Origin of the sequence: Sulfurospirillum sp. hDNRA2, from assembly GCF_024206095.2 — a bacterium.
GTDB lineage: Bacteria > Campylobacterota > Campylobacteria > Campylobacterales > Sulfurospirillaceae > Sulfurospirillum.
In genome coordinates this window covers 1,662,664-1,893,349 of the sequence record NZ_CP159800.1, presented here as the reverse complement: position 1 = coordinate 1,893,349, position 230,686 = coordinate 1,662,664, and the positions used below count along the sequence as shown (strand labels likewise).

General features: G+C 45.8%; 192 protein-coding genes, 1 tRNA gene, 1 pseudogene and 1 riboswitch (2 of these 195 running past the window's edge). Of the genes and pseudogenes, 130 read left to right on the top strand and 64 right to left on the bottom strand.

What is annotated here, in order from left to right; all coding sequences use genetic code 11:
* The 3 genes in view from NL930_RS09325 to NL930_RS09315 are tightly spaced (at most 43 nt apart) and all read right to left on the bottom strand, a layout consistent with a single transcriptional unit that may run on beyond the window.
* Positions 1–58 carry the 5' portion of a CidA/LrgA family protein gene (locus NL930_RS09325; protein WP_254376501.1) on the bottom strand. Its footprint begins 290 nt before the window's first position, so 58 of the gene's 348 nt are visible here — the first part of the coding sequence; the start codon lies at positions 56–58; the stop codon falls past the left edge of the window.
* Between the two features lie 43 nt (positions 59–101).
* Positions 102–1,421 carry a TIGR04283 family arsenosugar biosynthesis glycosyltransferase gene (locus NL930_RS09320; protein WP_254376500.1) on the bottom strand — a complete coding sequence of 440 codons (1,320 nt, stop codon included), beginning with the start codon at positions 1,419–1,421 and terminating at the stop codon, positions 102–104.
* Positions 1,403–2,482 carry a phosphotransferase gene (locus tag NL930_RS09315; protein ID WP_254376499.1) on the bottom strand — a complete coding sequence of 360 codons (1,080 nt, stop codon included), beginning with the start codon at positions 2,480–2,482 and terminating at the stop codon, positions 1,403–1,405. Before NL930_RS09315 ends, NL930_RS09320 begins: the two co-directional genes overlap by 19 nt.
* 223 nt (positions 2,483–2,705) lie before the next feature.
* Between NL930_RS09315 and NL930_RS09310 the strand changes: the two genes are divergently transcribed.
* Genes NL930_RS09310 through NL930_RS09280 form a run of 7 tightly spaced genes read left to right on the top strand, consistent with a single transcriptional unit; the run spans position 2,706 to position 9,807 of the window.
* The gene (locus NL930_RS09310; protein WP_052435265.1) at positions 2,706–3,146 is read left to right on the top strand and encodes a rhodanese-like domain-containing protein; all 441 of its coding nucleotides are present in this window, start codon (positions 2,706–2,708) and stop codon (positions 3,144–3,146) included.
* Positions 3,146–3,817, top strand: coding sequence for a TVP38/TMEM64 family protein (locus NL930_RS09305; RefSeq protein WP_039675486.1), 672 nt, complete (start codon positions 3,146–3,148; stop codon positions 3,815–3,817). The genes NL930_RS09310 and NL930_RS09305 overlap by 1 nt, the downstream gene beginning before the upstream one ends.
* The gene (locus tag NL930_RS09300) at positions 3,807–4,898 is read left to right on the top strand and encodes a heterodisulfide reductase-related iron-sulfur binding cluster (RefSeq protein WP_254376498.1); all 1,092 of its coding nucleotides are present in this window, start codon (positions 3,807–3,809) and stop codon (positions 4,896–4,898) included. The genes NL930_RS09305 and NL930_RS09300 overlap by 11 nt, the downstream gene beginning before the upstream one ends.
* Before the next feature lie 23 nt (positions 4,899–4,921).
* The gene (locus tag NL930_RS09295) at positions 4,922–5,578 is read left to right on the top strand and encodes a TVP38/TMEM64 family protein (protein WP_254376497.1); all 657 of its coding nucleotides are present in this window, start codon (positions 4,922–4,924) and stop codon (positions 5,576–5,578) included.
* Positions 5,556–8,564 carry a DUF5714 domain-containing protein gene (locus tag NL930_RS09290; RefSeq protein ID WP_254376496.1) on the top strand — a complete coding sequence of 1,003 codons (3,009 nt, stop codon included), beginning with the start codon at positions 5,556–5,558 and terminating at the stop codon, positions 8,562–8,564. Before NL930_RS09295 ends, NL930_RS09290 begins: the two co-directional genes overlap by 23 nt.
* Positions 8,565–8,624: 60 nt before the next feature.
* On the top strand, positions 8,625–9,053 hold the full coding sequence (locus tag NL930_RS09285) for an ABC transporter permease (protein WP_254376495.1): 429 nt from the start codon (positions 8,625–8,627) through the stop codon (positions 9,051–9,053).
* Complete coding sequence (locus tag NL930_RS09280; RefSeq protein WP_254376494.1) at positions 9,046–9,807, top strand: ABC transporter ATP-binding protein; 762 nt, start codon at positions 9,046–9,048, stop codon at positions 9,805–9,807. The genes NL930_RS09285 and NL930_RS09280 overlap by 8 nt, the downstream gene beginning before the upstream one ends.
* 2 nt (positions 9,808–9,809) lie before the next feature.
* Here the strand turns inward: NL930_RS09280 and NL930_RS09275 are convergent, their stop codons facing one another.
* From NL930_RS09275 to NL930_RS09225, 11 genes are all read right to left on the bottom strand, one after another.
* The gene (locus NL930_RS09275) at positions 9,810–10,256 is read right to left on the bottom strand and encodes a hydrogenase 3 maturation endopeptidase HyCI (RefSeq protein WP_039675494.1); all 447 of its coding nucleotides are present in this window, start codon (positions 10,254–10,256) and stop codon (positions 9,810–9,812) included.
* Between the two features lie 8 nt (positions 10,257–10,264).
* Positions 10,265–10,624, bottom strand: coding sequence for a formate hydrogenlyase maturation HycH family protein (locus NL930_RS09270; RefSeq protein WP_039675496.1), 360 nt, complete (start codon positions 10,622–10,624; stop codon positions 10,265–10,267).
* Positions 10,624–11,445 carry an NADH-quinone oxidoreductase subunit B family protein gene (locus NL930_RS09265; RefSeq protein ID WP_039675498.1) on the bottom strand — a complete coding sequence of 274 codons (822 nt, stop codon included), beginning with the start codon at positions 11,443–11,445 and terminating at the stop codon, positions 10,624–10,626. Before NL930_RS09265 ends, NL930_RS09270 begins: the two co-directional genes overlap by 1 nt.
* A complete protein-coding gene (locus NL930_RS09260) occupies positions 11,442–11,981 on the bottom strand; it encodes a formate hydrogenlyase complex iron-sulfur subunit (RefSeq protein WP_039675500.1) in 540 nt (179 codons plus the stop codon). Before NL930_RS09260 ends, NL930_RS09265 begins: the two co-directional genes overlap by 4 nt.
* Positions 11,978–13,717, bottom strand: coding sequence for an NADH-quinone oxidoreductase subunit C (locus tag NL930_RS09255; RefSeq protein WP_041961959.1), 1,740 nt, complete (start codon positions 13,715–13,717; stop codon positions 11,978–11,980). The genes NL930_RS09260 and NL930_RS09255 overlap by 4 nt, the downstream gene beginning before the upstream one ends.
* Before the next feature lie 9 nt (positions 13,718–13,726).
* Entirely contained in the window at positions 13,727–15,196 is a 1,470-nt protein-coding gene (locus tag NL930_RS09250) for a hydrogenase 4 subunit F (RefSeq protein WP_254376493.1), read from the bottom strand.
* Between the two features lies 1 nt (position 15,197).
* Positions 15,198–15,851 (bottom strand): hydrogenase 4 membrane subunit, encoded by a 654-nt coding sequence (gene hyfE / locus NL930_RS09245; protein ID WP_041961957.1) that lies wholly within the window; start codon positions 15,849–15,851, stop codon positions 15,198–15,200.
* 2 nt (positions 15,852–15,853) lie between these two features.
* The gene (locus NL930_RS09240; RefSeq protein WP_254376492.1) at positions 15,854–16,780 is read right to left on the bottom strand and encodes a respiratory chain complex I subunit 1 family protein; all 927 of its coding nucleotides are present in this window, start codon (positions 16,778–16,780) and stop codon (positions 15,854–15,856) included.
* A gap of 12 nt (positions 16,781–16,792) precedes the next feature.
* Entirely contained in the window at positions 16,793–18,733 is a 1,941-nt protein-coding gene (locus tag NL930_RS09235) for a proton-conducting transporter membrane subunit (RefSeq protein ID WP_254376491.1), read from the bottom strand.
* Positions 18,733–19,386, bottom strand: coding sequence for a 4Fe-4S dicluster domain-containing protein (locus tag NL930_RS09230; RefSeq protein WP_039675510.1), 654 nt, complete (start codon positions 19,384–19,386; stop codon positions 18,733–18,735). The genes NL930_RS09235 and NL930_RS09230 overlap by 1 nt, the downstream gene beginning before the upstream one ends.
* 438 nt (positions 19,387–19,824) lie before the next feature.
* Positions 19,825–20,685, bottom strand: a complete 861-nt coding sequence (locus tag NL930_RS09225; protein WP_254376490.1) for an EamA family transporter — start codon at positions 20,683–20,685, stop codon at positions 19,825–19,827.
* Positions 20,686–20,829: 144 nt separating this feature from the next.
* Between NL930_RS09225 and NL930_RS09220 the strand changes: the two genes are divergently transcribed.
* From NL930_RS09220 to ychF, 11 genes are all read left to right on the top strand, one after another.
* The gene (locus tag NL930_RS09220; protein ID WP_254376489.1) at positions 20,830–21,963 is read left to right on the top strand and encodes a nicotinate phosphoribosyltransferase; all 1,134 of its coding nucleotides are present in this window, start codon (positions 20,830–20,832) and stop codon (positions 21,961–21,963) included.
* 378 nt (positions 21,964–22,341) lie between these two features.
* Positions 22,342–23,706, top strand: a complete 1,365-nt coding sequence (locus tag NL930_RS09215) for an OprD family outer membrane porin (protein ID WP_254376488.1) — start codon at positions 22,342–22,344, stop codon at positions 23,704–23,706.
* Positions 23,707–23,915: 209 nt separating this feature from the next.
* Positions 23,916–26,705: a nitrate reductase catalytic subunit NapA gene (gene napA, locus NL930_RS09210; RefSeq protein WP_060826355.1), complete on the top strand. Its 2,790-nt coding sequence runs from the start codon at positions 23,916–23,918 to the stop codon at positions 26,703–26,705.
* A gap of 153 nt (positions 26,706–26,858) precedes the next feature.
* A complete protein-coding gene (napG, locus tag NL930_RS09205; RefSeq protein ID WP_060826354.1) occupies positions 26,859–27,680 on the top strand; it encodes a ferredoxin-type protein NapG in 822 nt (273 codons plus the stop codon).
* Positions 27,677–28,501: a quinol dehydrogenase ferredoxin subunit NapH gene (napH, locus tag NL930_RS09200; protein WP_039675522.1), complete on the top strand. Its 825-nt coding sequence runs from the start codon at positions 27,677–27,679 to the stop codon at positions 28,499–28,501. The genes napG and napH overlap by 4 nt, the downstream gene beginning before the upstream one ends.
* The gene (locus tag NL930_RS09195; protein WP_039675524.1) at positions 28,498–29,022 is read left to right on the top strand and encodes a nitrate reductase cytochrome c-type subunit; all 525 of its coding nucleotides are present in this window, start codon (positions 28,498–28,500) and stop codon (positions 29,020–29,022) included. The genes napH and NL930_RS09195 overlap by 4 nt, the downstream gene beginning before the upstream one ends.
* Before the next feature lie 2 nt (positions 29,023–29,024).
* Positions 29,025–29,528, top strand: coding sequence for a ferredoxin-type protein NapF (locus NL930_RS09190; RefSeq protein WP_254376487.1), 504 nt, complete (start codon positions 29,025–29,027; stop codon positions 29,526–29,528).
* Positions 29,529–30,476, top strand: coding sequence for a WD40 repeat domain-containing protein (locus tag NL930_RS09185; protein ID WP_254376486.1), 948 nt, complete (start codon positions 29,529–29,531; stop codon positions 30,474–30,476).
* On the top strand, positions 30,473–30,826 hold the full coding sequence (locus tag NL930_RS09180; RefSeq protein ID WP_254376485.1) for a chaperone NapD: 354 nt from the start codon (positions 30,473–30,475) through the stop codon (positions 30,824–30,826). The genes NL930_RS09185 and NL930_RS09180 overlap by 4 nt, the downstream gene beginning before the upstream one ends.
* 239 nt (positions 30,827–31,065) lie before the next feature.
* Complete coding sequence (locus tag NL930_RS09175) at positions 31,066–32,034, top strand: SLAC1 anion channel family protein (RefSeq protein WP_254376484.1); 969 nt, start codon at positions 31,066–31,068, stop codon at positions 32,032–32,034.
* 110 nt (positions 32,035–32,144) lie between these two features.
* Complete coding sequence (gene ychF / locus NL930_RS09170; RefSeq protein ID WP_254376483.1) at positions 32,145–33,245, top strand: redox-regulated ATPase YchF; 1,101 nt, start codon at positions 32,145–32,147, stop codon at positions 33,243–33,245.
* Positions 33,246–33,323: 78 nt separating this feature from the next.
* Here the strand turns inward: ychF and NL930_RS09165 are convergent, their stop codons facing one another.
* The 4 genes from NL930_RS09165 to NL930_RS09150 all read right to left on the bottom strand — a co-directional run bounded on the left by NL930_RS09165 (position 33,324) and on the right by NL930_RS09150 (position 38,966).
* Positions 33,324–33,923 (bottom strand): TetR/AcrR family transcriptional regulator, encoded by a 600-nt coding sequence (locus NL930_RS09165; protein ID WP_254376482.1) that lies wholly within the window; start codon positions 33,921–33,923, stop codon positions 33,324–33,326.
* Positions 33,924–33,988: 65 nt separating this feature from the next.
* Positions 33,989–37,015 (bottom strand): efflux RND transporter permease subunit, encoded by a 3,027-nt coding sequence (locus tag NL930_RS09160; protein WP_254376481.1) that lies wholly within the window; start codon positions 37,013–37,015, stop codon positions 33,989–33,991.
* Between the two features lie 8 nt (positions 37,016–37,023).
* Positions 37,024–37,719: an efflux RND transporter periplasmic adaptor subunit gene (locus NL930_RS09155; RefSeq protein WP_254376480.1), complete on the bottom strand. Its 696-nt coding sequence runs from the start codon at positions 37,717–37,719 to the stop codon at positions 37,024–37,026.
* Positions 37,719–38,966 carry a TolC family protein gene (locus tag NL930_RS09150; protein ID WP_254376479.1) on the bottom strand — a complete coding sequence of 416 codons (1,248 nt, stop codon included), beginning with the start codon at positions 38,964–38,966 and terminating at the stop codon, positions 37,719–37,721. Before NL930_RS09150 ends, NL930_RS09155 begins: the two co-directional genes overlap by 1 nt.
* A 312-nt stretch (positions 38,967–39,278) precedes the next feature.
* Between NL930_RS09150 and NL930_RS09145 the strand changes: the two genes are divergently transcribed.
* The 12 genes from NL930_RS09145 (at position 39,279) to NL930_RS09090 (ending at position 51,771) form a co-directional block, all read left to right on the top strand.
* Positions 39,279–39,839: a molecular chaperone TorD family protein gene (locus NL930_RS09145; RefSeq protein ID WP_060826348.1), complete on the top strand. Its 561-nt coding sequence runs from the start codon at positions 39,279–39,281 to the stop codon at positions 39,837–39,839.
* Complete coding sequence (locus NL930_RS09140; RefSeq protein WP_254376478.1) at positions 39,836–42,112, top strand: molybdopterin-dependent oxidoreductase; 2,277 nt, start codon at positions 39,836–39,838, stop codon at positions 42,110–42,112. The genes NL930_RS09145 and NL930_RS09140 overlap by 4 nt, the downstream gene beginning before the upstream one ends.
* Positions 42,113–42,124: 12 nt before the next feature.
* The gene (locus tag NL930_RS09135) at positions 42,125–42,760 is read left to right on the top strand and encodes a 4Fe-4S dicluster domain-containing protein (protein ID WP_041961941.1); all 636 of its coding nucleotides are present in this window, start codon (positions 42,125–42,127) and stop codon (positions 42,758–42,760) included.
* A gap of 3 nt (positions 42,761–42,763) precedes the next feature.
* Complete coding sequence (locus tag NL930_RS09130) at positions 42,764–43,132, top strand: hypothetical protein (protein WP_254376477.1); 369 nt, start codon at positions 42,764–42,766, stop codon at positions 43,130–43,132.
* Between the two features lie 85 nt (positions 43,133–43,217).
* Positions 43,218–43,910, top strand: a complete 693-nt coding sequence (locus NL930_RS09125) for a response regulator transcription factor (protein WP_041961939.1) — start codon at positions 43,218–43,220, stop codon at positions 43,908–43,910.
* A complete protein-coding gene (locus tag NL930_RS09120; RefSeq protein ID WP_254376476.1) occupies positions 43,897–45,564 on the top strand; it encodes an ABC transporter substrate-binding protein in 1,668 nt (555 codons plus the stop codon). Before NL930_RS09125 ends, NL930_RS09120 begins: the two co-directional genes overlap by 14 nt.
* On the top strand, positions 45,557–47,224 hold the full coding sequence (locus tag NL930_RS09115) for a sensor histidine kinase (protein ID WP_254376475.1): 1,668 nt from the start codon (positions 45,557–45,559) through the stop codon (positions 47,222–47,224). The genes NL930_RS09120 and NL930_RS09115 overlap by 8 nt, the downstream gene beginning before the upstream one ends.
* Before the next feature lie 144 nt (positions 47,225–47,368).
* Positions 47,369–47,668 carry a c-type cytochrome gene (locus NL930_RS09110; RefSeq protein WP_041961938.1) on the top strand — a complete coding sequence of 100 codons (300 nt, stop codon included), beginning with the start codon at positions 47,369–47,371 and terminating at the stop codon, positions 47,666–47,668.
* A 7-nt stretch (positions 47,669–47,675) separates the two neighbouring features.
* Entirely contained in the window at positions 47,676–48,176 is a 501-nt protein-coding gene (petA, locus tag NL930_RS09105; protein WP_041961937.1) for a ubiquinol-cytochrome c reductase iron-sulfur subunit, read from the top strand.
* A gap of 9 nt (positions 48,177–48,185) precedes the next feature.
* Positions 48,186–49,439 carry a cytochrome bc complex cytochrome b subunit gene (locus NL930_RS09100; RefSeq protein WP_254376474.1) on the top strand — a complete coding sequence of 418 codons (1,254 nt, stop codon included), beginning with the start codon at positions 48,186–48,188 and terminating at the stop codon, positions 49,437–49,439.
* Positions 49,436–50,290 (top strand): c-type cytochrome, encoded by an 855-nt coding sequence (locus NL930_RS09095; protein ID WP_254376473.1) that lies wholly within the window; start codon positions 49,436–49,438, stop codon positions 50,288–50,290. Before NL930_RS09100 ends, NL930_RS09095 begins: the two co-directional genes overlap by 4 nt.
* A 281-nt stretch (positions 50,291–50,571) precedes the next feature.
* Positions 50,572–51,771 (top strand): OprD family outer membrane porin, encoded by a 1,200-nt coding sequence (locus tag NL930_RS09090; RefSeq protein ID WP_254376472.1) that lies wholly within the window; start codon positions 50,572–50,574, stop codon positions 51,769–51,771.
* A gap of 43 nt (positions 51,772–51,814) precedes the next feature.
* On the opposite strand, the gene NL930_RS09085 is transcribed toward NL930_RS09090, so the two are convergent.
* Positions 51,815–53,791 carry an EAL domain-containing protein gene (locus tag NL930_RS09085; protein WP_254376471.1) on the bottom strand — a complete coding sequence of 659 codons (1,977 nt, stop codon included), beginning with the start codon at positions 53,789–53,791 and terminating at the stop codon, positions 51,815–51,817.
* Complete coding sequence (locus NL930_RS09080; protein ID WP_254376470.1) at positions 53,736–54,629, bottom strand: phosphatidylserine decarboxylase; 894 nt, start codon at positions 54,627–54,629, stop codon at positions 53,736–53,738. The genes NL930_RS09085 and NL930_RS09080 overlap by 56 nt, the downstream gene beginning before the upstream one ends.
* Positions 54,630–54,762: 133 nt before the next feature.
* Between NL930_RS09080 and NL930_RS09075 the strand changes: the two genes are divergently transcribed.
* The 3 genes from NL930_RS09075 to NL930_RS09065 are packed head-to-tail and all read left to right on the top strand — an operon-like array spanning position 54,763 to position 58,580.
* Positions 54,763–56,616, top strand: a complete 1,854-nt coding sequence (locus NL930_RS09075; protein ID WP_254376469.1) for a diguanylate cyclase — start codon at positions 54,763–54,765, stop codon at positions 56,614–56,616.
* Between the two features lie 11 nt (positions 56,617–56,627).
* Positions 56,628–57,998: an ATP-dependent RNA helicase DbpA gene (gene dbpA, locus NL930_RS09070; RefSeq protein WP_254376468.1), complete on the top strand. Its 1,371-nt coding sequence runs from the start codon at positions 56,628–56,630 to the stop codon at positions 57,996–57,998.
* Between the two features lie 3 nt (positions 57,999–58,001).
* Complete coding sequence (locus tag NL930_RS09065; protein WP_254376467.1) at positions 58,002–58,580, top strand: hypothetical protein; 579 nt, start codon at positions 58,002–58,004, stop codon at positions 58,578–58,580.
* Here the strand turns inward: NL930_RS09065 and NL930_RS09060 are convergent.
* Positions 58,561–59,169: a transcriptional regulator gene (locus NL930_RS09060; protein ID WP_254376466.1), complete on the bottom strand. Its 609-nt coding sequence runs from the start codon at positions 59,167–59,169 to the stop codon at positions 58,561–58,563. The genes NL930_RS09065 and NL930_RS09060 overlap by 20 nt on opposite strands.
* A gap of 79 nt (positions 59,170–59,248) precedes the next feature.
* Between NL930_RS09060 and NL930_RS09055 the strand changes: the two genes are divergently transcribed.
* The 13 genes from NL930_RS09055 (at position 59,249) to NL930_RS08995 (ending at position 72,459) form a co-directional block, all read left to right on the top strand.
* Positions 59,249–60,100, top strand: a complete 852-nt coding sequence (locus NL930_RS09055; RefSeq protein WP_254376465.1) for an NAD(P)-dependent oxidoreductase — start codon at positions 59,249–59,251, stop codon at positions 60,098–60,100.
* A 312-nt stretch (positions 60,101–60,412) separates the two neighbouring features.
* Positions 60,413–61,765: a [Fe-Fe] hydrogenase large subunit C-terminal domain-containing protein gene (locus tag NL930_RS09050; RefSeq protein WP_254376464.1), complete on the top strand. Its 1,353-nt coding sequence runs from the start codon at positions 60,413–60,415 to the stop codon at positions 61,763–61,765.
* Positions 61,766–61,774: 9 nt separating this feature from the next.
* Positions 61,775–62,137 carry an iron hydrogenase small subunit gene (locus tag NL930_RS09045; RefSeq protein ID WP_254376463.1) on the top strand — a complete coding sequence of 121 codons (363 nt, stop codon included), beginning with the start codon at positions 61,775–61,777 and terminating at the stop codon, positions 62,135–62,137.
* Positions 62,130–62,819, top strand: coding sequence for a cytochrome b/b6 domain-containing protein (locus NL930_RS09040; protein ID WP_254376462.1), 690 nt, complete (start codon positions 62,130–62,132; stop codon positions 62,817–62,819). The genes NL930_RS09045 and NL930_RS09040 overlap by 8 nt, the downstream gene beginning before the upstream one ends.
* Before the next feature lie 48 nt (positions 62,820–62,867).
* The gene (gene hydG, locus NL930_RS09035) at positions 62,868–64,340 is read left to right on the top strand and encodes a [FeFe] hydrogenase H-cluster radical SAM maturase HydG (RefSeq protein WP_254376461.1); all 1,473 of its coding nucleotides are present in this window, start codon (positions 62,868–62,870) and stop codon (positions 64,338–64,340) included.
* Between the two features lie 9 nt (positions 64,341–64,349).
* The gene (locus tag NL930_RS09030; RefSeq protein WP_254376460.1) at positions 64,350–65,741 is read left to right on the top strand and encodes an aspartate ammonia-lyase; all 1,392 of its coding nucleotides are present in this window, start codon (positions 64,350–64,352) and stop codon (positions 65,739–65,741) included.
* Positions 65,742–66,809 (top strand): [FeFe] hydrogenase H-cluster radical SAM maturase HydE, encoded by a 1,068-nt coding sequence (gene hydE / locus NL930_RS09025; RefSeq protein WP_254376459.1) that lies wholly within the window; start codon positions 65,742–65,744, stop codon positions 66,807–66,809.
* Entirely contained in the window at positions 66,793–68,019 is a 1,227-nt protein-coding gene (hydF, locus tag NL930_RS09020) for a [FeFe] hydrogenase H-cluster maturation GTPase HydF (protein ID WP_254376458.1), read from the top strand. The genes hydE and hydF overlap by 17 nt, the downstream gene beginning before the upstream one ends.
* 468 nt (positions 68,020–68,487) lie before the next feature.
* Positions 68,488–69,804, top strand: a complete 1,317-nt coding sequence (locus NL930_RS09015) for a 2-isopropylmalate synthase (RefSeq protein ID WP_254376457.1) — start codon at positions 68,488–68,490, stop codon at positions 69,802–69,804.
* Positions 69,805–69,831: 27 nt separating this feature from the next.
* Positions 69,832–70,596 (top strand): class I SAM-dependent methyltransferase, encoded by a 765-nt coding sequence (locus NL930_RS09010; RefSeq protein WP_254376456.1) that lies wholly within the window; start codon positions 69,832–69,834, stop codon positions 70,594–70,596.
* A gap of 25 nt (positions 70,597–70,621) precedes the next feature.
* On the top strand, positions 70,622–71,017 hold the full coding sequence (locus NL930_RS09005) for an OsmC family protein (protein WP_254376455.1): 396 nt from the start codon (positions 70,622–70,624) through the stop codon (positions 71,015–71,017).
* Positions 71,018–71,093: 76 nt separating this feature from the next.
* On the top strand, positions 71,094–71,783 hold the full coding sequence (locus NL930_RS09000; protein ID WP_254376454.1) for an MOSC domain-containing protein: 690 nt from the start codon (positions 71,094–71,096) through the stop codon (positions 71,781–71,783).
* Between the two features lie 58 nt (positions 71,784–71,841).
* Positions 71,842–72,459: a LysE family translocator gene (locus NL930_RS08995; protein ID WP_254376453.1), complete on the top strand. Its 618-nt coding sequence runs from the start codon at positions 71,842–71,844 to the stop codon at positions 72,457–72,459.
* Positions 72,460–72,462: 3 nt separating this feature from the next.
* Here NL930_RS08995 and NL930_RS08990 read toward each other — a convergent pair whose 3' ends face one another.
* The 3 genes from NL930_RS08990 to NL930_RS08980 all read right to left on the bottom strand — a co-directional run bounded on the left by NL930_RS08990 (position 72,463) and on the right by NL930_RS08980 (position 77,851).
* Positions 72,463–74,643, bottom strand: a complete 2,181-nt coding sequence (locus NL930_RS08990; RefSeq protein WP_254376452.1) for a PAS domain S-box protein — start codon at positions 74,641–74,643, stop codon at positions 72,463–72,465.
* A gap of 134 nt (positions 74,644–74,777) precedes the next feature.
* Positions 74,778–76,124 carry a bifunctional diguanylate cyclase/phosphodiesterase gene (locus NL930_RS08985; RefSeq protein ID WP_254376451.1) on the bottom strand — a complete coding sequence of 449 codons (1,347 nt, stop codon included), beginning with the start codon at positions 76,122–76,124 and terminating at the stop codon, positions 74,778–74,780.
* Between the two features lie 119 nt (positions 76,125–76,243).
* On the bottom strand, positions 76,244–77,851 hold the full coding sequence (locus tag NL930_RS08980; protein WP_254376450.1) for a methyl-accepting chemotaxis protein: 1,608 nt from the start codon (positions 77,849–77,851) through the stop codon (positions 76,244–76,246).
* A 255-nt stretch (positions 77,852–78,106) separates the two neighbouring features.
* Here NL930_RS08980 and NL930_RS08975 point away from each other — a divergent pair, with 255 nt between their 5' ends.
* A complete protein-coding gene (locus NL930_RS08975; protein WP_144441006.1) occupies positions 78,107–78,343 on the top strand; it encodes a helix-turn-helix domain-containing protein in 237 nt (78 codons plus the stop codon).
* A 12-nt stretch (positions 78,344–78,355) separates the two neighbouring features.
* On the opposite strand, the gene NL930_RS08970 is transcribed toward NL930_RS08975, so the two are convergent.
* On the bottom strand, positions 78,356–79,066 hold the full coding sequence (locus NL930_RS08970; RefSeq protein WP_039675703.1) for a YebC/PmpR family DNA-binding transcriptional regulator: 711 nt from the start codon (positions 79,064–79,066) through the stop codon (positions 78,356–78,358).
* Positions 79,067–79,158: 92 nt separating this feature from the next.
* Here NL930_RS08970 and NL930_RS08965 point away from each other — a divergent pair, with 92 nt between their 5' ends.
* From NL930_RS08965 to NL930_RS08945, 5 genes are all read left to right on the top strand, one after another.
* The gene (locus NL930_RS08965; protein WP_254376449.1) at positions 79,159–79,755 is read left to right on the top strand and encodes a lactate utilization protein; all 597 of its coding nucleotides are present in this window, start codon (positions 79,159–79,161) and stop codon (positions 79,753–79,755) included.
* Positions 79,756–79,899: 144 nt separating this feature from the next.
* Positions 79,900–80,838, top strand: a complete 939-nt coding sequence (locus NL930_RS08960; RefSeq protein WP_039675707.1) for a TAXI family TRAP transporter solute-binding subunit — start codon at positions 79,900–79,902, stop codon at positions 80,836–80,838.
* Positions 80,839–80,901: 63 nt separating this feature from the next.
* Positions 80,902–82,971: a TRAP transporter permease gene (locus tag NL930_RS08955; RefSeq protein ID WP_254376448.1), complete on the top strand. Its 2,070-nt coding sequence runs from the start codon at positions 80,902–80,904 to the stop codon at positions 82,969–82,971.
* Positions 82,968–83,345 carry a DUF1850 domain-containing protein gene (locus NL930_RS08950; protein WP_254376447.1) on the top strand — a complete coding sequence of 126 codons (378 nt, stop codon included), beginning with the start codon at positions 82,968–82,970 and terminating at the stop codon, positions 83,343–83,345. Before NL930_RS08955 ends, NL930_RS08950 begins: the two co-directional genes overlap by 4 nt.
* A 30-nt stretch (positions 83,346–83,375) precedes the next feature.
* Positions 83,376–84,206 carry a YitT family protein gene (locus NL930_RS08945; RefSeq protein ID WP_254376446.1) on the top strand — a complete coding sequence of 277 codons (831 nt, stop codon included), beginning with the start codon at positions 83,376–83,378 and terminating at the stop codon, positions 84,204–84,206.
* Here the strand turns inward: NL930_RS08945 and NL930_RS08940 are convergent.
* The 3 genes from NL930_RS08940 to groES all read right to left on the bottom strand — a co-directional run bounded on the left by NL930_RS08940 (position 84,203) and on the right by groES (position 86,982).
* A complete protein-coding gene (locus NL930_RS08940) occupies positions 84,203–84,979 on the bottom strand; it encodes a hypothetical protein (protein ID WP_254376445.1) in 777 nt (258 codons plus the stop codon). The two genes, NL930_RS08945 and NL930_RS08940, sit on opposite strands and share 4 nt — an antisense overlap.
* A gap of 63 nt (positions 84,980–85,042) precedes the next feature.
* On the bottom strand, positions 85,043–86,674 hold the full coding sequence (gene groL / locus NL930_RS08935; protein ID WP_254376444.1) for a chaperonin GroEL: 1,632 nt from the start codon (positions 86,672–86,674) through the stop codon (positions 85,043–85,045).
* Positions 86,675–86,715: 41 nt separating this feature from the next.
* A complete protein-coding gene (gene groES / locus NL930_RS08930) occupies positions 86,716–86,982 on the bottom strand; it encodes a co-chaperone GroES (protein ID WP_041963813.1) in 267 nt (88 codons plus the stop codon).
* A 210-nt stretch (positions 86,983–87,192) separates the two neighbouring features.
* Here groES and NL930_RS08925 point away from each other — a divergent pair.
* The 3 genes from NL930_RS08925 to NL930_RS08915 all read left to right on the top strand — a co-directional run bounded on the left by NL930_RS08925 (position 87,193) and on the right by NL930_RS08915 (position 90,853).
* Positions 87,193–87,269 (top strand) — tRNA-Met (locus NL930_RS08925).
* A gap of 270 nt (positions 87,270–87,539) precedes the next feature.
* Positions 87,540–88,307: a hypothetical protein gene (locus NL930_RS08920; protein ID WP_254376443.1), complete on the top strand. Its 768-nt coding sequence runs from the start codon at positions 87,540–87,542 to the stop codon at positions 88,305–88,307.
* Positions 88,308–88,543: 236 nt separating this feature from the next.
* On the top strand, positions 88,544–90,853 hold the full coding sequence (locus NL930_RS08915; RefSeq protein WP_254376442.1) for a hypothetical protein: 2,310 nt from the start codon (positions 88,544–88,546) through the stop codon (positions 90,851–90,853).
* Positions 90,854–90,862: 9 nt separating this feature from the next.
* On the opposite strand, the gene NL930_RS08910 is transcribed toward NL930_RS08915, so the two are convergent.
* Positions 90,863–91,339: a hypothetical protein gene (locus NL930_RS08910; RefSeq protein WP_254376441.1), complete on the bottom strand. Its 477-nt coding sequence runs from the start codon at positions 91,337–91,339 to the stop codon at positions 90,863–90,865.
* A gap of 491 nt (positions 91,340–91,830) precedes the next feature.
* On the opposite strand from NL930_RS08910, the gene NL930_RS08905 reads away from it, so the two are divergent.
* On the top strand, positions 91,831–92,130 hold the full coding sequence (locus tag NL930_RS08905; RefSeq protein ID WP_039675736.1) for a hypothetical protein: 300 nt from the start codon (positions 91,831–91,833) through the stop codon (positions 92,128–92,130).
* 106 nt (positions 92,131–92,236) lie between these two features.
* Here the strand turns inward: NL930_RS08905 and NL930_RS08900 are convergent, their stop codons facing one another.
* On the bottom strand, positions 92,237–92,497 hold the full coding sequence (locus NL930_RS08900) for a hypothetical protein (protein ID WP_039675737.1): 261 nt from the start codon (positions 92,495–92,497) through the stop codon (positions 92,237–92,239).
* A 4-nt stretch (positions 92,498–92,501) separates the two neighbouring features.
* Entirely contained in the window at positions 92,502–93,062 is a 561-nt protein-coding gene (locus tag NL930_RS08895) for a ParA family protein (RefSeq protein ID WP_039675739.1), read from the bottom strand.
* Positions 93,063–93,249: 187 nt separating this feature from the next.
* Here NL930_RS08895 and NL930_RS08890 point away from each other — a divergent pair, with 187 nt between their 5' ends.
* The 8 genes from NL930_RS08890 (at position 93,250) to NL930_RS08855 (ending at position 99,413) form a co-directional block, all read left to right on the top strand.
* Complete coding sequence (locus NL930_RS08890) at positions 93,250–93,579, top strand: hypothetical protein (RefSeq protein ID WP_060826309.1); 330 nt, start codon at positions 93,250–93,252, stop codon at positions 93,577–93,579.
* A gap of 28 nt (positions 93,580–93,607) precedes the next feature.
* Positions 93,608–94,714 (top strand): WG repeat-containing protein, encoded by a 1,107-nt coding sequence (locus NL930_RS08885; RefSeq protein WP_060826308.1) that lies wholly within the window; start codon positions 93,608–93,610, stop codon positions 94,712–94,714.
* 187 nt (positions 94,715–94,901) lie between these two features.
* The gene (locus tag NL930_RS08880) at positions 94,902–96,245 is read left to right on the top strand and encodes a hypothetical protein (protein ID WP_254376440.1); all 1,344 of its coding nucleotides are present in this window, start codon (positions 94,902–94,904) and stop codon (positions 96,243–96,245) included.
* A complete protein-coding gene (locus tag NL930_RS08875; RefSeq protein ID WP_039675746.1) occupies positions 96,242–96,598 on the top strand; it encodes a hypothetical protein in 357 nt (118 codons plus the stop codon). Before NL930_RS08880 ends, NL930_RS08875 begins: the two co-directional genes overlap by 4 nt.
* Complete coding sequence (locus tag NL930_RS08870) at positions 96,595–97,566, top strand: tetratricopeptide repeat protein (protein WP_254376439.1); 972 nt, start codon at positions 96,595–96,597, stop codon at positions 97,564–97,566. The genes NL930_RS08875 and NL930_RS08870 overlap by 4 nt, the downstream gene beginning before the upstream one ends.
* Positions 97,551–98,510, top strand: a complete 960-nt coding sequence (locus NL930_RS08865; protein ID WP_254376438.1) for a 26S protease regulatory subunit — start codon at positions 97,551–97,553, stop codon at positions 98,508–98,510. Before NL930_RS08870 ends, NL930_RS08865 begins: the two co-directional genes overlap by 16 nt.
* A complete protein-coding gene (locus NL930_RS08860) occupies positions 98,510–99,091 on the top strand; it encodes a hypothetical protein (RefSeq protein ID WP_254376437.1) in 582 nt (193 codons plus the stop codon). The genes NL930_RS08865 and NL930_RS08860 overlap by 1 nt, the downstream gene beginning before the upstream one ends.
* A gap of 4 nt (positions 99,092–99,095) precedes the next feature.
* On the top strand, positions 99,096–99,413 hold the full coding sequence (locus NL930_RS08855) for a hypothetical protein (RefSeq protein ID WP_254376436.1): 318 nt from the start codon (positions 99,096–99,098) through the stop codon (positions 99,411–99,413).
* 40 nt (positions 99,414–99,453) lie between these two features.
* On the opposite strand, the gene NL930_RS08850 is transcribed toward NL930_RS08855, so the two are convergent.
* The 6 genes from NL930_RS08850 to NL930_RS08825 all read right to left on the bottom strand — a co-directional run bounded on the left by NL930_RS08850 (position 99,454) and on the right by NL930_RS08825 (position 103,894).
* Complete coding sequence (locus NL930_RS08850) at positions 99,454–99,912, bottom strand: cyclic nucleotide-binding domain-containing protein (protein ID WP_254376435.1); 459 nt, start codon at positions 99,910–99,912, stop codon at positions 99,454–99,456.
* 58 nt (positions 99,913–99,970) lie between these two features.
* Positions 99,971–100,822 (bottom strand): c-type cytochrome, encoded by an 852-nt coding sequence (locus NL930_RS08845; RefSeq protein WP_254376434.1) that lies wholly within the window; start codon positions 100,820–100,822, stop codon positions 99,971–99,973.
* Entirely contained in the window at positions 100,819–102,078 is a 1,260-nt protein-coding gene (locus NL930_RS08840; protein ID WP_354672753.1) for a cytochrome bc complex cytochrome b subunit, read from the bottom strand. The genes NL930_RS08845 and NL930_RS08840 overlap by 4 nt, the downstream gene beginning before the upstream one ends.
* An 11-nt stretch (positions 102,079–102,089) precedes the next feature.
* Positions 102,090–102,596: a ubiquinol-cytochrome c reductase iron-sulfur subunit gene (gene petA / locus NL930_RS08835; protein WP_039675762.1), complete on the bottom strand. Its 507-nt coding sequence runs from the start codon at positions 102,594–102,596 to the stop codon at positions 102,090–102,092.
* A gap of 197 nt (positions 102,597–102,793) precedes the next feature.
* Entirely contained in the window at positions 102,794–103,096 is a 303-nt protein-coding gene (locus NL930_RS08830; protein ID WP_060826299.1) for a c-type cytochrome, read from the bottom strand.
* Positions 103,097–103,204: 108 nt separating this feature from the next.
* Positions 103,205–103,894 carry a response regulator transcription factor gene (locus tag NL930_RS08825; RefSeq protein WP_254376415.1) on the bottom strand — a complete coding sequence of 230 codons (690 nt, stop codon included), beginning with the start codon at positions 103,892–103,894 and terminating at the stop codon, positions 103,205–103,207.
* Positions 103,895–104,021: 127 nt separating this feature from the next.
* Here NL930_RS08825 and NL930_RS08820 point away from each other — a divergent pair, with 127 nt between their 5' ends.
* The 37 genes and pseudogenes from NL930_RS08820 to NL930_RS08640 all read left to right on the top strand — a co-directional run bounded on the left by NL930_RS08820 (position 104,022) and on the right by NL930_RS08640 (position 177,953).
* On the top strand, positions 104,022–105,665 hold the full coding sequence (locus NL930_RS08820) for a sensor histidine kinase (protein WP_254376414.1): 1,644 nt from the start codon (positions 104,022–104,024) through the stop codon (positions 105,663–105,665).
* A gap of 183 nt (positions 105,666–105,848) precedes the next feature.
* Positions 105,849–108,449, top strand: coding sequence for a Sec-dependent nitrous-oxide reductase (gene nosZ / locus NL930_RS08815; protein WP_060826296.1), 2,601 nt, complete (start codon positions 105,849–105,851; stop codon positions 108,447–108,449).
* A 151-nt stretch (positions 108,450–108,600) separates the two neighbouring features.
* On the top strand, positions 108,601–109,395 hold the full coding sequence (locus tag NL930_RS08810; RefSeq protein WP_039675064.1) for a hypothetical protein: 795 nt from the start codon (positions 108,601–108,603) through the stop codon (positions 109,393–109,395).
* The gene (locus NL930_RS08805) at positions 109,395–110,702 is read left to right on the top strand and encodes a nitrous oxide reductase family maturation protein NosD (protein ID WP_082709179.1); all 1,308 of its coding nucleotides are present in this window, start codon (positions 109,395–109,397) and stop codon (positions 110,700–110,702) included. Before NL930_RS08810 ends, NL930_RS08805 begins: the two co-directional genes overlap by 1 nt.
* 12 nt (positions 110,703–110,714) lie before the next feature.
* Complete coding sequence (locus NL930_RS08800; RefSeq protein WP_039675062.1) at positions 110,715–111,440, top strand: 4Fe-4S dicluster domain-containing protein; 726 nt, start codon at positions 110,715–110,717, stop codon at positions 111,438–111,440.
* On the top strand, positions 111,437–112,015 hold the full coding sequence (locus tag NL930_RS08795; protein ID WP_254376413.1) for a hypothetical protein: 579 nt from the start codon (positions 111,437–111,439) through the stop codon (positions 112,013–112,015). Before NL930_RS08800 ends, NL930_RS08795 begins: the two co-directional genes overlap by 4 nt.
* On the top strand, positions 112,012–112,506 hold the full coding sequence (locus NL930_RS08790; RefSeq protein ID WP_041962609.1) for a c-type cytochrome: 495 nt from the start codon (positions 112,012–112,014) through the stop codon (positions 112,504–112,506). Before NL930_RS08795 ends, NL930_RS08790 begins: the two co-directional genes overlap by 4 nt.
* Positions 112,507–112,516: 10 nt before the next feature.
* Positions 112,517–113,422, top strand: coding sequence for a NapH/MauN family ferredoxin-type protein (locus NL930_RS08785; RefSeq protein WP_039675056.1), 906 nt, complete (start codon positions 112,517–112,519; stop codon positions 113,420–113,422).
* A complete protein-coding gene (locus NL930_RS08780; RefSeq protein WP_039675055.1) occupies positions 113,419–114,057 on the top strand; it encodes an ABC transporter ATP-binding protein in 639 nt (212 codons plus the stop codon). The genes NL930_RS08785 and NL930_RS08780 overlap by 4 nt, the downstream gene beginning before the upstream one ends.
* Positions 114,044–114,499 carry a nitrous oxide reductase accessory protein NosL gene (locus NL930_RS08775; RefSeq protein WP_060826292.1) on the top strand — a complete coding sequence of 152 codons (456 nt, stop codon included), beginning with the start codon at positions 114,044–114,046 and terminating at the stop codon, positions 114,497–114,499. The genes NL930_RS08780 and NL930_RS08775 overlap by 14 nt, the downstream gene beginning before the upstream one ends.
* A gap of 1 nt (position 114,500) precedes the next feature.
* On the top strand, positions 114,501–114,818 hold the full coding sequence (locus tag NL930_RS08770; protein ID WP_254376412.1) for a hypothetical protein: 318 nt from the start codon (positions 114,501–114,503) through the stop codon (positions 114,816–114,818).
* Entirely contained in the window at positions 114,808–116,001 is a 1,194-nt protein-coding gene (locus tag NL930_RS08765; RefSeq protein WP_254376411.1) for an ABC transporter permease, read from the top strand. Before NL930_RS08770 ends, NL930_RS08765 begins: the two co-directional genes overlap by 11 nt.
* 101 nt (positions 116,002–116,102) lie before the next feature.
* Positions 116,103–116,666 (top strand): annotated as a pseudogene (locus NL930_RS08760) (ABC transporter ATP-binding protein); the annotation flags it as partial.
* Entirely contained in the window at positions 116,663–117,628 is a 966-nt protein-coding gene (locus tag NL930_RS08755; RefSeq protein ID WP_254376409.1) for a hypothetical protein, read from the top strand. The pseudogene NL930_RS08760 and the gene NL930_RS08755, both read left to right, overlap by 4 nt.
* Complete coding sequence (locus tag NL930_RS08750) at positions 117,625–118,128, top strand: hypothetical protein (protein WP_254376408.1); 504 nt, start codon at positions 117,625–117,627, stop codon at positions 118,126–118,128. The genes NL930_RS08755 and NL930_RS08750 overlap by 4 nt, the downstream gene beginning before the upstream one ends.
* 1 nt (position 118,129) lies before the next feature.
* Entirely contained in the window at positions 118,130–118,957 is an 828-nt protein-coding gene (locus NL930_RS08745; protein ID WP_039675043.1) for an ABC transporter permease, read from the top strand.
* Between the two features lie 9 nt (positions 118,958–118,966).
* Positions 118,967–119,437, top strand: coding sequence for a nitrous oxide reductase accessory protein NosL (locus NL930_RS08740; protein ID WP_254376407.1), 471 nt, complete (start codon positions 118,967–118,969; stop codon positions 119,435–119,437).
* 408 nt (positions 119,438–119,845) lie between these two features.
* A complete protein-coding gene (locus NL930_RS08735) occupies positions 119,846–121,171 on the top strand; it encodes a TolC family outer membrane protein (protein ID WP_254376406.1) in 1,326 nt (441 codons plus the stop codon).
* A gap of 48 nt (positions 121,172–121,219) precedes the next feature.
* On the top strand, positions 121,220–121,861 hold the full coding sequence (locus NL930_RS08730; RefSeq protein ID WP_039675039.1) for a transglutaminase-like cysteine peptidase: 642 nt from the start codon (positions 121,220–121,222) through the stop codon (positions 121,859–121,861).
* Positions 121,858–123,819 carry a LapD/MoxY N-terminal periplasmic domain-containing protein gene (locus tag NL930_RS08725; RefSeq protein WP_039675037.1) on the top strand — a complete coding sequence of 654 codons (1,962 nt, stop codon included), beginning with the start codon at positions 121,858–121,860 and terminating at the stop codon, positions 123,817–123,819. The genes NL930_RS08730 and NL930_RS08725 overlap by 4 nt, the downstream gene beginning before the upstream one ends.
* A 2-nt stretch (positions 123,820–123,821) precedes the next feature.
* On the top strand, positions 123,822–125,978 hold the full coding sequence (locus NL930_RS08720; protein WP_254376405.1) for a type I secretion system permease/ATPase: 2,157 nt from the start codon (positions 123,822–123,824) through the stop codon (positions 125,976–125,978).
* On the top strand, positions 125,975–127,300 hold the full coding sequence (locus NL930_RS08715; RefSeq protein ID WP_254376404.1) for an HlyD family type I secretion periplasmic adaptor subunit: 1,326 nt from the start codon (positions 125,975–125,977) through the stop codon (positions 127,298–127,300). Before NL930_RS08720 ends, NL930_RS08715 begins: the two co-directional genes overlap by 4 nt.
* A 1-nt stretch (position 127,301) precedes the next feature.
* Positions 127,302–127,922 carry a response regulator transcription factor gene (locus NL930_RS08710; RefSeq protein WP_254376403.1) on the top strand — a complete coding sequence of 207 codons (621 nt, stop codon included), beginning with the start codon at positions 127,302–127,304 and terminating at the stop codon, positions 127,920–127,922.
* A 125-nt stretch (positions 127,923–128,047) separates the two neighbouring features.
* Positions 128,048–143,122, top strand: coding sequence for a retention module-containing protein (locus NL930_RS08705; RefSeq protein WP_354672752.1), 15,075 nt, complete (start codon positions 128,048–128,050; stop codon positions 143,120–143,122).
* A 268-nt stretch (positions 143,123–143,390) separates the two neighbouring features.
* Positions 143,391–145,751 (top strand): MotA/TolQ/ExbB proton channel family protein, encoded by a 2,361-nt coding sequence (locus NL930_RS08700; RefSeq protein ID WP_254376400.1) that lies wholly within the window; start codon positions 143,391–143,393, stop codon positions 145,749–145,751.
* A gap of 15 nt (positions 145,752–145,766) precedes the next feature.
* Positions 145,767–146,390 (top strand): hypothetical protein, encoded by a 624-nt coding sequence (locus NL930_RS08695; protein WP_060826276.1) that lies wholly within the window; start codon positions 145,767–145,769, stop codon positions 146,388–146,390.
* Positions 146,387–147,781, top strand: coding sequence for a TolC family protein (locus NL930_RS08690; RefSeq protein ID WP_254376399.1), 1,395 nt, complete (start codon positions 146,387–146,389; stop codon positions 147,779–147,781). The genes NL930_RS08695 and NL930_RS08690 overlap by 4 nt, the downstream gene beginning before the upstream one ends.
* A gap of 27 nt (positions 147,782–147,808) precedes the next feature.
* On the top strand, positions 147,809–148,084 hold the full coding sequence (locus tag NL930_RS08685; RefSeq protein ID WP_254376398.1) for a hypothetical protein: 276 nt from the start codon (positions 147,809–147,811) through the stop codon (positions 148,082–148,084).
* Entirely contained in the window at positions 148,074–149,858 is a 1,785-nt protein-coding gene (locus NL930_RS08680) for a tetratricopeptide repeat protein (protein ID WP_254376397.1), read from the top strand. The genes NL930_RS08685 and NL930_RS08680 overlap by 11 nt, the downstream gene beginning before the upstream one ends.
* An 82-nt stretch (positions 149,859–149,940) precedes the next feature.
* Positions 149,941–150,906, top strand: coding sequence for a hypothetical protein (locus NL930_RS08675; RefSeq protein ID WP_254376396.1), 966 nt, complete (start codon positions 149,941–149,943; stop codon positions 150,904–150,906).
* A 312-nt stretch (positions 150,907–151,218) separates the two neighbouring features.
* A complete protein-coding gene (locus NL930_RS08670; RefSeq protein ID WP_254376395.1) occupies positions 151,219–165,879 on the top strand; it encodes a hypothetical protein in 14,661 nt (4,886 codons plus the stop codon).
* Between the two features lie 21 nt (positions 165,880–165,900).
* On the top strand, positions 165,901–167,991 hold the full coding sequence (locus NL930_RS08665; protein ID WP_254376394.1) for an ATP-binding cassette domain-containing protein: 2,091 nt from the start codon (positions 165,901–165,903) through the stop codon (positions 167,989–167,991).
* On the top strand, positions 167,985–169,253 hold the full coding sequence (locus NL930_RS08660; RefSeq protein ID WP_060826269.1) for an HlyD family type I secretion periplasmic adaptor subunit: 1,269 nt from the start codon (positions 167,985–167,987) through the stop codon (positions 169,251–169,253). Before NL930_RS08665 ends, NL930_RS08660 begins: the two co-directional genes overlap by 7 nt.
* Before the next feature lie 274 nt (positions 169,254–169,527).
* Entirely contained in the window at positions 169,528–172,890 is a 3,363-nt protein-coding gene (locus NL930_RS08655) for a DUF2126 domain-containing protein (protein WP_254376393.1), read from the top strand.
* Entirely contained in the window at positions 172,890–175,370 is a 2,481-nt protein-coding gene (locus NL930_RS08650; RefSeq protein ID WP_254376392.1) for a circularly permuted type 2 ATP-grasp protein, read from the top strand. The genes NL930_RS08655 and NL930_RS08650 overlap by 1 nt, the downstream gene beginning before the upstream one ends.
* Positions 175,371–175,373: 3 nt before the next feature.
* On the top strand, positions 175,374–176,264 hold the full coding sequence (locus NL930_RS08645; RefSeq protein WP_254376391.1) for a transglutaminase family protein: 891 nt from the start codon (positions 175,374–175,376) through the stop codon (positions 176,262–176,264).
* A gap of 78 nt (positions 176,265–176,342) precedes the next feature.
* Positions 176,343–177,953: a methyl-accepting chemotaxis protein gene (locus NL930_RS08640; RefSeq protein ID WP_254376390.1), complete on the top strand. Its 1,611-nt coding sequence runs from the start codon at positions 176,343–176,345 to the stop codon at positions 177,951–177,953.
* Between the two features lie 41 nt (positions 177,954–177,994).
* Here NL930_RS08640 and NL930_RS08635 read toward each other — a convergent pair whose 3' ends face one another.
* The 6 genes from NL930_RS08635 to NL930_RS08610 form a co-directional block, all read right to left on the bottom strand.
* Entirely contained in the window at positions 177,995–178,951 is a 957-nt protein-coding gene (locus NL930_RS08635) for a M14 family metallopeptidase (protein ID WP_254376389.1), read from the bottom strand.
* Entirely contained in the window at positions 178,948–179,901 is a 954-nt protein-coding gene (locus tag NL930_RS08630) for a M14 family metallopeptidase (RefSeq protein ID WP_254376388.1), read from the bottom strand. Before NL930_RS08630 ends, NL930_RS08635 begins: the two co-directional genes overlap by 4 nt.
* A complete protein-coding gene (locus NL930_RS08625) occupies positions 179,898–180,671 on the bottom strand; it encodes a transglutaminase family protein (protein ID WP_254376387.1) in 774 nt (257 codons plus the stop codon). Before NL930_RS08625 ends, NL930_RS08630 begins: the two co-directional genes overlap by 4 nt.
* Positions 180,661–181,323, bottom strand: a complete 663-nt coding sequence (locus tag NL930_RS08620; protein WP_039675012.1) for an alpha-E domain-containing protein — start codon at positions 181,321–181,323, stop codon at positions 180,661–180,663. The genes NL930_RS08625 and NL930_RS08620 overlap by 11 nt, the downstream gene beginning before the upstream one ends.
* Positions 181,320–182,693, bottom strand: coding sequence for a circularly permuted type 2 ATP-grasp protein (locus tag NL930_RS08615; RefSeq protein WP_254376386.1), 1,374 nt, complete (start codon positions 182,691–182,693; stop codon positions 181,320–181,322). The genes NL930_RS08620 and NL930_RS08615 overlap by 4 nt, the downstream gene beginning before the upstream one ends.
* A 151-nt stretch (positions 182,694–182,844) precedes the next feature.
* On the bottom strand, positions 182,845–184,200 hold the full coding sequence (locus tag NL930_RS08610; protein WP_254376385.1) for a hypothetical protein: 1,356 nt from the start codon (positions 184,198–184,200) through the stop codon (positions 182,845–182,847).
* Positions 184,201–184,416: 216 nt separating this feature from the next.
* Between NL930_RS08610 and NL930_RS08605 the strand changes: the two genes are divergently transcribed.
* The 3 genes from NL930_RS08605 (at position 184,417) to NL930_RS08595 (ending at position 186,501) form a co-directional block, all read left to right on the top strand.
* On the top strand, positions 184,417–185,148 hold the full coding sequence (locus NL930_RS08605; protein WP_254376384.1) for a threonine/serine exporter family protein: 732 nt from the start codon (positions 184,417–184,419) through the stop codon (positions 185,146–185,148).
* 2 nt (positions 185,149–185,150) lie between these two features.
* Complete coding sequence (locus NL930_RS08600; protein ID WP_254376383.1) at positions 185,151–185,615, top strand: threonine/serine exporter family protein; 465 nt, start codon at positions 185,151–185,153, stop codon at positions 185,613–185,615.
* 106 nt (positions 185,616–185,721) lie between these two features.
* The gene (locus tag NL930_RS08595; RefSeq protein ID WP_254376382.1) at positions 185,722–186,501 is read left to right on the top strand and encodes a hypothetical protein; all 780 of its coding nucleotides are present in this window, start codon (positions 185,722–185,724) and stop codon (positions 186,499–186,501) included.
* A 25-nt stretch (positions 186,502–186,526) separates the two neighbouring features.
* Here the strand turns inward: NL930_RS08595 and NL930_RS08590 are convergent, their stop codons facing one another.
* The gene (locus tag NL930_RS08590) at positions 186,527–188,524 is read right to left on the bottom strand and encodes a heavy metal translocating P-type ATPase (RefSeq protein WP_254376381.1); all 1,998 of its coding nucleotides are present in this window, start codon (positions 188,522–188,524) and stop codon (positions 186,527–186,529) included.
* Positions 188,511–188,888 carry a helix-turn-helix transcriptional regulator gene (locus tag NL930_RS08585; RefSeq protein WP_254376380.1) on the bottom strand — a complete coding sequence of 126 codons (378 nt, stop codon included), beginning with the start codon at positions 188,886–188,888 and terminating at the stop codon, positions 188,511–188,513. Before NL930_RS08585 ends, NL930_RS08590 begins: the two co-directional genes overlap by 14 nt.
* Before the next feature lie 342 nt (positions 188,889–189,230).
* Here NL930_RS08585 and NL930_RS08580 point away from each other — a divergent pair, with 342 nt between their 5' ends.
* The 6 genes from NL930_RS08580 to NL930_RS08555 all read left to right on the top strand — a co-directional run bounded on the left by NL930_RS08580 (position 189,231) and on the right by NL930_RS08555 (position 197,326).
* Positions 189,231–190,841, top strand: a complete 1,611-nt coding sequence (locus tag NL930_RS08580; protein ID WP_254376379.1) for a methyl-accepting chemotaxis protein — start codon at positions 189,231–189,233, stop codon at positions 190,839–190,841.
* A 247-nt stretch (positions 190,842–191,088) separates the two neighbouring features.
* Positions 191,089–192,351, top strand: coding sequence for a serine hydroxymethyltransferase (locus NL930_RS08575; protein ID WP_254376378.1), 1,263 nt, complete (start codon positions 191,089–191,091; stop codon positions 192,349–192,351).
* A 22-nt stretch (positions 192,352–192,373) separates the two neighbouring features.
* Positions 192,374–193,609: a GNAT family N-acetyltransferase gene (locus NL930_RS08570; RefSeq protein WP_254376377.1), complete on the top strand. Its 1,236-nt coding sequence runs from the start codon at positions 192,374–192,376 to the stop codon at positions 193,607–193,609.
* A gap of 126 nt (positions 193,610–193,735) precedes the next feature.
* Entirely contained in the window at positions 193,736–195,616 is a 1,881-nt protein-coding gene (locus NL930_RS08565; RefSeq protein WP_254376376.1) for a methyl-accepting chemotaxis protein, read from the top strand.
* Positions 195,617–195,709: 93 nt separating this feature from the next.
* Positions 195,710–196,330, top strand: coding sequence for a thiamine phosphate synthase (gene thiE / locus NL930_RS08560; RefSeq protein WP_254376375.1), 621 nt, complete (start codon positions 195,710–195,712; stop codon positions 196,328–196,330).
* Between the two features lie 9 nt (positions 196,331–196,339).
* Complete coding sequence (locus tag NL930_RS08555; RefSeq protein WP_254376374.1) at positions 196,340–197,326, top strand: acyltransferase family protein; 987 nt, start codon at positions 196,340–196,342, stop codon at positions 197,324–197,326.
* 19 nt (positions 197,327–197,345) lie between these two features.
* Here the strand turns inward: NL930_RS08555 and NL930_RS08550 are convergent, their stop codons facing one another.
* Positions 197,346–197,987 carry a hemolysin III family protein gene (locus NL930_RS08550; protein WP_254376373.1) on the bottom strand — a complete coding sequence of 214 codons (642 nt, stop codon included), beginning with the start codon at positions 197,985–197,987 and terminating at the stop codon, positions 197,346–197,348.
* An 82-nt stretch (positions 197,988–198,069) separates the two neighbouring features.
* On the opposite strand from NL930_RS08550, the gene NL930_RS08545 reads away from it, so the two are divergent.
* The 5 genes from NL930_RS08545 to NL930_RS08525 all read left to right on the top strand — a co-directional run bounded on the left by NL930_RS08545 (position 198,070) and on the right by NL930_RS08525 (position 202,577).
* On the top strand, positions 198,070–199,062 hold the full coding sequence (locus tag NL930_RS08545) for a hypothetical protein (protein ID WP_254376372.1): 993 nt from the start codon (positions 198,070–198,072) through the stop codon (positions 199,060–199,062).
* 40 nt (positions 199,063–199,102) lie between these two features.
* The gene (locus NL930_RS08540; RefSeq protein ID WP_039674990.1) at positions 199,103–199,729 is read left to right on the top strand and encodes a LysE family translocator; all 627 of its coding nucleotides are present in this window, start codon (positions 199,103–199,105) and stop codon (positions 199,727–199,729) included.
* Between the two features lie 153 nt (positions 199,730–199,882).
* Positions 199,883–200,626 (top strand): (Fe-S)-binding protein, encoded by a 744-nt coding sequence (locus NL930_RS08535; protein WP_039674988.1) that lies wholly within the window; start codon positions 199,883–199,885, stop codon positions 200,624–200,626.
* Positions 200,623–201,990 (top strand): lactate utilization protein B, encoded by a 1,368-nt coding sequence (locus NL930_RS08530; RefSeq protein ID WP_254376371.1) that lies wholly within the window; start codon positions 200,623–200,625, stop codon positions 201,988–201,990. Before NL930_RS08535 ends, NL930_RS08530 begins: the two co-directional genes overlap by 4 nt.
* Positions 201,987–202,577, top strand: a complete 591-nt coding sequence (locus NL930_RS08525; RefSeq protein WP_254376370.1) for an LUD domain-containing protein — start codon at positions 201,987–201,989, stop codon at positions 202,575–202,577. Before NL930_RS08530 ends, NL930_RS08525 begins: the two co-directional genes overlap by 4 nt.
* A 146-nt stretch (positions 202,578–202,723) precedes the next feature.
* Here the strand turns inward: NL930_RS08525 and NL930_RS08520 are convergent, their stop codons facing one another.
* Positions 202,724–203,629 carry a DMT family transporter gene (locus NL930_RS08520; RefSeq protein ID WP_254376369.1) on the bottom strand — a complete coding sequence of 302 codons (906 nt, stop codon included), beginning with the start codon at positions 203,627–203,629 and terminating at the stop codon, positions 202,724–202,726.
* Positions 203,630–203,710: 81 nt separating this feature from the next.
* On the opposite strand from NL930_RS08520, the gene NL930_RS08515 reads away from it, so the two are divergent.
* Both NL930_RS08515 and NL930_RS08510 read left to right on the top strand, forming a co-directional pair.
* Positions 203,711–204,355: a GDSL-type esterase/lipase family protein gene (locus NL930_RS08515; RefSeq protein ID WP_254376368.1), complete on the top strand. Its 645-nt coding sequence runs from the start codon at positions 203,711–203,713 to the stop codon at positions 204,353–204,355.
* A gap of 8 nt (positions 204,356–204,363) precedes the next feature.
* Entirely contained in the window at positions 204,364–205,902 is a 1,539-nt protein-coding gene (locus tag NL930_RS08510) for a transporter substrate-binding domain-containing protein (RefSeq protein WP_254376367.1), read from the top strand.
* Here the strand turns inward: NL930_RS08510 and NL930_RS08505 are convergent.
* Positions 205,891–206,562 carry a response regulator gene (locus tag NL930_RS08505; RefSeq protein ID WP_254376366.1) on the bottom strand — a complete coding sequence of 224 codons (672 nt, stop codon included), beginning with the start codon at positions 206,560–206,562 and terminating at the stop codon, positions 205,891–205,893. The genes NL930_RS08510 and NL930_RS08505 overlap by 12 nt on opposite strands.
* Positions 206,563–206,857: 295 nt before the next feature.
* On the opposite strand from NL930_RS08505, the gene cstA reads away from it, so the two are divergent.
* From cstA to NL930_RS08490, 3 genes are read left to right on the top strand one after another with little or no spacing between them, the layout of a single operon-like run.
* On the top strand, positions 206,858–208,981 hold the full coding sequence (gene cstA / locus NL930_RS08500) for a pyruvate/proton symporter CstA (RefSeq protein WP_254376365.1): 2,124 nt from the start codon (positions 206,858–206,860) through the stop codon (positions 208,979–208,981).
* Positions 208,982–209,039: 58 nt separating this feature from the next.
* Positions 209,040–209,240, top strand: a complete 201-nt coding sequence (locus tag NL930_RS08495) for a YbdD/YjiX family protein (protein ID WP_254376364.1) — start codon at positions 209,040–209,042, stop codon at positions 209,238–209,240.
* 11 nt (positions 209,241–209,251) lie between these two features.
* A complete protein-coding gene (locus NL930_RS08490) occupies positions 209,252–210,259 on the top strand; it encodes a GTP-binding protein (protein WP_254376363.1) in 1,008 nt (335 codons plus the stop codon).
* Between the two features lie 25 nt (positions 210,260–210,284).
* Here the strand turns inward: NL930_RS08490 and NL930_RS08485 are convergent, their stop codons facing one another.
* Positions 210,285–210,545, bottom strand: coding sequence for a hypothetical protein (locus tag NL930_RS08485; RefSeq protein WP_039674969.1), 261 nt, complete (start codon positions 210,543–210,545; stop codon positions 210,285–210,287).
* Positions 210,546–210,708: 163 nt separating this feature from the next.
* On the opposite strand from NL930_RS08485, the gene NL930_RS08480 reads away from it, so the two are divergent.
* Both NL930_RS08480 and NL930_RS08475 read left to right on the top strand, forming a co-directional pair.
* Complete coding sequence (locus NL930_RS08480; protein ID WP_254376362.1) at positions 210,709–212,520, top strand: DUF294 nucleotidyltransferase-like domain-containing protein; 1,812 nt, start codon at positions 210,709–210,711, stop codon at positions 212,518–212,520.
* 1 nt (position 212,521) lies between these two features.
* Positions 212,522–213,133 (top strand): 3'-5' exonuclease, encoded by a 612-nt coding sequence (locus NL930_RS08475; RefSeq protein WP_254376361.1) that lies wholly within the window; start codon positions 212,522–212,524, stop codon positions 213,131–213,133.
* A gap of 16 nt (positions 213,134–213,149) precedes the next feature.
* On the opposite strand, the gene NL930_RS08470 is transcribed toward NL930_RS08475, so the two are convergent.
* The 3 genes from NL930_RS08470 to NL930_RS08460 form a co-directional block, all read right to left on the bottom strand.
* A complete protein-coding gene (locus NL930_RS08470; RefSeq protein ID WP_254376360.1) occupies positions 213,150–213,647 on the bottom strand; it encodes a pyridoxamine 5'-phosphate oxidase family protein in 498 nt (165 codons plus the stop codon).
* A gap of 45 nt (positions 213,648–213,692) precedes the next feature.
* A riboswitch (guanidine-I (ykkC/yxkD leader) is annotated at positions 213,693–213,787 on the bottom strand.
* Positions 213,788–213,942: 155 nt separating this feature from the next.
* The gene (gene metE, locus NL930_RS08465; protein ID WP_254376359.1) at positions 213,943–216,138 is read right to left on the bottom strand and encodes a 5-methyltetrahydropteroyltriglutamate--homocysteine S-methyltransferase; all 2,196 of its coding nucleotides are present in this window, start codon (positions 216,136–216,138) and stop codon (positions 213,943–213,945) included.
* Positions 216,139–216,175: 37 nt separating this feature from the next.
* Positions 216,176–216,565: a hypothetical protein gene (locus tag NL930_RS08460; RefSeq protein ID WP_254376358.1), complete on the bottom strand. Its 390-nt coding sequence runs from the start codon at positions 216,563–216,565 to the stop codon at positions 216,176–216,178.
* A 107-nt stretch (positions 216,566–216,672) separates the two neighbouring features.
* Between NL930_RS08460 and htpX the strand changes: the two genes are divergently transcribed.
* Both htpX and NL930_RS08450 read left to right on the top strand, forming a co-directional pair.
* A complete protein-coding gene (gene htpX / locus NL930_RS08455; RefSeq protein WP_254376357.1) occupies positions 216,673–217,527 on the top strand; it encodes a zinc metalloprotease HtpX in 855 nt (284 codons plus the stop codon).
* Between the two features lie 22 nt (positions 217,528–217,549).
* Complete coding sequence (locus NL930_RS08450) at positions 217,550–217,930, top strand: cupin domain-containing protein (protein WP_041962565.1); 381 nt, start codon at positions 217,550–217,552, stop codon at positions 217,928–217,930.
* Positions 217,931–217,956: 26 nt separating this feature from the next.
* On the opposite strand, the gene NL930_RS08445 is transcribed toward NL930_RS08450, so the two are convergent.
* A complete protein-coding gene (locus tag NL930_RS08445; protein ID WP_254376356.1) occupies positions 217,957–218,490 on the bottom strand; it encodes an alpha/beta hydrolase in 534 nt (177 codons plus the stop codon).
* A gap of 141 nt (positions 218,491–218,631) precedes the next feature.
* On the opposite strand from NL930_RS08445, the gene NL930_RS08440 reads away from it, so the two are divergent.
* Positions 218,632–219,180 carry an isochorismatase family protein gene (locus NL930_RS08440; protein ID WP_039675223.1) on the top strand — a complete coding sequence of 183 codons (549 nt, stop codon included), beginning with the start codon at positions 218,632–218,634 and terminating at the stop codon, positions 219,178–219,180.
* A 9-nt stretch (positions 219,181–219,189) separates the two neighbouring features.
* Here the strand turns inward: NL930_RS08440 and NL930_RS08435 are convergent, their stop codons facing one another.
* The 11 genes from NL930_RS08435 to folD all read right to left on the bottom strand — a co-directional run bounded on the left by NL930_RS08435 (position 219,190) and on the right by folD (position 227,773).
* On the bottom strand, positions 219,190–220,029 hold the full coding sequence (locus NL930_RS08435; protein ID WP_041962563.1) for a protein-glutamate O-methyltransferase CheR: 840 nt from the start codon (positions 220,027–220,029) through the stop codon (positions 219,190–219,192).
* The gene (locus NL930_RS08430) at positions 220,029–220,604 is read right to left on the bottom strand and encodes a CheB methylesterase domain-containing protein (RefSeq protein ID WP_254376355.1); all 576 of its coding nucleotides are present in this window, start codon (positions 220,602–220,604) and stop codon (positions 220,029–220,031) included. The genes NL930_RS08435 and NL930_RS08430 overlap by 1 nt, the downstream gene beginning before the upstream one ends.
* 8 nt (positions 220,605–220,612) lie before the next feature.
* Complete coding sequence (locus NL930_RS08425; RefSeq protein WP_254376354.1) at positions 220,613–222,064, bottom strand: leucyl aminopeptidase; 1,452 nt, start codon at positions 222,062–222,064, stop codon at positions 220,613–220,615.
* Positions 222,054–222,743 carry a DedA family protein gene (locus NL930_RS08420; RefSeq protein ID WP_254376353.1) on the bottom strand — a complete coding sequence of 230 codons (690 nt, stop codon included), beginning with the start codon at positions 222,741–222,743 and terminating at the stop codon, positions 222,054–222,056. Before NL930_RS08420 ends, NL930_RS08425 begins: the two co-directional genes overlap by 11 nt.
* Positions 222,744–222,747: 4 nt before the next feature.
* The gene (trpB, locus tag NL930_RS08415; RefSeq protein WP_254376352.1) at positions 222,748–223,953 is read right to left on the bottom strand and encodes a tryptophan synthase subunit beta; all 1,206 of its coding nucleotides are present in this window, start codon (positions 223,951–223,953) and stop codon (positions 222,748–222,750) included.
* Position 223,954: 1 nt separating this feature from the next.
* Positions 223,955–224,503, bottom strand: a complete 549-nt coding sequence (locus NL930_RS08410) for an adenine phosphoribosyltransferase (protein WP_039675211.1) — start codon at positions 224,501–224,503, stop codon at positions 223,955–223,957.
* 61 nt (positions 224,504–224,564) lie between these two features.
* The gene (locus NL930_RS08405; protein WP_039675209.1) at positions 224,565–224,897 is read right to left on the bottom strand and encodes a membrane protein; all 333 of its coding nucleotides are present in this window, start codon (positions 224,895–224,897) and stop codon (positions 224,565–224,567) included.
* Positions 224,887–225,327, bottom strand: coding sequence for a ribose 5-phosphate isomerase B (gene rpiB, locus NL930_RS08400; protein ID WP_254376351.1), 441 nt, complete (start codon positions 225,325–225,327; stop codon positions 224,887–224,889). The genes NL930_RS08405 and rpiB overlap by 11 nt, the downstream gene beginning before the upstream one ends.
* 103 nt (positions 225,328–225,430) lie before the next feature.
* Complete coding sequence (locus tag NL930_RS08395) at positions 225,431–226,084, bottom strand: site-2 protease family protein (RefSeq protein WP_254376350.1); 654 nt, start codon at positions 226,082–226,084, stop codon at positions 225,431–225,433.
* Complete coding sequence (lepB, locus tag NL930_RS08390; protein WP_254376349.1) at positions 226,084–226,914, bottom strand: signal peptidase I; 831 nt, start codon at positions 226,912–226,914, stop codon at positions 226,084–226,086. Before lepB ends, NL930_RS08395 begins: the two co-directional genes overlap by 1 nt.
* Positions 226,915–226,921: 7 nt before the next feature.
* Complete coding sequence (folD, locus tag NL930_RS08385) at positions 226,922–227,773, bottom strand: bifunctional methylenetetrahydrofolate dehydrogenase/methenyltetrahydrofolate cyclohydrolase FolD (RefSeq protein WP_039675201.1); 852 nt, start codon at positions 227,771–227,773, stop codon at positions 226,922–226,924.
* A 247-nt stretch (positions 227,774–228,020) separates the two neighbouring features.
* Here folD and NL930_RS08380 point away from each other — a divergent pair, with 247 nt between their 5' ends.
* The 5 genes in view from NL930_RS08380 to NL930_RS08360 are tightly spaced (at most 60 nt apart) and all read left to right on the top strand, a layout consistent with a single transcriptional unit that may run on beyond the window.
* Positions 228,021–228,341 (top strand): hypothetical protein, encoded by a 321-nt coding sequence (locus NL930_RS08380; protein ID WP_039675199.1) that lies wholly within the window; start codon positions 228,021–228,023, stop codon positions 228,339–228,341.
* 60 nt (positions 228,342–228,401) lie between these two features.
* Positions 228,402–229,691 carry a glutamate-1-semialdehyde 2,1-aminomutase gene (gene hemL / locus NL930_RS08375; RefSeq protein ID WP_254376348.1) on the top strand — a complete coding sequence of 430 codons (1,290 nt, stop codon included), beginning with the start codon at positions 228,402–228,404 and terminating at the stop codon, positions 229,689–229,691.
* Positions 229,688–229,981: an AtpZ/AtpI family protein gene (locus NL930_RS08370; RefSeq protein WP_060826223.1), complete on the top strand. Its 294-nt coding sequence runs from the start codon at positions 229,688–229,690 to the stop codon at positions 229,979–229,981. Before hemL ends, NL930_RS08370 begins: the two co-directional genes overlap by 4 nt.
* Positions 229,962–230,498, top strand: coding sequence for a hypothetical protein (locus NL930_RS08365; RefSeq protein WP_254376347.1), 537 nt, complete (start codon positions 229,962–229,964; stop codon positions 230,496–230,498). The genes NL930_RS08370 and NL930_RS08365 overlap by 20 nt, the downstream gene beginning before the upstream one ends.
* On the top strand, positions 230,479–230,686 hold the start of the coding sequence (locus NL930_RS08360; protein WP_254376346.1) for a dehypoxanthine futalosine cyclase. Its footprint extends 842 nt past the window's final position; the window shows 208 of its 1,050 coding nt (coding positions 1–208); the start codon lies at positions 230,479–230,481; its stop codon lies beyond the right edge, outside the window. The genes NL930_RS08365 and NL930_RS08360 overlap by 20 nt, the downstream gene beginning before the upstream one ends.

Here is a 230,686-nt window from a genome sequence, read left to right as displayed (position 1 = left end):
TGCTGATGCACTCTCCCGCAAATTGGAAGAGCAAAAGGGTCAAGATACCGTGTAACATGGCTTTCCTAAAGGGTGGTATGAAAAAGATGATTATACAAAATTTAGTCCCGATGTGCTCGATAGCGTTTGATGAAACGCTTCGGAGAGACGCCTAGCCAAAATAAAAAGCTTAAAACGCGGTTGCGAAGCGTCGTGTACACAAAGCCTTCTTGATGCCATCGTCGTGAAGAGGTCAACACCGTTTCGCTTCGTATGACGATCGGTACATGTTGCTTTTTGAGGCGTCGCATGATCTCCACGTCTTCCATCAACGCAATGTCGGCAAAACCGCCTTGTTCGCGTAGAAACGGCGTCGAGAAAAAGAGGGCTTGGTCGCCGTAGGGAACGCGTGTCAGTTTTGCGCGAAGATTGGCGGCGTTTTCGATAAAACGAAACCACGGATGCGCATCGTCGATCGCCAATGAAAACGCTCCCGCACACGTGACATGTAAGGTTTCTTCGACCAAACGATCCCAAGCGTCGGGAAGCAATGTGTCCGCATGTAAAAACAGCACGGTTTCTCCTTGCGCCATCAAAAGCCCTTCGTTCATCTGCGCGGCACGCCCTTGTCGGCTAAATCCGATGCGAACGTTTTCCAATGCCACGGCATCGACGGTGGTTCTCTCATCGGTGTCGACGACGATGATTTCGACGGAAGCCGTTTGCGCTCGCTGACGCGTTTGAGCAATGATCTTTTGTAACCGCTCATCTTCGCGATATACGGGCAAGACGACGCTGATGCGCGGAAGCGTTTTTAAGAGGGCTTGCGCGTAGGTATGAAACGCAAAAGAGGCTTTAAAGGCAAGGGCTCTAAGATCGTCCAAGGTATCAAGGTCGTGAAGCGTTTTGCCTTGAGCGACCACGAGAGGAAAAAGCGCATCGAGCGTTTTGGCAAAAACGTCGCTTTGCGAATAGACGATATGCTTAAATGCCTTGGGCGTGAAGGTCGTTGCGTGAAAGCCGATGAGGTAATAGCCGCCGTCATACGTCGGCGAGCAAATCGCATCGTGCGATGCAAGTGTATCAAATGCTTCGTTTAAAAGCGGTGCGTCGATGTCGGGAATATCCGCTCCGACCAAGACGACGCGCTCGTAGCCTTGCGCAAAACAGTGCCGAAACGCGTTTTGCATACGTGCTCCCAAGTCCTCGCCTTCTTGAAAAAAGAGACCGAAAGAGCCTTCAAACGGCGGTATGGCGTGTTGAGCGTCGCCGTAAGCGATGAAGCGATCGACGGTTTCGTCGACTTCAAGTGCCAAAAGCCGTTCGCACAAAAGCGTGTAGCATCGAGTCGCCGCTTGGTTGCCGATGCTTTTTGCAAGGCGCGTTTTGACGTCACCTTCTTTGGGAGCTTTGAGAAAATAAATTAGCGCGTTTTGGGACATAAGCGACGCTCCACGCGTGCGAGAAAATCTTCAAGCGATTCTACATGTAAGCATGCTTCGACCAAATCGATCGCCAAGGTTTCGCTTAAGGCATATGCTTGGGCTTTTTGCGATACGTTCGGTAAAGCTTCGAGCGGCTTGGCTTTCGCCGGAACGAGCAAACGTCGGTACAACTCCGCACCGCAAAAACCGACGCTTTCGCGTAAAAACGCTAACGAGACGGTATGTGCACGCGCCTCAAAACCGCGAAAGAAGGCTTGTATGCGTTTTGTGTAGTGCACTGCTTGATCGCTACAATAGGCATGAATTTCATCAAAAAGAATGTGTGCGATCAAAACGCCCGCGTCAAATCCCAAAGGGCCGAAAAAGGCGAACTCCGCATCGATGATTTTGAGATCGCAGCCATCACTCATGACCGATCCCGTATGCAAATCACCGTGTAAAAGGTGCTCTTTGGCTTCTAAAAAACGCGTCCTAAGCCAAGCGATCGTCGCGTCGAAATGCGGGCTCTTCGGGCGCGGCGTGAAGTAGGGTACGCGAACGAGGGCGGGATGATCGGCGATATGGGGAAAGCAAAAAATATACTCGTCGCTGATACGCTTCAACGCCGCGTTTTCGTAATAACCCTCCAAACGAGGCGGCGGTGTATTTAAAAAAAGCAAAGCTAAAAAATCGCCCAGTTTTTCGTAAATGGGAAGCGGCACGTCGGAGCGGTTTTGCATCAAACGAAACTCCCGCAAATCTTCCATGGCAAAGCAGAAACGCTCCTCGCCGCACAGGTAAACGTGCGGTACGTACGAAGGCGCGATGGTTTGAAAATAACGCATCGTATGCATCTCCGCGCAGATACGTTCTTGCGTCAAAGCAAACGCTTCTCCGAGCATACGAAGGTAAGGCGGCGCATGCTTGATAATCAACGAATTTCCGGATACGCTTTGTACACGAAAGATAAAATTTAAATTACCTCCGCCGATTTCGTAAACATCGTAACGATCGTGCTTTAATACTTTTCCTAAAACGCTTTGCGCGGCTACGTAACGCGCAATATCTTCAACTGTCATACGAGAGAACGCTCCTTTTAAAACGACGGTACTTTTTAAATCAGTCAAGAAACGTTGACCGATTTAACCTCGTTGTAAGTTACAAAAGTTTATCATTGTACCACATCATGTAACGGCTTAAGGCTTAAGCGTACATCAAAAAAGACATGACCTCCTTTGTGCTCTTCTTTGTCATACTTCCCACTTTAGGTTCGTTACATGTCATTTCCTAAAGGAGTAATCCATGAAAATACTCGCGATAAGCGCAGTGGTATTGACGGCTTTGTTGACGCTTGGTTGCGGCGGTAAAGTCAAAGAAAATGCCAAATACAACTACATTACCGCCGACGAAACGGCAAAGTTGATGCGTGAGGACGCTTCCAAACTCGTGTTAGTCGACATTCAAGAAAAACCCGATTTTGAAGAGGAGCATCTCAAAGGTGCTATTTCAACGTATGCCTATCCGGTTAAAACCGATGCGGAAAAAGCACGTTTAGCGGAGCTTTTGCCGAACATTAAACCCGATCAAAAAGTGGTCATCGTCTGCCCAAGAGGCGGCGGAGGAGCCGATAGAGCGTATGATTTTTACTTGGAAAAAGGGCTCAAAAAAGAGCAACTCTTTACGCTTAAAGGCGGTCAATACGAATGGCCGAGAGATAAAATTAAAGACGTGTTAGACAAATAATGACGCGAATGCACAAACGGGCGGTACTGCTTTTAAGCGGTATCGTTCTCATCGCCTTAATAGTGCTTCCCAGCTCTCGTGCACTGTTTTTAGGCTGGATCGCGCTTTTTCAAGGGCTCGATTTGGAAGTGATTAAGGCGTATATTTTATCGTTCGGGGTTTGGGCACCGTTGATTTCGTTTGCGCTGATGGTGTTTCAATCGGTCATGGCACCTTTGCCGGCGTTTCTCATTACCTTTGCCAATGCGGCGTTGTTCGGTTGGCTTTGGGGTGCGGCACTTTCGTGGACGAGTGCGATGGCGGGCGCGCTTTTGTGTTTTTACATCGCTCGATTTTTAGGGCGCGAAGTCGTCGAAAAACTAACCTCGAAGATGGCGTTGGAAAGCGTGGACGCTTTTTTTGAAAAACACGGCGTGTACGCGATTTTGATTGCGCGATTGCTTCCGTTTATCTCTTTTGACGTGGTCAGTTACGCCGCGGGGTTGACGTCGATGCGCCTTAGCTCGTTTGTGATCGCTACGGGCATCGGGCAATTACCGGCGACGCTCGTGTATTCGTATGCCGGAGAGATGTTAACGGGCGGGGCGAGAACGTTCGTGTACGGCTTGTTGATTCTTTTTTCCGTGACGATTTTGGTCTATCTCATCCAACGGGTGTATCGTGGACGCTAAGATTGCGCAGTATCTTGAAACGTGCTTGGACTGTAAGGCGTGCATGAAAGGGTGTCCGATGCTGTACGCGCACACCGATTCGCCTAAAAATTTACTGCTTCGCTTTACGCGCGAAAAACCGAGCTCAGCAACGGCATTTTCGTGTGCGTCGTGCGGTTTGTGCGCGCACGTGTGCCCGAAAGATATTGATTTTGGGGCACTCTTTCAAGGCACGAAAGAACACTACGCCGCCGATCAAAAGGTTTTGAAAAAATACGGTTACGGTGCGGTCATGTTTCACCAAAAACAGAGTTTTTCAAAACGTTTTTCAACGCTCAAATCGTTTACGGCTGGAGCGTATAGGCATATGGCGTTTATGCCCGGGTGCGCTCTTTCTTCGTACTCGCCTTCGCTGATTTATACGGTTTTCGATTATTTGCGTTCACAATTGCCCGGTATCGGCATCATTCAGCAGTGTTGCGGTACGCCCACGCGTATGATGGGCGATACGGCGCAGTTTCACATCTACCGATCGCGCTTGGAGAGCGACCTTGCCGCGATGGGAGCGACGACGGTCGTAACGGCATGCGAGAATTGCTATATGAGTATCAAAAACCATTCGCCGCATATTACGATTGTATCGCTCTATTCGCTTTTAAACGAGATCGGTGTTCCGAAAACCGCGATCGATCGCTACCGTTCGTACGATGCGGTCGCTCTGCACGACCCTTGTCCCACGCGCTTTGAGAGCGCATTACAAGAGGACGTGAGGGCTTTGATGCATACGATCGGTCTTTCGTTTGAAGAGTTCAAATTTAACCGCGATAAAACGCAGTGTTGCGGAAGCGGAGGTATGATGGAACTCAGCGCGCCGCATCTTGCTAAAGCGCAGATGCAAAGCAGAGCCGCTCAAACGCAATGCGAAAGCATCGTGAGCTACTGCCAAAGTTGCGCCGAGTCGATGAGCAAAGGCGGCAAAAACGGGCTTCATCTGTTAGACTTTATCTTTATGCCGCATCGCCTCAAGCGTCAAGCCAAGCAAGGCGTTCTCAAAAAGTGGTACAACCGTTACCGTTCACGTCGTATGATCGAACGCTTGTAAGCGCGTTTTGAAAAGGATTTTCCATGAAAAAAGCACTTCTTTTTTTAGCGTTCGGACTGTTAATGTTCTTTTTCTATCGAAGCGGTATTCTCTCGTTTGAACAAGTCGAAGCGATTAAGGCGTTCGTTTTGAGCTTCGGTATGTATGCGCCGTTGATATTTATTGTACTCTTTACGTTAGCGCCGCTCGTATTTTTTCCCGACGGGATTTTAGCGTTGGCGGGCGGACTCATTTTCGGCTTTACGATAGGCAGCGTTTACATTATCGTCGGCGCGCTTTGCGGCGGGTCGTTGTCGTTTTTCCTTGCCCGTTGGTACGGTAAAAAGATGCATGCAAAGCTCTCGAACGAGAAGCTGATTCATTTTCATCGCAGTGTACAGTCTCACGGTTTTTTGATGATTTTACTGTTGCGCTTGGTGCCGTTGGTTCCCTTTAACATCATCAGCTATTCGGCGGGTTTTTCGACGATTCGCTACCGCGATTTTTTCTTTGCGACATTTTTGGGTATGATGCCCGGCGTATTCGTCTATGCCAATATCGGCGCAAAAACCTTGGCGTTCGGTACGGCGGATTTTTGGATAAGTATTGCGTTGATGGTTCTTTTAGTCATTGTCTCGATGCTCCTTCGAGGCTATGTTCAAAAACGAGTGAAGAGGTATGAAACCCGTGAGTTACACTGAAACGATCCGTGAAGAGATCAATGATTTTAGGTCTTCGTGGCAAAAAATTACGTATAAAAACCGTGCAATCTACGTCTACGAACACGGTGCCGATTGGTTTATTCCCAATGCCGAAGCCGACTTTTTACTGCAACAAGGCGACGTGCATTTTCAAAAACGTATCGCCGTACCCAATCCGCGCGTTTATCGTCCCAAATACGAAACGAAAGCTCCTTCTTTAGCGGAATTTTGGATTCACCTGACCAACCGATGCAATCTGACATGTAAGCATTGTCTGTTTAGTTCTTCGCCCGAAGAGAACGACATGTTAGCCTTTGAGACGATTCAAAAGCATCTGCAAGAGGCGTATGCGCTCGGGTGTCGATTGTTTATCGTCACCGGCGGCGAACCTTTGGTGCATCCGCGCTTTTTAGAGCTGATCGAGACGATTTTGAACTACGAAGCGACGAACGTCGTTGTCCTTACAAACGGCGTTTTGGTGCAAAAAGTTTTTTCAGCCGCTTCGTATGATTCCAAACGTCTTTTGTTTCAAATCAGCGTAGACGGACTGGAAGCCGAACACGACGCGCTTCGAGGCAAAGGCACGTTTGCCAAGGTCTTGCGTAACGCGGCATGGCTTCGAGACAACGCGTATGCGTTTTCGTTCTCTTTTTGCGTTCATCCCCAAAACCTTCATACGCTTTTAGGCCTGATCGATACGACGAAAAATGCGGGAGCGACGCATCTGCATCTGTTATGGTATTTTGTGCGCGGACGCGGGAGCGACGCTCGTATCGTGCCGACGGACGTACTGTTGGAAGCGTTACTCAAAGCTTACATGTACGCATGCGAACACGGCGTTACGATCGACAATTTCGAAGCGTTAAAAACCCAAATTTTTGCCCCCAAAGGCACGGTTCACGACGGTTCGAGTTCCGGACGCAGTTCCGTGGCTTTAGGCTATGACGGACGGTTTTATCCGAGTGCGGCAACCGTTGGGGAATGCGAATTGGTGATGCGAGGCGATACGATTGCCGAAGCTTTGAAAAGCGAGACGGCCGAACGCATCGCCCGAAGTTCCGTCGTCGATTTGAAAACGCCGTTGCGGTTTTTATTGGGAGGCGGCGATTTGGATCATAGTTTCAATCATGCTCGAACTTTGATGGGCGATGATCCTTACGAGCCTTTAATGCGTGCTTTGGCGATGGAAATGATGCTTGCCGAGGCGGCTTCGTACGAACCGAAAAAAGCCGGTTTGTGTTTGGAAATGGGCGATATTTTGTACACTTGCGGCGCGCATGAGGGAGTGGCGCACACGCATGCGAATTGTATGATCGCCACCGGAGAAAGCGAATCGCTTCGCATCGTTAAAGCGTTTTACCATGATGCGGCGTTGGAAGATAAAGCGGATATTTTAAATCCCGTATGCTACGATGAGGCGTTACTCTCGCACATTCCCGAGGCGTTGCGCTTTCGAGGCTACGGTTGCGGCAGTCCGATTCTCGAAGCCGATTTAAAAGAGGGCGAGACGATGCTCGATCTAGGTTCGGGTCGAGGTGTGGAGTGCTTCATCGCTTCCAAACTCGTGGGAAAAAACGGACGCGTTATCGGCGTCGATATGCTTCCCTCGATGTTGCGTATCGCCCAAGAAGGCGCAAAAGCGGTCGCCCAAAACCTTGGATACGATAATCTATCGTTTTATCAAGGCTATTTGGAAGCCTTACCTTTAGACGATGCCAGCGTCGACGTTGTAACTTCCAATTGCGTGCTCAATCTTTCCACGCACAAACGCAAACTCTTCGCACAAATCTTTCGCGTCTTAAAAGAGGGCGGAAGGCTCGTCGTTTCGGACGTCGTGTGCGACGAAGAAGCGAGTGCGGGCATTAAAAACGATGCCAAACTCGGCGGCGAGTGCATTGCGGGTGCTTTGAGCCAAACGCATTTAACGGGTTTACTTGCCGAGAGCGGTTTTACGAACGTTCGTTTAGTGAAACGCTTCTTTTACCGCGAGGTACAAGGACATCCTTTTTATTCGTTGAGTTTTGAAGCGTACAAACCCTCGCATGAAACGTACGTCGACGTGATGTACAAGGGTGAGGGAGAGCGTTTGGTTCTCGAAGAGGGTATCGTTCTTTACAAAGGCGTTAAAACCAAAGTTCGAGCCCGTACGGCAAAGGCATTGCAAAGCGTTTTATTTTGTTTCGACGCGGAGGGTAACATCGTCAATCAAGAAGGTGCTGCTTGCAACTGCGCGCTCCCTCCGGAGTCGAAACCGTCGTTACGAAGCCTTGCGGCGGAAAGTTTCGGGCTCATAACACCTAAAGCCGCGCACGATTGTATGGTCTGTAAAGCACCTTTGCACTATGAAACGACGGTGCAAGAGGTCGTGTGCCATTATTGCCATAGCGTACATCTAAGTAGCGTGACATGTGAAAACGGGCATTACGTGTGTGATGCTTGCCACGCTAAAGACGCACTTGCGGTTATCGAGCATTTGTGCCGAAGCTCTCAAGAACGCGACATGTTAAAACTTTTCAAGCAGATCAGGGCGCATCCGAGCATTCCCAAACACGGTCCCGAACACCATGCGATGGTGCCTGCCATCATCGTGACCGCTTATCGCAATAGCGGCGGTAAACTCCCCGAAAATGCGCTCAAAACGGCTCTATCTCGAGGCTCAAGCGTGATTGGAGGCGCGTGCGGATTTTTAGGAATGTGCGGCGCGGCGGCGGGTGTGGGAATCGGATTTGCGATTTTGCTGGAAGCCTCGCCCGTGGCAAAAACGGCACGTTCTCAAGCGCAAAAAGTAACGCATGCGGTTTTGGGCAAAATTGCCGAATACGAAGCGGCGCGCTGCTGCAACCGAGAAGTCTGGACGGCACTCACGATCGCCTCTTCCTTGTCGGAAGATTTCTTACATGTCAGGCTTTGGGCGGAAGAGCAGACGAAGTGTGACCAGAAGAAATTTAATGCGTATTGCTACGGCAAAAAGTGCCCGATATTTTAGGATAATTGTGGGTTAAGATGGCGTAGCGCGTATGGATTCCTTTCGCGATGCTCTTGCGCGATGCTCTTGTTCGGTATCGGCGAGAGAGCGACGCTTTTTATGATCGCGATGAGCGCGTTTCCCCTGATTTTTATGCACACGGCATTAGCACTTCATTCGATTCCCGCTCAAACGTTTTCCATGGCAAAGATGATGAACCTCTCTTCGTTTCGACTTTTTTTTACGCTCATCCTGCCCTTATGCGCTTTGCCGATCTTAACGGGACTTCGTTTGGGACTGGCTATCGGTTGGCGCGTATTGATCGCGGCGGAGATGGTCGTCGGCAGTAGCGTGGGGCTGGGCTATGCCATTATCCCATCGCGTTGGTCGCTTGATTTTGAAGTCGTGTTTATCTCCATCGGCTTGATCTGTGCGGTGGGAATCGTTGCGGAAAAATGGGGATTTAGGGTTTTGGAAAAGAAAATTTTACAGCGGGTAGGCAATGGTTGAACTCTTAGCCGAAGGTTTAAGCAAAGCCTATTTTTTAGCCCATGAAAACCGTTGCGTCGTTGCCGTTCAAAAGATCGATCTGACGTTACATGTAGGAGAATGCATCTCTATCGTAGGCGAGAGCGGTTGCGGCAAATCGACCTTGCTTCGTCTGTTTACGGGGTTTGAGACGCCTAATAGCGGTACGGTATTGCACCGCGACGAAGCCGTTGTCGCACCGCATCATTCGCGCAGTTTCATTCCGCAAGATTCGGGGCTTTTTGTATGGTTAAGCATCGAAGAAAACGTGATTTTACCGTTGCATCGTACCGCGCTTTCCAAAAATCAAAAGCGAGAAAAAGCCCAAGAATATATGGAAAAAACGGGCATTGCTTCGTTTGCGAAAGCCTATCCGAGGGAGATTTCAGGCGGTATGAAACAACGAGCCGCACTTGCACGTGCCCTTGCGATGGAGTCTAAACTCATTTTGATGGATGAGCCTTTTTCCGCGCTTGACGAGGTGGGACGAGAGATGATGGACGAAGCGATGCAGCGCTTTTTTAGCGAAAATCACATTAGCGCGGTTTTGGTGACGCACTCGCTTCGCGAAGCTTTGTTATTGGGTGATAGAGTGGTGCTGATGCACGGACGACCCGGTCGTATTTTAGAGGTTGTGACGCCGCAAACGCCCAAGGAACAACGTAACGCTTCCTTAAAAATCAAGCATCTTTACGAAACGATTTTGGGACGTTTGAAAGAGGCTAAAGCCCTTTAGGCTTACGCCTCAAGCATCGCGTCGAGTTCTTGAAGTTTGTCGAACGCTTTGGTAACGGACGTCTGGGCACTTTGGCTTAACCCTTCGCTAAAATGCAAGACGTTTTCGAGTAAAACGCATATCCCTAAAAAAATGGTTTGAATGCAAATCTCTCGAAGATAACTCATCAAAATCGGCGTCGGTAGGTTATGCGTCGAGTAGACGTAGGTACGCTCGTCGCTGAGGTCGATAAATTCGATTTTATCCTCTTTAAATCCGCTCATCGCATCGACTACGACGATCACGTCGGGTTGAAATTCGCGCAAAGCGGCAAATTCGTTTTCGGGCGTATCGTAGCCGAAGAAGACCGTCCACGAGGGGAGGCGTTGTTCGACAAGCCTCCCAAGAGCAATGGCGACGCCGTCGTCGCCTCTAAGTTCGTTTCCGATGCATAATAGTGCTTTTTTCACGTCGCTTCCTATGCTCTGGATGTTTGAAAATCTTTACGCAACACCAAATAGCCCTCTTTTAAGTTCGCAAGAATCTCTTTTAAAGGGCATTCGAGCATTTGAGGAACCAATTGCGCGGCATGTTCGGGGAAAATTTCGATTTCAAAATACCGACTTAGGTTACCGATTTTGAATTTGAGATATTCTCCGCCGTGTGCCACGATCTCGTCGAATTCACATTCGGGTATTTCCAACACTTTCTCGCTAAAATCAATCGTTCCGACGCCATGGCCGATACATGTTGAAAAGATTTTGATCTGATCGAGTTTGGCGTCGCCCGATTTTGCGCCGTCGAGATGCCGCTGCATCAGTTTATAGACTTCAACCATTAGCGTCCCCACTTCACGCGATGAAGGCTGATTTTATCCTCTTCTTGGCACGGAACGTATTGGGTATAAATCTCGTTATGCAAAATACCCAAACACTCCGCATAGCGCGGGTCGTCTTCTTTTTTCATCGCTTCGGTAATCGCGGCTTTGGTCGCTTTCGTGTCTTTGATATTGCCGCTTTTTACGAGTGCCGCAAGGTATTTGTCGTACAATTTACGTCCGAAAATATAACTCATAAGACGTTTGGAATGCACCAACAAATCCCTCTCGAAAAGGGTATTGCCTAAAACGGAATCTTCGACTGCGGGCGGCATTTCGTTATCATGTTCAAAGCTTGTTTTTTGCAGTCTTTGATCCATAACGCCAAGAGCGGTGGTCAGCCCGTAGATGATGCTCGCCGGATGCGGAGGGCACCCCGGAATGTAAACGTCGACCGGAATAATCTTATCGATGCCGCTGAGCACGCTATAGGCATCGTAAAAAATGCCTCCGGTAGCACCGCATGCTCCAAGTGCTACGACGATTTTAGGATCGGGCGTGGCTTCGTAGGCGCGAAGTAGCGGATAGTACATTTGGCGCGTCACGGGACCCGTGCAGAGTAAAATGTCGGCATGACGAGGGTTGGCGACGAGTTTGAAACCGAAGCGTTCGGGATCCCAAAGCGGCGTAATGGCGGCAAAAATTTCGATTTCACAGCCGTTACAGCTTCCACAGTCGATGCGATAAACGCTAAAACTACGTCCGATGTGTTTGAGCAATTCCAGTTTTTGCTCTAAGTCGTTGGCGTCTTGAATATTTTGAGGAACTTCATACGTTTTCATTCTATCACCATCTCTTTGCCGGCGGTAAAGTTTGCTACCGTAGCCGTTTTTTTACATGTAGGGCAAACGCTGACGTAACTTTTTGCCTCTTCCAATCGTTTTTCGCCCAAATTGGCTTTACTTAAACACTCTAAACTGTATTTGACCAAGCGTTTGGCACTGAAAGGTTTGCCGCATTCGCTGCAACATTGTACTTCCAGTTCTCCCCTTTGAATCATCGCGGATTTATCGAATTTAACCGCCAGTTCAAACTCTTCACTTAGCTTAATCGCACCGGTCGGGCACACTTCGTCGCACCTTCCGCAAAAGATACAGCGTCCGCAGTCGAATTCCCATATTAATTTGCTTTTATTCTCGTTCAATTGTACCGTAATCGCATTGGACGGGCAGGCAACGCCGCATGCCGCGCAACCGATACAAAGATCGTAAATATAAGCGGGTTTGCCGCGAAAATTTTCGGCGACTTTATAAGGCTCAAACGGGTACTTATGGGTAATTTCGCCGTATTTTTTACTAATATCGAGAAGTTTCATCATTTGAGATCCTTCATAGGACTGTTTTTAAGGGTTTGCGAAAACGCTTTCAAATCGTTGTGCGTCAAAATTTTGCTTTTTTTGCTTCGAACGTCCACGACGGTTACACGCTCCGTACATGAATAGCACGGATCTAAGCTACACACGATGAGGGCGGCGTCGGCAATCGTATTACCGCGGAATTGAAAACGAAGGCTCGGCCAATTGTTGTACGTTGCGGCACGGCATCTCCAGCGATACACTTTTTGCGCGCTGCCTTGCATGATCCAGTGAACGTTCTCGCCTCTGGGTGCTTCGACGTACGCCAAAGAGTAGTTCTCGGGTTTAACGTGAAATTTCGGATCGACGATGATCGCGGTTTGAGGCATCAACTCGAAGCATTGGCGAATGATGGAAACGGAGCTTTTGAGTTCCATATAACGCACCATCTCTCTGGCAAATACGTCGCCGCCTTCGACAACCGCAACATCGAATTTGACTTGTTTGAAAAAGTCGTACGGGTGGTCGTAACGGGTGTCGCGTTTAATACCGCTACCTCTGATGTTCGGACCGACGGGCGAAAAGTCGCGTGCGACTTGTTTATCAAGAATTCCCACACCTTTCCAACGTTTCATTTGGCGTTGATCGTCCATCACGGCATCCCAAACCTCTTCGACTTGCGTTTCGATGATATGCAAGATGCGTAAACTCTCTTTTATCTCATGACCCGTCATATCGCGTCTTAGTCCGCCCATAACGACGTTACCGTAAGTTTTACGTCCGCCGGTGACCAGTTCGGCAAGTTTCATCGAGTATTCGCGAATTCTAAAAATGTGCATAAACGCGTTGTAGTTACCCGTCACTTCGCATGCCAAACCGATATTTAAAAGGTGACTGTGAAGTCTTTCGATCTCCGAACAGACGATACGAATGGCTTGCGCACGAGCCGGAATTTCCAAGTTAATCGCTTTTTCCGCCGCCTCGATACACGCAATCGCATGGGCGTAACCGCAAATACCGCATACGCGTTCCGCTAAATAGCCCATTTGATCGTAGTTCATACGATTCTCGGCAAGTTTTTCCATACCGCGGTGTTGGTAAAAGAGTCGGTAATCCGCATCGATAATGGTATCGCCGTCGCAATAGAGTCTAAAGTGCCCCGGTTCGTCCGCCGTAATATGCAAAGGTCCCAAAGGTACGTCGATAATCCCCGAGCCTTCCGGACGTAAAAAGTCGTATTCGGGCTCCATATAATGCTCTTTCATATCGGGACGATAGCGGTAATCCATCGCGTCTTTTCGAAGCGGGAAGAGATTGTCCGGCCAGTCGTCGCTTAAGACCAAGCGTCTTTTATCGGGCAAGCCCTCGGCGATCAAACCGAACATATCGTAAGCTTCTCTTTCATACCAGACGCAAGCCGGCACCAACGGCGTCACGGACGGGAAAACCAATGATTCGGGAGAGATAAGCACTTTAACGGTAACGAAACATTTTTCGTCTTGTGCGATTTCGTCTCCCTCAAACATTTTGCCGCCTTCCATCGAAAGCGCGTAGTAAAGCGCATAATGTTTGTTGATGCTTCGCTCGTCGTTGGGAATCATCGTGGAAAGATAACCGCCCATATCGTAATACAAGAAACGTACCGCTTCGGGAAGGTCGTTTAGCTCCACCAAAGCGGTCACTTGATCTTCGTACTGCCTCGTGACTTCTAAAATTTTAACTCTTTGTCCTAGCGCTTCTATAAATTTATCGCATTTCATTAGAAAGTCCTATTGTTTTAGTATGGTTTTAACGCTCTGATCAAGTAAGAACGTAAAGGAATCGAACTGCCAAACACCGAAGCTTACGATCAAAACGGCTAAAGCAATCAACGGTAAATTTTCGCTGAGCTTCATTTCGCCGTTATGCTCTACTTTACCTTCCACTTTACCGAAGGATGCTAAAAAGAAGTGTGAAAAATCGGCGATAAAAATAATCGCTAAGGCAACCGCAAAGATACCCATTAAAATGTATTTACCGTCAATGGCGGCGGCTTTAAAGATTAAAAATTCGCTGACGAAAATGGCAAATCCCGGAACACCGACCAATGAACAGATCGCAATACCGAAAAGTACCGCCGTTAAAGGCGCGATGCGGATCATATTACCCATTTTGGTCATATCTTTCGTACCGTAAATTCTGGCGATATTTCCGGTTGAACAAAAGGCTAAGGCTTTGGTAAACGAGTGCGCCGCACAGTGAAACAAGGCTGCGAACAATCCGATAGCACCGCCCACGCCCAAACCAAACGCGATAACGCCCATATGCGCGATTGAGTGATAAGCGAACATACGTTTGACGTTATGTTGGCGAATCAAGAAAAAGGCGGAGACGAAAAGCGTTAACGTACCGCTCACTACCATAACCGTTTCGACAAAATCAAATCCGACGCCGTTAGCAACGACCGCGTAATAGCGAATCAATCCTAACATAGCACATTTTAAAAGGACGCCCGAGAGCAATGCGGATGTCGGTGCGGGTCCTTCGGCATGAACGTCGGGAAGCCACGTATGCGTCGGTGCCAATCCGGCTTTGGTTCCAAAACCGATTAACGCAAAGATAAAGACCAGTTTTAACGCCATAGGGTCTAGACTTGCCGCATTGGCAAGCAAGTTGGTGTACAGCATCGCTTCGCCGTCGATTTTACCGTTGGCGGCAGAGTAGAGTAAAATGGTTGCATACAGTGCAAACGCCAAACCGATACTGCACAATACGATGTATTTGTAACCGCTTTCGGTCGATTTTTTATCGTTGTGAACCGCGACGAGAAACACGGATGCAAGCGTTGTAGCTTCGATAGCCGCCCACATAAACGCGATATTGTTGCATAAGACGCTTAAACTCATCGTCCACGTAAAGATAAAACTGAGTGCAAAGTAGTTTTTGACTTCACGCAAGCTAATATGTCCGCCCTCTAGTTCCCATTTCATATAGGTCGTGGCGTAAACGTTGGCAAGAAGTCCCGTAATGGCGATGAGCGACAAAAAGATAGCCCCCATCGAATCTAAAAAGATAAAGTCGTGAAATAAGGAGAGCACCTCTTTATTGACGACCTTGCCTACGGCACACAATAAAAGCGACGAAACAATCACGCTCAAGAGGATATGAAACGTCTGCAAAAACTTAAAATGAAGCGGCATCAAGAACATGATAACGCCAAAAGCAAAAGGTACGGTGAGTATTAATAATAAAAGATCCATGTTATCCCCTTAAATTGACCGCTTTAGATGTATTGAGACTTCCGTAAGAGGCGTAAAATCGCTTTGCCAAAATACTCATAATAATGACCGCAAAAACGGCGTCGGTTAAAATGCCCACTTCGACCAATTCATGTGAAGTGTATGCCATCAACGCCAAACTTAAGTGAATGCCGTTTTCAAACAGACAATACGAAAGGATCTGTTTAAGAAAAGAGGTTCGTAAAATAAAGCCGAAAATGCCCATCATAAAGATAAACGAAGCGGCAAAAAGCGGCAAGACGTCTTTAAAAATTGAAAAGTGAATAAACACTTTGTAAAACATCATCGCAACCGCCAGCGAAAAGCTAAGTGCTACGACGGGCGAGATAAAAAAGCCGCCCACGGGTTCGTCCTCGACGACAACGCCTAGTTTTTTGATCAATCGCAAGAGGTAAAGCGGTACGCAGACCACTTTAATGATAAAAGCGGTAACGGACCAAACCAACAGTTCGTGCGAATCGTATTTGTCGTACAACGCCAAAAAGATCGCAACCAATAAAAGCGTTTGCAGGGCATATGCCAAAACGCTGTGTCGGTATTGTCTTAAACTAAAGACCGCAAAACTCGTTCCCATCATTAAGACGGCGATAATATCGATTAGGTTAATAGTTGCCATAGTTAAATCCCCATAATATAGAGTACTAACGAAGTACACGAAATCGCAAGTGCAAAGAGCATCGTGCGTTTCATTCCTTTGTTGATCGTAAATCTCGGTCCGAAGTTATCGATAAAAACGCCCATCACATATAAAAAGCCTACTTCGACCAAGAAAAGCACCAACGATAAAATCGGATTATCGACAAGTCCCGCCCAAGGCATAAACACGACAAGGAAAAAGCCTAATACCGTAATTTGCTTCAATAAAATCGCTATATCGATGATCGCAAAATCTTTGCCGCAAAATTCTCCGAGCACTCCCTCTTGCAACTCTTGTTCGGCTTCTGCCAAATCGTAAGGTTTTCGACCCGTCTCAACGTACATGACCCACAAGAAAGCCGTAGAAGCGATGGCAAAAGAAGGAATCGCATAACCGTACTCTCCCGTTTGTACCAAAGAAGAGATAAAAGGCAAACCGGTACTTCCCGTACCCATCATCACAACGATCAGACAAATGACGGCAACTTCTTCGGTGTAAAAACCGATGGTTCCTTCCCTGCTGGCACTAATACCCGCATAAGGATTGGCGGTATCGATACCCGCAACGATAAAGATAAAGCGGAACAATGCTCCAAAATAGAGCAATACGAAAATGTCCGAAAAGTGTGTCAAGGCACTTGAATTCGCCCCGTACGTAATCGGTAAGGTACAAAACATCGCCGCCGCGCTGATAAAAAGCAAGTAGGGTGCGATTTGGTAAACGTAACTCGTACTGCTTGATTTGGTGCGTCCTCTTTTTAAGAGTTTAAAAATGTCGTAATAGGTTTGAAAAATGCTCGGTCCTATACGCGATTGAAATTTGGCTCTTAATTTTCGTGAAATACCGTCAAAAAGAGGAGCCACTATGATCGCCGACACCAGTTGTATTAGTAGGTAAATAAAATCCATCGTGCCCTCTCCTTATAAATAGTAGTACCCAAAAATGAGTATCAAACAAAGATAAATCAAAATATAACCCGCGTAAAGGTTAGTGCGTCCGTTTTGAAAAATACCGATTTCTTCGGCAATGTTCATCACAAGATCAATGACGGGTTTGTAAAGTTTTTCCCAAAAAAAGTCGTGTGTTTTCTTGATATAGACCGCTTTGGAAAAATAGCCGTCCAATTTGATCTCTTGCTCGTGTTTGATCAGAAAACTTAACGCCTTCCTCACGTCTCCGGTAAAAGAGTTGGAGCCGATTTGCATGTTTTTATTGTATAAAAAGCCGCATGCCCAAGGGTCGCTTACGCGTACTTCTTTGTTGTTGGCTTTGAGGAAATAGAGGAAGACAAAAGGCAATACGGAACATAAGAGCATGATTGCCACGATAAGCGGCATGGAGATCAGCCCTGAGACGCCGGCGCTGGTTTGCGGTATGATCGTTAGAACGATTTTCGTGAGCATGCCTACGATGTCGTTCATAAAAAGACCGAAACCGACGCAAAGACTTGCGAGTAAGGCTAGCGGAGCGAGTCTACCGACGGAAACCTCTTTAGCGTTTTCAATGCTTTTGCTATCCCGTGCGACACCTAAGAAAATCGCGCCGTAAACTTTGGAAAATGCCATAATCGCCATTGCTCCGGTAATGGAAAGCGCAATAACGGCGAGCGAGAAGAAAAAGCGAGAATTTCCGCCTTCTGCCATACCGCCTATGACGGATGTTTTATAGATGAGCCATTCGCTTGCAAAGCCGTTAAGCGGCGGAAGCGCACAAATGGAAAGTGCTGCGACAAAAAAGATAACGGACGTGATCGGCATCTTTTTATGCAATCCGCCAAGCGCGTCCATATCACGTGTTTGGGTTTCGGTAAAAATGTTACCGCTGAGCATAAATAGAAGCGATTTGAAAACCGCATGGTTTAAAATATGGTAAAACCCTGCGATAAATCCCATTAACGCAATGATCGGCGAGTCGGTTCCCAAACCGTAAAACGCACCGCCGAGTCCTAAAAAGATGATACCGACGTTTTCGCACGAACTGTAAGCGATAGAGGCTTTATAATCGTTGGAAATTAACGCATAGATAATACCAAAGATACAGCTTAGTGCTCCGATTGCAAGCAGGATATAACCGAAATAAACGACTTGAGGTAAAAGAAGCGAAAATTTGATAAACGCAAAAAGGGCAACTTTAATCATAACGCCGCTCATGAGAGCCGAAGCGTTTGAGGGGCATTGGCAGTAGGCAACGGGTAACCAAACGTGAAACGGAAACATACCCGCTTTGGAGCCGAGTCCCAAAAGAAGAAGCGAAAAGAGCGTTATGCTCATACCCATACCGATGTCGAGATGTTCAAATTGACTAAACTCAAATGTACCGGCAAGGCTTGCCATAATAATCAGCGCGACCATCAAACACGAAGCTCCTATTTGTGCGATACCGAGATAAATCATGACGCGTTTGCCCGCACCCTCTTCGTCGTTGATGAGAATCAAGAGTGCCGAAAGGAGCGTCATCACTTCCCATAAAAGCATAAACGAAAAGACGTTATCGCTCGCGATGACTAAAAGCATGGAGAGGATAAATGCGTTAAACAAGGAGGCAAAAACCGCTAAATTGGCTTTTTTCTCGTAAAACTTTGCATAATCGAAACTGAAAAGCGAAACCGCAAAGGCGATGAAACTGACCAAGAAGCTAAAGAACATTCCGAGTGAATCGAGCTTAAAAAGCGGCAAGCTGATAAAACTGCCCGGCAATTTCCACAACATCGTTTCATCGAGGTTGGAAAAGAAAAAAACCGCTGCGTAAAGCGAAATAAGACCGGCACAACCAAATCCTATTTTTTGCGCAAGAAGCGGTTTTTTATACAGCGCGAGAGAGACAAGCGAGGTTAATAAAAAAAGAGTGTATATCGTTTGCATTAGGCTTCCTCTTTAGTGGATTCGGATGTTTCCGGAGCCGGTGCGGGTTTGGGCTCTTTGGGCTTTTTGATTTCGGGTGCCGGGATATTTTCAATATTCGCATTCGGAACGACGGCTTTTAAAAACGGAGCCATATCGCCTTTGATTTTTTTGCCGAATTTGCACTCTTCAAGCACGGGGTCGATCATAACGAGCGCGCCCGTCGGGCAAACGCCGACACATGCAGGGCCGGTTTCGATACCCGCGCACAAATCGCATTTAATTGCGATGCTTTTGAGCCCGCTGACGCAACCGGCTTCCAAGTTGCTTTCCCATTCGTCTCGAACGGAAGGCGGGCATTCCGCATCGACGTGAATAGCTCCGTAAGGACAGGCAATCGTACAGAGTTTACAGCCGATGCAAATCTCCTCGCACAGCTCAACGCATGCATTGTCAATGCGAAGCGCACCCGTCGGACAAACGTTGGCACACGGCGCATCGTCGCATTGACGGCATTGATTGGGCATTTTACCGCTCTCTAAGCTGAGCACGTCGAGCCTTGCTTTGGAGAGCTTCCCACGTATATAAGCATGTTTCACGCAAGCTTTCATGCAGGCGTTACATGCAATGCAGATATCCGGATTTGTAATAACAAATTTATGAACTTTGGACATAGACGTTCCTCTATGATTTGTGTAATTTTTAATAAAACTCTTTGATAACCTGTTGAAATTAAAGAGTATTGCTTTTGGCCGTTGCCTTAAAAGTGCATCAACTCTTAAGCAAACTCTTTAGTATTTATATGGATTATCAAAGAGCTCTATGTATAGACTAACTATACTTCTTAAACCAATATATCATACTCGAATGACTTCGTTATGATAGATTGATTTAGACCTACCAAGACCTTAAATGCCTAAATCTTCCCTCGAAGAAATCTTACATTAAGTTCATAGCATGAAAATAGCTGAGTAAATAAACTAATTCAAAATCTTAATTAAAAACTAACAAAAGATAAAAGGTTTTTCAATCAAAAGATCGGTTTTTTCTGACCTTAGTAGTAGTTTAGCACGAATTTCTTTACGAATGAAAACGTGAGGAAAAAAAGACTGCTATAGGGCGTGCTTGCGGTTGATCAAGCGGTAATGCAAAACTAACGAAAAGAGGATAATGCCGCTTCCGATCGACAGTGAAACGTAATCGACGGGTGTTTTCCAAAGCAGAAGATTCATCATCAACCCTGCCGGAACCAATGCGTTATTCATGATACCTAAAACTCCCGCATCGACATCGCAAGCACCCTTATTCCATAAAAAATAGCCAATCCCCGAAGCGACGATTCCTAGCCAAAGTAAGACGCTCCACTGTAAAAGTGTGGGCGAGAGTTTGCTATGATCGGACAATAAAGCGAAAGCGACGATACCGACAAGCAATGCACCGAAGTAAAAGTACCCGAATACATCACTATGTATGATTTTTGGATTGGATTCCATTACTTTTTTATAAGCACTTTGTCCGAGGGCAAAACAGATATTGGCTCCTTGCACCATCAAAAAACCCGTAATAAATGCGGAATCGACGTTTTGGTAACGGATAATATACGCCCCCAAAACCGCCATTCCCGTGCTAACAAGATACCGCGGGTTGAATTGTCGTTTTAGACCATCGTAGATTAATGTCACGTAAATAGGCGTAAAAATCGTAAAAAGAATGACTTCCGGAACGCTGAGAAATAAAAACGATTGATAGAAGAAGATATACATAAAACCGATTTGCACACTGCCGATGAGCATGATTTTAACTTTTAACGCCTTATCTATGCCTCGAAATTTCGTAAAAGGTAAAAAGACCAGCGATGCGAGACCGATGCGCACCAGCACCGCAAAATAGCTATCGACCCGACCGGCTAAAATTTCACCGATAAAACTAAACGAAAACGCCCAAATAAAGGTGGTTAAAAGCAAATATCGCATCGTAAAATCCTTTCGAAAAGTATAACATGTAGGCGATAAATTTAAAGGCAATCCTCTCAAAAGATGCCTTGTTTAAAAAGTTTTCTAAGCGATTGTATAGCAAAAGAAGACTATAAGGTCGCTATGAAACGATAAAGGAATCGTATGCCACGTAATCAATATGCATGCAATGACGTATCGGCATGGACCGATAAATATTTTTCCAATACTCAAACGATTGTCGAACGTTTCGGCGACACGGAAGTCACGTACGCTTTCTTCTTACGCCGTCCCGTTCTCTCTGCGGTGCGCCTTTCCACGGTGTATATAAAAGAGCAAGCCAAGAAAGCGGGGCAAACGATCGGCATTGAAGTGCTGCACGAGGAGGGCGAATGGGTGGGTGCGGGCGAGCCGCTGTTTTACCTGTCGGGTTCGTTTGCATTTTTGACGGAGCACGAAACGCTTATTTTACAAAAGTTAGGCTCGGCGTGTGTTGCGGCGTACAATGCCTATGAGATGTGCCAGATCCTTCCGCACGTCGCTTTTTTGGCGATGGACGCACGCCATTGCGCAGGAACTGAGATGGCTGAGATGATGGCGTATGGCGCATCGGTCGGCTCAAAAGCGGCACAACGCAAACTTGGAGCGGTAGGATTTATCGGCAACGCGACCGATGCGACGGCGCATTTTTTTGGGCGTGAAAAAGGGTTGGGCACCGTTCCTCACGCGCTCATCGGTTATGCCGGCTCAACGTTAAAAGCGGCTCAAATGTTCCATGAATGTTTTCCCGATGAAAACATCCCTATCTTGGCGGACTATTTCGGACGTGAAATCACCGATACCTTAGAAGTCTGTAACGCTTTTCCTGCGTTAGCGCACGAGGGCAAGATCGCCGTGCGTCTCGACACCCACGGCGGACGCTTTTTAGAGGGGCTTGATACCCAAAAAAGCTATGACGTACTCGGACGCCACGCACCTGATGCGGTACGTGACTACCGTACCGAAGCGGAACTGCATGATCTCATCGGCACAGGCGTTTCAGCCGCAGCGATATGGAGTATGAGGGAATCTCTCGACAACGCAGGATTTTCAAAAGTGCGCATCATCGCCTCTTCAGGCTTTACACCGCAAAAGTGCCGCTCAATGGCATGGGCAAAAGCGTCCATCGATATCATCGGGACTGGTTCATTTCTACCCGATAAATGGAGTGAAACCAATGCGACTGCCGACATCATCGCTTACGGCGGTGTGCCAAGGGTAAAAGTAGGGCGGGAGTTTTTGCTTAAGAAGAGTCGTTAAAGTGTTTTAGTGAAGTCGCAAGAGAGGATGAAAATACTTTACATGTAAAGCATCATAAGACTCTTTTTTAGTGTTGATGCGTTCAAATGCCTTTCACTCCTCTCTTTGCTTCTGCCAATCAATTTCTACTGTTACGTATTTACCCAAAAAGACAATGGTATTGCTGTCGCAAAAAGAAACTTTTATCTTTACATGTAAGGATAAAGCGTAAACGACCAACCGGTGTTTTTTCTCGTTTATTTTAAAATAATCTTAAAAATTTATGCTATTTTCATGCTATACAACTAATGTAAGATGCTACTGAGCTTCTTTCATAACTTAACGAATTGGGCATGTTAAATTAGGTAAGAAGCTTCACACTTTTTAAAAGGAGGAATTATGAAGTTAGCTAAACTTAGCTTGGTGGCTATGGTTGTTGCCGGACTCGCGTCCGGTTCATTTGCGGCGGATACACTTGCCGATGCGTTTAAAAACGGTAAAGTCAGCGGTGAATTACGCGCCTGGTATTTTGATAGAGACACGGGTGCTGCTAATCCGACCGTTTCGACACCGGGGGCATCGGGAACACTCGGTAAAGGCGATGCCGATATCTTTACCACGGGCGTCGTACTTGGTTATATCACGGATCCGTTATTCGGCTTCGGTTTTGGGGCGACATTTCAGGGAAGTTATGCTCCTTTTGCCGATAAAGACGCAAAAAATCTTTATGCAACGGATATGTACGGTTCGGGAGCGGTTCTTTCGGAAGCATACGTAACGTATACGCTTGGTAAAACAACGGCAAAAGTAGGTCGCCAATTTATTACAAGCCCATTGGTTAACAGTTCCGGCTCACGTATGTTCAAAGAAGCGTTTCAAGCCGCAGTTCTTGTCAATACGGATCTTCCAAATACGACATTGGTTGCCGGTTACTCCGACAAATTTCAAGGTCGAACATCCGATTATGACAAAACCGTAGCCGGTGGAGATTCTGAAATGCCTAGCTTTAAAAAAGAAGCGGTATTTTACGGAACGGGTTCGGCAAACGGGGGGTCAAACGTTTTTGGATTTGACGGAGCTTACACGGCGGCTGCGATTAACAAGTCGATCACTAACTTGACGTTAACGGGTCAATACTTGTTTGTTAACGATGTTGAATTAACACAAGGCGGAGATGCCAACGTCTTCTATGCGGAAGGTAATTACGTCGTACCTTTAAGTGCTATGAAAGTACTTCTTGATGCAACGTATCGCGGTTCAAGAACGTCCAATCCTACGTTTGATAGTTTCCACGTCGAGGGCGATATGTACCAAGGTCGTATCGGATTTAGCGAGTTAGCAGGCTTTAACGCTTCTTTTGCTTATAGTACCGTCTCTAGTAACCAATCCGTTCTCTTAGGTGCGGGTAACGGTCCTACCACGTATACGGCTCCGCTCATCAAAGGTGCGGAAGTCACTTCCGGTGCCGATACGGATGCTTATAAAGTCGAAATTGGTTACGATTTCTCAAAAATCGGCGTTACGGGACTTAAAGCTTTGGGTCAATACACCAAAGTCAACCAAGACGCAAAAACGATTACGGGAGCCGTGTTGAATAGTGTCGATGTCGATACAGAATCAACATTTTGGAGCGGTCAAATCGCTTATGCCGTTCCTTCTCTTAAAGGCTTGACAGTCTCTTTAGAATATGAAGACGGTAAAAAAGAGACAACCTCTACGGTTAACTCAAACGAAATGCGCTTTAGAGCAAACTATAAATTCTAATTTGCACGCGTTTGCATCTTCAAAACGGCGGCAGAAATGCCGTCGTTTCTACCTTTAGCATCTAAATTCCTATCAAAATTTTTCTTACATGTAAACCCCAAATCCACACAAAATTAAATTTATAAAATTAACGTATTGACTTAAGTCATAGATTTGCGATTTTGCTTAGTGATAGAATGACTCCGAAACTCAAATCAGGAGGTATCACGATGTCACTTTCACGAAGGGACTTTTTAAAAACAACGGCTGCCGCGAGTGCCGCCGCCGCGGTGGGCATTAGCGTGCCTAGCGAGCTTAAAGCGGCGAGCGAACAAGCAGAAGCCGGTTGGCGATGGGACAAAGCCGTTTGTCGTTTCTGCGGTACCGGTTGTGGTATTATGGTTGCGACGAAAGAGGGAAAAATCGTCGCCGTTAAAGGCGATCCAGCCGCTCCGGTCAATCGCGGACTAAACTGTATCAAAGGGTATTTTAACGCCAAAATCATGTACGGTGCGGATCGATTGAAACAACCGCTACTTCGCGTCAACGATAAAGGCGAATTCGATAAAAAAGGTCAATTCAAACCCGTTTCATGGAAGCGCGCGTTTGACGAGATGGAAAAACACATCAAAGCCGCCTTTAAAGCGGGCGGACCTGAGGCAATCGGCGTTTTCGGATCGGGTCAATACACGATTCAAGAAGGCTATGCCGCCGCAAAATTGATGAAAGCTGGCTTCCGTGCCAACGGCATCGACCCCAACGCACGTCACTGTATGGCTTCGGCGGTCGTCGGCTTTATGCAAACGTTTGGTATCGACGAACCTGCGGGCTGCTACGACGACATCGAGTTGACCGATACGATTGTGACATGGGGCGCCAATATGGCGGAAATGCACCCGATTTTATGGTCACGCGTCAGCGATCGCAAATTAACCGCGCCCGATCGCGTTAAAGTCGTCAACCTTTCTACCTACACGCACCGCTGTTCGGATTTAGCCGACCTTGAGATTATTTTTTCTCCGAGTACCGATCTTGCGATCTGGAACTACATTGCACGCGAAATCGTTTACAATCACCCCGAAGCGATCGATTGGGATTTTGTGAAGAAAAACATTGTTTTCGCAACGGGTTTTGCAAACATCGGTTATGGAATGCGAACCGAAGCCGAAGCAAAAAAACTCGGCTACAGTGCCAAAGAGTTGGAGATTATTAAAAAAGAAGACGCAAAAGTCATCAGCGAAAAAGAAGCTCCTGGATTAGCGCATTTAGGCGTTAAAGCCGGCGATCTTATGGAGATGAAAAACGCGGACAAAGCGATCTTACATTGGGAAATTAGCTTTGAAGATTTTAAAAAGGCATTAGAGCCGTATACGTTAGATTACGTCGCAAAAATCGCTAAAGGCGATCCCAACGAGTCGCTTGACGCGTATAAAGCTAAATTAAAACAATTGGCCGACTTGTACATCGAAAAAAATCGAAAAGTCGTTAGTTTCTGGACGATGGGCTTTAACCAACACCAACGCGGTACGTGGGTCAACGAACAATCTTACATGGTTCACTTCCTCTTAGGCAAACAAGCCAAACCGGGTGAGGGTGCATTTTCATTGACGGGACAACCGAGTGCGTGCGGTACGGCACGTGAAGTCGGAACGTTTACGCATCGTCTACCGGCGGATATGGACGTTTCCATTCCGAAACACCGAGAAATTACGGAAAAAATTTGGAATTTACCTGCCGGTACGCTCAATCCGATGGGATACCAACACATTATGAATATCCACCGCCAAATCGAAAGCGGTAAGATTAAATTCGCATGGGTCAACGTGTGCAATCCTTACCAAGACAGTGCCAACGCAAACCATTGGATCAAAGCGGCACGCGAACTGGATAACTTCATCGTTTGTTCCGATGCGTATCCGGGAATTTCCGCGAAGGTTTCCGACCTTATCTTACCTTCGGCGATGATTTACGAGAAATGGGGCGCATACGGTAACGCCGAGCGAAGAACGCAACACTGGCGACAACAAGTCCTCCCGGTAGGCGACGCGATGAGCGATACGTGGCAATGGGTCGAGCTTTCCAAACGTTTTACGATTGCCGACGTATGGGGCGAGCAGACGATTAAAGGCGGTAAATTACCGAGTGTGATTGAAGCGGCCAAAGCGATGGGATACAAAGAGACCGATACGCTTTTTGATGTTTTATTTGCCAATAGTTATTTTAAATCGTTCAAAGCCAAAGACGCTATCGGCGAAGGTTTTGACAATACCGAAGTATTCGGCGATAGCCGAGGCGTTGCCGGAAGCGACGGTAAAGAGTGGAAGGGATACGGATTTTTTATCCAAAAAGCGATTTGGGAAGAGTATCGAAAATTCGGTCTCGGTCACGGACACGATTTGGCGGATTTTGATACGTACCACAAAGTAAGAGGTCTAAAATGGCCGGTCGTGGACGGTAAAGAGACGCAATGGCGCTTCAATGCCAAATACGATCCGTATGCGGCAAAAGAGAACAACGGCGATTTCGCATTTTACGGCACGTTTGCCAAAGCGATCAAAAAAGGTAACTTGCAAAAGCCGACCACCGAAGAGACGTTTCCGCTTAAAAACAAAGCAAAAATTTTCTTCAGACCGTATATGGATCCGTGCGAAATGCCCGATAAAGAATACGATACGTGGTTGTGTACCGGACGCGTACTCGAGCACTGGCACAGCGGAACGATGACGATGCGGGTTCCCGAACTTTACCGTGCCGTTCCCGAAGCGTTATGTTACATGCACCCAAGCGACGCCGAAGCCAAAGGCTTTAAACAAGGCGATTTGATTTGGGTCGAAAGCCGTCGCGGAAGCGTAAAAGCGCGTGTCGAAACGCGTGGACGTAACCGAACGCCAAGAGGCTTGGTGTTTGTTCCGTGGTTTGATGAAAAAGTCTTTATCAATAAAGTCTGCTTGGATGCGACATGTCCGCTTTCAAAGCAAACCGATTATAAAAAGTGTGCCGTTAAGCTTTATAAAGCGTAGTCGGTTGGGCTTTGCCCAAACGGAAATAGGGAAAGCGTTAAAAAGTTACATGTAAAGATTCTACCTCGAAGAGGTAAGCTTTAGCGCATAGCGCAGCGTAGTCGGTTGGGCTTTGCCCAAACGGCGTGTAAAAATAGATCTAAAAGGATTGTCGTGAGCCAGTTAAACCATGAAAAAGCCACGATCACGGAGAGACGAAGATTTCTTTCGTTGATGGCGCAAAGCGTAGGACTCAGTGCTTTAGGCGGTTTGGTATGGACGGGTTACATTGAAGAAGCCAAAGCGTCGCCCTTGATTCTACGACCGCCCGGAGCCCTTTACGAGAACGATTTTATGCGCTTGTGTATCAAATGCGGTCAGTGTGTCGAAGCGTGTCCTTACGATACGTTGCGTTTAGCGGTGCCCGGAGAAAATAAGCCTTTGGGAACGCCGTTTTTCATACCCAGAGAGGTACCGTGTCATATGTGTACGGATATACCGTGTGTGCCGGTATGTCCGACGGGCGCGTTGAATAAGAGCAGTGTATCGAGTATTAAAGAAGGTGAAGAGAAGCTGGACATCTTTAAAGCGAAAATGGGACTTGCCGTTGTGGATACGGAGTCGTGTATCGCGTTTTGGGGAATTCAGTGCGATGCGTGTTATCGTGCCTGTCCCGTTATGGACAGTGCGATTAAGCTGGAATACCGACGCAATACGCGTACGGGAAAGCATGCATACTTAATTCCGATCGTGAGTTCCGATACGTGTACCGGATGCGGTTTATGCGAACGCGCTTGCGTTACCGAAAAAGCGGCGATTCACGTTTTGCCGAATGAAGTAGCGCAGGGAAAACTCGGCGCACACTACATCAAAGGATGGGAAAAAGCGGACGAAAAACGTCTGGAAAACGTCAGCCAAGAGGTGACCACGCATACGAAACGTAGCGAAAAGAAGGTTGAAGATTATCTCAACAGCGGGGAGGATTTATTCAAATGAAATCATGGATCAAAACACACCGCTTTTTAATCGCACGACGTTTGGTACAACTCTCTTTGTTGGTGCTTTTTACGCTCGGTAACGTCTACGGTTTTCGTGTGTTAACGGGAAACCTCAGTGCGTCGCTGATAATGGGCGTGATTCCTTTGGCGGACCCTTTTGCACTGTTGCAAATTTTCGCGGCGGGTGCGACGGTGAGCATTAACGTGCTTGTCGGCGGCGTGCTCGTTTGGCTTTTTTATACGATCTTCGGCGGACGCGCTTTTTGTTCGTGGGTCTGTCCGGTCAATATCGTGACCGATGCGGCGAATTGGACGCGAAGAAAGCTCTTTTTAGAGCAAACGGAGCGTAAAATTTGGTTGGGAAGAGGTGTGCGTTACTGGCTTTTAGGGCTCAGTTTAGTCCTAAGTTTCCTTACCGGCGTTGCCGCATTTGAGATCGTAAGCCCGATCGGGATGTTGCATCGAGGCATCATTTTCGGTATGGGTATGGGCGTTGCCGCGATACTGGCACTCTTTTTATTTGACCTTTTCGCCGTTAAAAACGGTTGGTGCGGACATGTGTGTCCTTTAGGCGGGTTTTACTCGGTGGTGGGGCGTTTAAGCCTCATTCGCGTCAAACACGATCATACGAAATGTACGTCTTGTATGGCATGCAAAACGGTGTGCCCCGAAAAGCACGTTTTGGGTATCGTCTCTAAGCAAAGCGGAGCGATTCTTTTCGGAGAGTGTACCAATTGCGGCAGATGTATCGACGTATGTGAAGGCAATGCCCTTTCGTTTGGCGTGAGAAATTACATCAATGTTGGAGAAAAAGAATGATAACGCAAAAAAAAGTCATTGCCCTTTTAGTAGCGGGCATAGTTATCGGTAGCGGATGTGCGGTGTCTCAAACTTACAGTGAGGAAGAATTGGGACTACGAAAAGTCGATCTCTACAGCGAAAAAAACGTTGTTGCGGACAATACGGCATATTCGACGGCGGCGGCAGGGGAATCTAAAGTGTTTGAGCGCTCTTACGAGAATGCGCCTCCGATGATTCCTCACGACGTCGAGGGAATGTTAGACATGAGTAAAGACAACAATGCGTGTCTTGGATGTCACCTTCCCGAAGTCGCCGAAGCGGTTAAAGCAACGCCGATTCCCAAGTCGCACTTCTTCGATATGCGAACGCAAAAAGTCTTGAATGAACTTTCGCAAGCGCGTTTTAACTGCTCTCAGTGTCATGCGCCGCAATCAAACAACGAACCGTTGGTCAAAAACGAGTTCAAACCGGATTTTCGCGCAAAAGACGCGCAATCGCGCTCACATCTTTTGGATAGCTTGAATGAAGGTGTGAAGTAACGATGAGCGGCAGAGGAGGGATACTCGGTACTTTATTGGGTAAGAAAGGCGAAAAAAATTTAAAAACGTTGTGTGTTCGCCCGCCTTATTGCAATGATAGTGCCTTGTTCGAAGAAAGATGCGTTACATGTCAAGATACGCCTTGCGTGAACGCATGCCCTACGGAGATTATCCTCCTCGATGCCGCACATACACCTTGCTTAGACTTCGCAAAAGGGGGTTGTAGCTTTTGCGAGGCCTGTGCTCAGGCGTGTCCGAAGGATGTTTTAAACGTGCAAACCGGCACTAAAGCATTGCCGATACGCGCTAAAATCGATATACTAGCCTGTATGGCATGGCACCAAAGCTTGTGCAACAGTTGCTTGGACGGGTGCGACGTTCGGGCTATTCGCTTTTTAGGGCTATTTAGGCCGACGATCGATGCCGACGCGTGCAACGGGTGTGGAGGATGCGTTAAGGTGTGCCCTTGCGAGGCGATCGTCATGCAAGCAAAAGAGGAGGCGTAAATGCGTATAGTCGGGTGTTTAATCATGGTCGCGTGTCTGGCATGTGCCGCGACGCTCAATCCTAAATTGCAGGTACAAGCAAGCGGAAACGTGCAAGCGTTGATTGTTGAGAACGAACAGATCGTTGCCGCGACAAGTGTCGGAACGATCGAGACGTTTCGCCTCAATGACGGCGTTAAAACGTCGCAAATCGTTTTTCCTAAAATCAAAGATTTTACGGGCGAAGAAGTCGCTCCCAAAGTGTTTTCCATCGATGCGTTAGAGGGACGTTATGTTGCGGTCGTGCAAGCCGAAAACGGAGCGCGAAGCGTTTATACGGTGCAAAACGGCCAAACGAAAGTCGTGATCGATGCTTCGCGCAATTGGTTTGTTTCAAAAGCGAAGTTTGTCGACAAAGGACATCTTTTGATAGCACTTTTAAGTAACGAGATCGTGTTATGGGATATTCAAAACGCCAAAGAAGTCTATCGCGTTCAGGCCAATCCTTCGCATTTTAGCGACATCGCGTTAAATCAAACACGAACGCAAGCGGTAAGCTCGTGTGAGTCGGGAGAGTTGAGTCTTTTAGAAGTTGCAAGCGGGAAAATCGTCAAAGTCTTTAAAGGCGGCAACGTCGATAACGTGTACGACGTCGATTTTCACCGACAAAAAATCTTAGGTGCCGGGCAAGACAGGCGCGGCGTGGTGTACGATCTTTTGAGCGGAAGTTTTGAGCGATTCGACGGCGATTTTTTGATGTATGCGGGTGCATTAAGCGCGGATGAAACTTTAGCGGCATTTGCGTTTAACGAACAAAATCACATCGTGATTTTCGACGTGACGAAAAAGAGCCGTTTACACACGCTCGTCGGTCAAAAAAGTACGCTAAACGCAATCGTGTTTATCGACGATCATCGCGTGGTGAGCAGTAGCGACGATCCTTATATTATGATATGGAGTTTACCGTGAATATTTCAAGCATTGTTATTCAAGCCAAACCCGAGTATGTGGAAGAGATTATCGCTTTATGCCAAAAGAGCGATTTTTGCGAATACCATTTTCACGACACCCAAAAGGGTAAAATCATCGTGACGGTCGAGGGTGAAAATATCGACGAAGAGATGGCGAAAATGAAAAAAATCGAAAGTTTGCCGCACGTCATCTGCGCCGATATGATGATGGCGTACAGCGAAGACGAGTTGGAGGCGGAAAAAGCGAAGCTGGAACGTTCCGACGTCGTACCGCCTATTTTAAACGACGACACGGTCGCTTTAAAAGATATCGTCTACCGCGGCGATTTGAAAAAGAAGATCCACTAAAACCGCATTTGTCCGTTTCGATACGGTTTCTTCCTCAGGGGTTTTCATCAAACCCCTTCCTTTTTTGTTGGCTTTACATGTTAAGCAAAAATACGCCTCTTTAGCACCTCACGCTCCATGGATTTTACGAGCAGACGATTAATTCGCAAAGCTAGATTATTTTATTTAGAGCTTTCTAATCGATAAGAGTTTATTCTTATAATTATATTTAAAAAATATTATAGTTAGGAGTGAAATAAATGGAAGAAAAAAGTGCATGCGAGCAAAATAGGATCAAGTTTTTTCCGATTATGATGTATGCGATCGTGATGGGTATGAGCGGTCTTACGATTATGTACCAAAAAGCGGCATTGTGGTTATCGATGAGTGCGTGGATCGGTACGGTGCTTATGGGAATTTCGACCTTACTTTTTTGCGTTATTACGCTGATTTATGCCCTCAAATACCTTAAATACGCGCCCGCGGTTCAAAAAGAGTTTTCACATCCGATTCGGCTTAACTTTTTTGCGGCGATTTCGATTTCGATGTTGATGTTAGCCATCGTGTATAAAGAAGTGTATCCTCCGGTTGCCGCACTGTTTTGGTATCCCGGAACGGTGCTCCATTTTTATTTGACGATGTATACCGTTTCGTTTTGGATTAATCGCAATCAAGAGTTGGAACACTCCAATCCCGCGTGGTTTATCCCGATCGTCGGAAATTTGTTGGTTCCCGTGGGCGGCGTCGGTTTTGCGAGCCACGGTATTTTGATGTATTTCTTTAGTTGCGGGCTTTTCTTTTGGATCGTTTTGTTTGCGATTTTACTCAACCGCATTATTTTCCACCATCAGTTGGTCGTCAAATTTATGCCGACGATGTTTATTCTCATCGCGCCGCCGGCGGTAGGATTTATCGCGTACTTTAAGATGTACGGAACGATCGACGCTTTTGCGACGATTTTGTTTAATCTTGCCCTTTTCTTTACGCTTTTACTGGCGTTTATGTACAAAAACTTTGTCAAAATCAAGTTTTTTATCTCATGGTGGGCGTTCGTGTTTCCTTTGGCGGCCATGGCGATTAGCACGATGTTGATGTACCACGAGACCAAAGACGTCGTTTTACGGGGACTCTCGTATGCGATGGTTGCGGTAACGAGCGTCGTAATAGCCGTTGTGGCGTATCAGACGGTTTTACATATAAAACGAGGCGAGATCTGCGTTCAAGAATAAACGCGTAATCCCCTTAGTACGAAAGGCGAAGCTCTTTCGTACCTGTTTGAGCGTTTTTAAGACGCTTTTGGGTAAAATCGCCCTTAAAAGTTAATTAAAAAGGTCAATCTATGGGTTTAGGTGTCGGTATCGTAGGACTCCCCAATGTCGGAAAATCTACCACGTTTAATGCGCTGACCAAAGCGCAAAATGCAGAATCAGCGAATTATCCTTTTTGTACGATCGAGCCCAATAAAGCCATCGTACCCGTTCCCGATCCGCGGCTTGAAGAGCTTGCGAAAATCGTCAATCCCGAGCGTATTCAACACTCTACCGTTGATTTCGTGGATATTGCGGGCTTGGTTAAGGGTGCGAGTGCGGGCGAGGGACTCGGCAATCAGTTTCTCTCCAATATTCGTGAAGTCGAAGTTATTTTGCATATGGTACGTTGTTTTGAGGACGAAAACATCACGCATGTGGAAAACAGCGTCAATCCGATACGCGACATCGAAATTATCGAAACGGAACTGATTTTAGCCGACGTGCAGCAGCTCGATAAAAAACTCGATCGCTTACGACGTCAAGCCAAAGCCGATAAAAGCGCGCAAGGAGTCTTAGAGATCGCAGAAGCGTTAAGAGCGCATTTAGACGAGCTCAAACCGGTGAGTACGTTTGCCAAACAAGACGATGCACACTTTGAAGCTTTGGATAAAGAGCTTCGTTTCCTCTCCAACAAAACCGTCATTTACGGCGCAAACGTCGATGAAGCGGGACTTTTAGAGGAAAATGATTTTGTCAAAGCGGTCAAAGACCATGCTAAGACCGTCGGTGCGGACGTGGTCGTATTGTGTGCAAAAGTCGAAGAAGAGATGGTAGCCCTCGAAGAAGAAGAGGCCGAAGAGTTCTTAAAAGAGTTGGGCGTGCAAGAGTCCGGCTTAAAACAGATTATTCGTTTGGCATTCGAAAAACTGGGGCTTGCGTCGTACTTTACCGCGGGTGTCAAAGAGGTACGCGCATGGACGATTCGTAAAGGGTGGCGTGCTCCCAAAGCCGCTTCGGTCATTCACAACGACTTTGAAAAAGGTTTTATCCGCGCCGAAGTGATCGGCTATGACGACTATATCGCATGTCAGGGCGAAACCGGTGCAAAAGAAGCGGGTAAAATGCGCTTGGAAGGCAAAGACTACGTCGTCCAAGACGGCGACGTCATGCACTTTAGATTTAACGTTTAAACGTCGTGGGGTGTTGACATGTAAACACCCCTTTCTTCGATAAAATTACGATTTTTCACTGCATAAGGTATAAAACGGTCATTTCTTCAAAAGGGCATCTAGCATAAGCAAATATTCCGATAAAGTATTTTTCAAATCATAATCCTCTTTGATCATGGAATGAAAGTACATACCGTCCGCCGTTGCGATAAGGCTTTCTAGCCATTTCTTGGCGTCGGTTTTTAAATAGCCGTTTTGAATCATCTCATCAAAAATGGCGTCAAGATACGTATAGGTCACATCGTAAAAATCAATATTAATTTGCTTAATGTATTCATTTTCAACGTTCATATAAAGCACAAAGGTATCGCGTACTACTTTATCCAAATCCGCATACATTGGATCGGTATTAATATCGGTATAGGAAGCAAAAAATACCAGTAATTTGTCAAAAAATGTTTTTTTAGTCTCAATATCTTGGGCGACGTGTTCAAGCATTTCATCGCTTTTACGTCGAATCACTTCATAAATCAATGCCTCTTTTGTCTTAAAGTAGTAGTAAAACTGCCCTTTAGACATACTCAAAGACGCTATGAATTTATTAAGTGAAAAGCTACGCATGCCGTTTTGAACAAACATCTCATATGCCTTTTCACAAATGAACTGCGTTTTGTCTTCCATTTTGACTTTTTGTGCCATACCGTTTCTCCTTCCATTAAGCGTATTATTGTACCAAGTTTAGGCTATCATTGAAAACCACTACCTTATTTTTGAGTATAGAATTTTCTAAGCTTATCATCCCACGGTGCGACCATTTTGTAAAAAGCAGGAACAACAAACAAGCTTAAAAGGGTGGAAATGAGCAGTCCAAAGATAACGCTAATCCCCATCGGCGCTTTAATGCCTGAACCCTCACCAATTGAAATAGCAAGCGGCAACATACCAAAACACATCGCAATCGTTGTCATCAAAATAGGGCGCAGCCTTGACACACCCGCATGAACGATGGCACTCTCCAAATCCATGGCTTCGTCTCTGTTTTTATTGGCGGCATCGACAACCAACGTGGAGTTTTTACCGACAAGCCCTAACAATAAGAAAAGCCCCATCATGCTAAAGAGACTCATCGGCATATTCGCAAAATAGAGCCCTAAAAAAGCACCTGTGAAACTTAAGGGCATCGCGCTCATAATGATGATGGGTTGCAGTGGCGATTCGTACAAGGACGCTAGAATGAGATAGATCATAATGATAGCCGCCATAATGGCAACGCCAAACGCTTCGTTGGTTTCTGCCATACTTTTTGCATCTCCTTCAAGCTCATAACTGACTCCCTCTAAAAGCCACTGGTCTTGATGGGCGATGACGGAGTCCACAAGCTGGTCTAGTGTTAGATCGTGCGATAGATCGGCTCCCACAAGAATATACTTCTGGCGATCCCATCGTTTGATGGTTGTGGGAGCGTTGGCATGCGTGATGTGAACCAGACTTGATAACAGGATCATTTGGTCTTTGTCATTTTTGATGAATAGATTGCCAATCTCTTCGGGACTCATGCGCTTCTCATCGGATAGACGCATCACAATATCGTACTCCTTGCCGTTTTGGCGATAGTAACTGATTGCCATCTCTCCTGAATAAGCCAGCGCGACCAAATTGGCGATGTCGCTGGTTTTGACACCGTATTTGGCGCTATTGGCACTGAGAATTTTTAAAGAGAGCTCGGGAGATCTCTTTTGTATATTGCTTTGAATACTCGTAGCACCTTGAATCGTGTGTAAATGCTCCATCAGTTTACGCGCCGATGTTTCAACCAAAGCTTCATTGGATGCTCTGAGAATGATCTGAAACGGCGTTACAATCTCACTTCCCGCACTTCCATCTTCTGTTTCATTGATGTTGATTTCGATGCCATCATAAGCCTTGGCTTGTTCACGGATCTCATTCATGATCTCTTGTTGGCTTTTACGGCGTTGATCGATGGAGACAAGCTTGACGAAAATAGCGCCCTCGTGAATCGAGCTGTTAAGCCCCACCGATAGGGAAGAGTAATCAACCTCAGGACGTGTTAAGAGCTCTTTTTGAATCTTTAGCGATTGCACTTTCATCGCTTCCATCGAGATGCCTGTGGAAGCAGTTAAAGAGATTTTGAATTGGCTTTTATCCTCTTTGGGCATAAAGACCATGCCCAAGTTTTCCGAGAGCACTAACGAGAGTATAAAAAGGACTAAAGCGCTTAAAAGCGTCGTTTTTTGATAGTGCAACGCTTTGGTAAGCACTGTTTTATACCATTGCTCCAAAGCAAGGAAGATGCGCTCTGTTTTGAGGTAAAAAGCCGAATGTACCGGTTTTGCGACCAATGAAATAACCATCGGTATAAGCGTAATGACGATGATGTATGAAACACACACTGCCGCAACAATGGTAATGCCAAAACTTGTAAAAAAGCGGCCGATCAGACCACTCATGTTTGCAATAGGAATAAACACCGCTAAAAGCATCGCTGAAATGGCTAAAATCGAAAAAGAGATCTCTCCCACACCCTCTTTTGCCGCTTGTAACCTTGGAATGCCATCTTCGAGCTTTTTATAGATGTTCTCGATCACTACGATGGCATCGTCGATAATAATGCCAATGGCAAGAGTCAGTGCGGTAAGGGTGAGAAGATTGAGCGTTTGAGAGTTCCATCCCATAATCGCTAAAACACCAAAAATCGATACGGGTAACGCAATAGCGGCTACAAAGGTTAATGTCAGGTTGCGTAAAAAAACCAAAACGACTAAAGAGGCTAAAGCACATCCTAAAACAAGGTCAAATTGAACACTGTGCAGGGTTGATTTGATAAATGTCGTTGAGTCAAATAAAATATCGATATGAAACTCTTTGGAGAGTTTTTGTAACGTTGGAATCTGCTCTTTAACGCTATCGGCAATCTCAATTTCATTGGCACCAGAGACCTTTTTGATTTCGAGTAAAACACCGCTGTTGCTATTGAAGTTGGCATACGTTCGCTCATCGGAGATGTCATTTAAAACCGTTGCAACATCACCCAGTAAAACGCCATCTTTGATTTTAATGGTTTTTAACTCTTCCACATTTAACGCATCCGCGTCAATGGAAATGCTCCACTCTTTTTCATGTTGAACAACGCGTCCACCGTCTCGTTTGATGTTTTCTTCATTGATTTTATTGGCAAGATCGTTAAGGTCAAGACCGTATTCGCTCAGTTTGGCTATATTAGGCGTAATTTTAAGGATTTTATTGCGTAAACCGATCACACTGACTTGTCCCACGCCTCGGACATTTTGCAGTTTTGGTTTGACGGTTTCATTGGCAAAGATCATCAAATTTTGAACATCTTCGGATGTTGTTGAGACAAAAAGGGTGATAATAGGTGCGGCATTCATCGAATATTTTTCAATAACAGGCTTATCGACGCCACTTGGAAGTTCGATGGAAGCGACTTTGTCCCTCACGTCGTTGGTGGCATCTTCGATGGATTTGGTTAGTTTAAATTGTGCTACAACCACCGAAACGCCACGAGAGGTGTTGGAACTCACACTCTCAAGCTCGGAAATACTGCTAATCGCTTCTTCGATTTTGTCGGTGATCTTACTCTCAATCACTTCTGCTGAGCCATTTTTGTACGTTGTCATAACGGTTACGACGGGAATATCGACATTGGGAAGATAGGTCTCTGGCATTTTTTGCCTTTGGGTGTACCCAAAAAACAAAATTGCCAGCGCAAACATAAGGGTGGTAATCGGTTTTGAAATTGCAAATCGGTGCATAGGATCCTCTATTTTGGCTGAATCATGCCATCGCCAAACGTGCCGATAATCACATCAACACCGTTGGCTTCAGCGTACAATTTTTTGCTCTCTTGATGAATCACAGGGTAAATCTTCGTGATATTTACGCAGAGGGGTTGGCTCTCTTTGGCATCTTTTTTGAAACAAAAAGGATCACCCACATGCACATCGTAAGCAAAGCGTGAATCAAACGCTAACAAAAGCTTTTTTTCATGGGAGACAAGTTTTAAAAGGGCTTTTGCACCTGTTCCTGTCATATCTCCCACTTCGATGTTTTTCTCCGCAATTACTCCTGAAAAGGGGGCGGTTAACTTCATTTTTGCAACTTTTTCTTCACTTAAAAGGAGGGCACTTTTAGCCCTATCAAGTTCTGAGCGCAATTTTTCAAGGGTGTTTTTATCGAACACTTCAGCACTGTTTTCATAGCGTTGATACTGTGCAACTAAGAAGTGGTAGTCACTTTTTGCCATCTCTAAAGCCGCTTTTTCTTCTTTATCATTGAGGGCTAAAAGTAACTGGGATTTGGTTACATGGCTTCCGACATCGACGTTGATGGTTGAAACAATGCCTTGTGTGACGACATTTAAAGAAGCTTCCTTGAGTGCTTTTACTTCGTATGTGGCATAGATGTCTGCGAACACAACGGTGCATAAACCTATGATGAGTGTGACTATTTTTTGCATTAAGACTCTCCTATGAGTGTTGCTAAATCAATGCCCATAGCAAAGGCATGTTCTGCTTTTTTCAGTTCAATTTCATTTTTTGCCGCTATGGAGCGGTAATACGCCTCTTCTTTTTTGGTCAGTTCACTGAGGTAATCCGTGTGGCTGATGAGGTTCTCTTTAAAGCGTTTCTTGGCGTATTCATATGCCATACTGGTTGCATTCAGTGCTGCATCGGCGGCATTTAATTTGATGCGCGCAGTCTCTAGGGCGCGTCTGGCGATCTCTTGATCCATCTTGGCTTCTTTTTCTTTAGATGCAATTTCTTGGTTGAGGGCTAAAACCCCTAACCTTGCCGCTTCTTTGTCTTTGGCAATTTTACCTGCATCAAACAGCGGAAAGCTAAATTGAAGACTAAGATCGCTGTTTTGTTTGGGAAGCGATGTTGTACCGCTTTGCTCTTCAAAGGTGGAATAGGTGTTGTTTTTGAGTGCGTATTGAACAGAAACGGTTGGCAAGTACGTGTACTGTGAGGATGCAAACTCCAAGCTTTGTGCCATCTGTTTATCGGCTTTAATGTCTGCTCTTTGCCCATCATTTGTAGCTTCTGTCTCACGCAGAAACTCTTCTTCTTTTTCCAACGAAAGGCTGAGTCCCGTTACATGTAAAAGTTTCAAACGAGAACTTTCCAGTTGAAGTTTTAGGGATGCAAGGTCATACTCTGCCTCTTTTTTGGAGGCTATCATGGCATGGACTTTATCGTTGGTTGCAAGATCATTATGGACTAAAACGGTGATGTTTTTGATGTTTTCTTCTAACTCTTTGAGTTTATAGTCCAACACGAGCATACCTGATTTTGCATTTTGAATGGTGTAATACTCTTTGATGATGTTAAGCTGTAGCTGTTGCTTGGTAAATTCGCTTTTATATGTCTGTGCATCGTAAGCACTTTTTTGCGATGCGATCTTTGCTTCCCTTTTAAAACCGTCAAACAAAATGTATGAAGCCCTTAGTCCCATATAATCACTGTTTTGAGGTTCATATGAGGTTTTTTTAAACTTCGTCTCTCTGCCTGCGATCATATCGAGAGTGGGAAAATACTCTTTTTGAGACGACTCATGCTCTTTTTGAGCTTTTTCTTGGTAGCTGAGTTGCGCTTGATACAATTCATTATTGCCAACCGCACGCAAGAGCTCTTTAAGACCTACATCAGCGTGCACATATTGCCAAGACCAAAATGCTAAAACAATAAAAAGTTTTATGTTCATACGATACCTTGTCTCTTTCGCTATTAAATTTGGACTGATTTAAAAAATAAACCATCGGTCTAATTTTAATTAAGAAGAGCTTGTGTTTAAATTAAACCATCGGTCTAATACTGGATCTGGTTTTGCTTGTGAAAAATACTTCAATGATAGGAAGCGTATATGAAAATACCGCCATCGTATTACGATTGTTTACGCTGCGTAAGCTTCCGATCCTTTCCTCGCTAAAAAGCTTTTTTGCGATTTTTTTGCTCTTTTTTTCATTTACCATTCTTGTACGTTTCTAAATAAAACAGATTACATAAAGAGTTTAAAATGCAAAATGATCTTCTTTCTCGATCAGAGCGTTTGGCGACGCTCAAACGTTTACGCGATTTTTTCAACGCGCACAATTCTCAAACGCTTAAAGAGGCTTACGATGCGTTTTCGCTCGAGCATTCGATCGACGAGGACGAATTGGAAATTTTGTTTAATCGTTATTTCGTGGGACCCATGGAACCGATTGCCGATCCTTTTGCCTCGGTCTATATCGACGATCCTCAAAGCGTGATGACGCAAAGCACCTTACATGTAAGATCGCTTTACGAAACGATGGGCTTTTTTTATCCCTTAAAAAACATCGTCCCCGAAGATCATATCGGCGTGGAACTGGATGCGTATTACCAATTGATTTATTTAGAAGAGGTCAAAAACGTCGCCTATTTAAGCGAACTTCGTTACTACTTTTTTCACGAGCATATCGCGGTTTGGATGCCGCAATTGATCGAACGCGCGATGCATGGACGAAGCGAAGGCGACAATGCGATTCACTTTATTTTAAACGAGCTCAAATCATTCTTGATAAGAGAAACAACGACAACAAGGAGTCACGAATGAGTTATTCCAAAGCAAAGGTTGAGGAGATACTCAACAACACGATCAGCAGAAGGAGCTTTCTCAAAGGGCTTGCCGCAAGCGGTGTTTTATCCGCATTGCCCGGAGGCGTTTTGGAGGCAAACGAAGATTTGAATACGAAAATCCCCTATTCGGGCGAAAAAAGTTATCAAACTTTCCGTAATGCGTGTCCAAGAAACTGCTACGATACCTGTAGCATCAAAACGTACGTCAAAGACGGCGTGATGCAGTTTATCGAAGGCGCGCAAGAATCGACGTATACCCGAGGCGGATGCTGCGTTAAAGGTAACTCGTACGTCAAGCGCGTCTATTCGGCACGACGTCTTAAGTATCCGATGATGCAAGTCGGCGGCAAGGGAAGCGGAACGTGGAAACGTATTTCGTGGGATCAAGCCATCGACATCATTGCTAAAAAACTTTTGGACATGAAAAAAGAAGACGGTACCTTACTGGGTGCGGCATTGACCAAATATTCCGGTAATTTCGGCATTACGCATTACGGTATCGAGGGTATGTTTAACTCCATCGGCTATACGACGCGCCTTGCGGGAACGCCGTGCTGGCCTGCGGGTATCGACGCGCAAAACCTCGACATGGGCGATATGTGGTGTAACGATCCTGAAGAGATGAAAGACAGCAAATTCATCATTCTGTGGGGTGTCAATCCTGCCGCAAACTCCGTACACTCCATGAAGTACATTTATGAAGCCAAAAGCAAAGGGGCGAAGGTCGTCGTGATCGATCCGATTTTTACGGAAACGGCATCCAAAGCGAGCCAATACCTTCAAATCAAAACGGGAACGGACGGTTTGTTGGCTTTGGGAATGGCAAAAATCATCATCGATGCAAAATTGCACGATCAAAAATGGTTGGACGCTCATTCCAAAGGGTATAAAGAGTACAAAGCGTACCTCGATAAAGAGGTGAAATTAGACGACGTCTCCAAAGTGACGGGTATTCCTTTAGCGATGATTAAAGAGTTGGCTTTATCGTTCGCCAAAGCGAAACCTGCAACCGTTTGGATGGGATACGGTATGCAACGCCACACCAACGGCGGTTCCATGATCCGTGCGATCGATGCGTTGGTGGCAGTAAGCGGTAATATCGGCAAATACGCGGGCGGTGCACGCTACGGTCATCTTAGTACTTGGGGCTTCAACTATGCGGCACTCAGCCAAGCCAAACCCGAGGGTAGCGTGGGATACACGGGACCTGAAGGTGCTAAAGGCGAATTTGCCCAAGTGGGCGGTGAAAAAGCGGCGTATACCGATCGCTTTTTAAACATCAATAAAACCGCGCGTGAACTCCTAAGCGCCAAAGAGCCAAAAATAAGACTTCTTTGGGTGGCATGTAAAAACGTTTTCGCACAAGATTTTGATCGCAATCAGTTGATTCGCGCGTTTCAGCAACTCGATCTCGTGGTCGTCGCCGATCAATTTTTTAACGAAACCGCCAAATGGGCGGACATCGTTCTTCCCGTTACGACGCAGTTTGAAGAGTACGACGTCAACGTCTCTTACTGGCATTATTGGTTGAGCATTAACGAACAAGCGATTAAACCGCTTTTTGAGATCAAATCCGACCTTGAAATTGCCGCGATGCTCTCCAAACGTATGAATCAACTCTCCAAAGGCTCGTGTACGTTCCCGCAAAGCGTGGACAGCAAAGAGATGACGATCAAAGAGTTCAATCCGGCGATTTACGAGCAATTCGGTATCCAATCATGGGAAGAGCTCAAAAAGGGTCCTGTTAAAGCCAAAGCGGTCATTCCGTATGCCGACGGTAAGTTTAAAACCCCTAGCGGTAAGTTTGAGTTTTACTCCGAAAAAGCGTTGGAGCTTTTCGGTAGCGCGTTGCCGGCGTATCTTGAAGTGCGTAAGCCCTACGATCGTTTCCGTATGACCTCACCGCACAGCAGGTGGAGCTTGCACTCTCAGTTCCAAAATTTGGAATGGATGGAGGATTTTCATCCGGAGCCTTACGTGTACGTCAACCCTGATGATGCGGAAGAAAAGATGGTCTCCACCGACGATATGGTTGCCGTTTTCAACCGCCAAGGTGTTTTACGCGTGCGTGCGAAAGTGACCGATAACGTTCAAAAAGGAACGCTTATGATGTACGAGCAGTACTATCATAACACTATCTACAACGTCAACGAACTCGTCGACGACACCAGTTCGGATATGGGTGCATTTAAAACGGGTGCGCCGGGTGTTGCGTTACACGATACGTTTGTTAATTTCAAAAAACTATAAGAGGAGAGGACGATGCAAAAAGCATTTTTAGTCGACGGAAGCATCTGTCTTGGATGCAATACCTGTGCTATGGCGTGTAAAAACCAATACCATCAAGACCAAGGCGTTACGTGGCGAAAAGTCCGTGAGATCGGTGCGGAAGATTATCTGATCGACAATAACAATATTTTACCGACGCTGACCTCGTACCAAAAAGCACCGAAAGTGTCGATGCCGATGGAGCGATTTTACTTCTCCTTGGCGTGTAACCACTGCGAAAACCCCGCTTGTGTCGCCATTTGTCCGGTCGGAGCGCATACGAAAGATCCGGAAACCGGCATCTGTAAACACGATCAAAGTATTTGTATCGGCTGTGGCGGTTGCGTGAAAGCGTGTCCGTTCGGGGCATCGAAGTTCAATACGAAAATGGGACGCGCCGAAAAGTGTAGTATGTGTTGGGAGCGACAAGAAGAGGGCAAAACGACCGCGTGCGTCCAATCGTGTCCGGTTCATGCGATCACGATTATCGATCTACACGATCCCAAATACAAAGAGCTTCGAAGCGATCCTATCGGTATCGACTATGCGATCGATGCGGAGACGAAACCTTCGACACGCTTTATCCATCCCTTTATGCCTAAAGAGATCTACCGACAACCCAAAGGATAAACGATGTTACCGCTAAAGCTCAAAATCGCATGGTGTATGCTCTGGGCTTTACTCGGTTGCGCTTGGGGCAGTATGGGAGCCCCGAGCGTGTGTAGTTTCGGCGATCCGCAGTTTGGCGAATTGTCGCATCAGCACGCTGAAATCGAAGAGCCTGCTCAATACCGCGTCGGAGAGGAAAACTTCGTTATAATAAAACTGGAAAAGCCCGATCTGCCCTCAGGCTACTTTGTCAATGTTCTGGTCGATACGCTCGAATCGCCTTCTTCTTTGCCGGTTATGCAAGGCTGGTATCCGAAAACGAGCATTCGTCCTTTAAGCGAAGGACGGCACGTTATCGGCATACGCGTCAATTTGATTTATAAAAGCAGTTGAGGCGGAATTTTAGTTGCAAGTCTTGCAAATACGACACTAAAATTCAACGCACGCAAGTAAAAAGCTTTGCGAAGGAGCAAAAAACGTGGATAAGCTTTTTTTAGAGCATTTGAAAGCCCTCAGAATTTTGTATGCCGAAGACGAAGACGGCATACGCAAAAATATCGCCGCATCGCTTCGCTATTACGCCAAAGAGGTGTTGGAGGCGGAAAACGGGAAAGTCGCTTTGGAGTTGTACCGAAACGAACGCCCCGACATCGTGATAACCGACGTACTGATGCCCGTCATGAACGGAATCGAACTGGTCGAGAAGATTCGTGCCGAAGACGAAACGACGCCTTTGGTAATTATTTCGGCGCATACGGATAAGGAGTATTTGCTAAAAGTCGTCGACCTTCATTTGGAGCAGTACATCGTGAAACCCGTGAATCTCAAAGGATTGCTCGAAGCGTTGCAGCGATGTTTAAAACGCATTAGCAAAAACCATGCGATCGTCTACGAATTGCCGTGCGGTTACTTCTACGACGTCGATCATAAAGAACTTCGGTTTGAAGGCGAGATGATTCATCTCAACAAAAAAGAGGCTCTTTTTTTAGAACTTTTATTGCACAATAAACAACGCATCGTCACGTACGACGAGCTCCAGTCGCACATCTGGCAAGACGACGTGATGACCGATAGCGCGCTTCGTTCTTTGGTGCGAAATTTACGCAAAAAACTGCCCAAGGATTTCATTACGAACCTCTCGGGTGTAGGATACCGATTTGAAATGTGCTAGACTTTTGTATTGGGGACTTTTGATCGCGCTGATCGCGCATGCCGAGGGTTGGAAAGAACCTTTTCATGCGCGCCAAGACGATTTTAATACCACGCTTCTGAATGAAAGGGTCAAAGGATCGCATATTAGCGTTTTTTTCCCGACGATGCCGTATCTGTATGTTTCCAAATTGATTAACGGGACGCTCGTGCGTTCCAGCGATAACGAAAACGGCTGGGAATACATGATGGCGACGTCCCATCGCAAGATCGACGATTTGACTTACGAATTAACGCTCAGACGCGGCGTCTTGTTCCAAAACGGTACACCCTTTAACGCCGATTCGGTGGTGGAAAATTTTCACTATTTTATGCAAGATCCCGTCGTTTATTCGGACATTCACAAAAGGCTTCAAAGTGTCGAAAAAGTCGATGCTTACACGATTCGCATTCACCTGAACAAGCCTTACGGATTATTGTTTAGCGACCTAACGTCGATCAATCTGTATCCGAGCGAGTACTTGAAGCGTTACGGTTGGAGCACCAAAGAGGGTTCTACATGTAACAGTATGCAAGCTCCAGGCCCGTGGGGGTTAGGACCTTACCGATTGGAAAAAGGGTATGCGACGGGACGGTATCAAACGCCGACGTTGGAGTTGGTCGCCAATGAAAATTACTACGAAAAAGGGCTTCCGTACATCGAAAAAATCACGGTCTACACGGAGCTGACTTCCCAAGAAGCCGTACGAATGGCATTGGAAGAGGGAACGCTCGATATTACGCCGATCCCGTTTAATAAAAAAGTCGAAACCGTGCTTTCCAAGTACGCGCGATTGGTTACCAAACCCTCGCTTCACAATATCTCGATCTATTTTAACCTGCTAAAACCCAAGAGTCGTTTGCAAGATCAAAAGATCCGCATTGCACTCAATAAAGCGATCAATCAGGAAAACCTTTTAAATTTTGTTTACAAAAACGAAGGTGTGTTAGCCCCGAGCGAAGCCAGTCCCAATTACCGTTCGATCAAACGCGCTATCACGGATTTGCCGACGTGGGGACAACGTGCAAGAAATACCGCCGACGAGGAAAAAGCACTCAAACAAACGCTTGAGGGATTGCACCTTAACGTCATTACGATGGATAGGTTTATGTTTTTATGGCACGGGATCGAGCATCAGCTCAAACGCTACGGTGTGAGTTTAGAATATACGATTACGCCGAACGAAAAAGTCATTTACGAGCAGCTCTTAACCAATCGCGAATCGCCTAAAACATGGGATATTTTGACATGGGGAAATGACGATTGGAGTAGTAACAATCCGTGGACGGCATTTTTTGCGTACCGTGTTGCCGATAAATGGTCGGCAATGGACAAAGACGACGTGATGCAAACGTATATCGAGCAGTTTTTCGACGCAGAGTTTCAAAGCGAAAGTTTTTACGAAATTGTCTCTAAAATCGTCCATCGCGCCTATGAAAAAGCTTACATGTTAGCCGTTCCCGCACCCAATATCGTTTTGGCGGTCAACAAAGAGGTCTCTTATGAGCCTTCTTCGGTGTTGCTGATGCCGCTGTGGAAAGCAAAAATTACGAAATACCATCGCTCGATCGCTACGTCGACATATCCTAAAGAGCGCGAAGCTCCGTTGATTCCTTTAAGGTTTAGCTATGATTAAATACCTCTCCATTCGGCTTAAATTTTTGTTGATGGCGTCGCTGGGCGTTTGCTCCATCGTGACGCTCTCTTTTTTGGCATTTGACATTACGCAAAAAGGGGTCGTGAACGTCAACAACGTTTTTGAAGGCTCCAAGCGCGTGCAGACGATCCAACAGACCTATATTTTGCCGCTTTTTAAGCTCAGAGAACAGTCTCTCTCTTTAATTATGGCACCCAACGAAGATTTGCGTAAAGATATTTTACGGACGATCAATGCGATGTATCAAAAGATGGACGAACCTTTCCAACGTTTGCCGAAAAACGTTTACGATCAGTGGCAAAATTACGTGACGTTGATTAGGGCGAACCAGTCTTACCTCAAAGACGATTTTGAAGAGGGCGCGTTTATTAACGCCAATACGGTTGAACGCGACCAATTTTACGCGCTGATGGATTCACTAGATGAAATGCAGCAAAACGAGCTTTCCCATGCTTCGGATACCTTTACCAAAGCCAACAAAGAGGCAAATAATTCGCGTTACTTTATCGTTGTATGGCTGATCGTTATTATCGTGCTTACTTTGTTGATCGGTTCGTATATTGCCAAAAATATCGTCGATTCTACCTTACATGTCAGCAAAGGACTACGCGAATTTTTCGATTATCTCAAATCGCCCTCGACCGAAGAGGCGACAAGGATTCATATACCGCTGAATAATAAAGACGAGCTAGGCGATATGGCGCGGCGTATCAATAAAAATATCGAAATTATCCAAGCCAATTTAGAGCAAGACAGCAAGCTGATCGAAGATGCGACCAACGTCGTGGAAGATTTGAAACTCGGCAATTTGGATCGGCGCTTGGTGGCGCGTGCCAACTCCGATCAGCTCAACCTTTTAAAAGCCGTGATGAATGAAATGCTCGATAATTTGGAATTTCGCATTCAGCAAGAAATTAACGAGCGCACGCGTCAAGAACAGCTTTTAATCCAGCAAAGCAAGCTTGCCGCCATGGGCAATATGATCGGCAATATCGCACACCAGTGGCGTCAACCTTTGGGCGAAATCAACGCGCTTTTGATGATTATTCAAGTCAGACGCCATTTTGAAGATTTTACCGAAGAGTTTTTAAACGCCAAAATAGAAGAGTGCAACCGCATCACCGAATACATGTCCAATACCATCAGCGATTTTCAAAACTTCTTCAAACCTTCCAAAGCCAAAGAGATTTTCGACGTGACCCATGCGTGCGAACGCGCCAGTTCGATTTTGCAAGCATCACTCAAATACCACGCTATCGAGTTTCGTTTGGAAAAAAGCGAAGGTGCGCAGGTCTTAGGCTATCCCAACGAGTTTGCGCAAGCGATCTTAAACGTTCTGTCCAATGCCAAAGACGTTCTGATCGAACGTCAAATCGAAGCACCGTATATCGCGATGAGCGTTAAAAACGGCAAACGCTACACGTTGATCAAAATCGAAGATAACGGCGGCGGCATCGCGGCGGAGCATATCGAGCGTATTTTCGAGCCTTATTTTACGACCAAACACGCCAAACAGGGTACTGGAATCGGGCTTTATATGACCAAGATGATTATCGAAAATAATATGAACGGCATCATTAACGTCAGCAATACGAACTACGGCGCACTCTTTACGATTAAGCTCAAACGGGAAAGTTAGCACTTTTAAGACGCCTTTGACGCAAAAAACTTGCTTTAATTTATTTTAAAAATTACTGTTACCTCTTCTTTTTGGGCTTGATCTCATTTTTTTGCTATTTTTTTTTACTACGATGCGTGAAAATTTAATTTCAAGGAGTCGTAGATGAAACTTTCAACCCTTACATGTAGCGTTGCGTTGGTATGGTGTAGCCTTGCTTTAAGCGCATCCGCCAATCCTTTATATTCCAAGTGTATCGCCTGCCACGGAGCGCAAGGCGAGAAAGCCGCGTTAAATAAAAGCCTCGTGATCAAAGAGATGAGCAAAGAGGATTTTGTGAAAGCCCTCAAAGGGTATAAAGACGGCAGTTACGGCAGAGAACAAAAAGCGATGATGAAACCGCAAGTTGCCAGCCTCAGCGATGCGCAAATCGAAGAGCTAGCCTCTTTTATCACGAAAAAGTAGTCTATCGATGGCACAACACAGTAGGCGCGATTTTATAGGCTGGGCTCTAGGCGGTATCAGTGCCGTAGGCGGAGTGCTTGCCTTGGGCGCGATGAAAAAGAGTTGGGACCCGCTTCCGAGCGTTCAGTCGGCGGGTTTTGTCAGCGTCGATCTTTCCGGTATGAAAGAGGGTGAAATGCACACGGTTCAATGGCGCGGTAAACCCGTTTTTATTTTGCGTAAAAGCGCGGAAACGCCGAGCAACGACAAACGCGATATTCGTATCGGCGAGAAGCGATTTGTCGTGTTGATCGGGCTTTGTACCCATTTGGGGTGTATCCCCTCTTACGAGGTGAGTTCTCAAACGTTTAAGTGCGCGTGTCACGGCGGCGTTTTCGATGCGAGCGGTATTCAAACGTTCGGCCCGCCGCCTCGTCCTTTGGATATTCCTCCTTTTAAACTAAGCGGTGAAACGATCGTTTTGGGCGAAGAGGGTGTGGAGTATCAAAAAATGACGAAAAAAGCCTAAGGAGGCGTTATGGCACAGATCAAAAAAGCCGAAGGCTTTATCGATTGGCTCGATCAGCGTTTGGCGGTGAAAGCCTTTATGCGCGTGATGATGAGTGAGTATTGGATTCCCAAAAATATCAACTTTTTATGGGCGATGGGTGTGGTTTTGATCGCTTTGTTTGCGGTATTGTTGGTGACGGGACTTTTGTTGCTGATGTATTATAAACCGGACGTTGCTTTAGCGTTTGATAGCGTGAACTATACCATTATGCAAGAAGTCGAGTACGGTTGGTTGTGGCGTCATATGCACGGCGTTGCGGCGTCGGCGACGTTTTTGATCATCTACATTCACCTTTTTACGGGTATTTACTACGGCTCGTATAAAAAAGGGCGCGAGATGATTTGGCTGACGGGTATGGTGCTTTTTGTAGCGTTTTCTGCCGAAGCGTTTAGCGGCTATATGCTTCCTTGGGGACAGATGAGCTACTGGGCGGCGCAAGTCATTACCAATCTTTTCAGCGGTATTCCCGTGATCGGCGATGCGGTTGTGATCTGGATACGCGGCGATTACGTCGTTGCCGATGCAACATTGACGCGCTTTTTTATGTTACATGTCGTTTTGTTACCGCTGGTGATCTTAGCGGTCATCGCGGTGCATTTTTACACGCTTCGCTTTCCGCATGTCAACAACCAAGATTCCGTAGAGCTCGATTTTGAAGCGGAAGCGAAAACATACAAAGAAGGGCGCGTTAAAGAGTCTAACGTCGTACCGTTTTGGCCCGTGTTTTTATCCAAAGACTTTTTCGTCGTCGGTTTTTTTATGACGTTTTTCTTTTTCTTGGTCTGTTATCACTTCGATTTTGCGATGGATCCGATCAATTTTGAACCGGCAAATTCGATGAAGACTCCGGCACACATCTACCCTGAGTGGTATTTTTTGTGGAACTATGAAGTGCTTCGAGGCTTTTTCTTTGACATCGGCGGTATGGCGGCGATGGACATTGGGTTGATCGCATTTGTGTTTGCCAATACGGTGTTTTTTTTACTGCCGTTTTTAGATCGCAATGCGATGCATACGGCGCCGGCACATAAACGTCCCGCGTTTTTCGTGTGGTTTTGGTTGCTGGTCGTCGATATGATCGTCCTTACCGTTTACGGTAAATTGCCGCCGACGGGCGTGAACGCATGGGTCGGCTTTTTTGCCGCGGTGCTTTTCTTAGGGCTTTTTATCATCCTGCCGATTATCACGAAATACGAAGCGAAAAAAGGAGAGAAGGCATGAGAGAAGTGAAGATTTTAGCCATTGTGGTCTTCTTTACCGCCGTGACGTACTGGGGCGTTGAGCCGTATGCCCATTCGCAAATGCACCCGCATGTCGCCCCCGCCGATTTTGGTTTTAAAGAGATGGAGCCTTTACATGTCAACGGCAATGCGGACAACGGCAAATTGCTCGTCGAGGCAAATTGCATCGCGTGTCACGGCATTGAGTCTGTGGGATACGTCGCTCCTATGAGTCTTGAAGATGCGGCGAGTAGCTACGGTGTTGTCCCTCCAGATTTGAGTCATGCGGGCGTGATTTACGATAAAAATTATTTGGCAGGTTTTCTCAAAGACCCTGTGCGTGCAACCAAGCTTTCGCATAAATTTAACGATGCAAAGCCCTATGCAATGCCAAGCTACGGCTTTTTCAGCGATCAAGAGATTGCCGACGTGGTAGCGTATCTTCAAAACATCGTCGCTACAAAACCTTCCGATAAAAGGGTGTTTGAAGAAGCATGCGGCAGGTGCCATAGTATGAAATACGACGCGTTGAAAGCGCAAACGCCGAGTGCGTCGATGAAAAATTATCTAGGAGCCGAAGCACCCGACCTTTCGATGATGATTCGCTCCAAAAAAGCGGAGTATTTAACCACGTTTATTAATGAGCCATTGAAAATGGTCGAGGGCATTGCAATGCCTCGTGTGGGACTCTCTGAAGCATCGCAAGAACAAGTGATCGCTTACATCGAAAAAGTGGGAGATCGCAAAAAAGCGGAGCGCGAAAGTTTAGGCTTGAAGCTCATCGGATTTATGGCTATTTTTACCCTAATAGCGTACCTGTGGAAAGTTTCGATTTGGAAGAGAGCGGCGTAAGCCGCCTCTTTTTTGGACCCTATCTTCTCTTTTATTTCTTCTTAGTTTTTTCGTCACTATTTTGCTTCTCCTCTTCGATTTTTTTGCTCTTTTTTTTATTTAAAATTTTCTTGAAGCTTCACATTAACTCTTAATACAACGGGCATATTAAAGATTTAGACAGATGGGTTTATGCGTCTGTCTGGAGGCGTTCCTTTTTTAACGGTGGCGCATCTTTTTTGGCATAAATTAACGTCACAAATACTTTACATGTAAAGTATTTCACTACGGAGGAGAAACATATGAAATTGGCAAATCTTAGCTTAGTAGCAGCGTGTGTGGCAGGGCTTAGTACCTGTGCATTCAGTGCCGATACGTTGGCAGATGCGTTCAAAGAAGGCAAAGTAAGCGGTGAACTCAAAGCGTTTTACTGGGATCGTGACCGCAATCCTGCGATTTCGGGCGAATCAATTTTCAATACGGGCGTTGTTCTTGGGTATACGACAGGTTCCTTCAACGGGTTTAGCCTCGGTTTAACGGGACAAGCCAACAGTGCACCGTTTGCAAGTTCCCATGCGAAAACACAATTCGGTTGGGATGAGTACGGCTCGGGTGCACAACTTTCCGAAGCCTATTTAGCCTACAGTGCGGGTAAAACCACCGTTCAAGTCGGACGCATGTTTTTAAATACCCCACTCATCGCATCTTTGGGCAATCGTATCGTGAAAGAGGCGTTTGAGGGTGCTAGCATCGTCAATACCGACCTTCCCAACACAACATTGACCGCGGCATATGTACAAAAATTCCAAGCGCAAACTGATGGGGCGGGCAATATCGGTAAATTTACCACCTATAGCAATCCGTATGGCGTTTCCCCGTTGTTAGAAGACGGTGCGTATACTTTGGTTGCTGTGAATAAATCAATTACGGGCTTAACCTTAACCGCGGCGTATGCGGAAGATCTCAATACCAACGGAGCGATGGCGTATGCGGAAGCGGCGTACAGTGCGACGGTTAACGCCTTTACCTATGGTTTAGCGGCGCAATACTACTACAGCGATAAAGACGTCACCGGAAGTAAAAATGCCGATCTTTACGGTCTTAAAGCAAGCCTTGGATACGGTGCGCTCGGCGGTTATGTCGCGTATAGCAGCGTGAGCAAAGACGCAACCGTGACTCCGGGAATCGGTTGGGGCGCGGATCTTGCGTACACCGGAACGATCATACTTTCCAGCAGTTATCCTGCGAACACCGATGCGTACGCGATCGGTCTAAGCTATGCGTTTACTCCGACGACGACGCTTGCTGCTAGCTACACGATCACCGACGATGACGATCTTTCGTATGGCAAAGCTTCCTATGTTTCGCTCACGGGCAATTATGCCTTTGAGGGCGCACTTAAAGGGCTGAATCTTCTTGTGATGTATGACAAAGAAAACCGCGATAAAGCGGGTGCATTAGATAAACACGAGTTTCGATTTAGCGCAAGTTACAAGTTCTAAAACCCTTTGATGCTTTGACATGTAAGCTTACATGTCAAAGCGTTTAAAACAATTCAGGGCGTCCGAAGTGGTAGCCTTGCGAGTAGTCGACGCCCAAATCCGTGACGATGCGGTAGATGGCTTCGTTTTCGACGAATTCGGCAACGGTTTCCAAGCGTTGTTTTTGGGCAAATAAGACGATGGTTTCGACGATATTGCGATTGACTTCGTTGGTATCGATATTGCGAATGAGACTTCCGTCGATTTTTAAAATATCGGGTTCATACGAAAGCATACGCTCAAAATTCGAATATCCCGTTCCAAAATCGTCGATCGCGATTTTTACGCCTCTTTGTTTGACGTTTTGAATAAAACGTTGTATGTGGGCAATATCGCGTATGTCTTCGCTTTCCAAAAGCTCAAAGACGATGCGGGAAGTCTGTTCGGGGTAGCGGTCTAAAAGCTGAAAAATATGACGAATAATCTCTTCGCGTTCGATGTCGTGGAGTGAAAGATTGATCGAAATGGCGGCATCGGGAATTTTTAAAAGTGCCGCAAACGAATTGTCGAGGACGATTTTGGTAATTTTAGAGTAATAACGCCCCTTCTTGGCGACTTCTAAGAAAAAGTAAGGCGTTAGAAGTTGTCCGCCTTCGTTGACAAGGCGTACGAGCGATTCGTATTTGGTAATCTTTCGCGTGTGATTATCGACGATCGGTTGAAAATAAGAGAGGATATTTCCCGTATCGATGGCGGTTTTAATGGTGTGAATCGTTTCGATATTTTTCAATGCGTTATCGTACTCGATGCCCGATAATCCGTCGGCATAAACGATGGGTTGTTTGGTTGCGATGGCTTGCTCGATACCGATTTTTGCATCTTCGAAGACTTTAAAAATCCCGTACGTGTAACTGCAAATAACGGAAATATCGTATTCGATGGTGTCGATTTTGACGACATGTTCTTTGACGTTGGCTAAAAATTGCTCCAAGACGGCGTGAATCTCTTCTTTATCCGCGCGGCAACTTCGTCGGTCGATCGCAAACGCGTACAACCCGTTTTCAAGATGATAAATACGCTGAAATCCCCAAGGATTGGGCATTAAATAGAGCAGTGTTTTGCCGAAAGTCTGTTCGATTTTTTCCACGCTACCTTTATCGTAAAATTTTTCCAGCACCGTATAATCTTCGATTTGAATCAAAATGAGCACGGAGAGGGCGTTGGCGGAGAGGTAGTCGAACAATTGCTTTTTATCGCTCATGATGGCAGTGATGTCGTGACGCAAGGAGATAAACTCCTCAATCTCTCCGTTGGCGTTTAAAATAGGCTGAACCGTCGTTTTGACGTAATAAGGATCGCCGTTTTTGGCACGGTTTTTAACGACGCCTTGCCATGTTTTTTTCGCTTTGATTGTCGCCCAGAGGTCTTTAAAAGCACTTTTTGGCATATCGGGATGGCGAATGATATTGTGTTGTTGTCCGAGTAATTCGTCCGGACGATAGCCCGTTATTTGGCAAAATTTGTCGTTGACAAAGGTAATAAAGCCGTTAGGATCGGTTTTGGAGATAATGGAACTGGCATTGGTAATATCGATATATTGTTTGAGTAACAAAGCGTTTTGCGTATTTTCGTAGCGCAGGTAAATTTTTTCTAAAAGATGATCTAAGGTTGAAAAGAGTTGTTCTTGCGTAAAAGGTTTAAACAAAAACCCGTCCACGTTGAGCTCGAGCGCTTGGGGAATGAACGCCGTGTCGCCTCGCGCGCACAAAGCAACGATGGTTACGAAAGTGTTTTGTTCGCGAACCCAACGTATCAGATCGATACCGCTTGCGTGCGGAAAAGACAATTCCGTCACGATAACATCGATCTCTAAGCGATGCTCTTCGTAAAGCAAGTGCGCTTGTTCGACGTTTTCCGCCGTATAAAGCGTTTCAAATCGGCTGAGAAAAAGAGTTTTTGCCGCCGTGCGTGCCGTCGCGTCGCTCTCAAGGTACAGAAGCGTCAGCGGTTGATTCGGCGGCGATTGTCTGATAGTGCTCATTTGGTTCATGCCTTCGTACCCTTCCTAATGTTTGTCCGAACGTGACGCAATCGACGGCGGAAAAATCCCATTCAAGCGCATTCGGTTCAAAGAGCATAACGATCGTCGAACCCATCTCAAATAATCCTATTTCATCGCCTTTTTTAACGTGTAAATCGGTATAATAATAATAACGTTGAAGTTTCGAAGAGGCATTGGTCTGAATCGACGGATCGAAATGAAAGACTATTTTACCGACGTTTAGTGCCCCCACAAAAACCATGTAAAATACGTGATCGTTCTTAGTGTAGCATTCTAGCACAACTCGTTCATTTTCGATAAATAATTCGTCAACTTTTTTCAGCCACGAAAGGTTAACGGGGTATAATTTCCCCGGAATATGAACGGCTTTAGCGATACGCATATCTAACGGGGCATGGTAACGATGGTAATCTTTAGGCGAGAGGTAAACGTTGATAAAAACGCCGTTTTGGAGTTTTTGTCGGTTGTTTTTGGAGACGTAATCGCTTAAAAGCGCACCGATTCGGTAGTCAAAGCCTTTGATTTGCAATGCCGTGTCGTTTTGGATCGTTCCGTAAGCACTGACTTTGCCGTCGCACGGAGAGATAAAGACGGATGCATCGGTATCGAAAGAGCGCGGCGTGACGAATTTGCGCGTAAAAAGTGCGTTAAGGCTTTCATACGAAGCGGCGTTTTTAAACGCCTTAAGATCGACGTTCATGCACCGAACGTAGGTTTGATTGATGAAGGATTGAAAAAAAGAAGGGAATTTTTTGCGGGCAAAGCGTCCGAATAGTCTTGATAATACGGAAGTTTTAAAGCTTGGGTATCGTTGCATGTTTCTCTTTTGCGTATTTAATTTTGGCTAGATTATAGCAGATGAATGATTTATTTGAAACTAAATTCAAAAATTATGATAGGATTTTACGTTTGATTTTTAATAATTTTACAAGAAAAGGATAGTGTCTATTATGGAAAAGATGACCGGATTTTGGCAAAGATTCGTACAATTCATTACGTTTATCAATCTTCCGATTCGCAAGAAGTTTTTTTTATTTGAGTTCGGTACGTTTTTTTGGTTTGTTTTTATCGGTACGATTACGGTCTCTTCCCTTAGTTTTATTCATTACCGTTATTCACAACTGACGCAAAGCACGCTCCCTTATATGAAAGTCGTTTTATGTTTGAGTCCGGAATTGACCTCGATCGAGAACGCTTTGAGTTCGACGAAAGAGTTTGATATGACCTTATTTTACCTCAAAGGCCTTTTGGCGCGAACCAAAAACACGCTCTCCGAAACGCTCGTCGGTAACCAAAAAACGACGATGAGCGGTAACGTGTTTGAGCTTTTTATTCAGTCGCTTTCCAAAGAAGACTCGCAAAGCGTTGAAGCTTTGCAGATGATTTTTAAAGAGATCGGTGCGATGGAAGAGAGCGTTTTAACGGCGCAAAAACGTAAAAATTCCTTAAGTGCCGAAGAGATCGAACAAACCAAAGAGGTTTTAAATACGCATATTCAAAAAACGCAAGAGTTGACGCAAGCGTTATCCGCACGCATTAACGGCTTGTATCAAGACTATTCGCAACAGGTCAATAATGCCATTCGTCTGTCGATCAACAGCGTCGCATGGGTCATTTTTGTTGCGATTATTTTGTTGATGCTCTTTACGCGATGGCTCAGAGAAGCCTTTTCGCGTCCGATCGAGTCGATGATTCAACAAATTCACTCTTTGGGAACGGGCGAAGTGGATTTGAGCAAAAAACTAAAAATCAAATCCAAAGATGAAATCGGTACGCTCTCGCGCGAATTTAACAAACTGGTCGATACCGTTTACGGCGTGACCGTGTTTAAAAAAGTCATCGAAGAGGACAGTTCGCTCGAAGTGGTCTATACGCGTTTGGGTGAAGTGTTTGAAAAAGAAGCGGGTATCGACGAGTACCGCATTTTTGACGTCAATGCCGCCAAACAAACGATGAATATGGTCTATCCTTTAAGCGAAGAGATCGCATGTAACGAAGAAATTTTGCATAATTGCACCTTGTGCCGCGCGCAAAAAACAGGGCATAAAGTCTCTTCGTTCGAATACGAAGGGGTGTGCAAGGAGTTTTTACGCGACGAGGGCAAAAAACACGTTTGTATTCCTTTGATTGTCTCGGGGCATGCCGGAGCCGTCGTACAGTTTGTTTTCAAAGCCTCATCGGCGGAGGAAGTCAACGAGAAAATTTTCAAAGCGGAGAGTTACATCAAACATTCGCTCTCTGTCATTGAGACCAAACGCTTGATGAACACTTTGCGTGAATCTTCGTTGGTCGACGGGTTAACGGGACTTTACAACCGTCGTTTCTTGCAAGACCACTCCAATCAGATCATCGCCAGTACGCTCAGACGTAAAAAACAGATCAGCCTTTTGATGTGCGATATGGACTACTTCAAACAAGTCAACGACAAATACGGTCACGACGTCGGTGATAGCGTTCTGAAAGAGACGTCGCATATCTTGAAAAAATGCGTCAGGGAATCGGACATCGTCATTCGCTTCGGCGGCGAGGAGTTCTTGATCTTGTTGATCGATACGGACGTCGGTTACGGTGCAAACGTTGCGGAAAAAATTCGACAAAGCGTTGAAGAGTTCAGCTTCAAAACGACCGACGGCATTTTGAAAAAGACGATTTGCATCGGCATTAGCGACTTTCCTCACGATACCGACGGTTTTTGGCAAGCGATCAAATTCGCCGACGTCGCGCTTTACAAAGCCAAAGAGAGCGGACGTAACCGTTGTGTTCAATTTACCACGGAATTGTGGGATCAAAAAGCCAATTTTTAGAAAAGGTATCTATGTTTAACGCGTATATTCAAGACACGAAAATGCTCCAAAATTTAAACGATTTGGGCTATGTGTCCATGACTCCCGTCCAAAGAGAATGCATTCCTTTAGCCCTTGCAGGGCGCGACATCGTCGCTAAAGCCAAAACAGGCAGTGGCAAAACCGCCGCGTTTGGACTACCGCTACTTTTAGCTTTACATGTAAACTCCATGCGCATCCAGTCAGTCGTACTTTGCCCCACGCGTGAACTTGCCGAACAAGTCAGCGCAGAGCTTAGACGTTTGGCTCGGTTTGCCCATAATATCAAGATCGTCACCCTCTGTGGTGGAACGCGTTTTGTACCACAGTGCATTAACCTAGAGCATGGCGCGCACATCGTTGTGGGAACTCCTGGGCGCATTTTGCAACATTTGCAAGAGAAAACCATCAACTTTGAGCACATCAAAACACTCGTTTTGGATGAAGCCGATCGCATGCTCGACATGGGCTTTTACGAAGACATTGAGAAGATCATCGCCAAAATGCCACAAAAGCGTCAAACCTTGCTTTTCTCCGCCACCTTCCCCAAAGAGATCGAGCGCATGTGCCATGAAGTGCAAAGCGACGCCTTACATGTAAGCATCAAAGAAGAGGCAACCACGTCTCCGAACATCACACAAATCTGCTACACCGTCGAGCCACGCGAAAAAGAAGCGGCACTCAAAGGTGTTTTACTGGAGAGCGATGCCAAGTCGGTTATCATCTTTTGCAAAACCAAAATCGGTGTAGCCGAGCTTCAAGGCTACCTACTCGATGAAGGCTTTGATGCGCTTTCACTGCATGGTGACTTAGAGCAGATTGACCGTGACGAGCACCTGCTTCTCTTTGCCAACGGCAGTGCCCAAATCCTCGTAGCGACAGACCTTGCCTCTCGTGGGCTTGACGTCAAAGATGTGGAGATGGTCATCAACTACGAATTGCCTCAAACGATGGAAATCTACACCCACCGCATTGGTCGAACCGGACGCATGGGAAAAGAGGGCAAGGCGATCAGCTTCGCTACGCCACGCGAAGAGAGCTTTTTGGAAGAGCTCAAAGAAGCCAATTTTGCCTTTACATGTAAAAGTATAGGCGATCTCAATCCAACCCTCACAAAACCCAAAAAAGCCCTCTACATCACGCTCTGCATCGACGCAGGCAAAAAACACAAAATGCGCGCAGGCGACATCTTGGGAACCCTCACCAAAGACTTAGGACTGGACGCGAGTGTGATTGGTAAAATTGACATTTTAGAGAAGTTTTCTTACGTGGCAATAGAGCGAGACTGCGCCGATAAAGCCTTTGATGGGCTGTGTGCTACGACGATTAAAAACCGACGGTTTAAGATTTGGAAGTTGGGGTGATAAATGTCCCATATTCTCATAGCCACCGATATTTTTGGTAAAACCAACGCCGTGGAAACGTTAAGCGAGCGCTTGAGTGCAGTGTGTGAAAGGGTGCATATGCTCGACCCTTACGATGCAAAGCCTATGCATTTTCAGGGTGAAAACGAAGCGTATGAAGTATTTAACCGCTTGTGTGGGCTTGAAAACTATGCCCAAATATGTCGAAAAGCTCTCGATGCACTTTCCAACGAAGAGGTCATTTTAATTGGTTTTAGCATGGGATCATCAGCATTGTGGAAGGTGCTTGATGGACGCCAAGGCGGAAAAATCAAACATTTTTACGGCTTTTATGCTTCGCAGATTCGCCACTTTTTAGACGTTAATCCGCTTGTGCCATGCACGCTTGTTTTCCCCTACTCTGAGCCGCATTTTGATGTTGCTGAGTTAATGTCCAAACTTGCTATCAAAGAAGGGCTCACGTGCATTAAAACGGCGTATTTACACGGCTTTATGAATCCCTTGTCGGTGAATTATAACGCTATGGGCTATGCTGAGTATTGCCGATGGATAGAAGAAAGCATTAATTCCTCACCGCTTTGAGCCAGTTATAAATCGTAGCCTTCGAGACATTTAACACCGAGCAGATATACCCCACGACATTGCGAATGGCGAAGATGCCCTCACTCTCCAAAAAGACCACCAACTCTTTTTTATCCTCACCGGAAAGCCCTGAGAGGGCGATGTTTTTGGTACTTAAGTATTTTTCGATCGTCTCGTCGGTGTGTTCTCTCCAACTTTGCGAAAAGAGTACGGAGGGTTTGGCTTCGGCGTTTACATGTAAAAAGCTTTTGAGAAAATCGTGCAAGCTCTCCAAGGGTTCGATGTTGTAGTTGATGCAGATCATCCCGATGGGTTTTTCTTCCATATCTCGCACGATGATGCTGACCGCTTTGAGGCGTTTGCCATCACTGCTGGTTTTATCATACGGTCCGACCCAATTTTCTTTGATGCTGTTTAGGTCTCTCAGTTCACTGAGCATCGCATCGCCCACGCGGCGTTTTGAGAACGCATTAACGATGTGGACGAGCTTTTTCGCTTCCAAGTCATGCATGACGACTTCGACGTTTGGGTAAAACAGTTTGGCGATGGCGTCACATAAAGTGACATACGATTTGAGCTCTTTTTTCATTTGGCAATTATAGCACTCATTTAAAGATATTTTGTCTAATTTAGACTATAATTCTAAAAAATAGCTCAAAGGAGTCATCATGGCAATCGGTTTTATAGGTTTAGGTAACTTAGGCGCCGCCATCGCAAAACGTTTAACAAGTATGAATGAAGAGGTCATCGTTTGGAACCGTACCAAAAGCAAAGCGGAGGCGAAAGGTTTTGTGTGTGAAAGTTCTCCCAAAGTGCTTTTGGAAAAATGCGATACCGTATTTTTATGTCTGTTTGACTCAGCGGGCGTTCACGATGTTTTAACGATGGAAAACGGACTTTTAAGTGCAATACAAAAAGGCAAAACCATCATCGATCTGAGCACCAACCATTTCAACGACGTGGTTGAATTTCACAAGGTAGTCGAAGCCAAAGGCGGCAATTACCTTGAGTGTCCTGTGCTTGGGAGCGTTGTGCCTGCGAGCAAAGGAGAACTCACCGCGGTATGTGCAGGACGCGAGAGCGTTTACCTTACATGTAAACCACTTTTAGAGAAGTTTGCTTCGACGATTTTCCACCTGAAAGAGGCAGGATTTGCGGCGAAGATGAAGCTGATTAACAACCTCTGTTTGGGTTCATTTATGGCGACAATTGCGGAGTGTACGGCTCTGGGTGAGGCGTGCGGCATCGATAAAAAAGAGCTCTTGGACATTTTGGGTGCAGGTGGCGGCAAGTCACTGGTTTTGGCGGCAAAAACGCAAAAACTGATCGATGAGGATTTTAGTGCCCATTTTAGCACCGCGGCGATCACCAAAGATTTGCACTGTCTGCAAGATTTGGCGTACAGTTTAAATCGTCCGCTTTACACCGCCAGTGTTACCAAAGAGCTTTTTTGCAAAGCAAAGATGAGCGGATACGGCGAGGAAGACTTTAGCTCGATCTATCAACTTTTCAAAGCGTGACAAAAATAGGGCACTTAAAGGTAAAGTGCCCTTGACATTTTAAAAGAGTTCAATAATCTCTTTTAGAAACCATTTCCCCCTTTTTCTCCTCTTTTTTCATGCTACGATGCCCCGATAATTTGAAATAAATACTATTTTTTATGAATAAAGGTGTTTATTTCATATTTAAAAAATATTAGAGTTATTTAATAATACTTTTTCTATCTTATTAATATTAATTTAATCTTAAATCTTGTACGATTTCAACATGTAAAGGTAAATTATTATTTACTTATTCGAATGGAATACACTAAACTTTAAAAGGAGGTTTGAATGTCGGAAGTTTCAAAGATACGCACGTTTCCGCCGAGTCAAGAGTCTTGGGGCGGCGAGACGGCGTTTGAAGGAACGCATCGTAAAGGCGAGTTAAGAGGTATCATCAAGATCAATCAAGACAATTGCGTGGGGTGCGATACCTGTACCGCGTTTTGTCCCACCGAGGCGATCAAAGGCTCTTTAGGGGTTGCTCATGCGATTAGCACTAACAAATGCGTCGCTTGTGGTCAATGTTTGGTCAATTGTCCGTTTGGTGCCATTGAGCAGATGAGTTTTGTGGATATTGTCATGGAAAAATTGGCTGATCCTAAAGCCTTTGTCGTCTCTCATCCTGCTCCGGCAGTACGCGTTGCAATTGCCGAAGAGTTCGGTGCGCCGGCGGGAGAGCTTACGATCAACCGTCTTTACAATGCGTTTGAAAAAGCGGGATTTCATAACTACGATATTAATTTTGCCGCCGATCAAACCATTTTGGAAGAGGGTACGGAATTCATTAAAAAAGTACGATACTGGGTTTTGGGCGAACGCGGTGAGGACTTGGAGCATGTAGCCCACCATCCGCTTCCTCATTTTACGAGTTGCTGTCCCGCATGGATTAAAAATGCCGAAACGTTTCATCCTGAACTCATTCCGCATATTTCCGGAGCCAAATCACCGATGCAAATGGGCGGTGCTTTAGCCAAAACGTGGGCAGCGGAGTTTGTATGGAAGAAAGACCCGCGAGACGTTTATCTTGTCGGCGTCATGCCGTGTACCGCGAAAATTTTTGAAGCCAGTCGTCCCGAGTTTAACTCAGCCTACGAATACCTCAAAGCGGAAAATAAAATTCCCGAAAATACGGCGTCGTTTCAAGATATAGACGCGATTTTGACGGTACGCGATATTGCCGAAATTTTTAGACGCAAAGGGATTAATCCGCTTTTGATGTCGGATGAACGCGAAGTTGAAACGACAAACGTCTATACGGGTGCCGCAACGATTTTCGGTGCTAGCGGCGGTGTTATGGAAGCGGCACTTCGAACGGCGTATTTTCTTCTTTCCGGTACGGAACTTTCCAATCCCGATATTACGCTGGTGCGCGGATACGAGCAAGACATCGTCGAAGCAACGATTCCCGTTCCTTTGAAAGCCTTAAACGGTAAAGTGATTAACGTGAAAGTTGCCGTCGTGAACGGTGCTTCACGCAATATCAAAGAGATCGTTAAACGCTTGAGGGACGATAAAAACCAATACCACTTTGTCGAAGTGATGAACTGCCCCGGCGGTTGTGTTAACGGCGGCGGACAGCCTGTGCGAACGATGGGAACGTCATGGTTACACCCGTTATTACCGTTACCGCTTAGAGCTTAAGGAGAAACTATGAAAGCTACACAAGAGAACTATTTTTACGCCGAAAAACCGGTCGGCCAATTGTTAAGTCGTCGCGATTTTCTTAAAGCCGCAGGCGTGTCTGTTTCTGCAATTGCGATCAGCGGTTATGCAATTACCGACATCGTTCAAAAACGAAAGTCGTATATTGCCCTTCGTCAGCAAGGACTTTACAAAGACGATAAACGCCTTCAAAAAGCCAATCTTACGGGTTCACATCAAAATGCAAGCTGCCTTAAAGTCTATCAAGACATGGGAACCAAGCCGATGGGCGAAGTTGCGGAGCAGTTGTTACATACCAAAACCTATGTCGATCGAAGTAACCTTTTAATGCAAGGAGCACACCATGGCTAATGAAAGAGTTTTAAAATTCCCGATGTCGGAGAAGATGTTTCATAACATTAACATGGTGACATGGATGATTTTAGCGGTTACGGGTATGATGATCTATTTTAAAACGGTAGGCGAAGCGGCTGCTTCGTTGCTGATGGATTTTCACATCGGCATTGCGATTGTTTTTACGCTCAATTTTGTGGGCTTTGCGGTGTTAAATGCCGATCGTTTCTTTTTAATGCTACGCAATTTACTCATCTGGGATGCCGATACCTTTGCGTGGTTTAAAAATTTCGGAGGGTATCCAAGACGCTTGTTTGGCATTCCTTTTGGTCCCGAAGAAGTGGCTCCTCAAGGTCGGTTTAATGCCGGTCAAAAGTTTACCTACCTCTTTTTTATTTTTATGATTTTCGGATTGATTGTAACAGGTTGGTTACTCTACTTTATGGCACCCGTTTTAGGCAAAACGACGATGGTTTATTTTTTCAATTTTCATGTTTGGGGTTCCATCATTGCGACGGTAATGGCAGTGGGTGCGCATCTTCCATTAGCCGTGATCAATATCGAAGATTTTAAAGCGATGTTTCGCTTCGGTGCCGGCGACGTACCGTTAGAAGACGCCCTTCATCATGCGCCTAAATGGGTTGAAAACGATTTGGTTAAAGTTAGCACTCTAGAGCAACCTCTAAAAGCGCACCATTAAAAACCTAGCCGCTGCGGCGGCTAGTGCTTTACATGTAAAGGAAAAACAATGTCATGGACAAGTGAGCGATTTGCACGCATTAAAGCGTGGGAAGCATCACGCGAGTTTAACGATTTTATTGATGATGAGGCAATTCATCAAACTATTAATGAAACAAAAAATCCTTCAAAAGAGCATGTTCTAGCCATTATTGAAAAAGCCAGAAACAATGCGACCAAAGGCGATATGCTCTCTCCCGAAGAGACGGCAACGCTTTTAAATATTACCGATAGAGCTTTATGGGATGAGGTTTTTAAAGCGGCAACGTACATCAAAGAAGAGGTTTACGGAAACCGAATCGTTCTCTTTTCGCCGCTGTATATCTCCAACCCGTGTGTGAATAACTGCCAGTACTGTGGTTTTAAATCTTCCAATGATGCTATGTCAAAAAAAACATTGAATCACGAAGAGCTTGAAGAAGAAGTCAAAGCACTTTTGGATGCAGGGCAAAAGCGTCTGATCGCTGTTTACGGCGAGCATCCAAAGAGTGATTATAACTATATAGCCCAAAGTGTACGAACTATTTATGCCACAAAAAAAGACAATACGGAAATCAGGCGTGTCAACATCAATGCCGCCCCGATGTTTGAAGAGGAGTATCGAGTCATTAAAGCCGAGGGCATTGGAACATACCAAGTCTTTCAAGAGACGTATCATAGGGAAACGTATGAAAAAATGCATCCCAAAGGCACGCTCAAAGGGGAGTATGATTGGCGATTGTTCGCGTTGCATCGAGGCTTAAATGCGGGGCTTGACGATGTCGCGGTGGGCGTGTTGTTCGGTATTTACGACTGGAAATTTGAAGTGCTTGCCATGTTACATCATGCGATGGATTTAGAAAGAGTGTTCGGCATTGGACCGCATACGATGTCGTTTCCTCGCATCAAACGCACCTCTGATACCGATTTGAGTGAATTTCCTTATGCCATGAGCGATGAAGATTTTATGCGCGTCGTGGCGGTCATTCGTTTGATGTGTCCGTTTACGGGAACGATTTTAACGGCACGCGAAGAGCCAGAACTGAGAGACGAAATGCTTAAAAAATGCGGTATTTCTCAGATGGATGCAGGTACAAATATTGGCATTGGTGGCTATAAAAAACACGAAGAGGGCAATGATCTTTCCATTCAACAGTTTGCCATCGGCGATCACCGTGGGATTGATGAGTTTATCCTAAGCCTGATCAAAGAGGAGCGTTTACCTTCTTTTTGTACTTCATGTTACCGAGAAGGACGTACGGGGTGTGATTTTATGCCTTTAGCCAAAAATGCAAGCATCAAACATTTGTGTATTCCCAACGGTATTTTGACCTTTAAAGAGTATATGAGAGACTATGCGTCCCCTGAAGTCAAACGCATCGGCGAGCGCATTATCATCCCCAAATACCTTGGAATGTTACGTGAAAATATGCCGCTTTTAGCCGACAAAGTCGAAGTTATGCTTCACGGTCTAGAACACGGTAAAAATGACTGCCATTTGTAAGGAAGGTGCGTGAGTTTTCGCATAGAACATGATCTTTTAGGAGAACGAGAAGTCCCAAGCGAGGCGTATTACGGTATTCATACGCTTCGGGCTTCCGAAAACTTTCCGCTCAGTCATTTAGGCATCGATACACGGTTTATTCAAGCGTTTGCACAGGTAAAGAAAGCGTGCGCAAACGCCAATGCGACGCTTGGTTTTTTAGACGCCTCTAAAGCAAAAGCGATCATGCAAGCGTGCGATGAGATGATCGCGGGCAGATGGCACAATAATATCATCGTCGATGCGTTGCAAGGTGGAGCTGGAACGTCGCTGAATATGAACATGAATGAAGTCATCGCCAATCGTGCGTTAGAAATCATGGGGTATTCCAAAGGCAGTTACGAGATCCTTCATCCACTCGATCATGTCAATATGCACCAATCCACCAACGATGTTTACCCAACAGCGCTTAAAGTGGCAGCCATGTCTCTTTTACAAGAACTCGGCGATGAGATCGCCAAACTTCAAGGTGCACTTCAAGGTAAAGAAAAAGCGTTTAGTTCCGTACTTAAAATGGCGCGAACCGAACTTCAAGATGCTGTTCCTATGAGTTTGGGAGCCGGTTTTGGAGCGTACGCCGAAGCGATTGCCAGAGATCGCTGGCGGGTTTTTAAGTCCATCGAACGCCTTAAAAACGTCAATCTCGGTGGAACGGCGATCGGTACGGGCATAGGGGCTCCTAAAAAGTATCTTTTTCTTGTTGTCGAGTGTCTCAAAGAGGTGAGTGATCTTCCCGTAGCACGTTCTGAAAATTTGATCGATGCGACGCAAAATTGCGATATGTTTGTGGAAGTTAGCGGGATTTTAAAAGCACATGCGACCAATTTGTTTAAAATCGCTTCGGATTTACGGCTTCTCTCATCAGGCCCTCGTGCAGGTTTGGCGGAAATTGCCCTGCCGCCCGTGCAAGCGGGCTCTTCCATTATGGTCGGCAAAATCAATCCCGTCATTTGCGAAGCGGTCAATCAAGCGGCGATGAAAGTGATGGGCAACGACTTTTTGGTTTGCCAAGCCGCCCAAAACGGTCAACTCGAACTTAACGCCTTTATGCCTCTTTTGGCGCAGGCGTTTTTAGAGAGCTTAACGCTTCTGAAAAATACGGTTGCTATGTTTCGCGAAAAGGCGATTGAAGGCATTGAAGCCAACACGGAACACGCCCTTTCACAAGTTTTAAACTCTAGCGGTTGTTTAGTAGCCCTTTTAGACGTGTTAGGTTACGAAAAGGCGACACAGCTTGCATCGGCTTTACATGTAAACTCCAATATGACTCTCAAAGAGCTCTTAATACGCGAAACAACGTTAGAAGAGAATGAAATCGACGCTCTTTTATCGCCCTCTCGTTTAATTGCACTAGGAAAATAAATGGATAGAATCGCCAAAGTCTTGCAAACCCATGAATTAAGTCATCAAGAATTGGTTGAATTTTTACGTTCCGATCGCTATGATGAAGCCCTCTTTCATGCCGCCGATCAAACACGCGAACGTTATGTCGGTAACGACGTGCATCTCAAAGGGTTGTTGGAGTTTTCCAATATCTGTACGCGTACATGTCATTATTGCGGACTCAGAGTCGAAAATCGCTTCATTAAACGTTATAAGTTAAGCAGTGAAGAGATTCTTAGCTTTGCACGCAAGGCAATTGATTACGGGTATAAAACCATTGTACTCCAATCAGGTGAAAGCCATAGTTACTCCATGGAAGCGATGTGCGACATCATCGCTTCCATACGCGCCTTAGGCGCTACGGTCACGCTGAGTTTGGGCGAAAAAAGTGAAGCAGAGTACCAAGCCTACAAAGAAGCGGGAGCCAATCGTTATCTGCTGCGTATTGAAACCACCGATAAAGCACTCTATCAGTCGTTGCATCCTCAGATGAGTTTTGAGAATCGCTTAAAATGCCTTCGTATTTTAAAAGAACTCGGTTATGAAACGGGAAGCGGTTCGCTTGTTGGCTTGCCGGGGCAGAGCATCACGTCTTTGGCAAACGATCTTCTTTTTTTCAAACAGTCGGATTTTGATATGATCGGCATCGGTCCTTTTATTCCTAGCGAAAATACACCGCTATCAGATGCAAAAGGCGGGGAGTTTACGATGGCATTGAAGATGATGGCGTTGGTTCGTTTACTGCTTCCAAAGATCAACATTCCTGCTACGACGGCGATGGAAACGCTTGATCCCAACGGTCGCGCCATTGCCCTAAAGAGCGGAGCCAATGTCGTGATGCCTGTCATTACCGAGGGCGAATACCGCGCCTTGTACCGCTTGTATCCGGGTAAAATTTGCATCGACGATACGCCAAAGCATTGTCGCTTGTGTATCTCCGGCAAAATCATTGCTATCGGTCGAGGCGTTGCCGACACTAACGGCGATAGCGAACGCTTTATTGTACGACAAAAAGAACAAAGGAATTTTTATGACGCAAACGCCTAAAGGATTACGCCTGCACATCGGACTTTTTGGTCGCCGCAACGTAGGAAAATCCTCTTTAATGAATCTCATCACGAACCAAGCGATGTCCATTGTCTCCGAAACACCGGGTACGACGACCGATCCTGTGGAAAAAACGATGGAGATCCAGCCTTTAGGTCCTGTTGTTTTCATCGACACCGCAGGAATTGACGATGAGGGAAGTTTGGGCGAAGCACGCATCAAGCAAACGTTACATGTCATCCAAAAAATAGATGTTGCCGTTTTAGTGGTAGAGCCTAATCGTTGGGGTACTTTTGAGGAAAAATTGGTAGCACTTTTTAAAGAAAAAGCGATTGCTTTTACGATCATTTGTAATAAAATAGACCAAGAAATCCCGCAAGAGCCGTTTGTGCAAACCCTGTGCAAGCACGCCGCTTCATGGCTTGAAATGAGTGCTAAAACGGGCGAAAATAAGGAGCGTTTCTTTGAAAAAATACACGAGATTATTCCTTCATCGTGGATCAAACAACCTTCTCTTTTAGGGGATTTGATAGGGGAGGGCGATGTGATCGTTCTGGTTGTTCCCATCGACTTGCAAGCACCCAAAGGGCGTTTGATTTTGCCTCAAGTGCAAGCGATTCGCGATATTTTAGACCATGACGCCTGTTGCCTTGTTGTGAAAGAGCGAGAATTAAGCTACATGTTAAGCGAACTCAAATCATCTCCGAAGCTCGTCGTTTGCGATTCGCAATGTGTTTTAAAAACGGTTGCCGATACGCCAAAAGATGTCAAAGTCACGACATTTTCGATTTTGATGGCGCGCCTTAAAGGCGATTTGATCACTCTAAGCGAGGGTGCAAAGATGATTCACGATCTTAAAGAGGGCGATAAAGTGCTAATCGCCGAAGCCTGTACGCACCATGCCTTGGAAGATGACATCGGGAGGGTCAAAATCCCACGCTGGCTTAGGCAGTACAGCGGGCTAGATTTAACGATTGAGCATTGTAGCGGGAAGAATTATCCCGAAAATATCGCTGAGTATCGGCTCATCATTCATTGCGGTGCGTGTACGCTCAACCGCCAAGGCATGCTTTCACGTCTTGATGAAGCAAAAAAAGCAGGTGTTGCGATTACCAATTACGGGATTGCTATTTCGGTGTTACAAGGTGTTTTGCATCGTTCTCTAGAGCCGTTTCCGCTTGCTTTAATGGCGTATGACGATCGGCAGTGAATCTTTAGCCGGAAACGATTTGATCGCAAAAACGGTTTTTTGATGTCTTACATGTAAAACCTCTTTTGCGATTTTCAAACTTCTGTGCTATACTTTTGTCAAATTTTCTTAAAGGAGACTCAGATGGAAACATTTATCACCCATCACACCATACATCAACCTCAGAGCATTGCGCAATTTTCTAACGCATCACTCGTCGTCGTCCTCCTCCTGAAGCTCCGTTAAACCTTCACACTCACCCCTTTTTTTTCACTGTTGATTTTTAAATTGGCTTTTTAGCCCTGAGGATACCTCTATCTAATGAGCACAATTTTATACATTTTTCATTGTTGTTTTTCTTGTTTTAATGCAAGATTTTAATTTAGAGCGCAAAATGCGCGTGGGCTTTCTGCCGAAGAAAACTTAGCGTTAGCGTAGCAACTTTAGCTTTGCCAAAGTTGCGTTATAAAAATAAAATAGGATATTTTTATGCAAACTGCACAAACATTTAAAAAATACAAACCGTACCCGTTGGTACCTTTAGCTCACCGTGAGTGGGCAAGTAACATCATCACACGTGCGCCTATTTGGGTAAGTACCGACTTACGTGATGGCAATCAAGCATTGGTTGAACCTATGAATGCGACCAAAAAATTGGCGTATTTTCAAAAATTGGTGGAGATGGGATTTAAAGAGATAGAGATTGCGTACCCGAGTGCTTCACAAACGGACTTTGACTTTTGCCGCATGTTAATCGAGCAGAATTTAATTCCTGAGGATGTTAGGGTTGCGGTTTTGATGCCTTCCATCGAAAAACACATCAAAAGAACCTTTGAGGCGATGAGAGGAGCGAAAAAAGTAACGATGCACCTTTACAATCCCACCGCGGACAATCAGCGCAAAATAGTGTTTGACAAAAGCAAAACGGAGATCATCGCTTTAGCGGTTGAGGGCACACGCATCATCAAAGAAGAGGCGGCAAAATTCAAAGGCGATGTGTTGTTTCAGTATTCGCCCGAGAGCTTCTCCCAAACGGAGTTGGCATTTGCACGCGATGTGGTCAATGCGGTTATCAGTGAATGGATGCCAACCAAAAATGCACCGATGGTCATCAATTTACCCAACACTCTAGAGGCGTGCACGCCCAACATCTATGCCGATAGAATCGAGTGGATGAGCAAACAGATGTTGGAACGCGACTCCGTAATATTGAGCGTTCATCCGCACAATGACAGGGGTACGGCGGTTGCGAGTGCCGAGATGGCGATTTTAGCTGGGGCGCAAAGGGTTGAGGGTACGCTTTTGGGTAACGGCGAGAGAGCGGGTAATGTTGACTTGGTTACGATGGCGTTCAATCTTTACTCTCAGGGAATCGATCCGATGTTAGATATTTACAATATCGATACGATTTTACAAGAGATCATCACATTGACGCACAGCAGCATTCCTCCCCGTCACCCTTATGTGGGTTCCATGATCTACACGGCTTTTTCGGGCACGCATCAGGACGCAATAAAGAAAGGTATGGAGTATCAAAAGGTGGTGTTAGATGGCTATTGGCACGTGCCCTACCTCGTGATCGACCCCAAGGATATCAAGCGGGATTACCGCGATGTGGTGCGTATTAATTCGCAGTCGGGAAAAGGTGGCGTGGCGTATGTACTGAAGGAATTTTACGGCATTGAGACAACCAAATCGATGCAAGTCGAAATTGCGCTAGAAGTGCAGAAGTTGTGCGATGAGAAGGGAATCGAAGTAAATGCTGAGGAGATTTTTAAAGTTTTTAGGCAGATGTGCAAGCTTTAAAAGCGTTACATGTAAAAAGGAAAAACGATGCGTGAAGAGTGGAAAGCAAGTGCCTATGCGGAAAATTCAAAAGGGCAGGCGGTTTGGGCAAAAGAGTTGATCGAAAAGATGGCGCTAAAAGGCGATGAATCCATCTTAGACATCGGGTGTGGCGATGGAAAGATTACGGAGATGTTGAGTCATCTCACCAGCGGTGAAGTGGTCGGTGTCGACTTTAGTCCTGAGATGATCGGTTATGCCAAAGCGGCATTTTCAAAGCCCCTTTTTATGCAGATGGACGCACAAGCACTAAGTTTCAATGAGCGTTTTGACATGGTGTTCTCCAATGCCGCGTTGCACTGGGCGAAAGACCATGACGCTATTTTGCACGGTATCTTTAAAGCCCTCAAACCAAAGGGCAGAGCGATTTTGCAGATGGGAGGAGCAGGGAATGGCGAAAAAGTGTTTGAAGCCTTCCATCACATTCTCCCCGCGTATGCCGAGTATTTTGAAGGCTTTGAGTCGCCGTATACGTTTCATTCGGATAAAACCTATGAAACATTGTTAAAGGGCGCAGGTTTTAGCACATACCAAGCACACTTAGTGTCTAAAGATATGGTGCATGACACGCTCAAAGCATTTCGCGGTTGGCTTGAGACAACATGGTTTCCGTTTATCAACCGTATCCCAAGTGCGCAACAAACAGCGTTTATTGAAGCGTGGATTGAGGCTTATGTCGCTCTTTGTCCGCTGGATCAAGACGAAAGAGTGCATATAGGTATGATACGCCTTGAAGTGCAATTACGCAAGTAAAATCTTTACATGTAAGGAGCACGTGATGATCGTCAGTGAAAACAGATCGGAAAACTACCTCACGTATTTTTCGAATGGCACGTACGACGCTTATGCCGATACGACGAAAGAAAAGGGTGGAATGGAGCAAGGCTTTAGGCCGCATGAACTCTTAGAAGCGGCGCTGGCGTGTTGTATGAATATGTCTTTGCGCATGAACGCTCAAAAGCTCTCTATTCCCCTTGAAAAGGTACGTGTGAGCGTTTATTTAAACCGAGAAGAACCAGAGAACCCAACGTTTGAATACGATGTAGCGTTTGATGCATCAGTGTGTGACAGTGATCGGCAAACGTTACTGGATACTTTAGCGCGCAGTTCGGTTCGATCAACCTTATCGAAGAGCTTTTCTTTTGAGCAAAAGGCGGTTAATACGTCGATATGAGAGCATGTTTGATGCATATCAAAGGAAAAAAAAGTCGATTGTATTAGAATACGTGTCGAAAATGAAGGAGAATATCATGGCGAAAGTGCTTTCCGTACAGGTTGGACGTGCTAAGACGTACGGCGATGCGAATGCAAAAGGTTTTTTGGAAAAAGCGTGGAGCACGGCTTCGTTTAAAGAAGTTGTCAAAAGACCTTTACATGTAAGTGTTGAGGGCTTCGAAGACGATGAGGTTGCCGATAGGGCGCATCACGGCGGAATCGATAAAGCCGTGTTTGCCAACAGTTATGAAAACTATGCGCACTGGGCGACGTTTTTGGGATTGGAGCGTTTACCTTTTGGCGCATTGTCGGAAAACCTAACGATCGTCGGACTTCAAGAAGCAAACGTGATGCTCGGCGATGTTCATGAAATCGGCTCGGCTATCCTTCAAGTCACGCAACCGCGCAAGCCGTGTTGGAAGATTTCGCGGCGGTGGAATCACACGGAATTGACGAATGAAATTTTTACCAGCGGTCTTAGCGGGTGGTACTATCGGGTATTGAAAGAGGGAGTGATCGGTGCGGGAGATGCGGTGCGCATCGTTAGTCAAGAAGCGTGTTCTATCAGTATTTTGGAAGCTAACCACGCTTTTAGGGAACCGACGCATTTTGCTATGACTTTGGAGCGCATGGTAACGATACCTTCGATCGCACAATCGTACCGCGACAGTCTTATCAAGCGTTTAAACGGTACGAGTGATTTAGCTTACATGCAAACACGCTAGAGAGTCTTCTCAACGTTGCGTATGGTACAATAGCGACATTACTTCAAGGAGTGCTCGGATGATCGGTTTGGAATTTCTCATAACGTCGCTTATTGTCGTGCTGATCCCAGGAACGGGAGTTATCTTTACGATTTCGACGGCACTGGCTCAGGGCAGAAGTGCCGGAATATTTGCGGCACTCGGATGTACGCTTGGCATCGTTCCGCATCTTTTAGCAACGATTTTCGGACTTGCCGTGATTATGCACACGAGCGCGCTGGCATTTGAAGCGTTGAAAATAGCGGGCGTGTTGTACCTCTTTTACCTCGCGATTTTGACGTGGAAAGATCAAAGCGGTTTTGAAACGCATATGCAAGCGACGCGCACGAGTGCTCTTTCTTTGATCGCAAAAGCCTTTTTACTCAATATCCTCAATCCGAAATTGACGATTTTCTTTTTGGCGTTTTTACCGCAATTTATCCGTGCCGATACCGCTTCGCCTCTGGGCGATATGGTTGCACTTAGCCTCGTCTTTATGCTGATGACGTTTGTCGTATTTGTTTTTTACGGCTTTTTGGCGCACGGTTTTCGTCAAAACGTCCTTGCGTCGCGTCGCGTACAGTCGTGGATGAAAAAAGGATTTGCACTCACGTTCGCGGGGCTTGGCATAGAGCTTGCTTCTTCAACCCAAAAGTAAATATTACGGATTGAGCGCGTCTTTGAAATGGTCGCGGATGGTTAAAAATTCTTCTTTTGCGGCTAAGAACATATCGACCAATTGCGGATCGAAATGCGCGCCCCTTTCTTTTTCAAAGAACGCAAAGACGTCGGCGTCTTCCCAAGCTTTTTTATAGCAGCGATCGTGACTGAGCGCGTCGAAAACATCGGCGATCGCAACGATTCGCGCGTAAAGGTGAATCGCTTCACCGCTAAGGCCTAAGGGATAGCCCGTGCCGTCGTACTTCTCGTGGTGTTCTTTGGCGATAATCGCCGAAGCTTGTAAAATAGGACGTTTGGAGTGTTGTAAAACGGCATAACCGAGCATGGCGTGCGTTTTCATAATCTCCCATTCTTCGTCCGTTAATTTTCCGGGTTTATGCAAAATCGCATCGGGGATACCGACTTTGCCGATGTCGTGCATGGGCGAAGCCATGGCGATTTTGTTGGCTTCTTGTGCGTCAAGTCCGTATTTGAGTGCCAAAAGACGTGAATATTCGGCAACGCGTCGGACATGGTTTCCCGTCTCTTGGCTTCGGCTCTCCGCAATTTCGCCCATATGGTAGATGATCTCTTGTTGCGTCGACTCGATCTCTTCGTGAAGTTTGATAATCTCGCTAATATCGTTGCGAACGGACATAAATTCGGTGATTTTGCCTTGTTTGTCTTTGATAGGCACAACCGTGGCTTTGACCCAATAAAGCGAGCCGTCTTTGCGTTTGTTTTTTAAAACGCCTCTCCAAATGTGACCCGATTGGATCGTCTCCCATAGTTGCTTAACGATGAGCGGATCGATGTCGTCTGCGTACATAGCACTAAAACTCTGCTCGATGACCTCTTCTTTCGCGTAACCGGAGAGTTCGCAAAAGCGTTTATTGACAAATAAGATTTTCCCTTCGGTATCGACGCGCGTGAGACTATTGCTTTCGTCGATGACGGTTTCATATTGTTTGGAAAGGTGAAACGCTTCGTCAAGATCGGAGTCGGAGCGTTGGAGTGCTCGGCTTAGGCTCTCTTTAACAAGGTGCAATTGGGTGACGTCGTTGCGAATCGCGATCACTTCGTCGATCTGCCCTTGGCGCGTGATAATAGGGTAAATAAATGCATGAACCCAATACGCGGAGCCGTCTTTTTTGCGATTTTTCAAAACCCCTTTCCAAATGTTGCCGCTTAAGATCGTTTTCCAAAGGTCCTGAAAGACCGATTCGGGCGTGTCGGGATGGCGAACGATGCGATGCGACCGTCCGATGAGTTCGTCGGCACGATAGCCCGAAATATCGCAAAACTGCTCGTTCACGTACGTGATGATGCCGTGCGGGTCCGTTTTGGAGACGATCATACTTTTATCGATAACGTTTTTGTACTCCTGAAGCAAACGACCTTCGCGTTGTTGCGCGCTTTGAATGCGTTGTCTCTCGAGCCAAAAGTCGATTCTTTCCCCCAGCATTTCGCCTAAAAGCGGTTTGACGAAAAATTCGTTGGCACCGTTTTGGATCAACGCGTGAAGCAACGCCGAATCGTAGGCTTGCGTCACGATAAAAATCGGCGTTTGCGGCTCAGCGTAGGCGGCGCGCACTTGGCGTAAGCGCTCAACACTCGCAGTATCATACACATCGAGTTCGAGAAGGATTAGATCTATCGGCGCGAAAGAGAACGCTTCTTCTTGGCTTTGAGCAACAAAAAGGCGGTAATTTCTTACATGTAAGAGTGTCCGAACGTGTTGAACCGTTGATTCGAGCTCGCCGATCCAAAGAAGACGCGCACGGGGCTCTTGGTCACACGATTGAGCGAGTGCGTCGATCTTACGGACAATGTGAGCGATCGGATCGGACTTGGAAAGAAAGGCTAAAACACCGTAACGATCCCATGTGTGTGAGCGGTTGGGATCATGATCGATCGAATAGACGATCATTTTAAGTTTCGGATCGAGGATCGAGAGATTTTGCAAGATCATCTCGCCTTCGCCGTCGCGTAAATGAAGATCGAGTACGATCACGTCGAACGTTTGGACGCTGAGCAGTTCGACGGCTTGGTAGAGCGTTTTGGCATGCGTCACGCGATAGTTTAAGGCACAAAGGTTTTTTTGCAGGACGTTTGAAAATACAAGCGAGCTTTCAAGAATAAGCATCGATGTTTTGCGAGTCTCTTGCGTATTTTCAATCATCGTCAATCTCTTTTATTCGAGGAATCGTGTTGTAAAGCTCTTTACTTTTTCCAAACACCGCACGCCTTTTGGCAAGGGTATTTTGTCGGAAGTTTATTATACAAAATCACGATGAATTTTAAAACCCTTAACGATCAAAACGAGCCAATCGAAGCTATGGAGCAGGGTTTGTGAAACAAATACCCTTGAAAAGAGCGACAGCCCAAGTTCTTTAACGCTTGGAATTGCGCTTGTGTTTCGATTCCTTCCGCGACGATTGCAAGGTTGAAGCGTTTGCCTAAGGTTAAAATCGTCTCGATAATCGTTCGATCGACGGGACTTGAAAGCATCCTTCGAACAAAACTCTTATCGATTTTGAGTTCGTCGACTTTGAGTCGCCTTAAATACGAAAGCGAAGAAAACCCCGTACCGAAATCGTCGATCGAAAGCAAGATGCCGAGGCGTTTAAGTTCGAAGATTTTTCGCAGGGCTTTTTTCGCATCTTGAATCAAAAGGCTTTCGGTCAATTCAAAACAGATTTTACGAGGATCGCAGGCGATGCGTTTGAGCAAAGCGCACACGGAAGGGAGAAAACTCTCATGCTCAAACTGCTTCGTGCTGATATTGATCGAGAGTCGCCACGTATGTTTGTCCGGATCGTTTTCCCACGCCTTGAGTTGGCGCATCGCATGCTCTAAAATCCAATGCCCTAAAGGAATGATGAGTCCGCTCTCTTCGGCAAGAGGAATAAAACGGTTCGGCGCAACCGTTCCGATATGCGGATGGTGCCATCGAATCAAGGCTTCCGCACCGTAAATGCGCGGCGCATTCTCACATGTCAGCGTTGTTTGCGTTTGGTAAAAAAGCTCCAACTGATCGTTTTCCACGGCAAAAAGCAGTTGTTCCAAAAAAACGGCCTTGCTCTCTAAATGCGTTTGAAAGTCGCTTTGAAAAAAGCGAATCGTATTTTTTCCTTCCTCTTTGGCGCGAAAAAGTGCGCTATCGGCATACTGAAAGAGATGCTCGGCAGAATACGATCGGTTCTTAAAGACGATTATCCCGATACTCGCACTCAGTCGAAAGCTCTTATGATCGATAGTTAGGACAGAAGAAGCGACATAGGACAACTTTTTCGCTAAAAAAAGTGCGGCGTCTTTGGCGTGAGATTCTTCGTGAAAAGGCGTTTCGTACAACACGCTAAATTCATCGCCGCCTGAACGGTAAAGATCTCCTTGCGTGCCCAAAAGATGTTGGAACCGCGATGCAAGCTCGATTAAAATACGATCGCCCGTTACATGCCCTTGCGTATGATTGATTGTTCGAAAACGGTCCAAATCCAAAATCAGCAAAGCTTGGTACTGAGGGCGTGCGGGTGAGCTTTCGATGCGCATAAGGGCTTCGTGCAAAGCGATACGATTGGCTAGATGCGTTAAAGGGTCTATGCGATACCATAGCCTGTTCCTCGCGGGCTGATGCAGGCAAGGCTTCATTTTCCACGACACAATAGCTCTCCTTAAAACGTTACGGTACATTCTCACTTCTTTTCATAAAGTAATGTTTGCGGTTTATCGACGGAAGTGACATGTAAAGAGTTCTCTCTTTACATGTCGTTTTTAAAAACTTACTGAAACTGCCCCAGCTTAGCATTGAGATTTTCCGCTAACTTGGAGAGATGATCCGCCGCAGAGGCGATCTCTTCGACGCTTCTGGCGTTTTCACTCGTAATCGCATTGATATTGGTAACAAGATCAACGATCTTATCGGTATCTTTAGCAATCTTATGAGAATTATCGGCACTCACGCTCACCGATGCTACGCTTTCGTTCATGACCGAGGTCGTAGAGATAATGGTATCTTCGACATTGGTTGAAACCGAAGCTAGATGACGAATGTTTTGAGCATTTTTACTCATCTTATCCGAAGAGTTAACGATGGATTGAACGATGACGTTAATCGTTGCGTTAATCTCGGTTAAAGACGATTGGGTACGTTCGGCAAGTTTACGGACTTCATCGGCAACCACCGCAAAGCCTCGTCCGTGTTCTCCCGCTCGGGCAGCTTCAATCGCGGCATTGAGTGCAAGCAAATTGGTTTGATCGGCAATATCGGAGATGACGGTTAAGATCTCTTTGACCTGTTCGGCATCTTTACTCATTTGTTCCAATTGTCCGGCAAGTGCACTTTCGGCTTCACTGGCAAGTTCGACTTCGTTTTTCAGTTGGATCACTTCATTTTTGGCGGTTTCGAGTTTATTCCCCGCAAGGGCGATACTTTGTTTCATCGATTCGGAGAGGATCGCCGTTTCTTGAACAAACTTTTTAATCGATACGATCTCTTCAATCGTATTGTTAACGATCACGGTACTGTTTTCGGCGTTTCTACCGATTTGCATACTGGTGGTGGAGAGTTCATGCGAAACCGAAGCGTTTTCGCTAGAAGAGCGTTTGACGTCTTCAATAATATGCTCTAAGGTATCTACCAGCGTATTAAAGCTATTGACGATCTCTTGGATCTCATTCTTTTTACCGTAATGGATACGAAACTTCAACTCTTTTTTTTGAACGAATCCACTGATACTATCTCGTATCAGATGCACTCCTTGCATCACGTTATTTCGGATCATCACGCCTAAGACAATCACGCTCAAGGCTACGATTAGGGAAAGTCCTATCATCATCGACGAGGCGCTATTCTTAGCTTCTACCGCCATCTTTGCATCACTTTCGGCGAGGTGTTGGTTGTAGGTCATATGTTCTTCAAAGAGTTTAGCCAATTGCGCCGTCGATGCACGATTAGCATAAACGATCGCTTTGGCTTCATCGTTTTTATCTTCGTCGGAAAGCTTAAAGACTTGATCCGTCATTGCAAGAAACGAGAACAAAAGCTCCTGTTCTTTTTTGTAAAATTCGCGATCTTTATCGTCGGAGAGTAAAACACTGTATTTTTTATAGTGGAGGTCAAAAGAAGTTTTATATTCTTTAAATTTGTTTTCTAACGCTTTTAATTCGCCTTTATCGTGCGACGATATATGCTCCCATATCGTAATACGCATAGCGTTAAAATCTTGCGACATATCTCCCATTAATAAAACGCTCGGTAAGGAGTTCACGTTACATGTATTGGTTTTTTCATATACCTGTTCCATCTTTGTCATTCCGATGCTAAAGACGGCAATAATTCCAAAAATAGCAATGCCGAGCATTGTTATCAACTGTTTTCCGATACTCATAAGGCAAACTCCTTTTACGATTGATTTTTGTTAAAATATATGCTTAAAAAATGACGATAAAATTCTTATACTATAAAGGATTCAATATGTTCACACGAATATGAAAAATATTAAGAAAATAAAACTGTGACAGTGTAAGACGAAAAGGAAAATAACGCAATGCCCTATAGGACATTGCGGTAAAGGAGCTATCAAAGTAAACTTACGTAAATTTTATCTTTGACATGTAGCAATGTTGTGAAAGATGATAAAATCATGTCCAAGAACGATATAGAATACGCCCATGAAAGGATTCGTAGCAATATTAGAAAATTGCGCGAAAAGAAAGGTAAAAGCCAGCTCGAAATGGCTTTAGCGATTGGACATACTTCCGCCGCATTTTATGCAAAGGCAGAATGTGGAATTCAAAATAAAAAATTTAACATTGAGCATCTTTGTAAAATTGCTAAAGTGTTGGATGTTGATATTTGCGAGTTTTTCGAGGGTCTTTAAATCCCTCGAAAATTAGCCCAGATTGGTATAGACGGCTTGAACGTCGTCGTCTTCTTCGATACGCTCGATGATTTTTTCAATATCGGGCATTTGCTCCTCGCTAGGATTGATCGGCGTGTTGGCGATACGCTCCAACGTTGCTTTAGTCAGTGCGATACCCAAACGCTCAAATGCGGCATTTAAGCTTCCGAAATTCGTATAGTCCGCATAGACGAGCACGACGCCGTCTTCTTCTTCGATCTCTTCCAAACCCGCATCGATGAGTTCTAATTCGAGTTCTTCCAAATCCATCGTCGCGGTTTTGGCAAATTCAAAAACGGCTTTTCGCGAAAACATAAATTCCAGCGAACCGTTGTTGAGCATCTCTCCGCCCGCTTTTTTAAACGCACTTTTGATGTTAGCGACGGTACGCGTATTATTGTCGGTTGCACATTCGACGAAAAAAAGCGACCCGTGAGGTCCTTTACCCTCGTACGTCGTTTCCGACAAGCTTTGCGCATCTTTACCGAGTGCGCGTTTAATTGCGGCATCGATATTGTCTTTGGGCATATTCTCCGCTTTCGCATTTAAGATCGCGGCTCTGAGTTTGGGGTTCATATCCGGATCGCCGCCGCCTTCTTTTGCGGCAATCATAATCATACGACCCAGACGCGGAAATATACGGGACATATTGCCCCATCGCTTTAATTTTGCGGCTTTTCGGTACTCAAACGCTCTTCCCATAGGGGTATATTCCTTCTTTGATAAAGTGTCAATTTTCTAATTATACCTTTTTAAAAATAAGAGTATGATTTGATAAAAACAAGGAAGCTTTTATGGAAGCGTTAAAAAAAATTTATCGAAAGCACGGGTTCGAGTTGGTCGTCGTACCCAACAAAGAAGCGGCGTTGCATGCGTCGATGAGCTTTATCCAACCGCACATGCGTATTGGATTTGGCGGTTCGCAAAGCGTCAAAGAGATCGGATTGTACGATTATGTTACTTCTCGTAAAGACCTGACGCTTTTTAATCAATACGAAGCGGGCATTAGCATGGAAGAAAACGTCAACCGCCGTCGCCAAGGTTTACTCTCCGACCTATACCTTTGCGGCACGAACGCACTTACCAAAGACGGCATCTTGGTCAATGCCGACGGTAGCGGAAATCGTGTTGCCGCGCAGATTTTTGGGCCTAAAAAGGTGTTGATTATCGCCGGTATCAATAAACTCGTCGAAAACATCGAAGAGGGCTTTAAACGTATTCGCGACGTCGCTAGCCCTAAAAACATCGAACGCATGAACGCGATAGCGATTAGTTTGGGCAAAGAACCGCGCTACTCGATGAACAACATCGGCAAAAAATTTACTTATATCAGTGGGGACGAAGAGGGGCGAACGACGATTATTCTCGTCGAAGAGTCGCTTGGCTACTAGCCGTAAAATGCTTCGCACGGAAACATTTTACATGTAAAGCGGCAAAGGTGTAACGTTTTTAGATTCTCCAAGGATTTTTTGATTAAAGTTAAAGACGTACGAAGTCTCGTCAACGTCTACGACATTTATTCTAAGGAGTCCTTGATGAAAAAAACGCTTTTAGCGACGAGTGCGGCGGTTTGCCTTGCTACGGCACTTTCCGCGGCAGAGTTTATTAATGTGTTAACCGGTGGAACCAGCGGTATTTATTATCCTTTGGGCGTTGCGCTTTCGCAGATGTACGCTAAAGCGATTCCCGATTCCAAAACGGCGGTTCAAGCGACCAAAGCAAGCGTGGAAAATCTCAATTTATTGCAAGCCGGACGCGGCGAAGTGGCGATCTCTTTGGGGGATTCGTTTTCGGACGCGTATAAAGGCGATGCGGATGCCGGATTTAAAGCACCTTTGGACAAACTACGCACCGTGTCGGCGTTGTATCCCAATTACATTCACTTTGTAGCCGCCGCGGATTCGGGAATCAAATCGTTTGCGGATATTAAAGGCAAGCGTATCTCCGTCGGCGCGCCTAAATCGGGAACGGCACTCAACTCTAAAAAGATTTTAGAAGCGGCGGGCATTAAATACGAAGATTTCTCAAAAGTCGAATATCTTTCGTATGCCGAGTCGGTCGAACTGATGAAAAACCGCCAACTTGACGTAACGCTTCTCTCCTCAGGTGCGGGTGTCGCGGCGCTGCGCGATTTGGCAACCTCTCAAAAGGTCGTTTTCCTGACGATTCCCGCCGAAATTGTCCAAAAAATCAACGATCCGGCATACCAAGTCGGTATTATTCCCGCCAACACGTATGAGGGGCAAACCAGCGACGTTAGCACGATTTCCGTTCAAAACTTTTTGGTAACGCATTCGGGCGTTTCCGAAAAAACGGTCTACACGATGACGAAAACGATGTTTGAAAACTTGGATCAAATGGTTGCCGCACATGCCGCCGCCAAAGGCATTTCGCTGGAAAATGCCGCCAAAAATCCTCCGGCTCCGATTCATCCGGGCGCATTGAAGTATTATAAAGAAAAAGGGCTTCTCTAAGAAGTGATGATCGAAGGCTCTTTGATGAGCCTTCTCAATTTGATTTACGATAAGGAAAAGAGAATGTCTGTTTTGATGCATGAAGAAAACCGTGAGGAAGAATCCGACTTCGAAGAGCACGGACACCAACGTCGACTCGTCGGTTGGGCGGCGTCTGCGGTCGTGTTCGGGGCGCTGGCGTTTTCGGCGTATCAGATTAGCGTTGCGGCGTTTCACCCCTTTTCGAGTCTGGTGATTCGCGCCTTACATGTCAGTTTTTTGATGTTTTTAATTTTTATGCTTTATCCGATGAACGCCAAAGGACGAAGCGAGCAAAGTATCCCTTGGTACGATGTTTTGCTCTCTTTACTCGGATTTGGCGTCGGGTTTTACCACCTGATTTTCGAAGCCGATTTGATCGAGCGTTCCGGCGATCCGACGAATGCGGATCTAATTGTAGCAACGTTGGCGTCCGTTTTGGTCTTTGAAGCCGCGCGTCGCGTGGTCGGTTGGGCGTTGACTTTTGTGTGTGCCGCCTTTTTGGCGTACGGCTTTTTCGGACAATACTTGCCGCTTTCGATCGCGCATCGCGGTTTTGGATTTGACCAAATCGTAGGGCAGCTTTATTTGGGAAGCGACGGTATTTTGGGAACGCCGACCTTAGTCTCCGCGACGTATATCTTTTTGTTTATTTTATTCGGAACGTTTTTGGAACATGCGGGGATGATTCGCCTTTTTAACGCTTTAGCGCTTGGACTCGTCGGGCGTGCGCAAGGCGGTCCCGCAAAAGTCGCGGTTATCTCTTCGGGACTTATGGGAACGATCTCGGGTTCGGGAGTCGCCAACGTTTTAACCGTCGGACAGTTTACGATACCGTTGATGAAACGTTTCGGTTACAGCTCTGTTTTCGCGGGTGCGGTGGAAGCAACCGCTTCAATGGGCGGTCAGATTATGCCTCCGGTTATGGGTGCGGTGGCGTTCATTATGGCGGAGACGCTCAACGTTCCGTATGCGGACATCGTGATGGCGGCGATTATTCCTGCGATGTTGTACTACGTCACGGCGTTTTGGATGGTACACTTGGAAGCGGGTAGACTCAAACTCTTAGGCATTCCCGCCGATCAGTGTCCTAATCCGTGGAAAGAGCTCAAAGCGAGCTGGCATTTGGCACTTCCTTTGGCGGCGTTGGTGTACATGTTGTTTCACGGTTTTACGCCGATGTTCGCGGGTATGATGGGCTTAACGTTGACGGCGGTATTGATTTTGGGTGCGGCAATTGCGGTGCGTATTTCCCAAAAGGCACTTCGCTACGTTTTTTGGTTTTCGCTAGGGCTGGGTGCGGCTTCGTTTATCGAATGGGGCATCGTGCCGGTTTTAGGCGTAATTGGCGTTCTTGTGGTGTTTAACTTTTTCGTGCAAGGCGGGAAAGAGACACTTTTAACAATGAAAAAAGCGTTGATAGACGGTGCCAAGCAAGCCTTGGGCGTGGGCATCGCATGTGCGATCGTCGGCGTGATTATCGGCGTATTGACGCTCACCGGAGCGGCGTCTAACTTTGCGGGATTTATCCTAGAAGTCGGTCAAACGAGCCTTTTCCTGTCGCTCTTGTTAACGATGGTGGCGTGTTTAATTTTGGGAATGGGTATTCCCACGATTCCCAATTACATTATTACCAGTTCCATTGCCGCACCGGCACTTCTAAAACTCGGCGTACCGTTGATCGTCAGCCATATGTTCGTTTTTTATTTCGGTATTATGGCAGACTTAACGCCGCCTGTTGCGTTAGCGGCGTTTGCCGCCGCGTCGATTGCTAAAGCCTCGGCGATGAAGATCGGCTTTAAAGCGACGCAAATCGCCATTGCCGGTTTTGTCGTTCCGTTTATGGCGGTCTACGATCCTTCGTTGATGTTGCAAGGCGATCCGACATGGACGGCGGTCGTTTATGTCGTCATTAAAGCACTTTTGGCGATTTTCTTATGGGGATGTGCGGCAATTGGTTATTTGTGGACGCCCCTAAAGGTCATCGAACGTGTCTGTGCCGCCGGTATCGCCGTTTTATTGGTTGCGGCATTGCCGATCACGGATGAAATAGGGTTTACTTTGGGAACGCTTTTTGTCGTTTGGAATCTTTGGAGACGTTATAAAGCGCAATGACGGCTTTGTGTATTAGCGCGGGGGTTGCTTCGATTACGTTATACGTCAATAGCTTTACCCTTGCGTGGATGCATTCGGTCGAGAAAATCCGTTGGGAAGAACAATGGACGATCCACGATAATGCCTTACATGTCGTTCTCGCAAGCGTACGCGGAAGCGGTGCGGGAATGGAACCGCCGCCTGATGCGCATTTGATAAACGGAACTTGGCAGTATACGCCGCATACCCCGCCTTTACAGACCTTGCGTTTAGCGCATTCGCCCTTTACGCAAGGTTACGAACTCTGCTTTGGGGGCGAATGTTATGCACTCGATGCGCTGATGCCCGAACTGCTGACGTTGGACACTATGATACTTGAAGCGTGCGAACGCTAAAATACCGCACTTTTTACGTGAGGTATTGTAGTGAAATCGGAACTTAAAAATTACGGCTATATTGTTTTAGGCTCGCTCTTTTTGGCGTACGGCGTCGTCTCGTTGTTTCTTCCCAACGCGTTGGTAACGGGCGGAACTTCAGGTATGGCACTTTTGGGTCACTATCTTTTTAACTTTCCCGTCGGCGTTTTAATGGTCGCGATTAACGCACCTTTATTGCTTTTGGGAACAAAATATTTCGGAAAGCATTTTACGCTTCGAAGCATCGTCGCGATCGGATTTACCTCTTTGTGCATCGATACGATGGCGGCTTTTGGTTTTCAAGCCTTGAGTCGCGACGTCATTTTAGCGGCGATTTTCGGCGGAATCGCCGTCGGTATAGGATTGGGTTTGATCTTTAGCGGTCACGCGTCTGCGGGCGGCTCGACTATTCTTGCAAAAATCGTTGCGGCAAAAACAACGCTCAAAGCCTCGACGGTGATGCTCATCATCGATATGTGCATTATCGTCTCTATCGCCTTTATCGCTAAAAATATCGATTTGGCGTTGTGGAGTTTGGTGAGTATTTATATTACCGCTAAGAGCGTCGATATGTTTTTAACGCGCGGACCTTCAAAAAAAGTCGTGCATATCGTTTCGACGAAAATCGAAGCACTGTGCGAAGCGATCGTCGAACATCTAGGCAAAAACGGTACGATCGTCCACGGGGAGGGTATTTTTGAGAACGAATCCAAGCGTATGATCTTTTTGGTCGTCGAAAACGCGCGTATTCCACGCTTGAAAGAGCTGATTCAAACCATCGATAAAGAAGCGTTTATGGTTGTCATGGAGGCTTCGGAACTCTTGGGTCGCGGGCACTAAAACGATTTTTTGATCTGGATGCTCATCTGATTGTTTTGTTTATCTATACCCGTTTTATCGTATAAAATGCCTAAATTAAGTCCTTTTGAGAGTTCATTGAGTTTAAAATCGGTATAAACGCCCGTGTAAGAGAGCGTTGTTTGCTCGTGCGTCGTCAAAACGTAACGCGAGCCCAAAACGACGTTACTTCGCAACGCGTAATTGACGTCGAAAGCATACGCTTCGGTATTGGGCATGTAATTGTTCGAGCTTAAGACCGAAGAGGTCGGCAAAAGGTGGTCTTTGCCCTCAAGATCGCTTGAAGCGCTTCGCATACCGTTCATCACTTGCGAATAGGCAACGTAACTGCTCAATGCGTCTAAATTGACTTGCGCTTTCATACCGAATGCATTGGTCGTTTCGACGCTTTTTTCGGCCAAACTTTGGCGGTACGTGTCGGCATAGTAGTTCGCGCTCAATTTGTAATGCAAAAAATCCGTCGCGTTTTGATAGCGTGCTTCGGTATAGTAAATCGTATTGTCGTTACTGTTATCGTAGGTTTTTTGTGCAAAGGATTGCGTCGCCATTTCGAGTTTGATGCCGTCTCGCGGCGCAGTTTGATAATGAAAAAAGACTTTTTGGCTTCGAGAACTTGAAAAAGGAATCTCCTCTTCATCGTTTTCATAATAATTGGCGGTGATTTTATGGGTCAAGTTGCCGTCTAAAAGGGCATCGACCAAAGCTTCAAACGCGAATAAAGTGCAGGGGAAAAGAAAAAGAAGTAAATGTTTCATGGGATCAAAATGAAAAGCAAAGCCGCCGAAGCGGCTTTACATGTTAAGCATAGGCAGAATGCATTACATCATTCCGCCCATGCCTCCCATACCGCTCATATCCGGCATTGCGGGAGCTTTTTCTTCTTTAATGTTGGTAATCGTAGCTTCCGTGGTTAAAAGAAGGCTTGCTACGGAAACGGCATTTTGAAGGGCGATTCTCGATACTTTAACCGGATCGACGATACCGGCTTCAAACATATCGACGTATTCGCCGCTTGCCGCGTTAAAGCCGTAATTGGCTTTGGTGCTTGTTAAAACGTTGTGTGCAACGACGCCCGCGTCAAAGCCTGCGTTTTCGGCAATTTGTTGAAGCGGAGCTTTGAGTGCTCGTGTTACGATCTCGGCACCGATTGCTTCGTCGCCGCTGAGAGAAAGCGAAACTTTGGCATTGGCAAGGATGAACGCGGAACCGCCGCCGACAACGATACCTTCTTCGACTGCCGCTTTGGTTGCAGAAAGCGCGTCATCTACGCGATCTTTTTTCTCTTTCATTTCGGTTTCGGTTGCCGCACCTACTTTAATGACCGCAACGCCGCCGCTGAGTTTGGCAAGTCTTTCTTGAAGTTTTTCTCTGTCGTAGTCGCTGCTGGTTTCTGCGATTTGTGCTTTGATTTGTGCAACGCGTCCGTCGATACGTGCTTTTTCTCCGTTACCGTTGACGATAGTCGTATTGTCTTTGTCGATGACGATGCGAGCTGCTTGACCGAGGTCTGCCAAGGTAGCCGCTTCAAGCGTGCGTCCTAGCTCTTCGCTGATTACTTCGCCGCCGCTGATGATCGCGATGTCTTCAAGCATTGCTTTTCTTCGATCGCCAAAGCCCGGAGCTTTTACCGCCGCAATGTTTAAAACGCCTCTGAGTTTGTTGACAACAAGGGTTGCCAAGGCTTCGCCGTCGATGTCTTCGGCAATGATAAGAAGCGGTTTACCGGTTTTTTGAACTTGCTCAAGAACCGGAAGAAGGTCTTTGAGGTTGGAGATTTTTTTGTCGAACAATAAAATGAAAGGATGCTCTAAAATCGTTTGCATTTTTTCAGGGTTGGTTACAAAGTACGGAGAGAGGTAACCGCGATCAAATTGCATACCTTCAACGACGTCAAGCTCGTCTTGGATACCTTTAGCTTCTTCAACGGTGATAACGCCGTCTTTACCGACTTTTTCCATCGCTTCAGCGATCAATCCGCCGATAACGGTGTCGGAGTTAGCGGAAATCGTTGCTACTTGAGCGATCTCTTTTTTATCTTTTACGGCTTTTGCCATTTTTTTAAGTTCTGCGATGATCGCTTCGGCCGCTTTGTCCATACCGCGTTTAACTTCAACGGGGTTTGCACCTGCGGTGATGTTTCTAAGACCTTCTTTAAAAATAGCATGCGCTAAAACGGTTGCCGTCGTTGTACCGTCACCTGCTTGGTCTGCCGTTTTAGAAGCGACTTCTTTGACCAATTGCGCACCCATATTTTCAACGGTTTCTTTAAGCTCAATCTCTTTTGCGACGGATACGCCGTCTTTTGTGATGCTTGGAGCACCAAAACTTTTTTGAATCAATACGTTGCGACCGCGTGGTCCCATCGTTACTTTTACCGCATCGTTTAATTTTTTAACGCCTTCGTAAAGGGCATTTCTTGCGCTGTCTGCAAATTGAATCTCTTTTGCCATTCGTGTTTCCTTATAATATGTTCGTGTGGTAGATTAATAAATTAGAGTACGCCGAGAATATCGTCGATATTCATCACTAAATAGGTCTTTGCATCAAGCGTTAATTCCGTTCCGGCATATTTTCCGAAGACGACTTTATCGCCGACTGAAACAAGTCCTTTGTCTTCAATTTTTGGACTGACTGCTCTAACAATACCGCTGAGAGGTTTTTCTTTGGCATTGTCAGGAATGATAATACCTGTCGCTGTAGTCGTAGCTTCTTCGACTCTTTCGAGAAGTACGCGTTTTCCAAGTGGTTTGAAAGTCATGTTTTTCGTCCTTTTGACTGAAATTTTAGCACTCTTTTATTTAGAGTGACAGAATTTTACACAAAACAACGTAAAATGTCAAGCAAAAAACCCTAAAACTTTAGTCTTATATACTCAATGTTTTTTAGTTTTTTTTGAACGGTCGTTTTCTATTTAAAATTAACCGAAATATAAGTTTCTAAGCTATATAATTGCGTCTCTTTATTAGGTGTCAAGGTAGCTCAGCTGGTTAGAGCGCTGGTCTCATAAGCCGGAGGTCGAGAGTTCAAGTCTCTCTCTTGACACCACTTCCAAATACTCTAAAATCCGTTATCATAGTAGTTCAAATCACGTTTTTGATACTTTCGCCGTGAAAATAATGTGACGCAATTTAGGCTTAAAAATTCCTAGCAGAAACTTCTTTTTTCTATTCTTGCTTCTCAACGCAAAGCATGGTTTGTAGCGTTTATTTATCAACGGTTTACTAATTTTTCTTATACTGGGTATACCCCATTATTTGATCTGTTTTTATCACGTAAGGCTCTTTTGCGTAGAAAGAGCCTTCAAGGTCATAACCTATGAAAACTCTCTCTATTTTAGGCGCAGGTTGGTTGGGCTTGGAACTTGCTCAAACACTTAAAGATCGCTATAGTATCAAGCTTGCTGCTCGAAATGAAGAAGCCAAGCATAGGCATAGGGACTTAGGTTTTGAGTCTTACGTTTTAACGGAAAATAGGTATGAAAACCTTGATGCATTACTGTCGTGTGAGTATCTTTTTATCAACTATCCGCCATCCAAATTTAATGATTTTCTCCCATTTCTGACCAAACTCTCGGAACATCCTTCCTTTTTAAGCGTTGAAAAAATATTTTTCGTGAGTTCGACTTCTCTTTACCCCAAAGCTTCCGGTATTTATGATGAAAAGAGTGAAATAACTTCAGCATCAAATCCCGTATATTATGAAGCAGAAAAGCATCTTCAGAAAAAAGTACATGTTATCTTCCGATGCGCCGGATTAATGGGCGGCGGTCGCATTGCTAGCAAATATGTTTCGAACACGCTTGTGACGGACGGAAAAAGTCGCGTCAATCATGTTCATCGAATCGATGTGATTCGGGCGGTGATCTTTGCGATGGAGCATGATCTTCAAGGTATTTTCAATCTCTGCGCGCCCATGCATCCTACCAAAGAGGAACTTTACGTCTATCAGTGTGAGCAATGTCGGTTCGTACCTCCTTCTTTTAGCGACAACGTAGCTTCCACACAACGTATAATCGACGGCAGAAAGCTTGAAGACCTCGGCTTTGCATATCTGTGGAAAAATCCAATGGAGTTTTTTCATTAATATCGTGAAACCCCAGAGGCTAGAGCTAAGAGGGTAACTTTCTTACATGTAAGAAATCAGATGGACTCCAAACGGAAAAAAGTGGGCAAAAAACAAAGGAGTGTTTGCTAAAATAAGCCTAACATGTAAGGCATCAATCAAGAGGTAAAGAGGGTAAATCACAAGAGAAAAGAGCCGAAAAAGCTCTAAAAGTTAGAGCCCTCTTTTTTCTAAAAATTATATATTGGATTATTGGGATGGGCATATTAAATAAACAACGAAGAATTAAAAAGAAAAAAATCGCTGAAAAAAAGAAAAAAAGATCACTAAATCAGATTAATACTATTCATACAAAAGAAGAAAAAAACACTATCAAATTTACAGCTATCCCAAATCCCTTAGCTAATCTTTCTATCGAAAAAAGACAGTTATTACTTCAAAAGATAAAAGAAGAAGCACAAAAAAATTATCAAGAATCTTTAGAAAAAATCCAACAAATGATTCTTGAATACGATGCTCCATTGCTTATGTCAATATTGTCAAATTATTATTTAACTTCCAATATTGGACAGAATGGTGTTGATAAAAAAGAAAAAAATATAAGTCAATCGCATATTGAAATCCTACAAGCTCTTTTTTTACGAATCAATCCAACATTATTAAAAAATAGAATCTTTGCTCCACATATTACTCAGGAGCTTATAGATACTTTACCGATATTAACGACAGCGATATATAATAAAAATATGAATCCTGAAGATTTAGAACTATCTCAAGAAAAATTAGTTCAAAAGAGTATTCAATCTTGGGTGCAAGCATATACTCAAACCGTTAGGAATTGGGGTTTTATTTTTCAAGTAAAAAATATTTCTCAAGAAGTTTATAGCAATTTTGACTCAAAGTTAGTAGAAACCTATGGTTTTAGTTGCTCAAATCTCATTCAATTTTTTAATTGTTTGCTTCAAGATATTGAAGAATCAACAAATCAGCGAATGACTTTTTTACGAGATTTAAATAATACAAAAGATATTCAAGATATTCTAAAAAAATATCATAGAGCAATGAAACTAGGAGATAATATCGATGATTTAATCGCTATGTATGAAAGTTTAGGTATACCAAAACAACAGGTTATTTATCATCTATTAGCACATAATGATTTAACATTAATTGATTATTATACATTTTCAGGAGATGAGATTTCTAAATTAACTAATCTTCCTTTAGAAACAATAGAATCAGTGATAAATCATCTAAGCTACTCAGTCGGTGAATTAATTGATTATCCAATAGAACATATCTTTTTAGCAAATCCAATTTGGCTAAAACCAATTGTTAAATTACCTCATAACAAAATATTTTGTCCACTTCCTCAATTATTCTTCAGTTTTATTTTAAAAAATTTTGATCATTTGATAAATCAAATTGATAGCATTAAATTATCTCAAGTTAAAGCCAAATATTTAGAAAATAAAATACAAGAGATAGTGCATAGAAAATTTCCAGAACAATTAACAGTATCAAGTATAAAATGGAAATTAGAAAATGTTGAATATGAGACTGATTTGATAGCTTTTATTGGTTCTTATGCTGTTATTATTGAAGCCAAATCACATACTATCTCTGATGAGGCACTCAGAGGAGCTCCAGGTAGGTTAAAAAAGAAAATTTATGAAATATTGGTTGAACCTAACCTTCAATCCAATAGGTTTAAGCAAAAATTAGAATATTTGATTAAAAACCCACATATTGATGACCCTCTTAGAAAAAAATTGCCAATTGATTTATCAACCATTCACAAGATACTGCGAGTCTCTATTACATTAGAATATTTTGCTGCACTTCAAACAAATGTATATGAATTAAAAGATACTGGATGGATACCTAAAGATTATTCACCTTGTCCGACAATGAATCTTGCTGATTTTGAAACATTATTTGATATCTTTGAACATCCAATCCAAATTTTAAATTATTTGGAACAAAGATCTGAAATTGAGGGTACGCTTTTGTACAAAGGAGATGAGCTTGATCTAATGGGGCTTTATATGGAAAATCATTTTAATTTCTCTAATATAGATACTCAAGGCATTTTAATGATTTCAGGCGCATCAAAAAAAATTGAGGCATATTATGAATCTCTTGCAGAAGGAATAACTATCCCAAAACCTGTACCAATTATGAATCAGTTTTTCGAAAATATTTTATTACAATTAGAGAATAGAAAACCTTCACGTTGGCTAGAAATAGGAAGTATTATTTATCGGTTATTGCCTCAAGATCAAATTAAAATAGTCACTGAAGTAAAAAACCTCAAAACTAATGTTAGAAAAAATTGGCACAAAACAGGGCATAAAAATTTACTTATTTATACTCCCCCATTATCTTCTGAATATGCATTTTGTTTTGTTATCTTTAATGAACAAAATAAAGAAGATCGATATAAATTTTGTGAAGAAGCCGCATCTATGTCTTTAGAATCATCACATGTGAAATATTGTGTTGCAATTGGTCTCAATATTGATAGAGAAGATATGGCCTATGCATTAATAGGTGTTTATCAGTGAATTAAATAATCAAGTATCATTTTTTTTCCATCTTGCTTTTTTTGCTTTTTGATTAGAAATTTTGGAACGCAATTGAATCACTGTTTCTTTTTGTCTCTTTAAATCTGAACTAAGTTTTAAATGTAGAATTACATGTAAGACAAAAAAGAATACCGTAATGGACAATAAAATAACCCCAAGTGGTATTACAAAATCAAATAATGAATGTATATCTTTAGACATTTGTTCTTGATTTATATTTTGTAGTTCATATTGACTAAAAAAAAGTTTAACTGCAAAATTAGCAACTATATTGAAGCTGTAAGCAACACCAGCAATAAGTAAGGGAACCCAAACTAAAAGAAATTTCTTTCCAGCTATTTGATTGTCTTGAATCAATTTATTAATGTGCGTATGTTCTTCTTTAAGGATTTCTTCTGATTTGATTTCATTAAGCGTTACGATATTAATATCACGTCTATTTTCTTTCTTCAAAAATTGAAACATAATATAACTCCGATCAAAATTAGTTTTCAACATTGTATCTAAATGTTAAAATTCGAGTAATAAAACTAATGGGTCTAACCTTTTAACCCTTTTGTATGTCAACGATTTTCAACTCAAAAGCTTTACATGTAAGAAAATACACAAAGACTGCGATGCCTGAATGCTCGAGTATTCAATGAGACGAGGGTGCTAGCCTTCTGCGAACATCTTTGTAAAACTTCCTGAAAATCGACCTGTTTTGAGTCGGGCGTCTTCACACAAAAGACGTTCTATGATGCACTTTGATGCACGCGTAGTTTCAATGTTTACGATCTCTAAAGATTATTTATGATAGTCTTAAAAAATATTTGCCGACACGCGTCCTTCTAACACAATCGTTGGTTTATCCCATGTACATGTCAGACATTGAGAAGGGCGAAGATGCCAAATTGAGGAAGGATAGACAAGGGTCTTGACGATCTTTGAAATCCGCTTTGAAGGAAAACGCTAAGATGGTGAGTGCATTGTCCGCATTAATGCAAGAAAAATTCAATGCTTTAAAAGAGTATCGCATTATCGAGTATAAAAAATACCCTTGGTATGATCCCGTCACGAAAAAGATTAGCAGTATGGGGCGTTGGGCGTATCCTAACGTCAAAACGAAGTCTACGCCCGATGGGACGGTTAAACTGGAGTGGGAGATTGACGCTCAAACGGTCAAAGCACTGGAACGTCGAGGGCTGATCAAGCCTATTGATTTTGGTGTAGACGCTAGAGGAAAAATCCCCATTCGTTACGAGATTTGCGAGTAAAAAGAGGTTTCAAAAGTCAAGAGGCGCGACTTGACATGTAACGCTAAGGCGGATTTTTATACGATAAAAAACGGTTTAATAGTGTTATAAAACCGTTTTTTTACGGTTATTGTTTTTCAGACTTCCCCATTCTCATCGCCGCCATTTTGATAAATTTCCCGACACTCATACCGTAGCTATCTGCCGCCGATTGGACGATGGCGAGTTCGCTCGGGCTAAAATAGACGGCGTAGCGATTTTCCTTGGCGTGTTCGCTCGGCGGTTTTTTGGGGCGTCCGCCTTTTTTGCGTTCGCTTTCGGCAAAGGTTGACGTGGACGTTGTTTTGGCTTTTCCGAGGATAGAATCGATGGATTTTTTTTCTGCCATAACGCTATTCTCCTTTGAAGAGTTCAAGAAGCGATCGGTATTGTTGATAAACCGTTTTATAAGCACATTTGGACAGCGGCGTTTCGTGGTACAGCTCAGAGAGACTCAAACCGGTTTCAATACTGTTCTTAAATGCTTTTGACAATCGCAGTTCAAAAAACTCCAAATTATCAAAATGAGCCGATATGGCATCTTTGACCGCTTGAAAGTCGCTCTCTTTTTCCGTTTTGGTCACAAGGATGAAAAGGCGGTTGTTCAAGGCTTGTATCTCTTCGATCGTTTCGACGGTTCGTAAAATGGAATTATAATCCGTCGATGTCGGAATCAGTACCGCATCGCTGACTTTTAAGATCGGTAAAACGCCGGTCGTGACGAATCCTCCAAAATCGTAAACGCAATTCTCGATAATCTCCGGAGTCGGAGATATTTTTGCCATTTCCGGATAGATGGATTCGATGACGGAATTATCGTTGGATTGGAGATAATACCCTAAATCTTTCGCGAGCGAAAAAGCAATCGGCGTTTTGCCGACGCCGCCTTTTTTGTTGATAACCGATAAAATCATATTTAACCCTTTAATAACGCTATTTAATGAGTATATTATAGTTAAATATACTCTAATTTTCAAGAAAAGCGGTGTGCCATACGATGAGACTAAGAACACGTCGAAGGTAAGTGTTTGTCCAAAATATAACGCAAGACATAACGAAAATAACGTATACTTTTAAAAATAAACGCAAGAGGAGCGCGTGATGATTGTTTGGAAAGGTTGGGGTATCTTGGCTATAGTGATTGCTATAGTATGTTCCGTGGCGATGCAACTTCTATGCGATGCCGTGTTTGGGTCAGGGTACTATCGAAGTTCACGTTGGGCGATGCCTTTGGCATTGTTTTTGGCATCGGGGATTATCTTCTTTGTCGGGCAAAAACTCAACCGTAAACCGGGGAAGGTGGTCATCGACAAAGAGACCAACGAAGAGTATATCTTAAAAAGTACGCACTCTTTGTTTTGGATACCGCTTCAATACTGGGGTATCGTTACGGCGGTATTGGCAGTGTGGATGTATGCGGTAAGTCAGTAAAATAAAATACTCAAGAGGAAATAAACGAATGAAAAAATTGTTTCACTTAATGGTAGTAATAGCATTGCTCGGTAGTGCGTCTTTGATAGTTGCCGAAGAGTCTTTCCCCAAACCGCTTTGTTTGGATGGTACGTGTGTTTATGTCAACTCAAAAGGAGAGCCCGTATTCGGTGGAAAAATATTTTATTATGCGCATCATTTTTCACAAAATGGATTAGCCGCAGTAAGAGTTGAAAAATTCAGCAGCAAATATGGATTTATTAATGCGAAAGGAGAAGCAGCGACGCCTTTTACACTTGATGGTAAGTATGGCATGTATGATTTCGCGCTTAACGGTTTGGCAAAAATAAAACTCGAAGAGCGATATGGTTATATCGATAAAGATAGTTTCACTACCGGAAAATTGGCCATGAAAAGCAATTTTGAAGAAGCAAGCGATTTTGCACCGAACGGTTTGGCTTTAGTGAAAAAAATTGACAAGTACGGCTATATCAATGCGCAAGGGGAAATGGTCATTCCTGCGACATTTAGGTTTGCATATCCTTTTGCGGCGAACGGTTTAGCCGTTGTCGTCACAAATGACTCAAAATACGGTTATATCAATAGCAAAGGAGAAATGGTTATTCCCGCAAAATTCGATCATGCCGCCGATTTTGGTTCCAACGGATTGGCTGCCGTTCAAGTCAGAACATATGAATCAAAATACGGTTACATTAATACTAAAGGTGAAATGGTTATTCCCGCAAAATTCGATACGGCAGAAATGTTTACATCAAATGGATTAGCATGTGTTGGAATTGATGCCGTTGGAGACGGTGATAAACGGGACTATTTGTATGGATATGTGAATGAGCAAGGTAAAGTAATCATTCCAGCATCATTTAAATATGCTGGGCATTTTAAATCTAATGGTTTTGCAGAAGTGGAAGTGAATAATAAATGGGTATTTATCAACGCAAAAGGTGAAATAGTTACACAAGAAAAGTTCAATGACATTTTTAAGTTTTACCCTAATATTGCAAATGGCTTATATGAAGTTAAACGTAATGGTAAAGTAATACTAATAGATGCAACAGGAAAAGAGTATAGTTCTAAAGCGTATGAGATTTTAAAAAAAGAAGTGAATAAAAAATAATACACGCAATGATGACCTCTTACATGTAAAGGCAAATATGCACGAGGTCATCGGCGATTTTCGCGGGCATCTTTAAACTTTAAAAGCCTTTGATCTAAGCTACCGACGGATGCAACGCTTGTTTGGGTACGGGAAAGCTTAGCGTATACGGTGTCGAAACGAAAGACGTTATGAGCATGGAGCGCGTATGAGAGCTATGTTAGGAAGTATTTGTTTTTTGGCCGTATCGGCGTGGGCGCAAGAGAGCGTCGTAGCGACCGATCGTACGCTTCATCTTCAAAGCGACATCGAGGGGCTTCACATCAGCATCGATGACAGACCTCGGGGCATAACGACGCAAGGCGGCATTTTAAAACTGGACATAAAAGAGGATGTCGGTACGGGCGGTTTTGGGTTTCATAAATTGGTCGTATACAAAGAGATCAACGCGACGCATGAGTATTACGCAGAGCGAGAGTTTAAATATAAACCCTATGATCCGATACGCATAAGCAAAGACACACTTCAACCCCGGCTTAAAAGAGCACTTCTTGCCAAACAAAACGGACTTTTACAAAGCGTGCAACTCAAGCACCGCCTCGCTTCAAAAATGGCAACGGATGAGCGTTTTATCTATGTCTTGAGTCAATCTCGCTCTAAAGTGTACAGCACGCAAAAGCGTGAGCCAAGCGATGCGGAATACTTAGAAATCTACGATAAAAAAACACTTGCTTTGGTTCATGAGATGCTTCTTAATGCTCAAGATTTAGACTCTTTCGATAGGGATATACTCTTGCACCAAGGCTATTTATACGTTGCCTCAAAAAACGGCAAAGTCCTCTTTTGGGAAACAAAAAAGCTTCTCACAGAAGCTCCCAAAGAGCTTGTAACGTCTGACAAAGAGCTCAATCGCTTAAGAGGTTTTGGCGCGTACCTGTTTCGCTTCGGCAAAGGCGGCATTGTGGAAATCTATCACCATAACGTACATGTAAAGAGCCTCGATACAAAAAAACAGCGTTTCAAAGGCTATGAAACGCTGGAAGACAAACGCTTTGATCGTATTTTTGATGTGCTCTACACCGATAACACGCTTTTTGTTGCCAACGATTTGGGCGAAGTTCAAGTGTATGCGCTTGGCTCTTCGCCCAAGGAAAGCTCGTTTATCACAACCTTGCGAGATATAAATGTTCAAGATGCTTATGACGTGCTCGCTTTAGCGTTGTACGACAAGCAGACTTTAGCGGTTGGAACCGATGGACACGGACTCGTGTTGTACGATACGAAAACCTTGAATGCGCTTGCATCGTTGCCGAATATCCCGAAAAATAGGGTGTATCGCATGCGTGTCTGGAACGATACCGTTTTGTTGACGCAAGAGCTGGATTCGCCGCATCTGTATAGGTATGATCTCAAACGCAAAAAAATAACGCACGATTTTCAAGGAGAAGCGAACGAGGTTATGGATTTTGAGATCAGCGACGAAAAGCTCTACACGCTCGACGACGGTCATGTGTATGTGTGGAATGTGAACCCAAAAGAAGAGGGCAAATGAAACGACATTATGTTTTAAAATTTCTCAGCATTGTTTTGTATTACGGGTGGTTAGGGCTTCTATACGGCATGGTATTTTCGCTCTTGCTTCAAGACAAAGGTCTGAGTGTCTTGTGGCTCAAAAATGTCGTTACAATGCTTACCGTAGCATTGACGCTATGGTTCGCGTATCGCTTCGAGATGCGTTACCATATGCCGACACAAAAATACGTTGTGATCGTACTCATCGCTCTTTTGGGCTTTTTAGGATGCGTTCAATACCCTCTTGCCTCGCCGCTTTGTTTTGCATTCTTTTTAGCTTCCATCGCTTACAAATGCCGTGATTGTGTTGCCTTTACAAGGATAAAACCGTGAGCGACATCGCCAAACGATTGGACGTTTTGTACGAACTAAAACGTTACGAAGAACTTTTACATGTCAGTATTCCTTTGTGTGCTTCCCATGATGAAGAGAGCATGAGCGCGTATCACTATACGATTTTGACGTTGATCGCGTTGGAGCGTTTGGATGAAGCACTTGAAGCCATCGCCCAAGCGTTGGAACAGTTTCCCTTAGAGGTGCATTTTCTTTATTTTCAAGCGTTTGTCTTTTTTAAGCAAAACCGATTGAAAGAGGCTTTGTCGTGTGTTAAAGAGCTTCTTTCCCATGAGCCCAACCACGGTGCGTACCATCATCTTCATGCGCAGGTTTTGGTAGAACTTTCCCGTTATATTGAAGCTAAACGCGCTATCGATAAAGCTTTGGCATTGGATGCGCACAATGTGGATTTTTTGCTTACCCTTGCCATCATTACGTATCATTTGGGCAATACGCCTATCGCGTGTGAAATCGTTACGGCTATCCTTGCGAGCGATCCGCATCATGCTGGAGCACTGCATCTGTACTCGATGCTGGGTACGTCTCATCTTTTTGAAAAAAGCAACGTTCTTCGCAAGATTTTAGTGCGTAACCCTTTTGACGTAGAGGGTAAAGAGAATTTGGAGAGTATCAAACGCTATTACGCACTTGCCCCTGCTTTGATGCTGGCTTTTTTGCTGTACGCCTTAGGCGAACACTTTGAAATGTGGGAAAAGAGTCCTCATACTTCAGGCGTCTTACTTCTTCTCTCCTTGTATGTTTGGCGCGATTGGCGCTTAAGTCTTCCGTTTTTTGTACTCTGTTTTGCTCTGCTGGGTAATGTGGCGTGGCATGAATGGTACGTCACGCTTTTGGGTGCGGCGATGTACTACGTTATGGGGCGTATCGGCGGGCAAGTTGTAGGACTCGTTTTTGCTAAAATAAAAGAAATAATCTATAAAGGGAAACGATGGATGAACCGTTAAAAAACAGAGTCAATGAGGAAGAGGCTGGCATGAGTGTGTTTGAGCCTTTACATGTAAAATACAAAATCACGTTTGATGCTATCGGCGGTTTGGAGGAGCTGAAAAAGCAAGCCTCTATGAAAATCATCCAACCCTTTAAAAATCCCGAATTGTTTAAGAAATTTAAAAAAAGTGCGGGCGGAGGCATTTTGCTTTACGGCGCACCCGGATGCGGAAAAAGCTACTTTGCGCGCGCTATCGCCGGAGAGTGCGATGCAACATTTTACAACATCGGAATTGAGCAAATCTTAGATATGTACGTGGGCAACAGTGAAAAAAACATCAAAGCACTCTTTGAAACCGCTCGTAAGAATCGCCCGTGCGTCATTTTCATCGACGAAATTGACGCGCTTGGGCGAAAGAGAGAACTCTTGCGTCACACCAATATGACCTCTACCATCAACGCCTTTTTAGCCCAAATGGACGGGGTGGAGAGCGACAATGAAAACATCCTCATCATCGGTGCGACCAATGCTCCTTGGGACGTGGACAGTGCGTTTCGGCGTACCGGACGGTTTGATAGAATCTTTTTTATACCGCCTCCCGATGAAAAAGCACGTGAAGCTATTTTCAAACTTTACTTGCAAGAACTCCCTATTGAACCGCTCGATTATGCCGCTTTAGGCAAGCTGAGCGTTGATTTTTCGGGGGCAGATATCAAAGGCGTGGTCGATCGCGTGAGCGAAGCGATCATCGAGGAAATTTTAGAAAAGGGTGAAGAGCTCACCATCGACCAAGATACCCTCAAAGAAGAGATACACCGCACCAAAGCAACGACATTGGAGTGGTTTAGTGCCGCAAAGAACGTCGTCGAATACGCCAATGAAAACGGCATTTACGATGAATTAGCCCTTTACATGTCAGAAACGCTCGGTAAGAAACCTAAAAAAATGGGCTTTGTGTAATGACCTCACACGAACTCTTCAAACGCTATACCGTCAAGCTACCGCACAATTTGGGAAAGCCTCTGTATATTCAGCCCATAGACGTTAAAAAACAATTTTTCAAAGAAATCATGACGCGCATAGGCGTGCTTGTTTTTTTACTTTTCGGCTCTTTTATAGCACTTGTGATGGCGTACAGCGCGTGGCAAACGCACGACGTATGGCACGGCATCATCGCGTTACTCTTTAGCGGTTTTTGGGTTGCGACCTATGCATGGGTGCGTTCATTCTTACATGTAAGTCTTTATGCCATAGCAGACAAGGGTATCGCTCGCTATACGTTGCACGTTAACGGACGCGTTGTTGATGCGGAGATATTTCACTTTTCGCCCTCTCAACGATGCGAAGTCAAAGAAGGCTATGTCGATCCCCACAGTCCCGTTTCCAAAAAAGGGTATAAAATAGAAGCGACGTGGTATGAAGAAAATCGTCATGTTTTTACGATGGCGTATTTAAGAGGCGAAGAGCCCTTATGCGATAAAAAAGCATTAGAAGAAGCCGTGAAAGCCTTTGAGATGTACACCTATACGCATAAGGCGTGATACGATGAAAAATTATTTTTATTTTTGGAACTATTTTGGCATAGCAAATGTATGGGCTTTGTGGTTTTTACCGCTCTATTTCATTACCGTATTTTTGGCGATAAGCTATGTGGACGAGTCGTTGGGGTCTTTTTTAGCATGGTTTGAAATCGCACTTTTGGGTCTTTATGATTTCACCTATCGCATCAAATCTTCCAAAGAAACACTCTTTGACGCGTTGACATTTCCGAATGAAGGGATGATTTTTCATTTTTTTATTTTCCCTTTTCCGGTTTGGACGGCGAGTTGCGGGGTGCTTTTAGCCCTTTGGGGACTACGCTAAACGAAAGGATATACGCTGCGCCGTTTTGGCGTGCGAAAGTTTAAAGAGCGGCGTAACGGTTTAAATGCACAGAATCGTTTTTGCCGATTTCTTGCGGGAGCGTCGTAAGGTTGGTTAAGATTCTTTGGTGTTTGAGCAAGCAGTCGAAAATTTTTTCAAAATAGGCAAAACAGCGGTGTATCTGCTTTTGAAAATACTCAAACTGAATGACGAACATCTCTCCCGATGAGCTAAATTGTAAAGTTTCGGCGTAGCAAAGACCGGCAAAATGAGCATGTGCTCCGATTAACTCTCCCGGATACGCGTCTAAGCATTGCGTTTTTTTCCCGATGAGCGTGAGTTTGCCCGAAAGGTAGATAAAAAGAGCGATCGGTTGAGAGCCTTTTTGGTAGACGATTTCATTGGCTTTATAGTGCCGCCGATAGGCATATCGGCAGTTGACGTCGGTATCGAAAAGGTGTTGAATGTTGAGACGGTAAAAATGCGTATCGTGAGACATAAGACCTTTCCTTTTATAAGGAAGGCACGCTTTTAAACGTGCCTTTGTGAGGTTGACGTTAGTGCACTTCTCTCCAGATTTTGACTTTCCAAGCAAACGCAAGAAGCGTGAAAAGTACCATATAGCCGATTAATTTATAACCGAGGTCTTCGCGTTCGGCTTTTTTACGATCGCCGACTTTTTCCATATAGGAGATCACTTGATTTTGCGCTTTTTCGGTTAAACCTACACGCGGCATCGACGTACCCGCTAACTGTTTTTGAGGATTGTTGATAAACGTTGAAAGGTACTCGTCGCTCTTCGCACGAATCATAATCGAAAGATCCGGAGGCAAGGTTCCCATATACGCGGTTAATGCCGCTTTATCCGAATGACTCATCGTTTTATCGTATTTCATATCGTGGCATCTGCCGCACGCTTCTTCATATAAAGCTTTGTCGGATACCGGCTTGACGATACTATGAAAAAAAGCAAGAATAGAGGAGATCTCGTCTTCGCTCATCCAGTCGTATGAAGGCATCGGAAAGGTTCTTGTTTGATCAAATTTGTGTTCAACAAGCATTGCTTTTGCCGGATTTTTGAGAAACGCGCTTAAGAAAGCCGGATCGTAGAGCAAGCCCGCATTGCTCAAATCGGGCGGTACGACACCGTACGCTAACGATGCATCGTTCTCACTCATGACAGATTGAATGCCGACGGATTTAACGGAATGGCAGGCGACACAGTTTGCTTGCACCAATTCTTCACCCTTGATAAAATCGCCTTTACCCACCGCATGCCCTAAATCCTTAAAAGCGAAATCGGCAGGGGCGACGTGAGGGTGCATTTGAGAATGGGCGAAAGGTTCGACACCCCAATAGACAACGGCAGTAAAGAAAAGAACCACCACTAAAATTTTCAACTCTCTCATGACTCGGCTCCTTCTTCGTTTTTGGCTTCAATTTTGGTAATAATCGGAAGGAGGACGAATAAAACAAGGAAAACGATGGTTGCACCAAAGCCTACCCACGCGTTTGCCCCCGTCGGAGGAAGCTTACCGTAAACGGTTAAAACGATCATATCGATTAACAATAACCAAAACCAGACGAAAAACATCGGACGTTTGTGCGCCGGTGCCGTATGCATCGTGTTGCGATCTAAAAACGGTAAAAGCATAAAAATAACGTTGGCAAATCCAAACGCCGCTAAACCGATATCCATTGCCGCAATACCGCCGATATCAAAGAAGAAACCGCGAAGCACTTCATAACTCCACAAGAAATACCACTCCGGATAAATATGTGCCGGCGTTTTCATATTGTTGGCCGGTTCAAAGTTGATCGGATCCATCGCAAAATCGTAGTGGAAACAGACCAAGTAGAAAAAGACGGTTAAGGCAATACCGACAACGAAAAAGTCTTTGGATAAAAAGACCGGCCAAAAAGGAACCACTTTAGACTCTTTTTTGCGACCTTCTAAATATTTCTTAGCCTCTTTGTCGAAATCAAACTCTTCGGAGTCTTGGTTATTGACATGCGGAAAGCGCAACGCATAGAAGTGAACGGCGATTAAGAGTAAAATCACTAACGGAAGTAAAAGGACATGTAACATAAAAAAGCGTGTTAACGTCGCATCCGCTACCAAGAAATCGCCTCGAATCCAAATAACCAACGCTTCGCCGATAAAAGGAATACCGCCGAAAAGATTGGTAATAACCTGTGCCGCCCAGTAACTCATCTGTCCCCACGGAAGCATATACCCGCTAAACGCTTCGGCAGAGAAGATACCAAAGAGTGCCATACCGGTTAACCAGATCATCTCACGGCCTTTTTTGTATGAGCCGTAATAGATACCCGTAAACATGTGAATGTAGATGACTAAGAAAATAACCGATGCCGCTACACCGTGCATATGTCTCCATAACCAGCCGTATTCGACCTCTTGCATAATCGTATAGTTGACGCTATCAAACGCCAATTTTATATCGGGTTTGTAATACATCAAAAGAAAAATACCCGATACGATCAAAATCATAAACAAACTCATTAAGACGACACCCATCGCCCATAAGAAATTGATATTCTTAGGAATCCAATACTCGCTCATCATGACTTTGATAAATCCGTTGACCGCCAATCGCTGATCCAACCAGTCCATCAAGCCCGTTGCTTTTTTTATTGCTGCCACGTGTCTCTCCTTTACGCTTTCTTAGCTACCATTTTTTTATATTCCGGTCCCTCTTCGCCGAGGACGAGTTTCGTTCCGTCGATTTTAAAGGGAGGAATATCCATAGGACGAGGAGGCGGTCCAAACGTGTTGACGCCGCTGGCGTCAAATTCGCCGCCGTGACATGCGCATTTAAACTGCTTGGTGGAGGGTGTCCACGTCGGAATACAGCCTAAGTGCGTACAAAGTCCGATCATCACCGAGTAGCTACTCCCTCCTGCGACGACGTCTCGTTTCTCGTTCTTTGCCATATCCGCACTTTTCTTCAAAATGAAAATCGGCTTCCCTCTCCATTGTATCGTTTGTACCTCTCCTTCTTTCATCGGAGAGAGATCAACGGTAATGAATCCGGCGGATTGTACGCTTGGAAGCGGATCCCAAGTCTTCTTCATAGCGCCCAGAGCCACAATGCCCCCTGCCGCTGCAAAACCGCCGAATGCCATGCCGATAAAGTCTCGTCTGCTCTCTTCAACAGCCATCCTGTTTTCCTTTCTTGATCAAATAAACTTACATGTAAAGCAAAGCTTTTACGCTATGTTAACGCTGAACTTTTTGGTAGCCAGCGCGCCTACGGTGCTTTTGGTGGGTAAAGTCGGTTTTGAAAGAAACCTATGCGAATGCTAGGTTTAAAATTTCAACCATGCGGTAAGATTCGGTCGCAATGTACCGAATCTTCTTATTTGTAAGAGGCGATCGTCGAAGCAACCGCTTTCAACTCGTCATCGCTAAGCGCACTTGCGATCGGTTTCATAACGCCTTTCATCGGGCCGCCTTCGCCGTTTTTATATCCGTTAAGCGATGCGATGATTTTAGCGGCATCCCATCCCGCGATAATTTGAGATTTATTTAAAGCCGCCTTGGAAGCTTTATCGCCGTGACAGGAAAAACATTTGCTTTTATAAATAGCTTCTCCCTCAGCGGCATTGAGTGCAAGCGATGTTCCTACGAGCAGTAGAAAAACCGTCGATAACTTTTTCATCCTTAATTTCCTCCATGTGATTGTTTGTTTTATATTTTTTTCATCATAGAGTGACATTTTATACTATAGCGAGTTTCTTTTGAGTCGCTAAGCACCTAAGGATAAAGCTTAATTTTTAATCGTATATCCTAAGTTTCCTACGGTTTGAACGACGTCGTTACCTATTTTTTTGCGTAATTTAAAGACAAGATTTTTTAAAGCCGAAGGCGGTGCTTCCTCGTAAACGTAGAGTTTGTCTTCCAAGGTTTGACGTGTCACGAGATTGCCTTTGTGTTGCAATAAAATTTCTAAAAATTCGACTTCTTTATGCGTCAAGCTAATTTTTTGGGCGTCTTGAATTAACTGTTTATTTTGGTAATCGTAGGCGTTACGTTCATCGATGGCTACAACGGTTTTGACCTTTTGAAGTAAAACGTCCGCGCTAATTTCCAACAACGCGATCAAGTCTTTTTCTTTGATCGGTTTGACCAGATAATCAACCAACGATAGTTTAATCGATTCCAACAATAAGTCTTTATCCGTATAAGCACTTGTCACGATGATCGGCGTTTCTTGATTCTCTTTACGTATCTTTTTGATGAGCTCCAAGCCGTTGAGTTTGGGCATCTTAACATCGGTAATGACGATGTCGGGACGATGGTTTTGATAAATTTCGAACGCCTCTTCGCCGTTGGCGGCCGTGAAGACTTCTTTCACGTAAAGCAGTAAAACTTTTTTAAAACTATTGCGGAGATTTTCTTCATCTTCGGCTAATAAAATAGAGCTATTTTTTAAGACCAATTTTTGATTATCTAACATGTGTAACGTTCCTTATGGCGAAGCGATTTGATGCTTTTGATTTAATTGTAACACGATTTTATCAAAAAGATAGCTATAATATTTGACGAACAACCCGTCGGTTTTTCTCAAAAATGAAGGTTTTAGTATGACTCAAACGATTAGTTTTACGCGAAGATACATCGTAGCTCTTTTGATTATCGCTTGTTTATCCGTTCTTGCCTATTACAATATGAACCATCTTATCAGCAACCAATCCAACGACGGAAAGATTATTAATTTAAGCAGTAAACAAGGGATGCTATCGCAACAAATCGCTTTGTTCGCCATTTACTATAAAACGGAAAATCTTCGCACCAATATCGCCGCAATGGAAGAGGCGCATCAACTGCTCATCTCGTTTCCGATGACGGATGAATTGAAAAAAATCTATTTCGACGAACCGTATAAATTGGATAAAAACGTTCAAGCCTATATATTTCATGCCAAGCGGTTTGAAGAAAACAGAGACGGACGAAGCCTTACGTATATTTTGCAAAATGCGCAAAAACTCTTAGAAGCTTTAGATTTGGCGACCGCCGTTTACGTGAAAACGACCGAAGAGACGACGATTAAGCTCAAAAACGTAGAGTTCTATATTTTTATTTTCACGCTCATTACGCTTCTTTTTGAAGCACTTTTCATTTTTAGACCCGCCAATAAAAAGATCATCGAGTTTACGCAGGAAATTTTCAGGCAGCAAGATTACGCCAATAGCGTTATTGAGTCCAATAGTAACGCGATTATTACACTCAATTACCAACTAAGGGTTAAAACATTTAACCAAATGGCAGAAAAAATCTTCGGATACACCAAAGAAGAGATGCTTGACCAACTCTTTTTCGATAAGGCGATTCCGATGCGCTATATGCACATGTTAACGAAAGATACGCGAAAAGTAACGCTTCGCGACATTCTCGCCATCGAAAATAAAGAAGAGGTTAAAACCATCGAGGGCGTCAATAAAAACGGCGATTTAATTCCCATTCGCCTTTCCATCGCAACCAGCGGGCAACACAGTGCCGTTTTAATTATCATCAGTATTCAAGATATTTCCAAAGAGACGCTCAAAGATAAAATTATGATGCAACAGTCCAAATTTGCAGCTCTTGGAGAGATGATCGCCATTATCGCTCATCAATGGAGACAGCCTTTAGCGCAGCTTAGTTTTAATTGTATGTACATTCGCAACAAACTCAAAGACCCTGATCTCATCGAGGAGACAGCAAAGAACGAAGAGATTATCCAATTTATGTCCGAGACGATTACCAACTTTGAAAATTTCTATAAACATACCGACAGTACGTTTTTTTCGCCGAACGTTTCCATCGTTCAAGCACTCAACCTTCTAGACTCTTCGATTCGGCAAAATGCGATCCGCGTTACGAAGAATCTTTTGGACGAAAGCTCGGTTTACGGCAATTCCAATAGCTTAGCGCAAGTCATTTTGTCTATTATCCAAAACAGTATCGACATCTTTAAAAACCTTCCTATCGAACATCCGCATATCGACATTACGCTTACATGTGACGAGAAAGACGTTTTTATCAGCATCTCGGATAATGCGGGAGGCATACAAGAAGCCCATATCGGCGACATCTTTAAACCTTTCCACAGCAACAAGATTAAACCTTCTACGGGGATTGGTCTTTATATGTCAAAGCTGATTATCGAAAACCAGTTTCACGGTCTGATTAACGCGTATAACCGTGAAAACGGAGCTACTTTCTCCATTCAACTGCCCAAAAAATAAGTTAATTCTTAAATTGACACATATTTAAATAATTAACATTGTTTTTTATATTTTTTATTAGCGACTGAAAAGAAACTGACAATAGTATAAACTTTCAGAGTTAACTCAAGTATTAAATTTTTGTTAAATGACCGTTCGTCATTGGGAAGGATTTAATATGAACATCAACAAAGGAGGTAATTTATGGAAAAAGGTTTTAAACTTCTTTCTTCGCTTGCTCTTATCGGAGCTCTCGGTGCGACAGTTTCGTTTGCTGCGACCGAAAGTGCCTTGGACAAGGTTATGAAAGAAAAAGGTTTAAGCGAAGCGGACGTCGTTCGTGCGGCTAAAACCTACAATCCGACCGGAGTCCATGACAAGTACTTGGTCTTTAGTTCCGGCGGTCAATCGGGGCAAATTATGGTGTACGGCGTACCGTCGATGCGACTTTTAAAGTATATCGGCGTCTTTACTCCGGAACCTTGGCAGGGATATGGATTTGACGAGGAGAGTAAAAAAGTCCTCGCTCAAGGAAAAATCCGAGGCAAAGATATTACATGGGGCGACACGCACCACCCTTCGCTTTCCGAAACGGATGCTAAAGTCGACGGTAAATGGTTGGTTGTCAACGACAAAGCCAACCCTCGTATTGCAGTTATCGATTTGCACGATTTTGAAACCAAACAAATCGTCGTCAATCCCGTCTTTAAATCTGAGCACGGCGGTTCTTTCTTTACGCAAGATTCCGAATGGATTATCGAAGCGGCACAATATGCGGCTCCTTTCGACAACGATTACCACCCGATCGAAGACTATAAAGAGACGTACCGCGGCGGTGTAACGATGTGGAAATTCGACCCTAAGAAAGGACGTATCCAAGAAAAAGACTCTTACACCATCGAACTCCCGCCTTACATGCAAGACTTAAGCGATGCCGGTAAAAAAGTGAGCCACGGTTGGGGTTTTACCAACTCGTTTAACTCCGAAATGTATACGGGCGGTATCGAAGTCGGTATGCCGCCGAACGAAGCGGGTATGAGCCGTAACGATACGGACTACTTACATGTCTATAATTGGCAAAAACTTGCAGAGTTGGCGAAAGACCCTAAAAACGTCAAAATCGTTAACAATCATCGCGTCGTTCCTATGGATATTGCGATCAAAAACGATGCATTGTTTTTGATTCCCGAGCCGAAATCTCCGCACGGCGTTGACGTTGACCCGACCGGCGAATATATCGTTGTTTGCGGTAAATTAGATACGCATGCTTCCGTTTACAGCTTTTCCAAGATTCAAAACTTGATCAAAAATAAAGAGTATGCCGGAAAAGATCCTTACGGTATTCCTATTTTAGATATGAAAAAAGCGTTACACGGGCAAGTCGAGTTGGGTCTTGGACCTTTGCATAATCAATATTCGAACGTTGACGGCGAGATTTATACTTCCTTGTACGTCGATTCACAAGTCGTAAAATGGAACTTTAAGACTTTAAAAGTGTTGGATCGCGTGAACGTCCACTACAATATCGGTCACTTGTGCGGTATGGAGAGCAATACGGCAGATCCTCAGGGCGATTATATTATTGCGTTGAACAAACTTTCCATCGATCGCTTTAACAACGTCGGTCCGTTACACCCGCAAAATCATCAGTTAATCGATATTCGCGGCGGTAAAATGGATATGCTTGTCGATATGCCGATTCCGTTGGGTGAGCCGCACGATGCCGTTGCAATCCGTGCAAGCAAACTCAATCCCGAAGTACGATACGAGATGGGAACCAATACGCGAACGAATACGGTTCATGAAGGTAAAACCCTTGCGGGACAAGAGAGAATCGAGCGAAACGGTAGTGACGTTAAAGTCTATGCAACCTTGGTTCGATCGCACATCAATCCTGAGAGAATTACCGTCAACAAAGGCGATAACGTAACGTTCTACGTCACGAACCTTGAAAGAGCCGAAGACGAAACGCACGGTTTTACGATCGATAACTACAACGTTCACGCATCGGTTGAACCGGGTAAAACTTCCAGCATTAAATTCAAAGCGGATATGGAGGGCGTCTTCCCTTACTACTGTACGGAATTTTGTTCGGCGTTACACCTTGAAATGATGGGTTATTTGATGGTCAAAGACCCTAACAAAAAATACGACAGCGTTCAAAAGCTTAAAATGGCATCGATGTCGAAAGAGCAATTGAAAGCCGAGTACGATAAAACGGTTGCGACCAACAAGGCGACGGATGACGTTATTCAAAGCGTCGTGAAGTTCTTGAAAGACAACCATTATGAAAAACACGACGTCGTTAAAAACCTCGTGAACGATGCCTTAGATCAATACGGCAAAATCGCCGAGCAGAAAAAACTATCCGATGCCGCCGTTAAAGAAGGCGACCTCGAAAAAGCGGTTCTGTTTGAAAATATGATCTGGCAGTATATGGTTAAAACGGCAGATGTCGGTATTCGTGCGAAAGATTTGTTAGTCAAATTTGTTGCAACCAAACAAAGCCCTGCCGCGGCAAAAGGCGAAACGGCTTTCAATGAAGGCGGATGTTCCGGTTGTCACGTCATCGGTAAAGTAAGCTCCGGTCCTGATCTAACGGGTGTTCTAGGACGCCATGAAAACGGTGAGAAATGGGTTGCCGAGTTTATCAAAGATCCGAAACCGAAATTTGACGAGCCGTACGTTAAAGCGATGATCGATTTCTTTAACTTAAGGATGCCTAATCAAAATATGAAAGATGAAGAAGTGAAAAATATCATCGAGTATTTGAAATGGGTTGACAGCAACGCTAATTTATTTTAGCGGCGCGTAATGCGTTTCGCAAGCGAGAGTAAAAGCTTTCGCTTGCGGATTCGTTGACGCGTATCAAGGTAAAACCGAAGACATCAGCATATAATCTTATTTACATGTTAGGTTTTCAAACGTCTAAATAAGGTTATTTAAGGAGTAGTATATGCATGCAAGTTATAAAAAATCTACGATCTTCGCCGCACTCGCGCTCATCGTTTTAACGTTCTCGTTTACGTTTCCGATGATCGGCTTTCACGGCGTTTTAAATAAAATCGACGAAGGCCATAAAGACGAAATTCATTCGTTCTCAAAAGTGATTTGGAATCTTTACAATCAAGGACGCTATAAAAGTACGACGACTCCTAAAAAGGCGCATAACGATCTCGATCAGATGATTGCGACCTCTTCGGAAATCGGCGTCGCTTCCATGCCGATTTGGTTTGTCTCTTTGGAAGCTCCCAACTATCCTAAAGAAGCGTTTCCCGAAGGGATTCCCGTGTATTTTCATTTTGACGGTTTTAGCGGTGAAGTGCATGAAATGAATACGATTAACCACTATATCGGTATGGATCCGATGTGGACGGGCGGAACGTTGGAGCGTGAAATCGGTATTTACGCGCTTTTATTGTTGAGCTTGATTATGGTCTATTTTATAGCGTATAACCATAAATTTCTCAATTATTTGATGCTGATTCCCGTCTCTTTGCCGCTTTTGTTTATTGCCGATTACTCGTATTGGCTCTATTGGTTCGGGCATAACCTCCACGATTGGGGTGCTTTTAAAATTAAACCGTTTATGCCGACGGTTTTCGGAGACGGTAAGGTCGCTCAATTTACGACGCATTCGTATCCGACGATCGGCTTTTATCTGTTGGTTCTTATTAGCCTCTTTTCGTTGTTGGCGTTCATCGCGCGCAATAAAGCGAATAAAGAACAAAAAAGCGTAGCGGCACAATAATGCGATATTTCTTTTTGATCGTAAGCTTCATCGTATCGCTTTATGCCGCGGACGGGACGTTTTCTTACGACGTCCAAGCGCAAGACAAAGCGAGGGTTTATACCGGACCGATCAAAGAGACGCGAAGAAATCCGATTCAAGACGCGATCGACAATGCCAAAGAAGGTTCGATTATCAAATTAAAAGCAGGCGTTTACGAAGGCAATATCGTCATTCAAAAACCCATTAGCCTGATCGGCGTCGAAGAGGGCGTGATTATCGACGGGTTGGGTGCGGGAAGCATCGTGACGATTCAAAGCTCTTACGTCACGTTAAAAAATCTGACGCTTCGAAACAGCGGAGAACGTGCCGACGTTTTAGACGCGGCGATTAATATTAACGGCGATGCGAGCAAAGGTGCCGTTTCGCAATGCGAGGTTAGCAATTGCACGATTTTGGACTCGTTGCTCGGCATCAATATGGAAATCGCCAACAATTCGTTGATTCAAAATAACTATATTACGTCGAAAGACTACGACCTCGGATTACGGGGAGACGGAATTCGGTTATGGTACAGCAACGACAATATCGTACGTAAAAATCATCTTTATCGATCACGGGATATGGTCGTGTGGTATTCGCACGGCAATACGATCGAAGAGAACCTCGGCGAGTACGGTCGTTATTCGTTGCACTTTATGTATGCGGGTAAAAATTACGTTCACAATAATGTGTACCAATACAATTCGGTGGGGATTTTCTTTATGTATTCCAACGATACGATTGCCACGGGTAACGTCGTTAAAAGCGCAGTGGGTGCTACGGGTATCGGTATCGGATTTAAAGATGCGACCAATTTTACGATTGAAAATAACACGATTATTTACAATTCGCAAGGTCTGTATATCGATCGGTCGCCTTTTGAACCCGATACGCACAATTTTATTCGCAACAATAAGATCATGTATAACGCCGAGGCGATGCATTTTCATTCGTTGTGCGAAAATAACGTGGTTACGGAAAACAGCATTGTGGGCAATATTGAAGATATCGTCAACGATTCGCGAAACGAGCAAGAGTTTAAAAACGAATTTTCGATGAATTACTGGGATAACTATGAAGGTTTTGATAAGAATATGGATGGTTATGGGGATAACGCTTATCGCGTTTATCAGTATGCTGATAAGTTATGGACTTACAACCCTTCCGTGAAGTTTTTTTACGGTTCGCCCGTTTTAACGTTGCTCAATTTTTTATCAAAGTTAGCTCCTTTTTCGGAGCCTATTTTTCTTTTGGAAGATAAAAAACCAAAATTTACGAACCATTAGGAGAAAGACATTATGGCGCAACAATCACGACGAGACTTTATGAGCTACTCGACCTTAGGCGTTTTAGGATTGGCCTTAGGCGGAGGAATACTAGGAACTCCTTACTTAAGAGCGCACGAAGCAAGATTAAGACCGCCCGGAGCCGTCGAGGAAGATCGCTTTTTGGCACTGTGCATTAAATGCGGACAGTGTTTGCAAGTTTGCCCGTACCACTCGATTCATTTAGCGGATTTTGCGAAAGGATACGGTATGGGGACGCCTTATATCGAAGCAAGAAACCGTGCGTGTTATTTGTGCGGTCCACTTCCTTGCGTCTTGGCATGTCCTACCGGAGCGTTGGACCATCACACCGAAAAACCCGAAGACGTCAAAATGGGTATTGCGGTATTGGCGTTTCCGGAAGCGTGTTTGGCTTTGCAAAAAAAACCGGTTCCCCAAGGACATGCCGGCGTGATTTCCAAACATCCGCATACGCGAGACGTTGAAGAAGAACTTTTGAAAAAATTAGCCTCGTTGGAAGGGAAGCCTTGTACGATTTGTGCCGACATGTGTCCGCTTCCCAACCCTTTAAGCGCGATCGAGATGGTTGAAAAAGAAGGTACGGTACGACCGATCGTCAAAAGCGGTTGCGTCGGGTGCGGAGCATGCGAAGAACTTTGCCCCGCATTAACGCCCGCGATCGTCGTCAAACCGAGGGAAAGTTATGCATCTTATTACGGGGAGGGAAAGGGCGGATGAAATATCGCATATTTCTAACGGTATTTTTAGGGCTCATCGTTTTGAGCGGTTGCGATCAAAAAAAGGAAGAGACGCCAAAAGAGCACACTCGTAGCACGGCAAGCGGGGCGATCGAAGTGGAAGAAAATGCCGACTATAAAGTGAACAAAGTTGCATTGAAACAACATGACGCCAATACGAGCCAAGTGTTTTATTACGATTATCAGCAAGATAAAAAAACGGCTCAAAGCGTAGAAGAAAAAAATTATACGCCTACGGGCGCGGCATTAAACGTACGAAGTCCGTACGAACATGTCGAAATCAGCCTTTTGGTCAGCAAACTCAGCAAAGAGTTTATGGTGAAATGTTCCGCATGTCACGACGATTATGCCAACGGGATTATCGGACCTTCGTTATTGAGCAAAGACAGTGCTTATATCTCTGGCACGATCAAAAAATATCAAACAGGCGAAAAAGAGAATGCTTTGATGAAAGACCTCGTCAAACAGTTAGACGATAAACAAATTCAAGCCTTAGCGGATGAAATTTATACGTTTAATCAACAAATCAAAAAAATAAAAGAGAGACGACAATGAAAAATAGCATCGTAGGCGGCATTACCGTTATCGTAGTAGGATTGATGGCGTATACCCTAAGCCAAGGTCGAGCGTTCCAAGGCGGCGAGAGTAACAAAATCATCGAAAATATCGCTCCGCAGACCAATACCGTTTCATTTAATTCCGACGCGTCGCAAGGGGTAAAACAACCGACGCAAGAAGAGAGTGAAGCCCAAAAGCTCAAAGCCCTCAAAGAAAAAGCCGGTAACGTAGCGACCTTTAAAGTCAGCGACAATTTCAAACGCAAATGTGCTTCATGCCACGGAATTGACGGCAAAGGCGCAGTGGGATTACCGCTTTTCGGACAGAGCGGAGATGTCCTTTACGCCAAGGTTTTAGAGTATAAAAACGGTACGCGTACGAATCCGATTATGAAAGGTGCGGTTTTAAATCTGAGCGAAAGCGATTTGAAGGAACTTGCATACGAGATCGGCGAATTTAAAGCCAGAGAACTAGCGGCGTCCAAATAAAGGAGATCCGATGAACAAATATCAAGATCGTAATACGATAGCCAAAACGACGTTTGGATCGACGTTTTATACCGTAGACAATCAAGGTAAAAAGCGTTTGAGCCTTCGTGCAAAACGTTGGGCGGCGATCATTAGTATTCATTTATTGTTTTTTCTATCGTTTAAAGTCGATATACAAACGCTTGAAGGAACGCTCAGCGGGTCTCGCTTTCTAGGATTTCATCTAATCGACGTTTTTACGACGTTGGAAGTTTTTGTCGCAACGTACCATATGCCGATCAATATGATTATCGGAACGACGACGATCGTGATCGCTTATTTACTGATCGGCGGACGGACGTATTGTGCTTGGGTTTGCCCTTACGGACTGCTCAGTGAAATCGGCGAAAAATTACACACGATGCTTGTACAAAAAAAAATCATTCAAGAGCGAACCTTTGATCATCGCATCAAATACGCTTTTTGGGCGATTTTTTTACTCTTGGCGTTTACAAGCGGGTATTTGGTCTTTGAAGTCTTTAACGTCGTAGGTATTTTAAGCCGCTTTATTGCGTACGGGTGGAGTTTAGCCCTGATTTGGGTTGCAATCGTCTTTAGCATCGAAGTGTTCTTTGCAAGACGCGCATGGTGTAAGTATGTTTGTCCTATCGGAACAACGTACGGTATGATCGGAACGGTGAGTGCGACGCGTGTCGAGTGGAACGATCGTTGCGATCATTGTATGGTCTGTCACGACGTTTGCTTCGAAAGCCATATCTTAGAGCTGACCAAACCGCAATACGATAAAGAGCGCATCGAAAAAGGAATCACAAAGCAAGTCATTACCAACGCCGATTGTACGTTGTGCGGACGCTGTATCGACGTATGCCATCAAGACGCTTTAAATTATACATTTCGCTTAAAGTCGCTCGTATGATAGACATTCAAAATCTTGTCAAACGTTTTGGAAATACGCTCTCCTTGGACGCCGTATCGTTATCCATCAAAGACGGCGATTGTATCGCGTTAATGGGTCCCAACGGTGCCGGAAAAACGACGTTGATTCGCCTCATTTTAGGTTATTACCATCCCGACAAGGGTTCGGTTCGCGTGAACGGTTTCGATCCGATCACGGAGCGCACGAACGTGTTAAATCATATCAGTTTCGTTCCGCAGCTTCCGCCTCCGATCAAGCTCAATTTGGAGGAGCTGATTCAATACGTTTGCAAAAGTACGCATACGGATCGAGCGTTGATTTGGAAGTATGCGCAAGAGATGGAACTCGATATCGAAGCCAATCTGACGAAATCGTTTTTTAAATTAAGCGGCGGTATGAAGCAAAAGATGTTGATAGCCCTCAGTTTGGCACGTCGAAGCGACATTATGATTTACGACGAGCCTACCGCCAATTTAGATCCGAAAGCGCGGGATAATTTTTACAGGCTCCTAACCCAAGAACGCCATGCGCGCATTGCGCTTTTTGTCACGCATCGTATCGACGAGATGGAGTCGATCGTCAATCGCGAATTGTATATGGATTTTGGAAAGGTCATTAGCGATGAAAAACGCTAGCGTACTCTTAAACGCATTGGGCATGATCGCAAGTCTCCTTCTTCTTTTAGGATGCGATACGAAAATCGATTTGAGTGCCAAACCCGTTCATTGGGATCGTGACATGTGCGAACGGTGTAAGATGGTTTTAAGCGATCGAAAATTTTCTGCCCAAGCGATCAATCCGCATACCGGCAGGCGTTATTTTTTTGACGACATCGGTTGCGTCGTTTTATGGTTTAAGGAAAACAAGATTGCCTGGAGCGAAGAGGCGGTTATTTGGGTGAACGATGCGAAAACCGGCGAATGGATCGATGCGCGTAAAGCGTTCTACGATACGGAAAACATCACGCCGATGGCTTACGGGTTCGGTGCACATGTACGCAAAGAAGAGATAAAAGAAGGTCAAGAAATCGTTGATTTTACGGAGTTGACCGGGCGTGTCATTCAAATAGGAAAATAGCATGATAGGCAAAAGCACGGCTTGTATTCTAACGTTTTTGATCGGTTTAGGCGTGCTTTGCTTCGTGCAAAATCTCTATTTTTCACACACGCTTTTAGGGAGCGACGAAATGTTGGCGCGCAAAGAACTTCTGAGTTCGTTCGTAGGATTGAGCGATCTGGCGTTGGTTTGCGAAGCGCATTACGTACGCCATCGAAGTATCAGCGACGTTTTTGCGTACTTTAACGAATCCCCCGAATTGTTGGAGTATTTTCCCTCGACGTTTGTTTACCGTTATACGCCCTTAGCGCAACCCTCAAGGATCGACTATGCTTTTTAGCTTTCGCTGGCTTCTTTTAGAGTATGCCGTTCGTTCGTTGTTTCGCCGCTTCGGCAAGAACTTTTTTATCTTTTTTATTTTGAGTTTTTTGATTTTTATACTCTCTTCGGTTTTAATGATCGCCGAATCGATCAAAGCGGAATTGAACGCTACGCTCAAAACGCTACCGGATATGACCTTACAACGTTTCGTCGCGGGAAGGCAAACGCTAATCCCCGTTAGTCGCGTCGACGCTTTATTGGAAATTCAAGGTGTGGGTTCCGCGACGCCGCGTATTTGGGGATATTACTATTTTAAACCCGCCGGCGTCAATTTTTCCGTCGTCGGACTCGATGCCTATGAAGAGCCGTATTCGACTACGATGGCGCGTTTGATCAAAGATGTCGATTGGACGCAACAACGTTCGCATGCTATGACGATGATCGTCGGAGAAGGCGTCAAAACTATTTTGCGCGAGAATTACTATAACGATTTTTTCAATTTTATCACACCCGAGGGACAAACGAAAAAAGTCGGTATTGCCGGCGTGTTTCACTCCGATCTTGCCTTGGAGGCGAATGATTTGATCGTGTTGCCGAAACAAACGGCGTATGAAATTTTCGGAATGAATGCTTCCGATGCCACCGATATCGTGTTGAAAGTTTCGGCAAACGTCAGCGAAATTCCGACGATCGTCGCAAAAATTATCGAAAAATTTCCCGATCTGCGTGTGGTAACGAGGGACGATATTCGCGTGAGTTATCAAAACATCTTCGACTACAAAAGCGGTTTTTTTCTTGCATTGTTTTGCGTGTGTGCGTTTGCTTTTTTTATCATCGTATACGACAAATCCAACGCTTTAAGTTCTGAAGAAAAAAAGGAGATCGGCATTTTAAAGGCACTCGGGTGGGACACCGATACGGTGCTTCAAGAGAAATTTTTTGAAAGTTTTATCCTGTCGCTTGGAGCCTTTCTTTTCGGCTTGGCTACGGCGTTGTTTTACGTTTACGCTTTGCAAGCACCGCTGTTGCGCGCTATTTTTACGGGCTATTCCGCTTTAAAACCGCCTTTTGCCTTGCCCTATACGCTTTCTAGTTCAATGATAGTGTTACTGTTTTTGCTGAGCGTGCCCGTGTATATTGCCGCAACGTTAATTCCGGCGTGGCGTACGTCTATCGTCGATGCGGATGAGGTGTTACGATGATCGTCGTCTCAAACGTCAGCAAAATGTTTACGCAAGCAGAAGAGCGCGTGCAAGCACTGTCTCATGTTTCCTTGCACGTAGCGCAAGGCGAATGCGTTCTTTTAAAAGGAGCCAGCGGTAGCGGTAAAAGTACGTTGCTTTCTTTGATCGCAGGCTTGGCGCAACCGACAAGCGGAAGCATCGTCGTCGCGGGAGAGGAAATTTCAAAAATGCCCGAACGCCTCAGTGCCAAAATGCGTCGCGAACGTATCGGATTTATTTTTCAAAAATTTCATCTGATTCCGTATTTAAGCGTTCAAGAAAACGTAACGACGCCTTTGGTGCCGGAAAATATACCTTTACATGTCATTGAAGCAAAAGCCAAACGGGCGATGGAGCGATGCCGTATTGCCCACAAGGCTCACATGTACGTTCATCGACTCTCGGGCGGAGAACAACAACGCACGGCAATCGCTAGGGCGTTGGTTCGCAATCCCATGATCGTATTGGCCGACGAACCGACCGCCAATTTGGATCGTAAGCTTTCGCTCTCGTTGATTGAAGAGTTACGTGCGTTGAAACACGAAGGCGTCACTTTGGTCGTAGCGACCCATGATCCGTTATTTTTCGATTTGGATTTCGTGGATCAAACAATCGAATTGCATCACGGAGTGCTACGTTCATGACTTTAACGCCGGAGATCATCGCTTTATTGACGCTTGACGTTATTTTCCTCGGTTTGGGAACGCTTGCTTTAATCCTTAGCCTACGCATCGCGTATCGATGGGATTACGCTGCTTCGACGCCTTTGCAGTATCGTTTGACGAAACAGAGCACTTTAGTTGCGGTCATTATCAAGTATATTTTCGTGCTCAAACTTCCGTTGTTTCTCTTTTTTATTTACACCTGCGATAAGCTTTCCGCCGTGATTACGGGTGCGATGTGTGCAAGCGGCGTGGTAAATTCGATCGGTTTCGGACTGGATTTGACGCTTTTTAAACTCTTTAATCTTTACGGTTTCGGTTTTTGGCTTCTGCTCCATGCCGAAGATGCGTCGCACGTCCGTTTAGCGTATACGCGGCTGAAATTAATCCTTTTCGCCTTGCTATGCGTGCCTCTTTTTACCGAAATCATTTTAGAAATCGGCTTTTTCACACGCTTAGACGTCAGTAAAATCGTTAGCTGTTGCGGCACGCTTTTTTCCTCGGCGAGCAGTAGCGCGTCGCTTTCGCTCTTGTTTAACGTCGATGCTCGTGTCTGGGTCGGTATTTTTTATCTTGTTTACACGGTAAGCTTGATCGCGCTTTGGTTGAAGAGCACGGCAGGCGTGATTGTGAGCAATACGCTATTTTTGATCTTTGCGTTAATCTCGCTGATCGTCTTCTTTAGCACGTATGTTTACGAACTACCGACGCATCGTTGTCCGTTTTGCCTTTTGCAAAAGGAGTATTATTATGTGGGGTACGGCTTGTATGTCATGCTCTTTACGGGTACGTTTTGCGCCGTAGGAGGAGGGCTTTTAGCGTCTATCACGCATACGATTCCTTATCGGTATTGGAGGCTTTCGGGATTTTTCAATACCGCATACGTCGTGTCGATTTCGGCGTATCCGCTCGCATACTATCTTAAAAACGGAGTATGGTTATGAATCGTCGCCTAGCCTTATCGATCTTAATCCTAACGCCTTTGTTGAGTTTAGGTGCGTTGTTCGGTTATTTGCGTACCCAAAATCAATTGCCGACGGATCGCAAAAACTCTGAAGGAGCACCTTTAGAGTTTCAAGACAATACGGTTCAATGTCCGACATGTCACATGTACCTTGTCGGGAAGAAGCACACGGCGCAAATTATTCAAAACGCGAAAACCTACTTTTTCGACGACGTCGGGTGTGCCGTTTTGTGGATGAAAGCACAAAACGTCGAGCCTCAAACGGTTCACATGTGGGTTTTTAGCAACGATACGAATCGGTACGTCGACGCGTTACGCGCTTTTTATTCGGTGATCGACGAGACTCCGATGCATTACGGTTTCGGAGCATACGAACAAGAAGGAGACAATAGGATAACGTTTGATGAAATGCGCCTTCGTATGCTTCGCGGCGAAACGATGAGCGACCCGAAAATTCGTAAAAAATTATTAGGAAAATAGTATGGAAAATTTAGTCTTAATTGCTCTTTTAGATATGAAAGAGTCTCTTCGCGCACGATGGTTTTTAGTCTATTCGTTGGTGTTCGGCGGTTTGATCGCGCTCTTTTTCGTCGCCGGCGTTACGGAGTCCCAAGTGATGGGATTTAGCGGTTTGAGCAGGTTGTTGCTGATGTATATCCAAATCACGATCGTGATTTTGCCGATTTTTATTTTGGTTACGACGGTACGCTCCATTTCGGGCGATAGGGACAATCACATTTTAGAATACATGCTCTCCTTTCCTCTTTCGCTGTCGCATTATTATTGGGGAAAGATTCTCGGGCGGTTTGCGACGGTTTTTCTACCGGTCTTTTTTGCCATGGTGTTGGCACTGTTGATCGGCGTACTTAAAGGGGCAAGCATTCCGTGGTCACTTTTTCTCTTCTATACGGGTCTATTGTTTGCGTTAAGCTCTGCTTTTTTGGGCATTGCTTTTTTAATCTCTTCGAGCGTTAAATCTTCGGAAGTCGCGTTAGGGCTTTCGTTTTTCGTTTGGATTTTTCTTTTAGCGTTTATCGATATTATTCTCATCAGTTTAATGATGCAAAATCGCTTTAGCGAAGAGCTGATCATCGCGATTGCTCTGGTCAATCCGATGGAAGTTTTTAGAGTCGCTGCGATTAGCCTTTTTGATCCGGAGCTCACCGTCATGGGACCAGTGGCATTTTACATTCTCGATAACGTAAAATTGGTCTATTTCCTCTTGTTTTCGATTGCGTATCCGGTGTGTTTGGGATTACTTTTCGCCTTTTTAGGTTTTAAAATTTTTACTAAAAACGATCTTATCTAGGAGTTTTACATGATGAAAAAGCTTTGTTTAATTTTAGTGACTTTGAGCGCGTTGTTCGGCGCAAAAGTAGACATCCCGAAAGACGCGCAGTGTCTGATTCGTAAAGTTCAGATTTACCAACACCCCGAATGGGCTTCGACTATTACGTTAAGAAGCAAAGAGCATCTTTATTTTTCAAGCCCCAAATCAATGTTTGAGTTCTATTTCGAATCTTCGCGATGGCCCGAATACGTCATTCGCACGAAAGAGGATATGCAAATTTACGTAACCGATTACGATACGATGGAAAAAATCATCGCACAAGAGGCTTACTTCGTTTACGGCTCGAGTAAAACCAGTATCTCGGGCGACGATTTACCCGCATTTAGTACGAAAGCACAAGCCGAAGCTTTCGTTAAAAAATTCGGCGGAACGCGCATTTTGGATTTTGCGGGAGTTTCAGATGCTCTCATCAATCTTTTGAACAACAGACTACGCTAAGCCCTCATCGTCTCCTCGCTCACCTTTTGACGTTCGCTTCCGTCGTATGAAAAGGTGAGCGATGCCCTTTAAAATTCAAACTCTCCGCTTCATTTTTCGCATAAAGCTCTTTTTCTAATCTTTTGCATATCATGGGGTTATTTTTTCGGCAATTCGGAAAGAATCCTTCAATCCGATAAACCTTTTAACCTTTACATGTACATGTCAATTCAAACGCCATGATCGGTCAATGTTCTGGAGTTGGCGTTCAGCGTTTAATCGTCAAAATATTGCGGGATAAAAAACTTAAAAATACTAATAATCCTAATGGTACCTTGTAACTCATATCATTAATATGCTACAATTTAGTGTCAAAACCGTATCAACTTCGTAACAAAAATTGCTTACACTACTCAAAAGGAGCACGGGATGAATGGTTTAAAAGTACTTTTTTTCACGCTTGTTTCCCCTATTTTAGCTTTTTCTTTAACACTGGAAGAGGGTGTTACAACGATTTTATCCTCCAATCCGAAAGTCAAAGAGAGCGTAGAGGCTTACAACGGCGTGTTAAAAGAGCTCAATATCGCAGAAAACGGATATTTACCCACCTTGGACGTTGAGAGCTCGTACGGGCATCAAAGCATTAAAAACAGTGCGACGAAACAAGAACGTGAAGGTAACGTTATGGATCAAACTTCTTTGGTTCTCAATCAAAATATTTTCAACGGTTTCGCGACCGAAAGTGCCATTAAGCAGCAAAAAAGCAGGCTTGAAGCTGCCGCATTCGGTGTGAGCGAGAAAGCCGATCGAACACTTTTAGCGTACGTCAATGCTTATATCTCCTTGCTCAAGCAACAAGAATTGATCGATTTGGCAAAAGAGAGCGTTTCAACGCACGAAGCGATTTACCGACAAATCAAAGAGCGTTCCGATGGTGGATTTGGTCGCATTTCCGAGACGCAACAAGCGGGAAGTCGTTATACGTTGGCGCAATCGAATTTGATTTCGCAAGAGAATAATTATAAAGACGCCGTGAGTACGTTTGAAAAGCTTTACGGGAAAAAAGTCGAAGCGGATGCCTTGGTCAAACCTGTTATGACGCTTGAACTGCCCGCTAGTTTTGAAAAAATTAAAGAAAAAAGTTTGCAGTGCAACCCTTCCGTGAAAGTCCAAGAAGCTAATATCGCACTTGCCGATGCCTTGTATGAGGGAAGCAAAGCGGCATTTTACCCCAAACTCGACTTTGAAGTTGCCGGTACCGTCGGGCACGATGTAGACGGTAATAACGGACGAGACGAGAGCATATCGGCTTTACTTAAATTACGTTATAACCTTTACAACAAAGGAAGCGACGTTTTAACGAAAGAAAAATACGCCGTTTTAAAAGTGCAAGAACAAGAAACACTTTCCGGTACGATACGAGATTTAACCGAAAGCGTGAAATTTTCGTGGGAAAGCTATACGTCGACGCAAAAGCGTATCGCTTTTTTGAAAGAACATCGCGATTACAGTAAATTGACGCTAGAGTCGTACCAACAAGAGTTTGCGATCGGTAAGCGCGAGTTGATTAACCTTCTGGATGCGGAAGGCGAGTATAATTCGGCACGTCAAGCCCTTGTTGAAGCCGAAGCGGCATTGTTGTACGCTAAATACCGTTTATTGGACAATATGGGCGTTTTAACCGCTTATTTTGATCCCGATTTTGCACAAAATTATCGCATTCCGATTTGTTCGGCACGCAGTGTCTCCTTTTAAAATCAAAGTAGGCGATATGACATGTAATCCAACGCCTAAGAGGTAAAGATGCACGGAAAAATCGTCTTTTTTATCTTTTGGATCGTGCTGGCACTCTATGCGGGTACGGAATTTTTCGCACAAGAAATTTTTCAAAAGATAGAACGACTCTACGGCGGACAAGCAAGAAAACGCTTGGAAGCTTTGAATCAATTGCTAGAAACACTTCAAAAGGCACCGGAGGCGCAGAAGCTAGAACACGTCAACGATTTTTTCAATCGTATGCGTTTTGCCTCCGATGAGGAGATTTGGCATCAAAAAGATTACTGGGCGACACGGATGGAATTCATCGGTAAGGGTGCCGGCGATTGCGAGGATTTCGTTATCGCCAAATATTTTACGCTCAAACAGCTGGGCATTTCCGGCGACAAACTTTTTTTTACGTACGTTAAAGCAGTAAAATACCAGCAAGCGCATATGGTTTTAACCTATTTTGAGACGCCGACTTCCGTTCCTTTGGTTCTTGACAATATTAACGGAACCATTTTGCCGGCGACGAAGCGCAACGATCTTATTCCCGTTTACAGCTTTAACGGCGATGCGCTTTATTTGGCAAAACAACAAGGCTTAGGACAGATCGTACCTTCAGGTATGGAAAAAAACAAAAAATGGTATGACTTGGTAGATAAAATCAGAAAAGAGGGATTATGACGCTTTTTAAACAGATAATTATTGTTTTATCGATCTTGCAAACGCTGATTTTCGGCGGTGTTATGTGGTTTAATTTTCTCAGCTCCAACGAGTACGTTAAAGAGCAAGCTTACACCGATGCTCTTCATACGGCGAATTCTTTAGGTCTTTCGATCAGCTCGGTTGCAAGTTTGGACGATACGTCGACGGCGGAAGCGATGATTAATTCGGTTTTCGATAGCGGTTATTACGAAAAAATCACTTTAGAAAGTATGGATCATCACATTTTGGTTGAAAAAGTACAAGAGGTCGTGGTTGCCGACGTTCCGGCATGGTTTATTCGCTACGTCAAAGTCGAGCCGCCCGTGGCGACTTCTCAAATTATGCTCGGTTGGACGCCTTACGGTGTTTTATCGGTTCAGCTCAATAGCGGACATGCTTACCGCCAATTATGGACGATTTTTAAAGACGTATTAATGCTCTTTGCGGGAGTAACTCTTGTCGGATTTTTTGCCTTACAGATTATTTTAACGTTGATTTTAAAGCCTTTAAAACGCGTCAAAGAGCAAGCCGAAGCTATTTTAGAGAGCGATTTTATCTTCCAAAACGATATTCCTTTTACGACGGAGCTTAAAAACGTCGTTTTTGCGATGAATAGTATGATTAAAAAAGTCAAAGAGATTTTTGAAAAAGAGTCCGAAACACTGAAAAAATACCATGAACTTTTATACCAAGATACCGTCACAAAGATGTACAACCGTCGGTATTTCAATATCAAGTTGCAGGAGTATCTTTCCTCGGAAGCTAAAAACGCGCAAGGCGCACTGATTTTAATTTCGTTGAACGATTACGAGCGGCTCAAACAAGCCTTAGGGTATCAAAAAAGCGAAGCGTTTATCAAAGAGACGGCCGAGTGTATTAGACAGGCGATTTGCAACCAAAAAGAGTATGTCAGCGCAAAACTCAACGAAACCGATTTTGCCGTTTTAGCGCCGGCTTCCTCTCAAGAAGCGTTTGAGGTTCTATGCGACGAAATTCGCGCCATGTTACAAGACGTGACGAGACGATTCCATCTTAACGAAAAAGAGCATTACATCAATATCGGCTATGCAAGGTATTACGCGCATGCGGATGCGAAAGAGCTCTTTTCTAAAGCAGACTTTGCGTTGACGACCTCGAAAGCCAAAGGAGCATTTACGATTAATTGTTTTGCCGAACAAGCGAGCGACAAGCAGTTGGTTTTGGGCAAAGAGGCATGGACGCAAGAACTGAAAAACGCGATGGAGCAAAAACGGTTTCGTTTGGCGTATCAAAACGTGGTCGATATTCAGACTTACGATACGGTTTTTCAAAGCGAGCTTTTTTTACGTTTGGAAGATTACAACGGGCATTTGCATAATGCGGGGTATTTTATGCCGATGATTACGGAGTTGAAGCTAGGTGCACGGTTGGATCATTACGTGATTCAACGAACCTATGAAGTGTTAGCGCAAAAAGCATTTGTCGCCAAGGCGGTATGTATTAATTTAGGAAAAGATATTTTCTTGCAAAGTAACGATTGGGCGTGGCTTGAAGAGAGCGTAGAACGTTTTAAGCAAATCGGTATTTCCTCCCTCTATTTTGAGATGCCGAGTTTAGTGGACATGCCGGTGGAAATTTTGGTGAAGTTTTCTAAATTCGTTCGAACGATGGGATATGGATTCGGGATGGATAATTTCGCGATTACGCACGAGAGTTTAAGGACGATTCAATCGATCAATCCGGCGTATATCAAAATGCAGACGTCGTATTTATTGGATCTATTCAGTGAAAACGGAAGCGATTCGGTGAAACGTTCTTTAACGATTATTACGGACAGTATGGATATTAAAGTGATCGCTACCAACGTCGAAACGGTTGAACAAAAAGAAAAATTAGCGCAAATGGGTATTGCGTATATTCAAGGCAGTTTTATTGCCGAGCCTCAGTTGATAGGATAACGATGAATTCGCAACATGCAGAGTATACGCAAGATCCTTTGTTATCGTGTTTGGTTCTTTTTACGAAACTTTATAACGTGCCTTACAGTGCCGAAGCACTGATTGCCGGGCTTCCGATTGAAAAAGGCATTAATTCGATTGAACTTTTTTCGATTCACGGCGGCGCTAAATCGCTTTTTTCGCGTGCCGCAAAACGTGCGGGTTTCGTCAGTCGCTTAGCGCAAAAGCCTTTAGACGAGCTTTCTTCTTTGGTGTTACCGTGTATTTTGGTGCTAAAAGATCGTTCGGCTTGCATTTTAGAAAGTTTCGATACTCATCGAAAACGTGCAAAAATTATTCATCCCGATCTTCCCGAAGGCGAAAACTGGGTCGATGTAGAAACCTTGTCGCAAGAGTATGCCGGTTTTTGTTTTCTTTTGAAAAAAGAGTTTATTGCCAACGAAAGCCGCAATAAAATTTTAGATACGATTTCGCACAGTTGGTTTTGGGGGACGATTAAACGTTCCAAATCGATTTACGTCGACGTCGTCGTCGCTTCTTTGGTCGTCAATATTTTCGTGCTTGCCAGCCCCTTATTTACGATGAACGTCTACGATCGCGTTATTCCGAATAACGCCGTAGAGACGCTTTGGGTTTTAGCGTTAGGCATTTTCGTCGTTTACGTATTGGACATCGTTTTGAAGTTTTTACGAGCCTATTTTTTAGAAATCGCCGGTAAAAAAAGCGACGTGATCATGTCTTCTATTTTGTTTGAAAAAGTGATGGACCTTAAGATGGCGTCCCGTCCGAAATCGGTAGGAGCCTTTGCGAGTAATTTACGCGATTTCGATTCGATTCGCAATTTTTTGACTTCGTCGACTTTGGTGGCACTGATTGATCTGCCTTTTGCATTTATCTTTTTGTTAACGACCTATTTTATAGCGGGATATTTGGTGATCGTTCCTATCGTCTTGATGTTGATGATTTTAGGTTATACGGTCATGATCAAAACGCCGATGCAAGAGAGCATCGAAAGTACGTACCAAGCTTCCGCGATTAAAAACGGTATTCTCATCGAGAGTTTGAACGCGCTTGAGACGATTAAAGCCCTCTCTGCCGGCGGGCATGCACAGTGGAAATGGGAAGAAGCCAGCGGCGAAATAGCGCAACGAAGTCTCAAATCGAAACTCCTGTCTAACTCCATTACGACCGTAACGTCGTTTTTAGTTCAACTCGACACGATTGCCGTCGTCGTTTTGGGCGTTTACATGATCAAAGAAGTGGAATTGACGATGGGCGGATTGATCGCCGCGGTTATTCTCTCCTCGCGTGCGATTGCGCCTATGGGGCAAGTTGCCGCGTTGATCGCCAGTTTTGAACAGACGCGTACGGCCTATAAAGCCTTAGACGATATTATGAAATTACCCGTCGAGCGACCCAGCGGTAAAAAATTTGTCAGACGCGAGCGATTTAACGGTAAAATCGAGTTTAAAAATGTGTCGTTTGCCTATCCCGAAAGCACGAAAAATGCTTTAGAAAACGTTTCGTTTAAAATTGAAGCGGGGGAAAAAGTCGGTATTTTAGGGCGTAACGGTTCGGGCAAAACGACGATTGAAAAGTTGATTTTGGGTTTATATGCACCGGATAACGGTTCCGTTCTAATCGACGGCATCGACATCAATCAAATCGATTCGGTGGATTTGCGTAAAAACATTGGATACGTACCGCAAGACGTCGTGCTCTTTTACGGCACGGTACGCGATAATATTATTTACAAGGCCCCTTACGTCGACGACGAAACGATTTTGAAAGCCGCTAAAATAGGAGGCGTGGACGAGTTTGTCGACAGCCATCCTTTGGGTTTTGATATGCCCGTTTTGGAGCGGGGAGAGGGAATTTCGGGAGGGCAAAGGCAAAGTATCGCCGTGGCGCGTGCTTTTTTGCTTGATACGCCGATTATGCTTTTGGACGAACCGACCAACTCTTTGGACAGTACATGTGAAAGTCGGATGAAGGTTTTATTGCAGGAAAATATCGGAAACAAAACGACATTGGTCATTACGCATAAGATGGCACTACTCGATTTGGTCGATCGCTTAATCGTCATCGACAACGCCAAAGTATTGCTTGACGGTAAAAAAGAGGACGTCTTGCGTCAACTGCAAGGAGGGCGTTCATGAAACAAAAATACGATGAACGTGATTTGGCGTTTATGTCGAGCCTGAGCGAAGCCGTTTTACAAAAAGTTCCCAATTCGTCTCGTAAAATGCTTTGGGTTATCGCCGTTGCGCTTTTTTGGCTGATCGTTTGGGCGAGTATCGCCGAAGTAGACGAATTGACGCGCGGCGAAGGCAAAGTGATCCCTTCGCAACAACTTCAAGTCATTCAAAATTTAGAAGGCGGTATCGTCTCGGAGATTTTGGTCAAAGAGGGCGATCATGTAACCAAGGGACAGGTTTTATTGAAAATCGACGACAAAAACTTCGTCGGTTCGTTCGGCGAAAATAAATTTCGTTATATCGAACTTAAAGCCAAATCGATTCGTTTGGAAGCCGAATCGAGCGGAAACGCGTTTACGCCGCTTGAAAATCCTAGTGAAGAGATGCGAAAACAGATGGAGTATGAAAGGAGTTTATACGACTCCAATCATGAGCAGCTCGGTAAAACGCTTCAAATTCTTCAAGAGCAAATGAAGCAAAAAAATAGCGAACTTTCCGAATTGGAATCCAAAGTAGCGCAACTGCAAAACAGTTACGATTTGGTGCAAAAAGAGATGAATATTATGGCACCTTTGGTTAAAAAAGGGTTGGTTTCCGAAATGGAATTTCTACAACTTAAACGTCAGGCAAGCACGATTCAAGGCGATTTACAAGCATCAAAATTGGCGATCCCAAGAGTTCAATCGGCGATTCAAGAAGCGCAAAACAAACTTGCCGGAGCGGAGTTGGAATTTCAAAATAAAGCCAAAAAAGAGTTAAACGAAGCCATTGCTGAAATGTCGCGACTTCAAGAACTCCAAACAAGCTTGGAAGATCGGGTTCAACGCACTTTGGTCAGAGCACCGGTGGACGGAACGGTGAAACAACTTTTGGTCAATACGGTCTCCGGCGTCGTGAAACCGGGCATGGATATTTTAGAAATCGTTCCTACCGAAGATACGTTGCTCATCGAGGCAAAAGTCAAACCTTCCGACGTTGCTTTTTTACGCTTGGGCTTGGATGCGACGGTTAAATTTACCGCTTACGATTTTTCGATTTACGGCGGATTGAAAGGAAAACTTGTTTTTATTAGTGCCGATACGATTACGAACGATAAAGGTGAAAGCTACTATCTTGTGCACATTAAGACGGATAAAAACCATCTAGGAACGGGCGAAAAACCGTTGGAATTAATGGTCGGTATGACGACGACGGTCGATATTTTAACCGGTAAAAAAACGGTTTTGGATTACCTTTTAAAACCTATTTTAAAGGCAAAAAACAATGCACTCAGGGAGCGCTAACATGGTTGTTTTTTATTCTTCGGATCGTGTAATCATCAACGTATGGAATGAAGCGTTCCGTACGCTAAAAACAATGACATGTAGCTTTTCGCACGAAACGGAGCTGGATGATTTTTTACAAAAAAACGATACTTCCATGCTTCTTTTCGTCGATACGCGCAACCGTACGATACCCGAAATCGAACGTCTTTTGGTCTCTTTACGAGAGCAATATTCCTTTGTACATGTTGTTATTTTTAGTGCCATGCCGACGTATGAAGAAGGCTCGAAATGGCTGGCGTTGGGTATCAAAGCATACGGAAACGTGCATATGGCACCGATTCATTTGCATGAGATTTATCACAGCGTTTCGGAAGGAAATATTTGGCTCTATCCCGAGTTTATTCAAACGATGATCCGAACGTTCAACACGCAAAAAACGATGACGCCTGCGAGCCATCCTCTTTTAAAACGTTTAACCCAAAAAGAACAAGAAGTCGCACTTTTGCTCAAAAAAGGTTTGAGTAATAAAGAAATCGCTCTACATGTAGGAATTACCGAACGAACGGTCAAAGCACATTTAAGTTCCATCTTTGAAAAAACGGGTGCTAAAGATCGTTTGGCCTTAGCGCTCATTCTCTAATTTTCACCCTTCGTTTTCCCCCCCCCTAAACAAGCCCTTTAAGATTATTGTACCAAAGTACAATAGTATTTTGTTTTCGATTGCGTTAGAATCGTATCAAATAAAATACATGAGGAGAGTTTGCTATGGCACTTTCTATCGGAACAATCAAGCAAATCAGCGGCATCGTAATGGCGCGTAATGCATCGGGAGAAGATCGTGTTTTAAAAGTCGGCGATACGCTCAATGCAGAAGACGTTATCAGTACGATCGGCGCAGGCTCCCATGTCGTCTTGACACTCAACGACGGTCGAGAAATCGTTCTCAACGGTAACGATAACGTTACTTTAGATCAAAGCGTTTACGTTCATGCTCAAAATTTCGCCGATGAATCCGTCGTGCAAGGTAAAACGATAGAAGCCGTCTCCTCCAACCAAAGCGTTGAAGATATCCAAGCGGCGCTTTTACGCGGAGAAGATATCTCCACTTTAGAAGCAACGGCGGCCGGTGGAGATACGGGTGCTAGTGCAAGCGGCGGTAACGTCGTCTCAGGCTTTGCTACCGCACAATACCTCGTGGGAGGAAACGAAAGCAGCGTTATTTCCGAACAACGCTCTTTAAATGCAAACCAAGATAGCAATAATACCTTTTCTTACGAAACAGCTTCTAGCGGTACGGTTGATACCACTATCCCGGCGGCACCGAGTATTACCTTAGACAGCGATACGGGAAGCTCTGCGAATGATGGCATCACTAAAACCGGTACCTACACCGTAACCGGTATCGAAAGCGGTGCAACGGTGGAATACAGCATCGATGGTGGAAACACATGGAGTACCACCCTACCAACGGCCGTGGAGGGAGCAAATACCATTGCGGTACGTCAAACCGATACCACCGGAAACACTTCCGCACCCGCAACGCTTACCTTTACGCTCGATACCCACGTGGCGGCACCTACGGGTGTATTGCCAGAAGACGATGGTACGAACGATACGGGCGTTTTCACTAGCGATAACATCACCGCGAATACCAAACCGACTCTCAGCGGAACAGCAGAAATGGGTAGCACCGTCGATGTGACGCTCAACGGACATATCTATACAACAACGGCAGATGCAACAGGCAAATGGAGCGTTGCCGTAGCGGATCCCTTACCGGATGGAACCTATACGCCAAGCATTAAAGCAACTGATACTGCAGGCAACAGTACTACCGCAAACGGTGAGACTTTCACGGTCGAGACAACCGCTCCGACCCTTGCGATCGGCGCGAGCGATACCAACCTTGCCGCCGGCGAATCCACGACGATTACCTTTAGCTTTAGCGAAACGCCAAGCGGTTTCGATACGAACGATATTAGCGTCACGGGCGGAACGTTGAGTTCCTTAACGCAAAGCAGCAGCGATCCTAAAGTCTGGACGGCGACCTTTACCCAAAGCGGTACGGAGACGCCAAGCATTAGTGTTGCGAATGAGAGCTATACCGATCTTGCCGGTAATAAAGGTAGCGGTGCGACCTTACCGCTGAGCGCAGATACCGTGGCTCCGACCCTTGCGATCGGCGCGAGCGATACCAACCTTGCCGCCGGCGAATCCACGACGATTACCTTTAGCTTTAGCGAAACGCCAAGCGGTTTCGATACGAACGATATTAGCGTCACGGGCGGAACGTTGAGTTCCTTAACGCAAAGCAGCAGCGATCCTAAAGTCTGGACGGCGACCTTTACCCAAAGCGGTACGGAGACGCCAAGCATTAGTGTTGCGAATGAGAGCTATACCGATCTTGCCGGTAATAAAGGTAGCGGTGCGACCTTACCGCTGAGCGCAGATACCGTGGCTCCGACCCTTGCGATCGGCGCGAGCGATACCAACCTTGCCGCCGGCGAATCCACGACGATTACCTTTAGCTTTAGCGAAACGCCAAGCGGTTTCGATACGAACGATATTAGCGTCACGGGCGGAACGTTGAGTTCCTTAACGCAAAGCAGCAGCGATCCTAAAGTCTGGACGGCGACCTTTACCCAAAGCGGTACGGAGACGCCAAGCATTAGTGTTGCGAATGAGAGCTATACCGATCTTGCCGGTAATAAAGGTAGCGGTGCGACCTTACCGCTGAGCGCAGATACCGTGGCTCCGACCCTTGCGATCGGCGCGAGCGATACCAACCTTGCCGCCGGCGAATCCACGACGATTACCTTTAGCTTTAGCGAAACGCCAAGCGGTTTCGATACGAACGATATTAGCGTCACGGGCGGAACGTTGAGTTCCTTAACGCAAAGCAGCAGCGATCCTAAAGTCTGGACGGCGACCTTTACCCAAAGCGGTACGGATACGCCAAGCATTAGTGTTGCGAATGAGAGCTATACCGATCTTGCCGGTAATAAAGGTAGCGGTGCGACCTTACCGCTGAGCGCAGATACCGTGGCTCCGACCCTTGCGATCGGCGCGAGCGATACCAACCTTGCCGCCGGCGAATCCACGACGATTACCTTTAGCTTTAGCGAAACGCCAAGCGGTTTCGATACGAACGATATTAGCGTCACGGGCGGAACGTTGAGTTCCTTAACGCAAAGCAGCAGCGATCCTAAAGTCTGGACGGCGACCTTTACCCAAAGCGGTACGGATACGCCAAGCATTAGTGTTGCGAATGAGAGCTATACCGATCTTGCCGGTAATAAAGGTAGCGGTGCGACCTTACCGCTGAGCGCAGATACCGTGGCTCCGACCCTTGCGATCGGCGCGAGCGATACCAACCTTGCCGCCGGCGAATCCACGACGATTACCTTTAGCTTTAGCGAAACGCCAAGCGGTTTCGATACGAACGATATTAGCGTCACGGGCGGAACGTTGAGTTCCTTAACGCAAAGCAGCAGCGATCCTAAAGTCTGGACGGCGACCTTTACCCAAAGCGGTACGGAGACGCCAAGCATTAGTGTTGCGAATGAGAGCTATACCGATCTTGCCGGTAATAAAGGTAGCGGTGCGACCTTACCGCTGAGCGCAGATACCGTGGCTCCGACCCTTGCGATCGGCGCGAGCGATACCAACCTTGCCGCCGGCGAATCCACGACGATTACCTTTAGCTTTAGCGAAACGCCAAGCGGTTTCGATACGAACGATATTAGCGTCACGGGCGGAACGTTGAGTTCCTTAACGCAAAGCAGCAGCGATCCTAAAGTCTGGACGGCGACCTTTACCCAAAGCGGTACGGAGACGCCAAGCATTAGTGTTGCGAATGAGAGCTATACCGATCTTGCCGGTAATAAAGGTAGCGGTGCGACCTTACCGCTGAGCGCAGATACCGTGGCTCCGACCCTTGCGATCGGCGCGAGCGATACCAACCTTGCCGCCGGCGAATCCACGACGATTACCTTTAGCTTTAGCGAAACGCCAAGCGGTTTCGATACGAACGATATTAGCGTCACGGGCGGAACGTTGAGTTCCTTAACGCAAAGCAGCAGCGATCCTAAAGTCTGGACGGCGACCTTTACCCAAAGCGGTACGGATACGCCAAGCATTAGTGTTGCGAATGAGAGCTATACCGATCTTGCCGGTAATAAAGGTAGCGGTGCGACCTTACCGCTGAGCGCAGATACCGTGGCTCCGACCCTTGCGATCGGCGCGAGCGATACCAACCTTGCCGCCGGCGAATCCACGACGATTACCTTTAGCTTTAGCGAAACGCCAAGCGGTTTCGATACGAACGATATTAGCGTCACGGGCGGAACGTTGAGTTCCTTAACGCAAAGCAGCAGCGATCCTAAAGTCTGGACGGCGACCTTTACCCAAAGCGGTACGGAGACGCCAAGCATTAGTGTTGCGAATGAGAGCTATACCGATCTTGCCGGTAATAAAGGTAGCGGTGCGACCTTACCGCTGAGCGCAGATACCGTGGCTCCGACCCTTGCGATCGGCGCGAGCGATACCAACCTTGCCGCCGGCGAATCCACGACGATTACCTTTAGCTTTAGCGAAACGCCAAGCGGTTTCGATACGAACGATATTAGCGTCACGGGCGGAACGTTGAGTTCCTTAACGCAAAGCAGCAGCGATCCTAAAGTCTGGACGGCGACCTTTACCCAAAGCGGTACGGATACGCCAAGCATTAGTGTTGCGAATGAGAGCTATACCGATCTTGCCGGTAATAAAGGTAGCGGTGCGACCTTACCGCTGAGCGCAGATACCGTGGCTCCGACCCTTGCGATCGGCGCGAGCGATACCAACCTTGCCGCCGGCGAATCCACGACGATTACCTTTAGCTTTAGCGAAACGCCAAGCGGTTTCGATACGAACGATATTAGCGTCACGGGCGGAACGTTGAGTTCCTTAACGCAAAGCAGCAGCGATCCTAAAGTCTGGACGGCGACCTTTACCCAAAGCGGTACGGATACGCCAAGCATTAGTGTTGCGAATGAGAGCTATACCGATCTTGCCGGTAATAAAGGTAGCGGTGCGACCTTACCGCTGAGCGCAGATACCGTGGCTCCGACCCTTGCGATCGGCGCGAGCGATACCAACCTTGCCGCCGGCGAATCCACGACGATTACCTTTAGCTTTAGCGAAACGCCAAGCGGTTTCGATACGAACGATATTAGCGTCACGGGCGGAACGTTGAGTTCCTTAACGCAAAGCAGCAGCGATCCTAAAGTCTGGACGGCGACCTTTACCCAAAGCGGTACGGAGACGCCAAGCATTAGTGTTGCGAATGAGAGCTATACCGATCTTGCCGGTAATAAAGGTAGCGGTGCGACCTTACCGCTGAGCGCAGATACCGTGGCTCCGACCCTTGCGATCGGCGCGAGCGATACCAACCTTGCCGCCGGCGAATCCACGACGATTACCTTTAGCTTTAGCGAAACGCCAAGCGGTTTCGATACGAACGATATTAGCGTCACGGGCGGAACGTTGAGTTCCTTAACGCAAAGCAGCAGCGATCCTAAAGTCTGGACGGCGACCTTTACCCAAAGCGGTACGGATACGCCAAGCATTAGTGTTGCGAATGAGAGCTATACCGATCTTGCCGGTAATAAAGGTAGCGGTGCGACCTTACCGCTGAGCGCAGATACCGTGGCTCCGACCCTTGCGATCGGCGCGAGCGATACCAACCTTGCCGCCGGCGAATCCACGACGATTACCTTTAGCTTTAGCGAAACGCCAAGCGGTTTCGATACGAACGATATTAGCGTCACGGGCGGAACGTTGAGTTCCTTAACGCAAAGCAGCAGCGATCCTAAAGTCTGGACGGCGACCTTTACCCAAAGCGGTACGGAGACGCCAAGCATTAGTGTTGCGAATGAGAGCTATACCGATCTTGCCGGTAATAAAGGTAGCGGTGCGACCTTACCGCTGAGCGCAGATACCGTGGCTCCGACCCTTGCGATCGGCGCGAGCGATACCAACCTTGCCGCCGGCGAATCCACGACGATTACCTTTAGCTTTAGCGAAACGCCAAGCGGTTTCGATACGAACGATATTAGCGTCACGGGCGGAACGTTGAGTTCCTTAACGCAAAGCAGCAGCGATCCTAAAGTCTGGACGGCGACCTTTACCCAAAGCGGTACGGATACGCCAAGCATTAGTGTTGCGAATGAGAGCTATACCGATCTTGCCGGTAATAAAGGTAGCGGTGCGACCTTACCGCTGAGCGCAGATACCGTGGCTCCGACCCTTGCGATCGGCGCGAGCGATACCAACCTTGCCGCCGGCGAATCCACGACGATTACCTTTAGCTTTAGCGAAACGCCAAGCGGTTTCGATACGAACGATATTAGCGTCACGGGCGGAACGTTGAGTTCCTTAACGCAAAGCAGCAGCGATCCTAAAGTCTGGACGGCGACCTTTACCCAAAGCGGTACGGATACGCCAAGCATTAGTGTTGCGAATGAGAGCTATACCGATCTTGCCGGTAATAAAGGTAGCGGTGCGACCTTACCGCTGAGCGCAGATACCGTGGCTCCGACCCTTGCGATCGGCGCGAGCGATACCAACCTTGCCGCCGGCGAATCCACGACGATTACCTTTAGCTTTAGCGAAACGCCAAGCGGTTTCGATACGAACGATATTAGCGTCACGGGCGGAACGTTGAGTTCCTTAACGCAAAGCAGCAGCGATCCTAAAGTCTGGACGGCGACCTTTACCCAAAGCGGTACGGATACGCCAAGCATTAGTGTTGCGAATGAGAGCTATACCGATCTTGCCGGTAATAAAGGTAGCGGTGCGACCTTACCGCTGAGCGCAGATACCGTGGCTCCGACCCTTGCGATCGGCGCGAGCGATACCAACCTTGCCGCCGGCGAATCCACGACGATTACCTTTAGCTTTAGCGAAACGCCAAGCGGTTTCGATACGAACGATATTAGCGTCACGGGCGGAACGTTGAGTTCCTTAACGCAAAGCAGCAGCGATCCTAAAGTCTGGACGGCGACCTTTACCCAAAGCGGTACGGATACGCCAAGCATTAGTGTTGCGAATGAGAGCTATACCGATCTTGCCGGTAATAAAGGTAGCGGTGCGACCTTACCGCTGAGCGCAGATACCGTGGCTCCGACCCTTGCGATCGGCGCGAGCGATACCAACCTTGCCGCCGGCGAATCCACGACGATTACCTTTAGCTTTAGCGAAACGCCAAGCGGTTTCGATACGAACGATATTAGCGTCACGGGCGGAACGTTGAGTTCCTTAACGCAAAGCAGCAGCGATCCTAAAGTCTGGACGGCGACCTTTACCCAAAGCGGTACGGATACGCCAAGCATTAGTGTTGCGAATGAGAGCTATACCGATCTTGCCGGTAATAAAGGTAGCGGTGCGACCTTACCGCTGAGCGCAGATACCGTGGCTCCGACCCTTGCGATCGGCGCGAGCGATACCAACCTTGCCGCCGGCGAATCCACGACGATTACCTTTAGCTTTAGCGAAACGCCAAGCGGTTTCGATACGAACGATATTAGCGTCACGGGCGGAACGTTGAGTTCCTTAACGCAAAGCAGCAGCGATCCTAAAGTCTGGACGGCGACCTTTACCCAAAGCGGTACGGAGACGCCAAGCATTAGTGTTGCGAATGAGAGCTATACCGATCTTGCCGGTAATAAAGGTAGCGGTGCGACCTTACCGCTGAGCGCAGATACCGTGGCTCCGACCCTTGCGATCGGCGCGAGCGATACCAACCTTGCCGCCGGCGAATCCACGACGATTACCTTTAGCTTTAGCGAAACGCCAAGCGGTTTCGATACGAACGATATTAGCGTCACGGGCGGAACGTTGAGTTCCTTAACGCAAAGCAGCAGCGATCCTAAAGTCTGGACGGCGACCTTTACCCAAAGCGGTACGGAGACGCCAAGCATTAGTGTTGCGAATGAGAGCTATACCGATCTTGCCGGTAATAAAGGTAGCGGTGCGACCTTACCGCTGAGCGCAGATACCGTGGCTCCGACCCTTGCGATCGGCGCGAGCGATACCAACCTTGCCGCCGGCGAATCCACGACGATTACCTTTAGCTTTAGCGAAACGCCAAGCGGTTTCGATACGAACGATATTAGCGTCACGGGCGGAACGTTGAGTTCCTTAACGCAAAGCAGCAGCGATCCTAAAGTCTGGACGGCGACCTTTACCCAAAGCGGTACGGATACGCCAAGCATTAGTGTTGCGAATGAGAGCTATACCGATCTTGCCGGTAATAAAGGTAGCGGTGCGACCTTACCGCTGAGCGCAGATACCGTGGCTCCGACCCTTGCGATCGGCGCGAGCGATACCAACCTTGCCGCCGGCGAATCCACGACGATTACCTTTAGCTTTAGCGAAACGCCAAGCGGTTTCGATACGAACGATATTAGCGTCACGGGCGGAACGTTGAGTTCCTTAACGCAAAGCAGCAGCGATCCTAAAGTCTGGACGGCGACCTTTACCCAAAGCGGTACGGAGACGCCAAGCATTAGTGTTGCGAATGAGAGCTATACCGATCTTGCCGGTAATAAAGGTAGCGGTGCGACCTTACCGCTGAGCGCAGATACCGTGGCTCCGACCCTTGCGATCGGCGCGAGCGATACCAACCTTGCCGCCGGCGAATCCACGACGATTACCTTTAGCTTTAGCGAAACGCCAAGCGGTTTCGATACGAACGATATTAGCGTCACGGGCGGAACGTTGAGTTCCTTAACGCAAAGCAGCAGCGATCCTAAAGTCTGGACGGCGACCTTTACCCAAAGCGGTACGGAGACGCCAAGCATTAGTGTTGCGAATGAGAGCTATACCGATCTTGCCGGTAATAAAGGTAGCGGTGCGACCTTACCGCTGAGCGCAGATACCGTGGCTCCGACCCTTGCGATCGGCGCGAGCGATACCAACCTTGCCGCCGGCGAATCCACGACGATTACCTTTAGCTTTAGCGAAACGCCAAGCGGTTTCGATACGAACGATATTAGCGTCACGGGCGGAACGTTGAGTTCCTTAACGCAAAGCAGCAGCGATCCTAAAGTCTGGACGGCGACCTTTACCCAAAGCGGTACGGATACGCCAAGCATTAGTGTTGCGAATGAGAGCTATACCGATCTTGCCGGTAATAAAGGTAGCGGTGCGACCTTACCGCTGAGCGCAGATACCGTGGCTCCGACCCTTGCGATCGGCGCGAGCGATACCAACCTTGCCGCCGGCGAATCCACGACGATTACCTTTAGCTTTAGCGAAACGCCAAGCGGTTTCGATACGAACGATATTAGCGTCACGGGCGGAACGTTGAGTTCCTTAACGCAAAGCAGCAGCGATCCTAAAGTCTGGACGGCGACCTTTACCCAAAGCGGTACGGATACGCCAAGCATTAGTGTTGCGAATGAGAGCTATACCGATCTTGCCGGTAATAAAGGTAGCGGTGCGACCTTACCGCTGAGCGCAGATACCGTGGCTCCGACCCTTGCGATCGGCGCGAGCGATACCAACCTTGCCGCCGGCGAATCCACGACGATTACCTTTAGCTTTAGCGAAACGCCAAGCGGTTTCGATACGAACGATATTAGCGTCACGGGCGGAACGTTGAGTTCCTTAACGCAAAGCAGCAGCGATCCTAAAGTCTGGACGGCGACCTTTACCCAAAGCGGTACGGATACGCCAAGCATTAGTGTTGCGAATGAGAGCTATACCGATCTTGCCGGTAATAAAGGTAGCGGTGCGACCTTACCGCTGAGCGCAGATACCGTGGCTCCGACCCTTGCGATCGGCGCGAGCGATACCAACCTTGCCGCCGGCGAATCCACGACGATTACCTTTAGCTTTAGCGAAACGCCAAGCGGTTTCGATACGAACGATATTAGCGTCACGGGCGGAACGTTGAGTTCCTTAACGCAAAGCAGCAGCGATCCTAAAGTCTGGACGGCGACCTTTACCCAAAGCGGTACGGATACGCCAAGCATTAGTGTTGCGAATGAGAGCTATACCGATCTTGCCGGTAATAAAGGTAGCGGTGCGACCTTACCGCTGAGCGCAGATACCGTGGCTCCGACCCTTGCGATCGGCGCGAGCGATACCAACCTTGCCGCCGGCGAATCCACGACGATTACCTTTAGCTTTAGCGAAACGCCAAGCGGTTTCGATACGAACGATATTAGCGTCACGGGCGGAACGTTGAGTTCCTTAACGCAAAGCAGCAGCGATCCTAAAGTCTGGACGGCGACCTTTACCCAAAGCGGTACGGATACGCCAAGCATTAGTGTTGCGAATGAGAGCTATACCGATCTTGCCGGTAATAAAGGTAGCGGTGCGACCTTACCGCTGAGCGCAGATACCGTGGCTCCGACCCTTGCGATCGGCGCGAGCGATACCAACCTTGCCGCCGGCGAATCCACGACGATTACCTTTAGCTTTAGCGAAACGCCAAGCGGTTTCGATACGAACGATATTAGCGTCACGGGCGGAACGTTGAGTTCCTTAACGCAAAGCAGCAGCGATCCTAAAGTCTGGACGGCGACCTTTACCCAAAGCGGTACGGATACGCCAAGCATTAGTGTTGCGAATGAGAGCTATACCGATCTTGCCGGTAATAAAGGTAGCGGTGCGACCTTACCGCTGAGCGCAGATACCGTGGCTCCGACCCTTGCGATCGGCGCGAGCGATACCAACCTTGCCGCCGGCGAATCCACGACGATTACCTTTAGCTTTAGCGAAACGCCAAGCGGTTTCGATACGAACGATATTAGCGTCACGGGCGGAACGTTGAGTTCCTTAACGCAAAGCAGCAGCGATCCTAAAGTCTGGACGGCGACCTTTACCCAAAGCGGTACGGAGACGCCAAGCATTAGTGTTGCGAATGAGAGCTATACCGATCTTGCCGGTAATAAAGGTAGCGGTGCGACCTTACCGCTGAGCGCAGATACCGTGGCTCCGACCCTTGCGATCGGCGCGAGCGATACCAACCTTGCCGCCGGCGAATCCACGACGATTACCTTTAGCTTTAGCGAAACGCCAAGCGGTTTCGATACGAACGATATTAGCGTCACGGGCGGAACGTTGAGTTCCTTAACGCAAAGCAGCAGCGATCCTAAAGTCTGGACGGCGACCTTTACCCAAAGCGGTACGGATACGCCAAGCATTAGTGTTGCGAATGAGAGCTATACCGATCTTGCCGGTAATAAAGGTAGCGGTGCGACCTTACCGCTGAGCGCAGATACCGTGGCTCCGACCCTTGCGATCGGCGCGAGCGATACCAACCTTGCCGCCGGCGAATCCACGACGATTACCTTTAGCTTTAGCGAAACGCCAAGCGGTTTCGATACGAACGATATTAGCGTCACGGGCGGAACGTTGAGTTCCTTAACGCAAAGCAGCAGCGATCCTAAAGTCTGGACGGCGACCTTTACCCAAAGCGGTACGGAGACGCCAAGCATTAGTGTTGCGAATGAGAGCTATACCGATCTTGCCGGTAATAAAGGTAGCGGTGCGACCTTACCGCTGAGCGCAGATACCGTGGCTCCGACCCTTGCGATCGGCGCGAGCGATACCAACCTTGCCGCCGGCGAATCCACGACGATTACCTTTAGCTTTAGCGAAACGCCAAGCGGTTTCGATACGAACGATATTAGCGTCACGGGCGGAACGTTGAGTTCCTTAACGCAAAGCAGCAGCGATCCTAAAGTCTGGACGGCGACCTTTACCCAAAGCGGTACGGATACGCCAAGCATTAGTGTTGCGAATGAGAGCTATACCGATCTTGCCGGTAATAAAGGTAGCGGTGCGACCTTACCGCTGAGCGCAGATACCGTGGCTCCGACCCTTGCGATCGGCGCGAGCGATACCAACCTTGCCGCCGGCGAATCCACGACGATTACCTTTAGCTTTAGCGAAACGCCAAGCGGTTTCGATACGAACGATATTAGCGTCACGGGCGGAACGTTGAGTTCCTTAACGCAAAGCAGCAGCGATCCTAAAGTCTGGACGGCGACCTTTACCCAAAGCGGTACGGATACGCCAAGCATTAGTGTTGCGAATGAGAGCTATACCGATCTTGCCGGTAATAAAGGTAGCGGTGCGACCTTACCGCTGAGCGCAGATACCGTGGCTCCGACCCTTGCGATCGGCGCGAGCGATACCAACCTTGCCGCCGGCGAATCCACGACGATTACCTTTAGCTTTAGCGAAACGCCAAGCGGTTTCGATACGAACGATATTAGCGTCACGGGCGGAACGTTGAGTTCCTTAACGCAAAGCAGCAGCGATCCTAAAGTCTGGACGGCGACCTTTACCCAAAGCGGTACGGAGACGCCAAGCATTAGTGTTGCGAATGAGAGCTATACCGATCTTGCCGGTAATAAAGGTAGCGGTGCGACCTTTGATTGGAATAGTGTTCCAGAAGCAAAAGACGATACGTATTTGATAAGCGGTTTAAAAGGGGAGTATTATGTTTATAATGATAGCGGTGCAAACTCGGATGGATCTAATTTAAGCAGTATTACTCAAGTTGAAAACTTTATAGCAAGCCAAACGACTCCGGATGCGACATTTACCGCAACGGCACTTAATTACGGAGGCGTCAGTAATAATTTAGGTAGCAGCGGTAGTTTAGCAACCTTTTTAGGTACGAATGCTACTCACTTAAGTATAGGAAACGATACGGGATCGGATGCTATTATCAAACTTACGGGAAGTATGGAATTAAGTGCAGGGAATTACTCCTTTAAAGTCACTTCCGACGACGGTTATGCCATTTATATAGATGGAGTAGCGGTATCATCTTATAACGGTAATCGTTCGTCAAACGAGACGAAGAGCGACTTTTCGATTACGACAAGCGGTACACATGAAATATCGATCGTTTATTGGGATCAAGGCGGGCAAGCCGTTTTAAAAGTAGAATTAAGTAACGACGGAGGCAATAACTATCATATCCTCTCAAGTACGACGGATAATCTTACATGTCATAATGATACGTTAACAACCAATGAAGATACATCGTTGAGTATTCCTACTTCTGCTTTACTCGGTAACGATAGTGATAACGACGGAGATACGCTAAGTGTCATTGACGTATCCAATGCAATGCACGGTACGGTTTCGCTTGCAAGCGGTCATATTACGTTTATACCGGAGATAAATTATCATGGAGAAGCATCCTTTACGTATACGATCAGTGATGGCAAAGGAGGAAGCGACACGGCCACCGTAACCTTATACGTCAACGCGGTAAATGATGCGCCGACATCGATCGATGATACAATCTCGATTACAGAGGATACGCCTTATACGCTTCATGCAAGCGATTTTGGAACTTACGGTGATATCGACGGAGATAGTTTAGTTTCGATTCGTATCGATTCTTTACCGACAAACGGAACACTTTATCTTAATGGCACGGCAGTCAGTGCTAATACGATTATCTCCGTTGAAGATATTAATAGCGAAAAATTAACGTTTGACCCAACGGACAATAGCGATGCAGACGGTTCTTTTTCGTTTAGCGTCAGTGACGGTAAAGCGTGGAGTGCTCATTCGTATACAACCTCTATAGATATTGCGGCAGTTGCCGATACTCCGTCTTTAAATGCCACCGTCGGTTCTAGCGTAACAACATCTATACTTGTAAGTTACGGAACGACGGAACTCTTTACGGTCGATAATAACGGTACGATTACGCCGATTATTAGTAATGCAAATGTCATTAGCCAAACATTTAATAGCGGTAATTTAAACGGATCGAATACCGCATCGGATTTTATTACGATTTTAGGTGACATTAACAGTAATCAAATCCACAGTATTAACGGTGCGGACGGAACAGGTACGTATGACGTCGTTTATTTGGGCAAAGGTGCATCTCACTATACGTTTAGCAATATTAACGACCACAATAATGTTAATTCCGGTATGGACGGGACGTTGATTGACAAAGATACCGGTGCTTCGGTGTCTTTCAATAATATAGAAGGGTTTGTATTTGCGGACGGGTCGATTTACGGACAAAGTGCTTTCAGTACAACGACTTTTACACACTATACGTTAAATGTCACTTCTAACCTTATCGATCGAGACGGTAGTGAAGCATTAAGTCTTATCATTTCGGGAGTACCCGCTGGAGTGACACTCAGTGAAGGCGTATTGCAAGCGGACGGAACATGGATGATTAGTACGAATAGCTTAGACTATACTAAAGGTTTAACGTTAAGCGTCTCTTCTTCCGTATCAAACGATTTTGATATTACGATTAAAGCAATCGCAACGGAGCAAAACGGCGGAGATAGCGCGTTTACTTCTCAAACGGTTTCTATAGCCGTGGCGGATATTCCCGTATTAAGCGTTTCAGATATTTATGCGACAAACCAAGGTTCAACCGTAATTTCAACAAATAATAGCGATGTTGCTATTACGCAAGCCGGTACCAATACGAGCAGCGGTGTGTCTCAAGCAAATCTTGAAACGGAATTGGGGCTTTCGTCCGGTTATCTCGACGGATTTAATCCAACCGGCGGTAAAGTGAGCGATCCCGGAAATGTTAACGTCATTGACGGGAAAGTATCGGAGTCTCATTATTCGTTAACGTCCGGTATGATGATTTCGTGGGATTATATCTTTAAAAACGGAGAAAATACGGTTTCAGAAATACAAAACGGTTACAATGATTTAGTTGTTTTGATAGTCACGGATCCTAACGGCAATAGATCTTCAACGATTGTTTCTGCATCGGAAATAACATCGACGACATTAACCAATAGCGGTTCGTATAGTTATACGGCTACTTCAAACGGAGACTATACGTTTCAATGGCTTATTTTAAACGGAGGGGATAGTAATAAAGATTCTTCGCTTTCACTCTCGAATGCCAATATTACTCTTTCAGGATCGACAACGGCATACGGTAGTCCTATCGCTCTTCATCTTTATGCCGCTTCTTCCGATTTGGACGGTTCGGAAAGTGTGAGCGTTTCGTTAGCAGGAATTCCTACCGGTGCTATATTAACGGCGGGGACTCATAATAGTGACGGAACATGGACTTTGACGGCGGATCAATTGAAAAATCTTTATTTGCTCCCTGCCGACAATTATACCGGAACAATCAATATTACCGTCACGGCTACGGCCACGGAATCCAACGGTAGTCATGCGAGTACGAGCGATAGCTTTAGTATCGTCGTTACAGAAACAACTAATACCTACTCTTCCGCAACGGAAGGCAATGATACGATTAACGGTACTTCTTCAAACGATTTGATTCGCGGTTATGCCGGAGATGACGTTATTAATGCCGGAGACGGGAACGATGTTATCTACGGCGGTGCAGGAAATGACGTTATTAATGCCGGAGACGGGAGCGATGTTCTTTACGGCGGTGCTGGAGCCGATAAACTCTACGGAGGAGCCGGTAACGATACGCTCGTATACGATGCTGCTGATACCGTTATCGATGGTGGAACGGCTCTTGATACGCTGTTGTTTGCTTCAAACGCAACAGTCAATTTGAGCGGTATTTCAGACGGAAAAATTGAGAGTATCGAAGTCTTAGATATGACGAAAGCCAGTATTAAAATGACGCTAAATCCGGCGGATGTTCTCAATATTACCGATGATACCCATACGGTTTTAAAAGTGCTGGGCAGTAACGACGATACGATCTCGGGTACCGGTTGGACGGCAAGTACCGATACGACGGGGTTAGATGTCGGATTTACGCGCTATGAGGCCACGGTCGGCGGAAGCACGATTAAAATCGATGTTCAAGACAGTATCGTCCATACGGATTTTAAATAATATTTTAATATGTAAAAAGAGGAGGGAAGGCGTATATGCTTCTTCTCTTCTTTTTATTGCTATCGATAATTTTGACAAATAATAATTCTTTTTTGATTTTTGAAACAATTTGATTTAAAGGACGTCATTTTTGTAAAAGTAACGCATTGGTTACAAAGAATTTTTTTGTCATTTTGTAAAGGTGCTTTAAGCATTACTATACGAAAGAATTGATAAAATCGCCGAGGTTCCTATAATAAATTTAAAAAAAAGGGTAACACTTAACACGATGAAACGAATCAAAGTTTTAAAAGCATATTTAATCATTTGGCTTTTCATTCTCTATGTTGTGTATACCAACGCCGAGTTACTCGGTATCTTTTTTATGGCGACCGTTATCTTTAGTACGGCTATTTTAGGTTTATTGGCGGTCGGAACACTCTATCAAATCGTCAGCGGCTTTCACATTATGATGCTCGGCGGAACGTTCGGCGCACTCGCGTATAAGAAAACGGGCTATGAATTTTATATTCGAAGTATCGATTCGCTTTTACCCGCCAATATCGCGCATATGCTTCAAAGCAGAAAAAGCAAACAAACGATGTTTTTTACGCAAGAAGAGTCGCGTAATATTATCGATTGGTTGGAAGGAAAATTTCGCCAACAAAAATCGTATATCAATTTTTTCATCAATACCGCGATGCTTATCGGTCTTTTGGGAACGTTCGTCGGATTGGTCGAAGCCATCGACCATATGGGACAGATTATTTTAGGGCTTAACGGCGACATCGACATTAAGCAGATTATGCAAGATTTTTCCGGCCCGCTCTCCGGTATGGCGATCGGTTTTGGAGCTTCGTTATTCGGCGTTGTATGTGCGGTCATTTTGGGTATTAACGGCTATATTTTATTTCGTTCGCAAGATACGCTGATTAGCGGTATTGAAGATTGGTTAAAAGATCGTATTATCGACGTCGCGCCCGAAGCGTTTAACGGATCGGCGGTTTCGAGTACCAATCTTCCAGAGCATCGAAAAAGCTTTATGGAAGTTTTTTTAGAGCAGATGAGTACGTTTACGCACGAAATTTCAAAATTTTCAAAATCCAACGAAAAGCTTCACGGCATATCCGAAACGCTTACGTCCATGAAACACACGATAGAATCGCAACACGAAACGCTCGGCACGATCGTCTCTTTGCATCGTATGCATCAAAACGAGGTCAATCGTATCGCGGAAGCATGGGCGCAACGGGATGAAAACGCACTCAAACGACGGGAGGAAAACCATAGCGAAATGACCTCTTTGTTAAACCGTCAAGGAGAATTCGTACTTCAAGGCAACGAGCTACTCGCACACGTAAAACAGACTTTAGAGGAGATGTCGCAACAGCTCCATACGCAAGGCGATACGCTCATATCGTTGGTTGATGCGGAAGGTAAAATCATCGAGGGACAAAAAGCGTTTTTAACGCACCATGAACATGCAGCGCGCCAAAGCGGTGAAACTTTAAGCACGATCAATGCCGGCGTCGTACGCGTCCATGAAGCGGTGTTTGCAGAGCATGAAACCTTAAAATCGATAGAAGAACACGTGATGCAAGAAGATCAAAACGCGCATACCCGTCATCAAACCTTGATCCAGTCCATCGGTGCTCTTCACGAAACGCTCGGGCAAGAGGTCGATATGCTCTCGTCGATGGCGAACGTTAGGGATGCAAACTTTCTTAGTTTAACGTCGTTGTTGGATCAAACATCGGAAAAACTTTCCGCAATCAACGCTAACATTGCCAATAACGCCGCAATATTAAGCGCGCAGGAACTGTCGCAAAAAGAGTATTTTTCAAACAGTCTTCACGAAAATCAAAAACTTTACGAAGCCTTTGAGCGTCTTCACGAAACCTTACATGTCGAAATTCAAACGATCGAAAATTTAAGGACGATTGAAGAGACGATGCACCTCGATCATCAAAAAAACGCTCTTGAAGGGCTTGAGATTCTTCGGGTTGTTTCGGCGACGATCAACCAAACCGAGCAAGCCTTAAACACGCTATTGGGTTTAGAACAAACGCTGATGCTCGAAGCCAAAGAGGCGGCGGCGTCGACGCATAGTGCCATAGGCGGTATCGATCGCAGTTTAGGAGCTCATCGACAAGCGTTAGAGTCGATTTTAGAGTCGCAAAAAAGCTTGGCGACTACCTATAGCACATTGCACGAAGAAGAACACGGAACGCTTCAACGTATTCGCGACTCCCTTATCGAAGAGACGCAAGTCGTTAAAGAGGTCTTAAACACGACGCAAGCTTACGCCAATCGTTACGAAACGCATGCACGTTCGCAAGTGCAAGCGTTAGCGCACTTGGACGAACGTATCGCAAAAGCGACGGACATAAGCGTGGAACATGCCGCACAGCGAAAAGAGTTCGAAACGACGTATTTTAGACACACGGAAGATGAACATGTTAAGATCATCGCGGCATTGGACGCTAAAATTACGTCGACGCAAGCCCATTTAGAAAGCATGGCGCAATCGTTAAAAGCTATTGAAGAAAAAGTGTTTGCGTTTGATAGCACTAAAATGGAACATGCGGCGAGTTTGTCGGAAGACATTAAAGGATTTTTTGCATCTTTTTTCGGTAAACATTCTAAATAGGAGCAGTGATTTTTCATGGCAGGCGGTAGCGAACACGGTGAAATGAATCCTTTTATCTCTTACGTGGATCTTTTTTCGTCGGTGATTTTAGTCCTTTTACTTTTTGTGTTAATTATGTTTGTAAACGTTGGATATTACATGCAGTTTAATTCAAAACAGGTCACGGTTGCCGCCGCGGCTTCCTCCGATACTTCTTCAAAGCAAGAAGAAAATCCCGTGACGTTCGTAACCTTACAAGACGTTACGAAAGCGACGACGCAAAGTACGCAAGAAACAGGCGAAAACACCTTAACTAAAAGTACCGAAAAAACGGCTATCGTCGATTATAAAGAGTCCGATTTGACGATTGTATTTAAAAATAACGACTATTTCGTCGCTAAAGACGCTATTGCAAAGCTGACCAAAACAATGGAAAAAATCCTCAAATCCAATCCTAACGCTTTATTTGTGCTTTCGGTCGGGGATTCGAAAAAGATTTTAAGTGCGACGCAGGCAAAGCAAGTCTCCCTTGGCCGTGTTCTGGCAACAAAAAATACGTTAGAAGCGACACCGGCATTTAAAAATAAAATTAAGATCAGTTATAAACAAAACGAAAGTAATAACTTCGAGTTCGGATATTTAAAGGTTGACGTCAAATGAATGCTAATGCCATCAAAGCTCTTTTATTAGGATGGATTTTTTTTACTTACGGATGGGCTACGGAGCCTTTGGAAACGACTTCGCAACCGCTGCAAGAATCGTTAAAAAAGACGCAATCTCAAAGCATGCTTTTAGGGGAAGATCAAAAAGAACAACCGCTTCTGGTCGAAGGAGATAAAGCCACGCTCAAGCAAGCGGTCGCCGTTGCGATCGAGCGTAACTTTCGGGTGAAGCAAGCCCAAGAGCGCATCACGCAAGCGGAAAGCTCCACCGCCGAGGCCCAAAGCGACCTTCAACCGCAAGTCGATTTTATCGTGACGGGAACCGGCAAGGAAACTAAGGGATTTGATACGCAACAATACGGGCAGCTTAAAGGCGACGTTGCGGTTAATTATAATTTATACTCCTCAGGGATGCACGTCGAAACGATTGAGCGCACGAAAATTACGAAAAAAGAGCAAGAAGAGCGTTTAAGAGGAACCAAAGAAGAAGAGATCGTTAAAGTGATTGATGCTTATTTGAGCGTCGTATACGGACGTTTATCGATCCAAGTCAACCAAAATAATTACGATAAGCTTTTAAAGATTTTAGAGATCGTCAAAACCAAACGAGAATTGGGTGCGGCAACGGCTGGAGATGAAAATTCTATCTTGGCGAGTGTTTCCAATGCTAAAACCGCACTGATCAATACCGAATCCAACTACAACAACGCCAAAGATTATTACGAGTTCTTAACCGGATCGAAAATCGAAGAGATGACACCTTTTGAGACGGAGTTCGAAATCGTCTTGCAACCGCTTGAAAAACTTTTAGCACAAATTGAAAAAGAGAATGTCGATTTGACGATTATCGAGAAGCAAATCGAGGGTAAGCAAAAAGACGTCACGGTAACGAAAGCCTCCAACGGTCCTAAAGTCGATCTTGCCATCAGTAACTCCAAACGGGCGCGCCAAGATTACAGTATCGTTCCGACGGATGGACATAACAGAGATTTTACCGCCGAATTGATCTTTAGTTACAATCTTTACGACGGCGGCAAAAACGAAGCAAAAACGGCAAAACTTTTAAGCGAAATTTCCGGACTCGTTTACAACTTGGAATACACGAAAAAAGACACAAGGTGGAATTCTCAAAAATTGTTTAATTCGGTGCAAACCAATTCACGTACCATCGATACGCTCAAAGTAGAGATCGAGGCGAGCAAAAAGATGGCAGAGGCGTATTGGGAAAAGTTTAGGCTTTCCAGTCAGGATTTGGTCACGCTTTTACAAGCGCAACGACAAGTCAACAGTGCCGAATTGGCGAAACTGACCAGCGAAAAAACACGTTTAACGGACTATTTCAACCTTCTGATGAAACAAGGTAAGTTGGTTGATTATTTCGGTTTATAACCTATGCCCGTAAAGGAGAGCACGTCTATGAAACGGATCGTAACGTTCGCACTGTTTTTAGGAATCGCGGCGTTTGCTTCTTCGGAGATGAACGTCCTGGCAAAGCAAGAAGAGGACGATATTAAAAAGAAGGTGTTGTTTCAGGGGAAAGAGTATTACGAAAAACATCTGATGCAAAAAAACGAAGAGCAGGAAAAAAACCAAAACACGCTCAAAGATAAAAAAATCTACAAAAAAGAAGACGGTACGATCGATACGTTTAAAACGATTAACGATGCCAAAAAGGAGAAGAGTGCCAACTGAAAACGCGAGCCTTTTTCTCATTGAATCGGGCGATCTTTTTTTACGCGACAACCAACTTGAATCAGCACTTGCATGTTATACGAAAGCACAAAGTTTTGCTCCGAACGCTTCGCTCATGAGACGTTTGTATAACAATTTGGGCGTGACGTATAAACGCTTGGGGCGTTTGCAAGAAGCCAAAAAGACCTTTTTACAAGGTATTACGCTCGATGCGTCGCACGGCTCTTTTTATTCGAATTTGGGTGCTATTTACGCCCTGCAAGGCAATACCGATCAAGCCGTCGCTTATTTAGAAAAAGCTTTACGCTTGCATGTCAAACTTGCGGACGCGTTAAAATTGATGGAGCTTTATTCCCACGCTAACCGTATCCGAAACGCCTTAGGTTTAGGCGAAGAGCTCTTACAACGTTTTCCCGATCAATACGACGTACATGTCGCTTTGGGTAATATTTATGCGTTGATCAAACAGTTTGATAAAGCCCTGCCTTATTATGAAAAAGCCGTTTCGTTAGCACCGCAAAAAACGCAAGCCCTGAATAATCTGGGCATTGCTTATAAAGAGTTGGGGCTCAACGAAAAAGCTTTGGCGGCATATCAAAAGGTCATTGAACTCCATCCAAACGATTCTGCCGTCTACAATAACTTAGGCAATTTACTCCGTCAAACGGGTGCTTTTGAGCAGGCATTTAAGGCCTTAAGCCATTCCATAAAACTCAATCCCTCGTATGCGGATGCCTACAGCAACGTCGGGGCTTTATTTAAAGAGCAAAAAATGTACGATAAAGCCGAACCGTATTATCAAAAAGCGTTGCAGATGGAACCGAACCACATCAACGCAAATTTCGATACGGCGTTGCTTGCTTTGGTCAAAGGCAACTACGAAGAGGGCTGGAGACGCTACGAATACCGTTTGGCGATGAAAGAGCTTTTGGCAAAAACCCATGCGTACAAGACACCGTTATGGAAAGGCGAACCTTTAAAAGACAAGACGATCGTCTTGCAAAACGAACAAGGATTCGGCGATAATATCATGTTTATTCGGTATGCTCAGAAATTCTTGGAAGCAGGCGCTCATGTGATCGTCAGGACGCGTCCGGATCTGGTGCGGCTCTTTCAAACGGCGGATGCGCGCCTTGAAGTGATCGACGAAGAGTCTTCTTCCATTCCGGCGCATGATTTTTATCTGCCGCTACTGTGTTCGGCACAACGTTTTGCGACGACATTGGAAACAATTCCTCAAGAATTTCCGTATCTTTTTGTGCCCAAATCCAAAATCGACGTGGCGTTAAGCCCCGATCGTATGAAAATCGGCATTGTTTGGAGTTCCAGTCCGACCAATAAAGATTTTAAAAACAAACATATCGGTTTGAACGCGTATCGCTCGTGGTTTGGGTTGGAAGGGATACAGTGGATTTCTTTACATGTAGGCGATGAGGCAAAGGATATCGCTAGGGAAGGATTAAGCGATACGATTGTCGATATTTCTCCTGTTTTAAGCGATTTTTACGAAACGGCGAAAGTGATGATGCATTTGGACCTTGTAATTACGACGGATACGGCGGTAGCTCATTTGTGCGGAGCTTTAAACGTACCCGTTTGGGTCTTGACGCCTAAGCCGGCCGATTGGCGGTGGATGCAAGAGGGCGATACGACGCCGTGGTATCAAAGCGTTAAAGTGTTCAGGCAAACGGTTTCGGGTGATTGGAGCGTACCGATTGCGGCGGTGTTTAAGGCATTGGAAACGATGTTAAAGACGGCAGAAAAGAGCGCCTAAATGCGATTTTTTCTCCAACGACCATCAAAAAATGCATCGTGTGTAAACGATAATTTAACAAGCGATAGAAGGTAGGTAAATTATGTTTGGAATGATCTTGAAATTTCAGGCCTTTATGGAACGGTTGAAGAAGCGAAAAGCGTTGTGGTTTAGTACGCTCATTACGCTTTCGGTATTAGGAATTATCGGCACGCTTTATTATTTAAATTCGATGACGAATAGGGCGACGAAAAATTTATACGAGGCAACCAATAGCAGTTACTTCCACGAATTGGATATGAAAATTGCCGATACGATGTTGAATTTGGAGATTGTCGGCGATATGCTTTTAGCCAATCCCGATTTTGTAGCCGCGATTAATGCTCAAGGCGATCCGAACGCGATTGCCGCAAAGCTTAACGCGATGAGCGGAAGCCTTAAAAAGATCGATCAAAACGGCATTGTTTTGGAGCTCTACTCCAAAGAAGCGGTTAAAATCAGCTCTTCATCGCGAACGCCGGTTTTAAATGCGCAACCTTACGATTCGCCCGGACTTCAGAAGGTATTGGCGAATAATCAGCCTTTAAGCGGCATCGAATACCAAGACGGGCAGGTTTTCTTACATGTACTTTATCCTCTCCAAAACGGTGTTTTAGAAGTGAAAAAGTCGTTGGATTTTCTTTTTGACGTTTATAAAAGCAGCGGTAAAATTTTTCAAGTTCTTATGGAACGCGATTTGATGGATATGAAAAAATTGCAGGAGTTTAAATACCAAAAAATAGGCAACTTTGAGATCAGCGTGCAGTCGCATGTCGACGCCGATTTTCTCGAACGGCTATCCGGTATCGATTTTGAACAGCTCATTGCCGCTAAATACGTCATTAAAGACGACTATTTTATTCTCGCCAAACCGATTTTGAATGCCGACAATAAACGCGTCGGTCTCTTTATCATCGGCGAAAATACGCAAAAAGAAAACAGCCTTCCGAAAATGACGAAAAAAATTTCTACGGGCTTAACGACGGCGGCATTGGGGTTAGTCGTTGCGTTGCTCGTTTTAATGATTTAAATAAGCGTTTTACACCTTTAAAATCGCATTAAAACGGAGACTTTAAATCTCCCTTTTAATGCGAAAACCCTCCTTTAAGCATAAGATTACAAATATGTGACTATAATAGATTCATCATACGTTTTTCATGAGCGTTCTTGCAAAAAGGCAAGAACTTTTTACCCGTCTTTGAAGCAAAACTCCAAAGACTTTGTTAACATAAGGCTCTCTTTGGCAGAGTGCCCACGCACCTTGAGTGCTTTTACTTCTTGTAAAAAGTGTTTTACAAGAAGTCTATTTGCTTCGTAAGAGACGTTTTGCAGGAGATTTGATATGTCTAATGCCCCGGAAGTGATCTACAGTAAAAGTACGATTAGTCTAAAATCGTTACCCGCCAAAGGTGAAAATCTTAATCTCTTTTTGCGTCCCGGCGACGAGTTATCCTTAGCCCTCGATTTGTCTAAAGCAAAATTTCAAGTCGTCGGCGGAGATATTATCGCAACGCTTCCGAGCGGCGGACAATTGACGTTCGTCTCTTTGGGCATGATGGCATTTGAAAACAATGCTCCGGTCATCAAACTTCCTAACGGTACTTTTTTAGCGTTGGAACAAATCCTCGACACGATCACGGACGTCGGGCAAGCTACTAAAGATGCGGTTTTGGTTTCCGGGAACGTCTCTTTAGAAACACAAGAACAACCGATCGAGCACGAACAAAAAGCAAAAACGCAAGACGCCCCCGTTAACGATTATAATGCCTATTACGTCGATCCGGAACTCCCAAAACGCCTTGACGACGTCGCTTCAAAAGACGAGTCTGGAAAATACCTTCAAGAAAGTCTCCCCGAATTTACGAGCAACGAAACGGCGAAAGAGGATTTAACGAACAAGTACAGCTCGTCCGAAGAAAAAACAAAAGACAATGTCGCCGACGTTTCGGCCGCCTTATCGTTTGACGTCGGATTTTATCAGATCAAGGGCAGTGAGTCGACCGCCGATAGCGTAACAAGCGTTTTAGGCGGAACCGGAAGCGCACTCGGCAATGTCAGCAAGCTGGCAGCGGCACAGTTTGAGCCCGAAACGCTTGATTATCGCAACAGTGCTTATTCGACCGTGATTACGGCCGATAATCCCGCTTTTGTCAATGCAACGTATCTCACCAAGCTCGTGCGCTTGAACGTTTCCCAGCCGATAGGTTTTACGATTACGAGTATTGCGATTAACGGATTGACAAGCGGCGGTTTTGAAATTTTAAATTCCGATTTTAGTTCTGCGGGCAATGCTAGCGGAGGATGGACGCTCAGTGCCGGAACGGGCTTCTCTTCGACATTGAGCGACGGCGGTGAAACGATAGAGTTTTATATTCGCTATTACCCTAATTCGTCGGGGATAACGTTAAATTTTGATAATCTCATGCAAGTCGCTTTGACGTCAGAGTTTAACATGTCAAACGTACCGGAAGAAAAACAAGGCGATGTAATTGTCCCTGATTTAACCAAATTAACCGCATACAAAGACATCGGGGTTATCGTCAAGGAGGTCGATAGCGTATCGGATTATACGTATACGGGTAAACATTCGACGGGATTTGTTCTTGATACCACCCCGAATGAAAACATCGTTTATACTTCGAAATTGGATTCTACGGTGACGGGAGGATTGTCGAACGATACGATGTACGGTAATATCGGTAACGATACGCTAGAAGGCAGTAACGGCAACGATACCTTAAGCGGAGGCGCGGGGATCAATACGCTGATCGGCGGAAGCGGCATCGATACGGCGGATTATTCGTTTGTGACAAAATACAGCGACGACTTTTTATTTGCCAACGACGGGCACATCGATCCCGTAACGGGAGTGGCATATGCCAACGATTCTAAGGGCGTGATCGTTGATTTGCAAGCGGGTGCTGCAAGTGGAAAAACGGTTTACGACGCAACGTCGGACGTTTTGACCGGCGAAGAGTCGCGCACGATCAGCGATCATTTATCGGGCATCGAATACGTCGTCGGTTCCAAATACGACGATACGATTCGAGGTGATGCCAACGCCAATAAATTAAGCGGCGGCGAAGGTAACGATACGCTTGAGGGTAGAGACGGAAAAGATTGGCTTGAAGGCGGTGCGGGTAATGACTGGTTGATCGGCAGTACGGACGATTATATGATCGACGGCGGCGACAATACCGATACGGCGGATTTTTCCAATAATTCAAACGGGCTGATTATTACCCTTAACGATTCGGCGAACGGATCTTTAGGCAATATCGGCGGTACCAGTGCTACGACGATTATTAAGAATGTCGAGAACGTTGCGGGAACGCAATACAAAGATAGTATTTCCGGCGATACGGCGGACAACCTTCTCATCGGCGGGTACGATCATAGCGCAACGGCCGTGACGGCGAACGACGACACGATCACGGGCGGTTCGGGCGCGGACACGATCGTCGGCGATATGATGATCGATACGGTGATCGCGACGCCTCTTTATGCGGGTAACGATGTTTTGGGCGGCGGGAGTGATAACGATACGATTTACGGCGATTCGGCTCCGATTCTTAGCAATGCGGAAGTTGAGGTTGCGGCGGATCAAAGCGTCGAATATATCCGCAATACGGACGACGACAGCACTTTGGCGACGATTTACGGCGGTAACGATACGCTTAAAGGCGGCGGCGGAGACGATTATCTCAACGGCGGAAGCGGTTGGGACACCGTGGATTACAGTGCTTCCGCAGCGGCGGTTATTGTTAATTTGTCGTCCAATTATGCCATGGGTGAAGGCTACGATCAATTATTCAATATCGAAAATATCGTAGGTTCAAACTCGGCATCGGGCGATACTTTGATCGGTAATGCGCTTGCCAACACGATTATCGGCTCAAAAAGCGGTGCGGACACTTTAAGCGGTATGGACGGATTGGATACGCTAAACGGCTTAGGCGGAAAAGATTGGGCGGATTACAGCTATGTTTCCGGCACAACGGGCGTTAACGTTGATTTAACGGCGGGAACGGCATACGTATCGGCAACGGACGGCGATACGTTGATTGCGATTGAAAACGTCATCGGTTCTTCCAAAGCCGACACGCTTTCCGGTGGATCGGGCAATAGCGTCAATACGCTTATGGGCGGATTGGGAAACGATATTTTTTACGGTTACGGAGACGGAGACCTATTGGACGGTGGCTCAGGGTCCGATACCGCCGATTACATGTATGCCCAGGGACGCATTGTCGTGACCTTGGACGGAAGTAATTCTGACACGTTGATGAACATCGAAAACGTTTACGGGGCTTCGGATAAAGATACGCTGATCGGTAATAGCGACGCCAATATTCTCGACGGTCGAGCCGATACGGATACGCTAAGCGGTATGGGCGGTGCGGATACGCTGATCGGCGGAGCCGGCGACGATACGCTGATCGGCGGAGCCGGCAATGATACGCTCTGGGGCGGAACGGATGCCACACACGATAGCGGTATCGATACCGCCGATTACAGCGGTTCTTCTTCGATTTATGCCGATTTGGCAAACGGAACGGTCAACGACGGTTTGGGCGGTATCGATACGCTAGCCGGTATCGAAGTGATCCTAGGTTCCGGCTATAATGATGTTATGATCGGTTCCGGTAATGCCGATACGTTGATCGGCAACGGCGGAAACGATACGTTTTTTGCCAGCGGCGGCGGAGATAGCTATTACGGCGGTGTTTTTGGAAGTTCGAGCGACGGTAACGTCAAAGACCGTTTAAGCTATGCGGATGTGTACCACGACGTGATAGACTCAAAAACCGTCGATCATATCGTGGTCGATCTTTCACATGTAGGAACCAACGCAACGATTTTAGACGCGAGTAATGCGGTCATTTCGACCGATTCGCTTTATGCGATCGAAGAGATCGTCGCTACCGACGGAAACGATACGCTAAGAGGCGGTGCCGGCTCGCAACAGACGTTTTACGGCGGAGCCGGAGACGACACGCTGAGCGGTAATACCGACGGTGATTATCTTGACGGCGAAGGCGGTACGAACTTGGCCGATTATACGGCGCAAAGCAGTAATTTAGTCGTCAACTTGGCATCTACGAGTAATAACGTGTATCTCTCCGGTAGCTCACCGACGTCGAGTAATTCGGATACGCTTGCCAATATTAACAATATCGCTACGGGTAGCGGTGCCGATACGATTATTGGAAACGGCAACGACAATATTGTTCGTGCAGGTGTAGGTGCCGACACGCTTAGCGGCGGAGCCGGAGCCGATACGCTCTACGGTGAAGCGGGGAACGATACGTTAAGCGGCGGAGAGGGGAACGATACGCTGATCGGAGGCATGAGTACCTCGGTCGATAGCGGAATCGATACGGCAGATTACAGTGCAACGTCTTATTACGGCGTTACGGTTGATTTGCAAAACGGTAATGCAACCGGAGCAACGATCGGAACGGATAAACTTTACGGTATCGAAAATGTTTTAGGTTCGGCACAGTCCGATACGTTGATCGGTGCTTCTGGAACCCTCAACACCTTAAGCGGACTTGGCGGTAACGACACGCTTTACGGTAACCTTGAGGGCGATTATCTCGACGGCGGTAGCGGAACGAACACTGCCGATTACTCTTCTGAAACAGCGTCTATCGTCGCAAACTTGACGACAGGAAGAGCTTATTTTACGTCCTCTTCATCCTACGATGCGCTTGTTTCGATACAAAACGTTTTAAGCGGAAGCGGCAACGATACCTTAATCGGACTTTCGGGAACCCTCAATATGCTAAACGGTAACGACGGCGACGATACGCTTAGCGGTAATCTAGACGGTGATTCGCTTATCGGAGGAGATGGAAGCGATACGCTCGATTACACGACGGCAAATGCTGCTTTGACGGTTGATCTAGGAACGCAAACACTTTTTAAAAGCGCGTCAAGCTCTGCTAAAGATTATTATTCCGAGGCTGAAGTGATCGTGACGGGCACATACAACGATAGCTTTACCTTGAGCACCTCTACGGATACCGCGGCTATGACGCTTGACGGCGGGGCGGGTGTCGATACCTTAGATTACGGAACACTTTACGATGCGATTAACGTCTCGTTAAATGCCGCGACGTATACGACGGTTACGATAGGAAGCAGCGGAGGTAACGACGATCTGATACGAAATATCGAAAATATTTTCGGTTCCAAAGCCGCAGATACGATCCTCGGAGATAGTTTAACCAATACATTGATGGGAAATGAGGGAAGCGATACCCTAGAGGGTGGATTGGGCAGTGACGTGCTTTACGGCGGGGCCGATAACGACACGTTGATCGGTACCTTAGACGGTGCGAACGATTTTTATTACGGCGATACCGGAGTCGATACGATCGATTATAGTTCCAATACCAATAATATGACGTTGATCGGCGGTACGAATGTGACGGATAATGCCGGAAGTAGCGGTATCGGAACGGATATTTTAACGACGATTGAAGTTTTTAGCTCGGGAAGCGGTGCAGATACGCTAAGCGGCGGTACGGCTTCGGTAACAATCTACGGAAATTTAGGTGCCGATACGATCACGGGCGGAACGCTTGCCGACGTACTTTACGGCGATAATGCCCTAAATTCGCACAGCATATCGGACGGACACAATACGCTCATCGGCGGTGCCGGAAACGATACGTTGTATGCCGGAGACGGAGGCGATAGTTTACGCGGCGATGCCGGAAACGATACGCTTTACGGCGGAGCGGGTGTCGATACGCTCGATTATATCACGAACGGTATTGCGATTACGGCATTGTTAACTACGGGAAATATCTACGGCGACGGTTCGGACGTCGTGGATACGGCGACAATTGAAATTTTACGTTCGGGCATCGGTGCCGATACGATTAGCGGCGCCGATACGGGAGTTTTGAATCAAATTTATGTCGGCGGCGGTTCGGACGTCGTGAACGGCGGTGCTTTAGCGGAAACGCTTTACGGTGAAGCCGGAAACGATACGCTAAGAGGCGGCGGCGGTATCGATACGCTTTTTGGCGGTGAAGGAAACGACACGCTTTTTGGTGCCTTAGACGGAGATGTTCTTCACGGCGATAACGGAAGCGGCAATATCGGAACAAATGATCTCTTAGACATGTCGGACATTGCAACGGGCACCGATCTTCAAATTGACATGTCGACCGGAACGATTAGTGTAGCGGGAAGTAGCCTGAGTACGTTTGACGAGATTGAACATATTACCGGCGGTGGCGGAAACGATACGCTGTGGGGTGATGCGGGAGCCAATACCCTTAAAGGCGGTGCCGGAAACGATACGATTTACACCAGTGCCGGTATCGATTTTATCGACGGCGGAACAGGCAGTGCCGATACGGTTGATTTTAGCGCGATCTCTTCGACGCCTATCATCGTCAATTTAGCGACTTTGCAGATCGGTAACGACGGTTACGGCAATATCGAAACGATTCAAAATATTGAAAATATTAACGGCGGCGGTGCCGGCGATACCCTATACGGCGACGGTATGACCAATACGATCTACGGTAACGCGGGAGCGGATAACATCAAAGGCGGCGACGGTAACGACGTCTTATACGGCGATGACGTTACCAACTCACATGCAGCGTCCGCGGATACGCTCAACGGTGAAGCCGGAGCCGATACGCTGTACGGAAGTAGCGGAAACGACACGTTAGACGGCGGTTTAGACGACGACTTACTCGACGGTAAAGAGGGTTCGGATCTTTTTTACGGCAGCGGCGGAAACGACACGTTTAGCGACAGCGGTACAACGGGTATTGACACGGTCAGCTATACGACATCGACCAAACGCGTGGTCGCTTTTGTCGATAGCGACGGTTTGATCGAAGTAACCGACGGTACGCTAAGTGGAAGCATCGCTACGCCGATAGTCATCGGAAGTACGGCTTCCAACGTCGGTACCGACACGATTGTAAGCGGTATCGAAGCGTATATCGGAAGCAGTTATGCCGACAATTTCTTTTCAACGACGCTCAATTCAACGCTCACGACGCGACCGAGCGATACCTTAATCATTAACGGCGGCGGCGGAAACGATACGATTTACGGCGGAGGGAATGCCGATACGCTAAGCGGCGACGATAATGACGATACGATAAGCGGTTTTGCCGGAGCGGATATTTTGACGGGCGGTAACGGCTGGGATACGGTGAGTTACGTTTACGACGTTGCGGGCGTTAAAGTAAATTTGGCTTCGGGTCTCAATGCCTACGGACAAGCTTCGGGAAGCGCGACCGATAGTTGGGGTACGACCGATACGCTTAGTTCGTTTGAACGTGTTTTGGGTTCAAGCTACGCCGATACGATCACGGGAAACAGCGGCTCGGACGATTTACGCGGTAATGCGGGAGATGATTGGTTGGTGATGACCTCCGGCAACGATACGCTTTACGGCGGCGAGACGACTGAAACGCTCGGCGATACGATTGATTATTTTTACGCGACGAGTTCGGGCGTAAATGTTGATTTATCGACATACAGCTCGGTAGGAACGGATTTTGGGACCGATCTTATTTACGAAATCGAGAATGTATCGGGCTCTTTGTTTGCCGACACGGTGAGGGGTGATGGATATGCCAATAGATTGATCGGACGTAGCGGAAACGATACGCTCATTGCCGGTGCCGGTGCCGACGTTCTTTACGGCGACGATAACAGCGCAACAAGCATCGACGGTACGGAGACGGGCAACGATTCGTTATTAGGCGAAGCGGGCGACGATACGCTTTACGGCGGACTCGGCAACGATAGCTTATGGGGCGGAGCGGATAACGACACGCTATACAGTGGAAGCGGAGCGGATTACCTCAACGGCGGTAGCGGTATCAATACGATGCAAGGAAACGACGGCGACGATCTTTTTTACCTTGCCGATGCAACCGCAACCAATACGGTTACGGGCGGTAACGATACGGACACGCTTGATTTTAGCGCGGCGGCGTCTTCCGTGACGGTCGATATTTCAAATTCGTCCTCTTCACAAACAAGCGGCGGCGGAGGGACGCTTCGTTTAACGGATGCGATCGAAAACGTGAACGGAAGCGATTCTAGCGATACGATTACGGGAAATTCTCTTCTCAACGTTATTAGCGGCGGTAACGGTGCGGATACGATTTACGGCGGACTCGGGGGCGATACGCTTTACGGCGGTGCGGGAAATGATCGTATTTATGCCGATACGCTTTCAGGCTCGATCACCGATACGTCAATTAATACGCTTTACGGCGGCGAGGGAAGCGACCTTATTTGGGGAAGCTTGGGTGCGGATGTAATTTACGGTGACGATAACGGTTCTTACGGGACGACGAGCAATGATACGATTTATGCGATTAGCGGATCGGACGGGAGCGATTATATCAACGGGGGACAAGGCGTTAGCGATAGAGTCGATTATTCGGCGATTAGCAATTCCTACGCGATCAACGTAACGCTAAACGGTTCAACGAACGCGACGGTAACGATTAGCGGCGGTGATAACGATACGATCGTTAATATTGAAGATTTTATCGGCGGGCTCGGAAACGATACTATTCGCGGCGATAACGCCGATAACTATTTAAGCGGAAGCGGCGGCGACGACACGCTTTTCGGCGGTGGCGGTAACGATGTTTTAGACGATCGCACAGGCATTAATACGTTTGCCGGTGGAGCTGGAAACGATACGATTATCGGAACGGGAAATGCCGCGAACAGTTGGATCGATTATTCGATCGACGGCATTAATGAGGGAGCGTATACCGATTTGAGCGATACGCTGGCACAACATATTTCGAATAGCCGCGGTAACGACGTTATTACCGCTATCGATCATCTTACGGGGTCAGATTATGCCGATACGTTTTACGGTAACGCGAACGTCAATACGATTGAAGGCGGTGAGGGTAACGATCGTATCGAAGGTTACAGCGGTAACGACGTTTTAGACGGCGGTGGCGGCGAAGATACGGTTCGATACTATTACGAAAATAAAATCAACGTTACGCTTGCCGAAGGCAATGTCGATACGACGGTTCAAATCTATAACGGCTCTAGCTTCGGGGCTTCCGGCTATGTCGATACGATTCGTAATTTTGAAAATATCGAAGGCTCTAACAGTACAAACTCAACGCTCAACGGCGATACGATTTCGGGTAATAGTTCGAATAACAGTCTGTGGGGTTATGCCGGAAACGATTCACTCTACGGCGGCGGCGGCGATGATTATATCGACGGAGGATCGGATAACGATACGATCGCCGGAGGAGACGGAGCCGACGTGATCTACGGAGGTAACGGAAACGACGTAATTCGCGCAAATGCAACGAGTTATACGGGAGTGAATACGGGAGATCATGATCACGATACCGTTTACGGCGGTTCGGGACAAGATTTTATTTACGGAGCGATGGACGGCGATACGCTTTACGGAAACGACGCATCGACGGTTGACGGTTCGGACTGGTTGCGCTATAACGAATACGCAGGCGGCATCATCGTCGACTTGAGTGCCAATACCGCGCGAGACGTTTCTAATGCCGCATTAACCGATACGATTTACGGCTTTACCCATGTCTTGGCAAGCAGTGCTTATAACAATACCGTTTACGGCAATACCGCCAATAACTCGGTTACGTTCGGCTCTGGAGACGATGTCTATTATGCTAGCAATCTTTCCAGTAACGCAAGTGCTAATTACGGTAGCGATATCATTGACATGTCAAGCGGTAACGATGCGCTTTATTTTTATATCGCCGAATTGACTTCCGGCGATACGATCAATGCGGGTGCCAATACCGATACGCTGTACTTTCGCGATGCGGGAACGATTAACAATACGCAATTTGCTAATATCTCCAATCTTGAAATCATTCAGCTCTCCTCATCAGGCAACAACGTATCGAATTTGGATAAAAACGACGTAACGATCATCGGCGGTACGGGAGCCGATACGTTTAACTATTCGCTGAGTGCCTTCGACGCGCACGATATTTTAGACGGTGGAGACGGTGTCGATACCTTAAACTTTTTAAGCGCGGGAACGCTCACGACGGCGATGCTAGGTTCTATATCGCATATCGAAAAAATCCAACTCTACAACGGCACCAATACGGTAACCGTCGACATCAGTACGATAAGCGGTGCGACGCTTTTGGGCGGAAGCGGAGCCGACACCTTTAACTATTCGATTTCCAATCTTTCGAGTGCCGACATCATCGACGGCGGCGGCGGGGTGGACAGCGTGGTGTTTTTGGATGCCGGAACGATAAGCGATGCACAGTTTGCCAACCTAAGTGCTATCGAAAAAGTACAACTGTACGCCGGAACGAATACGTTTACGATCGGTGCCAACGAGAGCCGTCTTTCCGGAGTGAGCTTAATCGGCGGAACGGGCGTGGATACGTTCGTGTATACTTCCGCGGCGTTAGCCGATGCAACACCCAATGCGAGCATCATCGGAGCAAGCGGTAACGACGTGCTTTCGTTGAGCGGTTCGACGCCGGTGGTCGACGCCAATCTTTCAACCTTTAGCGGGCTTTCTACTCTGGATCTTAATGCCTATACCGGTTCGATTACGCTGGGCGCGTATGCTACGGCGATGGGGCTTTCGACGATTAACGCGACGTCCAATACGAATGCACTCGTCATAGATGCCTCGTTGATGAGCAGTGCCGTGACCATGAATACCGGAAGCGGTTTGGATACCCTTAAAGGCGGAAGCGGAGCCGATGTCTTTAACATTACGGCCGCCAAAGCTTCCATCGTCGGTAACGGCGGTAGCGACACCTTAAATATCAATGCGGTGATAACGCAAGATGCTTCCGTCATTGCCAGCATCGAGGCGATCAACGTCAATGCCGATACCTCGTTAACGGGTAACATGTCAACTTCGACGTTAAGCATCGCTAGCGGAAAAACGTTGAGTATGAATACGGCGTTGATAACAGGCGATACGATGAGTATAGTCAACAGCGGAACCGTCGTTTTAAACGCTACCGACGGGCAAACGCTAAGCGGCGTCACCTTGACGGGTAGCGGTATTTTAAAAGTCAATTCCGACGATGACGGCTCGATCGTCGATCTGAGCGGCATGAACGTTTCGGGATATAGCGGAGCGATAACGATTAGCGGAGGAGACGGTATCGATACGATCGTCGGTACGTCAAAAGCCGATACGCTTTACGGCGGTGAAGGCGATGACGTGATCACGGGCGGAAGCGGTACGGATCGAATGGACGGACAAGAGGGAAGCGATACGTATGTGTTCACTTCAAGTGCGGATATTGCTTCCGATATTATTTCCGATACCGGTAGTAGCGGCACGGATACGGTGTGGGTGAACGTCTCGGGCGATCAAAATCTCTCGACGCTTGCGGTGAGCGGTATCGAGGGGTTGAAATTTTACCAAGGCGGTACGTCGCAAACATTAACGATTTCCAAGGCGCAAGCGGCATTATATACCGACTTTATCGGATACGCTAGCGCAAGCGACACACTCAATGTTACGGGCATTACGAGTAGCCTTGATATGAACAGTTCCAAAACGTATACGAATATTTCCAAAATCGTGATGACGGGTAGCGGTTCTACGGCAATGACGCTTGTCGGTGCTCAAAGCGTTTCCAATGCGATCACAAGCGGAAGCGGCGCGGATACGTTGATCGCGGGACACCAAACCGATAGCCTTTACGGCGGTCTAGGTAACGATACGTACCAATTTGCCAGTGCGTACTTGAACAGTTCGGATATCGTAAGCGATAGTAGCGGCACGGCGGATATTTTACAGATTACCGATAGCGGAGCGACGATTAGCGATGCGATGTTGACCAATATTACGGGTGTTGAAATTTTAAAACTCTCCGGAGGCAGCAACAATGTGAGCTTAGGCAGTGAAGCGTATAACGGCGGCAGCGGTTTGACGACCGTCGATCTGTCTTCCGGAGGTACCAATACCGTTAATAATAGTGCAATCGCCAATTTAAGCCTTATCGGCGGAAGCGGCACGGATATGTTAAATATCAGCGGCGGAGTCGCTTTAAATGCAAGCACTATTAGCAATGTCGAAGCGATTAACGTTACAAGCGGAAGCAGTTCGCTGAGCGGGGTGTTTTCAGGTTCTCCTACGGTGACGGTTGCATCGGGTGCGAGCCTTAGCGGTTCTGGAAGCTCAATGAGCGGAAAAACGTTTATAATCAACGGTACGCTTAACGCAACGAATGTGAATGCAATGTCTCTTGCATCGACCAGTTTGAACAACGGCGGTCTTTTAAGCCTTGTTTTAGCCGCAGGAGGAACGCTTGATACAAGCGTTGCGGGTTTTAGTAAAGATAGCGGCGGAGCGTTAAAAATCTACGGTAGCACAGGAAGTGAAACGGTGACGATCGGTACGTCAAGTTTCGGCACAAACGCTAACGATACGATTAGCGATTCTTCAGGTTCTTCGGATACGCTCGTCGTTACGGGTAACGGTGCGCTTGATTTTACGAAAATAGCGGGGATGGAAGTCGTTGATTTGACCAATTATGCGTATAGCGGCGCATTAACAACCAGTGTCGGTACGAGTGAGACGGTTAAAATAGACTCGTCGTATACGTCTATTAATCTCGGCAGTTCTGCCAACGATCAATTATACATTGCGGACAATACGGTTGATCTTTCGAGTTCGACGTTAAGCGGTATCGAAAGTTTTTATGTAGCAAGCGGCGCAACATTAATAGTACAAGCAAGCGACGTTTCGGGTAAAAGCGTTACGGGCGAAGGTTCGGTGAAGCTTATCGTGGGTAGCAACTCTGCCGCAGACCTTTCCGGTGTGACACTCAGCGGAACGAAAACGCTTGAATTTAAAGCCGATGCAACGTTTTCGGGTATTTTGGGAACCATGTCGAGCATTTCCGTGGATAGCGGCATAACGGCTACCGTAACTGCAGAAGCGCTTAACGGTAAAACGCTCAGTATCATGGGTGCGGGTTCGCTTGATATTACGGCAAGTTCGACGGCCGTATTCAACAATTTTTCGGGACTCACCAACAGCATCAGCGGTACCGTGACGTTGAACGTAACGACTGCGTTGGATCTTTCCGGCGTAACGCTCGGAACGGTGTTGGATACCGTCAATACGAGTGCGGCATTGACGCTTTCGGGAACACAAGCCAATACTCTTAGTGCTTATGAAGGTAGCGGTAATATCGTGATTAACGCCGGAACGGCGAGCGTCGATCTTTCGACAAAAAACGTGACGGGTTATAGCGGTATGTTTACGATCAACGACGGAACGGGAACCCAAACGCTCAGCGGTACCGCCAATGCCGATACGTTTAATTTGGATAATGCTTCCGCGAGCGTTGTTGCCGGTAACGGAAACGATACGATCACGATTCTCTCTACGATGGCTTCCTCTCCGAGCGGAACGATTGACGGAGGAGGAGGGACGGGCGATGTTCTGACAATCGCTAAAAGCGGTTTGAACATCAATGCTTCTAATATCACCCATGTCGAAACGATCAACGTTAACGCTTCAACGACGATGAGCGGAACCCTAAGCACCGATAGCGTCGTTATTGCCGGTGGGGTAAGTTTAAGCGCCGATGCTTCGGTCGTGAGCGGCGAAACGATCAGCGGCAGCGGAACCCTAAGCGTCACGAATTTAGGGGGGACGCTCAATGCCGATTTTGCTTCCGTTGATTCGGCTACAATCTTACATGTAGACTGGAGCGGCGTAACGGGAACGTATAGCGGAAATCTAACCCATGTCGATACTCTGAACATCTCAAGCGGAACGATGAGCGTAACGGACGATATCGTATCGGGACATACGGTATCGGGAAGCGGCTCGTTGATCGTCGAGGTCGGAAGCGATACGGCATTTACGTGGTCTTCTATCGCCGATACGCTCACGACCACCTTGGCATTTACGGGCGGAACGTCGTACACGCAAAGCATAAGCAACGTCGATGCAATCACCTTAGCAAGCGGCGTGAGCGTTGATATTTCGGGTGCGACGATCGATAGCGACACGGCATCGGTGAGCGGTTCTAGCGGTAACGAATCGCTGACGCTTAAGGGTAGCTTTTTAGATACTCTTACAAGTATCGATCTTGGAAACGGTTCCGATACGCTAAGCGTGACGGGAACGAGTACGCTTAATGCGGCGGATTTTGGCAAAATAAGCCATGTCGAAACGCTGAATCTTACCGATTATACGGGCTCGGCAGATTTAACGGATACCAGTGGTATTACGCAGTTAAATACGGGCTCAAACGTCAATACGACGACGATCGATTATGCCATGAATATTAACGATACGGGCGGAAGCGATACGCTTTATACGACCTCTACGATGGATTTGAGTACTCAAACGATTGTTGGAATTGAAACGTTGAATGTTGCAAATACAACGACGACAACCTTAGACTACGGTGATCTTAGCGTCGGAGGCGGCGATATTGCGACGCTGGAGGGAAGCGGTAGCGTTGCGATTCATGGAACAACGTCGATGAATATTCAATCTTTAAGCGTTGATGCCTTGGGTAACGATCAATTAGGCATCACGGGAACGGCGAGCGACGATCATCTTGTATTGGATTTTTCGCAATTGGACGAGATTTCGTTTAACGGTAACGGCGGTAGCGATACGGTCGCGATCAACGGTATTACCGGCGGAAGTACGCTAAACGACACGCCGGCGTTTAACCATATTGAAACGTTGGATCTCTCGTCGTTATCTTCCGCAACGGCGTCCATTAGCTTTGATATGCTCTATTCGCTTGCGCAGACATCAAGCGTTGATACCGATTCTAATACCTCGACGTATGAGATCAACCTCAACGTAGACGATGCAAATTATGCAAATCTTTCGATTACGTCCTCGTCGAATTTTACGGTTGACGGAGGTGCCGCATCGACTTCATGGGCTCTGAGCGATCATAGTTCGTCGTATGAGATTAGTGACGGAATCAATACGTTTTTGTTACATGTCAGTTAAAAAGGATCGGTAAACGTCGGTATGGAATTAGCGGAAAAAAACGATTATTTAGTGCAAGCGTACAAGTATATTCTTGATTTTTATTACGGGAACGTTTCGTACGAGACGATCGATACGGTTTTGGGGCATGAGCCTATCCATAATGAAGCGATCGTTCGAAGTGCAAAGGATTTTGGACTGACATGTGAAGCCCTCAGCCTTGAACGCGATATGGTCGAGGCGCATTTGGTGCCTTGCATCGCATGTTCGCAAGAGGGCTTAATCGCAATCGTCAAAGCCTTCGAAAACGGTTCCGTGACCGTGTTCGATCTTCGCTACGGCATTGAAGAAGTGATCGATATGCCAACGCTTCAAAAGCGCTTTTCGATGCTCTTGGTTTTTTACAAGCCTGAAGATCATAGCGGCATACTTGAACAAGAAGATCACGGTAAAGCGTGGTTTTGGAACCATCTGATACGCTCCAAAGAGGAGATCGTTCGCGTCGGCATTTTGACGGTTTTTATCAATTTGTTCGTCATCTTAATTCCGATGTATACGATGAACGTTTATAACCGCGTCATCCCGAATTTCGCAACGGAAACCTTGGCCGTTTTAACGATCGGCGTAGCATTGATCTACATGTTCGACGCTTTATTTAAAATGGCGCGCGTTTATATCTTGGAAACGATGGGCAAGCGCATCGGAAGTATTTTGGAAGAAGAGATTTTAGAGCGTTTGATGCTTTTGCAAAGCAGCCACGATCGTCTTTTAGCCGGCTCTAAAGCCAACCTTTTCAGGGAAGCCGCGCAAGTACGCGACTTTTTTATGTCCAAAAGTATCTCTTTGGCGTTGGATTTGCCTTTTATCGCGCTGACCTTGTTGATTATTTACATTATTTCTCCGATTATTGCCGCGATTACGCTTTTGTGCGGTATCGTCGTTGTTGCGATCAACCTTGGATTTCAAATTCCTTTGTTTCGCTGGAGTCAAAAACTCTTCCACGACGGACAGATGAAACACAATTTTTTATTTGAGACGATTAAGGGTATTGAAACGCTCAAATTGACCAATGCGGTAACGACGCGTTTGTTTAAATGGCGTAAATTGATCCATTTTTACAATTTCGTCAATCTCAAAATTCAAATGCACACCAATTTGGCGATGAGCCTCTCCGCGGTCGTGATGCAGTTTGCGACGATGTTCGCTTTGGTAGCGGGCGTTTACGAGATTCAAGAAAAGAACCTAACGTTAGGTGCTTTGGTGGCATTGAGTATTTTGGTCGGACGCGCGATGGTTCCGATTGTGAATATTTCGACGATTTTAGTGAAATACAAAGAGTTTAAAGAAGCCCTCGATTCGCTGAATCGCTTTTGGCATTTACCCTTAGAGACGCAAAAATCCGTTGAATTCGGCGTACGAAATTTAGAGGGAAATATCGAATTTAACCATGTCACGTACACGTACGAGGGTTCTAAAAATCCCTCTTTGCTTCAAGCCACTTTTAAAATCAAGCAAGGCGAAAAAATCGGTATCATCGGGCGCACGGGTGCGGGTAAAAGCACGATTTTGAGGCTACTCTCCGGCATCGATTCCGCACAAAGCGGTACGATTCATATCGACGGACACGAAATTCATACCCTTCATCCGGTGGAGCTTCGCGCACATATCGGCATTATGCCGCAAGAGCCGTTTTTATTTGCCGGAACGCTTAAAGACAATATCGAACTGGGCATACGTATCGGTAAAGAGCGTTTGATTAAGCTTTTGGCGATGACGGGTTTAGACGAACTTGTCAAACGTTCGGGCGAGGGAGAAAATTTTCAAGTCGGCGAAAACGGCAGTCGCCTCTCGGTGGGACAACGTCATTTGGTCGGTCTTGCGCGTGCGTTGATTAACGATCCCTCGATCGTCGTGTTGGACGAGCCGACGACCGGCATGGACGTCGGGCTTGAAAAAGAGATGGTCGATCACCTTAAGCCGCTTTTACGCGATAAAACGCTGATCGTCATTACGCATCGTTTCGCCGCTTTGGATTTGGTCGATCGCGTGATGGTCGTCAACAACGGGCGTATCGTAGCGGACGGCCCTAAAGAAGAGATTTTAAAACAGTTGCAAGGAAAACCCGTATGTTAGATATGATGATCGAAAAGCGATGGAGCTATTACGTCACGGTCGTTCCCATCGGGCTTTTTTTCGTCGTTTTCTTTCTATGGTCGGCATTTAGCCATATCGATGAAGTCGTCAGAGGAAGCGGAAAAGCCGTACCTTCGGGGCAAACCAAGGTGCTTCAACACTTAGAAGGCGGTATCGTTTCGGAGATTTTAGTCAAAGAAGGCGATACGGTCAAAGTCAATCAGCCGATTTACCAGCTCAATCAGGCCTTTTTTACCGCCGATCTGAAAAGCAAAGATTTGGATAGAATTTCGCTCCTTGCAAAAGAACAACGTTTAATGAGTTTAATTGACGATAAACCTTTGGTTTTTGAGGCGTACATGAGCGAAGGTTACCCCGAGATCGTTCAAAACGAAATGCAGATTTTTAAAAGCGAAAAGACGAACAATACGGAACGTTTAAGCGGCGTTCAGCAAAAAGTCGAACAACGCCAATACGAGCTTAAAGAGCTTGAAATCAAGGAAAAAAATCTCTCACTTGAACTCAATATGGCAAAAGAGAACGTTTCGATCACCGAACAGTTAATGAAATCGGGTGCGGGATCGCGTAAAGAGTATTTGTTTGAACTGAGTAAAAAACAAAATTTGATTACGCAAATCGACGAAGTGACCAATCAAATACCGATTACGCAAGGTAAATACAAAGAAGCGGTGCATGAGTTAGGCTCCGTTCGCTCCGATATTTTATCCAAGCAACTCAACGATCTTCAAGAAGTACGCTTAAAATTGACGCAACTTTCCCAACAAAGCGAAGCCAGTATCGATCGAACGAACCGTTTGCTCATTACCTCTCCGGTGAACGGTATTGTGAATATTTTGTACTTTCATACGATCGGCGGTACGATTAAACCGGGCGATAAAGTTGCGGAAATTACGCCCTTGGAAGAGGGTTTGACGATCGAAGCCAACATCAAAGCCGCCGATCGCGGGCGTATATGGGTCGGTCAAAAAGCCAATATCGAGATTACGGCGTACGATTATGCCAAATACGGTATGATCGAGGGAGAACTTATATCGATTAGTCCCGATAGCTTTACGACACAAAAAGGCGATATTTTTTATGCCGTGAAAATCAAAGCCGACAAAGATCGTTTCGGAGCAAATTTGCCGATCATGCCCGGTATGGAGGCGAGTATTAACATTATCACGGGAAAACGAACCGTTTTAGAGTATATTTTGCTTCCCTTAAAACGTATGGGAAAAAATGCGCTTATGGAACCCTAAATCACCAGACTTTTTGTAACATTCATTAGACATCTTGCAAAACTCATTTTGCAAGAAGGTGGGCTTTGCGCCGAAGAAAACGCAGTGTTAACGTAGTCTTTAGAGCTTTGCTTTAAAGACGTGTCAAGCGTTCTGCAAGAACTCTATTGTTTACATGTCAAGCGTTCTAAGCATTTTTTAAGAACGCTTCTGATGATATCTTAAGCAAAAGCGCACGCACGAAAAAAGCACTTGATGTTATAATGACATCGATTTTCTCACCAAAGGGGTCGCCATGTCGCTTAAAGTCGTTTTGTCGCATAAAACCGAGTACCGTTACGATCGTTACGTTTCTCTGTCCCCGCATATCATCCGTTTGCGCCCAGCTCCTCACAGTCGCACCCCGATTGAGGGCTATTCGCTCAAAATCAAACCTGAAAACCATTTTATCAACTGGCAACAAGACCCTTTTGGCAACTACTTAGCCCGCATCGTTTTTCCTGAAAAAACGAAAGAGCTCTGTATCGATGTGGAGATCATCGCTGATCTCATCACGATCAATCCATTTGATTTTTTCGTCGATGAATACGCCAAAGAGTTTCCGTTTGTCTACAAAAAAGAGCTTCAAAAAGAGTTGCTTCCCTACCTTGAAGAGAGCGAAGATGGTGAGCTTTTAAGGACTTTTGTGCGCTCTTTGGATTGTAAAAAACGCTCTATTATTGATTTTTTGGTCTATCTGAACAGTGAGATCAATCGCCATCTCTCCTACACGATCAGGTTGGAGCCTGGAGTGCAAACCTGCGAAGTGACATTGGAGAAAAAACTGGGAAGTTGTCGTGACTTTGCGTGGCTGTTTGTGCAAGTGCTTCGCCATCTAGGGCTTGCGGCGCGGTTTGTCTCAGGCTACCTCGTGCAACTCAAAGCCGATGTCGCCTCGCTCGATGGACCAAGTGGTCCCGAAGCGGACTTTACCGATCTGCATGCGTGGACGGAAGTCTACATCCCAGGAGCTGGCTGGATAGGGCTTGATGCGACCAGTGGGCTTTTTGCGGGTGAGGGGCATATACCGCTTGCGTGTACGCCTTCGTATGAAAGTGCCTATGCAATAGAGGGTATGAGCGATAAATGCGAAACAGAATTCATTTATGACAACACGGTCAAACGCATTTTTGAATCGCCGCGTGTGACCAAACCGTACCGTGATGACCAGTGGGATGCTATTTATAACTTAGGTTTTGAAGTCGACAAAGCTTTGGAAGAGGGCGATGTAAGGCTTTCCATGGGCGGTGAGCCGACCTTTGTTTCGATTGATGATATGGAAGGCGATGAGTGGAATACCAAAGCCGATGGTGCGCACAAACGCGCTTTGGCGGATACGCTCTCACGCAAACTCTTAAGCTCATTTACCAAGGGTGGCATGCTTCATTACGCCCAAGGAAAATGGTACCCGGGTGAGCCGCTTCCAAGGTGGCAAACCTCCATTATTTGGCGCAAAGACGGCAAACCCATCTGGAACAATCCTGAACTATTTGCCTCTATGAATGAAACCTATAACTACACCAACGACGATGCCAAACGCTTTTTAGCCAAACTGGCACTCACCCTTGGTGTGAGCGATCAAAACATCATTGAAGCGTACGAAGACCCGTTGTATTACATCATCAAAGAGTCCGAACTGCCCATCGACGTCGATCCTATGAAAGCCGACCTCTCCGACTCTTTGGAGCGGCAAACGATCGCCAAAGTGCTCTCTGGTGGGCTTAATAATCCTGTGGGGTATGTCTTACCGTTGAATTTTGGAACGACACGATGGATCACCTCTTCGTGGGTGTTAAGGCGTGGCTATTTGTACCTCAGTGCGGGCAATTCACCCCTTGGGCTCAGGCTCCCACTTGGCTCTTTGGTCGAAAAGCCACACTCTGAGTTGGCACTTCCTTTTGAACCCGATCTGTTTGCATACTATCCCGCTTTGGGAGAGTACAGCGTCTTAGCACAGGAGCGTTGCAAAAAAACCGATGCAACCCTTTCCAACAGCCAAACCCAGACCTTTGTACGCACGGCACTTTGTGCGGAAGTGCGCGAGGGGAAACTCTTTATCTTTCTTCCACCCCTCAACCACACAGAAGCCCTTTTAGACTTGGTCGCATGCATCGAAGCGGTGGCAGAATCTTTACATGTAAAGGTATTTTTGGAAGGGTATGAACCTTCGCATGATCTAAGGCTAGAGCGCATCAAAGTCACGCCAGACCCGGGTGTCATCGAAGTGAACATTCACCCCGCAACCTCATGGAAAGCACTCAGCGATAACGTGATGCTACTGTACGAAGATGCCCATGCGTCGCGTTTGGGAACGGAAAAATTTATGATCGACGGTAAGCACACGGGCACGGGCGGGGGCAATCACGTCACGATCGGTGCGCTCAAACCCGAAGACAGTCCGCTGTTACGCCGTCCCGATTTGCTTCGCAGTCTCATCACGTTTTGGCAACACCACCCAGGGCTTTCGTACCTTTTCTCCGGCGCGTTTGTCGGTCCGACTTCGCAAGCCCCTCGCGTGGACGAGGGCAGGGCGGAAAACCTCTACGAGTTAGAGATCGCGTTTGCGCAAGTTCCCGAGGGTGAGAGTGTGCCGTTTTGGCTGACCGATAGGCTTTTTCGCCATATGCTCACCGACATCACGGGCAACACGCACCGAAGCGAATTTTGCATCGACAAGCTCTATTCGCCCGATTCCAGTAGTGGCAGGCTTGGCATCTTGGAACTACGTGCGTTTGATATGCCACCACACGCACAGATGGCGCTTTTACAGATGCTTTTGGTACGCACCTTGGTCGCCGTCTTTTGGAAAAACCCCTATACGCATCCACTGGTGCGTTGGGGGACGCAATTGCACGATAAGTTTTTATTGGAGCATTACGTCAAAGAAGATATGCGCGACATCGTCAAGTTTCTCAATGCCGAGGGCTATCCTCTTGCGCTGGATTGGTTCGATCCGTTTTTCGAGTTTCGCTTCCCGCTTTACGGAATGACGACGATTGAGAAGATGCATCTGGAACTTCGTGCCGCCATCGAGCCTTGGCATGTGCTTGGCGAAGAGAGCAGTTCACAAGGAACGTCTCGCTATGTGGATTCTTCGTTGGAGCGCGTACAAGTCAAAATTAAAGATTTTATTCCCGAACGCTATACCCTTACATGTAACGGCGTCGTCGTTCCGCTTTCGCCCACAGGAGTGGAGGGAGAATTTGTTGCGGGCGTGAAGTACAAAGCGTGGCAACCGTGGTCGGCTTTGCATCCCACCATCGGTGTGGATACGCCTTTAACGTTTGACGTGGTTGATCGTTGGAACCGACGCTCCATCGGCGGTATGCGTTATTTCGTCGCTCATCCGGGCGGACGCAGTTACGACACTTTCCCGATCAACAGTTACGAAGCCCAGTCCAGACGTATCAACCGTTTTTGGGATTTTAACCATTCTCAAGGCGAGCTACGCTATCTTACGCCTTCGGTGATTCAGACTTCAACCTCACATGTAAACACGCATGCGATCGTGGTTGCGTTGAAGGGCGATCCTACAAAGACTTTGTGGGTCGAGACCTTACCGCCGAGCCTTGAATACCCGCATACGCTCGATCTAAGACGAAAAGGAATGAAAGCCTAATGCAGTTTTTCGATACTTACGCTTCTGCCTCTTTTTGCGACGAAATGGTCGATAAAGACCGTAACGTACGGGCGCATTGGAAGAACTTAGCGGCACATTTGGAGCGTTTGAGCGTTGAGGAGTTGGAGAGTAAACAAGCCGAGATCGCATGGCATCTGGAAGATAACGGCGTCACGTACAACGTTTATAACGATCCGGAGGGTGAAGGTAACCGTCCGTGGAGTTTAGATCCGATTCCTTTTATAATCACAAAAGAAGAGTGGAAAAGTGTCAAACAAGGAATCAAACAACGTGCTAAACTGCTCAATTTTATTTTAAAAGACCTCTACGGCGAACGGTTGCTCTTAAAAGAAAACATCATTCCCGCCGAAGTTATTTTTACGCATAAAGGCTTTTTGAGTGCCGCAGACGGTATGGGTTTACGCGAAGATTTTCAGCTTTATTTTTACGCATTAGACCTAGCTAGAGGGCCGGACGGAAAGATGTGGGTCATTAACGATCGCACGCAAGCACCTTCGGGTTTGGGGTATGCCATCGAAAACCGTTTGACGATGAATATCGCGGCGAAAGATTTTTACGAGGACCATGAAGTCAAAAAGCTCTTCCCTTTTATCGAAGAGTATAAAAAACTGCTCAAAAAACTCACCAAAGGCGACACTTCCAAAGCCGCGCTTTTAACGCCCGGACCGCACAACGAGACCTATTTTGAGCATGCGTATCTGAGTTCGTTTTTAGAAATCAACCTCGTCCAAGGCGATGATCTGTTGTGTAAAAACGGTAGCGTGTGGCTGAAAAGTCTAAGCGGGCTCAAACCGATTCAAACCTTGGTCAAACGTCTGGACGATCGCTTTTGCGATCCGCTGGAGCTTTTGGAAGATTCAAAGCTCGGCGTTGCGGGTTTGGTGGATTGCGTACGCCAAGGCAATCTTGCGATGATCAATCCCATCGGCAGTGCGATTGTGGAAAATATCGGACTGAATCCTTTTATGGAGCGCATTTGCCGTTTTTTTCTGAACGAAGAGCTGATTTTGCCGCAAATCGCGACGTGGTGGTGCGGGCAAGAAAAAGAGTTAACGTTCGTGATGAAGAATTTTGAGAATTTCATTATTAAAAAAATCGACAAAACCGAATCGATTCAGACCTATTTGGTTAAAAACCTTTCCGAAGCGATGAAAGAGAAACTGCAAAAAAGCGTTTTGGACAATCCGCATCAGTACGTCGCACAAGAGGCAATCGACTTTTCGACGACGCCTTTTTACGGTAACGGCAAAATCGAACCGCGCAATGCGGTCATACGCGCTTATGCCTTGAAAAAGAATGAAAATTACACCGTGATGAACGGCGGATTGGTGCGCGTTTCCGCTTCCAAAGACGCATTGCTCGTTTCGTCGCAAAAGGGAGGAACGAGCAAAGATTTGTGGATTTTGGGAGAGGATAAAAAAAACGAAAATCTTCCGAATTACGCGGCTTTGCCTTTTATCGACGCTTCACTCAACACCTTGCCCACGCTCAAAGCCGAAAACCTCTTTTGGCTCGGACGCTATCTTTCGCGCGCGATTCATACGTTGCGACTGATGCGCTATACGGTCAAAAAGATGACCGATTTTCACCACTACGAGGGAAGCGTTTCGCAAGAGTCCAAACGCACCTTACAAAAAGCGTTAACCCATGTGACGATGACGTATCCGGGATTTTTAGACGAAGAGACGGCGCAAAATCCCTTACTGGAAATCGCCTCGTTGATGAAAGACGCCCACAAACAAGGCTCTCTTGCGTTTACGTTGGAGCGACTGGGCAACGCGAATCTTTGCGTTAAAAGCCTGTTGGCGATCGAGGCGTGGAAACTGTTCGAACAGATGCAAAAAGAGTGGAAGCAATTTACGAAAAAACCCAATACGCCCGTTCGCAGTATGTTAAGCGAACTCGATAAAGTGTTGTTGTACCTTGTGGCATACAAAGAGCTGGTGGAAGAGAGTATGTACAAAGAGCAAGGTTTGATCGTCTACGACATCGGATTTAAACTCGAAAGTGCGCTTTTAACGCTTTCTAAAGCACGTTCATTGCTTTGTTTTAAATACGATAAAGCCGTGACCTACGATATTTTAGAGGCGTTTTTGAGTTCAAGCGAAAGCTTTAACGCGTACCGTACGCAGTACAAAAGTTCCTTGCAACTTGAAAACGTAGTGGAATTTTTGATCTTAAATCCGCATTTTCCCAAATCCGTCGCTTACGTGACGCAAGCTTTGTTGGAAGACTTAAAGGCTCTGCCCAAACGCAAGACGTATTTGAGCGCGTACGAGGAGCCGATCTTTCAGGCGTACAGCACTCTCACGCTCAGCAACCTTGCGTCGTTGATGCTCTTAGACGAGAATGAAAGCTTTTACAAGGCTCTCGATCGGCTTTTGGCACAGCTTTCGGAACATTTTTCGCTCTGTTCGGTGGAGCTTTCCAAAACCTATTTTTCCCATTATGACGAGTAGCCTATGACGTACGAAATTTACCATCAAACAGCGTTTCATTATCAAGGGCTTGTGACGTTTAGTCACAATATTGCACGGTTGCGTCCCAAAGAGAGTGTCACGCAACATGTCGTGGATTTTCAGATGGAAGTGACGCCTTTGGCGTACGAAACCAGCGATTTTACCGATATGTTCGGGAACGCAACGTCGCATTTGTTGATTCGCGAGGCGCATCGATCTTTGAGCGTCGTCGGTCGTTCCCATGTCAGCATAGACGAACAAGAGGTCTTAAGGCGCGTCGAGCGTTTTGAGGCGTTAACGCTGACATGTGAAGAGGTCGCAAGTGCATTAACGCGTTTTGATCCCGATGCGATTGAGGCAAAGCTTTTTTTATTCGACTCCAAACGTATTCCCAAGGCTTCGGACGCTATTCGCGCTTATGCGCGACGCTCGTTCGAGCCGCATCGTCCTATCGCCGAAGCGATCAAAGAGTTTATGGGGCGTATCTACGACGATTTTGATTTTGTCGCCGGTTTTAGCGATATTACGACGCCGATCGAAGAGATTTTCGAAGCCAAAAAAGGCGTGTGCCAAGACTTTGCTCAATTCGCGATTGCGGCACTTCGTTCGTTGGGATTGAGCGCTCGCTACGTCAGCGGTTATATCGAAACCGTGCCTCCGCTTGGAGGCGAAAAACTCTTCGGAAGCGACGCGTCGCATGCATGGGTCGGCGTCTACATCCCGCAATACGGTTGGGCGGCATTCGATCCGACGAACAATCTTCTCGCAAGCACGCAACACATCGTCTTGGGAAGCGGCAGAGACTACGACGACGTCGCACCGCTTCGAGGCGTGGTGCTCAGTAGCGGGCAAAGCAAACTTTCCATCGAAGTGGACGTACGACGAAACGTTTAAAACTCCTTTTTTAGCATACAACGCATTTGTCACACTCGCTAAGTTATGATTTCATACAAGATCATAAAGGAGTCAACTATGAGTATTTCACGACAATTGATGATGATGCTATCCATCGCTATTTTCGGGCTTATCGCTATTTTCGGTATCGGACTAAGCAAAATGGATCAAGTGTTTGAAAAAACCAATACCTGTAACGTCAATTCGCTTCCGAGCGTTTTAATTATGGCGGACATGCAAAACGAATTTAATCAGATGCGCGTGAGACTGTGGGAACATATTACGGCTCACACTACGGAAGATTTTCAAAGGATTGAAAAACGTTTTCACGAGTATCAGGCAAAATTCGACGCCAGCTATAAAAAATACGAAAGTTTACTTTCCGACGAAAAAGATAAAGAGATGTACCTTAAGGAAAAAGAGCTAATTACTCCTTTTATCGCTATTTCCGAGCAACTCTTTACCTTGTCGTCAGCCGATAGAAACGAAGAAGCTAAAGCATTGTTGTATAACTTGCGTACACAAAGCACGGCACTCAATACCCTTTTGGAAGAGCATATGGCGTACAATAAAACCTTATCGCAAAATGATGCAAAAATTGCCGTAGATACGAAAGATAATGCAACGTTGATGATGATTTTGGTTGCGCTCGCCGTGGGTCTTTCGGTTTTGGTTTTAAGCTTTGCGATTCGCAAAAATATTTTGCAAGGCGTGCATTTGATTCGCGACAGTATTACAAATTTCGTTCGCACCAAAGAGCTCAAATTTCGCATTAGCTACGACAAGAAAAACGAAATCAACGAGATCGTCAAGAGTTTCAACGACTTGGTCGATACGCTAGAAAACACGATCGAAGACGCCAAAAATTCGTCTAACGAAAACGCATCGGTTTCGCATGAACTCAGCACGACCAGTATGCAAATCGGGCGCAATGCCGAGCAAAGCTCTTTGATCGTCGAAAACGCGATTCACGAGATCGATACGATCAAACGTTTCGTTCAAGAGACGGCACAACTCTCCGAAACGATGAAAACGGAGATCGCCTCCGCGGGTCAAAAGCTCAACAATGCCAAAGAAGAGGTTATTTCGTTGCGAAACGAAGTCGATAACGCCAGTCAGGCCGAGAGCGCATTGGCGCACAAATTGGAGCAGATGAGTCACGATGCCGAGCAGGTCAAACAAATTTTGACCGTCATCTCCGATATTGCGGATCAAACGAATTTATTGGCGCTCAATGCCGCCATCGAAGCGGCACGTGCCGGAGAACACGGACGCGGATTTGCCGTCGTTGCGGATGAGGTGCGAAAGCTTGCCGAACGTACGCAAGCCTCTTTGACCGAGATTAACGCGACCATCAACGTCATCGTTCAGTCGATCGTGGATTCGTCCGATCAGATGAATAAAAACGCTCGAAATATTCAAAGGCTGACAGATGTTTCCAGCGGCGTCGAATCGACGATTTTGGGAACGGTAGACGTGATGGAAAAGAGCGTGACGTCCGTAACGACGAGTGCGTCCAATTCGCATAAGATTTCCAACGACACCGATAAAATCGTCTCTATGGTTTCTAACATCAATACGCTGACCAGTCAAAACGCTCGAAGCGTCGAAGAGATCGCCGCGGCGGCGGATCATCTCTCGCGTTTAGCCGAAAACCTCAATACCAAACTCAACCAATTCCGCTCGTAATCTGCGTTTAGGGGCAAAGACTTCTTTGCTCCTCTCCTTTTTTACATGTAACGATTTAGTGCCGCTTCCGCTTTGATAATACGGTACGCGATCGCATTTTGAAAAATCATCGAATAGTCGTAGCGACACGAAACGATGCCGTCGCACGGAGAGATAATCGTCTGCATCAACGTTCCTTCCAGTGCATTAAAAATACGTCCCAAAGGTTGACCGTGAACAACGCATTCGCCGATGGGAACCAGTGCGTCGAAGAGTCCCGCGGCGGTGCTTTTAATCGCTTCAATGTCGTTTTGCGTGATGATATTGCCGCTTGATGCCGCAAACGTCGCATAATCGATCAGCCCTTTTTGCGAAAGAAACCGAATGATCGCATCGATCACTTTATTGGCTTCGTTTTTTTGTAAAACGCCTTTTTTACCCGAGACGAGCGAAAACGATTGTGCGTTCCAGATTTGCCAGTTGTAGTTCAGCGAAACCGTATCGCTAGGGCTCGGCTCTTTGAGATGAATAAAATCCAGCCCGAACGCTCGGGCATGATCGATATTTTCGCGACCCGTTTGCAACACTTTGACATAAGGGATACACTCGACGTGATCTTTTCTAGCTTCGAGTAAAATTGCGTAGTCGTAGTTGTTGGTTTTTTCAAATAGCCGTGCGGCGATGCGTTGGGTCGTTTCGCCTTTATCGTAGCCCGGAAACATCACGTCGATGTCGGTGTTATCGAGCGGCCAGAAGCTTTTGCCCATATTGAAGGAATAGGGATTGACCGTAGGAATGACGAGAATTTCGCCTTTGATAAATGCGGCGTTTGCGAGTTCTTGTTGGCGTAAAAAGCGTACGACTTGAGATGCGATCCACAGTTGATCGATCGCGTTTCCCGTCATCGGTCCCACGATCACGCAACTAGGCGTCGTACCTTCTCGTCCAAAGCGGTACCCTTTGACTTTAAGCGGATTGCGGCTCAAAGAGCTGATTTCAAATAAAACTTCTTCTCTCATACGCTTGCTTCCTCTTTGGGGTCTTCTAGTATGCGAGCAATCAAAGAGCCTTCGTAAACGACGGGGTATTCGCGAATCGTAAATAAAAGTCCGTTGCACGGGCTGATGATGGTCTCTTGGACGATGCCCAAAAGAGGATCGATGATTTCTCCGAGTTTTTCGCCACGCAGTACGCTGACGTTATGCTCTAAAATGGGAATAAAAACGCCCGCTTTGGAGGCGTTGATAAAAAAAACTTCGGAATTAAGCGTTGAAACCGCAAGCGTCGTCGGCGGTAAAATCGGCTTGTCGATAATGCCTACATGTGCCATCAGGTTCAAAAGACCGCGTGTGAGGTTTTGTCCGTACTCTTTGGTAATCCGCATCCCAACACCCATTTCCACGACCAAGGTTCGCGTACCGAGTGTGTTCATCGCATGCGAAAAGGTCGACTCCAAAACCGTTACCGCATCATGCACCCAAATAAAATCGATACCGAGTTTTTCCGCCAGAGGAACCAACTCGTCGGCATTAGCGCGGCTGATGCGCACTTGGGGTAGTTCGCGTAAAAAGATATTGCTTGCGTGAATATCGATGGCATAGTCGCTTCCTTTAACCGTATCGACGATCGCGTTGGAGACTTGCGCGGGTAAAAAATCGGAAGTGCTTCCCGGAAACGTACGGTTCAGATCGACGTCGTAAAACGGAAAACCGCGCGTAATGCTATCGATGCCCATCGGATTCATGGCGGGATAAATATCGACGATACCTTTAATCGCCTCAGGGTTGGCGTTGAGCCATTTGGCAAGCAAGTAGCAGACGTATTGCCCTTCGATTTCGTCGCCGTGAATGCCCGTAACGATCGAAATGCGCTTGGTCGCTTTTGTAATATCGCTCGGCGCAAAGCGGTTGCGTTTGAGCGAAAGCGTCTCGTTGACGGGAAGTTGAACGCTGAAAACTTCTTCGATCATTGTTGTTCTTCCCTTCCTATTTGCCCCGTAATTTTTAAGATGTGTTGACGCTTGCCGATATAGCTGCCTTTGTAAATCGCACAATCGGAAAAATCGCGTCCATGCGCCAATTTTACGTAAGGTTCGTCGTGAATGACGATGCCTTTGATCGGATCGAATCCTCTCCAATCGCCCTCCATCCATGCTTCGACCCACGTATGCGTTTTATTTTCGCCTTCGATAAAACCGTGGCACAGACGAGCGGGAATGTTGACATGTCGCAATAAAGCAATCAAAAGATGGCTAAAATCGTTTCGAAGCCCCTCTTTATAGAGTAAAAAACTCTCCAACCCTTCCGCTTTGGTACTTTCGATCAGCGTAAAGCTATCACGTATTTTTTGCGTGAGCATAAAAGCCTTGCGAAAAGCACTCACCGGAAGCGTCGTTTCGTCCAAAAACGCCTGCATCAACGCGCAAAAGCTCACAAGCGGCGAAGGTGCGTTGTAAAGAGCGGGAGGCTCTTCGTCGCAATAGACGTAGGGTAAAAGTTCGAGTTCGCCTTCGATGTGTGCGCTTAAACTCTTGTGCGGTTTTGCGATGGTTCCGTATACGAAACGGTTGGCAAAACCGTCGGTTCCTTGTTCGAACGCCGCATTCGCATTGACGCGTATGTCAAGGTTGGAACAGGTTTGTATAGCGTTTTCGTAAGGAACGATACGCAAACAGTAGCGATGGTCTCTCACGGATTCTGGAAACGTGAGGGTAAAATCATACGAAAAATTAACTTTCATGAGATGTGATTAAAGCTCCAAATACCGAATTGATCGTAGCTAAAGCTTTGGCTTTTTGGCTACTGGATAAAAGAATTTTTTTGTGACCGGGACGTATTTTATCGGCAATGACATTAAGCTTTTCTGTATCCCAAACAGCCGCTTCGATACTGTCGAACAGGCGAATACTCAGGTCCATACGTTCGACGACTTTTCCAAGTTCGATGAGCGGTGCTTCTTTGGATTCTACCAAAGAGAGTTCCAAATTGCCCCAGATCGCATCGAGTTCTTGAAGCGTCGATTCGAGCCAATAAATCGAGACCGTAGGCTCTTCTTTAGCGGCTTGGTATTTTAAATACAAAGCGTTAATACGGCTAAACATACGATTGGGCAGATGCGAACGCGTCAAAATCGCATTTTCGCGTGCGGTATTGATGACGTAGAGCAAACTGATAAAATCAAGTTCAAAGACGCTTTTACGCAAAAACGCCTGCGAAGAAGTATAATGAAGCGCGATACCCAATTTTTCGTACAGATCTTTGGCTTCGTTGAAGTTTTCGTCGATAATTTTATCGAACAGCGCGATAATAAGACGCGTCATACTCTCGGCACGTTGGATGTATCGTCCCATCCAGTAGAGGCTTTCGGCAGTTTGCGGTGAAATGAGGATCATTTGCTCTCCTTTAAAACCCACGTATCTTTAAATCCTCCGCCTTGGGAAGAGTTGACGATGTAGCTGCTCGGATCCATAGCATAACGCGTCAAGCCGCACGGCCAGATGAAAATATCGTCGCTAAAGATCGAAAACATTCGAAGATCGGCTTTTCTCGGGCTTAACGTTCCTTCGTTCGTTAAGCACTCGATGTCGTAAAATTCGATGACTTCTTGGGCGATAAAACGTCTGGGCTCTTTGATGATAGCGTCTTTGAGGGCTTCGCGCTCGTTTTTGGAGAGTTTAGAGCCGAAAACGACGCCGTATCCGCCCGCTTCGGCGACATCTTTAATGACGAGCGTGCGTAGGTTTTGCAAGATGTGATTGCGATCTTTTTCAAAAAATGCCAAATACGTCGGCGCGTTTTGTAAGATCGGCTCTTCGTTCATATAATAACGAATCATCGCCGGTACGAAGTAATAAATCCCTTTGTCGTCGGCGATGCCGTTTCCGATGCTGTTCATAAGCGCGATATTGCCGGCACGGTAGGCTTGGGTGATGTTCGGTACGCCGATAAGCGAGTCGGCATTGAACTCCACCGGATCGAGCGCATCGTCGTCGAGACGACGGTAAATCGCACCGACGCGCGCTTTTTTGCCGAGATAGGTTTTCAGGTAGACTTTGTCTTTTTCGACAAAGAGGTCGTCTCCCGTCGCTAAGACCGTACCGCTTTGTTTGGCAAGGTACGAGTGTTCGTAAAACGCCGAATTGTACCGTCCGGGAGTAAGAATAACGTTAATACCGCCCGTATTGACGTAGTCCATCGCCGCTTCGAGACGCTTGGGATAATCGTGCACGCTTTGAATAGGGAGCTTTTCAAAAAATTCGGGAAAAACTTTGCGCGTCAAAATACGCAACGAAAGCGGATAACTCACGCCGCTTGGAACGCGTAGATTGTCCTCCAAAACGACCCAGCCGTCGCCGACGCTGTTTTTGACCAAATCGATTCCGCTGATATGCACGCGAATGTTCTTTGATACGGGTGTATTCGCAAACGCGGGCAGATAGGCTTTGGACGCGAAGACGAATTCGCTGGGAATAATGCCGTCTTTGAGAATTTTTTGCGCACCGTAAATGTCTTCTAAAAAGAGGTTGAGGGCGTAAATGCGCTGTTGAATGCCTTTTTCAAGGTACATGAACTCTTGGTGGGAAACGATGCGCGGAATAATATCGAACGGAAATTTACGTTCGATAAAGGCATTGTTTTTAAAGAGATTGAAATTGATCGCCTCGGTGTTCATGTAGGCGAGTAACTCTTGGACGCGTTGCGTATCGATGGTATTTAAGACGCTTTTGAAAGCATCGTAGAGGGGAGAGTGTGACTCTATCATGACCGTTACCTTTGCCCTTTCACGTCAATGTGATGCAAGCAGTTTAGCACAAAAATAAGCAGAGGAAGCGAATAAAAACGTAATTTTTTGGTTATTTTTTAAACAACGTGTCGTATTGGGAAAAAAGGCGCCAAAAGATATTCTAAGTACGTTATAAAGACCATGCATAGGCAAATAAAATCCCTTCCGCCAAAAAAAGCGTGCAAAAGAGCAGATTCCATCGTAGTGAAACGTCCAGCGGCGTGACGTTTAAAAACTTGGCGGTCATCAGCGACATACCGGCAAAGGGCGAAACGATAAACGAAATCGCCGCCGCTAAGATCAAAAGAAGTGCCACCGAAACGGAAGAGAGCGGCAACGAGAGGGAGAGTAAAATTTTGCCGAACATGACCGCAAGGACAAGCGGGTGGATACCGAAGATCGCAATAATGATAAATAAAAGCGGTATGACGACGATGGAAAAAATGCCCATACGGTTGATGCTCTCTTGCAAGAGAGGCTGAACGTGCATTAAAATACCGCTATGATCGATCGCTCCCGCAAACAAGCCTACCGCGATAAAAAAGACCGCAAAGTCGGTTGCTTGCGTGATGCCGCTTTGCGCATACGTTTTTAAGATCGCAACAAGCTTGGGATGCTTCGCAAACGAAACGATCCAAACGACGGAAATCATAAAACCCGCAAGCAAAATTCTTCCCGTCGCCGTGCCGATGGAAAAAGACTCCAAAAGGGCGATGCAAAGTAAAAGCGAAACGACGACCAGTACGATATGCACCGTTTGTCTCGGGGCATTGTGCGCAAGGTTTGCGGAGGCTTCAAACGGCTCTGAAAGGACGGGGCGGTTGAAGCGCAACGTATGCTCCAAAAGGTACGACGTGATAAGTCCGATCGTGCTTAACAAAAAGCCCGGTACGAAAAGTTCCGACCACGACACGTGCGTCACTTGCATGACCAACAAGATGATGACGGCTCCGGGTGCCCAAAAAAGCACGAGCGCATAACCGCGCATAATCGCGGTCGCAAAAAAACGTTGATAGTCTAAAACGCTGTTTTTGAGGGCTTTGTTGAAGAGTGCAACCATGACGGGAACGGTTCCGAAGAGTAAAAAGCTCGAAAAAAGGTTAGTGACGAGCATCGCAAAAAAGTAAAGCGAACTCTCTTTACGAAACAGTTTTTTGAGCCAATACTCGACGGTGTCGCTGTAACGTCCCGCTTCGATGGGAATGGAAAAGAGTTGCATGACGACGATAATCGCGATAATGTTGGTCATAGACGTGAGCGATTGCATCCAGACGGGAAAGGCAAGGCGGTATGTAAGGAGGATCGTCGTTCCCAAAACGAAAAAAAGCACCGTAATGCGCAAGAATCCTTTTTTTTGCATTCCCAAACCGCAGACAAACAACACGGCCGTAAAAAACGATAAAAGCTCCAAACTCACGGGCATAAAAAGTTTTGCGACATGTAAAAACGTAATGGCTAAAAGGGCTATTTTACAGAGCTTGTTCATCGTTCGTTCCGGATTTAAATGCGTTATTGTAGCAAAATGATGGTTAGAGGAAAACCAAGAGGACATACGTGACATGTAAGCGTAAAAAAGGTGATCGTGTATCTCAAAAATATGGTTCTCTTTTCATTTTAAACCTATTTTAACTATGATTCTATCCATAGAACATACAAAGGATTTCCCACGATCTCAAGAGAAGAACAGACAAGGATTACCGCCGTGGTTGTTAAAGTGGCGACGATGCTTTTGGAGTATGGGGCGGAGAGCCGTTTGATCGAGCAACTCTCCTCTCGCTTGGGTGTAGCGCTTGGGTGTACTTCCATTGAGATGTCGTTGATTCCCTCGGCTATCGTGTTAACCACATTGATCGGTGATTCTTCCGTAACGAGTACGAGGCGCGCGTACGAACAGCCGATCAATATGTCCATCGTCCATCAGATCGTTACGATCTGCATTGAAGCGGAGCAAAATCCGCGCGACATTATGCGCGTTGAATATGCCTTGGCAAACATTCACGCCAATGCGTATCCTGGATGGTTGATTATCCCCATGATCGGTCTTTCATGCGCGGCGTTTAGTCATTTGCAAGGAGCGGATTGGGCGGGTTTTTTCATCACGTTTGTGGCGGCATCGGTAGGGATGAGTGTGCGCAGGGAGCTTTCACGGCGTAACTATTCGTTGCTGATCGTCTTTGCGTTTACCGCATTTGTCTGTACCCTCATCGCGAGTTTTGCCTTTTTCGAGGGCTTTAGCACCACCGGGCACATCGTACTCTCTTCGAGTGTCTTGCTCCTTGTTCCGGGTTTTCCTTATATCAACTCCATGTTGGATGCTTTTAAAGGTTACATCAGCATGGGCTGGGGACGTTGGGCACAAGCGACGCTGATGACCTTGATGGCATCACTGGGCATTATGCTTGCCATGGGACTTTTGGGAGTGCAAGGATGGTAACGATGGAATGGATGAGTCTTTTATTGGACGCTTTGTGGGCGGCGATTCCCGCTGTGGGTTTTGCAATGATTTTTAACGTGCCCCGTTCTGCATTGCCCTTTTGTGCAGCAGGTGGTGCGTTGACGTACGGGCTTCGCGATGTGCTCATGCACGCGCATCTTTCCATCGAACTCTCCACGTTTATCGCCGCGACGACGATCGGCATTATCGGCGTGTTCTGGTCACGCCGTTATGTGATGCCCAGACCCGTTTACACGGTCGCTTCTATCATTCCGATGATTCCCGGAACCTACGCGTATGAGATGATGATCAGCCTTGTGCGAATGAACACCGAGGGCGTCACCGATGTTTTGCTCTCTCGTTTCATCGAAAACGGCTTGCACGCGGTGAGTATTTTATTTGCGATTGCCTTTGGCTTGGTATTGCCTTCGATGTATTATACGAAGCGCAAACAGCCGATTATTTAGAGGTTTTGGTGTTTACATGTAAAGGTTTTGATAGAATGCTATTAATAAAAATTTAGTTTAGAAGGTTAGTAATATAGATTTGACTTAAATAAGTACGGAGAATATTGTGATAGAAGAATATAAAACTTTAAGTGATTTACCTAATGATCCCTTTGAAATGCCTCCTCCATATTGGAGAAGTTCTGGAACAATATTTCAAATTACAGATGCGTTGGAAAATTTATGTATATATTTAAAAAAGCTCCTTGAGATTCTTCCTAATACTCAAGCACTGCTAGATAATTATTTGGATCGTAACCCCAATTTTGAAGAAGATGATGAAGAATTTATGGATATATCTGAACCATTATATGAAATAGAATCTAAGATTAAATTAAAATGTGAATTATCCGTATTTATGGCAGCCATAGAAATAGAAGATTTACTTAATATGATCAGTGTTTTTAATTTAAAAAAAGATGTGTCTGAGTCTATAGAAAAATTAAGCCCTATGGAAAAACTACTTATTATTTCAGCTACACTTACAGATTCTCCAGTTAAAGATTCCAAACCTTACGACGCTTTAAAAAAATTAATATCTTGGCGAAATGCTTATGCTCATGGACACTGTACTGATAGACCTGTAAAATCGCTCCGACATAATCATTTAATATCTCCAGAATCATATCCTACAGTCCCAAAAGAAATTGAGCACATGTTAATGCAATTGAATGGTTACCTTATAGTATCAAAATATTTACGTACAATTAGTCATAATAACTATACAAGAGGAGTATCTTATCATGACTCTGAAATTGAAAATTTTTTGAAAAAAATAAATAAATATAAGTTTTCTTATAATGGTAATGGTGAAATATATAATCTTGCTTATAAAGGAGGAGCATAAGTAAATGCCCTTTAAAAAAAGGCATTCACTTATGCGTTAAAACACGAGTAGCGTTGAGTACGGCGATGAGTGCAACGCCTACGTCTCCAAAGACGGCTTCCCACATCGTGGCAATTCCAAACGCACCCATAATCAAAATAGCCCCTTTAACACCCAGTGCGAAAATGATGTTTTGCCACACAATGGCGTGGGTTTTATGGGCGATTTTAAGTGCGGTGGCGACTTTGCTGATCTCGTCGGTCATGATGACAATGTCCGCAGCTTCGATCGCGGCGTCACTTCCAACGCCTCCCATGGCAATGCCGATGTCAGCGCGCGCCAAAACAGGTGCATCGTTGATGCCATCGCCCACAAAGACGGTTTTGCCGTTACCCGTTTTTTTCGCCATAAGGGCTTCCAGTTTCTCCACTTTTTGGTGCGGTAAAAGTTCGGCTTCAACGTGGGTGATGCCAAGTTCCTGCGCGACTTTATTGGCGGCGGTTTGGTTGTCTCCCGTGAGCATCACGATGTCTTGGATACCCAGTGCTTTAAGCGCTAAGATAGCTTGTTTGCTATCTTCCTTAGGCGTATCGGCGATGAGGATAGAGCCGATGAGTTGCCCCTCAACCACGATATACACTACCGTATCAGGCGTGTCGATCGCTTCATGCGCGATGGCGTGTTCGACCAACAGTTTGGCATTGCCCGCAAGAACGGTTTTGCCATCGATGATCGCTTTGACACCATACCCTGCAAGTTCTTCATAATCGCTCACAACAGCATCCAAAGGCTCAATGTACGCGCGTTTGATGGAGACCGCGATGGGGTGGTTGGAGTGCATCTCCGCAAGAGCCGCCAAACGGAGGACGTCGATCTCACTGTGACCGTGAAGTGCGCGAACCGATGTGACGCTGAAAAAGCCTTTGGTCAACGTTCCTGTTTTATCAAACACGACGGTATCGACACGGTTGAGCGCTTCAAGAAAGTTACCACCTTTGACCAAGATGCCGTTTTTAGACGCACCGCCGATGCCTCCAAAGAAACTCAGTGGAATGGAAACGACCAATGCGCACGGGCATGAAACGACCAGGAAAACCAACGAGCGTCTAAACCACTCGCTTAACAGTGCGTCTTGCATCAGAAGTGGCGGTAAAAAGGCAAGTAATGCCGCGGAGATCACGACAAAAGGCGTGTAATACTTCGCGAACGTTGTGATAAATTGCTCTGTTTTCGCTTTTTTAGCTCCTGCATTTTGCACAAGGTCTAAGATTTTTGAAACGGTGGATTCTGAAAAAAGTTTGGTTGTCTCAACGATGATGACGCCTGTTTTGTTGATGGTTCCTGAGAGTACGTCACTGCCGACATCCACTTCTTTGGGCAAAGATTCGCCTGTCAATGCTGAGGTATCAAGTGTGGAACGCCCTTCGATGATGAGTCCATCAAGCGGTATTTTCTCTCCCGGTCTCACGATGATGCGACTGCCAAGTGTCACGTCACTTGGGTTGACTTTTTGCTCACCATCTTCGCTTTGAAGATTGGCAAAATCGGGACGAATGTCCATCAACTGGGTAATAGACTTGCGAGAGCGATCGACCGCTAAGTCTTGGAAAAATTCACCGACTCTAAAAAAGAGCATCACGGCAACACCCTCAGGGTATTCGCCGATGCTAAACGCGCCCACGGTGGCGAGTCCCATCAAAAAGTTTTCATCAAAAACATGCCCTTTGAAAAGGTTGGTAACCGCCATATAGAGGATCTCGCCACCCACTAGAAAAAAGCTAAGCAGATACGTCCAAAATAGCCAAGGATGACTCTCGTCCATCAAAACAGCGGCGATAAAAAGCACCGCACCGATGCAAAACGTGATGAAATGCCACGATGTAAGCATCTCTTTTAAACTCGAATCTCCTAAACCGTGGTGGTGGTCGTGTTCATCGTGATCATGGTCGTGATGGGCATGATCTGGGACGATGGGTTGGCATCTGCTGCAACAACTTCCCGTTGTCGCATCGCAGGTTTGGGGTGCTTTTTCACTGAAGTGCATACTCAAATCCTCGTGGTTCTAAAATGTGTTCTAAGCCTTGGTTAAAGATGTCTTTGATGTGTTCGTCATCGAGTGAATAAAAGACGACTTTTCCCTCTTTACGGTGTTTGACAAGCCGTGCTTGACGAAGGACTCGAAGTTGGTGAGAGATGGCAGACTGTGTCATGTGTAACAGTTCTGCGATGTCGCAAACACACATCTCCGCTTCAAACAGAGCCGAGATGATCTTCACACGTGTGGTGTCGCCAAAAACCTTAAAAAGCTCGGCAAGGTCGTAAAGTTTTTCCTCTTGCGGCATTTTCTTCTTCACCATTTCGATGACGTTTTCGTGCACTATGTCGCAACTGCAAAATTCATCACCCATCGCATGCTCCTTTAAAATGTATAACTGTTCATATGAACAACTGCTCATATGTTAAAACAACTCAGATTAGAAAAGGCTTAAAATGATAGGCAAACTCAAAAAGTTTTTACATGTAAAGAACTAAGGAGGGTAAAAAATTGAAAATTTGGTATGCCCATTCTTTGATTGTATGCGTAATGCAAAGCTATTCTCTTGCTACACACTTTATGTAATATCGTTTTTTGGATAAAGCATTTGTGACAATAGTAAAGATCACGATAGGTCATAAACGTTATGGATGATGTCGAAAAACCTCGTATTTCGTAGCCAAACCAATCAAAAAATCAAAAGGAAGAGAATTTAATGAGCATTTCAAAACAATTATTAGCAATGCTGCTCATTGCTATTTTAGGTCTCGTAGGAGTCCTAAGTATTTCTATCCAAAAAATGGAAACGGTCTATCAAAAAACAAATACATGTAACGTTGATGCCTTGCCCAGTATTTTAATACTGAGTGATGCTCTGTTTAACGCCTCTATGATTCGAGTTTTGATTTGGCAGCATATTGCTCAAGATGATTTAAGTGTTATGCAAAAGATCGAAAATGATCTTGAAAAAAGAAAACAACTCCTTGAGGAGTCTTTAAAAAAATATGAACCGTTTATATCGGATGATACGGATAAAGAGTTTCTTCAAAAAGATCGCGTCGCTGTGAACGCGTACCTTCAGCTTGTGGATAAAGCGATTGTTTTTTCAAAAGAAAACAATAAAGAAGCGTCGAGAGATATTTTCTTTAAAAATCCTACGATTATGAATGCGATGACAAACTCTTTTGTTCAACAGATGGAGTACAATCGACAACTTGCCGAGACAGATGCGAAAGAAGCTGTTTCGACAAAAGATCATGCGAGTTTACTGGTCATAGGATCTGCTATAATGATTACTCTAGCTGTTATCTTCTTTAGCATTGTAATCCGAAATAACATTATGCAAGGCGTTTCACTGATTCGTGACGGTATTGCAGGTTTTGTTCAAAACAAAGAGTTGAGATTTCGAATTAAGTACGGCAAGAAAAATGAGATTGAAGCGATCGTACAAAGTTTCAATAGCTTAGTCGATACCTTAGAAGTGATTATTGATGATGTCAAACACTCTTCCAGTGAGAACGCTTCCGTTTCGCATGAACTCAGCACCACCAGTATGCAAATAGGTCGTAATGCGGAGCATAGTACGGTAATTGTCAACAATACCATTGAAGAGATTGTCTCTATTAAAAAATTTGTTCAAGAGACGGCGTTACTGTCCGAATCGATGAAAAAAAGTATAGGTGTCGCAGGAGAAAAACTTGAATCTGCGAAAAATGAAGTCGTCATGCTGAAAAATGAAGTTGAGCTTGCCAGTGAAGCAGAAACGACTTTGGCTGGACAGTTAGAACAGATGAGTAAAGATGCTGAGCAAGTCAAAGAAATTTTAACCGTTATCTCCGATATCGCCGATCAAACCAACCTTCTTGCCCTCAATGCCGCGATTGAAGCCGCACGTGCAGGTGAACATGGAAGGGGATTTGCCGTTGTTGCCGATGAAGTGCGAAAACTAGCCGAACGTACGCAAAAAAGTTTGACTGAAATTAATGCCACCATCAATGTCATTGTCCAAGCCATTGTGAATTCTTCAGATCACATGAGTAAAAATGCCCAAAATATTAGACGCTTAGCCTCTGTTTCAACCACTGTGGAAGATACCATTACCCATACGACTTCCGTGATGCAAGAGAGCGTAGAGTCGGTAACTACCAGTGCTAAGAACTCTCATAAAATTGCTAACGATACAGAAAAGATCGTTGATCTTGTCACAAATATTAACGCTATTACGAGTGAAAATGCCAGAAGTGTAGAAGAGATCGCTAGTGCTGCCGATCATCTTTCTAAACTTGCTGAGAACCTTAACCACAAACTAGGACAGTTTAAATCGTAAGCTATTTGCTTTCTTAAACTTCTTCTGTTTTATGAACTGACTCTTTTCTTTAGACAAAAAGGGTCAGTTACCGCTTTAAGTGTCTTTTTACATGTAAAGAAAAAAAGAGGCAAAAAGTCAAAAGATTTACCCCCTTTTGTAAGAATAATCCAAAAATTGCTCTCATAAAAATAAGTTGGCAATTTTTGGATTGAGTGAAATGTTATTTACGGCTAAACTATCTCTCATCAACCCAAAAGGAGATCAGATGAGTTATATCAGTAATGATCGTTTATCCACAGCAGATGACGCCGTTTTTAAAATTTTGCAAAATGAGTTTGAGCGACAATCCACGCATCTTGAGATGATCGCGAGTGAGAATTTTACCTCACGTGCTGTTATGGAAGCAACAGGAAGTATTTTTACCAACAAATACGCTGAGGGTTACCCACAAAAGCGGTATTACAATGGTTGTGAATGTGCCGATGAGATCGAGCAACTTGCCATTGACAGGTTGTGTGAGATTTTTGGATGTACCTATGCCAATGTGCAACCCCATTCGGGTAGTCAAGCTAATGGCGCGGTGTATGCGGCACTTTTAAATGCAAATGATAAATTATTGGGTATGGATTTACAGCAAGGTGGTCACTTAACACACGGTGCGAAGGTGAGTTTTTCGGGTAAAAATTATCAATCGTTTAGCTATGGTGTCGATGCAAATGGTTATATTGATTATGCCAAGGTTTTGGAAATTGCGAAGATTGTTAAACCTAAAATGATCGTATGCGGCGCTTCGGCGTATGCGCGTGAGCTTGATTTTGCTGCGTTTCGAGAGATTGCGGACGCGGTGGGTGCGCTTTTATTTGCCGACATCGCGCACGTTGCAGGACTTGTTGCCGCGGGGGAACATAGGAGCCCTTTCCCGTATGCGCATATCGTCACCTCGACAACGCATAAAACACTGCGCGGTCCTAGAGGTGGTGTCATTATGACCAACGATGAAGCGCTTGCAAAAAAGATCAACGCGGCTATTTTCCCAGGAATCCAAGGCGGTCCACTGCTACATGTCATTGCGGCAAAAGCGGTGGCGTTTGGTGAAGTGTTAAAGCCAGAGTGGAAAGAGTATGCCAAGCAAGTCAAACGCAATGCCAGCGTTTTGGGCGAGGTTTTGCTTGAGCGGGGTTTTGATTTGGTCAGTGGTGGAACCGATAACCATTTGATTTTGGTATCATTACTAAACAAAGATTATTCTGGTGAAGAGGCGAGCACCGCCTTGGAAAATGCAGGTATAACCGTGAATAAAAACAGTGTTCCAGGCGATACCAGAAGTGCGAAATTAACCTCAGGTATTCGCATCGGATCTGCGGCTTTAACGACGCTGGGTATGAAAGAAAAAGAGTTTGAATGGATCGCGCGTCGTATTTGCGATGTGTTGGAAAATAGAGATAATTTAGCTTTACATTTAAAGATTAAAAAAGAGTTAGTGGCACTTTTGAAAAACTTTCACGTGTACGAAAGTGCGACGTATTAAGTGAAAAGGTAAGGGGCATACGATGAGAGAGATGGAAGTGTTGCATACCAATTATCAGCTGATTGAAAAAGCGATCAAGTACATTGATGCGCATTTTAAAGAACAGCCCTCCATCGACGTGATTGCTAGCAGTATCGGCATGAGCAAATACCATTTTATCCGCGTGTTTAAAGAGTATGTGGGCGTGACACCCAAACAGTTTTTGCACTCGGTGACGCTTAATTACGCCAAAGAGCACATCAAAGAGTCGAAGTCCATTTTGGACAGTAGCCTTGACATCGGACTTTCCAGTGTGAGTCGGTTGCATGAACTGTTTGTGAACTTGATCGGTGTGACGCCTAAGGAGTGGCGCGAAAAAGGAAAAGACGTCACCATCACGTACGGTTTTGGACTGACCCCTTTTGGGCAAGCGTTGATCGCTTACACCGATAAAGGCATCTGTTTTTTAGGCTTTATCGACCAGAATCAAGAGGCGATTTTCAAGCGTTTTCAAGAGCTGTGGGAAAATGCGAACTTGGTGCATGACGATGGTAAAGCTGCGCGTTATTTGGAAAATATCTTTCTGAAAAATAAAAAATACAACCTTTTGGTCAAGGGAACGAACCTTCAAGTCAATGTCTGGAAAGCGCTGTTAAATCTCCCCAATGGCGTGATCGCGACCTACCAAGACATCGCCAATTATATCGACAAACCCAATGCCGTGCGAGCGGTTGCCAGTGCCATCGGGAAAAATCACATCGGTTATCTCATTCCCTGCCACCGTGTCATTGCCAAAAGCGGTGCGATGAGCGGGTATCGCTGGGGCATCGAGCGTAAAAAGATACTCATTGCGTATGAGTCGACGCATCAGCCTTTATCTTCTGAGGTAAGGCGTGCTAAAGTTGAAGATATCAACGCTTTAGCACGACTGCTTCCGCACGCTTCTTTAGAGCATTTGAGTGCTTGGATACACGAGGAGCGTTTGGGCGCACTTTATGTTGCAACGCACGAAGACGAAGTGGCTGGCATGCTTCACGTAACGCATCATACCTCACTCGCAACGGCTCAAAAAAGTGCTGTTTTAGAGGCATTGGTGGTTGAAGAAGCGTTTTTACATCAAGGCATTGAGGCGTTGTTGCTGGAGCATGCTCTTTTTACATGTAAAACGATGGGCTTTCATACCGTAACGCTTTTAGACGATATACCCGCACTCTCCATACCTTGCGAAACGCTAGGATTTAAACCTTTCCAAGGACGCACTCTTCCTCTTTCATCTTAGTATAAACGTTATCGGTTGCAAAACGGTTACGCCTATTATGGGCAAAAAGTGAGCAATTGAGGGTAAAATATGAGGACTATTTTAGCCTATAATGTCACGCAACGAGATCACAAGAGAGGAAATTATATGTCGTTTAAGATCAAAATAATTCTCGGTATTGCCGTTTTAATGTTTCTAAGTTTGAGTCTGTTTAGCCTGATTAGCTATTTGGATACGAAAAAAAACAGCGTCATACAAATTGAAAGCAGTTTAAGCATGGCGTCTCGATCGCTGACGGATTTCATTGACAGTTGGGCGTCGGGTAAAAAAAGCACCATGGAGAGTACGGCACGCTATTTGACGGACGTCGAGATCATGGATACCTTACAAATCCGCACGATCTTACAAGAGACGACGAAGACTTTAGGGGGATTTGATACGACGGTAGGGCTTGAAGACGGAAGCGCGATGACGGGAAGCGGAGCCAAATTGCCCGAGGGATACGATCCGAGGGTTCGCGAGTGGTACAAGAGCGTCAAAGCTTCGGGAAAATCGGGCGTAACGGATGCGTATATCGATGCGACGACCCAAAAATTGGTCGTTTCGGTAATGGCACCGATTTTTAAAGATAAGACCTTCGTCGGCGCGGTTATTTTAGACATTTCGCTCGATGCGCTTACCCAAGCGATCGCCAACATTAATTTCAACGGCGGTTTCGGGATGCTAACGGATACTAAAGGTATTTTTATCGCGCATCCAAATTCCACTATGCTTGGAAAAGAGCTGAAAAGTGTAGAACCTTCTATTGCCGAGGCGGTTCGTACCAAAAGCGAAGGATTGGTCGAATACGACGATAAAGGTTCCCCAAAAATCTTTGCGTTCAAAACGTCCAAAGAGACGGGATGGTTGCCTGCGATTAGTTTCGATAAACACGTCGCTTACGCTTTTTTAGACACGCAAGTCAAAGAGCTGGCATTGCTCGGGCTTGTGATGTTGGCGTTGAGCGTCGCAACAATGATCGTGCTGATTCGTATTTTGCTTCGCCCCGTCGATCGGCTCAATGCGGTCGTGGAGGAACTCTCAACTTCCCAAGGCGACTTGCGCCATCGCTTACATGTCGATTCTAACGACGAATTTGCGGTCGTATCGCGTAATATTAACGCTTTTATCGAAAAGTTGCACGACATCGTCAAAAAGTCCAAAGCAATCAGCAATGAAAACGCTTCGATTTCGGAAGAGCTTTCACGTACGGCGTTGGAAGTCGTCCGCAACGTCGAGACCGAATCCAAAATAACGGAAAATACGAAAAAAGAGGGCATTGCTCTGGTCAAAAGCCTTGAAAATTCCGTCGCCAAAGCGCAAGATTCGCAAGAGGCATTGAGTCGTACGCAGCACGATATCGTCGAAGTCAAAGAGCAAGTCGAACAACTCGAAGATACGATGCGAACGACGGCAAGCAAGGAACAAAACCTTGCCGAAAGACTTAACACGGTTAGCCACAACGCCAACGAGGTCAAAGAGGTGCTCAATATTATCCGCGATATTGCCGACCAGACCAACCTTTTGGCGCTCAATGCTGCGATTGAAGCCGCTCGGGCGGGAGAACACGGAAGAGGGTTTGCCGTCGTTGCCGATGAGGTGCGAAAACTAGCAGAACGCACGCAAAAAAGCTTGGTCGAAATCGATGCGACGATCAACGTCGTGGTACAATCCATCATGGATGCGAACACCGACATTGCGCAAAACGTGCATGAAGTACAAGCCCTCGCCGTCGTGACGGAAAATCTGCAAAAGGGGATGAATAACGTCTCGGAAATTATTCATTCGACGATCGCACAAAGCCGCGATACGGTGAACGATTTTATCGGTACATCCGACAAGATCAAGAACATCGTCGACGAAATTGAAAAGATCAATGCGATTTCAAAAGAAAACGTCGCTAGCATCGATAATGTTTCGCAAGCAAGCGATCATTTGCATGCGATGACCGAAAATCTCAATAACGAGCTTAGCAAGTTTCGCTCGTAACGTTTTGAACGCTTTTGCCCGAGCCGTGTCGCAAAGCTTGGGCAATTTAAGGTTTTATCTGTACAATCTCTTTTAAAAACGCAAGAGGTTTGCATGATCGATAAATCCCTTTTAAACGGACTTTACGTCTTAACGGACGCTACGTTGACTCCAGAAGAGACGATTTTAGAGCAAATGGAGCGCGTGTTAAAATGCGGCGTCAAAGTGATTCAATACCGCGACAAATACGCAAGCGACGAAGCGGCGGAAAAAACATGCCGTCGCCTTCAAGCTCTGTGCGATCTTTACGAAGCGGTTTTCATCATAGACGATCGTTTGGAATTGGCGCATCGCATCAACGCGGACGGCTTACATGTCGGGCAAGACGACGTGAGTTACGAAGAAGCAAGGGCACTTTTGGGAAACGATAAAATCATCGGCATATCGTGTTACGGCGATATTGCACGAGCGCTTCATTACGCTTCGCTGGGAGCAGATTACGTCGCGTTCGGTTCGTTTTTTCCCTCTCTGACGAAGCCAAACTCTATCGTTGTTCCGCATACCGTGCTCGGTGAAGCCAAAAAGGTCATTAACGTACCGATTTGCGCTATCGGCGGTATCACTCCCGACACGATTCCCCTTTTACGTTCCTATGACATCGCGATGTATTCGGTGATCAGTGCCGTGTATAAAAACGATACGATAGAGGAAAATATCGCACGTTTATTACCGTAAGGAGAAAGAATGGTCTTGGGCAAATTTGACGTTTCGATTACCAATGCGAGTAAAGGTATGGCGTTGATGCTGATTTTGTGGCATCATCTTTTTTACGAACATCCCGAAGAGGGATGGGTTGTTTATCAAACCGCCTTATTGGCCAAAGTATGTGTCGGTATTTACGTGGTTTTAAGCGGTTTTGGGCTGGCAGAGTCGGTCAAGAAAAAGGGGCTAGAACTCGCGTCGTTTTACAAGCGTAGGGTGTTGAAGCTCTATATGAACTATTGGTTGATCGCACTTTTATTCGTTCCGATCGGTGTTTGGTTTATGGGCAGAACCTTAGAGGGCGTTTACGGACATGCTTACATGCAAGGTTTGTTGCTGCAAATGCTCGGGCTTCACATGTTTACGTGGGTCGGTTACGGGTACAACGCGACGTGGTGGTTTATGAGCCTTATTATCGTTTTATACGCTCTCTTTCCTCTCGTCTATTTTTTGACGCAAAAATTTCATCTATGGTTTTTAGCCCTATGCGCCCTTTTGCTCTTTGTGCCGATTCCATTGGTAAACGATTGGATTTTTCCGTTTGCGACGGGCGTTTACCTTTCTCAAACCGACGGGTTTTTGAAGATAATCGCACGGTTGGATCGATTGGGGAAAAAACGGTTCGTTTTATTAGCCGTTTTAACGGTATTTGTCGCGTGGTATCGCCAAAACGGCTATCTTTTCGATAGCGTCAGAGCCGATACGTTTTTTGCGATTTTACTGATCTTATGGACGACGGAATGGATAGCTGTCTCTGCTTGGGCAAAAAAAGCGTTCGAATTTATCGGCGTGCATTCGTTCAATATCTTTTTATTTCACACGTTTATTTATTACTACTATTTTCCCGATTTCATTTATGCTTTTCACTATCCCGTCATTATTTTTGCGGTGCTTTTGGGAATTTGTTTGATCCTTTCGGTAGGAATCGAGACGCTGAAAAAGTGGATAGGATTTGATAAGTTGCTTTAGAATAGCCCTTTTTTAAGGGTTATTCTCGAATGAGCGACAAGACGGCGAAAAAATGAAAAATCGATCCGCCTAAGACAAAAAAATGCCAAATGGCGTGGCTAAAGAAGCGTTGCTTTTGTATGTAAAAACCGATGCCGAGCGTGTAAATAATTCCTCCGACTAGCAGTAAAACCAAAGGAAGCGTCGAGAGATTCTCCATCAGCGGTTTGATCGCGACGACGACCATCCATCCCATCAGCGCATAAAGGATAATCGCCAAAAGATGAAAACGGCCCGGAAAGAGAATTTTCAGTGCCGTACCGAAAAGCGCAATGCCCCATGAAATGCCAAAAAGCGTCCATCCCCACGAGCCTTGAATGCCCAAAAGACATACGGGCGTATACGTTCCGGCAATCAAAACGTAAATAGCGCAATGATCGAATTGTCGTAAAATAGCTTTGAGTGTGGGAAAAGGCACGGCATGATAGAGCGTCGAAGCGCCGTACATGACGATTAACGCGATACCGAAGACGATCGCACTGGCAATTTTGGCACCCTCACCGCTTTGAGCGGCAAAAACGCATAAAAGCGTTAATGCGCTGACGCTTAACAAAAGTCCTACCCCGTGGCTAATACTGTGCCATATCTCTTCTTTTTGAGAGTAGCTTCGTGTCGGTTGCATCGTAAACTCCTTATCTGTATGCTTTAATTATACCTCGATTCGGTCGATTTAGTTCTCAAAAGCTATTTGGGGGCAAAAAGCTATGCGTGTTACATCATCGTCGCTCAACGTACAAAGTTATCACGAAGAGTTGCAAAGCAGTACGGTCGTAAGGCATATCGACGATACGCACGTGCAAACATTGACGCAAAACAGCGAATCGGAAAACTTAACGCTTCAGGCGACGGGAAGTATCAAAACGCAAACGGGGGCGGTTCTCGATATTGCATTACACAGTACGTTATCGCGTAAAGATCGTTACGAAGCTTTCACGGTACAATCGTTGGGTGCACTCGTCGATCCTTTGGTTATCAATCTGGAAGGCGGGCTTGCCCGTATCGATTTATCGAAAACGTTTTTATTTGATCTTAACGGCGACGGGAATCAAGAAGAAATTGCTCTTTTGGGTCGCAATAACGGCTTTGTGGCATGGGATAAAAACGAAAACGGCATCATTGACGAAGGAAGTGAACTTTTTGGTACGAAAAGCGGCGACGGTTTTGCCGACTTATCCGCGCATGACGAAGACGCAAACGGTTGGATCGATGAAAACGATACTATCTTTTCCAAATTAAAAATTTGGCAGAAAAGTGCCGTACAAGACAATCTTATCTCCTTAAATCAAGCACAAGTCGGTGCATTATTGCTTGAAAGTACGGATGCGCCGTTTCGGTACAAAAACGGTGCAACGACCGATGCGTTGTTACAAAAAAGCGGCGTTGTTTTGTTTGAAAACGGTACGGCAGGTTGGATGTCACATGTAGATTTTGCGATCAAAAATACTCAAACGCAAGCATCCGACGAACAAGAAGCAAAAACGCCCGTCGGCTCAAGTATGATTTTACAAAAGGCACAAGAGTCCTCTTCCTCTTCCGATCTCAATAAAGGTCTTCTTTCCGCTTTAAAAAATCGACTCAAAATGCTTGAAAAAAAACTTGCCAAAGCTCATGATCCGGTCGAAAAAAGCGACATTATGGTGCAGATGCTCAAAATTTCGATGCAAATTGCGCAATTAGGCGGTTTATCTAAGGCGTGAGTCGGTACAATTTCGTATCTTACATGTAAAGGAAAAGCTCATGCTTGATCTTCAAACGATCGCAATGTTTATCACGGCTTCGACGCTTTTAGCCCTTGCGCCGGGACCTGATATTTTATTTGTTTTAACACAGTCGATGAGTCAAGGCAGTCGCAGCGGCATTGCCATCGCGTTAGGGCTTTGTAGCGGTCTGATTTTTCATACGACGGCGGTTGCTTTGGGCGTTGCGGTGATCTTTCAGACCTCTTTACTTGCTTTTACGCTTTTAAAAATGATCGGTGCGGCGTATTTGCTTTATTTGGCGTTTATGGCGTTCAAAGATGCAAGCAAAAGCAAACTGGAAACCGACAAAACGCCTATACGTTTAGTTTCGCTCTACAAACGCGGCATTTTTATGAACATTACCAACCCTAAAGTTTCCATTTTTTTCTTAGCCTTTTTACCCCAATTTACGCGTCCGGAAGCGGGAAACGTCACGGGACAAATCTTTATGCTCGGTGCTTTGTTTATGCTCAGTGCTTTTGTCGTCTTCTTTTTCGTCTCTTTACTCGCAGGTCGCGTCGGTCAATGGTTTGCTCAGACCAAAAACGGGGAGAAAATACTCAATCGCGTTGCCGGAACGATTTTTGCCGCACTCGCCTTTAAATTAGCGTTCACGTCGCGATGAGCCGCGTTAAACTTATCGCCGTTATCCTAGCACTCGTTTCGGGAGTGTTACTTATTGAAATCTTTTTACAAAATCTTTTAGGCTCGTAAGAAATATCATACGTTTGTTTGTCTTCGGTGTTAGGATAATCCCAAAACGACTTTGGAGCAAACGATGAAAATAGGTCTTTTTATCCCCTGTTTTATGAATGAGTTATACCCTGAAGCTTCGATGGCAACGCTGAAGGTGCTAGAGAACTTGGGGTTGGATGTGGAATATCCATTAAACCAAACCTGTTGCGGACAAGCACAAGCCAACACAGGCTGTGCGAAAGAGACCGCTGTTCTAGCAGAGCGCTTTTTGAGTATCTTTAAAGACTACGACTACATCGTCGCTCCCAGCGGCAGTTGCGTAAGCATGGTGCGTCATAATTACGCCCAGTTTTTAGAAGGACGCGAGGGTTTTGAGCGTATGCGTTCACACACTTATGAACTTATCGAGTTTTTACACGATGTCATTAAACCTACCTCTATGAATGCTACATTTTCTCACAAAGTGGGCATCCACAACAGCTGTCATGCTCACAGAGAACTTGGCATGGCGAGTATGAGTGAGAAGAATGTACCCGAATTCTCCAAGATCAAAAACTTACTCGACAAAGTAGAGGGCATTAGCTACTCTGAACTCACCCGCAAAGATGAATGTTGTGGCTTTGGAGGAACGTTTGCGGTCTCCGAAGAAGCGATGAGTACGGCGATGGGACGCGCACGTTTGCAAGACCATCTAGACGCTGGCAGTGAGTACATCACCGGTGTGGATATGTCGTGTTTGATGCATATGCAAGGCTTGATCGATCGTGAAAAAATGCCGCTTAAAACGATCTATATCGCTCAAATTTTAGCAGGAGACGTCCAATGAGCCACCCAGAACTTGCCGAAAAATTTGCCGCAAATGTTGAGCGTATGAAATGGCACGACAAAGCACTCTGGTTTGTTCGTGTTAAACGCGATAACCAATCCAAAAGTTTAGACGAATGGGAAGAGCTTCGCAACACCGCCGATAAGATCAAATCCCACACGCTCTCACATCTTGATGAATACCTTGAGCAGTTTGAGAAAAACGCTTTAGCTCGTGGTATTCGTGTGCATTGGGCGAAAGATGCGAAAGAGCACAATGAGATCGTTTTAGACATCTTACGCTCTAATGGTGCGAAGATGATCGTCAAAAGCAAATCCATGCTCACCGAAGAGTGTCATCTCAATCCTTACTTGGAAGAGCACGGCATTGAAGTGGTGGACACCGACTTAGGCGAGCGCATCGTCCAACTTCGTAAAGAGCCACCTTCTCACATCGTTCTTCCAGCGATTCACCTCAAAAAAGAAGACGTGGGAACAACCTTTGAGAAGTTTTTGAGCACCCAAAAAGGCAATGCTGACCCGACCTATTTAACACGTGCCGCACGCGCGCATTTGCGTGAGAAATTTGTGGGAGCGGACGCGGCGATGACCGGTGTCAATTTTGCCATCGCTGAAACGGGTGGCATCGTGGTTTGTACGAATGAGGGCAATGCCGACTTGGGTGCGAGTTTACCCAAGCTTCACATCGCGTGTATGGGCATTGAAAAGATCATCCCACGGTTGAAAGACCTGAGCATCTTTACACGCCTTTTGGCCAGAAGTGCAACGGGGCAGCCGGTGACAACGTATACGTCGCATTATCACGGTGCAGTTGAGGGCGGTCAGATGCACATCGTCATCGTCGATAACGGAAGAAGCAAAATTCTTTCTGATAAACGCTACATCAAATCGCTTCAATGCATTCGTTGTGGAGCGTGTTTAAATACGTGTCCGATTTACCGAAGAAGCGGTGGGTACAGTTACGGTTACGTCATCCCTGGACCCATCGGTTCAACGTTGGCTCCGAGTCGCGATCTTAAAAAATATTACAGCTTACCGTTTGCTTGCTCACTCTGTTTCTCCTGCTCCAACGTCTGCCCCGTCAAAGTGGATTTGGCTGATCAGCTCTACTTAAAACGTCAAGATGTGGTCGATGCGGGTTACTTAAGCCCTATCAAACACAATGCTCTTAAAATGGCAACCTGGTTGATGTGCCGTCCGAAACTGATGGACTTTGCAGGCTTTATGGCACGAAAAATGGTGCCCATTTTGCCGCGTGTACTTCTGTATTCAAAATTCAATCTGTGGGGCAAAAATAGAGAGCTACCACCATTTCCTAAAAACAGTTTTAAAGAACTTTACAAAGCAAAAAAGGGTATCAAATGAGTTCACGCGAAGCCATTTTAAATGCAATCAAAGAGGCAAAACCGCATAACAGTGACAGTGCTCTGCCTGAGGTCAATATTCTTCATACGACCTATGAGGATTTGGATGCGAAGTTTGCCACAACGCTCGCGGGAGTGGGCGGCAATGCCGTTCATCTGGACTCTTTGAGTGCGGTTGAGGATTACATCAAAGAGCATTATGCCGAAGCGACGGTCATCGTCTCGACGGTAGAGGGTTTACATGTAGGCACGAAAGAGCTGGGTGCAACGGATGATCCGCATACACTTAAAGACGTTGATCTTGCGATCATAAAAGGTGAATTTGCCGTCGCCGAAAACGGTGCGGTGTGGGTTAAAGAAGCTGATGCAAGACACCGAGCACTTTACTTTATCGCTCAAAAGTTGATGATCGTCGTGCCCAAAGGCGAGGTCGTACATACGATGCACGAAGCTTATATGAGGGTTGGTTTTGACGACAAAGATCTCTTTGGTATCTTCATCAGCGGACCGTCTAAAACAGCCGACATCGAACAGTCGTTGGTCATCGGAGCCCATGGCGCCACTGAGGCGTGTGTGGTCTTCATTTAATCTTAACACGCTCTGGGAGCAAAGCCTCCCAGAGCTACGTTAACACTGGGTTTCCTTCGGCAGGAAGCCCGCGCACCTTGGGTGCTTTTCTTCTTGCAAAATTGATTTTGTAAGAAATCTCTTCCTAACCTTTTTACATGTAAAGTCTAAAGCAGTTTCTCTTTTGCGCGAAAACGTGGGAGTTGAGAGACGATGATGCCTCCAAAAATCACAAAGCTTGCCATCATTTCCGTTTGAGAGAGCACTTCGCCTAAGAAGCCGTATGCCAAAAGAACGGTGAAGACGGGGATGAGATTGACAAAGACTGAAGCGCGTGATGCTTCGATGCGACCTAGAGCGAGGTTGAACATGCCATACCCTCCAAGGGTTACGACAATGCCCAAGTAACACAACCAACCCACTGCTTCTGCTGAAATAGTAAGTGGCACGCCCCACGACTCCCAGATGGCTAAGGGAAAGAAGAAAATTGTGCCGACAAAGGCTTGAACCGCGGTCAAAAAGAGGGCAGAGAAGCGTTGGCTTAAGTAGCGCACCGAGATGGCGTACCATGTTCCACAGACCATTGCACAAAATTCTAAAAAGTTACCTAAGAGTGGGTTGGTCGCGTGCTCACTGCTTTGAGCACTAAGACTCAGCCAAACCGCACCAATAACCGCCAGAGCAGAGCCGATAACAACACGTTTACTGAGGTACTCTTTGAGCACGAAACTCGCCGCGATTGCGGTCATCAACGGCATCATGGAGGTGATCATACCCGCTTGGGACGCGGTGGTGAGTTGCAAGGCTTTGGCTTCAAAGATGAAGTAGAGGCAGGGTTCAAAAAAGGTCAATAGTAAGATGTATTTGATGTCGCGTTTGGTAAATTCGTACGTGCGAAACTGCTTGATAAAGTAGACAAAACAGAGGCTAGCAATCGCCATACGACCAAACATCGCACTCATCGGTCCCATAACGCCCAGCACGGCTTTAAGCGCGATAAACGAGCTCGCCCACGTGAGCATGGCGATGAGTAGAAAACCAATACCGATCAAATCAATAGAGTTGTGTTTCATAATTATGGTACTTTCAAAAAAAATGAGAGCTATTCTAGCTAAGAGTTGCTAAAACAAGCGACAACACGTTACAATAAACCTATGGAACTCTTTACCTTACGCAATTTCATCATCATTTTAGCTCTGATCGTCGGCATTGAGGTATACCGTTCTTCCCACGATCGAAATACGATGAGCCTCTCGTTGCCGCTCAATACGAAAATAGTTGCTTTTGGAGATAGTCTAACCCAAGGATACGGCGTTTTGCCTGAGCAAAGTTACCCTGCCGTACTTGCCGAGCTTTTACATGTGGATGTCGTGAACGAAGGCGTCTCGGGCGAAATGAGCGCGCAAGGCTTGGCGCGACTCTCTAGCGTTTTGGATCGCACGCAACCCGATATTTTGGTCTTGTGCCACGGTGGAAACGACCTCTTGCGTCAAAGCGACGTGCGCCAAACCAAAGCCAACATAAGTGCGATGGTAAAGTTGGCGCAAGATAGGGGTATTTACGTGCTTTTGGTCGGTGTTGCTACGTTGGATATTTTGCGCTTTAGCGTCCCTTCGTTTTATTACGACATTGCAAAAGAACGTTCATTGGTGATCGAAGACGAAAGTTTAAAGGCGATTCAGGAAAACGAAACGCTTCGCGGCGATGCAGTTCATCCCAATGCCCAAGGCTATGCGCTGATGGCGGAGAAAATCGCTTTTTTATTGAGCGAGCATTACATCCCTTCCTTGCGCCCATGAAAGCTTACATGTGGCTTTTATGCCTTGCCTCAATACTCTATGCCGGCAATGCGCATATTACGCTCAGCGACGAGGAGCAACGCTATATCTTATCGCACCGCGATATTAAAGTATGCACCAATCCTTCTTTAATGCCGTTTGAGGTTTTAACTCCGGAAGGAAACCACGAGGGTATCGGAGCCGATCTTTTGAGTCTGGTCGCCGGACGCGTAGGACTGAACGTTAAAATCATACAAACGTATACGTGGGAAGATAGCCTCGAAAAGGCCAAAGACGCTCAATGCGACATCGTCAGTTTGATCAGCCAAACACCCGAACTTGATACGTGGCTACTGTTTAGCGATCCGATTTTAGTCGATAAAAACGTCTTGATTACGACCGATACGCACAGTTTTATCGGCGATCTTAAATCCATTCCGAGCGGTACTCTAGCACTGCCCAGAGGGTCGCCGCTATTTGCGAAAATCGAAAAAGAATTTCCACATGTAACGCTTTTTACGGTCGCCAGTGAGAGCGACGCTTTGGTGTTGGTCGCCAATAAACAAGTCGATATGACGATCAAGCCCTTTGCGCTGGTGGCGTATCAGATTAAGCAACAAGGATTTTTCAATCTCAAAATCGGAGGGCACGTCGAGGGCATCGATACGATTTTTCGTATCGGCATCACGGGGAACAATACGATCTTGCGCGATATTCTTAATAAGGGTATTCAAAGCGTTTCGTTACGTGAAAAAGAGACGATCGTCAATCGTTATATTCCTTCCATCGTTCAACAACCCCTGCGTAAAGAAGTGTGGTACTTTTTCGGAACGATCGGGTTGATCGTGAGTATGATTTTGTTATGGAACTACATGTTACGTAAAGAGGTTAAAAAAGCGATTGCGCAAAACGTCGAAAACCAAAAATTGATGATGCAACAATCGAAAAAAGCGGAACTCGGAGAGATGATCGGCAATATTTCGCATCAATGGCGAGAGCCGCTTTCAAGCCTTAGCGGCGTCAATTTAATGTTGATCGGTTTGATAGAACACGACAAAGAGATTCAAAAAGAGTTTTTGTATACCCAACTCAAAAAGGTTGAGCAAACGCTCGATTTTATGTCGCAAACGATGCAGAATTTTTTAGAGTTTTACAAACCCTCGACGCTGCTACAACACTTTAACGTGTACGAATCGATCGAACAAACACTTTCTTTAATCGAAACGCATTTGCTTGAGGGCAACATTACGGTGAACATTCAAGGCGACGAGACGAAAGTGCTTTACGGCATCAAAAACGAATACATGCAAATTTGGCTCAATATCTTAAACAATGCGATTCATGCGTTTAAACGCTCCAACGTGGACGATAGGCGAATTCGCGTGATGATTTTAGACGAAGAAGTGCGCATTTGCGATAACGCGCGAGGACGTATCGATGACAAAGAACTGAACAAAGGCGTCGGGCTTCCGATGTGCAGGCGTATTTTAGAAAAGTACCGCCAAAAACTTCTCTTTCAGAATACTCAAGATGGCGTTTGCATTCAAATCGTACTTTCAAATACCTAAACGGTAGCCGCTTTCGGCGACGGTATGGATAAACTGTTTGCCGATTTTTTTGCGTAGTCGCATGATGAAATTGGCAATCGCCCCCTCGCTCACCTCTTCATAATCCCAAACCGAAGCTAGTAGCATATCTTTGGTTACGATTTGGTGTGCGTTTTCGATGAGAAGAGAAAGAAAAAGCGTCTCTTTTTTGCTCAGCTCGATCAGTTCCCCGCTTTTAGGGTGAAGGGTTTGATTTTGTCGGTCAAATACGTCGCCGTTTTTAAGCACGATCGTTTCGTTTTTGAAAAAAGCTCCGGCGCACTTTTCCAAAGAGGCGACGAAGTCTTTGTAGGTAATCGGTTTTAAAAGATAGGCGGTGAGGTTGAGCGGAATCGCACGAAATAAAAACTCTTCGTTTTTGTTGCCGCTTAAGACGATGATCGGAATAGTTGTTTCGATTTTTCTCACTTCCTCGATAAAATTTAACCCGTTTTCGTTGTTGAGTTTGATGTCGCAAATGATCAAATCGACCCTTTGCGATGCAAAAGTTTCGCGTGCGCTTTGAAGGTCTTTACAGTGGTAAATCGTTTGAACGAAAAGGGCTAAAAGCGTCATAAAATTTTGTGCGAAATCATCGTTGTCTTCGACAAATAAAACGTTTTTTGTTTTTAAAAGCTCCACGCATTTCGTCCTTTTTTTTACGTGAATTATAGCGTTGCATTGGTAATAACTTCCTGATGACGCTAGCGAAAATGACGAGGGGATTTGGCGTCATTTTATCATAGAAATCACGCATAAATCACAAAATTTTTTACATACGATGAGATTAATGAGATGCTTACGTACTACAATGAGCAGGAAAGTAAAGTGCATGATGCTAAAAAAGATTTTTTTGTTGCGAAACGTATCAAAAAAATCGACGGCTTTACTTAAAGATTACCAAACGCTACACAAACTTACCTAAGGGAGGTACATTATGACAGCTAGCAGTTCCGGCGCGACCGGAAAGATTGCTTGGTTTTTCGTTGCGATACTCGGTGCTATTGCGTTAGGCTATATCGCGCTTAATCGCGGCGAGACGATTAATGCCATGTGGATATTAACCGCCGCCGTGTGTGTTTATTTGATCGGCTATCGCTATTACAGCCTTTACATTGCCGATAAAGTCTTAAAAGCCGACGGCACGCGCATGACACCCGCTTTTCGTCATAACGACGGATTGGACTACGTTCCGACCAATAAAGTGATTTTGTTCGGACACCATTTCGCGGCAATCGCGGGTGCAGGTCCTTTGGTCGGTCCGGTTTTAGCGGCGCAATTAGGGTATTTACCCGGAATGCTTTGGCTTTTAGCCGGCGTTATTTTAGCTGGGGCGGTTCAAGACTATATCGTACTTTTCGTATCGACAAGACGCGATGCGCGTTCTTTGGGCGAACTCATTAAAATGGAGATGGGAACGGTTCCGGGCATTATCGCTTTGATTGCGTGCTTTATGATTATGATCATAATCTTGGCCGTATTGGCGATGGTCGTCGTTAAAGCTTTAACGCACAGTCCTTGGGGTACGTTTACAGTTGCCTTTACGATTCCTTTAGCGATCTTTATGGGTATTTACCTACGTTTTATTCGCCCCGGTCGTATTTTGGAAATTTCGCTCGTGGGTTTCGTGGGATTGATCGCGGGTATTATGCTCGGCGGACAAGTTGCGGCAAGCCCGACTTGGGCACCTTATTTCGATCTTAGCGGCGTTGCGTTGACATGGTCGTTGATCGCTTACGGTTTTATCGCGGCAGTTCTTCCCGTATGGTTGCTTTTGGCACCTCGCGATTACCTTTCCACTTTCTTAAAAATCGGAGCAATCGTCGGTCTTGCGATCGGTATCGTTTTATTGATGCCCGATATGAAAATGCCGGCAATGACTAAGTACGCTTTTGGCGATCACGGTCCGGTTTGGACGGGTAGTTTATTTCCGTTCTTGTTTATCACGATTGCGTGCGGCGCGGTATCGGGTTTTCACGCATTGATCTCTTCGGGTACGACGCCTAAAATGTTGGCGAACGAGAAAGAGGCGCGTTTGATCGGTTACGGCGGTATGTTAATGGAATCTTTCGTCGGTATGATGGCGTTGATCTCTGCTTCGATTATCGATCCGGGCGTTTACTTTGCGATGAACTCTCCTTTGGCGGCACTCAATCCAAGCGGTTTAGCCGATGTTGCGGCGGCGGCAAGTGCTACGGTTAGCAATTGGGGCTTTGTCGTCACTCCCGACGTTCTAACGAACATCGCGGCAGACGTAGGTGAAAAAAGCATCGTATCGCGTGCGGGCGGCGCACCGACTTTGGCGGTGGGTATGGCTCAAATCATTCACGGAGCGCTCGGCGGTTTAGGCTCGATGTCGTTTTGGTATCACTTTGCGATTTTATTTGAAGCGCTTTTCATTTTAACGTCCGTCGATGCGGGTACGCGTGCGGCTCGTTTTATGTTGCAAGATCTTTTAGGCTTGATCAATCCGACGCTTAAACGTACCGATTCGTTGTTTGCCAATCTTTTGGCGACGGCTCTTGTAGTTATGGCATGGGGTTATTTCCTTTACGTGGGCGTCGTCGATCCTTTGGGCGGTATCAATACCTTGTGGCCGCTTTTCGGTATTACCAATCAAATGTTGGCGGGAATTGCCTTGATGTTATGTACGGTTGTTCTTTTCAAAAAGAAAGAGCAAATGTACGCATGGGTTACCATCGTTCCTTCCACATGGCTTGTCATTTGTACGATGAGTGCGGGTTGGTACAAAGCGTTTAGTAGCGATCCTGCGATCGGTTTTTTCGCAAAAGCGAACCAACTCTCGTCTTTGCTTGCAAGCGGTAATTTTAAACCCAATGCGGTTTTCAAATCGCAAGAAGCGGTTGAACGCGTTATCTTTAACAATCAAATCGACGGATTTTTGATCGTATTTTTTATGATCGTCGTCGTCGTGATGATTTTCTTTACGGTTCAAGCATGCCTTAAGGCACTTAAATCCGATAAAGATACGGCGGTTGAAGTTCCTTATGCACCTTTGCCTGCCAACGCGGAAGATATTTTACGCGGCGCAGTGCATTAAGCAAGCGCATAACTCAAGAGGGCTTTTGCCTTCTTGAGGCTTTTTTTAAGGAGAACCGATGTTTGAAAATCTTGCAAAAGCCGGAAAATATCTCGGACAAGCCGCGCGTCTGATGGTCGGCGTGCCCGATTACGATACGTACGTTCAGCATATGCGCGTAACGCATCCCGAGCAAACACCTATGACCTATGAAGAATTTTACAAAGAACGCGTCGAAGCGCGCTACGGCGGCAAAAACGGTACAACGCGTTGTTGCTAAGGAGAGAATAGATGCTTTTAGACGTGACGATTTTAACGGGATTTTTAGGTTCGGGTAAAACCACGCTGATTAATTACTTATTGGAGCAATCCAAAAACGAGCGTATTGCCATTATCGAAAACGAGTTCGGTGCGGTAGGCGTCGACGGAGCGTTGTTAAAAAGCAGTCCCGACGTCGAGGTCGTGGAACTAAGCAACGGATGCGTCTGTTGTTCGATTCGCGGCGAATTGACCGAAGCGTTAAAAGGGATATTGGATAAAATGGATCAAGGACTCTTTCAAGCCGATCGTTTAATCTTAGAAACGACGGGCTTGGCGGACCCTGCACCGATTATTCAGACATTTTTCGTAGACGAGACGATTCGTGAACGTATTCGTTTGGATGCGGTCATTACGCTTGTCGATGCGATTCATTGTCTCAAACAGCTTGACGAACATCGCGTATGTGCTTCGCAAATCGGTTTTGCCGATCGCATTATCTTAACCAAAGCCGATTGTGTCGACGAGGCTCAAAAACAGAGCGTTTTGGAACGTTTGGCGTCTATCAATTCAAAAGCGGAGATTTTCGAGGCTTACCGAGGCGTTTTACCTAAAGAGGTTTGGATCGGTATCGGCGCGTTTGAGTTAAGCGATGCGCTTAAAATCAACCAAGGCGTTTACGAAGTCAAAGACGCTCAAAACATTCGTTTCAAATCGTTTAGCGCCTCCAAACCGACACGCTCGTTTAACGACGACATCGAGTCGTACGTGTTTCGTGCCGAGAAGCTCGACTTGACGCGTATCGGTGCGTTTATGGAAGCTTTGATCGAAGAATGGGGCAATGACATGTTACGGTATAAAGGCGTTTTGGCGATTCAAGACGAACCCAAGCGTTTAATCGTCCAAGGCGTACACAAAGTCGTCGGTTTTGACTACGGCTCGGAATGGGGCGAGGAAGAGGCGACTTCGCTTTTGGTCGTTATCGGGCGTAAAATTCCTTATGACCGTTTAGCGGAAAAATTTCAAGCGTGCGGCGCGTAGCGTAGCGCCGAAATCTCGTAAGCGTTTAGCGACTTTCCTTCACGCGTGCGATCAGCGCTTGAAGGTACTGCTCCGCTAAAGTTTGCATCTCTTCTCCCGAGAGGCTCAACGCGGAGTCTTTGGTCGGAATATTGTGCCATAAGACGGCAAACTGCGTACAGGTTTTAAACAGCTCTTCGGGACTCATTTTTACCAAAATAGCAACGACTTCTTGAGGCAGGTTTTTAGGGTCGAGTTGATGCAATGCCCTAATACCGGCTAAAAATTTTTCTAAAACAGGGTGCACGCGTGTTCCTTTTTTTGTGTGCAATTATGCCACATTTCGCTAAGAAGCATCTAAAAAGAGCCTACATGTAAGAGCCTTTTGCTTCTCTTCACGTTACAATCATCTTAGTGCAAAATGGATTTAAGACGACGAACGAACGATTTTGACATGTAAAGGCGTGAAGATGAGTATGTACGATTTGGAAGCGTTTTTACGCTCGATCTATCCGTTTGGGCTTTTAAGCAAAAAAGAGATGTCCAGCGTCATCGCTTCGGTGAACATCGCTTACTACAAAAAAGAGACGCTTTTGCTCTCGCCCTCGCTCAATGCCGAATTTTTATACGTCGTTATCAAAGGCGAAGTCGGCGAATACCAAGAAGAGGAGCTGGTCAAAGTTTACGGCAAGTCCAGCTCGTTCGATGCGGACGCCTTGATCTACGGCAAAAGCGAGAGTCATTTTAAGGTTTTGGAAGAGCTGATTTGCTACGAGCTGAAAAAAGAGGATTTTTTAGCGCTTTTGGACAGCAACGCCGCGTTTAAAGCCTATTACATTCAAGGTCTTGCCAACAAAATACAATCCGCTAAGCAAAAAGAGTATACGACCGAGCTCTCCGGTTTTATGATGGCGCGCGTGCACGATAGCTACCTACACGAACCCACCGTCGTCGAAACGGAGTGCGCGATTATGAATGCTTTACGCCAAATGGAAGCCAAAAAAAGCAGTTGCATCGTCGTGCGAAGTACGCAAGGGTACGGCATCGTGACCGATAGCGTCATCAGACGGCACGTGCTTTTTGAAGGGTATGACAAAGAAGCAAGCATCGGACCGATTGCGCTTTTTCCGATGATTACGATTGAGGCGGACGATTATCTCTTTAACGCGCTTTTAATGTTTACCAAACATTCGATTAAACGGCTCGTCGTGACTAAAAACGGCGAGATCGTCGGGATTTTGGAGCAGTTGGATTTACTGAGCTATTTTGCCAATCACAGCTATTTGGTTGCGGTACAAATCCGCAAGGCGACAACTTTTGAAGAGCTGAAACAAGCGAGTTTGGACGTGACGAGTATTGTCAAAAAACTTCACGCTAAAGGTACGAAAGTCGATTATATCGCCAAATTGATTTCGGAAATTCATGAAAAAATCTACGAAAAGCTCTACCATATGATCGTTCCGGAAGCTTTGGCGCAGAAGGCGTGTTTGATCGTGATGGGAAGCGAAGGTCGAAAAGAGCAGATGCTCAAAACCGATCAAGACAACGCACTCATCATTGCCGAAAAAGAGGATGCGGAAGCATTTGTGCCTTACATGCAGCGGTTTAACGAAGTTTTGATCGATTTTGGATTTCCTAAATGCGAGGGAAATATCATGGTTTCCAATCCGTATTGGCGTAAATCTTTAGGCGAATACGAAAAAGAGATCGTGCGGTGGCTTGACGCGCCGAATATGGAAGACGTCATGAATATGGCGATTTTCGTCGACAGTATCGCCGTTGCGGGTGAGCGTCGTTTGCTGGCGCACGTGAAACGCAAACTCTATGAAGGCGTTGAAGGACAAAGCCCGCTTTTAGCCAATTTTGCCAAGCCGGCGGTAGCGTTTGAAACGCCTATCGGTATCTTCGCGCATCTAATTGCCGAAGACAACCGCATCGACGTCAAAAAAGGAGGTATTTTCCCGATCGTTCACGGGGTTCGCAGTTTGGCGTTGGAGTACAAAATCGAAGCGACCGATACCGTGACGCGCATTAAAAAACTTGCCAAAGAAGAGGTTTTCGACGCCAATTTTGCCTCAACCCTCATCGAAGCTTTGGATACTTTTTTAAGCTTGCGTTTGAAAGAGCGTTTGGAGCGAGGCGATGATGCGCCTTCTGACAATTTGATTCGCATTGAAAAGCTCAATCAACTCGAACTCGAACTTTTAAAAGACAGTTTCAAGATCGTCAATACCTTTAAAAAGTTTTTGACGCACCATTTTAAATTGTCGTTGGTGAGTTAACATGTGGGAAAAATGGCTGCGTTATCGTAACGCTCAAAAGCTCAAAGACGAGCGGTATCGGTTTTTGTTCGACGCGCCCCCTTTGGACGAAGTCGTGGTCTTCGATACCGAAACGACGGGGCTTAACCCTAAAAAAGACGAGATTCTCTCCATCGGTGCGGTCATCGTCAAAGAGAATAAAATTTTAACATCGCAAAAGTTTGAGCTTTTCGTCAAACCCAGCCGTGAGATTAACGAGACGAGCATCAAGATTCACCAAATTCGCAACATTGACCTCCAAAACGGGTGTGACCCCACCGTGGCGATAGAGCAGTTTCTACACTTTATCGGCGCTCGCCCGCTGGTGGGGTATTACCTCGAATTTGATATGAAGATGATCCACAAATACATTAAACCGTGGCTAGGTATCACCTTACCTAACCCCCAAACCGAAGTTTCTGGACTCTACCACGACAAAAAGATCAAGCTCATTCCCGATGGCGTCATCGACCTACGGTTTGACGTGATGATGAACGATCTAGGACTCCCCATCTTCGGAAAACACGACGCACTCAATGATGCGGTGATGACGGCGATGATGTATATAAAGCTTCGGAATATTGAGAGGGTGTAAGGAAGAAATACCATCTTTAATGACGATTTTTCATTCTTACGAGTTCTATCGCTTCTTTTCCGCTTAGAACTTCAATCGAAACTTCAACGATACAAACTGCTTTGAAATCTTTTTCTATCGCATGATTACGGTGTTCTTCCGTTTGAGAAGAGGAATATTTCATCGTTAAGAGTTCCAAAGCGGTGCGTATTTCAGGAGCAGTGTTCAAAATGCGTGCTTTACCAAAAGCAATGACACTACGAAAATAACTTGTGTACTCTTCTGGAACAATCAGGTCTTGGTCAATCACGCAAAATGAGACCTTTTGGTTAGCCAAAATGGCATCTATTTTATGCCCTGTTTTAGCACTGTGAAAAAAGAGTTTATGTTCACTATACGTATAATTAAGCGGTATCGTGTAAGGATAACCATCATCACCCAATACGGCTAAAACACCCGATGTACCACGTTCTAAAATGGCAACACATTCGCTAGAAGATAAAATTTGTTTTGTACGACGCATGGATCGAAACATAAGAGGACTCCTGAGTAAATAAGATAAACACGCCAAGAGGTTAAAACCTCCCGGGCTTTTATCCCTCCGTGAACCTCTACTCAAGAGGCGATAGCTCTTGGACCAGACGCATTACTGCCGGAACCCTAGCCATCATTTTAGTATGGTAGCAATGAGGTTTTAACCTCAAGAACATGTTTTCTATGGAAAAAATTATAACCAAAATATTTAGGATTTGTATTAAATAAAAGTCACATTGGAAATAGCTTTACATGTAAAACCATCGCAAGGAGAAAATTCCCCTTGCGGTTGATCTTTATCGAAACGCTTTGACCGCTTCGACCATGTTTTTAAGCGCGGCTTTGGTCTCTTCCCAGCCTCTGGTTTTGAGCCCGCAATCGGGGTTGATCCAGAGTTGTTCTTTGGGGAAAACTTCGAGTACCGCTTTGATTTGCGTTGTGATCTCTTCAACGCTTGGAACGCGAGGCGAGTGGATGTCGTACACGCCCGGTCCGATTTGTGCCCTATAGCCTACGTTTTGAAAGACTTTGAGAAGCGTATTGCCGCTGCGTGCCGTTTCGATGGTAATGACGTCCGCATCGAGACGCTCGATGGTGTGAATGATGTCGTTAAAGTCGCTGTAACACATATGCGTATGGATTTGCGTTTGATCCCATGCGCTGGAAACGCTCGCTTTAAAACTCTCGACCGCCCAATCTTCATACGCTTTGATCTTCTCTGAACGCAGCGGATAGCCCTCTTTAAACGCCGCTTCGTCGACTTGAATGATGCGAATATCGCTTCGTTGTAGATCGTCGATCTCATCGCTAATTGCACGTGCGACTTCGTAGGCGACGTCGCTTTTGGGGATGTCGTTACGCACGAACGACCAGTTGAGAATCGTCACGGGACCCGTGAGCATACCTTTGAGCGGTTTATCGCTTAGGCTTTGCGCATACGTGATCCATGAAAGCGTCATCGGCGCTTTTCGTTTAACGTTTCCGTAAAGCAAAGGAGGTTTAACGCAACGGCTACCGTAACTTTGCACCCAACCGTGTGTACTAAAGGCAAAACCCTCTAACAATTCGCCGAAGTATTCGACCATATCGTTGCGTTCAAACTCGCCGTGTACCAAAACGTCGAGTCCTAGCTCTTCTTGAAGTCGCACGCACGCCTCAATGGCTTTTTGAAGTTCGCTTTCATAGGCTTCTTGAGAGAGTTCTCCTTTCTTGAAGGAAGCACGCAAAGATCGAATCTCTTGGGTTTGCGGAAACGAGCCGATCGTCGTCGTGGGCAAAAGAGGGAGACCTAATTGCTTCTCTTGTACGATACGGCGTTGCGCGTACGCGGAGCGTTTCGGGAAGAAAGGGCGTTGGGTGGTTTGAGGCGTTTGAGCGTCTGGGGTATCGTTTTTGACGAAAACGCCGACGTCGAAATGCGCGCGTAACGACTCTAATTCCGTGAGTTTTTCGATGGCAAAGCTAAGTTTTTCTTTGACTTCAAGCGGCAGTTTCGTTTCGCTTTGAAGCGAATAGGGTACATGTAAAAGTGAGCAGGAGGTGGAGAGGATGATCTGCTCTTTGGGAAGGTATTGGCTGATGCGTTTTAAGAGCTCAAGCGAAGCATTCAGGTCGTTTTTCCAAACGTTGCGCCCGTCGATAAGCCCTGCAATAAGATATTTGTCGCCGAAATGTGAAAGCACTTCAAGGTTTTCTTTGCCGTAAACAAAATCCAGACCGATCGCCCAAATCGGCGTTGTGACCAAGACGTCAACCGCTTCTTTGGCATGATCGAAGTAGGTCACGACGCTGATTTTGAGCGACGGGGAGACCTTACCTAAGCGATCGTATGCCCGTTTGAGTAGACTAAGATAACGAGGCTCTAAGGTTTTGACGAAAATCGGTTCATCGCATTGGATCAGAAGCGTCGCATCAAGCGTGCTTAAGAAGGAAAAGAGCTCTTCATACGCCTCTAAAAGCGCGTCAAATAAACCAAAAGCGTCGGTAGCGTCTTGCATACGGGAGAGGGCTAGAAACGTGATCGGTCCGATCAGATTGATCTTAGGCGATAATCCTAAGGCTTTCGCTTCGGCATATTCTTCTTCGATTTTACGCGTATCGAGTTTAAATCGCGTCTTCGTTTCGAGTTCGGGAACGATGTAATGGTAATTGGTGTTAAACCATTTGGTCATCTCCATCGCTTGATGCGTCGCGTCGCCGCGTGCCATAGCAAAATAACGCTGGATCGGATCTTCGATGTCTAAAAAGCGTTTGGGGATTGCACCCAAAAGAACGCTCGTGTCAAGCATGAGGTCGTAATAGCTAAAATCGTTGCATGCGATAAAGTCGATCGCACAATTTTTTTGCACACGCCAGTGTTTGGCGCGAAGGGATTTTGCGAGTGTTTTCACTTCGCTAAAGGGTATTTTGCGTGCCCAAAATGCCTCTAGGGCAAATTTGAGTTCTCGGTTTTCTCCGATGCGAGGAAAACCCGTAACGTACGTTTGTGACATGGATGTATTTCCTTTTTACGATTCAAGTATAAAGCCGTCAACGATCACGGCACAGAAGGCGAAAATGTGATGGTGTAAAAAGAAAAGAGGGAGGATGAACACCGGTACGGCGGAAGCTAAAATAGCGGCAATTACAGTTGCATTGACGTCGTTTTCGAGCACGCTTGATGGCAGAGTGTGCTCGTGAAGCAAAAAGTCGACTGCATTGGCAACGTCTTGGACGGTAGGATGAGATGAGGAGTAACAGATCAGGGCTTAAGGGCGGCGGATCGTCTTCGTTTGTTTCGTGCTCGTCCGTGTCGCTCAAAAGACGGGCGGTATAGCGTAAGCGTACGTGTCGGCGTTTGGTTTTTTGCTCAATAGCGGATGCTTGAATGGAAGAGAGCGTAAAATAGCCTTTTTTGCCAAAGCCTAACGGTAGTTTCACCTAGAGTCCTTCAATACGATGGCGTATTATAGCACAACGCTTAACATGTAAAAACTATTTACCAATCTTGGGTAAAATAAAACGATTATCTTTGAAGGAGTGACGTGATGGAAACGGTCAAAACCGTCGTATTATTGACGTTAATGAGCTTAGTGTTCGTATGGGTCGGCGGTATGATGGGAGGAACGCAAGGTATGTTGATAGCACTCGTGTTGGCGGGTGCTATGAACTTCGTGAGCTATTTTTATTCCGATACCTTGGTGCTGCGTCATTACAATGCCGTCGAAGTTTCGCGCGCACAAGCCGGCGGTCTGTATGCTATCGTCGAGCGATTGGCACGAAAAGCCGCTCTGCCGATGCCCAAAGTGTACATCATTCCCGAATCCGTCCCCAATGCGTTTGCGACGGGTCGTAACCCTCAAAATGCCGCCGTTGCGGTTACGGAAGGACTTTTAGAGCTTTTAGACGATGAAGAAGTGGAAGCGGTTTTGGCACACGAACTTAGCCACGTTCGCCACTACGATATTCTGATCGGTACGATTGCGGCGACGATCGCCGGAGCGATCGGAATGATCGCCAATATGATGCAATTTGGCGCGATGTTTGGAGTCGGCGATAGGGAAAATCGACCCAATCCTATCGTGATGATCGTCTTAGCGATTATCCTCCCTTTGGCGGCAGCGGTCATCCAAATGGCGATTAGCCGCAACCGTGAATATATGGCGGATGAAGGTGCGGCGCGTATAACGCGACATCCCGAATGGCTTCAAAGTGCTCTTGCAAAACTCTCCGGTTACAATGCGCGAAGTACGATGCACGATGCGACGCCGGAGAGCGCTCATATGTTTATCGTGAATCCTTTTTCGGGTAAAAATATCTCGTTTGCATCTCTTTTTTCGACACACCCAAGTACGGAAGATCGAATCGCAAGGTTGGAAGAGTTAAAATTAGAGTTACGTTAATCTTACATGTAAAGGCAAGCAGATGAAAAAAGCTTTAAATGAAATCCCCAGCACGCCGCTTCAATCAGGCGAAGGAGCGAGTATGCAGATGCTCATCTCCCCCGAAGTCGCACCCCATTTTGCGATGCGAAAGTTCGTGATCAAAAAAGGCGGACATATGCCCTATCATACCAACGAAGTCGAGCACGAACAGTACGTTTTAAAAGGTAAAGCGCAAGTGCGCTTGGGCGAAGAGCTTTTCATCGCCGAAAAGGACGACGTGTTGTTTATTCCCGCGGGCGTGGCGCATTCGTACGACGTAATCGGCGAAGAAGATTACGAATTTTTATGCTTGGTTCCTAATCTTGAAGACAAAATCGAGATGGTCAAACGCAAAAAAGGCGGCTGTCACCAAGAGTGTTAGCAAGCCCTTCAACAAGGGCTTTATGCTTACATGTGAAGCAGACTTTGCAGGTACGCATACCCTTCTTCCCATGCGCCGAGATTGCTTTGGGTATTGATGTGACCTCGTTTGCCAAGATCGATCAGTTTGCTTCCCCATGCATCGCTGAGGCGTCTACTGTACGCCATCGTTGCGTAAGGATCGTCGCTACTGGCAAGAACGATGCTTGGGAAATCAAAACGCATCATCGGCGTTTGTGCAAAGCCTTGAGCACTTTTAGGAAAAATCGCTTCTTCAGGATTAGGCGGTGCAACGATCAATGCGCCTTTAATCGGCGTATGCGCTTTGCTTGCCCAGTGTGCAAGCACCAAACACGCGATGCTGTGTGCGACTAAAACGACGGGTTTTTCGCATTTTTGGAGCGTTTGTTCGAGTTGTTCCGCCCATTCGGAGGCAATCGGCTCTTCCCAGTCGCGCTGTTCGACGCGAAAAAAATCGGAGTTGGCTTTTTCCCAATGCGTTTGCCAGTGCGTTTCACCGGAGCCTTGGTAGCCGGGTAGAATGAGTACGGAGGGTTTCATAGCGTCCCTTATGCGTGAAAAGAATTAGGTTTCTTTCATTACCTCTCAACGTTTTTGCTTGCGGGTCATGAAAGAAGTCTGAAGACGATTATACGAAAGAGGGCTTAGGGTATTCTAAAAAAGTTCACCGAAGGAGGACGTATGCGACCGAAGGTCAATACCGCGTGTTTGATGCTAGTAGACGTACAAGAGAAGCTTTTTTACCGTATAGAAGGACATTCACGTATCGAACAACGCTTGTGTACGTTGGTTCAGGGCTTGCAATGTTTATCGGTACCGATCGTTTGCAACCAACAATACACCCAAGGGCTCGGCGAGACGATCGCTTCGTTGAAAGTGCTCTTAGGAGACGGAGAGGTTTACGAGAAAAAGAGTTTTAGTTGTTGCCAAAATCCAAACGTGACCGAAACGCTGAGAGCTTACGAAACGCAAAGCGTCATCGTTGCGGGAGTGGAAGCGCACGTGTGTGTTTTACAAACGGCATTGGATCTGAAAGAAAGAGGATTTGACGTGATCGTATGTACCGACGCAGTGGGTTCTCGTTACGGGTACGATTGTGAGACGGCGTTGCGGCGTATGGAACAAGAAGGAATTTTTCTTGCGACCGTCGAGTCGATCCTTTTTGAACTCTTAGGCACAGCAGAACATGCCGAGTTTAAAGCGATCAGTCGCTTGGTAAAAGAGCGTTAAAAAAGGAGCTTAACCTTTTTTAACGTAGTACGAAAGCCTGTTTTCGGTATATTTGGTAAAAAATCGGTTTTCGGGAATAATATCGGCGTGTCCTAAAAAGAGCTTGCCTTCACTCTTCAAAAGCGACGCGAAACGCTCGATCGTTTTGAGACGAAAGTCGTCGTCGAAATAGATGAGCATATTGCGCGAAAAGATAATGTCAAAATTTCCGAGTGCTAAAAAGTCATGCTCGAAGATATTGACCTTCTTAAAATCGACCGAAGTAAAATAGGTCGATTTGACTTTATAAGAACGCTCGTCTTTGATGAAATAACGCTCTTTGAGCCGCTCGTCGAGTTTGTGTAACGAACGTTCAGAAAATGAGGCATTCTTAGCTTTATCGATCGCTTCGGAGTTAATGTCGATTCCCGTGATGCTAAAATCATTGGGCATGCGACCTCTTTCTTGCAACATCATCGAAAGCGAATAGACTTCTTCTCCCGAAGCGCAAGGCGCGCATAAAATTTTAACATGCGGAATCCGCAATGCAAAGGTAATCGCCAACTCGAGCTGGCTCTCCTCACGGTAAAAATAGGTTTCGTTAACCGTGACCAAATCGATCAACTCTTGGCGTAATTCCTTATCGTGTTGAAGCGTTTCGAAAAGTTTGCGAAAGCTGTAAATCTCTTTTCGTTCGCAAAAAAGACGCAACTTCGTCTCGATAATACTGTTTTTGGCAAAAAGATCGACGCCGATTTCTCGTTTGATGTAGTGCAATAGGTCGTTTAATCCAAGGGCGTTGAAAACTTCAGGCTCTTTAGAAAGCGTTTGCGGCGAGGTCGGTTCTTGTTTTCGATTCCAGAAGAACATTACGGTGCTCCGAATTGATTGATCGAGACGATAATATCGTCTAAAGGCTTAGAACTAATTTGCGGGTTGATCTCCACCGCACGTTTAGGCATACCGTAAACGATCGCGGTTTTTTCGCTCTCGGCGATACAGCGTGCCCCTTTTTTTTGCAGTTCGCTCAAGCCGAATGCGCCGTCATGCCCGATACCGGTCAATAAAACCGCTAAAATATCGGCATCTTCGACGCATGAAAGAGCGGAAAGAAAAAGCGTATCGATGCTCGGATTGTACGGCGTATCGCCTTGTTCGACCGGTTCGGCTCTTAAGGTATTGGCATTGGGTTCGCTTTTAACGCGGGCGTGTCCGGCGCAGATGTAAATATGCCCGTTCGTTAAAAGCGTACGCGCGTCTAGCGTGTGTACGGGAAAAGCGAGTTCCGTCTGAAATTGATTGATAAAACTCGGAATAAACGTATTGTTCATATGTTGCGCGATTAAAACAATGCCGTTAAAAGAGGAGGGAAGCGAGGATAAAATCTTTTTCAGATGTCCGGGACCTCCGGTGGAAGCCCCGATTAAGATGAGTTTAGGTTTCATCTGCGGTACTATTTTTTAGCTTCTTCAAGCATCCAATAGAGATTCATTCGCACGCCCGCACCCGTTGCACCCGATTGGTTATAGCCCCACGCTTTTTCCAAATACGCAGGTCCCGCAATATCCAAATGAAGCCATTTGTCTTTATACGCCTCTTCGATAAAGTTGTCTAAAAACAATCCCGCGGTAATCGCACCGCCGTAACGGCTAGAGCTGATGTTTGACATGTCGGCAACCGAACTTTTCAAAAGCTTCTTAAGGTATTTGTTAAAGGGAAGCATACCGCTGAGTTCACCGCTTTTATCGGCGGCTTTTTGCATGGAGTGTTTAAGAGCGCTATCGTGTCCCATGATACCGGTCGTGTATTCGCCCAACGCTACGACGCAAGCACCCGTGAGGGTTGCCATATCGACCAAAAGATCGGGTTTGAGTTCTTGTGCGTAACACAAACAATCTGCCAAAACCAAGCGCCCTTCGGCATCGGTGTTGCGAACTTCGATGGTTTTACCGTTTTTAGCGACCAAAACGTCGTCGGGTTTATAGGCGTCGCCTCCGATCATATTTTCGGTTGCTCCGATGATCGCGTGAACTTCAAACGGCAATTCGAGTTCCGCCGCCGCTTTCAAAATCGACATCACCGCCGCGCCGCCGCTTTTATCGGCTTTCATCGTCACCATATGCTCGCTAGGCTTTAAGCTCAGTCCGCCGCTATCGTACGTCAATCCTTTACCGACGTAAACCAAACGTTTTTTAGGTGCTTTGGGCATATACGTCAGGTGGATCAAACGCGGTGGATGGACGCTTGCGCGATTGACCGCTAAAAAAGCGTTCATGCCTTGTTCTTTCAAAAAGGTCTCGTCCATAACCTTACATGTCACGTTTGGAAGCGACGTGAGGGTTTGAGCAAGTTTCGCTAAGGCAATGGGCGTCATGTCAAAAGGCGTCGTGTTGACGATCGCTTTGGCAAAGTTCGTCGCTTCTGCGATAAGCGTTCCTTCTTTCAGTGCTTTGCTCGCCGTCTCTACGGAGACGTCGGTGCGCGCGTAATCTTCGAGGCATATAAAAACGCTTTCTAAGGTTGAAGGCTCTTTTTTGCTTTTATACTGATCGAAAACATAGCTTCCAAGCATCAATCCTTCGGCAAGTGCTTTGACGTTCATACCGGGGCAATCGGAAGAATACGTTCCGATAGAGACGGATTTGACGTTGGTTTTTTTCAAGGCTTCCAACGCTTTTGCCGCACTCAAACGAATATCTTCGGCATCCAAACTGTCGCAACCGACGTAAAGAATCCGAGAAGCGGCAACGAAGAGCGTCTCTTCGCTTTCGCCTTTGAATCCTAACAGTTCAAAACTCTCTTTATCGCGAATCCATCGGTGATCAAATGCTTTTGCGACAACGAAAACGACTTTAACGTCGCTTGTCGAATCAAATAATTTTTGGTTTAGAATATTAATGTGCATGTTTTTCCTTAAAGGTTTTATCCGTCATTTTATGAAAATAGTAGTAGATACTTCCGCCGATCAGTCCGGCAAGAGGAAGTGCAAAATACCAATGTGCTTTTGCCCAGTGTATGACGATCAAAATTTCGTCGCCGAAATACCAAGCGGGTAAAATCGTAAATGCGCCCCAGCACCATGCCGACATCAGATTGATAAACGCAAAGGTTTTGGCATCGTAACGCGTTAAGCCGATCGAGATAGGAATAATCGTACGCAATCCGTACATGTAACGTTGTGCGAAGATAATCGGCCAGCCGTATTTTTTGAGTAAAAGATGCGCAAGTGCCAACTTTCGACGTTGCCCTTTGAGTTTCATATGGACGTATTTTTTATTAAAACGACCGATGTAAAAATAGACCTGATCTCCGGCAAAACCGCCGAGTCCCGCAACGAAAATCGCGATAAAAAGATTCATATCGCCCGTATGGGACAAAAGCCCCGCCATAATTAGGCCGCTTTCTCCCTCCAACATACTCCATACAAAAAGGATAATGTATCCGTAGGCTTTCATCAAATAGATAAACTTATTTTCCAGTCCTTCCGCAGGTGCTTGATAAAGCACGTAAGCTAAGGTTACAAGGGCTACGACCATAAGAAGCGTAAAAAGCTTTCCGGTATGTTTTCCGATCGTATGCATCATGCCCTTATCCTATATTCAAAATCGATTTGGCTTGCACCATGTCTTTATCGCCGCGACCGGAAAGATTGACGATAACGATCTTGTTTTTAATCTCATCTTTAGGGATTTTTTTCAAATAGGCAATGGCATGCGCGCTCTCAAACGCCGGAATAATTCCCTCTTTGCGCGATAGCCAGACGAACGCATCGAGTGCCTCTTGATCGGTAATGTTTTCATAAATCGCCGCACCTTGTTCTTTGAGGTAAGCATGCTCAGGTCCGATACCGGGATAGTCCAAGCCTGCGGAGATCGAATGTGCCTCTAAAATCTGTCCGTCGTCGTCTTGCAACAGATAACTCATCTGTCCGTGAAGCACGCCCGGACTTCCTTTGGCAAGCGAACAACCGTGTTTATCGGTTTCGATACCCAAACCTCCGGCTTCGATACCGATGCATTTCACGCCTTCTTCGCCTAAAAAGTGGCTGAAAATCCCCATAGCGTTGCTTCCTCCGCCGATACAGGCAATGACGTAATCGGGAAGACTTTTTTCTTTGACCAAAATTTGCGCTTTGGCTTCGTAACCGATGATCGCTTGAAAGTCGCGTACCATCATGGGATACGGATGCGGGCCTGCGACGGTGCCGATAATATAAAACGTATCGCGCGCATGCGTCACCCAGTAGCGAATGGCCTCGTTCATCGCATCTTTAAGCGTACGGCTTCCGCTTTTGACGCTGTGGACTTTAGCACCTAAAAGCTTCATACGAAAGACGTTGAGTTCTTGCCGTTCAACGTCTTTTTCTCCCATAAAAACTTCGCATTCCAAGCCTAAAAGTGCAGCAATCGTCGCCGTAGCAACGCCGTGTTGTCCGGCACCCGTTTCGGCGATAATGCGCTTTTTACCCATCTTTTTCGCAATTAAGCCTTGTGCCACGGTATTATTGATCTTGTGTGCGCCCGTATGATTGAGGTCTTCACGTTTAAGGTAAATTTTCGCCCCCAGTTCATGCGAAATATTTTTGGCAAAAAAGAGTGCGGAAGGACGTCCGACGTATTCGTTCAAACAGTGGTTGACTTCCGTCCAAAAGTGTTCGTCGAAGCGAAGTTTGCGATACTCTTTCTCCAAATCGATCAAGATAGGCATTAAGGTTTCGGGAACGTAGCGTCCTCCGAAAATCCCGAAGTGTCCGTTTGCGTCCGGATCAAATTTTGAAGCGCGTGGAATGTACATGTTACACCTCCAACACGGAATAGACGGAGGTCATTTTCTTAATGTCCAAATCGCCTTGTAAAAACGTCAAGTTCATCACAAAGCATGCTTCGACGCAGGTCGCTCCTGCTTTGGTAATCAGTTTGACCGCGGCGGTTGCCGTGCCTCCGGTAGCGATCAAATCATCAATCAGCAAGACACGCGGATTGGCAACGCCGCTAAAAGCGTCGATGTGAATCGAAACTTCGTCCACGCCGTATTCTAACGAGTATTTCTCGCTAATAGTAGTATAGGGAAGTTTGCCCGGTTTTCGAATCGGAACGAAACGCGTGCGAAGGCGTGCCGCTAACGCCGCACCGAAAATGAAGCCTCGGCTTTCGATGCCGGCGATGTAGTCGATTTGTTGGTTTTCGTATCGACTGGCAAGATGATCCATAAGGAGATTAAAAGCGTTCGTATCGCCTAAAAGCGTCGTAATATCTTTGAATTTAATACCGGGTTTGGGAAAATCCTCGATTTCGCGGATGGACTGAAGAAGAAATGTTTTATCGTTCTCGTTTAAAAGATGCATCAACGGCCTTTATAGAATTTTTTAAATTGAGATACAAAGCAAATCGACCGACGTAGCGTAGTTACAACAACGCCTCGATTTTGCCCTCTAGCTCTTTGATATGTTGGCGAAGCTTATCGCCTTCCATACGGTATTGACTGTTACGGGTTCGTAAGGATTTGAGATCGTTTTTCACTTTTTTGAGCTCATCGCTTAAAATATCGATATTGCCCAAAGAGCGTTGAAGCTGGACTTGGTATTTGCGGATGACGACTTCGGCATCGTTGAGGGTTTGTTTAATCACGATATTGCCGCGTTTTTCTTTGCGAAGCAGGGTTTTGTAGTAAAACACCATGACGAGCAAGTAAAGACAAACCGAAAAAAGCGCCGTTGTCAAAACCCATTCAAACGCCATGTGTCAACTCGATTTTTTCAACTCTTTGCGCATGCCTGCCTCCTTCAAAAGAGGTAGCGCACCATGCGTGGAGCATCGACTCGATCACGCCGAGTCCTACGATACGTTGTCCGAAACACAAAACATTGGCGTCGTTATGGGCGCGCGCCATTTGAGCGGTATAGGCGTCATGGCACAATGCGGCACGAATGCCGACATGTTTGTTAGCCGCCAAGCTCATACCGATACCCGATCCGCAGATCAAAATGCCTTGCGTTTTGGGATTTTGTAAGACTTCCGTGCACAATGCATGCGCAAAATCGGGATAATCGACCCTCTCTTGGGAAAAAGGTCCAAGATCGACGATTTCATGCCCCATCGCTGTGAGCATCGCTATAACGTCCGGTTTGATAGCAACGCCCGCATGGTCGGTTGCAATAAAAAATTTCACGTCTATCCTTTAAGAACATAATCGTTTCGATTATAGCACACGCATTATAAAACAGACCTAACAAAGCCCGAATAAAACGGTGTTAGGTCAAAAAAGAAGCACTTTAGTAAAACCAACTTAAAACGACGCGAATCGGCATAAAAAAGTAAGAAGAAAGCGGTGTCGCGATACAGACGATAAGAATAATCATGCCGTAACGTTCCGTAGATTCGTAGAAGCGTACCAAGGCATTCCAACCGAAAATGCGCCCCAAATAGCTTAGCGCATGTGAACCGTCTAGCGGCGGGATCGGATAGAGGTTGAAAATACCCAAGACGACGTTATAAATCATCGATTGTACGAGAAAATAGACCCAAAAATATTCGACGTAACTGTTGACTTCGCTAATATCGCCTAATTGACTTAAAACGACGGAAGCAAGGATTGCTAGCGTAAAATTGTAAGCAATCCCCGCAAGTGAAACGGCAATCGCCGCCTTATAGCCGCCGTTTCGAATGACGCTTGGCATATAAATGGGAACGGGTTTTGCCCAGCCGAACATAAAAGGAGCGTTACTCAAAAACAAAACGGCGGGCACGATGATCGTTCCGACCAAATCGACATGTACAAACGGATTGATGCTCAGTCTTCCCATATGTTTAGCGGTGTCGTCGCCGTAGCGGTACGCTACGTAGCCGTGCATAATTTCATGACCGATAATAGCGATCATCAAGGCTAAAACGACCGCCGCAATTTCGATAAGTTTGATACTCTCCATTAGAAAAGCGTCTCGTCGAATTGGAGGCTATCGACCGATCTTCCGATACGGTTCCACCTTATTTTATAGTCGTCATCCCATGAAAAATAGACAAACCACGGTTTGCCGACGATAAGACTGTAGGGAACGCTACCCCAAAAACGGCTGTCGTTGGAGTGGTCGCGATTGTCTCCGACCATATAATAGTGTCCTTTTTCGACTTTAGCGTAAAAAGCGTTGAAATTGCTATAGCCCGCAACCATCGGAAGTTCCGCAACGAGTGCCGGTTTCATCGCCAATTGATTGGCTTTTAGATGCAAAACCATCTGTGCGAACAAATCGACGCCGTCGTCGTAATGAATACCGTGAAACTGCTCTTTATACGGGTTATTGACCCAAAGTTTTCCTGCAATGGTCTTAATTTTATCGGCAGGATAATGCGCTTTAATGTAATCGTCGCCTTCGCTAAAGTGAACGTAAAGGTTCTTGTCCTGAAATAAAATTTCATCATCCTCGCGTGCGACGCACCGTTTGACGTAATGGACTTTAGGGTCTTTAGGATAACGAAAAACAACGATATCGCCGCGCTTTGGACCTTCTGAGGAGACCAAATGCCCGTCACCGTTAAAATCGGGTAAAACGGGAATCTCCAGCCACGGAAGATGCGGAGTAGGAAGGCCGTACGAAAACTTTTTGACAAAAAGATGATCGCCGATGAGTAGGGTTTTTTTCATAGAACCGCTGGGAATCACAAATGCTTGCGCGACGAAAAAAATAACGAATAAAACGATAATAATCGTTCCCGTCCAACTGTTGGAAAAGTGGTAAAAGCGATGGATAAAATTTTTCATAATCTTCCTATTTTGCGTTCAAGCGATGGTGTGCGGCTTTAACGGTATTTTCAAGCAGCATCGCGATCGTCATCGGACCGACGCCTCCTGGTACCGGCGTGATATACGAACATTTCGGTGCGACGTTTTCAAAATCCACGTCGCCGACGATGCGTCCTTCGGCGGTTTTATTGATACCGATATCAACAACGATCGCGCCTTCTTTGACCATATCTTCGGTAATGAGGTTTTGTTTACCCACTCCGACGATTAAAAGGTCGGCTTTTTTCGTATGTTCTTTGAGGTCTTTGGTAAAAATATGGCAAATATCGACCGTTGCTCCTGCGTTTAAGAGAAGATTCATCATCGGTTTTCCGACGATATTGCTAGCTCCTACGACGCAGGCGTTTAATCCTTTAGGATCGATGGCGTAGTGGGATAAAAGGCGCATAACGCCAAGGGGCGTACACGGCACGAAGCTTTCCAATCCGGCAACCAACCGTCCGACGTTAAAAGGGTGAAAGCCGTCGACGTCTTTACGAGGCTCGATGGCTTCGATAATTTTAGTCGTATCGATGTGTTTGGGAAGCGGAAGTTGAACCAAAACGCCGTCAATATTCGGATTGGTATTGATCATGGCGATGGTTTCCAAAATTTTTTCTTGGGAAATCGAAGAGGGCATTTTGTGAATGATGGAGTAAATTCCCGTGATGTCGCACGCTTTTTCTTTCATTTTAACGTACGTTTGACTCGCGGCGTCGTCACCGACTAAAATAACGGCAAGTCCGGGAGTGATGCCTTTTTCAACGAGTGCTTCGCTCTCTTTTTTGAGGCGAATTTTGATTTGGTCCGACAGTGCTTTTCCGTCAAGGATTTGCATTCAAACATCCTTTAAATTCATTTTTGGTACTATAGCAAACTTACTATTAAAGTTCTTGCAAAAGAGTATGAACGCTTGAGAATACGCCTTTGAAGTAAAGCTGCAAAGACGACGTTAACATCGGGTTCTCTTCGGTGGAGTGCCCATGCACCCTTGGGTGCTTTTACCTCTTGTAAAGCGGATTTTGCAAGACGTCTATTAAAGAAGGGATAAAAGGGTTTTGAAGCGACTGGGGCTTGGGATTACGATGTTTTTACTGCTATCTGGCGTATCGCTTCGGAGTGAAGATTTTATTACAAAAATGGAATATGCCAAAATGCTCTATTCCAATCCTCGGGGTATCGGTTGCAATAAATGCCACGGAGAAAAAGGGGAAGGTACGATTATCTCTCAATATACGCTCAAAGGCAAACCCGTCGTTTTAGAAGCTCCGAATATCACAAACTTAAGCAAAGAGCGTTTTTTTCACGCCTTGACAACGCAACATAAAGTCATGCCGACCTACTTTTTAACGTGGCAGGAGATCGATAGTCTGTATTATTACGTCTCAAGCGAAGTGAAAAAGTAAAAAGCGGTTTATAGGCAAAGTTTCAGTAAAATAATCAAAAATAGAGTACGAGGAATGAAGATGAATCAGGATAAGAGCGTCAAAGCGTACGAGAAAGCGTGTCGCGTCATTCCCGGAGGTGTGGACTCTCCGGTTCGGGCGTTTCAAAGCGTGGGCGGAACGCCGTTATTTATCAAAAAAGGCGAAGGAGCGTATCTGATCGATGTCGACGATAACCGTTACGTCGATTACGTTCAAAGTTGGGGACCGCTTATTTTCGGTCATGCCGACGATACGATCGAAAAAGCGGTCATCAAAGCGGTAAAAAAAGGACTTAGTTTTGGAGCACCGACCAAAGCGGAGACCAAACTTGCCGGTTTAATCTGTTCACTTTTCCCCGAAATCGACAAAGTAAGGTTTGTCAGTAGCGGAACCGAAGCGGTTATGAGTGCGATTCGTTTGGCAAGAGGCGTTACATGTAAAGACGACATCGTTAAATTTGAGGGATGTTATCACGGGCACAGCGATTCGCTTTTGGTGCAAGCGGGAAGCGGCGCGACGACGTTTGGCAATCCCAGCTCTCCGGGCGTTCCCGCCGATTTGACGAAACATACGTTGCTTGCGAAATACAACGATATTAAAAGCGTCAAAGAGTGCTTTAAACACTCTAAAAACATCGCGTGCGTCATCATCGAACCGCTTGCGGGCAATATGGGATTCGTTCCCGCCGATCCGAAATTTTTGGAAGATTTAAAAGCCTTGTGCGAAAAGCACGGCGCGCTTTTGATTTTTGACGAAGTGATGAGCGGGTTTCGCGCGTCGTTAAAAGGAGCGCAAGGTATTTACGGTACCGTTCCGGATTTAGTGACGTTTGGAAAAGTAATCGGCGGCGGTATGCCCGTCGGTGCATTCGCGGGACGTGCCGAGATTATGGATAGCCTTTCGCCGCAAGGTCCGGTATATCAAGCCGGAACCCTCAGCGGCAATCCGGTCGCGATGGCGGCGGGTTTGGCTTCACTTGAGCAACTCATCGAAAATGAAGCAGTTGTTTACGCTTCGCTAGAATCCAAAGCCAAACGCTTGGTCGAAGGGCTTAAAAGTGCGGCTAGTGATGCGGGTATCGCACTGCAAGTCGATGCGATCGGCTCTATGTTCGGCTTTTTCTTTAACGATAAGCCCGTGAGAAATTTTGCCGATGCGCTTTCGTCCGATACGAAGCGTTTTGCGGCATTTCACCAAGGCATGTTGAAGGAAGGGTTCTATTTTGCGTGCTCACAGTTTGAAACCGGATTTATTTCAACGGCGATTAGCGACGCGATGATCGACGATACGATCGAAGCGGCGCAAAAAGTTTTTAAAGAGATGGCATGAGCGAAAAACCGAAATACGGAAGATTAATTGAGGGAGCCGAACAGCTCTCTTTAGGCATTTCGATGGTCGTCGCCGTAGCACTCGGCGCGGGAGCCGGCTTTTGGATGAGCCGATACTTCCAAATGCCGTGGCTTTTATGGCTCGGCGTTTTTTGGGGCGTAGGCGGAGCAATTTTGAATGTTTACAAAGCCTACAAAAAAAACCTTCGTTCGCTGGATGAGCTTAAAGACGACGTACGCTATCAAAATTACCGACATGTCAAAGACGACGATGAGAAAGACGAGCGTTAAATTTTTGCTGGCGTACCTTGCGGGGGACGTAGCGGTTCTTGCCGTCTCGTTGATGCAAGGCGGTAACTGGCTTTTAAACACGCAAGCGGCGTTTGCCTGTTCTTTGTTGATTACGTTTGCGTCGTTTTATTCGTATCACCGCATGGTACAATCGCGTTTGGCAGCGGGAGCAATACCGCCGGATAAATTTGAGCATTACTACGAGGATGATGACGAAGAAAGCGAAAAAGAGAACGAAGACGCTACGACGCAAGATCACCCGCTTGAATCAGAGAAAAAACCGCCTAAAATCGGCTTTAAAGAGAGTTTTCAAAATCTCTCTTTAAGCTATAAGAGTGCGTTTTCGGTGTATCGTATCGCGACATACGGTATTTTATTTTTAACGTTGTTGGTTTTAGTGCATAAGAGCCGATTCGATGCCGTAGCATTTTTGATAGGGCTCAGCGTCATTCCGCTTTGCGGCTTGTTCGGCGCGGTGTTTTTAAAAAAGGATTTTTATGGAACGTATGAGTCGTGAGGAAGCGTTGCGTTTAATACGCGAAGTCGATCTCAACACTTTAGGCCAGATGGCGTCGGCACGAAAAAGGGAGCTTCACCCCGAAAATATAACGACGTTTGTGGTTGATCGCAATATCAATTATACCAACGTGTGTTGGGTCGATTGTAAATTTTGCGCGTTTTACCGTCATGCGAAAGAAGAAGAGG

What these genes read in the sequence shown, in the direction of transcription:
- NL930_RS09320 (WP_254376500.1), bottom strand. Translation starts at nt 1,421, where the DNA reads ATGTCCCAAAACGCGCTAATTTATTTTCTCAAAGCTCCCAAAGAAGGT.
- NL930_RS09315 (WP_254376499.1), bottom strand. Translation starts at nt 2,482, where the DNA reads ATGACAGTTGAAGATATTGCGCGTTACGTAGCCGCGCAAAGCGTTTTA.
- NL930_RS09310 (WP_052435265.1), top strand. Translation starts at nt 2,706, where the DNA reads ATGAAAATACTCGCGATAAGCGCAGTGGTATTGACGGCTTTGTTGACG.
- NL930_RS09305 (WP_039675486.1), top strand. Translation starts at nt 3,146, where the DNA reads ATGACGCGAATGCACAAACGGGCGGTACTGCTTTTAAGCGGTATCGTT.
- NL930_RS09295 (WP_254376497.1), top strand. Translation starts at nt 4,922, where the DNA reads ATGAAAAAAGCACTTCTTTTTTTAGCGTTCGGACTGTTAATGTTCTTT.
- NL930_RS09290 (WP_254376496.1), top strand. Translation starts at nt 5,556, where the DNA reads ATGAAACCCGTGAGTTACACTGAAACGATCCGTGAAGAGATCAATGAT.
- NL930_RS09285 (WP_254376495.1), top strand. Translation starts at nt 8,625, where the DNA reads ATGCTCTTGTTCGGTATCGGCGAGAGAGCGACGCTTTTTATGATCGCG.
- NL930_RS09280 (WP_254376494.1), top strand. Translation starts at nt 9,046, where the DNA reads ATGGTTGAACTCTTAGCCGAAGGTTTAAGCAAAGCCTATTTTTTAGCC.
- NL930_RS09270 (WP_039675496.1), bottom strand. Translation starts at nt 10,624, where the DNA reads ATGGTTGAAGTCTATAAACTGATGCAGCGGCATCTCGACGGCGCAAAA.
- NL930_RS09265 (WP_039675498.1), bottom strand. Translation starts at nt 11,445, where the DNA reads ATGAAAACGTATGAAGTTCCTCAAAATATTCAAGACGCCAACGACTTA.
- NL930_RS09260 (WP_039675500.1), bottom strand. Translation starts at nt 11,981, where the DNA reads ATGATGAAACTTCTCGATATTAGTAAAAAATACGGCGAAATTACCCAT.
- NL930_RS09255 (WP_041961959.1), bottom strand. Translation starts at nt 13,717, where the DNA reads ATGAAATGCGATAAATTTATAGAAGCGCTAGGACAAAGAGTTAAAATT.
- NL930_RS09250 (WP_254376493.1), bottom strand. Translation starts at nt 15,196, where the DNA reads ATGGATCTTTTATTATTAATACTCACCGTACCTTTTGCTTTTGGCGTT.
- hyfE (WP_041961957.1), bottom strand. Translation starts at nt 15,851, where the DNA reads ATGGCAACTATTAACCTAATCGATATTATCGCCGTCTTAATGATGGGA.
- NL930_RS09240 (WP_254376492.1), bottom strand. Translation starts at nt 16,780, where the DNA reads ATGGATTTTATTTACCTACTAATACAACTGGTGTCGGCGATCATAGTG.
- NL930_RS09235 (WP_254376491.1), bottom strand. Translation starts at nt 18,733, where the DNA reads ATGCAAACGATATACACTCTTTTTTTATTAACCTCGCTTGTCTCTCTC.
- NL930_RS09230 (WP_039675510.1), bottom strand. Translation starts at nt 19,386, where the DNA reads ATGTCCAAAGTTCATAAATTTGTTATTACAAATCCGGATATCTGCATT.
- NL930_RS09225 (WP_254376490.1), bottom strand. Translation starts at nt 20,685, where the DNA reads ATGCGATATTTGCTTTTAACCACCTTTATTTGGGCGTTTTCGTTTAGT.
- NL930_RS09220 (WP_254376489.1), top strand. Translation starts at nt 20,830, where the DNA reads ATGCCACGTAATCAATATGCATGCAATGACGTATCGGCATGGACCGAT.
- NL930_RS09215 (WP_254376488.1), top strand. Translation starts at nt 22,342, where the DNA reads ATGAAGTTAGCTAAACTTAGCTTGGTGGCTATGGTTGTTGCCGGACTC.
- napA (WP_060826355.1), top strand. Translation starts at nt 23,916, where the DNA reads ATGTCACTTTCACGAAGGGACTTTTTAAAAACAACGGCTGCCGCGAGT.
- napH (WP_039675522.1), top strand. Translation starts at nt 27,677, where the DNA reads ATGAAATCATGGATCAAAACACACCGCTTTTTAATCGCACGACGTTTG.
- NL930_RS09195 (WP_039675524.1), top strand. Translation starts at nt 28,498, where the DNA reads ATGATAACGCAAAAAAAAGTCATTGCCCTTTTAGTAGCGGGCATAGTT.
- NL930_RS09190 (WP_254376487.1), top strand. Translation starts at nt 29,025, where the DNA reads ATGAGCGGCAGAGGAGGGATACTCGGTACTTTATTGGGTAAGAAAGGC.
- NL930_RS09185 (WP_254376486.1), top strand. Translation starts at nt 29,529, where the DNA reads ATGCGTATAGTCGGGTGTTTAATCATGGTCGCGTGTCTGGCATGTGCC.
- NL930_RS09175 (WP_254376484.1), top strand. Translation starts at nt 31,066, where the DNA reads ATGGAAGAAAAAAGTGCATGCGAGCAAAATAGGATCAAGTTTTTTCCG.
- ychF (WP_254376483.1), top strand. Translation starts at nt 32,145, where the DNA reads ATGGGTTTAGGTGTCGGTATCGTAGGACTCCCCAATGTCGGAAAATCT.
- NL930_RS09165 (WP_254376482.1), bottom strand. Translation starts at nt 33,923, where the DNA reads ATGGCACAAAAAGTCAAAATGGAAGACAAAACGCAGTTCATTTGTGAA.
- NL930_RS09160 (WP_254376481.1), bottom strand. Translation starts at nt 37,015, where the DNA reads ATGCACCGATTTGCAATTTCAAAACCGATTACCACCCTTATGTTTGCG.
- NL930_RS09155 (WP_254376480.1), bottom strand. Translation starts at nt 37,719, where the DNA reads ATGCAAAAAATAGTCACACTCATCATAGGTTTATGCACCGTTGTGTTC.
- NL930_RS09150 (WP_254376479.1), bottom strand. Translation starts at nt 38,966, where the DNA reads ATGAACATAAAACTTTTTATTGTTTTAGCATTTTGGTCTTGGCAATAT.
- NL930_RS09145 (WP_060826348.1), top strand. Translation starts at nt 39,279, where the DNA reads ATGCAAAATGATCTTCTTTCTCGATCAGAGCGTTTGGCGACGCTCAAA.
- NL930_RS09140 (WP_254376478.1), top strand. Translation starts at nt 39,836, where the DNA reads ATGAGTTATTCCAAAGCAAAGGTTGAGGAGATACTCAACAACACGATC.
- NL930_RS09135 (WP_041961941.1), top strand. Translation starts at nt 42,125, where the DNA reads ATGCAAAAAGCATTTTTAGTCGACGGAAGCATCTGTCTTGGATGCAAT.
- NL930_RS09130 (WP_254376477.1), top strand. Translation starts at nt 42,764, where the DNA reads ATGTTACCGCTAAAGCTCAAAATCGCATGGTGTATGCTCTGGGCTTTA.
- NL930_RS09115 (WP_254376475.1), top strand. Translation starts at nt 45,557, where the DNA reads ATGATTAAATACCTCTCCATTCGGCTTAAATTTTTGTTGATGGCGTCG.
- NL930_RS09110 (WP_041961938.1), top strand. Translation starts at nt 47,369, where the DNA reads ATGAAACTTTCAACCCTTACATGTAGCGTTGCGTTGGTATGGTGTAGC.
- petA (WP_041961937.1), top strand. Translation starts at nt 47,676, where the DNA reads ATGGCACAACACAGTAGGCGCGATTTTATAGGCTGGGCTCTAGGCGGT.
- NL930_RS09100 (WP_254376474.1), top strand. Translation starts at nt 48,186, where the DNA reads ATGGCACAGATCAAAAAAGCCGAAGGCTTTATCGATTGGCTCGATCAG.
- NL930_RS09095 (WP_254376473.1), top strand. Translation starts at nt 49,436, where the DNA reads ATGAGAGAAGTGAAGATTTTAGCCATTGTGGTCTTCTTTACCGCCGTG.
- NL930_RS09090 (WP_254376472.1), top strand. Translation starts at nt 50,572, where the DNA reads ATGAAATTGGCAAATCTTAGCTTAGTAGCAGCGTGTGTGGCAGGGCTT.
- NL930_RS09085 (WP_254376471.1), bottom strand. Translation starts at nt 53,791, where the DNA reads ATGAGCACTATCAGACAATCGCCGCCGAATCAACCGCTGACGCTTCTG.
- NL930_RS09080 (WP_254376470.1), bottom strand. Translation starts at nt 54,629, where the DNA reads ATGCAACGATACCCAAGCTTTAAAACTTCCGTATTATCAAGACTATTC.
- NL930_RS09075 (WP_254376469.1), top strand. Translation starts at nt 54,763, where the DNA reads ATGGAAAAGATGACCGGATTTTGGCAAAGATTCGTACAATTCATTACG.
- dbpA (WP_254376468.1), top strand. Translation starts at nt 56,628, where the DNA reads ATGTTTAACGCGTATATTCAAGACACGAAAATGCTCCAAAATTTAAAC.
- NL930_RS09065 (WP_254376467.1), top strand. Translation starts at nt 58,002, where the DNA reads ATGTCCCATATTCTCATAGCCACCGATATTTTTGGTAAAACCAACGCC.
- NL930_RS09060 (WP_254376466.1), bottom strand. Translation starts at nt 59,169, where the DNA reads ATGAAAAAAGAGCTCAAATCGTATGTCACTTTATGTGACGCCATCGCC.
- NL930_RS09055 (WP_254376465.1), top strand. Translation starts at nt 59,249, where the DNA reads ATGGCAATCGGTTTTATAGGTTTAGGTAACTTAGGCGCCGCCATCGCA.
- NL930_RS09050 (WP_254376464.1), top strand. Translation starts at nt 60,413, where the DNA reads ATGTCGGAAGTTTCAAAGATACGCACGTTTCCGCCGAGTCAAGAGTCT.
- NL930_RS09045 (WP_254376463.1), top strand. Translation starts at nt 61,775, where the DNA reads ATGAAAGCTACACAAGAGAACTATTTTTACGCCGAAAAACCGGTCGGC.
- NL930_RS09040 (WP_254376462.1), top strand. Translation starts at nt 62,130, where the DNA reads ATGGCTAATGAAAGAGTTTTAAAATTCCCGATGTCGGAGAAGATGTTT.
- hydG (WP_254376461.1), top strand. Translation starts at nt 62,868, where the DNA reads ATGTCATGGACAAGTGAGCGATTTGCACGCATTAAAGCGTGGGAAGCA.
- hydE (WP_254376459.1), top strand. Translation starts at nt 65,742, where the DNA reads ATGGATAGAATCGCCAAAGTCTTGCAAACCCATGAATTAAGTCATCAA.
- hydF (WP_254376458.1), top strand. Translation starts at nt 66,793, where the DNA reads ATGACGCAAACGCCTAAAGGATTACGCCTGCACATCGGACTTTTTGGT.
- NL930_RS09015 (WP_254376457.1), top strand. Translation starts at nt 68,488, where the DNA reads ATGCAAACTGCACAAACATTTAAAAAATACAAACCGTACCCGTTGGTA.
- NL930_RS09010 (WP_254376456.1), top strand. Translation starts at nt 69,832, where the DNA reads ATGCGTGAAGAGTGGAAAGCAAGTGCCTATGCGGAAAATTCAAAAGGG.
- NL930_RS09005 (WP_254376455.1), top strand. Translation starts at nt 70,622, where the DNA reads ATGATCGTCAGTGAAAACAGATCGGAAAACTACCTCACGTATTTTTCG.
- NL930_RS09000 (WP_254376454.1), top strand. Translation starts at nt 71,094, where the DNA reads ATGGCGAAAGTGCTTTCCGTACAGGTTGGACGTGCTAAGACGTACGGC.
- NL930_RS08995 (WP_254376453.1), top strand. Translation starts at nt 71,842, where the DNA reads ATGATCGGTTTGGAATTTCTCATAACGTCGCTTATTGTCGTGCTGATC.
- NL930_RS08990 (WP_254376452.1), bottom strand. Translation starts at nt 74,643, where the DNA reads ATGATTGAAAATACGCAAGAGACTCGCAAAACATCGATGCTTATTCTT.
- NL930_RS08980 (WP_254376450.1), bottom strand. Translation starts at nt 77,851, where the DNA reads ATGAGTATCGGAAAACAGTTGATAACAATGCTCGGCATTGCTATTTTT.
- NL930_RS08975 (WP_144441006.1), top strand. Translation starts at nt 78,107, where the DNA reads ATGTCCAAGAACGATATAGAATACGCCCATGAAAGGATTCGTAGCAAT.
- NL930_RS08970 (WP_039675703.1), bottom strand. Translation starts at nt 79,066, where the DNA reads ATGGGAAGAGCGTTTGAGTACCGAAAAGCCGCAAAATTAAAGCGATGG.
- NL930_RS08965 (WP_254376449.1), top strand. Translation starts at nt 79,159, where the DNA reads ATGGAAGCGTTAAAAAAAATTTATCGAAAGCACGGGTTCGAGTTGGTC.
- NL930_RS08960 (WP_039675707.1), top strand. Translation starts at nt 79,900, where the DNA reads ATGAAAAAAACGCTTTTAGCGACGAGTGCGGCGGTTTGCCTTGCTACG.
- NL930_RS08955 (WP_254376448.1), top strand. Translation starts at nt 80,902, where the DNA reads ATGTCTGTTTTGATGCATGAAGAAAACCGTGAGGAAGAATCCGACTTC.
- NL930_RS08950 (WP_254376447.1), top strand. Translation starts at nt 82,968, where the DNA reads ATGACGGCTTTGTGTATTAGCGCGGGGGTTGCTTCGATTACGTTATAC.
- NL930_RS08940 (WP_254376445.1), bottom strand. Translation starts at nt 84,979, where the DNA reads ATGAAACATTTACTTCTTTTTCTTTTCCCCTGCACTTTATTCGCGTTT.
- groL (WP_254376444.1), bottom strand. Translation starts at nt 86,674, where the DNA reads ATGGCAAAAGAGATTCAATTTGCAGACAGCGCAAGAAATGCCCTTTAC.
- groES (WP_041963813.1), bottom strand. Translation starts at nt 86,982, where the DNA reads ATGACTTTCAAACCACTTGGAAAACGCGTACTTCTCGAAAGAGTCGAA.
- NL930_RS08920 (WP_254376443.1), top strand. Translation starts at nt 87,540, where the DNA reads ATGAAAACTCTCTCTATTTTAGGCGCAGGTTGGTTGGGCTTGGAACTT.
- NL930_RS08915 (WP_254376442.1), top strand. Translation starts at nt 88,544, where the DNA reads ATGGGCATATTAAATAAACAACGAAGAATTAAAAAGAAAAAAATCGCT.
- NL930_RS08910 (WP_254376441.1), bottom strand. Translation starts at nt 91,339, where the DNA reads ATGTTTCAATTTTTGAAGAAAGAAAATAGACGTGATATTAATATCGTA.
- NL930_RS08905 (WP_039675736.1), top strand. Translation starts at nt 91,831, where the DNA reads ATGGTGAGTGCATTGTCCGCATTAATGCAAGAAAAATTCAATGCTTTA.
- NL930_RS08900 (WP_039675737.1), bottom strand. Translation starts at nt 92,497, where the DNA reads ATGGCAGAAAAAAAATCCATCGATTCTATCCTCGGAAAAGCCAAAACA.
- NL930_RS08895 (WP_039675739.1), bottom strand. Translation starts at nt 93,062, where the DNA reads ATGATTTTATCGGTTATCAACAAAAAAGGCGGCGTCGGCAAAACGCCG.
- NL930_RS08890 (WP_060826309.1), top strand. Translation starts at nt 93,250, where the DNA reads ATGATTGTTTGGAAAGGTTGGGGTATCTTGGCTATAGTGATTGCTATA.
- NL930_RS08885 (WP_060826308.1), top strand. Translation starts at nt 93,608, where the DNA reads ATGAAAAAATTGTTTCACTTAATGGTAGTAATAGCATTGCTCGGTAGT.
- NL930_RS08880 (WP_254376440.1), top strand. Translation starts at nt 94,902, where the DNA reads ATGAGAGCTATGTTAGGAAGTATTTGTTTTTTGGCCGTATCGGCGTGG.
- NL930_RS08875 (WP_039675746.1), top strand. Translation starts at nt 96,242, where the DNA reads ATGAAACGACATTATGTTTTAAAATTTCTCAGCATTGTTTTGTATTAC.
- NL930_RS08865 (WP_254376438.1), top strand. Translation starts at nt 97,551, where the DNA reads ATGGATGAACCGTTAAAAAACAGAGTCAATGAGGAAGAGGCTGGCATG.
- NL930_RS08860 (WP_254376437.1), top strand. Translation starts at nt 98,510, where the DNA reads ATGACCTCACACGAACTCTTCAAACGCTATACCGTCAAGCTACCGCAC.
- NL930_RS08855 (WP_254376436.1), top strand. Translation starts at nt 99,096, where the DNA reads ATGAAAAATTATTTTTATTTTTGGAACTATTTTGGCATAGCAAATGTA.
- NL930_RS08850 (WP_254376435.1), bottom strand. Translation starts at nt 99,912, where the DNA reads ATGTCTCACGATACGCATTTTTACCGTCTCAACATTCAACACCTTTTC.
- NL930_RS08845 (WP_254376434.1), bottom strand. Translation starts at nt 100,822, where the DNA reads ATGAGAGAGTTGAAAATTTTAGTGGTGGTTCTTTTCTTTACTGCCGTT.
- petA (WP_039675762.1), bottom strand. Translation starts at nt 102,596, where the DNA reads ATGGCTGTTGAAGAGAGCAGACGAGACTTTATCGGCATGGCATTCGGC.
- NL930_RS08830 (WP_060826299.1), bottom strand. Translation starts at nt 103,096, where the DNA reads ATGAAAAAGTTATCGACGGTTTTTCTACTGCTCGTAGGAACATCGCTT.
- NL930_RS08825 (WP_254376415.1), bottom strand. Translation starts at nt 103,894, where the DNA reads ATGTTAGATAATCAAAAATTGGTCTTAAAAAATAGCTCTATTTTATTA.
- NL930_RS08820 (WP_254376414.1), top strand. Translation starts at nt 104,022, where the DNA reads ATGACTCAAACGATTAGTTTTACGCGAAGATACATCGTAGCTCTTTTG.
- nosZ (WP_060826296.1), top strand. Translation starts at nt 105,849, where the DNA reads ATGGAAAAAGGTTTTAAACTTCTTTCTTCGCTTGCTCTTATCGGAGCT.
- NL930_RS08810 (WP_039675064.1), top strand. Translation starts at nt 108,601, where the DNA reads ATGCATGCAAGTTATAAAAAATCTACGATCTTCGCCGCACTCGCGCTC.
- NL930_RS08805 (WP_082709179.1), top strand. Translation starts at nt 109,395, where the DNA reads ATGCGATATTTCTTTTTGATCGTAAGCTTCATCGTATCGCTTTATGCC.
- NL930_RS08800 (WP_039675062.1), top strand. Translation starts at nt 110,715, where the DNA reads ATGGCGCAACAATCACGACGAGACTTTATGAGCTACTCGACCTTAGGC.
- NL930_RS08795 (WP_254376413.1), top strand. Translation starts at nt 111,437, where the DNA reads ATGAAATATCGCATATTTCTAACGGTATTTTTAGGGCTCATCGTTTTG.
- NL930_RS08790 (WP_041962609.1), top strand. Translation starts at nt 112,012, where the DNA reads ATGAAAAATAGCATCGTAGGCGGCATTACCGTTATCGTAGTAGGATTG.
- NL930_RS08785 (WP_039675056.1), top strand. Translation starts at nt 112,517, where the DNA reads ATGAACAAATATCAAGATCGTAATACGATAGCCAAAACGACGTTTGGA.
- NL930_RS08780 (WP_039675055.1), top strand. Translation starts at nt 113,419, where the DNA reads ATGATAGACATTCAAAATCTTGTCAAACGTTTTGGAAATACGCTCTCC.
- NL930_RS08775 (WP_060826292.1), top strand. Translation starts at nt 114,044, where the DNA reads ATGAAAAACGCTAGCGTACTCTTAAACGCATTGGGCATGATCGCAAGT.
- NL930_RS08770 (WP_254376412.1), top strand. Translation starts at nt 114,501, where the DNA reads ATGATAGGCAAAAGCACGGCTTGTATTCTAACGTTTTTGATCGGTTTA.
- NL930_RS08765 (WP_254376411.1), top strand. Translation starts at nt 114,808, where the DNA reads ATGCTTTTTAGCTTTCGCTGGCTTCTTTTAGAGTATGCCGTTCGTTCG.
- NL930_RS08755 (WP_254376409.1), top strand. Translation starts at nt 116,663, where the DNA reads ATGACTTTAACGCCGGAGATCATCGCTTTATTGACGCTTGACGTTATT.
- NL930_RS08750 (WP_254376408.1), top strand. Translation starts at nt 117,625, where the DNA reads ATGAATCGTCGCCTAGCCTTATCGATCTTAATCCTAACGCCTTTGTTG.
- NL930_RS08745 (WP_039675043.1), top strand. Translation starts at nt 118,130, where the DNA reads ATGGAAAATTTAGTCTTAATTGCTCTTTTAGATATGAAAGAGTCTCTT.
- NL930_RS08740 (WP_254376407.1), top strand. Translation starts at nt 118,967, where the DNA reads ATGATGAAAAAGCTTTGTTTAATTTTAGTGACTTTGAGCGCGTTGTTC.
- NL930_RS08735 (WP_254376406.1), top strand. Translation starts at nt 119,846, where the DNA reads ATGAATGGTTTAAAAGTACTTTTTTTCACGCTTGTTTCCCCTATTTTA.
- NL930_RS08730 (WP_039675039.1), top strand. Translation starts at nt 121,220, where the DNA reads ATGCACGGAAAAATCGTCTTTTTTATCTTTTGGATCGTGCTGGCACTC.
- NL930_RS08725 (WP_039675037.1), top strand. Translation starts at nt 121,858, where the DNA reads ATGACGCTTTTTAAACAGATAATTATTGTTTTATCGATCTTGCAAACG.
- NL930_RS08720 (WP_254376405.1), top strand. Translation starts at nt 123,822, where the DNA reads ATGAATTCGCAACATGCAGAGTATACGCAAGATCCTTTGTTATCGTGT.
- NL930_RS08715 (WP_254376404.1), top strand. Translation starts at nt 125,975, where the DNA reads ATGAAACAAAAATACGATGAACGTGATTTGGCGTTTATGTCGAGCCTG.
- NL930_RS08710 (WP_254376403.1), top strand. Translation starts at nt 127,302, where the DNA reads ATGGTTGTTTTTTATTCTTCGGATCGTGTAATCATCAACGTATGGAAT.
- NL930_RS08705 (WP_354672752.1), top strand. Translation starts at nt 128,048, where the DNA reads ATGGCACTTTCTATCGGAACAATCAAGCAAATCAGCGGCATCGTAATG.
- NL930_RS08700 (WP_254376400.1), top strand. Translation starts at nt 143,391, where the DNA reads ATGAAACGAATCAAAGTTTTAAAAGCATATTTAATCATTTGGCTTTTC.
- NL930_RS08695 (WP_060826276.1), top strand. Translation starts at nt 145,767, where the DNA reads ATGGCAGGCGGTAGCGAACACGGTGAAATGAATCCTTTTATCTCTTAC.
- NL930_RS08690 (WP_254376399.1), top strand. Translation starts at nt 146,387, where the DNA reads ATGAATGCTAATGCCATCAAAGCTCTTTTATTAGGATGGATTTTTTTT.
- NL930_RS08685 (WP_254376398.1), top strand. Translation starts at nt 147,809, where the DNA reads ATGAAACGGATCGTAACGTTCGCACTGTTTTTAGGAATCGCGGCGTTT.
- NL930_RS08675 (WP_254376396.1), top strand. Translation starts at nt 149,941, where the DNA reads ATGTTTGGAATGATCTTGAAATTTCAGGCCTTTATGGAACGGTTGAAG.
- NL930_RS08670 (WP_254376395.1), top strand. Translation starts at nt 151,219, where the DNA reads ATGTCTAATGCCCCGGAAGTGATCTACAGTAAAAGTACGATTAGTCTA.
- NL930_RS08665 (WP_254376394.1), top strand. Translation starts at nt 165,901, where the DNA reads ATGGAATTAGCGGAAAAAAACGATTATTTAGTGCAAGCGTACAAGTAT.
- NL930_RS08660 (WP_060826269.1), top strand. Translation starts at nt 167,985, where the DNA reads ATGTTAGATATGATGATCGAAAAGCGATGGAGCTATTACGTCACGGTC.
- NL930_RS08655 (WP_254376393.1), top strand. Translation starts at nt 169,528, where the DNA reads ATGTCGCTTAAAGTCGTTTTGTCGCATAAAACCGAGTACCGTTACGAT.
- NL930_RS08650 (WP_254376392.1), top strand. Translation starts at nt 172,890, where the DNA reads ATGCAGTTTTTCGATACTTACGCTTCTGCCTCTTTTTGCGACGAAATG.
- NL930_RS08645 (WP_254376391.1), top strand. Translation starts at nt 175,374, where the DNA reads ATGACGTACGAAATTTACCATCAAACAGCGTTTCATTATCAAGGGCTT.
- NL930_RS08640 (WP_254376390.1), top strand. Translation starts at nt 176,343, where the DNA reads ATGAGTATTTCACGACAATTGATGATGATGCTATCCATCGCTATTTTC.
- NL930_RS08635 (WP_254376389.1), bottom strand. Translation starts at nt 178,951, where the DNA reads ATGAGAGAAGAAGTTTTATTTGAAATCAGCTCTTTGAGCCGCAATCCG.
- NL930_RS08630 (WP_254376388.1), bottom strand. Translation starts at nt 179,901, where the DNA reads ATGATCGAAGAAGTTTTCAGCGTTCAACTTCCCGTCAACGAGACGCTT.
- NL930_RS08625 (WP_254376387.1), bottom strand. Translation starts at nt 180,671, where the DNA reads ATGAAAGTTAATTTTTCGTATGATTTTACCCTCACGTTTCCAGAATCC.
- NL930_RS08620 (WP_039675012.1), bottom strand. Translation starts at nt 181,323, where the DNA reads ATGATCCTCATTTCACCGCAAACTGCCGAAAGCCTCTACTGGATGGGA.
- NL930_RS08615 (WP_254376386.1), bottom strand. Translation starts at nt 182,693, where the DNA reads ATGATAGAGTCACACTCTCCCCTCTACGATGCTTTCAAAAGCGTCTTA.
- NL930_RS08610 (WP_254376385.1), bottom strand. Translation starts at nt 184,200, where the DNA reads ATGAACAAGCTCTGTAAAATAGCCCTTTTAGCCATTACGTTTTTACAT.
- NL930_RS08600 (WP_254376383.1), top strand. Translation starts at nt 185,151, where the DNA reads ATGGAATGGATGAGTCTTTTATTGGACGCTTTGTGGGCGGCGATTCCC.
- NL930_RS08590 (WP_254376381.1), bottom strand. Translation starts at nt 188,524, where the DNA reads ATGCACTTCAGTGAAAAAGCACCCCAAACCTGCGATGCGACAACGGGA.
- NL930_RS08585 (WP_254376380.1), bottom strand. Translation starts at nt 188,888, where the DNA reads ATGGGTGATGAATTTTGCAGTTGCGACATAGTGCACGAAAACGTCATC.
- NL930_RS08580 (WP_254376379.1), top strand. Translation starts at nt 189,231, where the DNA reads ATGAGCATTTCAAAACAATTATTAGCAATGCTGCTCATTGCTATTTTA.
- NL930_RS08575 (WP_254376378.1), top strand. Translation starts at nt 191,089, where the DNA reads ATGAGTTATATCAGTAATGATCGTTTATCCACAGCAGATGACGCCGTT.
- NL930_RS08570 (WP_254376377.1), top strand. Translation starts at nt 192,374, where the DNA reads ATGAGAGAGATGGAAGTGTTGCATACCAATTATCAGCTGATTGAAAAA.
- NL930_RS08565 (WP_254376376.1), top strand. Translation starts at nt 193,736, where the DNA reads ATGTCGTTTAAGATCAAAATAATTCTCGGTATTGCCGTTTTAATGTTT.
- thiE (WP_254376375.1), top strand. Translation starts at nt 195,710, where the DNA reads ATGATCGATAAATCCCTTTTAAACGGACTTTACGTCTTAACGGACGCT.
- NL930_RS08555 (WP_254376374.1), top strand. Translation starts at nt 196,340, where the DNA reads ATGGTCTTGGGCAAATTTGACGTTTCGATTACCAATGCGAGTAAAGGT.
- NL930_RS08550 (WP_254376373.1), bottom strand. Translation starts at nt 197,987, where the DNA reads ATGCAACCGACACGAAGCTACTCTCAAAAAGAAGAGATATGGCACAGT.
- NL930_RS08545 (WP_254376372.1), top strand. Translation starts at nt 198,070, where the DNA reads ATGCGTGTTACATCATCGTCGCTCAACGTACAAAGTTATCACGAAGAG.
- NL930_RS08540 (WP_039674990.1), top strand. Translation starts at nt 199,103, where the DNA reads ATGCTTGATCTTCAAACGATCGCAATGTTTATCACGGCTTCGACGCTT.
- NL930_RS08535 (WP_039674988.1), top strand. Translation starts at nt 199,883, where the DNA reads ATGAAAATAGGTCTTTTTATCCCCTGTTTTATGAATGAGTTATACCCT.
- NL930_RS08530 (WP_254376371.1), top strand. Translation starts at nt 200,623, where the DNA reads ATGAGCCACCCAGAACTTGCCGAAAAATTTGCCGCAAATGTTGAGCGT.
- NL930_RS08525 (WP_254376370.1), top strand. Translation starts at nt 201,987, where the DNA reads ATGAGTTCACGCGAAGCCATTTTAAATGCAATCAAAGAGGCAAAACCG.
- NL930_RS08520 (WP_254376369.1), bottom strand. Translation starts at nt 203,629, where the DNA reads ATGAAACACAACTCTATTGATTTGATCGGTATTGGTTTTCTACTCATC.
- NL930_RS08515 (WP_254376368.1), top strand. Translation starts at nt 203,711, where the DNA reads ATGGAACTCTTTACCTTACGCAATTTCATCATCATTTTAGCTCTGATC.
- NL930_RS08510 (WP_254376367.1), top strand. Translation starts at nt 204,364, where the DNA reads ATGTGGCTTTTATGCCTTGCCTCAATACTCTATGCCGGCAATGCGCAT.
- cstA (WP_254376365.1), top strand. Translation starts at nt 206,858, where the DNA reads ATGACAGCTAGCAGTTCCGGCGCGACCGGAAAGATTGCTTGGTTTTTC.
- NL930_RS08495 (WP_254376364.1), top strand. Translation starts at nt 209,040, where the DNA reads ATGTTTGAAAATCTTGCAAAAGCCGGAAAATATCTCGGACAAGCCGCG.
- NL930_RS08490 (WP_254376363.1), top strand. Translation starts at nt 209,252, where the DNA reads ATGCTTTTAGACGTGACGATTTTAACGGGATTTTTAGGTTCGGGTAAA.
- NL930_RS08480 (WP_254376362.1), top strand. Translation starts at nt 210,709, where the DNA reads ATGAGTATGTACGATTTGGAAGCGTTTTTACGCTCGATCTATCCGTTT.
- NL930_RS08475 (WP_254376361.1), top strand. Translation starts at nt 212,522, where the DNA reads ATGTGGGAAAAATGGCTGCGTTATCGTAACGCTCAAAAGCTCAAAGAC.
- NL930_RS08470 (WP_254376360.1), bottom strand. Translation starts at nt 213,647, where the DNA reads ATGTTTCGATCCATGCGTCGTACAAAACAAATTTTATCTTCTAGCGAA.
- metE (WP_254376359.1), bottom strand. Translation starts at nt 216,138, where the DNA reads ATGTCACAAACGTACGTTACGGGTTTTCCTCGCATCGGAGAAAACCGA.
- htpX (WP_254376357.1), top strand. Translation starts at nt 216,673, where the DNA reads ATGGAAACGGTCAAAACCGTCGTATTATTGACGTTAATGAGCTTAGTG.
- NL930_RS08450 (WP_041962565.1), top strand. Translation starts at nt 217,550, where the DNA reads ATGAAAAAAGCTTTAAATGAAATCCCCAGCACGCCGCTTCAATCAGGC.
- NL930_RS08445 (WP_254376356.1), bottom strand. Translation starts at nt 218,490, where the DNA reads ATGAAACCCTCCGTACTCATTCTACCCGGCTACCAAGGCTCCGGTGAA.
- NL930_RS08440 (WP_039675223.1), top strand. Translation starts at nt 218,632, where the DNA reads ATGCGACCGAAGGTCAATACCGCGTGTTTGATGCTAGTAGACGTACAA.
- NL930_RS08435 (WP_041962563.1), bottom strand. Translation starts at nt 220,029, where the DNA reads ATGTTCTTCTGGAATCGAAAACAAGAACCGACCTCGCCGCAAACGCTT.
- NL930_RS08430 (WP_254376355.1), bottom strand. Translation starts at nt 220,604, where the DNA reads ATGAAACCTAAACTCATCTTAATCGGGGCTTCCACCGGAGGTCCCGGA.
- NL930_RS08425 (WP_254376354.1), bottom strand. Translation starts at nt 222,064, where the DNA reads ATGCACATTAATATTCTAAACCAAAAATTATTTGATTCGACAAGCGAC.
- NL930_RS08420 (WP_254376353.1), bottom strand. Translation starts at nt 222,743, where the DNA reads ATGATGCATACGATCGGAAAACATACCGGAAAGCTTTTTACGCTTCTT.
- trpB (WP_254376352.1), bottom strand. Translation starts at nt 223,953, where the DNA reads ATGTACATTCCACGCGCTTCAAAATTTGATCCGGACGCAAACGGACAC.
- NL930_RS08410 (WP_039675211.1), bottom strand. Translation starts at nt 224,503, where the DNA reads ATGCATCTTTTAAACGAGAACGATAAAACATTTCTTCTTCAGTCCATC.
- NL930_RS08405 (WP_039675209.1), bottom strand. Translation starts at nt 224,897, where the DNA reads ATGGCGTTTGAATGGGTTTTGACAACGGCGCTTTTTTCGGTTTGTCTT.
- NL930_RS08395 (WP_254376350.1), bottom strand. Translation starts at nt 226,084, where the DNA reads ATGGAGAGTATCAAACTTATCGAAATTGCGGCGGTCGTTTTAGCCTTG.
- lepB (WP_254376349.1), bottom strand. Translation starts at nt 226,914, where the DNA reads ATGAAAAATTTTATCCATCGCTTTTACCACTTTTCCAACAGTTGGACG.
- folD (WP_039675201.1), bottom strand. Translation starts at nt 227,773, where the DNA reads ATGCAAATCCTTGACGGAAAAGCACTGTCGGACCAAATCAAAATTCGC.
- NL930_RS08380 (WP_039675199.1), top strand. Translation starts at nt 228,021, where the DNA reads ATGTTTTTACTGCTATCTGGCGTATCGCTTCGGAGTGAAGATTTTATT.
- hemL (WP_254376348.1), top strand. Translation starts at nt 228,402, where the DNA reads ATGAATCAGGATAAGAGCGTCAAAGCGTACGAGAAAGCGTGTCGCGTC.
- NL930_RS08370 (WP_060826223.1), top strand. Translation starts at nt 229,688, where the DNA reads ATGAGCGAAAAACCGAAATACGGAAGATTAATTGAGGGAGCCGAACAG.
- NL930_RS08365 (WP_254376347.1), top strand. Translation starts at nt 229,962, where the DNA reads ATGAGAAAGACGAGCGTTAAATTTTTGCTGGCGTACCTTGCGGGGGAC.